Origin of the sequence: Pseudomonas sp. MF7453 (assembly GCF_016405455.1) — a bacterium.
GTDB classification, from domain to species: Bacteria; Pseudomonadota; Gammaproteobacteria; order Pseudomonadales; family Pseudomonadaceae; genus Aquipseudomonas; species Aquipseudomonas paralactis.
Genome location: NZ_JAEKCN010000013.1, coordinates 57,013 through 248,954 on the forward strand (window position 1 = coordinate 57,013; position 191,942 = coordinate 248,954).

Annotated in this window: 178 protein-coding genes, 4 tRNA genes and 2 pseudogenes (1 of these 184 running past the window's edge); 113 read left to right on the top strand and 71 right to left on the bottom strand. The window is 59.0% G+C overall.

Annotated features, from left to right (window positions below; genetic code table 11):
• The 12 genes from JFT63_RS29975 to JFT63_RS20325 form a co-directional block, all read left to right on the top strand.
• Nucleotides 1-1,003 carry the 3' portion of a glycosyltransferase family 4 protein gene (locus JFT63_RS29975; RefSeq protein WP_198844615.1) on the top strand. The gene continues 92 nt to the left of window position 1, outside the view, so the window shows 1,003 of its 1,095 coding nt (coding positions 93-1,095); its start codon lies beyond the left edge, outside the window; its stop codon occupies nt 1,001-1,003.
• A complete protein-coding gene (locus JFT63_RS20275; RefSeq protein ID WP_198844616.1) occupies nt 993-2,099 on the top strand; it encodes a DUF1972 domain-containing protein in 1,107 nt (368 codons plus the stop codon). Before JFT63_RS29975 ends, JFT63_RS20275 begins: the two co-directional genes overlap by 11 nt.
• 2 nt (nt 2,100-2,101) lie before the next feature.
• Nucleotides 2,102-3,112 (top strand): UDP-glucose 4-epimerase family protein, encoded by a 1,011-nt coding sequence (locus JFT63_RS20280; protein ID WP_233102363.1) that lies wholly within the window; start codon nt 2,102-2,104, stop codon nt 3,110-3,112.
• Nucleotides 3,105-4,211 carry an acyltransferase family protein gene (locus JFT63_RS20285; RefSeq protein WP_198844617.1) on the top strand — a complete coding sequence of 369 codons (1,107 nt, stop codon included), beginning with the start codon at nt 3,105-3,107 and terminating at the stop codon, nt 4,209-4,211. The genes JFT63_RS20280 and JFT63_RS20285 overlap by 8 nt, the downstream gene beginning before the upstream one ends.
• 27 nt (nt 4,212-4,238) lie before the next feature.
• Nucleotides 4,239-4,799, top strand: coding sequence for a sugar transferase (locus JFT63_RS20290; RefSeq protein ID WP_198708489.1), 561 nt, complete (start codon nt 4,239-4,241; stop codon nt 4,797-4,799).
• Between the two features lie 119 nt (nt 4,800-4,918).
• The gene (locus tag JFT63_RS20295; protein ID WP_166644894.1) at nt 4,919-6,916 is read left to right on the top strand and encodes a polysaccharide biosynthesis protein; all 1,998 of its coding nucleotides are present in this window, start codon (nt 4,919-4,921) and stop codon (nt 6,914-6,916) included.
• A gap of 195 nt (nt 6,917-7,111) precedes the next feature.
• Nucleotides 7,112-8,179 (top strand): carboxylate--amine ligase, encoded by a 1,068-nt coding sequence (locus JFT63_RS20300; RefSeq protein WP_133633423.1) that lies wholly within the window; start codon nt 7,112-7,114, stop codon nt 8,177-8,179.
• Entirely contained in the window at nt 8,176-9,072 is an 897-nt protein-coding gene (locus JFT63_RS20305) for an NAD-dependent epimerase/dehydratase family protein (RefSeq protein WP_133633424.1), read from the top strand. The genes JFT63_RS20300 and JFT63_RS20305 overlap by 4 nt, the downstream gene beginning before the upstream one ends.
• Nucleotides 9,069-9,677, top strand: coding sequence for an HAD hydrolase-like protein (locus JFT63_RS20310; protein ID WP_186562344.1), 609 nt, complete (start codon nt 9,069-9,071; stop codon nt 9,675-9,677). The genes JFT63_RS20305 and JFT63_RS20310 overlap by 4 nt, the downstream gene beginning before the upstream one ends.
• A gap of 162 nt (nt 9,678-9,839) precedes the next feature.
• Nucleotides 9,840-10,172, top strand: a complete 333-nt coding sequence (locus JFT63_RS20315) for a ComEA family DNA-binding protein (RefSeq protein WP_057703809.1) — start codon at nt 9,840-9,842, stop codon at nt 10,170-10,172.
• A 140-nt stretch (nt 10,173-10,312) separates the two neighbouring features.
• Nucleotides 10,313-10,957: a GntR family transcriptional regulator gene (locus JFT63_RS20320; protein ID WP_198844618.1), complete on the top strand. Its 645-nt coding sequence runs from the start codon at nt 10,313-10,315 to the stop codon at nt 10,955-10,957.
• 14 nt (nt 10,958-10,971) lie between these two features.
• On the top strand, nt 10,972-11,820 hold the full coding sequence (locus JFT63_RS20325; RefSeq protein WP_198844619.1) for an urea carboxylase-associated family protein: 849 nt from the start codon (nt 10,972-10,974) through the stop codon (nt 11,818-11,820).
• A 56-nt stretch (nt 11,821-11,876) separates the two neighbouring features.
• Here JFT63_RS20325 and JFT63_RS20330 read toward each other — a convergent pair whose 3' ends face one another.
• Nucleotides 11,877-12,044, bottom strand: a complete 168-nt coding sequence (locus JFT63_RS20330) for a DUF2897 family protein (RefSeq protein ID WP_003172675.1) — start codon at nt 12,042-12,044, stop codon at nt 11,877-11,879.
• A gap of 110 nt (nt 12,045-12,154) precedes the next feature.
• Entirely contained in the window at nt 12,155-13,519 is a 1,365-nt protein-coding gene (gene eat, locus JFT63_RS20335; protein WP_186563386.1) for an ethanolamine permease, read from the bottom strand.
• A gap of 413 nt (nt 13,520-13,932) precedes the next feature.
• Here eat and kdpF point away from each other — a divergent pair, with 413 nt between their 5' ends.
• The 6 genes from kdpF to JFT63_RS20365 all read left to right on the top strand — a co-directional run bounded on the left by kdpF (nt 13,933) and on the right by JFT63_RS20365 (nt 21,970).
• Entirely contained in the window at nt 13,933-14,022 is a 90-nt protein-coding gene (kdpF, locus tag JFT63_RS20340) for a K(+)-transporting ATPase subunit F (RefSeq protein ID WP_003218754.1), read from the top strand.
• A gap of 8 nt (nt 14,023-14,030) precedes the next feature.
• Entirely contained in the window at nt 14,031-15,725 is a 1,695-nt protein-coding gene (kdpA, locus tag JFT63_RS20345; RefSeq protein WP_198844620.1) for a potassium-transporting ATPase subunit KdpA, read from the top strand.
• Between the two features lie 15 nt (nt 15,726-15,740).
• Complete coding sequence (kdpB, locus tag JFT63_RS20350) at nt 15,741-17,798, top strand: potassium-transporting ATPase subunit KdpB (RefSeq protein ID WP_198844621.1); 2,058 nt, start codon at nt 15,741-15,743, stop codon at nt 17,796-17,798.
• Between the two features lie 27 nt (nt 17,799-17,825).
• Nucleotides 17,826-18,371, top strand: a complete 546-nt coding sequence (gene kdpC / locus JFT63_RS20355; RefSeq protein ID WP_057703802.1) for a potassium-transporting ATPase subunit KdpC — start codon at nt 17,826-17,828, stop codon at nt 18,369-18,371.
• Between the two features lie 127 nt (nt 18,372-18,498).
• Nucleotides 18,499-21,141, top strand: a complete 2,643-nt coding sequence (locus JFT63_RS20360; protein WP_057703801.1) for a sensor histidine kinase — start codon at nt 18,499-18,501, stop codon at nt 21,139-21,141.
• 139 nt (nt 21,142-21,280) lie between these two features.
• On the top strand, nt 21,281-21,970 hold the full coding sequence (locus tag JFT63_RS20365; protein ID WP_057703800.1) for a response regulator: 690 nt from the start codon (nt 21,281-21,283) through the stop codon (nt 21,968-21,970).
• 588 nt (nt 21,971-22,558) lie between these two features.
• On the opposite strand, the gene JFT63_RS20370 is transcribed toward JFT63_RS20365, so the two are convergent.
• Nucleotides 22,559-23,596 (bottom strand): patatin-like phospholipase family protein, encoded by a 1,038-nt coding sequence (locus JFT63_RS20370; protein WP_057703799.1) that lies wholly within the window; start codon nt 23,594-23,596, stop codon nt 22,559-22,561.
• 216 nt (nt 23,597-23,812) lie between these two features.
• Here JFT63_RS20370 and JFT63_RS20375 point away from each other — a divergent pair, with 216 nt between their 5' ends.
• The 3 genes from JFT63_RS20375 to JFT63_RS20385 all read left to right on the top strand — a co-directional run bounded on the left by JFT63_RS20375 (nt 23,813) and on the right by JFT63_RS20385 (nt 25,784).
• A complete protein-coding gene (locus JFT63_RS20375) occupies nt 23,813-24,091 on the top strand; it encodes a hypothetical protein (RefSeq protein ID WP_005786355.1) in 279 nt (92 codons plus the stop codon).
• Nucleotides 24,092-24,135: 44 nt separating this feature from the next.
• Nucleotides 24,136-24,897: a CHAD domain-containing protein gene (locus tag JFT63_RS20380; RefSeq protein ID WP_198708707.1), complete on the top strand. Its 762-nt coding sequence runs from the start codon at nt 24,136-24,138 to the stop codon at nt 24,895-24,897.
• Nucleotides 24,898-24,986: 89 nt separating this feature from the next.
• Nucleotides 24,987-25,784: an acyl-CoA thioesterase gene (locus tag JFT63_RS20385; protein WP_186562145.1), complete on the top strand. Its 798-nt coding sequence runs from the start codon at nt 24,987-24,989 to the stop codon at nt 25,782-25,784.
• 6 nt (nt 25,785-25,790) lie between these two features.
• Here the strand turns inward: JFT63_RS20385 and JFT63_RS20390 are convergent, their stop codons facing one another.
• From JFT63_RS20390 to JFT63_RS20405, 4 genes are all read right to left on the bottom strand, one after another.
• Nucleotides 25,791-26,153: an Mpo1-like protein gene (locus JFT63_RS20390; RefSeq protein ID WP_057703796.1), complete on the bottom strand. Its 363-nt coding sequence runs from the start codon at nt 26,151-26,153 to the stop codon at nt 25,791-25,793.
• Between the two features lie 116 nt (nt 26,154-26,269).
• Nucleotides 26,270-26,572: a hypothetical protein gene (locus JFT63_RS20395; RefSeq protein WP_198844622.1), complete on the bottom strand. Its 303-nt coding sequence runs from the start codon at nt 26,570-26,572 to the stop codon at nt 26,270-26,272.
• A gap of 224 nt (nt 26,573-26,796) precedes the next feature.
• Nucleotides 26,797-28,278, bottom strand: a complete 1,482-nt coding sequence (locus tag JFT63_RS20400; protein ID WP_198708706.1) for a methyl-accepting chemotaxis protein — start codon at nt 28,276-28,278, stop codon at nt 26,797-26,799.
• Between the two features lie 96 nt (nt 28,279-28,374).
• Nucleotides 28,375-29,181, bottom strand: a complete 807-nt coding sequence (locus JFT63_RS20405) for a TatD family hydrolase (protein ID WP_057703794.1) — start codon at nt 29,179-29,181, stop codon at nt 28,375-28,377.
• 236 nt (nt 29,182-29,417) lie between these two features.
• Between JFT63_RS20405 and JFT63_RS20410 the strand changes: the two genes are divergently transcribed.
• The 3 genes from JFT63_RS20410 to JFT63_RS20420 all read left to right on the top strand — a co-directional run bounded on the left by JFT63_RS20410 (nt 29,418) and on the right by JFT63_RS20420 (nt 31,946).
• Nucleotides 29,418-30,839: a transglycosylase SLT domain-containing protein gene (locus tag JFT63_RS20410; RefSeq protein WP_057703793.1), complete on the top strand. Its 1,422-nt coding sequence runs from the start codon at nt 29,418-29,420 to the stop codon at nt 30,837-30,839.
• A gap of 104 nt (nt 30,840-30,943) precedes the next feature.
• Nucleotides 30,944-31,378 (top strand): DoxX family protein, encoded by a 435-nt coding sequence (locus JFT63_RS20415; protein WP_032877146.1) that lies wholly within the window; start codon nt 30,944-30,946, stop codon nt 31,376-31,378.
• 259 nt (nt 31,379-31,637) lie between these two features.
• Nucleotides 31,638-31,946 carry a class I SAM-dependent methyltransferase gene (locus JFT63_RS20420; protein WP_186562153.1) on the top strand — a complete coding sequence of 103 codons (309 nt, stop codon included), beginning with the start codon at nt 31,638-31,640 and terminating at the stop codon, nt 31,944-31,946.
• A 4-nt stretch (nt 31,947-31,950) separates the two neighbouring features.
• Here the strand turns inward: JFT63_RS20420 and JFT63_RS20425 are convergent, their stop codons facing one another.
• From JFT63_RS20425 to JFT63_RS20435, 3 genes are read right to left on the bottom strand one after another with little or no spacing between them, the layout of a single operon-like run.
• Entirely contained in the window at nt 31,951-33,693 is a 1,743-nt protein-coding gene (locus JFT63_RS20425) for a Gldg family protein (protein WP_198844623.1), read from the bottom strand.
• A 15-nt stretch (nt 33,694-33,708) separates the two neighbouring features.
• A complete protein-coding gene (locus JFT63_RS20430; RefSeq protein WP_198844624.1) occupies nt 33,709-34,434 on the bottom strand; it encodes an ABC-2 transporter permease in 726 nt (241 codons plus the stop codon).
• Nucleotides 34,431-35,357 carry an ABC transporter ATP-binding protein gene (locus JFT63_RS20435; protein WP_057703788.1) on the bottom strand — a complete coding sequence of 309 codons (927 nt, stop codon included), beginning with the start codon at nt 35,355-35,357 and terminating at the stop codon, nt 34,431-34,433. Before JFT63_RS20435 ends, JFT63_RS20430 begins: the two co-directional genes overlap by 4 nt.
• Before the next feature lie 239 nt (nt 35,358-35,596).
• Between JFT63_RS20435 and JFT63_RS20440 the strand changes: the two genes are divergently transcribed.
• Nucleotides 35,597-36,595, top strand: a complete 999-nt coding sequence (locus JFT63_RS20440) for a hypothetical protein (protein WP_198844625.1) — start codon at nt 35,597-35,599, stop codon at nt 36,593-36,595.
• Nucleotides 36,596-36,707: 112 nt separating this feature from the next.
• Entirely contained in the window at nt 36,708-37,187 is a 480-nt protein-coding gene (gene greB, locus JFT63_RS20445; RefSeq protein WP_057703851.1) for a transcription elongation factor GreB, read from the top strand.
• A gap of 38 nt (nt 37,188-37,225) precedes the next feature.
• Here the strand turns inward: greB and JFT63_RS20450 are convergent, their stop codons facing one another.
• Together JFT63_RS20450 and JFT63_RS20455 are read right to left on the bottom strand one after the other, a co-directional pair.
• Nucleotides 37,226-39,736: an ABC transporter permease gene (locus JFT63_RS20450; RefSeq protein WP_198844626.1), complete on the bottom strand. Its 2,511-nt coding sequence runs from the start codon at nt 39,734-39,736 to the stop codon at nt 37,226-37,228.
• The gene (locus JFT63_RS20455; RefSeq protein ID WP_057703785.1) at nt 39,736-40,419 is read right to left on the bottom strand and encodes an ABC transporter ATP-binding protein; all 684 of its coding nucleotides are present in this window, start codon (nt 40,417-40,419) and stop codon (nt 39,736-39,738) included. The genes JFT63_RS20450 and JFT63_RS20455 overlap by 1 nt, the downstream gene beginning before the upstream one ends.
• Before the next feature lie 10 nt (nt 40,420-40,429).
• Here JFT63_RS20455 and JFT63_RS20460 point away from each other — a divergent pair, with 10 nt between their 5' ends.
• The 3 genes from JFT63_RS20460 (at nt 40,430) to JFT63_RS20470 (ending at nt 42,430) form a co-directional block, all read left to right on the top strand.
• Nucleotides 40,430-41,035, top strand: a complete 606-nt coding sequence (locus tag JFT63_RS20460) for an arylesterase (RefSeq protein WP_186562161.1) — start codon at nt 40,430-40,432, stop codon at nt 41,033-41,035.
• Nucleotides 41,036-41,093: 58 nt separating this feature from the next.
• On the top strand, nt 41,094-41,387 hold the full coding sequence (locus tag JFT63_RS20465; RefSeq protein WP_057703783.1) for a hypothetical protein: 294 nt from the start codon (nt 41,094-41,096) through the stop codon (nt 41,385-41,387).
• A 77-nt stretch (nt 41,388-41,464) separates the two neighbouring features.
• The gene (locus JFT63_RS20470; protein ID WP_057703782.1) at nt 41,465-42,430 is read left to right on the top strand and encodes a L,D-transpeptidase family protein; all 966 of its coding nucleotides are present in this window, start codon (nt 41,465-41,467) and stop codon (nt 42,428-42,430) included.
• Nucleotides 42,431-42,602: 172 nt separating this feature from the next.
• On the opposite strand, the gene oprI is transcribed toward JFT63_RS20470, so the two are convergent.
• Nucleotides 42,603-42,854 carry an outer membrane lipoprotei OprI gene (oprI, locus tag JFT63_RS20475; protein ID WP_003172710.1) on the bottom strand — a complete coding sequence of 84 codons (252 nt, stop codon included), beginning with the start codon at nt 42,852-42,854 and terminating at the stop codon, nt 42,603-42,605.
• Between the two features lie 610 nt (nt 42,855-43,464).
• Here oprI and JFT63_RS20480 point away from each other — a divergent pair.
• Nucleotides 43,465-43,746 (top strand): GNAT family N-acetyltransferase, encoded by a 282-nt coding sequence (locus JFT63_RS20480; protein WP_003189869.1) that lies wholly within the window; start codon nt 43,465-43,467, stop codon nt 43,744-43,746.
• A 68-nt stretch (nt 43,747-43,814) separates the two neighbouring features.
• Here the strand turns inward: JFT63_RS20480 and JFT63_RS20485 are convergent, their stop codons facing one another.
• Together JFT63_RS20485 and JFT63_RS20490 are read right to left on the bottom strand one after the other, a co-directional pair.
• Complete coding sequence (locus JFT63_RS20485) at nt 43,815-44,891, bottom strand: 3-deoxy-7-phosphoheptulonate synthase (RefSeq protein ID WP_057703781.1); 1,077 nt, start codon at nt 44,889-44,891, stop codon at nt 43,815-43,817.
• Nucleotides 44,892-45,021: 130 nt separating this feature from the next.
• The gene (locus JFT63_RS20490; RefSeq protein WP_057703780.1) at nt 45,022-45,456 is read right to left on the bottom strand and encodes a PilZ domain-containing protein; all 435 of its coding nucleotides are present in this window, start codon (nt 45,454-45,456) and stop codon (nt 45,022-45,024) included.
• Here JFT63_RS20490 and JFT63_RS20495 point away from each other — a divergent pair.
• The 5 genes from JFT63_RS20495 (at nt 45,455) to cysB (ending at nt 49,360) form a co-directional block, all read left to right on the top strand.
• On the top strand, nt 45,455-45,841 hold the full coding sequence (locus JFT63_RS20495) for a thioredoxin family protein (RefSeq protein WP_057703779.1): 387 nt from the start codon (nt 45,455-45,457) through the stop codon (nt 45,839-45,841). The genes JFT63_RS20490 and JFT63_RS20495 overlap by 2 nt on opposite strands.
• Nucleotides 45,838-46,800: a putative 2-dehydropantoate 2-reductase gene (locus JFT63_RS20500; protein WP_057703778.1), complete on the top strand. Its 963-nt coding sequence runs from the start codon at nt 45,838-45,840 to the stop codon at nt 46,798-46,800. The genes JFT63_RS20495 and JFT63_RS20500 overlap by 4 nt, the downstream gene beginning before the upstream one ends.
• A 15-nt stretch (nt 46,801-46,815) precedes the next feature.
• Nucleotides 46,816-47,733, top strand: coding sequence for a 5'-nucleotidase (locus JFT63_RS20505; protein WP_057703777.1), 918 nt, complete (start codon nt 46,816-46,818; stop codon nt 47,731-47,733).
• Nucleotides 47,734-47,781: 48 nt separating this feature from the next.
• Nucleotides 47,782-48,282 carry a universal stress protein gene (locus JFT63_RS20510; protein WP_057703776.1) on the top strand — a complete coding sequence of 167 codons (501 nt, stop codon included), beginning with the start codon at nt 47,782-47,784 and terminating at the stop codon, nt 48,280-48,282.
• 103 nt (nt 48,283-48,385) lie between these two features.
• Nucleotides 48,386-49,360: an HTH-type transcriptional regulator CysB gene (cysB, locus tag JFT63_RS20515; RefSeq protein WP_005786423.1), complete on the top strand. Its 975-nt coding sequence runs from the start codon at nt 48,386-48,388 to the stop codon at nt 49,358-49,360.
• 126 nt (nt 49,361-49,486) lie between these two features.
• Here cysB and JFT63_RS20520 read toward each other — a convergent pair whose 3' ends face one another.
• Together JFT63_RS20520 and JFT63_RS20525 are read right to left on the bottom strand one after the other, a co-directional pair.
• Complete coding sequence (locus JFT63_RS20520) at nt 49,487-49,969, bottom strand: GreA/GreB family elongation factor (protein WP_198844627.1); 483 nt, start codon at nt 49,967-49,969, stop codon at nt 49,487-49,489.
• A 5-nt stretch (nt 49,970-49,974) separates the two neighbouring features.
• A complete protein-coding gene (locus JFT63_RS20525; RefSeq protein WP_057703774.1) occupies nt 49,975-50,343 on the bottom strand; it encodes a hypothetical protein in 369 nt (122 codons plus the stop codon).
• A gap of 132 nt (nt 50,344-50,475) precedes the next feature.
• Here JFT63_RS20525 and earP point away from each other — a divergent pair, with 132 nt between their 5' ends.
• Nucleotides 50,476-51,609 (top strand): elongation factor P maturation arginine rhamnosyltransferase EarP, encoded by a 1,134-nt coding sequence (gene earP / locus JFT63_RS20530; RefSeq protein ID WP_057703773.1) that lies wholly within the window; start codon nt 50,476-50,478, stop codon nt 51,607-51,609.
• Nucleotides 51,610-51,658: 49 nt separating this feature from the next.
• Nucleotides 51,659-52,231 (top strand): elongation factor P, encoded by a 573-nt coding sequence (locus JFT63_RS20535; RefSeq protein WP_003172723.1) that lies wholly within the window; start codon nt 51,659-51,661, stop codon nt 52,229-52,231.
• Between the two features lie 65 nt (nt 52,232-52,296).
• On the opposite strand, the gene JFT63_RS20540 is transcribed toward JFT63_RS20535, so the two are convergent.
• The 3 genes from JFT63_RS20540 to JFT63_RS20550 form a co-directional block, all read right to left on the bottom strand.
• On the bottom strand, nt 52,297-52,716 hold the full coding sequence (locus JFT63_RS20540; RefSeq protein ID WP_005786430.1) for an organic hydroperoxide resistance protein: 420 nt from the start codon (nt 52,714-52,716) through the stop codon (nt 52,297-52,299).
• Between the two features lie 285 nt (nt 52,717-53,001).
• Nucleotides 53,002-53,454, bottom strand: coding sequence for a MarR family winged helix-turn-helix transcriptional regulator (locus tag JFT63_RS20545; RefSeq protein ID WP_057703772.1), 453 nt, complete (start codon nt 53,452-53,454; stop codon nt 53,002-53,004).
• A 78-nt stretch (nt 53,455-53,532) separates the two neighbouring features.
• Complete coding sequence (locus JFT63_RS20550; protein WP_198844628.1) at nt 53,533-54,483, bottom strand: LysR family transcriptional regulator; 951 nt, start codon at nt 54,481-54,483, stop codon at nt 53,533-53,535.
• A gap of 106 nt (nt 54,484-54,589) precedes the next feature.
• Here JFT63_RS20550 and JFT63_RS20555 point away from each other — a divergent pair, with 106 nt between their 5' ends.
• Complete coding sequence (locus JFT63_RS20555; RefSeq protein ID WP_198844629.1) at nt 54,590-55,339, top strand: sulfite exporter TauE/SafE family protein; 750 nt, start codon at nt 54,590-54,592, stop codon at nt 55,337-55,339.
• Here the strand turns inward: JFT63_RS20555 and JFT63_RS20560 are convergent.
• A complete protein-coding gene (locus tag JFT63_RS20560; protein ID WP_057703769.1) occupies nt 55,329-56,210 on the bottom strand; it encodes a LysR family transcriptional regulator in 882 nt (293 codons plus the stop codon). The two genes, JFT63_RS20555 and JFT63_RS20560, sit on opposite strands and share 11 nt — an antisense overlap.
• Before the next feature lie 70 nt (nt 56,211-56,280).
• Here JFT63_RS20560 and JFT63_RS20565 point away from each other — a divergent pair, with 70 nt between their 5' ends.
• Both JFT63_RS20565 and JFT63_RS20570 read left to right on the top strand, forming a co-directional pair.
• Entirely contained in the window at nt 56,281-56,487 is a 207-nt protein-coding gene (locus JFT63_RS20565; protein ID WP_057703768.1) for a DUF1127 domain-containing protein, read from the top strand.
• Between the two features lie 45 nt (nt 56,488-56,532).
• Nucleotides 56,533-57,744 carry a winged helix-turn-helix domain-containing protein gene (locus JFT63_RS20570; RefSeq protein WP_198844630.1) on the top strand — a complete coding sequence of 404 codons (1,212 nt, stop codon included), beginning with the start codon at nt 56,533-56,535 and terminating at the stop codon, nt 57,742-57,744.
• A 90-nt stretch (nt 57,745-57,834) separates the two neighbouring features.
• On the opposite strand, the gene JFT63_RS20575 is transcribed toward JFT63_RS20570, so the two are convergent.
• On the bottom strand, nt 57,835-59,181 hold the full coding sequence (locus JFT63_RS20575) for a class II 3-deoxy-7-phosphoheptulonate synthase (protein ID WP_057703766.1): 1,347 nt from the start codon (nt 59,179-59,181) through the stop codon (nt 57,835-57,837).
• Nucleotides 59,182-59,304: 123 nt separating this feature from the next.
• Between JFT63_RS20575 and JFT63_RS20580 the strand changes: the two genes are divergently transcribed.
• On the top strand, nt 59,305-60,060 hold the full coding sequence (locus JFT63_RS20580; protein ID WP_198844631.1) for a spermidine synthase: 756 nt from the start codon (nt 59,305-59,307) through the stop codon (nt 60,058-60,060).
• 133 nt (nt 60,061-60,193) lie between these two features.
• On the opposite strand, the gene JFT63_RS20585 is transcribed toward JFT63_RS20580, so the two are convergent.
• Entirely contained in the window at nt 60,194-60,985 is a 792-nt protein-coding gene (locus JFT63_RS20585) for a crotonase/enoyl-CoA hydratase family protein (protein WP_057703764.1), read from the bottom strand.
• A gap of 422 nt (nt 60,986-61,407) precedes the next feature.
• Here JFT63_RS20585 and JFT63_RS20590 point away from each other — a divergent pair, with 422 nt between their 5' ends.
• Nucleotides 61,408-63,081: a DEAD/DEAH box helicase gene (locus tag JFT63_RS20590; RefSeq protein WP_057703763.1), complete on the top strand. Its 1,674-nt coding sequence runs from the start codon at nt 61,408-61,410 to the stop codon at nt 63,079-63,081.
• Nucleotides 63,082-63,170: 89 nt separating this feature from the next.
• Here the strand turns inward: JFT63_RS20590 and JFT63_RS20595 are convergent, their stop codons facing one another.
• Complete coding sequence (locus tag JFT63_RS20595) at nt 63,171-63,938, bottom strand: DODA-type extradiol aromatic ring-opening family dioxygenase (protein WP_198844632.1); 768 nt, start codon at nt 63,936-63,938, stop codon at nt 63,171-63,173.
• A gap of 103 nt (nt 63,939-64,041) precedes the next feature.
• On the opposite strand from JFT63_RS20595, the gene JFT63_RS20600 reads away from it, so the two are divergent.
• Nucleotides 64,042-64,698, top strand: a complete 657-nt coding sequence (locus tag JFT63_RS20600; protein ID WP_198844633.1) for a thiopurine S-methyltransferase — start codon at nt 64,042-64,044, stop codon at nt 64,696-64,698.
• A gap of 56 nt (nt 64,699-64,754) precedes the next feature.
• Here JFT63_RS20600 and htpX read toward each other — a convergent pair whose 3' ends face one another.
• Together htpX and JFT63_RS20610 are read right to left on the bottom strand one after the other, a co-directional pair.
• Entirely contained in the window at nt 64,755-65,642 is an 888-nt protein-coding gene (gene htpX / locus JFT63_RS20605) for a protease HtpX (protein ID WP_198844634.1), read from the bottom strand.
• Nucleotides 65,643-65,945: 303 nt separating this feature from the next.
• Complete coding sequence (locus JFT63_RS20610; protein ID WP_003189906.1) at nt 65,946-67,157, bottom strand: pyridoxal phosphate-dependent aminotransferase; 1,212 nt, start codon at nt 67,155-67,157, stop codon at nt 65,946-65,948.
• 202 nt (nt 67,158-67,359) lie between these two features.
• Here JFT63_RS20610 and msrB point away from each other — a divergent pair, with 202 nt between their 5' ends.
• Together msrB and JFT63_RS20620 are read left to right on the top strand one after the other, a co-directional pair.
• The gene (msrB, locus tag JFT63_RS20615; RefSeq protein ID WP_198844635.1) at nt 67,360-67,752 is read left to right on the top strand and encodes a peptide-methionine (R)-S-oxide reductase MsrB; all 393 of its coding nucleotides are present in this window, start codon (nt 67,360-67,362) and stop codon (nt 67,750-67,752) included.
• 150 nt (nt 67,753-67,902) lie between these two features.
• Nucleotides 67,903-68,388 (top strand): glutathione peroxidase, encoded by a 486-nt coding sequence (locus JFT63_RS20620; protein WP_198844636.1) that lies wholly within the window; start codon nt 67,903-67,905, stop codon nt 68,386-68,388.
• Between the two features lie 10 nt (nt 68,389-68,398).
• Here JFT63_RS20620 and JFT63_RS20625 read toward each other — a convergent pair whose 3' ends face one another.
• Nucleotides 68,399-70,708 carry an ATP-binding protein gene (locus tag JFT63_RS20625; RefSeq protein ID WP_198844670.1) on the bottom strand — a complete coding sequence of 770 codons (2,310 nt, stop codon included), beginning with the start codon at nt 70,706-70,708 and terminating at the stop codon, nt 68,399-68,401.
• Nucleotides 70,709-70,872: 164 nt separating this feature from the next.
• On the opposite strand from JFT63_RS20625, the gene JFT63_RS20630 reads away from it, so the two are divergent.
• Both JFT63_RS20630 and JFT63_RS20635 read left to right on the top strand, forming a co-directional pair.
• The gene (locus tag JFT63_RS20630) at nt 70,873-71,763 is read left to right on the top strand and encodes an ATP-binding protein (RefSeq protein WP_057703756.1); all 891 of its coding nucleotides are present in this window, start codon (nt 70,873-70,875) and stop codon (nt 71,761-71,763) included.
• A complete protein-coding gene (locus tag JFT63_RS20635; protein WP_032877122.1) occupies nt 71,760-72,242 on the top strand; it encodes a GAF domain-containing protein in 483 nt (160 codons plus the stop codon). Before JFT63_RS20630 ends, JFT63_RS20635 begins: the two co-directional genes overlap by 4 nt.
• Nucleotides 72,243-72,307: 65 nt before the next feature.
• Here the strand turns inward: JFT63_RS20635 and JFT63_RS20640 are convergent, their stop codons facing one another.
• From JFT63_RS20640 to JFT63_RS20670, 7 genes are all read right to left on the bottom strand, one after another.
• A complete protein-coding gene (locus JFT63_RS20640) occupies nt 72,308-75,943 on the bottom strand; it encodes a transporter substrate-binding domain-containing protein (RefSeq protein ID WP_198844637.1) in 3,636 nt (1,211 codons plus the stop codon).
• 8 nt (nt 75,944-75,951) lie between these two features.
• Nucleotides 75,952-76,578, bottom strand: a complete 627-nt coding sequence (locus tag JFT63_RS20645) for a response regulator transcription factor (protein ID WP_057703753.1) — start codon at nt 76,576-76,578, stop codon at nt 75,952-75,954.
• A 268-nt stretch (nt 76,579-76,846) separates the two neighbouring features.
• Nucleotides 76,847-77,227 carry a response regulator gene (locus JFT63_RS20650; RefSeq protein ID WP_186562187.1) on the bottom strand — a complete coding sequence of 127 codons (381 nt, stop codon included), beginning with the start codon at nt 77,225-77,227 and terminating at the stop codon, nt 76,847-76,849.
• A 169-nt stretch (nt 77,228-77,396) separates the two neighbouring features.
• A complete protein-coding gene (locus JFT63_RS20655; protein ID WP_057703751.1) occupies nt 77,397-78,728 on the bottom strand; it encodes a deoxyguanosinetriphosphate triphosphohydrolase in 1,332 nt (443 codons plus the stop codon).
• A gap of 162 nt (nt 78,729-78,890) precedes the next feature.
• Nucleotides 78,891-79,229 (bottom strand): hypothetical protein, encoded by a 339-nt coding sequence (locus JFT63_RS20660; protein WP_005786471.1) that lies wholly within the window; start codon nt 79,227-79,229, stop codon nt 78,891-78,893.
• Nucleotides 79,226-79,630: a phage holin family protein gene (locus JFT63_RS20665; protein WP_057703750.1), complete on the bottom strand. Its 405-nt coding sequence runs from the start codon at nt 79,628-79,630 to the stop codon at nt 79,226-79,228. Before JFT63_RS20665 ends, JFT63_RS20660 begins: the two co-directional genes overlap by 4 nt.
• Nucleotides 79,631-79,632: 2 nt before the next feature.
• Nucleotides 79,633-79,947 carry a DUF883 family protein gene (locus JFT63_RS20670; protein WP_005786475.1) on the bottom strand — a complete coding sequence of 105 codons (315 nt, stop codon included), beginning with the start codon at nt 79,945-79,947 and terminating at the stop codon, nt 79,633-79,635.
• Between the two features lie 345 nt (nt 79,948-80,292).
• Between JFT63_RS20670 and JFT63_RS20675 the strand changes: the two genes are divergently transcribed.
• Nucleotides 80,293-81,501, top strand: coding sequence for an ammonium transporter (locus JFT63_RS20675; RefSeq protein ID WP_186562192.1), 1,209 nt, complete (start codon nt 80,293-80,295; stop codon nt 81,499-81,501).
• Here JFT63_RS20675 and JFT63_RS20680 read toward each other — a convergent pair.
• Entirely contained in the window at nt 81,488-83,224 is a 1,737-nt protein-coding gene (locus tag JFT63_RS20680) for a cation:proton antiporter (RefSeq protein ID WP_186562194.1), read from the bottom strand. The genes JFT63_RS20675 and JFT63_RS20680 overlap by 14 nt on opposite strands.
• 239 nt (nt 83,225-83,463) lie before the next feature.
• On the opposite strand from JFT63_RS20680, the gene JFT63_RS20685 reads away from it, so the two are divergent.
• The 3 genes from JFT63_RS20685 to JFT63_RS20695 all read left to right on the top strand — a co-directional run bounded on the left by JFT63_RS20685 (nt 83,464) and on the right by JFT63_RS20695 (nt 85,070).
• Entirely contained in the window at nt 83,464-83,700 is a 237-nt protein-coding gene (locus JFT63_RS20685) for a glutaredoxin family protein (protein WP_089042697.1), read from the top strand.
• Between the two features lie 74 nt (nt 83,701-83,774).
• The gene (locus tag JFT63_RS20690; RefSeq protein ID WP_003189932.1) at nt 83,775-84,110 is read left to right on the top strand and encodes a hypothetical protein; all 336 of its coding nucleotides are present in this window, start codon (nt 83,775-83,777) and stop codon (nt 84,108-84,110) included.
• A gap of 69 nt (nt 84,111-84,179) precedes the next feature.
• The gene (locus tag JFT63_RS20695) at nt 84,180-85,070 is read left to right on the top strand and encodes a pseudouridine synthase (protein ID WP_198844638.1); all 891 of its coding nucleotides are present in this window, start codon (nt 84,180-84,182) and stop codon (nt 85,068-85,070) included.
• A 55-nt stretch (nt 85,071-85,125) separates the two neighbouring features.
• On the opposite strand, the gene JFT63_RS20700 is transcribed toward JFT63_RS20695, so the two are convergent.
• Together JFT63_RS20700 and mobA are read right to left on the bottom strand one after the other, a co-directional pair.
• Complete coding sequence (locus JFT63_RS20700; protein WP_005786486.1) at nt 85,126-85,347, bottom strand: YgdI/YgdR family lipoprotein; 222 nt, start codon at nt 85,345-85,347, stop codon at nt 85,126-85,128.
• Nucleotides 85,348-85,426: 79 nt separating this feature from the next.
• Nucleotides 85,427-86,029, bottom strand: a complete 603-nt coding sequence (mobA, locus tag JFT63_RS20705; RefSeq protein WP_057703850.1) for a molybdenum cofactor guanylyltransferase MobA — start codon at nt 86,027-86,029, stop codon at nt 85,427-85,429.
• A gap of 76 nt (nt 86,030-86,105) precedes the next feature.
• Here mobA and moaB point away from each other — a divergent pair, with 76 nt between their 5' ends.
• Together moaB and JFT63_RS20715 are read left to right on the top strand one after the other, a co-directional pair.
• The gene (gene moaB, locus JFT63_RS20710) at nt 86,106-86,645 is read left to right on the top strand and encodes a molybdenum cofactor biosynthesis protein B (RefSeq protein WP_056857153.1); all 540 of its coding nucleotides are present in this window, start codon (nt 86,106-86,108) and stop codon (nt 86,643-86,645) included.
• Entirely contained in the window at nt 86,629-87,855 is a 1,227-nt protein-coding gene (locus JFT63_RS20715; RefSeq protein ID WP_198844639.1) for a molybdopterin molybdotransferase MoeA, read from the top strand. Before moaB ends, JFT63_RS20715 begins: the two co-directional genes overlap by 17 nt.
• Nucleotides 87,856-88,018: 163 nt before the next feature.
• Here the strand turns inward: JFT63_RS20715 and JFT63_RS20720 are convergent, their stop codons facing one another.
• Nucleotides 88,019-88,348, bottom strand: coding sequence for an EscU/YscU/HrcU family type III secretion system export apparatus switch protein (locus JFT63_RS20720; protein WP_198844640.1), 330 nt, complete (start codon nt 88,346-88,348; stop codon nt 88,019-88,021).
• The gene (fliK, locus tag JFT63_RS20725; protein WP_057703849.1) at nt 88,345-89,922 is read right to left on the bottom strand and encodes a flagellar hook-length control protein FliK; all 1,578 of its coding nucleotides are present in this window, start codon (nt 89,920-89,922) and stop codon (nt 88,345-88,347) included. The genes JFT63_RS20720 and fliK overlap by 4 nt, the downstream gene beginning before the upstream one ends.
• Before the next feature lie 200 nt (nt 89,923-90,122).
• Here fliK and ccmA point away from each other — a divergent pair, with 200 nt between their 5' ends.
• The 10 genes from ccmA (at nt 90,123) to JFT63_RS20775 (ending at nt 97,485) form a co-directional block, all read left to right on the top strand.
• On the top strand, nt 90,123-90,758 hold the full coding sequence (gene ccmA / locus JFT63_RS20730) for a cytochrome c biogenesis heme-transporting ATPase CcmA (protein WP_186562208.1): 636 nt from the start codon (nt 90,123-90,125) through the stop codon (nt 90,756-90,758).
• Nucleotides 90,755-91,423 (top strand): heme exporter protein CcmB, encoded by a 669-nt coding sequence (gene ccmB / locus JFT63_RS20735; RefSeq protein ID WP_057703848.1) that lies wholly within the window; start codon nt 90,755-90,757, stop codon nt 91,421-91,423. Before ccmA ends, ccmB begins: the two co-directional genes overlap by 4 nt.
• A gap of 88 nt (nt 91,424-91,511) precedes the next feature.
• Nucleotides 91,512-92,267 carry a heme ABC transporter permease gene (locus JFT63_RS20740; RefSeq protein ID WP_057703742.1) on the top strand — a complete coding sequence of 252 codons (756 nt, stop codon included), beginning with the start codon at nt 91,512-91,514 and terminating at the stop codon, nt 92,265-92,267.
• On the top strand, nt 92,264-92,440 hold the full coding sequence (gene ccmD / locus JFT63_RS20745) for a heme exporter protein CcmD (protein WP_003172771.1): 177 nt from the start codon (nt 92,264-92,266) through the stop codon (nt 92,438-92,440). Before JFT63_RS20740 ends, ccmD begins: the two co-directional genes overlap by 4 nt.
• On the top strand, nt 92,437-92,895 hold the full coding sequence (ccmE, locus tag JFT63_RS20750; protein WP_005786506.1) for a cytochrome c maturation protein CcmE: 459 nt from the start codon (nt 92,437-92,439) through the stop codon (nt 92,893-92,895). The genes ccmD and ccmE overlap by 4 nt, the downstream gene beginning before the upstream one ends.
• Before the next feature lie 3 nt (nt 92,896-92,898).
• Nucleotides 92,899-94,887 carry a heme lyase CcmF/NrfE family subunit gene (locus JFT63_RS20755; protein WP_198844641.1) on the top strand — a complete coding sequence of 663 codons (1,989 nt, stop codon included), beginning with the start codon at nt 92,899-92,901 and terminating at the stop codon, nt 94,885-94,887.
• Nucleotides 94,884-95,420 carry a DsbE family thiol:disulfide interchange protein gene (locus tag JFT63_RS20760; protein WP_005786510.1) on the top strand — a complete coding sequence of 179 codons (537 nt, stop codon included), beginning with the start codon at nt 94,884-94,886 and terminating at the stop codon, nt 95,418-95,420. Before JFT63_RS20755 ends, JFT63_RS20760 begins: the two co-directional genes overlap by 4 nt.
• The gene (locus tag JFT63_RS20765) at nt 95,417-95,890 is read left to right on the top strand and encodes a cytochrome c-type biogenesis protein (RefSeq protein ID WP_005786512.1); all 474 of its coding nucleotides are present in this window, start codon (nt 95,417-95,419) and stop codon (nt 95,888-95,890) included. The genes JFT63_RS20760 and JFT63_RS20765 overlap by 4 nt, the downstream gene beginning before the upstream one ends.
• Entirely contained in the window at nt 95,883-97,079 is a 1,197-nt protein-coding gene (gene ccmI / locus JFT63_RS20770) for a c-type cytochrome biogenesis protein CcmI (RefSeq protein WP_198844642.1), read from the top strand. The genes JFT63_RS20765 and ccmI overlap by 8 nt, the downstream gene beginning before the upstream one ends.
• Before the next feature lie 10 nt (nt 97,080-97,089).
• Entirely contained in the window at nt 97,090-97,485 is a 396-nt protein-coding gene (locus JFT63_RS20775; RefSeq protein ID WP_057703739.1) for a hypothetical protein, read from the top strand.
• A gap of 173 nt (nt 97,486-97,658) precedes the next feature.
• On the opposite strand, the gene JFT63_RS20780 is transcribed toward JFT63_RS20775, so the two are convergent.
• On the bottom strand, nt 97,659-97,934 hold the full coding sequence (locus tag JFT63_RS20780) for a DUF6124 family protein (RefSeq protein ID WP_198844643.1): 276 nt from the start codon (nt 97,932-97,934) through the stop codon (nt 97,659-97,661).
• Between the two features lie 487 nt (nt 97,935-98,421).
• Between JFT63_RS20780 and phnN the strand changes: the two genes are divergently transcribed.
• The 5 genes from phnN (at nt 98,422) to JFT63_RS20805 (ending at nt 106,472) form a co-directional block, all read left to right on the top strand.
• Nucleotides 98,422-98,985 carry a phosphonate metabolism protein/1,5-bisphosphokinase (PRPP-forming) PhnN gene (phnN, locus tag JFT63_RS20785; protein ID WP_057703737.1) on the top strand — a complete coding sequence of 188 codons (564 nt, stop codon included), beginning with the start codon at nt 98,422-98,424 and terminating at the stop codon, nt 98,983-98,985.
• A gap of 418 nt (nt 98,986-99,403) precedes the next feature.
• Nucleotides 99,404-100,957 (top strand): M10 family metallopeptidase C-terminal domain-containing protein, encoded by a 1,554-nt coding sequence (locus JFT63_RS20790; RefSeq protein WP_198844644.1) that lies wholly within the window; start codon nt 99,404-99,406, stop codon nt 100,955-100,957.
• Between the two features lie 301 nt (nt 100,958-101,258).
• Nucleotides 101,259-102,383, top strand: a complete 1,125-nt coding sequence (locus tag JFT63_RS20795; protein ID WP_198844645.1) for a M10 family metallopeptidase C-terminal domain-containing protein — start codon at nt 101,259-101,261, stop codon at nt 102,381-102,383.
• A 750-nt stretch (nt 102,384-103,133) separates the two neighbouring features.
• Complete coding sequence (locus JFT63_RS20800) at nt 103,134-104,708, top strand: M10 family metallopeptidase C-terminal domain-containing protein (RefSeq protein WP_198844646.1); 1,575 nt, start codon at nt 103,134-103,136, stop codon at nt 104,706-104,708.
• A 237-nt stretch (nt 104,709-104,945) separates the two neighbouring features.
• A complete protein-coding gene (locus tag JFT63_RS20805) occupies nt 104,946-106,472 on the top strand; it encodes a M10 family metallopeptidase C-terminal domain-containing protein (protein ID WP_057703733.1) in 1,527 nt (508 codons plus the stop codon).
• A 117-nt stretch (nt 106,473-106,589) separates the two neighbouring features.
• Here the strand turns inward: JFT63_RS20805 and JFT63_RS20810 are convergent, their stop codons facing one another.
• The 9 genes from JFT63_RS20810 to gcl all read right to left on the bottom strand — a co-directional run bounded on the left by JFT63_RS20810 (nt 106,590) and on the right by gcl (nt 117,358).
• Nucleotides 106,590-107,786 (bottom strand): MFS transporter, encoded by a 1,197-nt coding sequence (locus tag JFT63_RS20810; RefSeq protein ID WP_057703732.1) that lies wholly within the window; start codon nt 107,784-107,786, stop codon nt 106,590-106,592.
• A 241-nt stretch (nt 107,787-108,027) separates the two neighbouring features.
• On the bottom strand, nt 108,028-109,029 hold the full coding sequence (locus JFT63_RS20815) for a sulfate ABC transporter substrate-binding protein (protein WP_057703731.1): 1,002 nt from the start codon (nt 109,027-109,029) through the stop codon (nt 108,028-108,030).
• A gap of 94 nt (nt 109,030-109,123) precedes the next feature.
• The gene (locus JFT63_RS20820; RefSeq protein ID WP_186562697.1) at nt 109,124-109,948 is read right to left on the bottom strand and encodes an ion transporter; all 825 of its coding nucleotides are present in this window, start codon (nt 109,946-109,948) and stop codon (nt 109,124-109,126) included.
• Nucleotides 109,949-109,979: 31 nt separating this feature from the next.
• A complete protein-coding gene (locus JFT63_RS20825) occupies nt 109,980-110,855 on the bottom strand; it encodes an urea transporter (protein ID WP_057703729.1) in 876 nt (291 codons plus the stop codon).
• 131 nt (nt 110,856-110,986) lie between these two features.
• Nucleotides 110,987-112,402, bottom strand: coding sequence for a pyruvate kinase (pyk, locus tag JFT63_RS20830; protein WP_198844647.1), 1,416 nt, complete (start codon nt 112,400-112,402; stop codon nt 110,987-110,989).
• Entirely contained in the window at nt 112,392-113,672 is a 1,281-nt protein-coding gene (locus JFT63_RS20835; protein WP_057703727.1) for a glycerate kinase type-2 family protein, read from the bottom strand. Before JFT63_RS20835 ends, pyk begins: the two co-directional genes overlap by 11 nt.
• A 98-nt stretch (nt 113,673-113,770) precedes the next feature.
• Nucleotides 113,771-114,661 (bottom strand): 2-hydroxy-3-oxopropionate reductase, encoded by an 891-nt coding sequence (locus JFT63_RS20840; RefSeq protein WP_057703726.1) that lies wholly within the window; start codon nt 114,659-114,661, stop codon nt 113,771-113,773.
• 128 nt (nt 114,662-114,789) lie between these two features.
• Nucleotides 114,790-115,572, bottom strand: coding sequence for a hydroxypyruvate isomerase (gene hyi, locus JFT63_RS20845; RefSeq protein ID WP_198844648.1), 783 nt, complete (start codon nt 115,570-115,572; stop codon nt 114,790-114,792).
• Between the two features lie 10 nt (nt 115,573-115,582).
• Nucleotides 115,583-117,358 carry a glyoxylate carboligase gene (gene gcl, locus JFT63_RS20850; protein ID WP_198844649.1) on the bottom strand — a complete coding sequence of 592 codons (1,776 nt, stop codon included), beginning with the start codon at nt 117,356-117,358 and terminating at the stop codon, nt 115,583-115,585.
• Between the two features lie 256 nt (nt 117,359-117,614).
• On the opposite strand from gcl, the gene JFT63_RS20855 reads away from it, so the two are divergent.
• Nucleotides 117,615-118,055 carry a GlcG/HbpS family heme-binding protein gene (locus tag JFT63_RS20855; RefSeq protein WP_020302584.1) on the top strand — a complete coding sequence of 147 codons (441 nt, stop codon included), beginning with the start codon at nt 117,615-117,617 and terminating at the stop codon, nt 118,053-118,055.
• Between the two features lie 131 nt (nt 118,056-118,186).
• Here JFT63_RS20855 and JFT63_RS20860 read toward each other — a convergent pair whose 3' ends face one another.
• Nucleotides 118,187-118,645 (bottom strand): REP-associated tyrosine transposase, encoded by a 459-nt coding sequence (locus JFT63_RS20860; RefSeq protein ID WP_186562685.1) that lies wholly within the window; start codon nt 118,643-118,645, stop codon nt 118,187-118,189.
• Between the two features lie 203 nt (nt 118,646-118,848).
• A complete protein-coding gene (locus JFT63_RS20865; protein WP_054920114.1) occupies nt 118,849-119,454 on the bottom strand; it encodes a TetR/AcrR family transcriptional regulator in 606 nt (201 codons plus the stop codon).
• Nucleotides 119,455-119,588: 134 nt separating this feature from the next.
• Here JFT63_RS20865 and JFT63_RS20870 point away from each other — a divergent pair, with 134 nt between their 5' ends.
• Nucleotides 119,589-120,503 (top strand): DUF808 domain-containing protein, encoded by a 915-nt coding sequence (locus JFT63_RS20870; protein WP_198844650.1) that lies wholly within the window; start codon nt 119,589-119,591, stop codon nt 120,501-120,503.
• Between the two features lie 56 nt (nt 120,504-120,559).
• On the opposite strand, the gene JFT63_RS20875 is transcribed toward JFT63_RS20870, so the two are convergent.
• Together JFT63_RS20875 and JFT63_RS20880 are read right to left on the bottom strand one after the other, a co-directional pair.
• The gene (locus JFT63_RS20875) at nt 120,560-121,348 is read right to left on the bottom strand and encodes an MlaA family lipoprotein (protein WP_198844651.1); all 789 of its coding nucleotides are present in this window, start codon (nt 121,346-121,348) and stop codon (nt 120,560-120,562) included.
• Complete coding sequence (locus JFT63_RS20880) at nt 121,341-122,639, bottom strand: serine/threonine protein kinase (RefSeq protein WP_032892643.1); 1,299 nt, start codon at nt 122,637-122,639, stop codon at nt 121,341-121,343. The genes JFT63_RS20875 and JFT63_RS20880 overlap by 8 nt, the downstream gene beginning before the upstream one ends.
• 233 nt (nt 122,640-122,872) lie before the next feature.
• On the opposite strand from JFT63_RS20880, the gene JFT63_RS20885 reads away from it, so the two are divergent.
• Nucleotides 122,873-123,241: a hypothetical protein gene (locus JFT63_RS20885; protein ID WP_198706393.1), complete on the top strand. Its 369-nt coding sequence runs from the start codon at nt 122,873-122,875 to the stop codon at nt 123,239-123,241.
• 106 nt (nt 123,242-123,347) lie between these two features.
• On the opposite strand, the gene JFT63_RS20890 is transcribed toward JFT63_RS20885, so the two are convergent.
• Nucleotides 123,348-124,901, bottom strand: a complete 1,554-nt coding sequence (locus tag JFT63_RS20890) for a glycoside hydrolase family 17 protein (protein ID WP_198844652.1) — start codon at nt 124,899-124,901, stop codon at nt 123,348-123,350.
• Between the two features lie 333 nt (nt 124,902-125,234).
• Here JFT63_RS20890 and JFT63_RS20895 point away from each other — a divergent pair, with 333 nt between their 5' ends.
• The 3 genes from JFT63_RS20895 to JFT63_RS20905 all read left to right on the top strand — a co-directional run bounded on the left by JFT63_RS20895 (nt 125,235) and on the right by JFT63_RS20905 (nt 128,377).
• Entirely contained in the window at nt 125,235-126,086 is an 852-nt protein-coding gene (locus tag JFT63_RS20895) for a glycine betaine ABC transporter substrate-binding protein (protein ID WP_032877092.1), read from the top strand.
• Nucleotides 126,087-126,410: 324 nt separating this feature from the next.
• Entirely contained in the window at nt 126,411-126,722 is a 312-nt protein-coding gene (locus JFT63_RS20900; RefSeq protein ID WP_005786564.1) for a DUF485 domain-containing protein, read from the top strand.
• On the top strand, nt 126,719-128,377 hold the full coding sequence (locus JFT63_RS20905; protein ID WP_198706395.1) for a cation acetate symporter: 1,659 nt from the start codon (nt 126,719-126,721) through the stop codon (nt 128,375-128,377). The genes JFT63_RS20900 and JFT63_RS20905 overlap by 4 nt, the downstream gene beginning before the upstream one ends.
• 245 nt (nt 128,378-128,622) lie before the next feature.
• Here the strand turns inward: JFT63_RS20905 and gltA are convergent, their stop codons facing one another.
• Nucleotides 128,623-129,912: a citrate synthase gene (gene gltA, locus JFT63_RS20910; protein ID WP_005786568.1), complete on the bottom strand. Its 1,290-nt coding sequence runs from the start codon at nt 129,910-129,912 to the stop codon at nt 128,623-128,625.
• Between the two features lie 365 nt (nt 129,913-130,277).
• Between gltA and sdhC the strand changes: the two genes are divergently transcribed.
• The 11 genes from sdhC (at nt 130,278) to JFT63_RS20965 (ending at nt 144,394) form a co-directional block, all read left to right on the top strand.
• Nucleotides 130,278-130,652: a succinate dehydrogenase, cytochrome b556 subunit gene (gene sdhC / locus JFT63_RS20915; RefSeq protein WP_003190005.1), complete on the top strand. Its 375-nt coding sequence runs from the start codon at nt 130,278-130,280 to the stop codon at nt 130,650-130,652.
• Complete coding sequence (gene sdhD / locus JFT63_RS20920) at nt 130,646-131,014, top strand: succinate dehydrogenase, hydrophobic membrane anchor protein (RefSeq protein WP_003172805.1); 369 nt, start codon at nt 130,646-130,648, stop codon at nt 131,012-131,014. The genes sdhC and sdhD overlap by 7 nt, the downstream gene beginning before the upstream one ends.
• A gap of 3 nt (nt 131,015-131,017) precedes the next feature.
• Nucleotides 131,018-132,790, top strand: a complete 1,773-nt coding sequence (gene sdhA / locus JFT63_RS20925) for a succinate dehydrogenase flavoprotein subunit (RefSeq protein ID WP_057703719.1) — start codon at nt 131,018-131,020, stop codon at nt 132,788-132,790.
• A gap of 11 nt (nt 132,791-132,801) precedes the next feature.
• Nucleotides 132,802-133,506: a succinate dehydrogenase iron-sulfur subunit gene (locus JFT63_RS20930; RefSeq protein ID WP_005786573.1), complete on the top strand. Its 705-nt coding sequence runs from the start codon at nt 132,802-132,804 to the stop codon at nt 133,504-133,506.
• Between the two features lie 261 nt (nt 133,507-133,767).
• Nucleotides 133,768-136,599 (top strand): 2-oxoglutarate dehydrogenase E1 component, encoded by a 2,832-nt coding sequence (locus JFT63_RS20935; RefSeq protein ID WP_057703718.1) that lies wholly within the window; start codon nt 133,768-133,770, stop codon nt 136,597-136,599.
• Between the two features lie 44 nt (nt 136,600-136,643).
• A complete protein-coding gene (gene odhB / locus JFT63_RS20940; RefSeq protein WP_198844653.1) occupies nt 136,644-137,867 on the top strand; it encodes a 2-oxoglutarate dehydrogenase complex dihydrolipoyllysine-residue succinyltransferase in 1,224 nt (407 codons plus the stop codon).
• Nucleotides 137,868-137,966: 99 nt separating this feature from the next.
• Nucleotides 137,967-139,403: a dihydrolipoyl dehydrogenase gene (lpdA, locus tag JFT63_RS20945; protein WP_003190010.1), complete on the top strand. Its 1,437-nt coding sequence runs from the start codon at nt 137,967-137,969 to the stop codon at nt 139,401-139,403.
• Nucleotides 139,404-139,607: 204 nt separating this feature from the next.
• Nucleotides 139,608-140,774, top strand: a complete 1,167-nt coding sequence (sucC, locus tag JFT63_RS20950; protein ID WP_057703717.1) for an ADP-forming succinate--CoA ligase subunit beta — start codon at nt 139,608-139,610, stop codon at nt 140,772-140,774.
• Nucleotides 140,774-141,655, top strand: coding sequence for a succinate--CoA ligase subunit alpha (sucD, locus tag JFT63_RS20955; protein WP_003172813.1), 882 nt, complete (start codon nt 140,774-140,776; stop codon nt 141,653-141,655). The genes sucC and sucD overlap by 1 nt, the downstream gene beginning before the upstream one ends.
• Before the next feature lie 428 nt (nt 141,656-142,083).
• Nucleotides 142,084-143,397 (top strand): branched-chain amino acid transport system II carrier protein, encoded by a 1,314-nt coding sequence (gene brnQ / locus JFT63_RS20960; RefSeq protein ID WP_057703716.1) that lies wholly within the window; start codon nt 142,084-142,086, stop codon nt 143,395-143,397.
• 256 nt (nt 143,398-143,653) lie between these two features.
• Nucleotides 143,654-144,394 carry a DUF599 domain-containing protein gene (locus tag JFT63_RS20965; protein WP_057703715.1) on the top strand — a complete coding sequence of 247 codons (741 nt, stop codon included), beginning with the start codon at nt 143,654-143,656 and terminating at the stop codon, nt 144,392-144,394.
• 80 nt (nt 144,395-144,474) lie between these two features.
• On the opposite strand, the gene JFT63_RS20970 is transcribed toward JFT63_RS20965, so the two are convergent.
• Nucleotides 144,475-148,236, bottom strand: a complete 3,762-nt coding sequence (locus JFT63_RS20970; RefSeq protein WP_057703714.1) for a dermonecrotic toxin domain-containing protein — start codon at nt 148,234-148,236, stop codon at nt 144,475-144,477.
• A 221-nt stretch (nt 148,237-148,457) separates the two neighbouring features.
• On the opposite strand from JFT63_RS20970, the pseudogene JFT63_RS20975 reads away from it, so the two are divergent.
• A pseudogene (locus tag JFT63_RS20975) lies at nt 148,458-148,632 on the top strand (DUF599 domain-containing protein); the annotation flags it as partial.
• 83 nt (nt 148,633-148,715) lie between these two features.
• On the opposite strand, the gene JFT63_RS20980 reads toward JFT63_RS20975, so the two are convergent.
• Nucleotides 148,716-148,973 carry a hypothetical protein gene (locus JFT63_RS20980; protein WP_005786587.1) on the bottom strand — a complete coding sequence of 86 codons (258 nt, stop codon included), beginning with the start codon at nt 148,971-148,973 and terminating at the stop codon, nt 148,716-148,718.
• A gap of 156 nt (nt 148,974-149,129) precedes the next feature.
• On the opposite strand from JFT63_RS20980, the gene JFT63_RS20985 reads away from it, so the two are divergent.
• From JFT63_RS20985 to JFT63_RS21000, 4 genes are all read left to right on the top strand, one after another.
• Entirely contained in the window at nt 149,130-149,606 is a 477-nt protein-coding gene (locus JFT63_RS20985; protein WP_186562668.1) for a PaaI family thioesterase, read from the top strand.
• The gene (locus tag JFT63_RS20990; protein ID WP_057703712.1) at nt 149,603-150,055 is read left to right on the top strand and encodes a PaaI family thioesterase; all 453 of its coding nucleotides are present in this window, start codon (nt 149,603-149,605) and stop codon (nt 150,053-150,055) included. Before JFT63_RS20985 ends, JFT63_RS20990 begins: the two co-directional genes overlap by 4 nt.
• Before the next feature lie 89 nt (nt 150,056-150,144).
• The gene (gene htpG / locus JFT63_RS20995; protein WP_057703846.1) at nt 150,145-152,049 is read left to right on the top strand and encodes a molecular chaperone HtpG; all 1,905 of its coding nucleotides are present in this window, start codon (nt 150,145-150,147) and stop codon (nt 152,047-152,049) included.
• Between the two features lie 200 nt (nt 152,050-152,249).
• Nucleotides 152,250-152,978, top strand: coding sequence for a dienelactone hydrolase family protein (locus JFT63_RS21000; RefSeq protein WP_198844654.1), 729 nt, complete (start codon nt 152,250-152,252; stop codon nt 152,976-152,978).
• A gap of 66 nt (nt 152,979-153,044) precedes the next feature.
• Here the strand turns inward: JFT63_RS21000 and JFT63_RS21005 are convergent, their stop codons facing one another.
• Both JFT63_RS21005 and JFT63_RS21010 read right to left on the bottom strand, forming a co-directional pair.
• Nucleotides 153,045-153,911, bottom strand: coding sequence for a pirin family protein (locus JFT63_RS21005; protein WP_198844655.1), 867 nt, complete (start codon nt 153,909-153,911; stop codon nt 153,045-153,047).
• Between the two features lie 62 nt (nt 153,912-153,973).
• Nucleotides 153,974-154,390, bottom strand: coding sequence for an OsmC family protein (locus tag JFT63_RS21010; protein ID WP_057703709.1), 417 nt, complete (start codon nt 154,388-154,390; stop codon nt 153,974-153,976).
• Between the two features lie 139 nt (nt 154,391-154,529).
• Here JFT63_RS21010 and JFT63_RS21015 point away from each other — a divergent pair, with 139 nt between their 5' ends.
• Both JFT63_RS21015 and JFT63_RS21020 read left to right on the top strand, forming a co-directional pair.
• Complete coding sequence (locus JFT63_RS21015) at nt 154,530-155,552, top strand: amidohydrolase family protein (RefSeq protein ID WP_186562661.1); 1,023 nt, start codon at nt 154,530-154,532, stop codon at nt 155,550-155,552.
• Nucleotides 155,553-155,648: 96 nt separating this feature from the next.
• Nucleotides 155,649-157,274 (top strand): methyl-accepting chemotaxis protein, encoded by a 1,626-nt coding sequence (locus JFT63_RS21020; RefSeq protein WP_198844656.1) that lies wholly within the window; start codon nt 155,649-155,651, stop codon nt 157,272-157,274.
• Between the two features lie 712 nt (nt 157,275-157,986).
• Here the strand turns inward: JFT63_RS21020 and fabB are convergent.
• The 5 genes from fabB to JFT63_RS21045 form a co-directional block, all read right to left on the bottom strand.
• The gene (fabB, locus tag JFT63_RS21025) at nt 157,987-159,207 is read right to left on the bottom strand and encodes a beta-ketoacyl-ACP synthase I (RefSeq protein ID WP_012723103.1); all 1,221 of its coding nucleotides are present in this window, start codon (nt 159,205-159,207) and stop codon (nt 157,987-157,989) included.
• Nucleotides 159,208-159,218: 11 nt separating this feature from the next.
• Nucleotides 159,219-159,734 (bottom strand): 3-hydroxyacyl-[acyl-carrier-protein] dehydratase FabA, encoded by a 516-nt coding sequence (fabA, locus tag JFT63_RS21030; protein WP_003210552.1) that lies wholly within the window; start codon nt 159,732-159,734, stop codon nt 159,219-159,221.
• 249 nt (nt 159,735-159,983) lie between these two features.
• Nucleotides 159,984-161,885 (bottom strand): ATP-binding protein, encoded by a 1,902-nt coding sequence (locus tag JFT63_RS21035; RefSeq protein WP_186563464.1) that lies wholly within the window; start codon nt 161,883-161,885, stop codon nt 159,984-159,986.
• Nucleotides 161,882-162,811, bottom strand: coding sequence for an ABC transporter substrate-binding protein (locus tag JFT63_RS21040; protein WP_198844657.1), 930 nt, complete (start codon nt 162,809-162,811; stop codon nt 161,882-161,884). The genes JFT63_RS21035 and JFT63_RS21040 overlap by 4 nt, the downstream gene beginning before the upstream one ends.
• A gap of 1 nt (nt 162,812) precedes the next feature.
• Nucleotides 162,813-164,936 (bottom strand): TonB-dependent receptor plug domain-containing protein, encoded by a 2,124-nt coding sequence (locus JFT63_RS21045; protein ID WP_332875263.1) that lies wholly within the window; start codon nt 164,934-164,936, stop codon nt 162,813-162,815.
• Nucleotides 164,937-165,131: 195 nt separating this feature from the next.
• Here JFT63_RS21045 and JFT63_RS21050 point away from each other — a divergent pair, with 195 nt between their 5' ends.
• The 9 genes from JFT63_RS21050 to JFT63_RS21090 all read left to right on the top strand — a co-directional run bounded on the left by JFT63_RS21050 (nt 165,132) and on the right by JFT63_RS21090 (nt 173,772).
• Nucleotides 165,132-166,157, top strand: coding sequence for an NAD(P)H-dependent glycerol-3-phosphate dehydrogenase (locus JFT63_RS21050; RefSeq protein WP_198844658.1), 1,026 nt, complete (start codon nt 165,132-165,134; stop codon nt 166,155-166,157).
• A gap of 10 nt (nt 166,158-166,167) precedes the next feature.
• The gene (locus JFT63_RS21055) at nt 166,168-166,515 is read left to right on the top strand and encodes a DUF4389 domain-containing protein (protein WP_057703702.1); all 348 of its coding nucleotides are present in this window, start codon (nt 166,168-166,170) and stop codon (nt 166,513-166,515) included.
• Nucleotides 166,512-166,967, top strand: a complete 456-nt coding sequence (sixA, locus tag JFT63_RS21060; RefSeq protein WP_057703701.1) for a phosphohistidine phosphatase SixA — start codon at nt 166,512-166,514, stop codon at nt 166,965-166,967. The genes JFT63_RS21055 and sixA overlap by 4 nt, the downstream gene beginning before the upstream one ends.
• A gap of 871 nt (nt 166,968-167,838) precedes the next feature.
• Nucleotides 167,839-169,488: an AMP-binding protein gene (locus JFT63_RS21065; protein ID WP_057703700.1), complete on the top strand. Its 1,650-nt coding sequence runs from the start codon at nt 167,839-167,841 to the stop codon at nt 169,486-169,488.
• Nucleotides 169,489-169,518: 30 nt separating this feature from the next.
• Nucleotides 169,519-169,962, top strand: coding sequence for a hotdog fold thioesterase (locus JFT63_RS21070; RefSeq protein WP_057703699.1), 444 nt, complete (start codon nt 169,519-169,521; stop codon nt 169,960-169,962).
• A gap of 97 nt (nt 169,963-170,059) precedes the next feature.
• Complete coding sequence (locus JFT63_RS21075; RefSeq protein ID WP_198708768.1) at nt 170,060-170,863, top strand: alpha/beta fold hydrolase; 804 nt, start codon at nt 170,060-170,062, stop codon at nt 170,861-170,863.
• A complete protein-coding gene (locus JFT63_RS21080; protein ID WP_198844659.1) occupies nt 170,860-171,714 on the top strand; it encodes an alpha/beta hydrolase in 855 nt (284 codons plus the stop codon). The genes JFT63_RS21075 and JFT63_RS21080 overlap by 4 nt, the downstream gene beginning before the upstream one ends.
• Before the next feature lie 102 nt (nt 171,715-171,816).
• Complete coding sequence (locus tag JFT63_RS21085; RefSeq protein WP_057703696.1) at nt 171,817-172,635, top strand: DUF4892 domain-containing protein; 819 nt, start codon at nt 171,817-171,819, stop codon at nt 172,633-172,635.
• Between the two features lie 72 nt (nt 172,636-172,707).
• Nucleotides 172,708-173,772 carry an AI-2E family transporter gene (locus JFT63_RS21090; protein WP_005786630.1) on the top strand — a complete coding sequence of 355 codons (1,065 nt, stop codon included), beginning with the start codon at nt 172,708-172,710 and terminating at the stop codon, nt 173,770-173,772.
• Between the two features lie 436 nt (nt 173,773-174,208).
• Here JFT63_RS21090 and JFT63_RS21095 read toward each other — a convergent pair whose 3' ends face one another.
• On the bottom strand, nt 174,209-175,243 hold the full coding sequence (locus JFT63_RS21095) for a sensor histidine kinase (RefSeq protein WP_198708771.1): 1,035 nt from the start codon (nt 175,241-175,243) through the stop codon (nt 174,209-174,211).
• On the bottom strand, nt 175,243-176,007 hold the full coding sequence (locus JFT63_RS21100) for a response regulator (RefSeq protein WP_032877075.1): 765 nt from the start codon (nt 176,005-176,007) through the stop codon (nt 175,243-175,245). The genes JFT63_RS21095 and JFT63_RS21100 overlap by 1 nt, the downstream gene beginning before the upstream one ends.
• A gap of 259 nt (nt 176,008-176,266) precedes the next feature.
• Here JFT63_RS21100 and pyrF point away from each other — a divergent pair, with 259 nt between their 5' ends.
• The gene (gene pyrF / locus JFT63_RS21105) at nt 176,267-176,965 is read left to right on the top strand and encodes an orotidine-5'-phosphate decarboxylase (protein WP_186563432.1); all 699 of its coding nucleotides are present in this window, start codon (nt 176,267-176,269) and stop codon (nt 176,963-176,965) included.
• A 134-nt stretch (nt 176,966-177,099) separates the two neighbouring features.
• Here the strand turns inward: pyrF and JFT63_RS21110 are convergent, their stop codons facing one another.
• Entirely contained in the window at nt 177,100-178,107 is a 1,008-nt protein-coding gene (locus tag JFT63_RS21110; RefSeq protein ID WP_198708772.1) for an NADP-dependent oxidoreductase, read from the bottom strand.
• 228 nt (nt 178,108-178,335) lie between these two features.
• Here JFT63_RS21110 and JFT63_RS21115 point away from each other — a divergent pair, with 228 nt between their 5' ends.
• The 4 genes and pseudogenes from JFT63_RS21115 to JFT63_RS30145 all read left to right on the top strand — a co-directional run bounded on the left by JFT63_RS21115 (nt 178,336) and on the right by JFT63_RS30145 (nt 182,790).
• A complete protein-coding gene (locus JFT63_RS21115; protein WP_198844660.1) occupies nt 178,336-179,097 on the top strand; it encodes an SDR family oxidoreductase in 762 nt (253 codons plus the stop codon).
• A 199-nt stretch (nt 179,098-179,296) separates the two neighbouring features.
• Nucleotides 179,297-180,709 carry an aminotransferase-like domain-containing protein gene (locus JFT63_RS21120; RefSeq protein WP_198844661.1) on the top strand — a complete coding sequence of 471 codons (1,413 nt, stop codon included), beginning with the start codon at nt 179,297-179,299 and terminating at the stop codon, nt 180,707-180,709.
• Between the two features lie 995 nt (nt 180,710-181,704).
• A pseudogene (locus JFT63_RS30140) lies at nt 181,705-181,884 on the top strand (HAMP domain-containing protein); the annotation flags it as partial.
• Between the two features lie 201 nt (nt 181,885-182,085).
• Nucleotides 182,086-182,790: a methyl-accepting chemotaxis protein gene (locus JFT63_RS30145; RefSeq protein ID WP_442963719.1), complete on the top strand. Its 705-nt coding sequence runs from the start codon at nt 182,086-182,088 to the stop codon at nt 182,788-182,790.
• A 36-nt stretch (nt 182,791-182,826) separates the two neighbouring features.
• Here JFT63_RS30145 and JFT63_RS21130 read toward each other — a convergent pair whose 3' ends face one another.
• Both JFT63_RS21130 and JFT63_RS21135 read right to left on the bottom strand, forming a co-directional pair.
• On the bottom strand, nt 182,827-183,639 hold the full coding sequence (locus tag JFT63_RS21130) for an alpha/beta fold hydrolase (RefSeq protein ID WP_198844663.1): 813 nt from the start codon (nt 183,637-183,639) through the stop codon (nt 182,827-182,829).
• 135 nt (nt 183,640-183,774) lie between these two features.
• Nucleotides 183,775-184,545, bottom strand: a complete 771-nt coding sequence (locus JFT63_RS21135; protein WP_032803393.1) for a hypothetical protein — start codon at nt 184,543-184,545, stop codon at nt 183,775-183,777.
• Nucleotides 184,546-184,905: 360 nt separating this feature from the next.
• Here JFT63_RS21135 and JFT63_RS21140 point away from each other — a divergent pair.
• From JFT63_RS21140 to JFT63_RS21155, 4 genes are all read left to right on the top strand, one after another.
• Nucleotides 184,906-184,981: transfer RNA gene (locus JFT63_RS21140), tRNA-Glu, on the top strand.
• Between the two features lie 3 nt (nt 184,982-184,984).
• Nucleotides 184,985-185,060: transfer RNA gene (locus tag JFT63_RS21145), tRNA-Gly, on the top strand.
• A 105-nt stretch (nt 185,061-185,165) separates the two neighbouring features.
• Nucleotides 185,166-185,241, top strand: a tRNA-Glu gene (locus tag JFT63_RS21150).
• A 3-nt stretch (nt 185,242-185,244) separates the two neighbouring features.
• Nucleotides 185,245-185,320 (top strand) — tRNA-Gly (locus tag JFT63_RS21155).
• A gap of 77 nt (nt 185,321-185,397) precedes the next feature.
• On the opposite strand, the gene JFT63_RS21160 is transcribed toward JFT63_RS21155, so the two are convergent.
• On the bottom strand, nt 185,398-186,189 hold the full coding sequence (locus tag JFT63_RS21160) for a helix-turn-helix transcriptional regulator (RefSeq protein ID WP_057703688.1): 792 nt from the start codon (nt 186,187-186,189) through the stop codon (nt 185,398-185,400).
• A gap of 137 nt (nt 186,190-186,326) precedes the next feature.
• On the opposite strand from JFT63_RS21160, the gene JFT63_RS21165 reads away from it, so the two are divergent.
• Nucleotides 186,327-187,430, top strand: a complete 1,104-nt coding sequence (locus tag JFT63_RS21165; RefSeq protein WP_198844664.1) for a polyamine ABC transporter substrate-binding protein — start codon at nt 186,327-186,329, stop codon at nt 187,428-187,430.
• A 48-nt stretch (nt 187,431-187,478) separates the two neighbouring features.
• A complete protein-coding gene (locus JFT63_RS21170; RefSeq protein ID WP_057703686.1) occupies nt 187,479-187,766 on the top strand; it encodes a hypothetical protein in 288 nt (95 codons plus the stop codon).
• A 175-nt stretch (nt 187,767-187,941) separates the two neighbouring features.
• Here the strand turns inward: JFT63_RS21170 and pdxR are convergent, their stop codons facing one another.
• Nucleotides 187,942-189,432: a MocR-like pyridoxine biosynthesis transcription factor PdxR gene (gene pdxR, locus JFT63_RS21175; RefSeq protein WP_198844665.1), complete on the bottom strand. Its 1,491-nt coding sequence runs from the start codon at nt 189,430-189,432 to the stop codon at nt 187,942-187,944.
• Nucleotides 189,433-189,509: 77 nt separating this feature from the next.
• Here pdxR and JFT63_RS21180 point away from each other — a divergent pair, with 77 nt between their 5' ends.
• The gene (locus tag JFT63_RS21180; RefSeq protein WP_198844666.1) at nt 189,510-191,171 is read left to right on the top strand and encodes a M24 family metallopeptidase; all 1,662 of its coding nucleotides are present in this window, start codon (nt 189,510-189,512) and stop codon (nt 191,169-191,171) included.
• Nucleotides 191,172-191,942: the final 771 nt, after the last annotated feature.

Here is a 191,942-nt window from a genome sequence, read left to right on the forward strand (position 1 = left end):
TATCCAGGCCGAGTTGTTTTTGGGCGGGAAAGGGAGCGCGGGCTTTCTTTCTTCGGCACCTTGCGTCCAGCGTCGCTACTTTTACAAGCGATTTGATAATAAGTTTTTAACACTGATTAGTTATAGCTTATCGCAACTGGTGTTGTTTTTTAAATTGTTGAAGTACAGGCGGTCCGAGGCAGTTTTCTACGTTAATACATTACTGCCTTTTGGTGCGGCATTAGCAGGAAGGCTGCTGGGAGTCAAGGTTGTTTATCATATTCACGAAACATCGATACGGCCATTGCCTTTAAAAGTGTTTTTGCGTTTGATAGTTGAGAAGTGCTCAAGCGTGAATATATTTGTATCGCACTTTCTTGCGAACACTGAAGGCTTTTCCAGGATTGCAAGCAGTGTTGTTTATAATGCGATCCCCTCGGAAATGAGCCGCATCGCCGAGCGTCATGTTTATCAATCCACGCCAGATGGAAGGTTTGGCGTGCTGATGATTTGCTCTTTGAAAGCTTACAAGGGTGTTAATGAATTTGTAAAGATTGCTCGTTTGTTAAGCGCCCATCCGGTCCTTAAATTTACTCTGATTCTCGGGGCCACTGAAAATGAGGTGTCCGAGTTTTTTTCGAGTACAGTCATTCCCGACAATCTAACTATTGTCCCCGGTTGCGCAGACGTCGTGCCTTATTACCAAAAGGCAAGTGTTTTACTCAGCCTTTCGAAGCCGACTGAATGGGTTGAAACCTTCGGCCTGACGATTCTTGAGGGGCTTTCATTTGGCATTCCATGCATCGTTCCCCCGGTAGGAGGGCCCGTTGAACTGGTGTCCGAAGACTCTGAGGGGTACTTGATGGCTTCTGATCGAGTCGAAGATATTGCTGCCAAACTGGTATTTCTCCAAGAAAACCCGGATGTTTGTTACCGCCTATCTGAAGCGGCGAGGGTGAAGTCACTTAGTTTCTCAAGTGAACAATTTGAAAGTGGTGTGCTCGGGGTGTTTGATGGGATTTAAATTTGCAGTCATTGGTACGGTTGGCCTTCCCGCACAATACGGTGGGTGGGAAACGCTGTCAGAGCAACTGGTGACCTACCTGGATCGTGAGTACGAGATTTCGGTGTATTGCAGCTCGAAATCCTATGTGTCTCAACCCAAGAAATACGGCAATGCTGATTTGATTTATGTACCGTTGAAGGCCAATGGTGTACAAAGTATTCCCTATGACATAGTCAGCATGTTGCATGCTTATCGAAAAAATGATGTGCTGGTAATACTGGGGGTTTCCGGTTGTATTGCACTACCATTCATCAAAATGCTGACGAAGAAAAAGATCGTCGTCAATATCGATGGCTATGAATGGAAACGGGCAAAGTGGTCGCCCCTGGCCAAGAAATTCTTGAAATTTTCGGAGGCTGTGGCAGTCAAGTATTCTGACGCCGTGGTCACTGATAACCAGGTTCTTCAGGACTATGTGCGTAGCGAATATGGTCGAGAAAGTACCCTTATTGCTTATGGTGGTGATCAGGCCAAAACACGTGCGTTGACTGACGAAGATCGGGCGCGCTATCCGTTTCTACAAAATCCCTATGCGTTTTCTGTCTGCAGGATTGAACCTGAAAATAATATCCATATTGTTGTCGAAGCCTTCCACACGAGCGGACTTCCACTGGTCATCGTCGGCAATTGGAAGCAGAGTGAATATGGCAAGGCGCTCCAGGATAAATACGCAGGCGCAGAGAACCTCCACCTGCTGGACCCCATCTACAACGGTGATGAACTAAGTCCGTTGCGCAGCAATGCCACTATCTATATTCACGGTCACAGCGCAGGTGGAACCAACCCGTCCCTGGTTGAGGCTATGTGGTTGAGCCTGCCGATCATCGCATTCGATGTGTCGTTCAATCGTGCCTCTACCGAGGACGGTGCCAAGTTTTTCGCTTCCAGCGAGTCGCTTATAGATCACGCGTCCATGCTATTCGCTGACGAAGCGGCGCGGGCAGAGCTGAGTAAAAAAATGCATGAAGTTGCAGTTCGTCGTTATCGTTGGGAAGGGGTATCTTCTCAATACGATAAATTATTCAAACAACTGCTGTCATCCGATAGGGCTTGATCATGTCATATGGTTTGAGTGGCAGCCCTATTTCTCTAATGCCGAAGATTCTTCTAACCGGCGGTACAGGTTTTGTAGGGCGCCCCCTGCTTGAAGCCTTGGTCAATGCCAACTACCCCGTTGTCAACGTGACGCGAAAACATGCCGCCACTGTACCCCCCGGTGTTCAGCATTGCATTATCCCATCGCTGTCAGAGGACAACGACTGGAGTGTCGCATTGCAGGGAGTGGAGGTTGTGGTCCACTCCGCGGGCCGTGCTCACATCATGAACGAAACGCATAGCAATCCGTTGCAGGCCTTTCGACAGGTGAACGTTGATGCCACGCTCAATCTTGCCCGGCAGGCTGCGCAGGCTGGCGTTAAGCGGTTTATCTATATCAGCTCTGTCAAGGTCAACGGTGAGGAGACCGACGGCCGCCGTGCTTTCAAGCCATCGGATGCCCCCGCACCGCTTGACGACTATGGAGTGTCCAAGCTTGAGGCCGAGCAGGCATTGATGGGGCTGGCGAGGAAAACCTCAATGGACGTAGTAATCATCAGGCCTGTGTTGGTGTACGGCCCGGGTGTAAAAGCTAATTTCGAAAAGATGTTAGCTACCGTTAACAAAGGCCTTCCTTTGCCACTACGTACAATTAATAATCGTCGGAGTCTGGTGTTCATCGATAATCTGATCGATTTGATTTGCTTGTGCATTCATCACCCAAAGGCAGTTAATCGCGTATTTTTGGTCAGTGATGGCGAAGACTTATCCATAGGCCAGATTCTGGAAAAGCTTGCTGTGGCGATGAACAAAAAATCCCGTATATTTGCGTTCCCGCAGTCCCTCTTGGGGCTGGCCGCATCGGTGGTGGGCAAGAAAGAATTTTTTCAACGCCTGTGTGGGTCGCTTCAAGTAGATATTACGGATACGCAAGAACTTCTGGGCTGGGTGCCACCTGTCAGCGTTGATGACGCTTTTGCTATTACGGCTCGTTATTATCAAGATGAGCAAAATGGAATTTCCCATGGCTAATCTAGAAGAGAGTCTCAACGACCGGCAGAATAACTTCAATTTTATCCGCATGGTTGCGGCTTTTTTTGTTTTGGTTTCTCACGCCTATCCGCTTTCACGTGGCGCGGGTGAGGTCGAACCGCTGGTAGCTCAACTTGGTATCTCGCTCGGAGGATTAGGCGTATTTACCTTTTTTTGCATTTCTGGATTTTTTATATCGCTGAGTTATCAGCGATCAAAGAACGCGGTTGATTTTGTCGTTGCTAGATTTTTACGGCTGTATCCAGCGCTTCTGGTGGTGCTGGTTTTAACTGCCTGTGTCATAGGCCCGTTTTTTTCAAATCTGAACGCGCATGATTATTTCTCCTCACCTGAGGTTTATAGCTATGTGACGGCCAACCTGAAATTGAAGAGTATTCAGTTTCAGTTGCCAGGCTTGTTCCAGGACAATCCATACCCGGGGATAAATGGGTCGTTGTGGACGCTGTATTATGAAGTCTTGCTGTACGCCTTGGTTTTGGTGCTGGGGATCCTGGGCGTTTTGAAAAGGCTACGCCGAATTACAGTGTTTTTTGTGGTGTACTTTTCATTTTATTTTGCATTTAAATTCTTGCTGCAGGGGGAACTTATCAGTCCCGGTTTTCAGACCCGTACATGGGTGCAGTGGAGTTTCGCATTCGTAGTAGGTATGCTGCTTTATGCATACAGGTTCAATATTCGCCTAGATTATCGTATAGTCGGCACCTGTTGGTTAGTGACGATTTTTTTATACCCGTCGCCTGTTTTCGTTGAGGCTTTTGTGGCGGCCTGGAGTTACACAGTATTCTGGTTCGCCTTCAATACGCAATGGTTTGCTCGTCAGTTTAATCGGTTGGGAGACTATTCTTATGGCCTGTATATCTACGCCTTTCCAACACAAGAGATTTTAGCGCACGTCTGGAAGGGTATATCGCCAGTGGCGATGATCCTGGTGGCTTTGCCACTAGCGCTTATTCCCGCAGTACTTTCCTGGCACTTTATTGAGCATCCTTGTATTTTGCGTAAAAGGGCAATCGCCGAGCGATTGTCTCAATCCCTCGCCAAAGTGGCGAGAATGGTTACTCAATACTCAACTCGATAGCTCTGAATTTAGAGGTTGGTGTTCAACATGAAGCGTTTTTTTGATCTTTTACTGAGCCTTTTTGCATTACTCATACTCCTCATCCCGATTGTACTTGTCACCGTCGCGGTAAAATTGACGTCAAAAGGACCTGCTCTCTATTGGTCCGATCGGGTGGGGATGAATAATGCCGTCTTCAAGATGCCAAAGTTTCGCTCAATGCGCACGGGAACCCCAGCGGTCGCCACGCATTTGCTGCAGGACCCGGCCCAGTATCTTACGCCGATTGGAAATTTTCTGAGAAAGTCCAGCCTGGATGAGTTGCCTCAGTTGTGGAGCATCATCGCCGGTGACATGAGTTTTGTCGGGCCTAGGCCAGCACTTTTCAACCAGGCAGATCTTATTGCCTTGCGCACCGAGCAAGGCGTACATCTCATCCGGCCGGGTCTCACAGGCTGGGCGCAGGTGAACGGACGGGACGAGTTGCCGATACCGGTTAAGGTTGGCTATGATGCCTATTACGCGAAAAATATGGGTTTGTTTTTCGATCTGAAAATCCTTTTTTTGACAGCTTTGAAGGTGCTCAAGCGCGATGGCGTTTCCCATTGAAGCTGTAGAACCTATATGACGGGCTTGTTCAGGCAGGCACCGTACAGTGTGTTTTTTGTTCTGCGTTTATTGCGCGGTCGACAAGAATTTTGATCAAACGCAAGGACCGTAGGTGAATCATGATTAACCGGTTGCGCACTTGGCTATTGAAACTGCCTCGTCACAAGAAACGACTGATACAGGTAGTTGCGGACGTTGTCCTGGTTTTTCTGGCGCTGTGGATGGCGTTTGTTGTTCGCCTCGGCATTGATGAGATGATCAACCCGGTCAAAATGCATCTTTGGCTGTTCTTGGCTGCACCGGTGGTGGCTATTCCGCTTTTTATTCGCTTTGGTATGTATCGTGCTGTCATGCGCTATTTTGGCAATGATGCACTGGTAGCGATTATCAAGGCTGTCAGTCTTTCATCACTGATTTTAGGTGTTGTGGTCTACTGGTACAGTAACCATCAAAATGTCGTGCCCCGCTCAATCATCTTCAATTATTGGTGGTTAAGTTTGATCATGGTCGGCGGTCTGCGCTTGATCATGCGCCAGTACTTTTTGGGCGATTGGTTTGCGGCGGCACAGCATGTGCCATTTACCAGCCGTGAAGACGGCCTTCCGCGTGTCGCGATCTATGGTGCCGGTGCGGCGGGCAATCAACTGGTCGCAGCACTGCGCATGGGGCGCGTTATGCGTCCAGTGGCATTCATCGATGACGATACCACCATTTCCGATCGTGTCATTTCCGGGCTTCAAGTCTATAAGGCCAAGCATATCCAGCGCATGATCGATGTCACGGGAGCGCAGGAAGTTCTGTTGGCCATTCCATCGTCAAGCCGTGGGCGGCGCCGCGAGATTCTTGGTTTTCTGGAGGGCTTCCCACTCCACGTTCGCAGCGTTCCCGGTTTTATGGACCTCGCCAGCGGCCGAGTCAAAGTTGACGATATTCAAGAAGTCGATATCGCTGACTTGCTCGGCCGTGATTCGGTGCCTGCCCAAGATGAACTGCTCGAGCACTGTATCAAAGGGCAGAATGTGCTTGTAACCGGTGCGGGCGGGTCAATTGGTTCTGAGCTGTGCCGGCAAATTCTCGAACTCAAGCCTATGACCCTGCTGTTGTTCGAGCACAGTGAGTTCAATCTCTACAGCATTCTTTCTGAGCTTGAACAGCGTATTACCCGGAATTCATTGCCGGTCAAATTACTCCCGATATTGGGGTCCGTGCGTGATCAGGCAAAGTTGCTTGACGTGATGAAGACCTGGCGTGTCGACACGGTTTACCACGCGGCGGCGTATAAGCATGTACCCATTGTCGAGCACAACATTGCAGAAGGTGTGTTGAATAATGTTATTGGCACACTGAACACCGCTCAAGCGGCACTTCAGGCTGGCGCATCGAATTTTGTCCTGATTTCGACGGATAAGGCTGTTCGACCAACCAATGTCATGGGTAGCACCAAGCGTCTGGCTGAACTCACCCTTCAAGCTTTGAGTCGTGAGCTTGCCCCCGTGCTGTTCGGTGACAAGTCCAATGTCTCCCGGGTGAATAAAACCCGCTTCACGATGGTGAGATTCGGCAACGTCCTGGGTTCTTCCGGCTCTGTAATCCCGTTGTTCCATAAGCAGATCAAATCTGGCGGTCCGTTAACGGTTACCCACCCGAAAATAACCCGCTACTTCATGACCATTCCCGAAGCGGCGCAACTGGTTATACAGGCTGGGTCCATGGGCCTTGGGGGTGATGTGTTCGTCCTCGATATGGGCGAACCCGTGAAGATTGTCGAGCTGGCCGAAAAGATGATTCATCTGTCCGGGTTGAGTGTACGTTCTGACAAGAACCCTCACGGTGACATCGCTATCGAGTTCTCGGGTTTGCGTCCTGGTGAAAAGCTGTACGAAGAGTTGTTGATCGGTGACAACGTGGTGGCAACGCAGCACCCAATGATTATGAGTGCCAACGAGGATCATCTGCCTTGGGAGACGCTAAAGATCAAATTGACGGAATTGCTTGCAGCGGTCGATCAGGATGACTATAGCCGAGTCCGCCAACTGTTACGTGATACCGTCAGTGGTTACACTCCGGATGGTGAAATCGTTGATTGGATTTACCAGCAACGGCGATTGGAACCATAGTGTTTTAGCGCGCAATGCTTAAGCCAGGCGTGTGTCTATACTGGTGTTCCAGTAACATACGCCGGTCATGCGGGCATCTTGAATTACCCGGTTGTCTGGATCACATGTACATCACTGGCTCCAATTTTTATTGGTCATTAAAAGAATTTATTTTTGCGCAGTTCAAGTGCTGTGCTTCACAGATGGGAGTCTCAAATGTCTAAAATACTTATCGCAGGGGCCGGTGGCGCACCTTCTGAAGGCGTTATTAACTCCCTTATGATGGGCCGCAAAGGCGAGACTGTCATCGGTATGGGATCCGAACCTTCTGATCTTGCATTATCCAAAGCGAGCAAAAAGTTTTATATTCCATACGCCAACTCTCCAGAGTACAAGCAGAAGTTGCTGCAATTGCTTGAGGCCGAAAAGCCTGACTTGGTGCATTTCCAGAATGATTTGGAGATCTTTCACGCCTCTTTGATACGCGATGATATATTGGCAACGGGCACCAAGCTTTTCATGCCTGACCACGACGTCATTGATACCTGCGTGCATAAGCACAAGTCGTATGAAGCATTCAAACAGGCAGGCGTGCCTGTACCTCGCAATATTATGATCAATGACGAACAGGATCTTAAAGAGGCATTTAAAGCACTGGGTAACGCCGATGGAAAAATTTGGTTGCGTGCATCTTCTATCGGTGGTGGCGGTAAGGGTGCCATACCTACCAATGATTTTACACTGGCGAAGGCCTGGATTGATCATTACAAAGGGTGGGGCGACTTCGTCGCCGCTGAGTTGCTTACGCCAGATACTATTACATGGCTTTCTATATGGCACGAAGGTAACTTGGTCGTTGCGCAGTCTCGTGAGCGTCGCAGCTGGACACACGGCAACCGAAGCATTTCCGGTGTTACTGGCGTCACCAAAGTCGGTGTGACGTGTACCAACGACCAAGCCACTGACATTGCTATTAACTGTGTCAAATCGGTTTCGAAAAAACCACATGGGATATTCGGCGTTGACATGGCTTACGGGTTTGATGGTGTTCCAAACCCTACAGAAATCAATATTTCACGATTTTTTACAACGGTTCAGTTCTTTACAGAAGCGGGTTTGAACATGCCCGAGATCTTTAAGGATATCGCTCTGTATAACGAGTTTCCGCAGCTCGAAACGAAGATTAACCCTTTACCCAATGACTTGATGTGGCTTCGAGGTATGGATACTCGCCCGGTATTGACAACTGAGCAGGGCATTCGTGATGAGATCATATTCTTATGAAAGTCCTGATTACTGGAGCGTCAGGCTTTATCGGGGGACGTCTGCTGGATGCTGCGATAGCGAAATGGGGCAGTACGCACGTTGTTGCATTCAGTTCGCAGACCACCAGTAAATGTCAGAGCGTCGTCTATGACAAGCAGTTGCCTGACTTTGGTCTGAGTCAACAGGACTTCGACAAACTTCAAGAGGTCGAAATTGTCATTCATGCTGGCGCCTACACCCCCAAGAATGGGGCAGAGGCAAATGTCATCGCAGCCTGCAATGAAAATATCTCATTCACAGAAAAACTGCTGAGCCTGCCCTTTAATGCACTGCGAAAAATAGTATTTACGAGCACGCTCGATGTTTACGCTGCAGACACGGTTATCTCGGAGGCCACAGCGACTGTACCTGCTACTTTATATGGCTGGTCGAAGCTGTACTGTGAGCAAATGATCTCTGTATTTGCACGAGAGCAACATATTGATCGGCACATTTTGCGTGTTGGTCATGTGTACGGCCCGGGCGAAGAGAAATATGAAAAATTTCTCCCCAAAACCATCAAGCGTATCTTGGATGCTCAACCTGTCGAGCTGTATGGTGACGGTGCTGAGTTAAGAAGCTTTATTTATATTGATGATGTTGTGCGGTCAATTCTTGCCGCTGTTGAGTTAAATGAGGATGTTGGTGTGGTGAACCTCGTCGGTGGCCACGCGGTGTCAATCAGGTCCGTATTGGATCAGTTGATCCTGCTCAGCGGCGCGCAGGTCGAGGTTGTGCAGCGTGAGTTTAACGGTACCAAAAGAGACTTCGTTTTCGATACAACGCGGTTGAAGAAATATTTGTTGCCCGAAGAGATTGATTTTACATTGGGCTTGAGTACTGAAATTGCCTACTTTAAGAGTCTCATGTGAATATAATCTTCGATCTCGATGGAACGCTAATCGATTCCAAGCCGCGTCTGCATCAGCTTTTTCAACACTTGGTTCCTGAGTCCAAGCTCAGTTTTTCCGAATACTGGGAACTGAAGTTTGCGGGTCACTCCAACGAAACGATAGTGTCAGATCGGTTCGGTTTCAATGCGCGTGCCGTCACTGAATTCAGACGTGACTGGATGGCGCTAATCGAAAGTCCTTCTTTTCTAGAAAGGGATGTTAATTTTACAGGCATACATGAGGCGCTGGACGAGTTAAAAGAGTCAGCGCGGCTGTACGTATGTACGGCTCGTCAGTTCGTCAACCCTGTTCACGTGCAGTTGGAAGCGTTGAATTTACTCGGGTATTTTGACGAGGTGATGGTGACCGAGCAGCGAAATACCAAGGAATTTCTGATTGCTCAGAAGGTGTCCAATTTAACTTCGCATGATTGGGTGGTGGGCGATACAGGAAAAGACGTCCAGGTGGGTATGGCCCTTGGAGTCAATACCTGTGCAGTCCTTACAGGGTTTATGACAGCTGACGCGTTGTCGCGTTACTCTCCTAAAATAATTCTCGAGTCCGTTATCGAATTCAAGCTTTAGCGCTCCTAAATATGTTTAGCACGTAGATCGCACACAGTAGGGCGAGGCCGAGTTACACGTTGTTACCCACTCGCTTTTGACTCTCTCCCAGCATCATCTAAGTTTAAAAAGCAGCTTCGGAAAAGCTGCTTTTTCTCACATTGATGTCATGGAGCGTCACCAATGCAAAACCTCTACATTTCCTCCCTAATCTTCGCCTTCCTCACCAGCCTCTCCGTCGCCACCACCGCTGCGCCGTCCATCAAGCCAGAGCCCCCAACCCCGATCTCCACCCAGATGACCAAGCCCGAGCAATCCTCCAAGGTCAACCTCAACGCCGCCGACGCCGAAACCCTGCGCCGTGATCTGTTTGGTATAGGCGCTTCCAAGGCGAAGGCAATCGTTGCGTATCGCGAAAGCAACGGTCCGTTCACCGCGGTGGATGAGTTACTGGAAGTGAAAGGCATCGGCAAAGCACTGCTGGAGAAGAATCGCGACAGGTTGGTTATCAACTGAGGATGTGAATATCGCCCAGAAGGCCGGTCATTGACCGGCCTTTCCTTTATCGGGCTTGCGTCTATTTCTTTTCAATCATGCATTGGCATGAAACGTGATTACATCCATCTCAACGATTGTTCAACAATCTTGAGGTAACCATGACACTCAGCTTGTCGTTAGCCGACCAAATAGCCCTGGAACTACGCGCCGACATCATCGGCGGGCGGTTGCTGCCGGGTGTTTCGCTCGTCGAGGCGGAGTTAGTCAAGGCGTACAACGCCTCACGCAATACCATCCGTGAGGCGCTGCATCGCCTGGGCCAAGAAGGCCTTACCCGCTATGTCCGCAACAAGGGCGTAATGGTTCGGCGCCTGGAGCGAGCAGAGGTGCGTGATCTCTTCGTAGTCCGCCGCACCCTGGAGTTGCGGGCAATAGCCCAATGTGGCCCGCTGACGGACGCTCAATCAGGCCGTATGCAAAACGCCATCGACGCCACCACCCTGGCCCGGGAGCGCGAGGATTGGCGAGCGGTGGCCACCCACAGTCTTGTGTTCCACCAACAGATCGTCGCGTTGATGGGCAGCCCGTTGTTCGACGAGTTCTTCGCCCAGGTGATTGCCCAGTTGCGTCTGGTGTTTTGCGCTGCGCCGGATGAGCAGCGTTTCCAGTCGCCCTGGCTGGAGCGCGACCTAGAGATATACACACTGTTAACCAGCAACCAAACCCAGGCTGCCAGTGAGGCGATGAGTCTGTACCTGGACGATTCAGAACACCTTTCCCTTGCTTTGTTTGATCACCCTTGATGGAGGATTGCCGCATGTACAAAGACTATCCCGCCGCGTACCAGGTCAGCAAAGGTTCGGCGTTGCAGGTGGATACGGCGTTCTATGAGCGTATTCGTGATCAGAAAGGCCAGCGTACGTTGATCGAACAGTTTGAGGTGCCGATTCGAACGGGGAGGGCGTGGAAGGTGCCCGCCGGGCATGTGTTTCGTGTGACCACGCCGGTTGGCCCGCAGGTGGGGGACTTCAACGTCTGGAATGCCAATGACCCACGCGAACGCTTGTGGGCCGCGCGCACTCGGCAGCTTCAGGGCGCTCATGTCAGTACCCATGACCGGTTGTGGTCGAACCTGCCGTTTCTAAGGCCGCTGGTGACTATTACTGACGACAGCCTCGCCAGCTACGGCATCGATGAGCACGGCGGGCGCCTGCACGACCTGCTTGGCACGCGGTGCGATCCCTATGTGAACCGTATGCTGACCGGGGAGGACTTTCATCACCATTGCCACTCGAATCTGACTCGTGCGGTATTGCCCCACGGCCTGACGGAATTCGACGTGCATGACGTGTTGAATATTTTCCAGTGCACGGGGCTCAATCACGATGACATGTACTTTATGAAAGCCTGTCCGGCGCAGAAGGGCGATTACCTGGAGTTTTTTGCCGAGATTGATTTGCTGTGTGCGTTGTCGACGTGCCCGGGTGGGGATTTGTCGTTGCCGATGTGGGGGCCGGAGGCGCAGGACCCGCTGACGGTGTGTCGTCCGTTGGGGGTTGAGATCTATAGGCTGGAGGATGAGTTGCTCAGTGGTTGGAGCCAGCCGGAGCGTGCGGCCTATAAGGGGCAACATGGGTTGCATATTGCCAAGGCGGAATGGGAGTAGGGGGCTGCTTCGCAGCCCAGCGGGAGCAAGCTCCCTCGCCACGAGGGAATAAGTGTTTATCGGTCTTGCGCATCCTTGGCATCCGCCTGCGCATTGCGCTCGGCTACGCGTTTGCGTTGTTCGTCGGTGAGTTCCACCTTGTTGGCGCTGTCACGCAGCATCATCAGGCCACCGACGATCGACCCGATCGCTACTACCATAATCAACCACGCATACCACGGCATAAGGCTCTCCTTGAGGCAGATGTCCGTGGGAAAGTTTCCCACGGTAATGACTGCTTTGAGTCACGGGCTTTCTGAGTAGTTCAGTGTAGGCCCGTTCTGCCTCGCGGGCGCTATAGTCCCGTCAACATTGCATCCGCCGGTGCGTCGGCGCGGTCTTGTGCGGTCAGTTGGAAGTAGATGAAGCCTGCCAGCATAAAGCCCAGGAAGATCAGCCCGATCAAGGCATTGAACCAGGCCATCGCCACCAGGCACACCACCGCCAGTACCAGCGCAATACCCGGCACGATGGGGTAGCCCGGCGCGCGGAAGGTGCGTTCCAGCAGGGGCTCGGTCTTGCGCAGTTTGAACAGGCTGAGCATGCTCATGATGTACATGACGATGGCGCCGAACACCGCCATGGTGATCATCGCGGCGGTCAGGGTCATGCCGCCCAGGTTGATCAGGCCGTCGCTGTAAATGGCGGCGATGCCGACTACGCCGCCGGCGATGATGGCGCGGTGGGGCGTCTGGAAGCGCGACAGTTTGGCCAGGAAGGGCGGCAAGTAACCGGCGCGGGCCAGGGCGAAGAACTGGCGCGAGTAGCCGAGGATGATGCCGTGGAAGCTCGCCACCAGACCGAACAGGCCAATCCATACCAGCATGTGCAACCACCCGGAGCTGTCGCCCACTACGGTTTTCATCGCCTGGGGCAGTGGGTCGTTGATGTTCGACAGGGTACGCCAGTCACCCACGCCACCGGCGAAGAACATCACGCCCATGGCCAGGATCACCAGGGTGAGGATGCCGCTGATGTAGGCCTTCGGAATGGTGCGCTTGGGGTCCTTGGCTTCTTCGGCGGCCATGGCCGCGCCTTCGATGGCGAGGAAGAACCAGATGGCGAAGGGGATCGCCGCGAACATCCCGGCAATCGCCGGGGCGCCGAAGGTGTCGGAACCGGCCCAGCCGTTGAGGGCGAAGTGGCTGAAGCTGAAGGCCGGGGCAACCACACCCATGAATACCAGCAGTTCGGCGACGGCGAGTACGCACACCACCAGCTCAAAGGTCGCGGCAAGTTTGACTCCGAGGATGTTCAGGCCCATGAATACGATATAAGCGCCGACGGCGGCGTGCTTGGGGTCGAGTGCCGGGAACTGCACGTTCAGGTAGGCGCCGATGGCCAGGGCGATTGCGGGCGGAGCGAAGACGAATTCGATCAGGGTAGCCAGCCCCGCAATCAAGCCGCCTTTTTCACCAAAGGCGCGACGGCTGTAGGCAAAGGGGCCTCCGGCATGGGGAATCGCGGTGGTCAGTTCGGTGAAACTGAAGATAAAGCAGGTGTACATCGCGGCGACCATTAATGAGGTCACCAGAAACCCTAAGGTCCCGGCGACGCCCCAGCCATAGCTCCAGCCGAAATACTCGCCGGAGATCACCAGCCCCACGGCGATGCCCCAGAGATGCAGGGTGCCCAAGGTGGGTTTGAGTTGTGTGTTCATTGTGCTGCGCTCCCTGAACCGTTTGGAATGATTCAAGGTGTTGCAGTGGCTATGCCAAGCCTCAGAACTATGTCGTAAAACAGTGCCTATGTCGCCGGGGGGACGGTTTGGCGTTTGAATGTGGCATGAGTTGCACCACATAAGTGCGGTGGTGACTTGGCGGGCGCTTTCGCGGGCAAGCCCGCTCCCACACTTGACCGAGTGTTAACTGAAAGAACGCAGTCGAATGTGGGAGCCGGGCTTGCCCGCGAAGAGGCCCTCCCGGCCACTGCAAACCCCGCTGTAAGCCCCGCATAAACCCACTCTTTACGCCATCTTTACGCCCCACCCAGCCCCTCGCTCTCGTTCCTTTACGCCCCTCCTGCGGACAATGCCCCCACACGCGGCAATCGCCGCACGAAGGAGAAACTCCCATGAGCGTTCTGGACGGGGTGTCACTGCTATTGGCCGTGGCGCTGTTCATTTATCTGCTGGTTGCGCTGTTACGCGCGGATCGGAACTAGGAGCGGCTATGCACAGTTATGACTATTGGCTGATCATCGCCTTCTTTGCCGTGGTACTGGTGCCGGCTCCGTTCCTGGGGCGGTTCTACTACAAGGTGATGGAGGGCCAGCGCACCTGGCTCAGCCCGGTGCTGGGGCCGGTGGAAAACGCCTGTTATCGCCTGTCGGGTGTGGACGCACAGCAGGAACAAAGCTGGCAGAAGTACATGCTGGCGTTGCTCGCATTCAACCTCGCCGGCTTCCTGCTGCTGTTCTCTATTCTGTTATTTCAAGGCTCCCTCCCGCTGAACCCGCAAAACCTGCCGGGCCAGGAATGGACCTTGGCGTTTAATACCGCCGTCAGTTTCATGACCAATACCAACTGGCAGAACTACAGCGGTGAGGCGTCCCTAAGTTATCTAAGTCAGATGGCCGGCCTCACGGTGCAGAACTTCGTCAGCGCCGCGACCGGCCTGGCCGTGCTGGTCGCACTTTGCCGTGGGATCGGGCGCAAATCTGCCCAGACCCTGGGCAACTTCTGGGTCGACATGACCCGCGCTACCCTCTACGGCCTGTTGCCGTTGTGCCTGGTGCTCGCGCTGTTTCTGGTGTGGCAGGGCGTACCGCAAACCTTCGCCCACTATGTTGATGCGGTCACGCTGCAAGGCGTGGATCAGGTGATTCCCCTGGGGCCGGCCGCCAGCCAGATTGCAATCAAGCAATTGGGCACCAACGGCGGTGGCTTCTTCGGCGTGAACTCGGCGCATCCGTTCGAAGACCCGACGGCCTGGGCCAATCTGTTTGAAGTGGCCTCGATCATTCTGATCCCGGTGGCACTGGTGTTTACCTTCGGCCACTACGTCAAGGATCTGCGTCAGAGCAGGGCGATCCTCGCGTGCATGCTGGCGCTGTTCTTGATCGGCGGCGCGACGTCGCTGTGGTCCGAATACCAGCCCAACCCAACCCTGAACAACCCGGCCGTAGAGCAAACCGCACCGCTGGAGGGCAAAGAAACACGCTTCGGCACCACCGGTACCGTGCTGTGGTCGGTGACCACTACCGCGGCGTCCAACGGCTCGGTCAATGGTATGCAAGACAGCCTCAGCCCTCTGAGTGGGATGGTGGCGCTGGTCAACATGATGGTCGGCGAAGTGATCTTCGGCGGTGTCGGTGCCGGTATGTACGGCATGTTGCTTAATGTGTTGATCGCGGTGTTCCTTGCCGGCTTGATGATCGGCCGCACCCCGGAATACCTGGGCAAGAAACTCCAGGCCAGGGAAGTGCAATTGTTGGTGGTGACCCTGTTGGTGATGCCGGTTGGTGTGCTGGTGCTGAGTTCTATCGCTGCCAGCCTCCCGGGCCCGGCGGGCGCTATCAGTAACCCTGGCCCACACGGCTTCAGTCAGTTGCTCTACGCCTACACCTCGGCCAGTGCCAACAATGGTTCGGCGTTTGCCGGCCTCGGCGCCAACACACCATTCCATAACCTGATGCTGGGCCTGGGCATGTTGATCGGCCGCTTCGGCTACATCCTCCCGGTACTGGCCCTGGCCGGCAGCCTGGCGATGAAGAAAGCCGCACCGATTGGCCAGAACAGCTTCCCCACCCATGGTGCGCTGTTCGTGACCTTGTTGACCGTGACCATTTTGTTGGTGGGCGGCCTGACTTTCCTGCCGACGCTGGCGTTGGGCCCCATCGCTGAACACTTGAGCATGGGCTTCTAGTTAAGGGATATGAGAATGAATATGCCTGCAAAAAACGCGGCCCCGGTCAAACCCCAGGAGCCTGCCAAAACCGCCATCTCGGCGCTGTGGCGCCCGGCGCTGGTCCAGGCGTTCGTCAAGCTGGACCCACGCCAACTGCAACGCTCGCCAGTGATGCTGGTGGTCGAGCTGACCGCCATCCTCACCACCGTGTTGTGCTTCGTGCCCGACACCACCGTGCCCACTTTTGTAGCGGTGCAAATCGCCGTGTGGCTGTGGTTCACCGTGCTGTTCGCCAACTTCGCCGAAGCCCTGGCCGAAGGCCGCGGCAAGGCCCGCGCCGACAGCCTCAAGGCTGGCAGCGAAGGCTTGAGCGCCCGACGCCAGGAAGCCGATGGCAGCTTCAAGGTGGTGCCTGCCACCAGCCTGCGCAAGGGCGATGTGGTGCGTGTTGCCGCCGGGGAAATGATCCCCGGTGACGGCGAGGTCGTCGAAGGGATTGCGGCGGTCAACGAAGCGGCGATTACCGGCGAATCCGCCCCGGTGATCCGCGAGTCTGGCGGCGACCGTTCGGCCGTCACCGGCAACACGCGGCTGGTGTCGGACTGGCTGCTGATCCGCATCACTGCCAACCCGGGCGAGTCCACGCTGGACCGCATGATCGCGCTGGTGGAAGGCGCCAAGCGCCAGAAAACCCCCAACGAAGTCGCGCTGGATATTCTGCTGATCGGCCTGACCCTGATCTTTCTGCTGGTGGTCGTGACCCTGCAGCCGTTCGCCCACTTTGCCAATGGCAGCTTGCCCCTGGTGTTCCTGGTCGCACTGCTGGTGACGCTGATCCCCACCACCATTGGTGGCCTGTTGTCGGCCATCGGGATTGCCGGCATGGACCGCCTGGTACGCCTCAACGTGATTGCCAAGTCCGGCCGCGCGGTGGAAGCGGCGGGGGACGTGCATGTGTTGCTGCTGGACAAGACTGGCACCATCACCTTTGGTAACCGTCGCTGTTCGGCCGTGGTCGCGGCGCCTGGCGTCAGTGGTCTGGAATTGGCTGAAGGCGCGCTGCTGGCATCCCTGGCCGATGACACGGCGGAAGGCAAGTCCATCGTTGAATACCTGCGTGCCTTGCACCCGCAGGCCGAGCCGAGCCTGGATGAGTTGACCGCCGTACCCTTCAGCGCCGAGACCCGCTTGTCGGGTGTCGACTACCAGGGCCGCGTGTTCCGCAAAGGTGCGGTGGATTCGCTGCTGGCGTTTATCGGCCAGCAACGCAGCGAGCTGTTACCTGCGCTGTCCCGGGAAATCGACAAGATCGCCCAAAGCGGCGGTACTCCCTTGCTGGTGTGCGCTGACGGAAAATTGTTGGGTGCGATCCACCTCAAGGACGTGGTCAAGCCCGGCATCCGCGAGCGTTTTGCCGAGCTGCGCAAGCTTGGGATTCGTACCGTGATGGTCACCGGCGACAACCCGCTGACCGCCGCCGCGATTGCCGCTGAGGCGGGTGTGGATGATGTGCTGGCCGAAGCCACGCCTGAGAAGAAACTTGCACGTATTCGCCATGAGCAGAACGATGGTCGCCTGGTTGCCATGTGTGGCGACGGCGCCAACGACGCCCCGGCGCTGGCCCAGGCTGACGTCGGCATGGCCATGAACGACGGCACTCAGGCCGCACGCGAGGCGGCCAACATGGTCGACCTCGACAGCGACCCGACCAAGCTGCTTGACGTGGTACAGATCGGCAAAGAATTGCTGGTCACCCGTGGCGCGCTGACGACCTTTTCCATCGCCAACGACGTGGCCAAATACTTCGCGATCCTGCCGGCGTTGTTCGCCTCGATCTACCCGCAACTGGGCGTGCTCAACATCATGCACTTGCAGAGCCCGCAGAGCGCGATCCTTTCGGCCATTGTGTTCAACGCCTTGATTATCGTCGTGCTGATTCCCCTGGCGCTGCGCGGCGTGCGGGTGCAGGCGGCGAGTGCGGCGGCGCTGTTGCGGCGCAATCTGCTGATCTATGGGCTGGGCGGGCTGTTGGTGCCGTTCGTGGGGATCAAGGCCATCGACATGCTGCTGACCGCGCTGCACCTGGTTTGACCTGTCTGATTTATTGAGGATTTGACTATGACAAACATCATTCGCCCGGCCCTGAGCCTGCTGGTACTCATGACCCTGATCACCGGCGTGGCCTACCCGCTGGTGGTCACTGGCGTGGCACAGGTCGCGTTCCCCGACCAGGCCAATGGCAGCCTGGTGCGCGACGCCAGCGGCAAGGTGCGCGGCTCCAGCCTGATCGCCCAGGACTTTACCGGCGACAGTTGGTTTCACCCACGTCCATCAGCAGGGGCCTTTGCGACGGTGTCCAGCAGTGCCAGTAACCTGGGCCCCAGCAATCCTGCCCTGGCGACCCGCATAATCGAGGATGCCGGCAAACAGTCAGTGCCTGGCCAGGGCCCGGTGCCATTGGCCTCCCTGACGACCTCGGGCAGCGGCCTTGATCCACACTTGCCACCGCAGGCGATTGCCTATCAACTGGCGCGAGTAGCGGCGGCGCGAAATGTGCCAGTGTCGACCTTGCAGCGGTTGCTGGATGAGCACATCCAAAGCCCTCTGGTAGGCCCGCCTGTAGTAAACGTATTGGCCTTGAACATGGCTTTGGAAGCGTTGTAAGCAAGACGATTGCCATCGCGGGCAAGCCCGGCTCCCACATTTGGAATGTATTCCACTGTGGGAGCCGGGCTTGCCCGCGATGGCGGCCTTGAAGACTCTCTATAAATACCTGAAGGAACCCCCGAGCATGAGCGACGCCGGCCGCGCCGATGCCCTGTTAGCCGATCTGCCCCGGGCGGGCCGTGGTCGGCTCAAAGTCTTCCTCGGCGCTGCGCCTGGCGTGGGCAAAACCTACGCCATGCTCCAGGCGGCCCACACCCAACTGCGTCAGGGCGTGCGGCTTATCGCCGGGGTGGTCGAAACCCATGGCCGCGCCGAGACCGAAGCCTTGCTCAGCGGCCTGCCGCAACAACCGTTGTTGCGCAGCGAATACCGTGGCGTGATGCTCGAAGAAATGGACCTCGACGGCCTGCTCGCCGCCAAGCCAAAACTGGTGCTGGTCGATGAACTGGCCCACAGCAACGCCCCTGGCAGCCGTCATGAAAAACGCTGGCAAGACATCCAGGAACTGCTCGCGGCCGGCATCAACGTATTCACCACGGTCAACGTCCAGCACCTGGAAAGCCTCAATGACCAAGTGCGTGGCATCACCGGCGTGCAAGTGCGCGAAACCCTGCCGGACTGGGTGCTGCAAGAGGCCGACGAACTGCTGCTGATCGACTTGCCATCCCGCGAGCTGCTTGAGCGTCTGCGTGACGGCAAGGTGTATGTGCCGGAGCAGGCCCGTGCGGCCATTGATGCGTTTTTCACCCAGACCAACCTCATGGCCCTGCGCGAGCTGGCGATGCAAACCGCCGCCGCCCACGTCGACGACGACCTGGCCCAGGGCTATCGCCAACTCGGCCAGGCCGCGCCGGCGGTTCGCGGGCGTTTGCTGGTGGGCGTGGATGGCGATGCGCAAGCCGAACGCCTGGTGCGTCATGCCAGCCGTGTGGCCCAGCGTCGGCATTTGCCCTGGAGCCTGGTGCATGTCGATAACGGCCGGGCGCGGGATGAGCAGTCGCGCTTGCGTCTGCAAAATGCCCAGCAACTGGCGGAGCGGTTGGGCGGCGAAGTGGTGTTGCTGCGCGCCGGGGAAGTCGCCAAGACCCTGATCCAGCACGCCGCCGAGCGCCGTGCCAGCTTGCTGCTGGTAGGCCAGTCACGGATGCGCTGGCGGCGGCGCCTGTTCGGTGGCGGCTTGGCGGCACGCCTGTTGCGCAATGCCCGCGGCTTGGAAATCAACGTCCTCGACAGCGATGACATGCCTGCACCGCCACGCCTGCCGGATGTACGCGGGTTGGTGTGGTTCGATTACGCCTTGGCGGTGGTGGCGACCCTCGCCGCTGCCGCAGTGGCCTGGGCCGTGTCCAGTGCGTTGGCGCTGCCGAACATCTCTTTGGTATTTCTCGCCGCCGTGCTGCTGGTGGCGGTGCGCAGCAGTCTGGGGCCGTCCCTGGTGTGTGCGGCACTGTCGTTTTTGACTTACGATTTTCTGTTTATCCCGCCCAATTTCTCCTTCGCTATCCAGCGTGAAGAAGACGTGCTGACCCTGTTGTTCTTTCTGTTAATGGCGGCGTTGACCGGCAACCTCGCCGCACGTCAGCGCCGCCAGTTGCAGGCGTTGCGCGATACCCAGGAAGAGACCAGCGAGCTGCTCGACCTGTCGCGCAAGCTCACGGCGGCCACCGATCGCCAAGCCGTGATCAGCGCCGCCGCCCACCATCTGCAAGGCTGGAGCGACCTTGACCTGTGCCTCGTCAATCGCGACGGTCAGGGCGGCTGGACGGTCGAAACCGGTGGCCCATTGACCCTCACCGAAGCCGAACGCGCAGCCGCCGATTGGGCCTGGCAGCATGATCAGCCTGCCGGTATGGGCACCGGCACCTTGCCGTTTGGACGTTGGTGGTGGTGGCCGTTGTCGGGTGAAGAGGGACCGCTGGGCTTGCTCGGTGTCAGCGCCAAACCGGGCCTGGAGTTGAGCGGGCAACGCCGGCGTTTGCTCACCGCCTTGAGCCAGCCACTGGCCCAGGCGCTGGCGCGGGCGCAGTTGGGGCAAGAGTTGGAGTCGGCGCGCCTGCACGGCGAAACCGAACAACTGCGCAGCGCCTTGCTGGCGTCGGTGTCCCACGATTTGCGCACGCCGCTGACCTCCATGCGCGGCAGCATCGATAGCCTGCTGGCCCTCGGTGAAGCCATTCCTCTGGAGGATCGTCGCGAATTACTTGAAGGCACCCGCGATGAAGCCGAACGCCTGGACCGCTATATCCAGAACCTGCTGGACATGACGCGCCTGGGCCACGGCGCGCTGAAACTGGCACGCGATTGGGTGTCGCCCGCCGATATTGTTGGCAGCGCTCTCGGGCGTTTGCGTGCGGTGCTGGCGCCGTTGCAAGTGAGCACCGAGGTACCGTCGGAACTGCCGTTGTTGTATGTGCATGCGGCGCTGATCGAACAGGCATTGGTCAATGTGCTGGAAAACGCCGCCCGTTTTTCGCCGCCCCAGGGTCGCTTGCAGTTGAGCGCGGGCGTGCGGGATGAGCAGTTGTTTTTTGCCGTGGCGGATGAAGGGCCGGGAATTCCCGAGGAAGAGCGTGCGAAGATCTTCGACATGTTCTACACCGCTGCCCGCGGTGATCGAGGCGGGCAGGGCACCGGCCTCGGCCTGGCGATCTGCCAGGGTATGGTGGGCGCGCACGGCGGGCATATCAGCGTGGCTGAAGGCATTGAGGGGCGGGGCACCTGCATCACTTTGTTTTTACCACTGCCCACACAACCTGTTCTGGAATAATCCTGTAGGAGCGAGCTTGCTCGCGAAGGTCGTTAACGATAAAGATGGCGTCCTGAGTCTACGCGGTGCCTATGTTTTTTTCGCGAGCAAGCTCGCTCCTACAGGGGGGTGATTTTTTAATGGATTTTGATGAGACACCATGAGCCAGACCGCGACGATTCTCGTCATTGATGACGAACCGCAGATCCGCAAATTCCTGCGCATCAGCCTGGCCTCCCAGGGCTATAAAGTGATCGAGGCCGGCACCGGCAACGAAGGCCTGGCGCAAGCGGCTCTGAACAAGCCGGACCTGCTGGTGCTCGACCTGGGCCTGCCCGACATGGACGGCCAGCAGGTGCTGCGCGAGTTTCGCGAGTGGTCGACGGTGCCGGTGCTGGTGCTGTCCGTGCGGGCCAGCGAAGGCCAAAAGGTCGAGGCCCTCGACGGTGGCGCCAATGACTACGTGACCAAACCTTTTGGCATTCAGGAGTTTCTCGCCCGCGTGCGCGCCTTGTTGCGCCAGGCACCGGCGGGCGAGACCCAGGAAGCCGCCTTGAATTTTGGCCCGCTGACGGTGGACCTGGCGTATCGCCGCGTGCTGCTGGACGGCGCCGAGGTGGCGCTGACCCGCAAGGAGTACGCGGTGCTGGCGCAACTGGCACGGCATCCGGGGCGGGTGATTACCCAGCAGCAATTGCTCAAAGACATCTGGGGCCCGACCCATACCGAAGACAGCCATTACCTGCGAATCGTGGTGGGGCACCTGCGCCAGAAACTGGCGGATGACCCGACCCAGCCTCGGTTTATCGTGACTGAGGCGGGGGTGGGGTATCGGTTGTTGAGTGCTTGAGTTCACTGTTATTAGAACTGGCCTCATCGGGAGCAAGCCCCCTCCCACATTTGAATGTACTCACGGATCAATATGTGGGTGGGGCCCCGATGAGCATGGGTATCTACACAACTTTTGTAGCCACTGCCAACCGTAACCACGATGCGAAGCGAGTCGCTCTTGCTCTTGATCTGCTTTTGATCTTGATCTTAGGCGCCCCGTCAAACCACGCTGGCCGGAATTCGACAGGGATTTGGGGGGTAAACCGGCAGGGATGCCGGTTTAGCCGCCCCGCGCCATGGATGGCGCGTGGCGGCGGCCCCCCAAATCCATGGCGGATTACGGGCACACCGAGCCTAAGCGAGGTGCCGAGTGGTGGGGCAAGAGCGTTTTGCTTACTTTTGCGCTTTTCAAAAGTGAGCCGCCGTAAGGGCGGAACCAATAGCAGCCGTCACCTAAATAACGGATATGCACTCGATCAAAGTCCAGCATCCTGGTCGGCTCTTAGGCCGCCATCGGGGGCAAGCCCCCTCCCACAAGTCCGGCCTCGCACCAGAGAGTTGTGTAGATACCTATGCCCCTATGAGGCCATCAGCAACACCCACACACTCAAGCCTGCTCACTCTCATACCGATCCAGCGTATCACTGGCAATCTCCCGCCCCAGGGCGATCAACTCCGGCGCCTTGTAAAACTCGAAAAACCGGCACACCCGCTTCGGCACGTTGATCAGTACATCCGGCGGGTACCCGGCGATTTTGTACTGCGCCAATGAGGTTTGCATCACCTCGAAACTCTGGTTGATCAGGTCCAGCAGCGACGCAGGCCCGACGTTGTCGATGATGAACGAGCCGGTCGCCGACTTCGGTGCGCCGGCTTTCTCCGGCGCCGCGGCAGGTTGCTGGGCCTCGGGTTCGGCAGACTCCAGCCACGGGTTGATCTCGGCGGCCTGGGCCTGCAAGGCTTCTTGTTCCAGCTTCATCAACTGCTCGGCCTGCTTGCGGCGAAACGGCAGGTGCGAGCCCAGGGACTTGGCCAGGCTGTTGAAGCGGCTCTTGAACGCCGGCGGACGCTGGATCACCGGCAGCCGATAGTGTTTCTGGTTGGTGGCATTGAGGTTGACCGCGATGATCAAATCACAGTGGCTCGACACCACCGGCACAATGGGCAGCGGGTTGAGCAGCCCGCCGTCCACCAGCATCCGGTTGCCCTGCATCACCGGCGTGAACAGGCTCGGGATCGCCGCCGATGCGCGCATGGCCTGGTGCAGGCAGCCTTCCTGAAACCAGATTTCCTGTTGGTTGGTAAGGTCGGTAGCCACGGCGGTGTAGGGGATGCGCAGCTCTTCGATATTGATGTCGCCGACGATCTTGCGGATCTGCCCGAAGACTTTTTCGCCGCGAATCGCACCCAGGCGAAAGCTCACATCCACCAGGCGCAACACGTCGAGGTAGTCCAGACTTTCTATCCAGTTTCGATACTCGTCCAGCTTGCCGGCGGCATAGATGCCGCCCACCACCGCGCCCATCGAACAGCCGGCGATACAGGCGATGTCATAACCGCGTCGTTCGATTTCTTCGATCACCCCGATATGGGCGTAGCCCCTGGCTCCCCCGGAGCCCAGCACTAAGGCAACACGTTTTTTCATGACCCAGTCCTTCGCAAAACAGGTGCCCACAATGCACCCATCAGGGGGGAGGCTTCAATCATCTGCTGGGCCCGCGATATTTTTCGAGGATAACCTTTGCGCTCGGGTATGCTCTGGCAATAGGTACGACCGATATCAGGCTAAGGACAAGGCACTTTTCCCTGTGGGCAACGTCTACAGGCTACGAATGATTTTGCTTATTTTGAGGTGTCATCAATGAAAGCCTGGATGTGTGTGCCTGTGATCGTGCTGGCCTTGGCCGGCTGTGCCGGCAAGACGGCCTACCGCGACAGCTGCGGTTCCCAATTGGATGCCGCCTGGAAAGAACTCGACCTGGCCAAGGCAGAAGGTTTTGCTGGCACCGTGAGTTACTCCAAGGCTCTGTCGCTATTGACTGGCGCCAAGACCCAGCAGCAGTTTGAAGCGTTTGAAGGGTGCTCCAACAAAGCCCAGAAGGCGCGGTTCTATATTCGTGAGTCTCGCGCCGGGCGTTGACCTGTAGCGGCGAGTAGGATTATTCATCAGAAAGTGAGGGCAGGATGTCAGCGTTGGTCAATCAGTTAGTCGCTCAGGTCATTGGCCTGGAAGTAGGGTTACTGAGCTGCCAGGCTCGCCTCGCCGCCGTCACTGACAATGAAGCCCTGCATGATTTGCGCACCACCGTACGGCGCTTGCGCAGCCTGTTGCGCCCTCTGCGCGGGCTGCCCGGTGTGGAGCAACTTGAATTGGCCGCCAGCACGGTGGGCCAACTGACCACGCCGCTGCGTGACCGCGAGGTTCTGGCGGCTTATTTGCACCAGCACGGTTATCACGACGCGGCTGATCGGCGCCTGCGCCTGCAACCCGAGGCCTATCGCCATGTGGCGCAAAGCCCGGAACTGGCGCACCTGTTGCTGATTCTGGATGCATTCCCTCGTTTTATTCGCGCCTCCCAGCACCAGAAACTGCTCAAGGGGCTGCGCCCGCGCATCGAGAAACGCTTGGCCAAACAATGGCAAACACTCGACCACGCTCTGAAGGATCCCGAGCATGATCGCCACCGTTTGCGCTTGCTGATCAAGCGTGTGCGCTACGCCGCCGAGGCTTACCCCGAACTGGATAAGCTACCCGCCAACGCCATGCCGCGATTGAAGAAAGCCCAAAGCGCCCTGGGCGACTGGCATGACTGCTGGCAGTGGTTGGCCCAGGCCGGGCAGCAGGCCGATCTGCAACCTTGCGTCGCCACTTGGCAGCGCACCATGCTCAAGGCCCAAGGGCAGGCTGACCGTGTACTGGACAAACTCAGCGCCGATTGTTTTTGACACGGTCCGGCTTTTGGCCGGAATGGGCGCTGTGCCGGTCCGTCTCGGTGGTTAAAATTGCCCATCGATTGTCTTGATGTGAGGTCGCCATGCGCTTTAGTGATTTGCTCGACGCTGCTCGAAGCAACCCGTTGGATGTCACCATTCCCGCCGAATGGGCCCAGGGCCGTGCCAGCTTTGGTGGCCTGGTCGCCGCTTTGCAATACGAGGCGTTGCGTGCCCAGGTGTCGGCGGATCGCCCTCTACGCTCCCTGGCCATCACTTTTGTGGGCCCGGTGGCGCCGGACGTGCCTGCCAGCTATCAAGTCGAAGTGCTGCGTGAGGGCAAGGCCGTCAGCCAGCTGCTTGGGCGCGTGGTCCAGAACGGTGAAGTAGCGACCCTGGTGCAGGCCAGTTTTGGCGCGTCTCGAACCTCGGAAATCGACGTGGCGAGTGAACCGGCGCCGGTGTTCAAGCATTGGGATGAGTGTCAGGAGTTGCCCTACATCAAGGGCGTTACCCCTGAGTTCATGCGCCATTTGGCGATGCGTTGGGCCGTGGGTGGCCTGCCGTTTACCGGCAATAAATCCCGCGACATGGGCGGTTGGGTGCGGTTGCGCGGGGATGTGAAAGAAGAACCACTGACCGAAGCGCATATCCTCGCCCTGGTCGACGCCTGGCCGCCGGCTTTGCTGCCGCACCTGAAAAAGCCTGCGCCAGGCAGCACCCTGACCTGGACCATCGAGTTCATCCAGCCGCTGCAAAACCTGACCACCCTCGACTGGTGCCAGTACCACGTCAACATCGAGCACGCCCGCGACGGCTACGGCCACGCTGCCGCTGCGCTGTGGAGCCCGACCGGCGAGTTGATCGCCCTCAGCCGCCAGACCGTGGTGGTATTCGCCTAGGCCCCCTCAGTGGTGGTGACGCTGCCGCCAGGCACGCCACCAGCCACCGCTCAGCACAAAGCGCGGGAAGGTCACAAACTGCTCGACCACCAGGCGTTGCACCGCATCTTTACGATCGCTGAATGGCTCACTGGCCTGGGCTTCCAGGCTGTGGCCGTGACGCTGCAACGCCAGGCCCGCCACGATGCCGACCACACCGATAGCCAAGCTGGCCAGGCTCAGGCTGAACACCCCTGAAACGATCAGCAGGAAGCCGACGATAAACAGCGGCACGGCAATCATATGCAACGCCAGGTTGGTCGGATGCTGATGGTTTTGTGGGTAGTGACGCCATTGCCAGGCGGGGAGATTGGGGTGACGTTTGCCCATGATCGTGAGTCCTCTGTCCGTTGGAACAACTTGGACAGAGTTTAGGTGCGCACGGGCGGGGTAGCGAATCAAGGCTGGCTATTAGGGCTATAGAGAACAGTTTGGCGGAGTGATCCTCATGCCCAAATGACGCAGTCATGATCATCCATATGCACCAAAAACGTTATTTCGCTATCGGTTATCCAAAATGGATAGCCGGTGGTTTCGCCTAGAACAGATGCTAGAACTCGAGAGTTATCAATTTTCCAGGCGGTATATGTTGAGTCAAATACCACCAGAATTAGATCCCTCTCGCTGATGCGATACGGTATTTCCTTCCAAAAGTCAGGGTTGTGCTCCGTGCTTTTTTCGTTCAGTTCTCCAGCGCCAATGTTCAAGGTATTAAAGGCTGCGTCTATTTCGTCTTCCAAAAAACTCATCAGGGGACACCTATTCTTGACCGGCTGACAGGAACCAGTTGAAGCAGGATATGGCCTCTTTTTGCTCCTGCAATCCCTCGCACTGTTTGATCAGGCGAGGGACTTTGCAGAGGTTCTTGGGTAAAAGAAGTCGGTGTTATTCACGGGGATGGCGAGGAAGTTTCGCCTTAACTTCAGGTAAACCGAAACTTGGCGGTAGGAATCGGATTACAGGTGGAGCAGTCTTACAGCTTCAACTGCCCAATCGCCTTGCTCAACTCCCCGGCCAACGTCGCCAGTTCGTTACTGGTGGTTGCCGACGACACGGTCTGCTGCACGGTGTTTTCGGTGACATCGCGAATACTCACCACGGCGCGGTTCATTTCTTCGGCCACATGGCTTTGCTGTTCGGCGGCGACGGCGATCTGGGTGTTGCTCTCGCGCATTTGTGCCACCGCGCCGGTGATTTGCGCCAGTGCAGCGCCGGCTTCCTGGGCTTGTTGCACGCAGTCGTCGGCCTTGAATGAGCTTTCTTGCATGAAGTCCACCGCATCGCGAGTACCGGCTTGCAGCGCCGAGACCATGCGGGTGATTTCGTCGGTGGAGCTTTGCACGCGCTTGGCCAGGTTACGCACTTCGTCGGCAACCACCGCGAAACCTCGGCCCATTTCACCGGCGCGGGCGGCTTCGATCGCGGCGTTGAGCGCCAGCAGGTTGGTCTGTTCGGCGATGCTGTGGATCACCCCGACCACGCCGTTGATCTGTTGGCTGTCCTGGGCCAGTTTCTGGATCATTTCGGCGGTTTGTTGCACGCCGTTGGACAGCCCGGCAATTGAATGCTGTACCCGGGTGACCACCGCCTGGCCGCTGCCGGCGAGGGTGTCGGCGGTCTGGGAGAGGTCGCGGGTGGCACCGGCGTGCTGGGCGATATGGTGGACGGTGGCGGTCATCTCATTGATGGCGGTGGCGGCCTGGTCGGTTTCGCTCTGCTGGCCGAGCATACCGTGCTGCACCTCGTTCATGCTGCTGGCCAGGCGTGCGGCGCCGTCATCCAGTTGCCGGGCGGTGTGTGCCACGGTGTTGACCACGCGCTGGTAGCCAGCCTGCATGGCATTGAACGCACTGGCCATTTGGCCGACTTCGTCCTTGCAGGCCAAGGGTACGCGCGCCGACAGGTCGCCGGTTTTCTCGACGTGCAGCATCACGTCCTTGAGGGTGTTGAGTTGGCTGAGCAGGAAGCGAATCAACAGCTGTGAGGCGCCGAGCATAGCCAGCATGAGGATCGCCACAGCGACGGCGTAGTTGGCGGAGCGTTCGCTGAATACTTGACCAAGGCTGGGAGCGTAGGCGAGCACGGCGACGTGTTGACCGTCAGCGCGCTTGATCACCTCGGCGCCTATGAGTGGGTTGTTGCCGAACAGTGGCATGTGATTGAGTTCGACCCAACCGCTGGCAACGCTCAAGGCTGCAAGAGCCTGGTCGTCCAGTTGTGGGATTTGCCCCTGGGCAAAGGTCAGCCATTGCTCGCTGGTGGGCAGAGCTTTGTCGGCAGGCCAGGCGCTGAGCAAGCGCCCCTGCGCCTGGGCCGAAGCCTGGGATGCCTGGCTGCGTGCCTGTTGCTCAAGCTGTACCGCGTACAGCACCAGCAGCAGGGTGGTAATGAAGGCGACCGCATTGACGGCCCAGAATTTGTACTTGAGCGAGATATTGCTAAGCCAGGCACCCATGGAAGGTTTTCTCTGATAGCGGAAACAGCATTGGCAAGGTGCCATTATTGTGCCGCTACGCAGAAACGCGTTTTTGACCTGGGTCAATGGGTGGCATCAATCCACATCAGGCAAGCCGAAAAAGCGGCGGGCACAGGCGGTGCTGTGGGTCGCCAGGTCTTCGAGCGTTTCGTGACGGTGCAAGGCCACTTCGCGCAGTACTTCGGGCAAGTACGCCGGTTCATTGCGACCGTTCTTCGGCTTGGGGCGCAGGGTGCGCGGCAGCAGGTACGGCGCATCACTTTCCAGCATCAGGCGGCCACGGGGAATTTCCCTGACCAGCGGATGCAGGTGCGTCCCACGGCGTTCATCGCAGATCCAGCCGGTGATACCGATGTGCAAGTCCAGGTCCAGGTAGCTGAACAGCGCGGCTTGTTCACCGGTGAAGCAGTGCACCACCGCGGCGGGCAGGTGGTCGCGGTAGTCTTTGAGAATCTCCAGCAGGCGCTGGTTGGCGTCGCGCTCGTGGAGAAACACCGGCAGTTTCAGCTCGACGGCCAGGGCCAGGTGGTGTTCGAGGACTTTTTCCTGCTGCGGGCGAGGGGAGAAGTCGCGGTTGAAGTCCAGTCCGCATTCACCCACGGCACGTACCCGACTGTCTCCCAACAGGCTACGCAGGCGCTGCGCGCTGTCGCCATTCCAGTCGCTGGCAGAGTGAGGGTGGATACCCGCGGTACTGAACAAACGCTGGCCGCTTTCATCCAGTTTTACACACAGCTCCAGGGCCTGTTCGCTGCCCTCGATGCTGGTGCCGGTGAGCACCAATTGCTGCACGCCGGCGGCGTAGGCACGTTCGAGGACGGCCTGGTGCCTCTCGTCGAAACTGGGGTTGGTCAGGTTGACGCCGATATCAATGAGTTGCATGGTGCTATCTCCGCCTGCGGCCGGAAAGCATATCAGAGCTGTAGATTTATAAGAAAAACCAAGAACTACAACGCGTTATCGCTGTCTTTGAACGTCGCAAGCGACATTGTGGTTGGCCGGTTGCCTGTCACGGTGTTGCCGTTGCGCGCCTTGCCAGCGCATAGAGCGCTCTGTTTCTGACCTCCAGCACTTTGTTATTGGCAAAGGCGCTGGCCAGTATTCTTTCCGGAGAGCGGATGATCCGACCCTCGGCGTTGCTTGTGTTGTGCCTGACGTTGCTGCTGCCCATGGCCGCGGTCGCACGTTTGGATGGGCCGCTGGAAGTCACCAAGCCCGGCAAGGTGCGTGACCTGGCGCAGATTCGTTCCAGTCGCACCTTGCGCGTACTGGTCAACCAGAGCCGCAACAGTTCCGGTGAAGTTCAGGGCCAGGCCATCGGCGTCGAATACCATCGGTTGCGCGCCTTCGAGCAGTACCTCAACGGTCATGCCCGCGATGGCCAGGCAATCAACCTCAAGATTATCCCCAAGGCCAAGGACCAGTTACTCGGCGCGTTGGCCCGTGGCGAAGGCGACCTGGTAGCGCCCGGCGAGTTGCTGGATGTGAAGGCCGTACACAAAATCAGCGCCAGCGAGCCGATTGTCAGCGATGTGCCGTTATGGCTGGTCGGCGTCAAGGGAGAGCGAAGGTTTACCAAGTTGGAGCAACTGTCTGGTCGCACACTGACACTGACTACCGGCAGTGCGGCGGCGGATGCCATCAGTCAGGTCAATCAGAAACTGGCGCTGCACAAGCGAGCGCCGGTGAAGGTGGAGTGGGTTGACCCGAGCCTGGCGGTAGAGGATGTACTGGAGATGGTGCAGGCCGGGATTTTTCATCTGACGATCGTTGAAAAACCGATTGCCGAGCGCTGGTCGAAAATCCTGCCCAAGCTGCGCTTTGACAAGCAGGTGGTGATCAGCGAGCCGGGTGACGAATTCTGGTTTGTGCGCCAGGACGCTTCGATGCTGCGCGCCAGCATTGACCGATTTCTCAAGACCTATCGAACCCCCGCCGATCAGGACGTGGCATTCCAGCGCATCTACCGACGTCTCTACCAGGTGCGCAACCCGCTGGCGCGCGCCGACCGCCAGCGTTTGGAAAAACTGCGCCCGGTCCTGCAAAAACATGCACGCGAGCAAGGGATGGACTGGCTGAACCTGGCGGCCTTGGCGTTCAAGGAGTCCTCCCTGGACCCTGGCGCACGCAATAGCGGTGGCCCGACCGGCCTGATGCAAATCACGCCTTCGGCGGCGCAACGGGTGGGGGTCAACAATATCGAGAGTCTCGACAGCAATGTGCAAGCCGGCGCACGTTACCTGGCGATGATCCGGCGTAAATTTTTCTCCAGCCCCAAGCTCAACGAGCGCGAGCGCATGGCCTTTGTGCTGGCGGCCTACAACATGGGCCCGGAGCGGGTGCAGGGGATGCGCACCGAGGCCAGGCGTCGCGGGCTGAACCCCAATCAATGGTTCTTCCAGGTTGAACGCATCGCCATGGAGCAGGTGGGGATGGGCGGCGTCAGCTATGTTAATAGCGTCAACAAGTATTACTTGGCGTTCGACCGGGAGCGAGAGTCCCTGGAGCCGCCGGCAGCTAAAATTGCCTCACGCAAATAATCAATTTTATCGATATTAATTAGGCAATATTTGCGCTTTTATCATTGCTTAAACTGATTAATATAGCGGCCAACCAACCCCTACCTGGAAAAGGATTTACTTAAATGAGCCCAATGATTACACGCGTCCTGTCCACCCGTGCCGGTTACGGCCTGACCATCCTGCGCATCTTCGTCGGCATCATCTTTGCCGCCCACGGTTCGCAAAAACTGTTCGGCTGGTTTGGCGGCGGTGGCCTGGCGGGTACTGCTCAATTCATGGAAAGCCTCGGCCTGACGCCGGGCACCCTGATGGCAGTGTTGTCGGGCGGTACCGAGTTTTTCGCCGGCCTGGCCCTGATCATTGGTTTGCTCGCTCGCCCGGCGGCATTGGGCCTGACCTTCCTCACGCTGGTGGCGATCTTCTCGGTGCATATCCACAACGGTCTGTTCATGGCCAACAACGGTTATGAATTTGCATTGGCCTTGCTCGGCGGGGCGCTGGCGGTGTTGCTCGAAGGCGCCGGCAAACTGTCGGTTGACCGCGCGATCACTGACTGATCAGTCTGTATGTCCCGGAAAAGGCCCGCATCTGCGGGCCTTTTCGTTGCTCGGGATTCTTGACACTGCCCCACCGGCTTCTCTAGGATGCTGCTCATGCGCCGATTTAAACAGCTAATTGCGGGGCGCCACTGGGACTCAATGCAGCCCGACAGAAGTACGTATCCTTGCCCAGGGCACTCTTCGAAATACCGCTAAAGCGCTGGTTCGGTGTTGCCTCTCACCTGCCCGCAGACTTTTGAGGCAGAGACACGACACGATGAATGCACCACGCCCTCTCATACGCCTGGCCCCGATTACTGCGGACCTGACTCAACGCAACCCAAAAATCCTCTTGGGCGGTAAACACCAGCCGACGCTCCTGCGTTATCTGGACGGCTGGCCACGCCGTAGCGGTCGGCCCTCGGCGTTCCTGATCCAGTTTGTCGAGGACGGCGAATCCCTGGCTCGTTTTGCCAGCAATAGTTTCGACCTTGCAGTGATCCAGGCGCCCAGTGCTGGCGACGCCCATGAAGTGATCCACCAACTGACGCGCATCGCCCGCCAGGGGTTGATTGCTCGGCGTTGAGTGGTCAGTCATAGGCCGCTGGCGCGGCTGATCGGCGTCGACGCTGATGAAGGACAAGGCTCCAGGCAATCAGGCATAACAGTAACGGCATCGTGGCGATCATCAGCCCTTTCAGGTATCGCTCGAAGCGCTGCAACGGCGCGTATGCCTGGGCCTTGAGTGCGTGCAACTCGATGGGCAATTGCAGGCGCTCCTTGTTGAGTGCCTGCAACTGGGTGTTGGTATCCACGGCCTGTGTGACCAGGCTTGCGTGCTCTGGATTCAGCCTTTGCCAGGCTTGCTCTGTGTGCTCGTGTCGTCGCTCCAGTTCAACCGCACTTTTGCGATAAGCCTGCGCGGCTTCTTCGCGCATGTGTTCGAGCCTGTGCAGTGGCTGGGTAATAACGCGCGGTTGGATGCGCCTGAGTATCTCCGGGGCTGCCAGGTTATCCAGCGTATTGAGTACAAATTGCGTGTTGCCGTTGGGCTGAGCAGTGTTGACAGCGTTGGCGAGCACGTCGGTGTCGGCCACGACCACCACTTGGATCTGCTCGGCTCGTTGCATCCCCGGTGGCAGGTCCTTGAAACCGTCGGGAAACACCGAATAAGCGGGACCCTCAACGCGGGCGGCGATCACGTGGCGCTCTCCTGTGGTGGCGGTTTCATCGATGAGTGAGTCGAAGGTGGTCGCAGACGCAAAGCGCTCTGCATCCACCAGCGCGGACTGTCGGGAGCTCTGCAACAACGGGGTCAGCAGCGTACGATTGTTGTTGGACAGAGAGAGTGCGCCGCTGCTGGACACGGTTACGGCATCCACTTTCCAGGTGCTCGGATCCGTCGGGTTCACTGCCTGTCGTGGAAGTTCCAGCCGGGCCGGGTGCAATACCTTTGGCATTCCGGGGCCGGGCGTAGCCGACGAAGCGTAAAGATTGTCGACCAACAGCGTGTCCGCAGGCATTTGTATACCCCATGCGGTGAGCAGCGCATCCAGTCTGGCATTGGTCGATATGGCTTGCGCCGCTATCTCACTCACCGGGTCGATAAAGACCATCAGCTTCGCACCTCTCATTAGCGCTTGCTCAATGGCATACAGGGCCCGCTCGGGCAGGGCGCGCGGCTGTACGACCATCAAAGCAGTTATCGATGACGGCACTTGAGCGATGGTCGGTGCCAGTTCCACCACGTTGAATTGTTCGCGCATCTGTTCCAGTAGTTCGCCGGCAGGTTCATCCAGCGCCAGCCCTGACAGCAGGCCGATAGTAGGGCGTTCAGGGTGCGTGAGTTTGTGGAGCAGGTGGCTGATTTCATATTCAAGCAAAGGCTCATGTTCGGGACTGAACAGGTCAATGCGTTGCGCGCTATGGCCGGCACGGGTGCCAATAAGGCCCTGGAATCCTTGCGTGTCATCCAGGCCAAACAAACCGGCTTTGTAAGCATCTTCTGAAAAAGGCGTTGGATTGATGACATGTAGATTGATCATGCCGTTGGCCGCTTTTTCGACTTCCTTGAGCATGTCTTCAACGCGACGGCCGTAACGACTCATCGCCTGGCTCCGTTGAGGGGCATTGATGGCATTGAAGTAATACAGGTCCAGTGGGTGTTCAAGTGTTGTCAGCAGTTGGCGCGTCGATGGCGATAAGGTATGCATTTGTGTGTATGAAACGTCCCAACGGACATTGGGTAGTTTCGGTACCCAGACCAGATTGAAGGCCAGAAACAGTAGCGATATGACAAGTAATGTCATACCCGCACGAAGAGCGGATCCCATCAGTGGCTTTCCTTCTCAGCTGTTCTTGTAGTTGAGTGTGATGGTCGTCGCAAAGAGAAAAGCCAGGATCATGCTTATAAAGTACAAGCCGTCATGCAGTGTCAGTTTGCCGTTATCCATCGTGCTAAAGCGAGCAATAGGATCAAGGGACATCAGGCTGTCGATAATCCAAATGGGTGCCTGGTTATCAAGTGCATCCAGCATTGAGGAAAGCGCGCTGGCGATCAGCAATAAGCCCAGTGTGAGCAGGAAAATTACGATGCGTTGTTTGGCAAGTACACAGATGAAGCAGCCTGCCGAGAGATAACTTCCGGCCAGTAGCCAACTGGCCAGGAATTGTGACGCGATAACGGAATTATCCGGCGTGCCCAGATAGTTGACCACGATCACCAGAGGGAAATTAAACATTAATGCAAGTGCGCAGACGGTCCAGGCGGCCATAAATTTTCCGATCACCAGTTCCGTGGCGGTGACAGGCAAGGATTTCAGCGTGTCGCAAAAGCTGTTGTTGTATTCATCCGACCACAACTGCGTCGATAAAATGGGTATTAACAATAGATAGAGCCAGGGGTGCAGTTCGAAGAAAACCTGCAAATCGCTGCTGTTTCGCTCCATCCAGTGCTGGGCGTCCAATCCCAATGTCGCACACAGTACGAGGAAAACCGCCACACTCAGGTAAGTGCTTGGTGAGGAAGCATAACTGGCGAGTTGACGCTTGAAAATAACAGGTAGCAGTCTCAAGCAGATACCTCCTGGCTCAGATGGTGAACCACATCGCTCAGGCGACCCGGCTCCAGGCTCAATGACGTTATGTTCCAGCCGCGGTGTGCGATAAGCGCGTTAATGGCGGGGAAGATGGAGTGCCCGGGCATGGCCAGGACAGTCACTTTGCCCTGGGCATGGCGGTCTTCCTCAATGCCCGCGACACCGGGTAATACGGCCAGTGCGAGTAAATCCAACGGGCTGTCTGACGCCAGGGTCACAGCCTGAAAATGCCGGGAACTGCGCTGCAGATCCGCCAGCGAAGCATCGGCGGCCAGGCGCCCACCGGCGATGACCAGGGCACGGCTGCACATGTCCGTCAGTTCGTGGTACTGGCGGGAGGCGATAATGATCGTCATGTCCTCGCTCAGGGACTTGATGAGTGCGCTGAACTTGAGCCGTTGATCAGGGCATAGCCCTTGTGTGGGTTCATCGAGCAGGAGCAGGCTTGGGGAGTGGAGCAAAGCCTGGGCCAGTGCAACCCTGCGCTTGAATCCAGGGGGCAGTATGTCGACGGGGCAGTCGAGCACGGGCATCAAATCCAGCCGTGCGGCCGCCTGCTCTACCTGGCTGCGCTTTTCGAGCCCCCTCAAACCGTGGATGGCCGCAATAAAATTAAGTATGTTTTTGACGGACATTCTGTGGTGGGTGAGTCCACCCTGAAGCTGATAGCCAATGGCTTTTTTTGTTTGAAGTGAATGGGTTGAGGTATTGAATCCCAGAATGTTGATTTGCCCTGAAGTCGGTTTGATTGTACCGGCGATCAAGTTCAATAAGGTTGTTTTGCCCGCACCACTTTCCCCCAGCAGACCCACGCATTCCTGATGCTGCGCACTGAAGGAAATGTTAGTGATTGCGCGTGTTCTGCCCAACTGTTTTGTTAAGTTGCTTATCTCGATCATGTCGTTACCGAATAAGTGCGCGGGGCGGGTGAGAGGCGGCGGCTGTATAGGAAGGCGCCCTAAAAAGGGTACGTTCATTAGTTGTAGTTGGGAACGCGTAGCGCGACTTATAAGAAGAATCCTACGTTCGACTCGATAATTCGCTGAAACAATTGTTTTGTTTGGAGGGCTTATTAATGTTCGGATGTTTATCTGATGTTTATATAAGGTTTTCTCTTTTGTAACGAGGCCTGATTGCCATGATGCTTCTACGTACTCTTGTTCTTGAGCGCAGCGACGCGCAGGCGCCTGTAAATGGCGCTTTGCTCTGTGGGTTTGCTGTCGCTCAAACGGCTTCCAACTTTCTTGTGTATAGCCTCGATGAAGAAGCCGAACCCGGTCATTCCAGGGTCTACATCGCCGTTCTGCGTAAAAAGCTTGAACGCTATTTCCTGGGCGGCGTTGATTCGAAGGAGGATTTGCAGGTGGCGATGCAGGTCTTCAAGCAGGTTCTGACGCTGGCGGCGGCACCAGGGTCCAAGGCGATTCCGGCTGCCGAGCCCCAGGTTCCGTTCCATTTCATTGACCTTAAGGGCTGCAGGTTGCCGCCTGCCCGACCCGAGGATCATCACTCGGTGATCATCAAAAAAGCATTGGTGATGAAGGTGATTACCCTGGGCATGTCAGCCCCTGCGTTGCCTGCCATCGAAAGTAGTGCGGTGATCGTGCCGTCGATTCGTTTCTCATCACAAATGGTCGCGCCTCCACGCAACCCAAGCCCTCCTCAGATTGCGCCACAGCCTGTGGTTGAAGATATCGTGGAAGAACCACTGCCGTCGTTTGTTGAAATGCCGGAGCCGCCCGCTGAGGCAGTTAAGGTGCCTTTTCAGGTTGAACAGCGTGAAATCCCAACGTTTGAAGAGCCTGCGCCGCTGGAGCAAGAGTCTTTGCTTGAGATGGACAGCACCCTGAGCAATCTCGCCAAGGTCGCTCAGGAGCTGACGCAAAAAAAACGCGCTGTCCTCGAAAAGGAAGAGCAACTTGAGCAGTGGCAGGTGCGGCTGCAAGAGCAGCAAAGCCGATTGGACGAAAAACACCGAGAGTTGGAGCAGCGTCATACTCAACTGCTGGAGCAGCAATCAGAGGTTAACCAAAAGGCGGAAAAGCTGGCGATGATGATGTCGCAGCTGTCAGGCGTGCGCCAGCATCTGCACGGTACGCTCTTTGGCCTGGATCAGGTCCTGGAGGGCCAGGGATAAGCCGATGGGCTCGCCGCTCAGGTTCATTTATCATCACCCCCAGCCAGCCAACGCCTGGGCATGATGCCAGGCGTATTTGGCACCATTGGACACTGCCTGGGGATGCAAGCGTTTGAGTACCAAGCTGATTACCAAAGAAGGCCATGAAGCGCTTAAAAAAGAGTTGGATTACCTGTGGCGGGAAAAGCGTCCAGACACTACGCGCAAAGTGACGTGGGCAGCCTCCCTGGGGGATCGCAGTGAGAACGCGGACTACCAGTACAACAAGAAACTGCTGCGCGAGATCGACCGGCGGGTGCGCTACCTGCGTAAACGCCTGGAAGACATGCGCGTGGTGGAATACATGCCCGAGCAGGAGGGCAAGGTGTTTTTCGGTGCATGGGTCGAAATCGAAAACGAACAGGGTGACACCAAGCGTTTTCGTATCGTGGGTTATGACGAGATTTATGACCGTATGGATTACATCTCCATCGACTCACCCATGGCACGGGCTCTGCTGCGCAAGGAGGTGGACGACGAGGCAATCGTGCACACCCCCGGCGGCGAGGTGTGTTGGTGGATCACCAGGATTGAATATGTGAAGCCGGCATAATGGCCCGCGCTCTGAACCGAGCACGGGCCAGCCAGGTTTCAGCCTTCGCGCAATACAGTCAGCGGGCTGGCATTCAGTGCGCGACGCGTGCCGAATACCCCGGCAGCGCCGATCAGCATGGCGCCGATCACGGGTAGCAGTAACAGCCACGGGTGGGGATGCCACGCCAGATCGAAGGCGTAGCGGTACAGCACCCACGTCACCAGTTCGGTACCTAATGCCGCCAGCAGGCCACTGACGGCACCCAGCAGGCCGAACTCGATGCGCCGCGCTTTGATCAGCAACTTGCGCTCGGCACCCAGGGCTCGCAACAAGGCACCTTGGCGGATGCGTTCGTCCAGAGTGGCCTGCAAACCTGAGAACAACACTGCCATGCCTGCCGCCAATACAAACAACAGCACGTACTCCACCGCCAGGGTCACTTGGGCAAGGATGCTGCGTAACTGCTCCAGCAACGCCTCGACCTGCAGGATAGTGACCGCCGGGAAGGCCCGTGACAGGTCGACGATCTGTTGGTCGTGACCGGGTGCCAGGTAGAAGCTGGTCAGGTAGGTCGCGGGTAAGTCTTTCAGGGTGCCGGGCTGGAAGATCATGAAGAAGTTGGGCTGGAAATTATCCCAGTTGATAGTCCGCAGGCTGGTGACCCGTGCCTCGCGGTTTTCCCCGCCGATGGTGAACAGCAAATGGTCGTTGAGCTTGAGTTTCAGGCTCTCGGCCACTTTGGCTTCCACCGACACACCAGGAATCTCATCGCTGGGTTGCGCCGACCACCAGGCGCCCGCAGTCAGGACGTTACCCGCAGGCAAATCGGCAGCCCACGTCAGGCTCAGGTCGCGTTGAACGGCACGGTCGCCACTGGAGTCCTTGCTGACAATCTCTTGCACGGGTTCGCCGTTGATGCTGATCAACCGCCCCGGCACTACCGGATACAACGGCGCCGCTTGCGCCTGTACTTCCAGCAGGCGGGCGCCAAAGGCGTCCTTGTCGGCCGGCAGGATATTCAAGGCGAAATAATTGGGCGCGTCTTTGGGCAGTTGATTTTGCCAGGTGTCGAGCAGCTCGCCGCGCAACAGCGCGATCAGCCCCATGGACAGCAGAATCAGGCCAAACGCCAGGGATTGGCCTGCCGCCGCCAGCGGGTGGCGCAGCAATTGGCCCAGGCCCAGGCGCCAGGGCAAGGAGGCGCGAGCCAGTAGGCGTCGCAGACTCTGCAACATCACCAACAACAGGCCGCCAAGGACCAATGCCGCGACCACGCCGCCGCCCAGCAGAGCGAAGGTCAATACCAGGTCAAGGCTCAGGCGCCACATGATCAGGCCCAGGGCAAACAGCGCCGCGCCGTAGACCATCCAGGTGCTTGAGGGAATGGGCAGCAAGTCGCGGCGCAGAACCCGCAGCGGCGGTACGCGACCCAGCGCCGCCAGTGGCGGTAGGGCGAAGCCTGCGAGGGCGACCAGCCCGGTGCCGATCCCGGCGACGGCCGGCAGCAACCCGCCCGGCGGCACATCGGCAGGTAGCAGGTCGTGGAGGAAATAGAACAAACCAAATTGTGCGAGCCAGCCGAGCAGTGCGCCGACCAGGCTTGCCAGCAAGCCCAGTACGCTCAGTTGCAGGCTGAACAGCAACATGGCTTCACGTCGTGACAATCCCAGGCAACGCAGTAACGCACTGGCATCAAAACGTCGACTGGCGAAGCGGTTGGCCGACAGCGCCACGGCCACGCCGGCCAGCAGCACGGCCACCAGGCTGGCCATGTTCAGGTAGCGCTCGGCCTTGCCCAGGGCGCCGCCGATCTGCTGGTTGCCATCGCGCGAATCCTGCAGCCGCTGGTTGGCAGCGAGGCCCGGCTTGATCAGGTCGCGATAGGTTTGCAGCGCCAAGCTGCCTTGTGGGGCGCGCCACAGTTCGCGGTAGCTCACACGGCTGCCCGGCTGGACTACACCGGTGGCGTCCAGGTCGGTCAGGTTGATCATCACCCTGGGCGTGAGGCTGTAGAAATTGCCGGCGCGGTCGGGCTCATACGTCAGGATGCGCGCCAGGCGCAGGGTCTTCAGGCCGACATCGATGCTGTCGCCGACTTTCAGGTCCAGCGCGGTCAGCAGCCTGGCTTCCACCCAGGCTTCACCGGGTTTTGGGCCGCCGCCCGGCGTCTGCGCACCGAAGGGCTCGGCGCTGCTTTTCAACTCGCCGCGCAAGGGGTACTGCTCGTTGACGGCCTTGATGCTGGAAAGCTGAATGCCGTTGTCTGCGGCGATAACGCTGGAAAACTCCACGATGCGGGCGTGATCCAGGCCCAGCTCGGTCCCGGACCTGATTTGCTCGGGGCGCGCTGGTGAGCTGCCTTCGAGCACCAGATCGGCGCCGAGGAACTCGGTGGCGCGCAACAACATGGCGCCGTTGAGGCGTGCACCGAAGTAGCCGATGGCGGTGCTGGCAGCCACGGCCACCAGCAGGGCGAAGAACAGCACGCGCAATTCACCTGCGCGGGCGTCGCGCAGTAACTGGCGCATGGCAAGGCTGAACAGGCGCAATAGCGGCAAACGTGCCATCAAGGCTCCAGGGGCGCGACCATCAGGCCGGCTTCAAGGCGGATCAGGCGTCGGCAACGGTGGGCCAGGCGCTCGTCGTGGGTGACCAGCACCAGGGTCGTGCCGCTCTCTATATTGAGTTCGAACAGCAGGTCGCTGATGCGCTCGCCGGTATGGCTGTCGAGGTTGCCGGTGGGTTCGTCGGCAAACAGCACATCTGGTTCGGCGGCGAACGCACGAGCAATGGCGACCCGCTGCTGTTCGCCGCCGGACAGTTGGCGCGGTGAGTGAGTCAGGCGCTGGCCCAGACCCACGCGCTCCAACAGATGTCGGGCGCGCTCGCGGGCGTCCTTGCGGCCGTCCAGTTCCAGCGGCAGCATCACGTTTTCCAGCGCATTGAGGCTGTCGAGCAGTTGGAAGGATTGAAAGACGAAACCCACATGTTCGGCGCGGATGCGTGCACGCTGGTCTTCGTCGAGCGTGCTCAGTGCTTGCCCGGCCAGGGTGACTTCGCCGCTGCTGGGCAGGTCGAGGCCGGCCAGCAGGCCCAGCAGGGTGGATTTGCCGGAACCGGAGCTGCCGACGATAGCCAGGCTATCGCCCTTGTTCAGTTCCAGGCTCAGTTCGTGCAGGATAGTCAGTTCACCTTCCGCGCTGGGAACCACTTTGCTAAGGTTTCGCGCGGTGAGAATGCTTGCGCCCATGGAGAATCCGATGCGAATGTGGTTTTTGAGTGCTGGCCTGGCCTTGATGTGCATGGCCCAGAACGCAGCGGCGGGTACAGTCCTGATCGTTGGCGATAGTATCAGTGCCGGTTTCGGCCTGGATAGCCGCAAAGGGTGGGTCGCGCTGCTGGAGCAACGGCTCAAGCAGGAGGGTTTTGACGATAAAGTGGTCAATGCTTCCATCAGTGGTGACACCAGTGCCGGAGGCCTCGCGCGGCTGCCGGCGGCGCTTGCAGCGCATAAACCGGATGTGGTGGTGATCGAGTTGGGCGGCAACGATGGGTTGCGCGGCCAGCCACCGGCGCAATTGCAACAAAATCTTGCCTCGATGATCGACCAGTCCCGGGCCGGTGGTGCCAAAGTGCTGCTGTTGGGCATGCAATTGCCACCCAATTACGGGGCGCGATACACCACCGCGTTTGCCCAAGTCTACGGTGCATTGGCCAAGGAAAAAGACATCCCTCTGGTGCCGTTTTTCCTCGAAGGAGTAGGGGGGCACCCGGAGCTGATGCAGGCCGATCAACTGCATCCGGCAGTCGCGGCGCAAGGCAAGTTACTGGAAAATGTCTGGCCGGCGCTAAAACCGCTGTTATGACGCTTTTCTACCGGCAGGCTTTCGGCTAAGGTGGCGCCCCCCCGATTTGGAGCCCCTGATGTCGCGTCCTGCCTGGTCCCTGTTTAACTACCAACTGATCGAGCCGGACGAGCAGCTGGATCTGTTCGCCTGTCAGGAAGTGCGGGTGCATTTGGTGGCGCGTCAATTGGAGTTGGGCGGCTCGATCGACCGTACGCTCTGCGGCACTTTATTGCCGGCACAACCACGCTGGTCGTCGGTGAGTCGCTCGATCTTTCAGGACCAGCGCCTGTGCCCGTTGTGCCGAGCGATTCTGGAATCGCAAAAGCGCGGCACACCGCCGATCTGGCCGGAGCTGCGTTTCGAGTTATAAAACAGCTTGAAGCCTGGCGCCGCGAAGCCGTATACAATCAATTTTTCCTACCCGTCGTCTTGCGAAGGATTTTCCGGATGTTGTCGCGCCTTTCCGTCGTCACCTGCTGCCTGTCTCTCGCTGCGCTCTGTGCGGCCGGTTCGGCGGCAGCCTTGCAGTTGCCCCTGCCGCCGCCAGGCGAGGACATTGTCGGTCAGGTCCAGGTCATCAAGGCCAAGTACGAAGATACCTTTGCCGACCTGGGCACCACTTATGACCTGGGGTACTCGGAAATGGTCGCGGCCAACCCCGGCGTCGATGCCTGGTTGCCGGGTGCGGGCACCGATATTGTGCTGCCTACGCGCTTTATCCTGCCGCCGGGGCCACGGGAAGGCATCGTGATCAATTTGGCCGAGTACCGGCTCTACTACTATCCAAAGGGCCAGGACGTCGTCTATACCTTCCCGCTGGGCATTGGCCGTGAAGGCTGGGGCTCGCCGATCGCCCACACCAGTATCATCGCCAAGACGCCGAACCCGACCTGGACGCCACCGGCCTCGATCAAGGCCGAGCACGCCGCCAATGGTGACCCGCTGCCCAATGTGGTGCCGGCCGGTCCGGATAACCCGCTGGGGCCGTTCAAATTCACCCTGGGCACGCCGGGTTACCTGATCCACGGCTCCAATATGAAGTTTGGTATCGGCACGCGTACCAGCCACGGCTGCTTCCGCATGTTCAATAACAACGTCCTGGAAATGGCCGGCATGGTGCCGGTGGGCACCTCGGTGCGCATCATCAACGACGCCTACAAGTTCGGCAGCAGTGGGGGCAAGGTCTACCTTGAAGCCCATACCCCGTTGAACGATGACGGCACGCCTTCGGTGGTCGACAAGCACACGGCGGTCATCAATGCGTTGCTCAAGCGTGAAGACCTGTCCAACAACCTGCGCGTGAACTGGGACCAGGTGCGTGACGTGGTCGCGGCCGAGGATGGTTTACCGACCGAGATTGGTGTGCCGGGCGCGGCGCCGGTGGCCTCCAGCACGGAGGATAACCTGCTGTAGGAGCGAGCTTGCTCGCGAAAAACTTAAGGGCGGCGCTGTAATTCAGCACGCCCGCGTCATCGTTGACCACCTTCGCGAGCCAGCTCGCTCCTACAGGTAGCACACGCCAAATCAAAGGCAAAAAAAAGCCGACCCATAAATGGATCGGCTTGATAACAACCCCGAAGGATTATTACTTGCGGCTTGCTTTTTCAAGCATGCGCAGAGCGCGCTCGTTAGCTTCGTCAGCAGTCTGTTGTGCTTTTTGAGCAGCAGCCAGAGCTTCATCAGCTTTACGGTAGGCTTCGTCTGCACGAGCCTGGGAGCGAGCTGCTGCGTCTTCAGTTGCAGTCAGACGAGCTTCGGTTTCTTTGGAGACGCTGCTGCAACCGGTAGCCAGAACTGCGGCCAGAGCCAGAGCAGAGAATTTCAGAACGTTGTTCATCGTGTTCCCCTTCAAGGACTTTCAATTAGATGGCTACTTGCTCAGAGTGAGCTAATAGCCGGCGTACATACTACCCATTACTTGTAGTAAGTAAACTGACGTTGCGCAAGAAGCAAAAAAAATTCCTGTGCCGAATCTATTTTGGCTAACCTTTTGAAGGTTTGTATGAAAACTGTCCAGTTTTTTCATCTCGACAGGCATTGGATCCAGGCTGAAAGGGCCGGCCCGCATGTGTTAAGCCTTGTAAATAGATGAAAATTTATATATCGAAGCGGGCACTTTCGTTGCGCTTGGCTTTACTCGGGCTGGCATCTTTTGCGCATCTAGAGGTGACTTTAAGAGCGCCAGTTCGTCTCAAGCTTCAACTGCCGGCAATGTTCAGGCTATCGGTCAACGGTTGATCGAGGCCCTTTCTATATCCAGCCGGGGCAGGGAATGATGAGTGCGCCTTGAGCAATTGCAGGATTGGTGCCTACTATTCCCTACGTGCTGGCTGTGAGCGCTCACGGTTTTCTCGTTGTCGAAACCGGCACGGGGTGGCGTAGATGTTCCTTCGCCGGAAAAACATCGGTAAGGTAGGGTCAATATTCAAGACCCGCGAGGAGTAGTGATGAGCGAGGCGTTGTCCATCCACCATGACCAGGCTGGTCATCAGTTCGAGACCAATGTGGACGGTCATCGTGCCTATCTGACCTATATGGACCTCGGGAAGCAGACCCTGGATATCTATCGCACGTTCGTGCCCAATGCGCTGCGCGGACGAGGCATTGCCGCCGCGTTGACCGAAGAAGCCCTGAAGTTTGCCGAAGAGGCCGGCTACACGGTGATCCCGTCGTGCTCTTACGTCGAACGCTACATGGAGCGCCACCAGCGCCATGCTGCAAAGCTGTAACTGACCAGTTGCCAATAAAAACGCCGGGCTTAGCCCGGCGTTTTTGTGTGCGCGAAACAGGTGCTGGCTCAGGTGCGTTTGCGCTGGGGCAACACGTCCTTGAGCTTGGCGTGCATGCTGCGCAGAGTGGTTTCGGTCGCCGCCCAGTCGATGCAGGCATCGGTGATCGACACGCCGTACTGCAAGTCGGCCAGATCCTTTGGAATCGCCTGGCAACCCCAGTTCAGATGGCTTTCGACCATCAAGCCGATGATTGACTGGTTACCTTCCAGGATCTGGTTGGCGACGTTTTCCATCACCAGCGGCTGCAAGGCCGGATCCTTGTTGGAGTTGGCGTGGCTGCAGTCAACCATGATGTTTGGCTTGATCTTGGCTTTGTTCAGCGCCTGTTCGCACAGGGCGACACTGACCGAATCGTAGTTGGGCTTGCCGTTGCCGCCGCGCAGCACCACGTGACCGTAGGCGTTGCCCTTGGTGGTGACGATGGAGACGCCGCCTTCCTGGTTGATACCCAGGAAACGGTGAGGGCTGGAGACCGATTGCAAGGCGTTGATCGCAACAGTCAGGCCGCCGTCGGTGCCGTTTTTGAAGCCTACGGCCGAAGACAGGCCGGACGCCATTTCGCGGTGGGTCTGCGATTCGGTGGTGCGTGCGCCGATGGCCGACCAACTGATCAGGTCCTGCAGATACTGCGGGGAGATCGGGTCCAGTGCTTCGGTAGCGGTGGGCAGGCCCATTTCAGCCAGGTCCAGCAACAATTTGCGCCCGATGTGCAAGCCGTCCTGGATCTTGAACGAGTCGTCCAGGTACGGGTCGTTGATCAAGCCTTTCCAGCCGACGGTGGTACGCGGTTTTTCGAAATAGACGCGCATCACCAGGTACAGGGTGTCGGACACTTCCGCAGCCAGCACCTTGAGACGCTCGGCGTATTCGTGGGCAGCCTTGAGGTCGTGGATCGAGCAAGGCCCGATCACCACGAAGAGGCGGTGGTCGGTGCCGTCGAGAATGTCACGGATGACTTCGCGACCCTTGGTGACGGTCTGCAGGGCAGCGTCGCTCAGGGGGATTTCGCGCTTGAGCTGATCGGGTGTGATCAGGGTCTCGTTGGATTCGACGTTAAGGTCATTGATCGGTAAATCAGCCATCGTGTTACTCGCCAGGGTCACGGGTGCCGGCCGCCAGCTATCCCCGTGCGGCGGGCACAGCATGATTTGAATACAGGGGGGAGGAACCTTAGCGCGTAACACGGGCCCGCGACAATGGGCAAAGCCCGGTTTAATCCAGCGCAGGCTGCACAACCGCCTCATGGGAGAACTCGGCGGCGTGGCGCGACACCCAATCACGGGCCATGGCTTCCAGTTGCGCAGGTGTTGGCTCGGCGTTTTCGTGCAGGCGGCAGTAACGTTCAATCTGGCACACTTGCTCGCCCATACGCGCACCGAACAAGGCGTGCTCATCGGTAAAGCATATGCCGACGCGATAAGCGTCTTCGCTTCTGCGGCACCAGGCTACATAGCCGGGATATCGGGCGCTTGGCCCCAGGGAGGGGATATGCAGGTCGACCGCCGTGCCTGGGCGCCAGGCTCGCGGCCAATTGCAGGCGACGCCGCCGCGGCCGATAGTATGCAGGCGCTGGCGGGGCAGGGCAGGAGAGGGACGTTGGATCAACTCGACAGCGACATCATCAGGGTGAGGTAAAAAACGACCCATGTACACGGACTCCGAGCGCCGTCCGGTTGACGGCAGTGGCAGCAGTATAGTGAAGGAACTGGAATTGACCGACCTGGATATTGACCAGCAATTGCTGGGATTGCCAGGTATTTCGCTGGTAGTGTTCACCAGTGTCGGCTGCTCCAGTTGCCGTTGGGCGCGCCAGCAACTGCCGAGCTGGCAGTTGCCGGTGGACCGCGTGTGCTGGGTCGATGCCGGGCACAATGGCGGTGCGGTCGAACGCTACCAGATCTTTCATTTGCCGGCGTTGTTCCTGGTGTGCGAGGGTCAGTTCCTTGGGCAATTACAGACACGGCTTACGGCAGCCGACCTCGCCGAATCTGTAAATCAGGCGCTCACCCGCACACCAGAGGATTTGCCATGACAGCCCTTTCATCCCGGTCGCCACGCATTGGCATTATTGGTACCGGTGCCATTGGCGGTTACTACGGCTTGATGTTGGCGCGCGCCGGCTTCGATGTGCATTTCCTGCTGCGCAGCGAGTATGCAGCGGTCAGTCAGCATGGCCTGCACGTCAACAGCACAGTGCATGGCCAGTTGCACCTGCATCCGGTTCAGGCCTATGCCTGCGCCGCCGACATGCCGCCGTGCGATTGGCTGTTGGTGGGCACCAAGTCCACCGGCAACGTGGACCTGGCGCCCACCATCGCCCAGGTCGCGGCGCCGAACGCCAAGGTGGTGCTGCTGCAAAACGGCCTCGATGTGGAGGACAGTCTGCGTGAACATCTGCCCGCGTCGCTGCACCTGCTGGGCGGGCTGTGCTACATCGGCGTGCACCGATCCGCACCGGGTGTGGTCGAACATCAGGCCCTGGGCCGGGTCAACCTGGGGTATCACAGCGGTACGGCCGCCAACGACGAGGCGCAGCAGAAGGCAATTGTTGAAGAGGGCGCCGGGTTGTTTCACCGCGCCGGCATCGAGTCCCAGGCCATGGCCAACGTCCATCAGGCGCGCTGGCATAAGCTGGTGTGGAACGTGCCGTATAACGGCCTGTCTGTGTTGCTGGGCACGGGTACCAAGGCCATGATGGCCGATGAGTCCAGCCGCGAATTGATCCAGGCCTTGATGGCCGAAGTGGTGCAAGGCGCTCATGCGTGTGGCCATGACATTCCTGCCAGCTACGCCGGACAGATGTTCACCATGACCGAAACCATGGACGACTACCTGCCCAGCATGTATCACGATCACGTGCACAAGCGCCCGTTGGAATTGGCGGCGATCTACGCCCGGCCTCTGGCCGCCGCCAGGGCGGCCGGTTGTGAGCTGCCGCGAATGCAGGCGCTGTACCAGGCCTTGAGTTTTATTGATCGGCACAATGGCTGACTGAAGGGAGACACCATGGCAAAGGCGTTGGGTGACAAGCTGGTGCTGGCGATTTCGTCACGGGCGCTGTTCGACCTCAGTGACAGTCACAAGGTTTACCTGGCTGAAGGTGTTGAGGCTTACCGCAAATACCAGATCGAACACGAGGAAGAAACCCTTGAGCCCGGCGACGCCTTCCCGTTGGTCAAGAAACTGCTGAGCCTTAATGCCAGCTTGGGCCGTGCGCGGGTCGAGGTGGTGCTGGTGTCGCGCAACAGTGCCGATACCGGGCTGCGGGTGTTCAACTCGATCCAGCATTACGGCCTGGATATTTCCCGCGCCGCTTTTGTCGGCGGGCGTAGTCCCTATCCCTATTTGGCCGCCTTCGGTTGTCATCTGTTTCTCTCGACCCATGCTGAAGATGTGCGCAGCGCCCTGGACGCCGGTTTTGCCGCGGCGACGATCTTGTCGGGCGGTGCGCGCCGGGCTTCGAGCGAAGAACTGCGCATCGCATTCGACGGCGACGCCGTGTTGTTTTCCGACGAGTCCGAGCGTGTCTACCAGGCCGGCGGGTTGGCAGCCTTCCAGGCCAGCGAGCGCGAGTCGGCGCGCCAGCCGTTGCATGGCGGCCCGTTCAAAGGTTTTCTGGCGGCGCTCAACCTGTTGCAGCGCGAGTTTGCCGATGACGCCTGCCCGATCCGCACGGCGCTGGTCACCGCACGTTCGGCCCCGTCCCATGAGCGTGTGATTCGTACGCTGCGTGAGTGGGATATCCGCCTGGACGAGTCGCTGTTTCTCGGTGGTCTGGAAAAATCCGCCTTCCTGGAGGCCTTTGCCGCCGATGTGTTTTTCGATGATCAGGCCGGTCATTGTGAGAAAGCCAGGGAGGTGGTAGCCACCGGGCATGTGCCCCATGGCATCAGTAACGAGTTGAGAATCCAGACCGAGAGCTAGCTGCTAAGCTCATTCAATCCCCGCCATCCTGGCAGCCCAGGAGGTTCTATGATTCGTTCGATGCTGTATGCCACGGACCTGGGTCTGTATGCGCCGTATGTGATGCAACATGCGCTGGCGCTGGCGCGAACGTTCAAGGCTGACCTGTATGTGATCCATGTGGTCGAGCCCATTGGGTTGTTCGCCGAATCGGTGTTACAGAGCTACCTTGATGAGAAGGCCCTGAGCGAATGGCAGAGCCAGGGGTTGAGCACGGTCATGGCAACCATCGAACAGCGCGTATTGGACGGCTTTCGCGAGGAGTTGGGGGAAGGGGAGCAGGACCTGCAATTGATTCGTTCGGTCAGAGTGATCCAGGGGGATCCGTGCGAGGTGATTCTCGACCAGCTGCGAAAACTTTCCGTCGACTTGCTGATCGTAGGAAGTCATAGCCAGGCAACCGGCGTGGCCGTGCCCCTGGGGCGCACCGCTGCACGCGTATTGCAGCTGTCTCCGGTGCCGGTTTACCTGGTGCCATCGTTGCAGCGTCGACGCAGTGAGGATTGCTGATCGGTAAAAACGATAAAAAGTTCTAGATTTATCCGTCTAACCTTTAATATAGTTATATACCGTCGCTGATACCCGTGGCGTCTATCTGCTTTGAGGGATTGATATGAAGCTTCAACAACTGCGCTACATCTGGGAAGTGGCGCACCACGACCTCAACGTTTCCGCTACCGCTCAAAGCCTTTACACCTCGCAACCCGGTATCAGCAAGCAGATCCGCCTGCTCGAAGACGAGTTGGGCGTCGAAGTGTTCGCTCGCAGTGGCAAGCACCTGACCCGCGTCACCCCGGCTGGCGAGCGCATCATCACCACCGCTGGCGAGATCCTGCGTAAAGTCGAGAGCATCAAACAGATTGCTCAGGAATTCTCCAACGAGAAGAAGGGCACCCTGTCGATCGCTACCACTCACACTCAGGCGCGATATGCATTGCCGCCGGTGATTCGCGATTTCATCAAACAATACCCGGACGTGGCCCTGCATATGCACCAGGGCTCGCCGATGCAGATCGCCGAGATGGCCGCTGATGGCACCGTCGATTTCGCCATCGCCACCGAGGCCCTGGAGTTGTTCGGCGACCTGGTGATGATGCCGTGCTATCGCTGGAACCGCTGCGTGGTCGTGCCTCAGGGCCACCCTTTGGCCAAGCTGCCGAAGCTGACCCTGGAAGCCCTGGCCGAATACCCGATCGTGACGTATGTATTCGGGTTTACCGGCCGCTCGAAGCTCGACGAAGCGTTCAGCCATCGTGGCCTGACGCCAAAAGTGGTGTTTACCGCGGCGGATGCCGACGTGATCAAAACCTATGTTCGCCTGGGCCTGGGCGTCGGCATCGTTGCCAAGATGGCGGTCGACACCAACCTCGACAAAGACTTGGTTGTGCTGGATGCCAGCGAATTGTTCGAGTCGAGCGTGACCAAGATCGGTTTCCGTCGCGGCACCTTCCTGCGGGGGTTCATGTGCGATTTCATCGAGAAGTTCGCACCGCACCTGACCCGCGAAGTCATGGCCAAGGCGATCCAGTGCCACAACAAGCAAGAGCTGGAAGATTTGTTCGACGGCGTTGAATTACCCGTCCACTGATCGCGATTGTCCTGCAGGAGCGAGCTTGCTCGCGAAGATCGCCAACGTTAACGCGGGGTGCCAGGTTGTATGCGGCGCCCTTGCGTTCCTTCGCGAGCAAGCTCGCTCCTACAGGGAAGCTGCAGGTTATTTTGCCTCGGTAACCGTGAAGTATTGCCGAGCGCCTGCCACCAGAATCTCTACCTCATCGCCTTCAAACTTGCCCAGCAGGCTTTTGCCCAGCGGCGAGCGCGGGGTGATGACGGTCACCGGTTGCCCGACCACATCGACTTTCAACCCTGCCGCATCCGGCGCCAAAAATAGCCACTGCTGACGACCGTTCTCGTCTTCCAGGCCCAGCAGCGCACCGACTTCTATCCCGCGTTGTTCATCGTACCCGCGCAAATGAAGGTTCTGGCACAGCGTCAGCGATTGCTTGATCTCCTCGACCCGCTTGGCCTGTCCGGCCGCCAGGTATGAAGCTTCCAGCCCAAGGGTGTCGTATTTGTTTTCGGCGATGTTTTCTTTGTGGGTCGCGGTTTCGTAGGCGGTCTGCGCGGCGCGTTGGGCAATATCGAGGTCGGCGGTGAGTTTTTCCAGAATCAACTGGAGGACGGCGTGTTTATTCATGGTCTTTAATCGCAAAATTGCAGGACATTGGCCCGAGTCTTTTCACTGGGGGCGTTCTGGTCCTGTTGCAGCCAGAACTGGCATTTGGGGTTGGACAGGTTGCGCGCGTTACTGCGGGCCTGGTCCAGAGCCTGTTGTTGTTCCTGCTTTTGCAGGTTTTGTTGATACTGCTCGAACATGCGGTTCGGTGGCTGCGGCACCACAGTGGCCGGCTCGCCCAGCTGCTGAACCGCCTGGGCCACGGGTTCCAGGCTTTGGGGAAACAGATAACGCGACGCCAGCCAGGCGGTCAGCGCAATGGCGATAAACCCCAGCCACACGCCTGCGGCAATCGCGATGCACAGCTTGAACAGTGACAGCTGACGGACAGACATGATGGCCTCCTGGCAGGCATTGATGGCGGGGTGGCGATTGTCGCACAGCCACCTTGCAGAATAATCGCGATCAAGCCTTCTGCATCAGCGCATTTATGCGGACAATCGAGCCTTTGGACGATGGAGCCCGGAATGAAAGCCCGCTGGGATATTTTTTGCAGCGTCGTCGACAACTACGGCGACATCGGCGTGACCTGGCGCCTGGCCCGGCAGTTGGTGGCGGAGCATGGCTGTGAGGTGCGCTTGTGGGTCGATGACCTGCGGGCGTTCGAGCGCATGTGCCCGCAAATTGATGTGCAGGTGGACCAACAATGGCAGGAAGGCGTTGAGGTGCGGTACTGGCCGGCCGAGTGGCCGGGCGCGCAGTCGGCCGATGTGGTGATTGCCGCATTCGCCTGCCAGCTGCCGCCGCCCTATATGGAGTGCATGGCCGAGCGTGAGCGCCCGCCGTTGTGGATGAACCTGGATTACCTCAGCGCGGAAGACTGGGTGGTGGGCTGTCATCGCCTGCCTTCGGTGAAGTTCAAGGGTGTGCAGAAGTACTTTTTCTTTCCTGGCTTTCGTCCCGGCACCGGCGGCTTGCTGCGTGAAGCCGGGTTGGTGGAACGTCGCCAGGCTTTTCAGCAGGATGACGTTGCACAACGACACTTCCTGCAGAGCCTGGGCGTGTCTCCTGCAAGCGGGGCACGCTTGATCTCGTTGTTTGCCTATGAGAATCCCGGGCTGGCCGGTTGGCTGGACGTGCTCGCCATGGAGGGGCGCGCGACTCACTTGCTGGTGCCCGAAGGGCGCATTTTGGGAGATGTGCAACGCTGGTTGGGCGTGACTCGCTTGTCGGCGGGCGACATCCAGGTGCGCGGGGCGCTGACGGTGCAGGTCATTGCGTTCATGCGTCAGGAGCAATATGACCATTTGCTGTGGTGTTGCGAGTTCAACGCCGTGCGCGGTGAGGACTCCTTCGTCCGCGCCCAGTGGGCGGGGAGGCCGCTGCTGTGGCATATCTATCGCCAGGATGAAGACATCCACCTGGATAAGCTCGATGCCTTCCTTGAGCTGTACACCGCTGCACTTTCGCCAGCCGCCAAAGCGGCTGTGGTTGCGCTTTGGCAAGCCTGGAACGCTGATGGCGATATGGCACAGTCGTGGAAAATGCTGCTGGAACACTGGCCCGAGGTGAGCGAGCACGCGCAGAACTGGTGTCTGGAACAGGGCTTGCAGGCCGATCTTGCGACGGCGCTGGTACAGTTTTATGAAAGTTGGATATGATACGCCACCTTGATTTTTGTAAATCCCATCCAAATTTCGGATATATGCAATGAAAACTGGTAAAGAACTGAAACCCGGTACAGTGATCCGTCTCGAAAACGACCCTTGGCTGGTTCAGAAAGCTGAGTTCACCAAGTCTGGTCGTAACAGCGCAATCATGAAGACCAAGCTGAAGAACCTGCTGACCGGTTACAAGACCGAGATCGTCTACAGCGCCGACGACAAACTGGACGACGTGATCCTCGACCGCAAGGAAGCGACCCTGTCCTTCATCAGCGGCGACACCTACACGTTCATGGACACCACTGACTACACCATGTACGAGCTGAACGCTGAAGATATCGAAGCCGTTCTGCCGTTCATCGAAGAAGGCATGGAAGACGTTTGCGAAGCGATCTTCTTCGAAGAGCGCCTGGTTTCCGTAGAGCTGCCGACCACCATCGTGCGTAAAGTTGCCTACACCGAAGGTTCCGCTCGCGGCGACACTTCGGGCAAGGTGATGAAGCCTGCCAAGCTGAGCAACGGTACCGAACTGCAAGTGGCCGATTTCATCGAAATCGACGACCTGATCGAGATCGACACTCGCGAAGGTGGTTCGTACAAAGGTCGCGCCAAGAAGTAATTCTGGCCCCGCCGGTACGCAAAAAGCCCGACCTTACGTCGGGCTTTTTTGTGGGCGTCTGTTTATCAGACCGTTACATGCAAGCGCACATCCACATTGCCGCGGGTGGCGTTGGAATACGGGCACACCTGGTGGGCGGCGTCGACCAGACTTTGCGCATCCTCCTGGGCCAGGCCTGGCAGGCTGACGTGCAGGTCGATATCCAGGCCGAAACCGCCGGGGATCTGACCGATACCCACATGGGCGGTGATGGAGGCGTCATCCGGGATTTTGCGTTTGGTCTGGCTGGCGACGAATTTCAGTGCGCCGATAAAGCAAGCGGAGTAGCCCGCGGCGAACAACTGCTCCGGGTTGGTGGCCTGGCCACCGGCACCGCCCAATTCCTTGGGGGTGGAGAGTTTGACGTCGAGGATGTTATCGCTGGAAACAGCGCGACCATCACGGCCGCCAGTGGCGGTGGCTACTGCGGTATAGAGCGTTTGCATGGGCGTTCCTCTTTGTTTGTTAGCGCTAAATGTTTGTGCGCTAAGTAGTTGGTGAGGCCAATGTATAGCGCTAATGTTTTGCGCGCAAGCTAAATATCTTGCTTGCTGAATTTTAATGTGAGAGGGAAAGCCCTAATGCCAGCCAATCAATGCTCTGTAGGAGCGAGCTTGCTCGCGAAAAACTCACAGGCGCCGCGCTTATTGAGCAAGCACGCGTTATCGTTGACGTTTTTTCGCGAGCAAGCTCGCTCCGGCAGAGGGTAATGTCGGCTTGATTTGCAGCTTTTAGATTGTGTTCTGCAGGTTGCCGCGCAGCGCGATCAAGTCCGCCTGCAGCTTGCGTATTTGTTCCAGCGCCATCCCGCTCGCGCCCAGAATGCATTGGGGAACATCCTTGGCCTTGCTCTGCAAGGCGCGCCCGGCGTCGGTCAACTCCACCACCACCACGCGCTCATCTTCGCGGCTACGGGTGCGGCTAAGCAGGCCCTCGGCTTCCAGGCGTTTGAGCAGAGGCGTGAGGGATCCGGGGTCGGTCAACAGGCGGTTGCTGATTTCGCTGACGGTCAAACCATCCTCTTCCCACAGCACCATCATGGCCAGGTACTGTGGGTAGGTGAGGCCGAGCGCCTGAAGCAAGGGTTTGTACACCTTTGTCATCAGCAACGAGGTGGAATGCAAGGCGAAACACAGCTGATTGTCCAGCAGCAGCGATTCGCAGGGATCAGGATTTTTACTCATGGGGTGCCTCGTAAAAGCGTGTCTGGGCTGGAATCTAGCGGGCAAACCTTTAATGCGCCAGGTAATTCTGCCAAAGGGTCAGATCAGGCCGCTTTGCAAGGCCAGATCCCAGGGCGGCACCGGGCTGAAGCGCGACTTGAGGTATTCAAGGAGCAAGCGGCTCCGTGCGTTGGGCTGTTGTTCCAGGCGCAGCGCATAAATGCCGGCAGTCTCCGGGCTGGGTAGGCCGTTTTCACAAAACAGCGGCAGCAGTTCACCCCGTACCAGGTATTCACTGGCAAGCCAGGTCGGCAAATGCGCAATGCCCAGCCCCGCCAGCGCACCGCTGAGCAGGGCTTCGGCATTGTTGGCGCTCATGCGGATGCGCCGCGGACGGTAAGTGGTACGGCGTTCATCGTGCTCAAAGCGCCAGGCAAACATCGGTGCCAGGCCATCCCAGTCAAGCCCGTCATGCTCGCTCAGCTCCCGAGGATGGGTCGGTGTGCCGCGGCTCTTCAAATAGGCCGGGCTGGCGCAGGCGATCCTCACGATGCTTGCCAGCGGGGTAGCGATTAACCGCGTGTCTACGATGTGCCCGGCGCGCAGCACCAAATCAACCTTGCCCAAATGTGCACCCTGCATATCCACAAAGCTGTCGATCAGATGCAGATGTACGTCGAGGCCCGGGTATACATTCAAAAAGTCTGCAATCACTGGCGCCAGGTGCCGTCGACCAAATGCTGCAGGCGCATCCACTCGGATCAAGCCTTCCGGCGCGTGGCTCAGGGACACTGCTTCGGCCCGCGCCAGCTGCAACTCATTGACGATCCGCCTGGCCCGTTCGGCAAAGGCCAAACCCGCCGGTGTGGGCACCACCGCATGGGTGCTGCGCTGGAACAGCTGGCTGCCCACTGAGCTTTCCAGGCTGTCGATGCGCCTGGCCACCGCCGAGGGTGTCAGCGGATGGCGCCTTGCGGTGGCGGAAAAGCTGCCGGTTTCCAATACATCCAGAAACAGGCCCAGTTGTTCGGTGAGGGTATTGGGATTCATCGGCAAGCGCTTGTGCGAGATTGGCACAGCCATTGTGCGTTGCTGTGCGTTTCCGCGCTAGAGCCGACTGCGTAGCATGCATGGCTTGGGATGAAGGAGTAGTGCGGTGTTGGATTTAGTGATGTACCTGATATTAGGCGCGGCCCTGGGCACGGTAGGTGGACTGTTTGGCATCGGCGGCGGGCTGATTGCTATCCCGGTGCTGGGCGTACTGTTCGGCCTGGATCAGCAAATCGCCCAGGGCACCGCTTTGGTCATGGTGGTGCCCAATGTGATGCTTGCTCTGTGGCGCTATCACCAGCGTAACCGCATCGAGTTGCGTCACGCCTTGCCGTTGGGCGTGATGGGATTCTGCTTTGCCTGGCTGGGGTCCATCTGGGCGGTGGGGCTGGATGCGGGTGCGATGCGTATCGGCTTTATTGCGTTTCTGGTGGCGCTGTCGGCCTACAACCTGCTGCGCATGTTCACCCGCAACGCGCCGCCCACGGCGCAGATGCGCTACTCGTGGCCGTGGCTTGGGGTATTGGGTGCGGCGTCCGGTTCCATGGGCGGATTGTTCGGGGTCGGAGGCGCGGTGGTCGCCACGCCGGTACTCACCAGTGTGTTCGGCACCACCCAAGTGGTTGCCCAGGGTTTGTCGCTGGCCTTGGCCCTGCCCAGCACCGGCGTGACCCTGGTTACTTATGCCTGGCACCACGAGGTGGACTGGATGATCGGCTTGCCGCTGGCGATAGGTGGCCTGCTCAGTATCAGTTGGGGAGTGAAAGTCGCACATGCCATGCCGGAGCGCCTGTTGCGTGGTCTGTTTTGTGGTTTTTTGGTGGTGTGCGCGGTGATGCTGACCTTTAAAGTTTGAAGCCCTCAACGATGTACTCCGCCAGGCATTCGGTGATCGGCGACGTCATCTGCGGGTTGCGCAGCAAGCGCAGATTCATCGACGGCAGCGGTGGAAAGCCTTCATCGCTGCCCAGCACCCGCAGGTCGTCGGTGATCAGGCTTTCCATGCTAACCATCGCCGCCAGGCCGGCACTGACCACCGCCTGGATCGCCGCACCGTTGGAGCTGTGATAGGCCAGGCGATAATCCCTTCCGGCCGCATCCAGAGCGGCGCGTGCCCAATGGGTGTACAGGCAGTCGTCGCCGGAAATCGCCAGTGGCAGGGCATCGTGCTCATCCACGCAGAAACACGGTGACGCAGCCCACACCATGCGTTCAGTGCGTAACAACTCACCGATATCATTGCCGGGCTCGCGGCTGATAACGGTCAGCGCCAGGTCACGACGTTGCATTAATACGGACGACGCCTCGCAGTGCATCTCAAGCTGAATCAGTGGGTACGCCTTGGAAAACTGCTTCAGGATCCCCGGCAAAAAACGCATGACGTAGTCATCCGGCGTGCCGATGCGTACCAGCCCCACCATATGCGGCTCGCGCAGGGTGTTGAACACTTCGCTGTGCAGTTTCAGGATGCGCCGCGCATACCCCAGCAGCACCTGACCCTCGGGTGTGAGCCGCACCTGTCGGCCATCACGCTCGAACAGCTTGCGCTGCAACACATCCTCCTCCAGGCGTTTCATCTGCATGCTCACCGCCGATTGCGTGCGGTTGACCAACTCACCGGCGCGGGTAAAACCGCCCTGGTCGGCAATGGCGACGAAGGTGCGCAGCACGTCAGTGTCGATACTCGGGTAGCCGGACAATTGATCAATCTCAGAGATGTATCGCATAAGAAACATTCGTTGGATTGATCATAGCGCCAGGCCCACACTTTCGTCATCCCCACTGGAGGGCGAGAAGATGAAAGGCCAGAAAGGTTCTGTATTGCTGAATAAAGGGGCGTTTGCCGGGCTGTTCCATAGGCTTGCGCGTTGGCAGTTATTGCATCAGGAGCGCAACTTGCTGGCGACCTTGAGCGATGACGCACTCAAGGACATTGGGCTCAACCGCGCCGACATCGAGCAGGAAAGCCATCGGCATTTCTGGGAAGACCCGCTGCGCAAATAAGCCAGGATGCAGTAGGGTAGGGGGCGAGCCTTTATGGAGAGTGCCATGCCCGCCGACCTGTCTTTTTCTCTCAAGCAAGCTCGACGCATGGCGCTGACGGCCCAGGGGTTCTCGGGGCGCCAGGCGCCTGCCCAGATAAAGGCTGCGCACCTCAACCGGTTGATCGAACGCCTGGGCGTCATACAGATCGACTCGGTCAACGCATTGGTGCGCTCCCACTACCTGCCGTTGTTCTCACGACTGGGCCAGTACAGCCCGTTACTTCTTGAGCAAGCAGCCTGGAGTCAGGGGCGGCGGCGTTCGTTGTTCGAGTATTGGGGGCATGAGGCATCGCTGTTGCCGATGGCGATGTACCCGCTGATGCGTTGGCGCATGGAGCGGGCCAGGCAAGGGCAGGGCATCTATGCACAGATGGCGCGTTTTGGCCGTGAGCAGCAGGCAACTATCCAGCGTGTGTTGGGCATCGTCGAACAACAAGGCGCCTTGGGTGCGGGCAGCTTGTCGACCCGCGAGGAGCGTGCCGGGCCCTGGTGGGATTGGAGCGATGAGAAACACGCGTTGGAATGGCTGTTCGCCGCCGGGTTGGTCACGGTTGCGGGGCGCCGCGGATTTGAACGGCTCTATGATTTGCCGGAGCGCGTGATCCCTGGCGACATGCTTCAAGTGTCCATGGGCGAGGCGCAAGCCCAGCGTGGTTTGCTGTTACATAGCGCGACCGCGCTGGGCATTGGCACCGAAAAGGATCTGCGTGATTACTTCCGCCTCGACCCCGCAGACAGCCGCCCGCGTTTGGCTGAACTGGTCGAGGACGGGCAGTTGCTGATGTGCCAGGTGCAGGGGTGGAAGCAACCGGCGTACTGTCTGCCGGAGCCAAAAGTGCCACGCAAAGTGCCGGCGAGCGCCTTGCTGTCACCGTTCGATTCATTGATATGGGAGCGCAGTCGCACCGAGCGCTTGTTCGATTTCCGCTATCGGCTGGAGATCTACACCCCGCAAGACAAGCGGGTGTATGGCTATTACGTGCTGCCGTTTTTGCACCATGAACGGATCGCTGCGCGCATCGACCTGCGGGCCGAGCGTGCCCATGGACGGCTGGCGGTCCATGCGGTGCACGAGGAGGAGCCGGGGCTGGATGAGGAAGGCATGGCGGCGCTGGCCTTGAACCTGCGCGAAATGGCCGACTGGCTGGGGCTGGAACAAATCCAGCTCAATTGCCAGCGGCCCAGTGCCGCCCGATTAAGGGCGGCGCTGGCGTAGGAGGGAGCGTGCTCGCGAAAAACTCAAGGGCGCCTGGTTAATCCTGATGTTTCGCGTCATCGTTAACGACCTGCACGAGCAAGCTCGTTCCTACCTCTTGACCTGTTTCAAGGTCTCGGCAATCAAAAACGCCAGTTCCAGCGACTGATCGGCATTCATCCGTGGGTCGCAATGGGTGTGATAGCGGTCCGACAGCCCGTCTTCGGTAATCGGCCGTGCGCCGCCGATGCATTCGGTGACGTTCTGCCCGGTCATCTCGATATGAATGCCGCCGGCGTAGCTGCCTTCAGCCTGGTGCACCTGGAAGAACTCCTTCACTTCACCGAGGATTTGCGCAAAGTCGCGGGTCTTGTAGCCGCTGCTGGCCTTGATGGTGTTGCCGTGCATCGGGTCGGAGCTCCACAGCACCTGCTTGCCCTCGCGCTGTACGGCGCGGATCAGGTTGGGCAAGTGGTCGCCGACCTTGCCTGCGCCCATGCGGGCAATCAGGTTGAGGCGACCAGGGTCGTTGTCCGGGTTCAGAATATCGATCAGGCGGATCAGATCGTCCGGGTTCATGCTCGGCCCGACTTTCACGCCGATCGGGTTGTTCACTCCACGCAGGAATTCGACGTGGGCGCCGTCCAGCTGGCGTGTACGGTCGCCGATCCACAGCATATGGGCCGAGCAGTCGTAGTAGTCGTTAGTCAGGCTGTCGCGGCGCACGAAGGCTTGTTCATAGTTGAGCAGCAATGCTTCGTGGGCGGTGAAGAAGCTGGTTTCGCGCAGTTGCGGCGAGCTGTCCATGCCACAGGCGCGCATGAACGCCAGGGTCTCGTCGATGCGGTCGGCCAGTTGGCTGTACTTTTCGGCCAGTGCGGAGTTGGCGATAAAGTCCAGGTTCCACTTGTGCACCTGGTGCAGGTCGGCGAACCCCCCTTGGGCGAACGCGCGCAGCAGGTTGAGGGTAGCAGTGGACTGGTGGTAGGACTGCAACAGCCGGTCCGGGTCCGGCACACGGCTTTTTTCATCGAAGCCGATGCCGTTAACGATGTCGCCACGGTAGGCGGGCAGGGTGACGCCGTCGATGGTCTCATCGTTGGACGAGCGCGGCTTGGCGAACTGACCGGCCATGCGCCCGACTTTCACCACTGGGCAGCCGGCGGCGAAGGTCATGACGATCGCCATCTGCAGCAGCACCTTGAAGGTGTCGCGGATCTTTGCCGCGGAGAACTCGGCAAAGCTCTCGGCGCAATCGCCACCTTGCAGGAGGAAGGCGCGGCCCTGGGTCACTTCGGCAAACTGGCGACGCAACTCACGGGCTTCCCCGGCAAACACCAGTGGCGGATAGCTGGCCAGGTTCTGCTCCACCTGTAACAGGTGTGCAGCGTCCGGGTACTGGGGTTGTTGCTGGATCGGCAGGGCGCGCCAGCTGTCGGGGCTCCAGGGTTGGCTCATCATGAACTCGATTGGGTGATTGACGGGGGGCGCTAATGTTATCAGCAATTAGTGCGTGACCTGTTGCTGCTGCTTGGCCGACAATCGCGCCTTTGCCAAGCGGTAAACCCCTTAGGAGTAATGATGACCGAGGAGCGTGTCGAGCGCCTGCTGGCCGAAGTCCATGATGATTTCGGCATGATCCGTGTGCTCGAAGTAGCCGATTACCGCTTTCTCGAATTCGGCGACGCCATCGAGCAAAGCTGCGTGTTCACCGCCGACCCGAGCTGGCTGGAGTATGACTACACCCGTGCCATGTTGATCGGTGCGTTGTGCCATCAGCAGCCGGAGAGCGCGTTGTTCCTGGGTTTGGGCGCTGGCACGTTGACCCAGGCGTGCCTCAGGTTTCTGCCGCTGGAAGACGTCGAGGCCATTGAGCTGCGCCCTGATGTACCGCGCTTGGCCATCGAGTACCTGGGGCTGGACGACGACCCGCGCTTGTATATTCGCGTGGGTGACGCGCTGCAATTGCTCGATACCGCCGAATCGGCTGACCTGATTTTCGTCGACCTCTACACCGATGTCGGCCCCGGTGTGGGGCATCTGGCCTGGACCTTCCTGGAAAACTGCCAGAAGAAGCTCAACCCCGGCGGCTGGCTGGTGATCAACCAGTGGGCCACCGATGACGGTAAACCGCTGGGCGCGGCATTGCTGCGTGGGTTGTATCACCGGCACTACTGGGAACTGCCGGTGAAGGAGGGCAATGTGATTTTGTTGGTGCCTTCGGAGCTGGATCAGGAGATGGATCTGAACTCACTTTCGGCTCGCGCCGAAGCCCTGGCGCCGCGATTGGGGTACTCGTTGCAGCCGTTGATCAAGGCGATTCGGCCAGCAACTTAGTTGCCGGTTCGGATGCTTTCGCGGGCAAGCCCGCTCCCACAGTTGAATTGCATGCTCTGTTCAAATGCAATCGCCTGTGGGAGCGGGCTTGCCCGCGAAGAGGCCCTCACCGCCGACGGCTAATTCAGTTCGTTCAAATTCCCTTGAACACCCCAGGCCGCTTCTCGACCATCGCCCGAACCCCCTCCTTGGCATCCTCGCTGTTAAGTAATTTATCCACCATGGGCGGCAGCGCGGCAGCTGCGACAGCCTCACCCTCCATACGCGCCAGGCGTGCCGACATCAACGTCGCCTGTACGCCAAGCGGCGCCTGACGGGCAATGCGATTGGCCAGTTCGATGGCCCGGGGCAACAGGTCTTCACTGGCCATCACTTCCTGTACCAGGCCCAGACGCAGGGCTTCATGGGCGTCGAACTCGTCTCCGGTCAGCAACCAGCGCATCGCATTGCCCCAGCCGGCAATCTGATGAAAGCGCAATGTCGCGCCGCCAAACGGAAAGATCCCACGTTGCACTTCCATCTGTGCAAAGCGTGTATTGCTGGCGCACAGGTTGATATCCGCCGCCAGCATCAACTCGATACCAATGGTCAAGCAGTAGCCCTGGGCTGCGACGATCACCGGTTTGCTGACCCTGGGGCCTGCGAATACGCCCCACGGATCGCATCCGCCCAGCGGCGGTTGCCACCCACCCGCCATTACGCCGCTGACATTGGCCAGGTCCAGCCCCGCCGTAAAGTGATCGCCATGGGCAAATACCACGGCCACCCGGGCGTCATCGTTTCGATCAAATTCGCCATAGGCCAGGCTCAGCTCATTGAGTAAATCCAGGTCGAAGGCGTTGCGCTTGGCCACGCGGTCCAGGCCCAACAACAGAACATGGCCCTCAAGTGCACGGCTGACGCGGCTGCTGCTGGCTTGTTTCATCGGGTGTGCCCTCGGGCGCGGGTAGGGTTTCAGACCAAAGGGCCTGAATGAGTGGGTGAACCGTTTAAGCATAATGACCAGCAGGGCCGGGCCTTTGAAAAATAGACCTTGGCGCACAGATCTGCAAAGCCAGCGACGCAGCGCGGTTTATCAGTGCGCCGCGATAAAAAAAGCTCCCTTTTTCAGCTATTTCCGGTATAGTGCGCGCCGGCCTTTAACCGGGCCGCGTTTAGGTAGCGCAATTCCCCGAAGTCAGCTTCGGCTGCACGTCCGCACAGCGGACTCTCCCTTGACGAATCTTTTTCATTCATTCGTTTTCGCAAATCCCCGCCGACAAAGCAGCCAGGGCGACTCTTGAGTCTCAACACGGCATGCGCAGCTTTGGAGCATGGGTCTTTGCGGATGCACTTAGAGGCAGACCCATGACCCAGGAAACCGGCGGCTTCGCCGCTTTTAATCTTAACCCGAACATTCTCGCCGCCGTCATCGCGACTGGCTACGAAGAACCTTCGGCTATTCAGCAGCAATCGATCCCGATCATCATGGCCGGCCAGGACATGATTGGCCAGGCGCAAACCGGTACCGGTAAAACCGCCGCGTTCGCTCTGCCTATTCTGCATTGCATCGATCCTGCCAAGCGCGAGCCGCAAGCCCTGATCCTGGCGCCAACCCGAGAGTTGGCGCTGCAAGTAGCAACCGCTTTTGAAACTTACGCCAAGCAAATGCCAGGCGTAACCGTTGTGGCCGTTTACGGCGGTGCGCCGATGGGCCCACAACTCAAGGCTATCCGTAACGGCGCGCAGATTGTTGTCGCCACCCCGGGCCGTCTGTGCGACCACCTGCGTCGTGACGAGAAAGTCCTGTCGACCGTGAACCACCTGGTTCTGGACGAAGCCGACGAAATGTTGAAGCTGGGCTTCATGGATGACCTGGAAGTCATCTTCAAGGCTCTGCCACCCACCCGTCAGACCGTATTGTTCTCGGCTACCCTGCCGCAGTCGATCCGTGCCATTGCCGAACGCCACTTGCGCGATCCGCAACACGTGAAGATCCAGACCAAGACTCAGACCGTTACCGCGATCGAACAGGCTCACCTGTTGGTTCACGCTGACCAGAAGACCTCGGCTGTATTGAGCCTGCTGGAAGTCGAAGACTTCGACGCCCTGATCATGTTCGTGCGCACCAAGCAAGCGACCCTGGACCTGGCCAGTGCCCTGGAAGCCAAAGGCTATAAAGCCGCTGCGCTGAACGGTGACATCGCCCAGAACCAACGTGAGCGCGTGATCGACTCCCTCAAGGATGGCCGACTGGACATCGTTGTGGCGACCGACGTTGCCGCCCGTGGCCTCGACGTTCCACGTATCACCCACGTGTTCAACGTTGACATGCCGTACGATCCGGAGTCCTACGTTCACCGTATCGGCCGTACCGGCCGTGCGGGTCGCGAAGGTCGTGCTCTGCTGCTGGTGACTCCGCGTGAGCGCCGTATGCTGCAAGTGATCGAGCGCGTAACCGGTCAGAAAGTTGCCGAAGTGCGTCTGCCGGATGCCCAGGCCGTTCTCGATGCTCGCATCAAGAAATTGACCAACAGCCTGGCGCCTTTGGTGGCTGACGCTGAATCGACCCACGGCGACCTGCTGGACCGCCTGACCGCCGATATCGGTTGCACCCCGCGTGCCCTGGCTGCCGCGCTGCTGCGCAAAGCGACCAACGGTCAAGCCCTGACCCTGGCTGCCATCGAGAAAGAGCGCCCACTGGTGCCGAACAACGCACCGCGCGGTGATCGTCCAGAGCGTTCCGGCGACCGTCCAGACCGTGGCGATCGTGAGCGTCGTGCTCCGGTTCCATTGGCTGAAGGTCGTGCTCGTTGCCGTACCGCGCTGGGTGCGCGTGACGGTATCGCTGCCAAGAACCTGCTGGGCGCTATCCTCAATGAGGGTGGCCTGGCGCGTGAAGCCATCGGTCGCATCCAGGTACGTGACAGCTTCTCCCTGGTGGAGCTGCCGGAAGACGGCCTGGAAAAACTGCTGGCCAAGCTCAAAGACACTCGCGTTGCCGGTAAGCAGCTCAAACTGCGTCGCTACCGCGAAGATTGATCCGCCTCTGGGCTGATTGATCGCACATAAAAAATCCCCGACTGGTTCGGGGATTTTTTTTGCCTGCAATTTCAGGCTGTGCACCTGCGTCAGCCAAAGCGGTAAATGTCCATGCCCAAGGCTCCCAGGGTGAAGCCCTGATGCGCCACGCTGAAATCACCGCCGGCACCTCTCGCGAAGTACAGCGGCAACAAATGCTCGTCGCTGGGGTGGCTGCGCACTGCATGGGGAGCCTGGAGGCGATAGTCATGCAAGGCTGTTTCGTCGTCGGCAGCAAGTTTGTCGACCACCCAATCGCGAAAGGCTTGCGCCCACGGCGTGATAGTTTCCGGCCCGGCGCGCCAGTCCAGTTCGCCGAGATTATGGGTGATGCTGCCGGAGCCGATCAGTAGCACACCTTGCTCGCGCAGGCTGGAGAGGGCATGTCCAACCCGGGTTTGAAACGCCGGGCCCATGCGGCTTGGCAGGGAGACTTGCACCACCGGAATATCCGCCGCCGGGTACATCAACGACAGCGGCACCCAGGCGCCATGGTCGAAGGGCCGTTGGTTATCGGCGCGTGCATTCAGACCGTCAGCCTGCAATAACTCGACGATTTCATTCGCCAGCTTCGGGTCACCCGGCGCAGGGTATTGCACAGCAAACAGCTCGCGAGGGAAGCCGCCGAAGTCGTGCCAGGTTTCGGGCGCGGCGCTGCCGCTGACCAGCAACTCGTGGCTTTCCCAATGCGCCGATACCACCACGATGGCCTTGGGCCGTGGCAACGCGGCTGCCAGGGCCTGTAACGCCGGGCCGCTGGCGCCGGGTTGCAGGGCCAGCATCGGGGAGCCATGGGAGATAAACAGGCTGGGGAGCATAAGAGGGTCCTGAAGATTAATATGCAGCTATCTTCATTCAGATCATTCATCGAGATCTAATATAAGATTTAGTGTCTTTTGATCGATTTTTTCAGGGTGATGCATGGAAGCAAAAATTTGGCAGGACCGCTGGGCAACCAATCAGATCGGTTTTCATCAGTTTCAAGTTAATCCCTACTTGCAACGGCACTGGTCAACGTTGGCCCTCGACGAGGGCGCCAAGGTCTTTGTGCCTTTGTGTGGCAAGAGTCTGGACATGAAGTGGCTGGCCGATTGCGGGCACCGCGTGATGGGCGTGGAGGTCTCGGATAAAGCCGTTGAGGCGTTCTTCAGCGAGCAGGGGCTCACACCCAGGATCGATCAAAAAGGCCTGTTCAAGGTGTATCAAGCGGGCCTGATCGAAGTGTGGTGCGGTGACTTCTTCGCTCTTGACGCCCGTGCCGTGGCCGATTGCACGGGGCTGTATGACCGCGCGGCACTGATCGCCTTGCCGGAGCAGATGCGCCCGGGATACACCGAGCATCTCGATACCCTGCTGGCTCCGGGCTGTGAGGGGCTGCTGATCGCGGTCGACTACGACCAGGCGCAAAGGGCTGGCCCGCCTTTCGCTGTCCCGGATAAGGAAGTGCAGTCGCTGCTGGGCCCGCGTTGGAATGTGGTCACGCTACAAGAGCGGGACATTCTGAGTGAAAGCAGCAAGTTCAAGGCAGACGGCGTTACCCGCCTTGATGAGCGTGTTTACCGGCTGACCAAGCGGTAAATCGCGGCCACGAAAAAGGGGCGATTCAATCGCCCCTTTTTTGTATGGCCGGTGTATCAGCCCCGACGACGCAGCGCGTCGATCCGCTCTTCCAGCGGCGGGTGGCTCATGAACAGGCGTGCCATGCCCTGTTTGATGCCACCGTTGATGCCAAAGGCGGTCAGGCTGTCCGGCATATGCACCGGCAGGCCCTGTTCGGAGCGCAAGCGTTGCAGCGCGCCGATCATTGCGCTGGTGCCCGCCAGGCGTGCGCCGGCTTCATCTGCGCGGAACTCGCGTCTGCGCGAGAACCACATGGTGATCGCGCTGGCCAGGAAGCCCAGCACCAACTCGGCGAAGATGGTCGCCACGAAGTAGGCGATGCCGCGACCTTCTTCGTTCTTGAAAATAACCTTGTCGACGAAGTTGCCGATGATCCTCGCAAAGAACATCACGAAGGTGTTCACTACGCCCTGTACCAGTGCGAGGGTAACCATGTCGCCGTTGGCCACGTGACCGATCTCGTGGGCCAGCACCGCCTTGACTTCAGCGGGCGAAAAACGCTCCAGCAGGCCCTGGCTTACGGCCACCAGCGCGTCGTTCTTGTTCCAGCCGGTAGCGAAGGCGTTGGCCTCATAAGCAGGGAAAATCCCCACTTCGGGCATTTTGATGCCTGCTTCTTGAGATAGCTGCTCCACGGTTTGCATCAGCCATTGTTCATGGCGAGTGCGGGGTTGAGTGATGACCTGGGTGCTGGTGCTCATTTTCGCCATCCACTTGGAGATGAACAGCGAGAACAGCGAGCCGGCAAAACCAAAGACCGCACAGAAAACCAACAGCTGATTGAGGTTCAGGTCAACCCCGTTGGCCGCCATGAACCCGTTGAAGCCGAAGAGGCTCAGGGTGATGCTGGCAATCAGCACGACCGCCAGGTTAGTGGCCAAGAACAGCAGGATGCGCATCATGGTTGTAAGGTTCTCCTCATGCTTAATATGTCGCGTACTGCGGGGTATATAAGGTGCCGCATGGGGTGATTCAACCGAGCGACTATTTCAAACTGTGTCCTACAGCTTGAACGTAAGGCCCTGAAGGGATTTTCCGACCTGTATTGTCGGCCATGACCGGCGTGATTTTACCTTGGCGCCCCGTGATTATAGGGGGCAGGCCTCTGGCAGGGGTTAAGTGAATGACCACCGCACGTAAGCGAGAAAGAAGTGTTGCCAGATAATCGCTGTACGACCCAATGTGAGTCGTACAGCGTCAATTCCTTACTGGCGATAGGATTTCAGGAAGTTGCCGATGCGACCGATGGCCATTTCCAGGTCATCCACACGTGGCAACGTCACCACGCGGAAGTGATCCGGCCATGGCCAGTTGAACGCAGTACCCTGAACCACCAGTAGCTTTTCCGACAGCAGCAGGTCGAGCACGAACTTTTCATCGTTGAGAATCGGGCAGACTTTCGGGTCGATCCGCGGGAACGCATACAACGCGCCCATGGGCTTCACACAGCTCACGCCCGGGATCGCGTTGAGCAACTCCCAGGTGCGGTTGCGCTGCTCCAGCAGGCGACCCTGGGGCAGGATCAGATCATTGATGCTCTGGTAGCCGCCGAGGGCGGTCTGGATGGCGTGCTGGCTCGGCACGTTGGCGCACAGGCGCATGTTGGCCAGCATGTCGATGCCTTCGATGTAGCTCTGGGCATTATGCTTGGGCCCGGAGATGGCGATCCAGCCGGAGCGAAAGCCCGCCACGCGGTAGGACTTGGACAGGCCGTTGAAGGTCAGGCACAGCAGGTCCGGGGCCAGGGAGGCGGTGCATATGTGAACGGCGTCATCGTAGAGGATCTTGTCGTAGATCTCGTCGGAGAACACCACCAGGTTGTGCTGGCGTGCCAGTTCAAGCATGCCCAGTAGCACTTCTTTGGAGTACACGGCGCCAGTGGGGTTGTTCGGGTTGATGATCACCAGGGCCTTGGTGTTGGGGGTGATTTTGGCCTTGATGTCAGCCAGGTCCGGAAACCAGTCGGCGCCTTCATCGCACAGGTAATGCACCGGATGGCCGCCAGCCAGGGTCACGGCAGCGGTCCAGAGCGGATAGTCAGGTGCCGGCACCAGCACTTCGTCGCCATTATTGAGCAGCGCCTGCATCGACATCACGATCAGCTCGGAAACGCCGTTGCCCAGGTAGATGTCTTCGATACCGACACCTTCGACCTGCTTCTGCTGGTAGTACTGCATCACCGCCTTGCGCGCACTGAACAGGCCCTTGGAGTCGCTGTAGCCTTGGGCGGTCGGCAGATTGCGGATTACATCCTGGAGGATTTCGTCCGGCGCTTCGAAACCAAACGGCGCCGGGTTGCCAATGTTCAACTTGAGGATGCGATGGCCTTCCTCTTCCAGGCGCTTGGCGTGCTTGAGCACTGGGCCGCGAATGTCGTAGCAGACGTTGGCGAGCTTGTTCGATTTGCTGACCTGCATGGCGATGTGATCCTGAAAATGAACGATTCAGACGGCGTAGGCACTACCGTAGGGTGAACTCTGCGCGGTTCGCCCCCATAAATACGTTTGAATGCCGATGGCGCGGGTGCCAGACTGGCGTTTTGAAGAGGCGCAATCATACGTGCCGCCTGATCCACGGAAAAGACACAGATCAGGGTTTTTCAGTTGCCGAGGTGTACCGATGGAAAAGTTGCAGAAAACCGTTGATGAGTGGAAGGCCATGCTCGACCCTGAGCAGTACAACGTGTGCCGTCTCAAGGGCACCGAACGGCCTTTCAGCGGCAAGTACAACGGCACCAAGACCGACGGCGTGTACCACTGCATTTGCTGCAACGAGCCGCTGTTCGATTCCACTGCCAAGTTTGACTCCGGCTGCGGCTGGCCAAGCTTCTATGAGCCGATTGCCGACAGCGCGATGATCGAGATCCGTGACGTCAGCCACGGCATGATTCGTATCGAAGTCACCTGCGCCAAGTGCGACGCACACCTGGGGCATGTGTTCCCCGACGGCCCGCCGCCGACGGGCCTGCGCTACTGCATCAACTCGGTGTGCCTGGACCTGGTGCCGCGCTAGGCTTGCATGGTCCCTGCAGGAGCGAGCTTGCTCGCGAAAAACGTCAACGATAACGCGGGTTTCCTGAATGAACGCGGCGCCTGATAGTTTTTCGCGAGCAAGCTCGCTCCTACGAATAAGACTCTTCTTTCCCTGACTTGAGGCATTGCCATGAGCGACTCCCTGCTGAGCATCCCTTGCACCACCATCAAGGGTGAGCAAAAGACCCTGGCCGATTTCGCCGGCAAAGCCATTTTAGTGGTCAACACCGCCAGCAAATGTGGCTTCACCCCCCAGTACAAGGGCCTGGAGCAGCTTTGGCAGCGCTACAAGGACCAGGGCCTGGTGGTGCTGGGGTTTCCCTGCAATCAGTTCGGCAAGCAGGAGCCGGGTAATGAAGGCGCGATAGTCGAGTTCTGCGAGCTGAACTTCGGCGTCAGTTTTCCGCTGTTCAAGAAGGTTGACGTCAATGGCAGCGATGCCCACCCGCTGTTCGTACAGTTGAAAAAGCAGGCTCCGGGGCTGTTGGGCTCCAGGAACATCAAATGGAACTTCACCAAGTTCCTCATCGGCCCCGACGGCAAGCAGGTCAAGCGTTTTGCGCCAACGACCAAGCCCCTGGACCTGAGCCAGGAGATCGAAGCCCTGCTCAAGTGAACGCGTAGCCTCAGAGGCTGGTCGTTGTCGGCACCCACAACTCCAGCAGCGCATGGAGTTCTTCGCGGCGAAACGGCTTGGCCAGGTAATCGTTCATGCCTGCCGCCCGGCAACGCTCGCGCTCTTCGGACAGGGCGTTGGCGGTCAAGGCGACAATGGGCAGGTCCGGCCAGCGCCCGCTGCGGCGAATTTGCCGGCTGGCCTCGTAGCCGTCCATCACCGGCATGTTGCAGTCCATCAACACCATATCGAAGCGCTGGTCCTCAAGCAGCTTGAGCGCCTCCCCACCATGGGCGGCCACAATCACCTCACACCCCAGCTTGCTGAGCATCCCTTTGGCCACCAGCTGATTGACCGCGTTGTCCTCCACCAGCAGGATGCGTGCACGGTGAGCCAGCGGCGCGGCTTCCATCTGGATCGGGTCGAGGATCGGTTGCGTGCTGCTGCGCAGGTTGCGTTGCAGGATCTGGTACAGCGCGTTACGGCTCAACGGGCGTGCCTGTTGCTGCAGTGGCGCCAGGGCCGCGACTTCTTCGCTGGGCATGAAGTTGCCATAGGCGGTGACCAGCAGAATTGGCGCGCTGATTGCCGGGCGCAAGCGGAACAGGCATTCAGGGCAGTCGGTAATCAACAGGTCTGGGGCCAGAGCGCTCAAGTCATCGTCCTGGGAATAACACCTTGGCGTCAGCCCCCAAGAGGGCAGCAGGGTGGTGAGCAGTTCCGTCAACCCGCCACCGGCATAGGTGATGGCGATAACATCACCTGCGAGGGGGGCATAGCGCGTGGCAGGCAAATGGGTGGGTAGCGGGAGGTCGGCGCTGAACTGGCTGCCAAAGCCCACCTCCGAGCTGATACTCAAGCGGCCTTGCATGGCTTCACACAGGTTGCGGGTCAAGGCCAGTCCCAAACCCGTACCGCCAAATTGACGGGTGATGCCCGCGCCGGCCTGGGTGAAGGGCTGGAAGATCCTCGCCTGGGCTTCCTGGGCGATACCGATGCCGGTATCACAGACTTCAATATTGACCCGGCCTTCCAGGGCACGCAGGCGCACATCGACTCGGCCGAAGCGGGTGAACTTCAACGCATTGGAAAGCAGATTACTGACGATTTGACGCACGCGGGTCGGGTCGCCTATAACCTGGGCGGGAAACTGTGGATCAATCAGGCACGTCAGTTCGACACTTGGCGCCGCGTTCTGCGACAGCAGGTTGGCGGTGTCTTCCACCAGTGAGCCCAGGTCGAAGGGGATATGTTCCAGTTCCAACTGGCCGGCATCGAACTTGGACAGGTCAAGAATATCGTTGAGTAATTCAACCAGCACTTTGCCCGAGTCATGGGCGATCGACAGTTGCTGGCGCTGCTCGGCATTCAGTGGGCTGTCGAGCGACAGTGCAATCATCCCCAGCAAACCATTGAGCGGCGTACGGATTTCATGGCTCATATTGGCCAGGAACGCGGCCCGCGCCTGCGCCATACCCAGCGCGGTCATCCTGGCTGCTTCCAGTTCATCGTTGGATTGGCTCAGGCGTTGGTTGCTGGCCTTGAGTTCAAGGGTGCGCGCCGAAACGATATTTTCCAGCTGGCCCAGGTATTCGGTGAGGCGGTCCTCGGCGTGACGCCGCTGATGGATCTCGGTTTGCATGTTTTCAAATTGCTGGTTGGCCACGTCGACCAATACACCGATTTCGTCGTGCTCATGCCCAGGTGGGCAATCCAGGCGTGCCTGTTTGCGGCTACTCAATTCTCGGATAATACGTACCAGCGGTTGAGTGAGCATTACGTAGAATAAGCCCAGCAAGATCCCGGTCAGCAGCAGGCTGCGGGCAAAACCATTGAGCAGGGTGATCTCGGCGCGATGCAGGAAACGGCTGCCAAAGGCATAGGTATCGACATCCAGGCGCAATACACCGAGGGATTCGTTGGGCATATGGCCGAGAAACAGTCGGTCCTCGAACTGACGATTGGCGCCAAACAGAAAATCGCTGAGCGGGCGATAGTTACTGTCCTTGCGCGGACGGTTGACGTCGGCCAGCACCGCGCCATTGTTGTCGATCAGCTGCGCACGGGTGATGGCAGGGGAGTGCAGCAGGCCCAGGGTCAATTCCTGGGCGAGTTCGGCATCGATGTTATAGGCGATACGCGACGCGGGGTTATGGCTGATTTCAATCAGTGAGCGTATTTCACGGTTGATGGATGCGTCTTCACTGGCATAATCAATGCCGATTTGGATCAGACTGAGCAAGGTTCCCAACACGAAACCGACCAGCACAGTCAATCTGGCTTGTTTATAAGACAAGCGGTGGGCGAACTTGATATCCATCGAGTGTTGAACCACTTCACGTTTCCTTTCGCTCGGCAAGCATAGCTGAACATCCCCAAGCTTCAGCTTACCGGGCACGAATCGTTTTTTGACGCAGCCTCACGCGGTCTGCCGCAGGGTTGCCAATACGCCATCTTTTACAAGAACTTGCCAGAGGAATAATCATGGATTCTCGATTGAGTGCCTTCCTTGAGCGGGCCGACGCCGTACTTGCTCGCCTGGAACCCTTATTGCCGGCCCCGCGCCAAGCCATCGACTGGAGCCAATGCCTGGCTGCTCGTTGGCAGCGCGAAGGCCGCAGTGGCTTTCTGTTACCGTTGGAAGTCAGTCTGGATATGCGCTTGTCGGACTTGATTGGCGTCGACAAGCAACGGGAACAATTGGCGCGTAACACCCAGCAGTTCCTCGATGGCCTGCCTGCCAACCATGCGCTGCTGTGGGGTTCTCGCGGTACTGGCAAGTCTTCTATGGTACGCGCCTTGCTGGCTCAGCACGCCACGGCGGGCCTGCGCTTGATCGAAATCGAACGTGACCACCTGGCTGACCTGCCCCGTGTGGTCGAGCAGTTGATAAAACTGCCGCAGCGTTTCATTTTGTTTTGCGATGACCTCTCGTTCGAAGCCGGCGAAGGCGATTATCGCGTGCTCAAAAGCGTGCTGGACGGCTCCCTGGAGCAGGCGCCGGAAAACGTGCTGCTGTATGCCACGTCCAACCGCCGCCATCTGGTGCCGGAGAACCAGAGCGACAACGACAACTGGAAACGGGTGGATGGCGAGTTGCATCCGAGCGAAGCGGTAGAGGACAAGATTGCCTTGTCGGACCGCTTCGGCTTGTGGCTGTCGTTCTATCCATTTTCCCAGGAGCATTTCCTGGATGTGGTAGAACACTGGATCGGCGAGTTGGCCGGCAAGGCCGGCTTGCAGTGGCAGCGCGATGAGCAGCTTGATGTACTCGCGGTGCGCTGGGCCACAGGGCGCGGCAACCGCAATGGCCGTTGTGCCTATCAATTTGCCCGTTATTGGGTAGGTCTTAAATTGCTGGAACGTCAACCATGATCGATTTACAACAGGCCGGCAGCGGTCTCGATGGCTACGCCATGCTGTGTGCGCAACTGGAGTCATTGCTGGCGGATGAACGTGACTTTATTGCCAACAGTGCACAGTTTTCTGCGTTTCTGTTTAACCAGCTTGATGACCTGAACTGGGCAGGCTTTTACCTTAATCGCAATGAAGAGCTGGTGCTTGGGCCGTTCCAGGGTCAGATAGCCTGCGTGCGCATCCCGTTCGGTCGTGGCGTATGTGGCGCCGCTGCGGCTTCACGACAAACCCAGCGGGTGGAGGATGTGCATGCGTTCCCAGGCCATATCGCCTGTGACAGCGCCTCGAACAGTGAGTTGGTGGTGCCATTGGTCAAAGATGGTCAGTTGATTGGCGTGCTTGACCTCGACAGCCCCTCGCTGGCCCGTTTTACACCTCAGGACCAGGCAGGGATTGAACGGTTGGCGGCGATTTTCCTGCGGCTGACCGACTGCTGAACAGAGGCCAGGGTATGGATGTGCAGGAGCGAGTGACTCGCTCCTGCGGCTTCGGGTGTGGGTGATTATTGGTCTTGCAGCTCGGCAAGCTGAACCTGCAGCATCCGCTCCAGTTCCAGCATGAGGTGCTCCAGCGCCTTGATGCCGGTTTCAATGGTTGCCCACTCTTCATTGCGCGCGCAGGTTTGTTCCAGCGCTTCGCATTGCCCAGCCAATGAATGGGCCTGAACTATACGGGCCGCGCCCTTGATCTTGTGGGCTTGCTCGATGATTTCCTGAGGTGGGGCCTGTCGGTTCAACAGCTTGATAAGCGCCTGACGGTCGTCACGGCTGCTGCTCAGCAGCTCCTCCAGCAGGCGTTGGCTCAATTGCGGGTCGCCGCCGGTCAGCGCTTGCAGGCACTCGAGGTCCAGGCGCTGGCTCGAAGGTCTGGGGGCGATTTGCGCCAGTTGCCGTTCCAGTACGGTCAGGCTGATGGGCTTGAACAGGCAGTCATCCATGCCGGCCTGCACGCAACGTTGTCTTTCCTCTGGCTGGGCGTTGGCGGTAAAGCCCAGCACCACGCAGGGTACCAACTGCTCGCGTTGTTCATACTCACGGATTGAACGGCTCAGCTCATAGCCATTCATGATGGGCATGTTGCAATCGGCGATCACCAGGTCGAAATGCTCCTTGCGCCAGGCCTGGAACCCTGCCGCACCATGCTCGGCGGCAGTGAATTGATGACCCAGGTAACCCAGTTGCTGGCACATCAACAGGCGGTTTGCCGGGTGGTCGTCTACCACCAATACATTCAGCACCCGAGTGGCGGCCGGCGTTTCGGGCTGTTGCTCACCCACCGCCGTGATCGTTTGCAGGCGGGGTACGCTCAGGTTGACGTGCACCTGGGTGCCTACCATGGGCACGCTGCTCAGGCTCAACTGGCCGCCCATCATGGCGCACAGGCTGCGGCAGATCACCAGCCCCAGCCCCGCGCCGCTCCTGGCCAGTTGACCGGAGTTGTCCGCTTGGGCAAAGGGTTCGAACAAACGCAGTTGATCCTCTCTGCTGATGCCGATGCCGGTGTCCTCCACCACCAGCTTGAGCTCGATCTGCTCCGGTGCCTGGGTCGGCTGTACTTCCACTTTGATCTTCACCTGCCCTTGCTCGGTGAACTTGATCGCGTTGCTCACCAGGTTCGACAGCACTTGCTTGAAGCGAAGAGGGTCTATCAGCACTTCGATATCGTTCAGGTCGGGCTTGAACTCCAGCAGCAGGCTGAGGGTTTTCTGGCGGGCCAGACCGTCGAAGACACGCACCACCGATTCAATCACCTCACGCAGGTTGACGCGCTCAGGCGCCAGGCTGAGACGGCCGGACTCGATACGCGCGATGTCCAGAATGTCGCCGATCAACTCCAGCAGATCCCGGGCCGAGTTGTACGCCACTTCAATGGCCGGGCGGTCGAGATGCCCTTGATCGGCGCGCTTGAGCGTCAGTTCGAGCATCCCGATCACGGCGTTCATGGGCGTGCGGATCTCGTGGCTCATGGTGGCAAGGAACGTGCTCTTGGCGCGATTGGCCTCATCGGCGCGCTCTTTGGCGGCGCGTAGCTCATCAAACAACTGGCGTCGGTCGCTGATGTCGATCCAGCCGCCGATGATGCCCTGGACTTCGCCTGTGGAGTCACGGTACGGCAGGATCCAGTGATAGATCGTCAGTTTGCGCTCGTGGATGTGCAATGTGCGATCCAGGATCAGCGGCATACCCTCAGCCACAACGCGCAGATAGTCGGCATGGTACTGCGCCGCCTCCGACTCCAGGGCCATGCTGATCTGGGTGACGCTTTTGCCGATCACGTCTTCGCGTTTGACGTCGAATACCTGCAGGTAGCTGTCGTTGCAGGTTTGCAGCAGGCCGTTGCGGTCACGCACGTAGATTGGATGGGGCGTTTCATTGACCAGCGCGCGCATGAATTCGAATTGGTCGTTCAGGGCCCGTTCGGCCATTTTGCGGTGTTGTATCTGGCGCCGCATGTAGGCGTTCCAGGTCAGTGAAATCAGGAGCAACAGCCCGGTGCCGATGATGATTCGAGAGATCAATTGATGGTAGTTGCGCCAGTAGCTGTCGGACGCAGCGGTGTAGCCCCGCCAGCGACTGTTGATCACGCCCATTTCATCCGGGGCGATGCTGAGCAGCGCCTTGTCGAGGATTGAGCTCAGTTCCGTGGCGTGGCGCGATGTCGCCAGGGTGTAAGTTGCCGGCGTAGTGCCGATGCTGGCGCTGATCTGCAACTTGTCCTGAAACGCCTTGGAAGACAAAAGGTAGTTGGCGATCACCAGTGTGCTCACCGCGCCGTCCACTTGGCCCTGTGCGAGTAGCTCCGATGCCCTGAAAGTATCACTGGTTTCGACCAGGTGGACCTGGGGAAAGTCGTTGGTCAAGGTCTCGACCAAGGGGTTGCCCTGGGTGATCGCCAGGCGCTTTCCTGCCATTTGCGCGATGTTCGCGGACGCCCCTGGCTCCTTGCGGGTCAACAATACGTAGGAATTTTCCAGGTAGGGGCGGCTGAAATTGAGCTGCGAGTCCCTTGCGTTGCTCGGCACAATGGCCCCGATCATATCGACGTTCTGGCTGGTGACCTGATCAATCATCGCCTTGACGTCACGCCCGCGTTCAACTGAAAAGCGTAGGCCGGTGCGCAGGCGAATCAACTCCAGAAGGTCGGCGGTAATGCCGCGAAAGTTACCGTCGGCGTCGAAGAACGTGAGTGGTGCGAAGGTTTCATTGACGATCACCTTGACCACCGGATGCTCTTTAAGCCAACGCTCTTCGCGTTGGGTCAGTTGCAGTTTCTTGTCGGTGAGCAGGATATCGCTGCCGGCGCTCCAGCGTTTGGCGATGCTGTCTCGCTCGCTGATGGGGACCGCTGCCAGCACCGCGTCGACAATGCTCAACAGCACGCGGTTATCTTCACGCATGGCGAAGCTGAAACCATAGGCCTCATGCTTGCCGAAATTGGCCATGCGGATATTTTTGAGATAGCCCTTGTTGATCATGTAGTGGGTGGAAATGGTGTCACCCAGAAACACATCCGCCTGGTCGAAGGCCACTGCATTCAAGGCGTTCTGATAAGAGGGATAGGCGCGAATGACGGCCTTGGGGTATAGCTTTTCTACCTCATTGAGCGGCAGGTAATGATACACAAGGCTCAAGCGCAGCCCGTCCAGGCCCTCATTGAGGCTGCGGGTTTCTCCCTCGCGGGTGACCAGTACCGGCTGGTCCACGGCGTAGGGTTCAGAGAGGATAAGGTTCGGTGTCGCCGCCTCAAAACCGTTGGATGAGCCCAACAAGTCGATTTCGCCGGCTTCCAGGGCTCGAATGGCTGCATCTCGGGACGGGTAGCGCATTACGTTGACCGGCAGGGAGAGTGCCTTGGCCAACAAACCTGCGTAATCGGCGGTCAGCCCTTCATAATCGTAGCCACTGGATGTCAGGTCGAATGGCGGGTAATCGGGCGCGGAGGTGCCCAGCACCAGTTCGCGTTTGTTCTGCAGCCACTGGCGCTGAGCCTTGTCAAAATGAGTGCCGAGTTGAACGGCTCCCGCACGACTCAATAAGGTGAAGCGTTCCGGGTTTGTTTGGTGCTCTGCGAGCACGGCAGTGCTGAAGTACAGACCGGCACTCAATATAATCAGATAGTCCTTTATACGCCTGGGCATCCGCTTTCTCACACTAGCGCGTTTCGTTTTGCCATCTCGATGAGTTCTACCAAGGATTTGGCTTTGAGTTTTTGCATTAACCTCTTTTTATAAGTGCTGACAGTCTTGTTGCTCAAAAACATGCCTTTGGCTATTTCCTTGTTAGTGCGCCCTTGTGCAAAAAGTTGCAAGACCATCAGTTCCCGATCGTTGACTGTCTTGAACAGCTCCAGCTCTTGTACATCCATGCCTTCCGTTCCGGGACCGTTCAAGGCCTGGCTGGGGAAGTAGTTGTAGCCGGACAGGACTGCGCGGATGGCGCTCAGCAACTCGCTCAAGTCACCTTCCTTGCATACATAGCCCTCGGCACCCGAGCGCATGCATCGCGTGGCAAACAGCGTGGGGCATTGGGCCGTGAGCACCAGGGTTTTCATCGAGGTGTTCATGGCGTTGAATCGGCACAGCACCTCAAGGCCGTCGAGTTTCGGAATGCTGATGTCGAGAATCACCAGGTCGGGAAGGCATTCGCGGACCATCTGTATCGCATCGCACCCATTGTCTGTTTCGCCGACGACCTTGTAGCCCTCATGCTCCAGCAACATTCGAATGGCAAGCCGGATTACAGGGTGGTCATCGATAATAAAAACTGAGTTCATAATCACATTCCATGCTGGTGCAAATAAAGCGGGCACATTAGCTCAGAAGATGCGGGCGCAGCATGAAGCTCACACGGAGTAAATGCAAAACAGGAAAGATCCTACATTTAATAAGGCAAAAGCCTACAAGTTATTAGGGGGGCGTTACAGGGCATATCAATAATTTAAAGGTGGCGGCACCCACAAACAGGGCCTTGGATTTTGCGACGGTCCTTATAGCGCTTTTCGTTGAAGATAATGTTTAAGTTCCTACATGAGGGGGTTAAGGTTAACCGAGTAACCTCTCCAGCTCATCTTTGTTCAGGGGCTTGGATAAGTAGCCCAGGAGTGGAAGATGTCGTTGCACGGCTTGTCTGCTCAGGTTGATCAATTCCTGCATGGGTAAGCTGCTTAACAGAATGGCGCCGGTGATAAAGCGCTGGCGGTGGGCGATTTCGATCAGTTCAAGCCCCGGCAGGTCAGGCAGGCATTGGTCACATAGCATCAGGTCGAAGGGGTGTTCGGACCGGCTCATCGTGTGTATGGCCTGCTCGGCATTTTCCACGGGTGTCAGTTGCTCGAAACCGAAGCTTTTGAGCAGGCACTGGGTGGCCAGCAATTGAAAAGGGTGATCCTCCACCAAAAGAATACGAAGAGAGTGTCTGGGCATAAAGGTGCACACAGTGATGCAAGCGTCGATGGGGGCGGTAGGAATTGCGCGGTTGGTCCGTTAGGAGCGTGCGTGATTATTCTTCGGGCGCCTGTACGAATTCGATCAGGCCGCTCTGTTCCCATCGTAGGGCGATTCGCTTCAGGGAACAGGCCGCGTGATCGAGTCGTTATTGAGGGCTGGATCGCCCGGTCATCTCCCGTGCCATTTCAGTGGCGTAGCTGTCGGTCATACCGGCGATGAAGTCGATCATCCGCAGGAACGAGGCGTGCAGCGGCCAGGCCGGATCCGGCGCGCTATTGCCGAGCAAATCCAGTATGCGCCGATTCTTGAATGACGGCGTACGCCCGCCATGTTGTTCCAGCGCCGCGCCGCAGAACGCATTCAGCAGGATTTCCAGGGTGGTGTAGGCGCCGATTTCATGCAGCGTCTTGCGCTTGTCCTGGAAGATCTTCTTGCGCGCCATGTCCTTGGCATCCAGCACGCAGCGCTTTGCCGGGCCGTGCATATGCTCGACCAGATCGCCCGGCAGTGTGCCGGCGAGCAGGGCGTCCTGTTGTTCGACAAAGGCCTGCGCCGCCGCATTGGTCAGGTGCTCGATCGCTTTGCCGCGCAGGATCGCCAACTTGCGGCGACGGGAGTCCTGCGGGCCCAATTGGCGGTACGTCTGCGGCAGGTCATCGCCCACCAGGTCAAGCAACAACGACTCGACTTCGGCGTACTCCAGCAGCTCCATTTCCAGGCCGTCTTCCAGGTCGATCAACGCATAGCAGATGTCGTCGGCCGCCTCCATCAGATACACGAGCGGGTGACGGGCCCAGCGTTGCTCTTCAAGCTGGGGCAGGCCGAGCTTATGGGCGATCTGCTCCAGAATCGGCAGCTCGCTCTGGTAACAGCCGAACTTGTGCTTCTTGTAGCCCAGCGAGTCGGCGTGGCGGGCGGTCCAGGGGTATTTGAGGTACGTTCCCAAGGTGGCGTAGGTCAGCCGCGTGCCGCCGTCGAACTGATGGTATTCAAGTTGGGTCAGCACCCGAAAGCCCTGGGCATTGCCTTCGAAGTTGAGAAAGTCATTGCGTTCGGCACCGCTCATGTCATCCAGCCAGCCGCGCCCGGCGGCCTGTTGGAACCAGTGGCGAATCGCGTCTTCTCCGGAGTGTCCAAATGGCGGGTTGCCGATGTCGTGGGCCAGGCAAGCGGACTGCACCACCATGCCCAGGTCGCTCGGGTCGCACCAGTCGGGCAGGGCATCGCGCAGGGTTTCGCCCACGCGCATCCCCAGGGAGCGGCCGACGCAGCTGACTTCCAGCGAGTGGGTCAGGCGCGTGTGGATATGGTCGTTGCTCGATACCGGATGCACTTGGGTCTTGCGGCCCAGGCGCCGGAACGCGCCGGAGAAAATAATGCGGTCGTGGTCTTTGTGAAAGGGGCTGCGACCCAGTTCTTCAGGGCTGTGCAGGGGTTTTCCCAGACGTTCGCGATTCAGCAGGGTGGGCCAATCCAAGGCAACTACTCTCCGGTCGGTGAATGACATCCGCCAGCTTCCCGTTTCCGGCGTGGCGGAGCAAGCAAAAATCTACAGGTCGGTGGCGCGGGCGAAAAAAGGCCCGGCACTCGTTGACGAGGGCCGGGCCACTGGTATCGGCAAGCTAAGAGCCGGCAAGGTTTAACCTTTGCGCGAGCCTTGCATGGCCAGTTTGATCAACGGGATCAACCCGGCACCCAGCCGCACCAGGCGCGTCACGCTGCTGATGCTGCCGCCCTTGGCGCCTTTGCCGGTGAAAAAGCCCATCAGCGTTACCGCGGCCACGCCCCACAGTGGCGCGTGCTTGATGCCCAGGCTGTCCTGCCAGTTGTGGCGCATGTTGCGCATTTTCTGCAGGGGGGCCATGAGTTGCTGGGACTCATGGCGGATTTCCTGGCGATGCATTTCCATGCGAAGACGGATCAGCGTTTTGCGCATTTCCCGGCGGGAGGTGTTTTTCGGGATCTCGGTCATGCTCATGGCAACAGGCGCTCCCGGTCGTTGGCCAGCTCTTCGAGCGTGGCGTGGAAGGGCGTGGATTCATCGAACACTGCCGCTTTCAAGCGCACACCGCAGAAAGCTGCGGCCAGGCTATAGAACACGCAAAGGCAGATGATCCCCGTCAAGCGGTAGCCGGTATCCCACACCAGGATCATTACCAGCGTCGACAGCCCCACCAGCAACAGTAGGGCAAACACCAACGCCAGCCCGGCGAACAACAACAGGCTGACAGTGCGGGCTTTTTGCTCCTGCAACTCGATGCCAAACAACTCGACATGGCTGTGCAGCAAGCCCAGCACAGCGGCGCCCAGGCGTCGGGAGGTGGAACTGCTTCCTGAAGAGTGCGCGCTCGTGGATGAGCTGGATTCGCCGATAGACATGATTAGCGCCTTGTAGCCAGCAGGCCGATCAAAAAGCCTACGCCGGCAGCGATGCCGACGGACTGCCATGGGTTGGCTTGCACGTAGTCTTCGGTGGCGGTAATCGCCGCCTGACCGCGCTCGCGCAGGGAGTCTTCGGTCAGTTGCAAGGTCTCGCGGGCCTTGAGCAGGCTCTCGTGGATCTTGGTGCGCAACTCGTCGGCCTGATCGCCGGCCAGCACTGCGGTGTCGTCCAGCAACCTTTCGGTATCACTGACCAGGGTTTGAAAATCCGCCATCAGTATCTCTTGAGCAGTCTTTGCTGTTTTACCGGCCATGGTTGTCTCCGTGTGTGGCTGATCTGTACGTGTGGTTTCGAGTCGCGGCGTTCGCTGAAGGTTCACTGCAATTGTGTGGTACAGCTTTTGCTTTGCCTTGGTGCGCAGGCTGTATGGCCCGCGCTGAATATGGGCGGTCGTGGCGCAAGCCTTGAAAAACCTTACCCTAAATAACTTAAACCCGCGGAAAAACCCTGTCGGCAACGGCCGGTTGTGTTGATCGCTGCGCTAAAGCGGTTCACGCCCTCACAAGAGGGGCGAAGCCGGTGGTACCCATTTAGTGCGCCAACCTTCGGCTTGAACCGTTTTGGTGCTTTTTGCCTTGATGCAGGCCTGCCAACCTCCATGGAAAATCTGCAAAGTGCGGTGGATACACTGATCCACAGCTCCAACACCCTGTTTATCCTGATTGGTGCGGTCATGGTCCTGGCCATGCACGCAGGCTTTGCCTTCCTTGAAGTCGGCACGGTGCGCCAGAAGAATCAGGTCAACGCCTTGTCGAAAATCCTCAGCGATTTCGCCATCTCCACCCTGGCCTATTTCTTTATAGGCTATTGGATCTCATACGGTGTGAGCTTCATGCAACCGGCGGCCGTCATCAGCGCCGATCATGGCTACGGCCTGGTGAAGTTTTTCTTCCTGCTGACCTTCGCCGCGGCGATCCCGGCGATCATTTCCGGTGGCATCGCCGAACGTGCGAAGTTTGCGCCGCAGTTGTGCGCCACCGCGCTGATCGTGGCGTTTATCTATCCGTTCTTCGAAGGCATGGTGTGGAACGGCAATTTCGGTCTGCAAGCCTGGCTGCTTGCACGCTTTGGCGCCAGCTTTCACGATTTTGCCGGCTCTGTGGTGGTGCACGCCATGGGCGGCTGGCTGGCGCTGGCAGCGGTGTTGCTGTTGGGCCCGCGCAACGGACGTTATCGCGAAGGGCGCCTGGTAGCGTTTGCACCGTCGAGCATCCCGTTCCTGGCGCTGGGGTCGTGGATCCTGATCGTAGGCTGGTTCGGCTTTAACGTGATGAGCGCGCAAACCCTCAACGGGGTCAGCGGTTTGGTGGCCGTCAACTCGTTGATGGCCATGGTGGGCGGCACCGTTGCCGCGTTGGTGATTGGCCGTAATGACCCTGGGTTTCTGCACAACGGTCCCCTGGCCGGGCTGGTGGCGATCTGCGCAGGCTCCGACCTGATGCATCCGGTGGGCGCGCTGGTCACCGGTGTGGTCGCAGGCGGCTTATTTGTGTGGTGCTTTATCGCCGCCCAGGCGCGCTGGAGAATCGACGATGTGCTGGGTGTATGGCCGTTGCATGGCTTGTGTGGCGTGTGGGGCGGTATCGCCTGTGGGATCTTCGGGCAGGCCGCCCTGGGCGGGCTGGGCGGCGTCAGCTTGATCAGCCAGTTGATCGGCACCGGTCTGGGAGTGGCGGTGGCGTTTGGCGGCGGCTTGCTGGTGTACGGCGTGATCAAGCGCGTGCAAGGGCTGCGCTTGAGTCAGGAAGAGGAGTATTACGGCGCGGATTTGTCGATCCACAAGATCGGTGCAGTCAGTCAGGATTGATCGGCGCTTGTTCATCAGGATGTGGCGGCGGATAAAACCCGTGCAACAGGCGATAGCGGTTCTGCCGCACTTCATCCACCCGCGCCTGTACCTGTTGGTCCGGCAGGCCCAGCAGGATCAGGGCGTGGGAAGCGAGCATCAGGCTTGACTCAAGCAACTCGGGCACCACTTCACTGGCACCCGCGGCCTTGAGTTCAGCCAACTGGCTGTCATCGCGGGTGCGCACCAGGATCGGCACCTGGGGGTTGATCCGTCGCGCTTCCTTGAGCACCACCAGGGCGACATCGCTGTTGTCGACGGCAATCACTACCAATCGTGCTCGCTCCAGGCCAACGGCACTGAGCAAGGCACCCCGGCGGCAGTCGCCGTAATGCACGCTGCTCTCCTCGGTGGCGGCTTCCTGCACCCGCTCGGGGTCGTCATCCAGGGCAATAAATGCCTGGTGTTCACGACGTAAAAACCGCCCGATCGACTGTCCCACCCGACCATAACCGCAAATCACCGCGTGCCCGTGCAACTGAGCGTTGAGCGCGGTGATGTGCTCCAGTTGCACTTGCTGGTTGGGTTTTCGATGCAGGCGCAGGGCAATGGTCGGCGCTGCGCGCAACAGCAGCGGCGTCAACAGCATCGAGCAGAACGTGGCGGCCAATAGCAGGCCGTTGAACTCCTCCGGAATCAACCGGCTCTGCTGCATCTGCGCCATCAGCGCGAAACAGAACTCGCCACCCTGGGCCAGGGCCAGGCCGCTGCGCCAGGCGGTTTCAGTGTCGCTGCCACGCAGCTTGACCAGTACAGCCACCACGCAACCTTTGACCAGCATCAGCGCAAGGGTCAGGCCGAGGATCAACAGGCTGTGGCTGATGAACAACTGCAGATCGATCAACATGCCGATGCTGACGAAAAAAAGCCCCAGCAGAATGTCGCGAAACGGTCGAATATCCGCCTCGATCTGATGCCGATAATGACTTTCGCCCAGCAACATACCGGCCAGAAACGCGCCGAGGGCAGGGGACAGGCCGAGCAGGTGGGTGAGCCAGGCGGTGAGCAACACAATCACCAGCGCCAGCAGTACAAACAACTCCGCCGAATGGGACGCGGCGACCTCATGGAACAACCGCGGCAGCAACCAGCGGCTGGCGAACAACAGGCCGACGAACAACACCACGGTTTTGCCCAGGGTCAGCGGCAATGCCCAGTACCAGGCTTGGTCACCGGTGCCGGCAAACACCGGCACCAGAGTCAGCAGCAAGACCGCTACCACGTCCTGGAACAGCAGCACGCCTATCGCATTCTGGCCGTGGCTGCTGAAGATCTCCCCCAGGCTGGTCAACTCCTTGCTGACGATGGCCGTGGAAGACAACGCCAACCCTGCGCCCAGCAACAGCGCGATGCCCGGCGACAGGCCAAAGCCCATCAATAAGCCACCCAGCAGCACACCACAGCCCAACACTTGCAGGCTGCCCAGGCCGAAGACCACGCGGCGCAGGGCGAGCATTTTCGTCAGGGAAAACTCCAGGCCCAGGGAAAACAGCAGGAATACCACCCCCATCTCGGCCAGGTCCGGCAGGTCCTCGTTGTCGTTTACCCAGTCCAGCGCGGTCGGCCCCACCGCCAGACCCACGCACAGATAACCCAATACCGGCGGCAGTTGCAGCCGGCGAAACAGCGCAATCACCACCAGGGATGAGGCCAGAATAATCAGCAAGTTGGCAAACACAGGCATCTCCGTTGCAGGGTGGCGGGCAAAAAGCCGCGAGAATCGCTGAATCAGTTATAGGCCATGGTGACCTGGGTCAGATTTTTTGCACTGTAGGAGCGAGCTTGCTCGCGAAAAGCGTCAACGATAACGCGGGGTTCCTGAATGAACGCGGCGCGCGGGAGTTTTTCGCGAGCAAGCTCGCTCCTACAAGGGGCTTGTTGGGCTTAGAATGGAGGCCTGTTTTTTGATCGAGTCCTTTCATCATGCTTCCTGAATGCCAGCTGTTCGGCACCCTGGGTTGCCATCTATGTGAGATTGCCGAAGCCGAAATCATGCCGCTCGTCGAACACGGGTTGCTGGTGGAGTTGGTGGATATCACCGACCCCGATGACCTGACAGACGACTACGGCCTGCGGATTCCGGTGCTTCGCCGTATGGACACCGGGGCGGAACTGGACTGGCCGTTTGACACCGATCAGGTTGTCGCCTTCCTGCGCTGACGTTTATGCGATGGCGGGTTTCCCAATATTACGTTACTGTATATTCGTACAGCGATTGAATAGAGGGAACGCCCGTGGTGAATGTTGAACAATTGAAAAGCAGCGTCAATCGCATGTCCGCCGACGTGGTGCGCGACGCGGTCAACGAGCTGCGCCTCGATGGGCTGGTCACGGAAGGCAAGACGCCCTTCAACAAAGTGCATTTCAACACCTGCTTTGCGGAAATCGAAGCGCTGTTCCAGCGTGCCGGTTATCACAAGCAGCTGGATGTGGTGGGTTATCAGGGCTTGCTCTACGCGCTTTATGATCCGGGCCGTTGGGAAGCGGTGGATGTACTGCGCTGGCTCAAGGAGTTCACCGAGGCGGCCAGTGCTTCTCCGGTCCTGCGGGCACAATTGGCCAAGGCCTGAGATAGGCTCTAGGCAATCGTGCTCCATACGGGATAATGCCCGCCTGTTTTCCAGGCTTCGAGCATCTGTATGTCCACTTCCGGTTTTTCCGCCGCCCAGCACCAAGCCAGCACGTTGTATCTGCCCCCGGGCCCGTGGGCAACGGTGATCGACTGCCTGTGCGATCAATTCCCGGCCATTGGCCGTGAGCAGTGGCTGGACCGCATTGCCCGGGGGCGAGTGCTGGATATCAACGGCAGCCCGATCAGCCTGGGCCTGGCCTACAAGGAAGGCTTGTGCATCTATTACTTTCGCGAAGTACCCAACGAAAAAGTGATTCCGGTACAGGAAACCATCCTGTACGCCGATGAACACCTGGTGGTGGCGGACAAGCCGCATTTCCTGCCGGTGACTCCCGCCGGCGAGTACGTTGAGCAAACACTGCTGCGTCGCCTGATCCGGCGCCTGGACAACCCCGCCCTGGTGCCGCTGCATCGCATCGACCGGCACACGGCGGGGCTGGTGCTGTTCTCGGCCAACCCGCAAAGCCGCTCGGCGTACCAGCAACTGTTTCCCACGCGGCGTATCGACAAATTCTACGAGGCCATCGCCCCGGCCTTGCCGAACTTGAGCTTTCCCCTGGTACATAAAAGCCGCCTGGTCGATGGCGAACCGTTCTTTCGCATGCAGGAAGGGCCGGGCGCCAGCAACACCGAGACGGCCGTTGAAGTCCGCGAGAAAAACGGCGATTTATGGCGCTACGGCCTGTTCCCCGTGACCGGCAAGAAACACCAGTTGCGTGTACACATGACAGCCCTCGGGGCGAGCATCTGCAATGACCCGTTCTATCCCGAGGTGATCAAGGATGCAAAGGACGACTACGCCCACCCCCTCAAATTGCTGGCCCAGGGCGTGCGGTTTATTGACCCGGTAACTGCCCAAGAGCGCAGTTTTCGCAGCGCCATCACCCTCGACTGGTAAACGCCGCAAACAACAAGGCCCGCGCGAGGCGGGCCTTGTTGGCAAGCGTTAAGACTTACAGGTCTTTAACGGTGCGAACCTGATCTTTGTTGATACGGGTGCGCTTGCCGTCAAGCTGTTGGAATTCGTAGAAACCCGAATCTTCGTCAAACTTGGGGGTGTCGACGGCCTGGATTTCGCGACCGTCATTCAGGGTGATCACTGTTGGCGAAGCGCAACCGGCGAGGGTGGCGAGGCCCAGTGCAAGCATGAGAGCGGCGATGGTCCGTTGAGTCATGAGTTTGTCTCCGAGAAAATACTTTTAAATTGCTGACCTTGTGACGTATGGGACGTCGGCAAAGTTCCTTGTGAAAGGCTCATTCTGACACGCCAGCCCGTGGGTGCAACAGTTCGGGCGTATTAAGATTGGCCAGGCGCGGGTCATCGGCCGGGCATTCCAGGCCGACGCCACCCAGTTGCAGCAGGACCTTGCGCGGGCTGCGTTCACCCGCTTGCCAGGCCCGTTCCACCTGATCTTTCAGGCCCGTTGGGATAATGCACAGCAACGGTTCCCAGAACTCGCCATGACGCACCATGACCGGAACCCGCAGGTTGCGTTGGGCAATCTGACGCAAGTCGGCCAGCAGTCGCGCATCGATCTGCGGCACATCGCACGGCAAGATCAGCAGATGCTCGTGCCGTGCGGCGAGCAGTCCCGCGCGGATGCCGGCAAGCGGGCCGGGAAAGTCCGGGCTGTCATCGCTCACCAGTTGGTCGGCATAGGGAGCGTAGCGTTCCAGGTTGCGATTGCACGAGATGATCAGGTCATCCGTGAGCGGGCGGACCAGCCGTTGCAGGTGGGCGATCAAGGGCTGGCCTTGCCACTCCAGCAAGCCTTTGTCCTGGCCGCCCATGCGTTGGCCGCGACCACCGGCCAACAACAGGATCGAACACGGCAGGGATGAAAATTCAGGCGTCATGATGGTTGCGCTGCGGCAGGTAAACAGGGGCCTGTGATATAACATCGGGCTGTTCCTTCGACAACCGGACCGTGCCATGAAAGCCAAGGCCGATGCGCCCTTTGTACCCCTGAATATTGCTGTTTTGACCGTCAGCGACACCCGCACCCTGGACACCGACACCTCCGGCCAGGTGTTCGTCGATCGCCTGACTGCCGCCGGCCACAACCTGGCCGAGCGCGTGCTGCTCAAGGACGACCTCTACAAGATTCGCGCCCAGGTGGCCCACTGGATCGCCGAAGACGTGGTGCAAGTGGTGCTGATCACTGGCGGCACCGGTTTTACCGGCCGTGACAGCACCCCTGAAGCGGTGAGTTGCCTGCTCGACAAGCAGGTCGATGGCTTCGGCGAACTGTTCCGTCAGATCTCCGTGGCTGATATCGGCACCTCCACCGTGCAATCGCGCGCCCTGGCCGGCCTGGCCAATGGCACTCTGGTGTGCTGCCTGCCTGGCTCCACCAATGCCGTGCGCACCGGTTGGGACGGCATCCTCGCCGAGCAACTGGATAATCGCCACCGCCCGTGCAACTTCGTCCCGCATTTGAAGCAGGCCGAGCCGTGTGAATCCCGTGGATAAGCCGGGCAAAACCGGCGCACTGATGCCGGTGGAAGAGGCCTTGCAGCGGCTGCTCGTCATGGCGCAATCGGCGCCGATCCAGGGGCAGCAAACGCTGCCCCTGGCGCAGTGCGATGGCCGGGTACTGGCCCAGGACCTGATCTCGACGCTCGATCTGCCGCCGTGGCCCAACAGTGCCATGGACGGCTACGCCGTGCGTGTGGCGGACTGGACCGGCGAACCGCTGGTGGTGAGCCAGCGCATTTTCGCCGGCACGGCGCCTGAGCCGTTGGCGGACGGCACCTGCGCACGGATCTTTACCGGCGCGCCGGTGCCCGAAGGCGCAGACTGCGTGCAAATGCAGGAAAACGCCGTGGTGCACGCCGACCAGCGCGTGAGTTTCACCGAGCCGCTCCGGGAGGGCGACAACATCCGACCACAGGGCCAGGAAACCACGGTGGGTGAGTGCGTACTCAGCGCCGGAACTCGCCTGGGGCCTATCGAGTTGGGCCTGGCGGCGTCCCTGGGGCGGGATCGGCTCGACGTGGTACGCCCCCCGCGCGTGGCCGTGCTGTCTACCGGCGATGAACTGATCGAGCCAGGGTTGCCGCTGGGCCCGGGGCAGATCTACAACAGCAACCGTCGCGTGCTGTGCAGCTGGCTGGCGCGCATGGGCTGTGAAGTGATCGATGCCGGGATTCTGCCGGATGATCTGGAACAGACTCGCACGTGTCTGGCGGGTCTGGGCAGCGTTGACCTGATTCTGTCTACCGGCGGTGTGTCGGTGGGCGAAGCGGACTTCCTTGGCATTGCCCTGCGTGAAGAGGGCGAACTGGCGCTGTGGAAGCTGGCGATCAAGCCGGGCAAACCGCTGACCTTCGGGCATTTTCGTGGCGTGCCGGTGATCGGCCTGCCGGGTAACCCGGCCTCGACGCTGGTGACCTTTGCACTGTTGGCGCGCCCGTACCTGCTGCGCCGCCAAGGCGTTGCGCAGGTGGAACCGCTGCGTTTCGAGGTGTCGGCAGGCTTCGACTGGCCCAAGCCTGGCAATCGCCGCGAATACCTGCGCGGGCGTATCGAGCAGGGCAAGGCGATTATCTATCGCAACCAGAGCTCCGGGGTGCTGCGCAGTGCGGCGTGGGCCGAAGGGTTTGTGGAGGTGATGGAAGGGACCACATTGGCCGTTGGCGACCGGGTCAATTTCATTCCCCTGAGCGAAGTCTTGAACTGAACACAGATCAAAAATGTGGCTGGCTCCAAAGGGGCAGGGGCCAGCACTAACCCCTGTAGGAGCGAGCTTGCTCGCGAAAAAAACCTGGGCGCCGCGGTTATTCAGAAAACACGCGTCATCGTTGAGGTTTTTCGCGAGCAAGCTCGCTCCTACAGAGGGCTATTCAGTAATCGTCGCCACGCTCAGTGACATCCCGCTCCACCGGCCCCGCATCCGGGTCGTAGCCCACCGGGAACTTGCCTTTCAACGTCCATGCAAACGCGATGATCTCGGCGATCGTGCGGTACAACTCTTCAGGAATACTGTCCCCCAGTTCCATGCGCGCCAGCAGCTTCACCAGCTCGGCGTTTTCATAGATCGGCACTTCGTTTTCCCGTGCCAGTTTGAGGATGGCTTCGGCCAGGGCGTCATCGCCCTTGGCGGTCAGGGTGGGGGCCTGTTGGCCGTCGTACTTGAGGGCGATGGCCTGGCGAGGTGGGGCGGCGTTCTTCATGCAGTTTCATCCACCCAGCGTTGTTCCAATCCGGTTTTTGGCCCGCGTGGCGGGGTGCCCAGGTGGCAATCCAGGTCGCCGACGTTAAGCCCGGATGACACCAGGCGCTCGCGCAGGCTGCCCAAGTGGCTTTCGATCAGGCTGGCGGTGAAAGGGCGACTGGCCCACAACTGGCTGGACAGTTTGCCCTGGGACAGTTGCGCCTGAACTTGCAACGGCCCCAGCGGCTCCATGTCGAAGGCCAGTTCGACGCGCCAAAGCATCTGTTTCGGGTCCTTTTTATCCTTGCGCTCGGGCTGGTCCTTATCGGGCGCCGGTTCCTCGCGCTGAAACTTGACCTGCAACGGCACGATGTCCTGCAGAGTGCGCATGGGGATTTCCAACTGCCAGGTGGTTTGCAGGCGGCCATCGGCGGTGGTGCCGGTCTGTTCCAGGCTCGACAGTTGATGGCTCTGCAAGCGCGAGATCGCCCCGGCGGCCAGGCGCAGCAGGTTTTCCAGATCGCCTTCGCCTTCCAGTTTCGCCATCAGCCGCTCCGGCAGCGGGAAACCGGCGGGTATCTGCCGAGCGCCGACCTGGCCGAGGGTGTTCAACGGGCTGCGCACAAAGTGCGGCAGCACCTGAGCCAGAGTATTGGCGGCGAGGATCGCGTTCAGGTTGGTGTTGGCGGGCAGGGCGGGCAGCAGGTCCGCGACCAGGCGCAACAGTGCGCCTTTCATGTCCAGCGGTGGTATTTGCGGGTTCTGCCCGGCGAGTAATTTGGCTTCCAGGAAGGCGCCACTGTTTTGCACCACTTGCGCCAGTACCTTGGGATTGCTGACTTGCGCCAGATCGGGCAAGGCCGCCAATAAACGCTCGGCAGCGCCCCGCAGTTCGGCCGAGGTACTGTCGCCACGGGGCAGGTTCTGCAGAGCGGAGAACACCGCATCCAGCGAGCCTTGGCGGCTTTGCTGGGTGGCCAGTTGCTGCGTCACGGCCAGTTGGTCTTTCAACCCGCTCAGCGGCACAAAGTTCAGGGTTTGCGCGTTCTGCACCACGGCACTGAGCAAGCTGCCGACCCGCAGGGGTTGAGGGCTTTCCAACGTCAGCGTGGTACCGGCCAGGGCGTTATTGAGCACACTCACCAGTGAGCGATAGATCGCTGGTTGCGCGGTGCCTTGAGGCAGCATCTGAGTGGTCAGCACCTTGGCTTGCAGCAGCGTGCCCACCGGCATTTGGGTGGTGTCCAGGCGGGTGAGGGCGGCCACGTTGGCACTCATCGCTTGCTGCAAGCTGATGGCCAGGTTGCCCGCAGGCGTTTGGCTCACTGCCACATTGCTGCCCAGCGGCAGGGGCTGGGCACTGCTGGCCTGTACCAGGGTCTGGCGGCCGCCTGCGAGGGTCAGCTTGAGCAATAACTGAAAGGCTTCGCCGCCTTGTTTAAGTGCGATGACCTCGGCGTTTACAGTTTTCCCGGGGTCGATCAACCCGGCCTGCGGCTCCAGCAGTTTGAGCAACGCGCCGGCCCCGGACAGTGGAGCAGGCCCGGGCGCGGAGGTGGGTGGCAGTGGGGGAAGATTGATCTCACCGGTCATCGTGCGCATCGTCTCTGGGGAAATTGCCCTCTTTAGAGTAGGGCATCGCATGTATAATGCCGCCCGTCTGCAAAGAGAGCGGTAAAAACCTCACAACTATTTGATCCAGCTCTCTAAAATCGGTCGCCAAAGTCGTTATTGTGCATCTCTCTATAACGGCCGCTGCACCGCCGACTTGAACCGTAAAGGCCCGCGATCTCTTGACCAGCCCTCTTCTTGAAGCCGTAGCGCTTGCCTGTGAACGCGACCTGCGCCTGTTGTTCGAGCAACTCGACTTGCGGCTGGCGGGTGGCGACATGGTGCAAATCAGCGGCCCCAATGGCAGCGGCAAGACCAGTCTGCTGCGCCTGCTGGCCGGTTTGATGCAGCCCACGGCGGGTGTTGTTCGGCTCAACGGCAAACCCTTGCACGAACAGCGTACCGAGCTGGCGCGCAACCTGATCTGGATCGGCCACGCCGCCGGTATCAAGGATGTTCTCACCGCTGAAGAAAACCTCAGCTGGCTCAGCGCCCTGCATCACCCTGCTACCCGCGAGGCCATCTGGCAGGCCCTGGCCGCCGTTGGCCTCAAGGGTTTTGAAGATGTGCCCTGCCACACGTTGTCCGCCGGCCAGCAGCGCCGCGTGGCCCTGGCGCGTTTGTACCTGCCCGGCCCGCCGCTGTGGATTCTCGACGAACCCTTCACCGCGCTCGACAAACAAGGCGTAGCCCAACTCGAAGAACACCTGGCCCGGCACTGCGAGCAGGGCGGCCTGGTGGTGCTCACTACCCATCACACCCTGGCGCGCAAGCCTGGTGGTTACCGGGAGCTGGATCTGGGGCGGTGGTCGGCATGAGTGTGTTTGCCTTGTTGGTGGCCCGTGAAGCGCGGCTGTTGTGCCGTCGCCCGGCTGAACTGGCCAACCCGCTGGTGTTCTTTGCGATCGTGATCGCGCTGTTCCCGTTGGCGGTCGGCCCGGAGACTAAACTGTTGCAAACCTTGTCCCCAGGGCTGGTGTGGGTAGCGGCGCTTTTATCGGTGCTGCTCTCGCTGGACGGGCTGTTTCGCAGTGATTTCGAAGACGGTTCCCTGGAACAGTGGGTCCTTTCGTCGCACCCCCTGCCACTTCTGGTACTGGCCAAGGTACTGGCACACTGGGCTTTTTCCGGCTTGGCGCTAGTCTTGCTCTCGCCGCTGCTGGCGATGATGCTGGGTTTGCCTGTTCAATGCCTGCCCGTGTTGCTGGTGTCCTTGTTACTCGGTACGCCGGTGCTCAGCCTGTTGGGGGCGGTGGGCGCAGCGTTGACCGTCGGCTTGAAACGGGGTGGCCTGTTGCTGGCCCTGTTGATTCTGCCTTTGTATATCCCGGTGTTGATCCTGGGCAGCGGCGCTTTGCAAGCCGCGCTTATGGGGATGCCGGCGACCGGTTACCTCTTGTGGCTTGGTAGCCTGACCGCCCTGGCGGTAACCCTGACACCCTTTGCTATAGCCGCCGGCCTGAAAATCAGCGTCGGTGAATAATGAGGTCTGACTCGGCGTTAATGACGTTGAGTCAGTAAAGACCCTAAGCTTTTCGCCACGACGAAAAGCACCCGTGATGGAAACTGCAATGAACTGGACCTGGTTTCACAAGCTCGGCTCGCCCAAATGGTTTTATGGCATCAGTGGCAAGCTGCTGCCATGGTTGAGCATCGCCGCCGTGTTGCTGATCGGCATCGGCCTGGTCTGGGGCCTGGCCTTCGCGCCGCCGGACTACCAGCAAGGCAACAGCTTTCGCATCATTTATATCCACGTCCCTGCTGCGATGCTGGCCCAGTCCTGCTACGTGATGCTGGCGGTGTGCGGCATCGTCGGCCTGGTGTGGAAGATGAAACTGGCCGACGTGGCCCTGCAATGCGCGGCGCCCATCGGTGCGTGGATGACCGCCGTGGCGCTGGTCACCGGGGCGATCTGGGGCAAGCCGACCTGGGGCTCATGGTGGGTGTGGGATGCACGCCTGACCTCGATGCTGATCCTGCTGTTCCTGTATTTCGGCCTGATTGCCCTGGGCAACGCCATCAGCAACCGTGACAGCGCCGCCAAGGCCTGCGCGGTGCTGGCGATTGTCGGCGTGATCAACATCCCGATCATCAAGTACTCGGTGGAGTGGTGGAACACCCTGCACCAGGGCGCCACCTTCACCCTCACCGAGAAACCGGCGATGCCCGTTGAAATGTGGGCGCCGTTGCTACTGATGGTGCTGGGCTTCTACTGTTTCTTCGGCGCCGTACTGCTGCTGCGTATGCGTCTTGAGGTGCTCAAGCGTGAAGCCCGTACCAGTTGGGTGAAAGCCGAAGTGCAAGACTGCCTGGGAGCACGTGGATGAGTTTTGCTTCTTTCAGTGATTTTCTCGCCATGGGCCACCACGGCCTGTATGTCTGGACGGCCTATGGCATCTGCCTGGCGGTGCTGGCCCTCAACGTCGCCGCGCCGATCCTGGCCCGCAAGCGTTACCTGCAACAAGAGGCGCGACGTCTGCGCCGGGAGACCGAAAAGTGAATCCGCTGCGTAGAAAGCGTCTGTTGATCATCCTTGCCATCCTGGTCGGCGTCGGCATTGCCGTGGGCCTGGCCTTGAGCGCTCTGCAGCAGAACATCAATCTGTTCTACACCCCAACCCAGATCGCCAACGGCGAAGCCCCGCTGGATACGCGCATCCGCGCCGGCGGCATGGTAGAGCAGGGCTCGTTGAAACGTTCCGGCGATTCTCTGGACGTGACCTTCGTGGTCACCGACTTCAACAAGGCCGTGACCATTACCTACCGCGGCATCCTCCCGGACCTGTTCCGCGAAGGCCAGGGCATCGTCGCCCTGGGCAAACTCAACGCTGACGGTGTGGTAGTGGCGGACGAAGTGCTGGCCAAGCACGATGAAAAATACATGCCGCCCGAGGTCACCAAGGCCTTGAAAGACAGCGGCCAATCCGCGCCGGCAACTCCAGCCAAGGAGGGCTAAGTGATGACGTCCGCATTGTTTATTCCTGAGTTGGGCCAACTGGCGATGATCCTCGCCCTGTGCTTTGCCGTGGTCCAGGCCATTGTTCCGTTGCTCGGCGCCTGGCGCGGCGACCGTTTGTGGATGAGCCTGGCGCAGCCGGCCGCCTGGGGCCAGTTTGCCTTCCTGCTGTTTGCCTTCGGTTGCCTGACCTACGCCTTCATGACCGACGACTTTTCCGTCGCCTACGTCGCGAACAACTCCAACAGCGCGTTGCCCTGGTACTACAAGTTCAGTGCGGTGTGGGGCGCCCACGAAGGTTCGTTGCTGTTGTGGGCGCTGATCCTCGGCGGCTGGACCTTTGCCGTGTCGGTGTTCTCGCGCCAATTGCCGCAAGTGATGCTCGCGCGCGTACTGGCGGTGATGGGCATGATCAGCATCGGCTTCCTGCTGTTTCTGATCATGACCTCCAACCCGTTCAGCCGCATCCTGCCGCAGATCCCGGCAGACGGGCATGACCTCAACCCGCTGTTGCAGGATATCGGCCTGATCGTGCACCCGCCGATGCTCTACATGGGGTACGTGGGCTTTTCGGTGGCCTTTGCGTTTGCCATCGCTGCCTTGCTCGGCGGCCGCCTGGATGCGGCGTGGGCACGCTGGTCGCGGCCTTGGACCATCGTTGCCTGGGCCTTCCTTGGTATCGGTATCACCCTGGGCTCGTGGTGGGCCTACTACGAACTCGGCTGGGGTGGCTGGTGGTTCTGGGACCCGGTGGAAAACGCGTCCTTCATGCCCTGGTTGGTGGGCACGGCGCTGATTCACTCCCTGGCAGTGACTGAAAAGCGTGGCGTCTTTAAAAGCTGGACGGTACTGCTCGCCATCGCCGCGTTTTCCCTCAGCCTGCTTGGCACGTTCCTGGTGCGTTCGGGCGTGCTGACATCGGTGCATGCCTTTGCGTCGGATCCTGAACGCGGTGTGTTCATATTGATCTTCCTGCTGTTTGTGGTCGGCGGTTCCCTGACCCTGTTCGCCCTGCGTGCTCCGGTGGTCAAGAGCCAGGTCGGTTTCAATCTGTGGTCGCGAGAGACCCTGTTGCTGGGCAATAACCTGGTACTGGTGGTGGCTGCATCAATGATCCTGCTCGGCACCCTCTACCCGCTGGTGCTGGATGCCTTGAGCGGCGCCAAGCTGTCCGTGGGCCCGCCATACTTCAACGCGTTGTTCATCCCGTTGATGGGCCTGTTGATGGTGGTGATGGCGATCGGCGTGCTGGTGCGCTGGAAAGACACCCCGGTGAAATGGCTGGCCGGCATGTTGATGCCGGTGCTGCTGGGCAGCGTGGCCCTGGCAGTGATCGCCGGGTTCGCCTACGGCGACTTCAATTGGGCGGTACTCGCCACGTTCCTGCTGGCGGCCTGGGTGTTGCTGGCCGGCGTGCGGGACATCGTCGACAAGACGCGCCACAAAGGCCTGATCAAAGGCTTGCCCACCCTGACCCGCAGTTACTGGGGCATGCAGATCGCTCACATTGGCATCGCCGTGTGCGCTTTGGGCGTAGTGCTCTCCAGCCAGAACAGCGCCGAGCGCGACCTGCGCCTGGCGCCGGGTGAGTCCATGGACCTGGCCGGTTACCACTTCATCTTCGAAGGTGCCAAGCACTTTGAAGGGCCGAACTTCACCTCCGACAAAGGCACCGTGCGCGTAGTGCGCAATGGCAAGGAAATCGCCGTATTGCACCCTGAAAAGCGCCTGTACACCGTGCAAAGTTCAATGATGACCGAAGCCGGTATCGACGCCGGTTTCACCCGTGACCTGTATGTGGCGCTGGGTGAACCGTTGGGCGACGGCGCCTGGGCGGTGCGGGTGCATGTCAAACCCTTCGTGCGCTGGATCTGGTTCGGCGGGTTGCTCACAGGCTTTGGCGGTTTGCTCGCCGCGCTGGACCGTCGTTATCGGGTCAAGGTCAAGAGCCGGGTGCGTGAAGCACTGGGCCTTTCGGGAGCTGCGGTATGAAGCGTTGGTTGATGGTGGTGCCGCTGGCGTTGTTCCTGCTGATGGCGGTGTTCCTGTATCGCGGGCTGTACCTGGACCCGGCCGAGTTACCCTCGGCGATGATCGGCAAGCCGTTTCCCGCGTTCAATCTGCCGACGGTACAGGGTGACAAGACCCTGACCCAGGCCGACCTGCAGGGTAAACCGGCGCTGGTCAACGTATGGGCCACCTGGTGCATCTCTTGCCGCGTCGAACACCCGGTGCTGAACAAACTGGCCGAGAAGGGCGTGGTGATCTACGGCATCAACTACAAGGACGACAACGCGGCGGCCTTGAAATGGCTGGCCGAGTTTCATAACCCTTACCAGTTGGATATCCGTGATGAGGACGGCAACCTGGGGTTGAACCTGGGTGTCTACGGCGCGCCGGAAACCTTCTTCATCGATGCCAAGGGTGTGATCCGCGACAAGTTCGTCGGTGTGATCGACGAGGTGGTATGGCGTGAGCAACTGGCCGCCAAGTACCAGGCTCTGGTCGATGAGGCCAAGCCATGAAGCGTTGGTTGACCGCTGCGGTTTTAGCCCTGGGTCTGGCCGGTGTGGCCCATGCCGCCATCGACACCTATGAATTTGCCAACGACGCCGAGCGTGAGCGCTTTCGCGACCTGACCAAGGAGCTGCGCTGCCCCAAGTGCCAGAACCAGGACATCGCCGACTCCAACGCACCCATCGCCGCCGACCTGCGCAAAGAGATTTTCCGCATGTTGGGGGAGGGCAAGGACAACCAGCAGATCATCGACTTTATGGTCGATCGCTACGGTGATTTCGTGCGCTACAAACCGGCCCTTACCGGCAAGACCGCGCTGCTCTGGTTCGGCCCCGCAGGGCTGCTGCTAGCCGGCGTTGTGGTCATGGCCGTGATCGTGCGCCGTCGCCGCGCCGCGCCGACTGATGGCTCCGACGCGCTGTCCCCTGAAGAGCGTAAACGCCTCGACCAATTGCTGGACACCAAGACTGATGATTGATTTCTGGCTCGCAGCCGGCTTGCTGCTTCTGATTGCCCTGAGTTTCCTGTTGATCCCTGTACTGCGTGGTCGTCGCGCCCAGCGTGAAGAGGATCGCACTGCGCTGAACGTGGCGCTGTATCAAGAACGCGTCGCCGAGCTGCAAGTGCAGCAGGACGAAGGTGTATTGAACGCCGTGCAACTGGATACGGGCCGCGCTGAAGCGGCCCGTGAGTTGCTGGCCGATACCGAGGGCGTGGAAAAGCCCCGTGAATCGCGCCTGGGCAAACCGCTGCCGTTTCTGGCGGCGTTTCTGGTGCCCGTGCTTGGCGTTGCGCTGTACCTGCACTATGGCGCGAGCGACAAGGTCGAACTGACCCGTGAATTCTCCCAGCCGCCCGTGTCCATGGCCGACATGACCCAGCGCCTGGAGCGCGCCGCGGCGGCCCAGCCGGATTCGGCCGAAGGCCTGTACTTCCTCGGTCGCGCCTACATGGCTCAGGACCGCCCAGCCGATGCCGCCAAAGTCTTCGAGCGTACCGTGGCCCTGGCCGGGCGCCAGCCGGAACTGCTCGGCCAGTGGGCTCAGGCGCAGTATTTTGCCGACAACAAACAATGGTCACCCAAGGTCCAGGCTCTGACCGACGAAGCCTTGAAGCTCGATCCCAAGGAAGTCACCAGCCTTGGTCTGCTCGGTATCGCCGCCTTTGAAGGCCAGCGTTATCAGCAAGCCATCGACTACTGGAACCGTCTGTTGGCGCAACTGCCGCCCCAGGACAATTCCCGTATCGCGCTGCAAGGCGGGATTGATCGCGCAGCGGAGAAGCTCAAGGAGAGCGGTGGCAGCGTCGTGCAGGCGCCCAAGGCACTGCTCAAAGTGCGGGTGGATGTCTCCGCCCAGGTCAAGGCCAAAGCCCTGCCCACCGACAGCGTGTTCATCTTTGCCCGTGCCGTAAACGGCCCGCCGGCGCCACTGGCGGCCAAGCGCGTGACGGTCGGTGCGTTACCGGTCACTGTAGAACTGGGTGATGCCGACGCGATGATGCCGCAGTTGAAACTGTCCAACTTCCCCGAAGTCCAACTGGTTGCGCGCATATCCCGGGCCGGTCAGCCGACCACTGGCGAATGGATCGGCCGCAGCCAACCGCTGGCCAGCAGCACCACTGCGCTGCAGCAATTGACCATCGACACTCCGGACAAGTCATTCTGAGGAAACGCCCATGACCGCATTTGCACGCATCACCCTGCTCAGCCTGGTACTCGGCCTGAGTGCTTGTGCGGTCCATCGGCCACCTCCGGCGCCCACCGGCCCAACCATCCCGCCATCGGGCCCGTCGACCCAGCCAAGCACCAAGCCTTCCGGCCCGGTGACCCCGCCGCCCAAGCCACTGCCAAGCAAGTCCCCTACCTTCGCTCCACCACCGGGTGCTGCCAGCCACTGGGACGGCAAGATGCAGGTGTATGTACTGGACGACCAGCCCGACACCTTCTACCGCCAGCGCACCTACTACCGCTGGAGCAACGGCTGGAGCCGCTCCATCAGCCCCAACGGGCCCTGGGAAGAAACCAATGTGCAAGGCGTGCCGCCGGGGTTGAGCAAGCAATACGCGCAATGACAAAAGGCGACCTGAGGTCGCCTTTTTCATACCTGTGAAATGCATTCTTCCAAACCCGAGAGGGCAATGTGGGAGGGTGCTTGCTCCCGATAGCATTGGGTCAGATCAATGATCTGCTGAATGTTATTGCGCCATCGGGAGCAAGCCGCCTCACACAGTAGATCTGTGCGTCATCAAGTCACTGGACACTCTCGATTCAGCGCCTCATCCACCAACAACTGCGCAATCTCAATCATTTGGACCACGGCCAGCACCTGCTTGCGGCCTGAACCTTCCAGATGCTCGGCACAGTCGTACGCGCACACAGTCGCCGACTCAAGCATTTCGCTGGCATTGCTCAAAGCCGCTTCGGTGTTGAGACCGGGTCGGACGGTGAAGATAAGGTTGGGTGGAGTTTGTGGTGCAGCATTCGAGGTGGATGGCGGGGGATTTGGAGTAGCTTTTTTCATGCAGTAAATCTCCATTCAGTTGGAGCTCACCGCGTCTGCGACCAAGCAGAAGGGTGGCGAGCTGTACGCAGGTTGGTCGACCAGGGAATGGAAACCCGGCAGGGCCCTAAGCCCTCCCGCGCACGGCTCGCCATAACGCGAACACAATAATGCCGCTTGCGCGGCACTGTGCGCCATTCTAACCCAGGCGACCAAGCCTGACCGCTGATGAGCAGCGATTGCGAGAGGCTAACGGTGTGTTATAGCGACTGCAAGCCATAGAGATCGTAGGAAAGTTCCTGTGCGGATCACAGGTATTCTTCCAAACCCGAGAGGGCAATGCGGGAGGGTGCGCGGCAGGGTCCACATCCGGTAATGTGGCGGCCGCCGGCCTGGCTGGCAAAAAATTGCTGGATATACTTTCCTGTGACCCTTATCTGGCGCAGGCCAGTCGCTGCGAAGAGTTACCGGGGCGCAACAAGTCTGGAACAAGCCAAGAGGATTTTTGATGACGGGCAGGTTGATCTATCTCATCGGGCCATCGGGTTCAGGCAAGGACAGCCTGCTGGAGGCTGCACGCTTGCGCTTGCAGGCGCGTGGTTGTCGCATGGTGCGCCGGGTGATCACACGCTCGGCGGAGTCGGTGGGCGAAGCGGCGCAAGGGGTGAGCCCGCAGGCGTTTGCGCGGATGGACGCCGAGGGCGCGTTTGCCTTGAGCTGGCAGGCCAACGGCTTGTCGTATGGCATCCCCAGGGAAATCGACGACTGGCTGGCTGCGGGGGACGATGTGCTGGTCAACGGCTCTCGCGCTCACCTGGCGCAGGCCCGTGAGCGTTACCCCACGTCGCTGGTATTGCTACTGACGGTCGATCAAGCCGTGTTGCGTCAACGTCTGCTCGCACGCGGACGTGAGTCGTTGGCGGACATCGAAGAGCGCTTGGCGCGCAACGCGCGATTTACCGCCGAGTTGATTGCCGGAAACGGCGCGGGCTTGTTCGTGCTGGATAACTCAGGCCCTCTGGAACACACCGTCGAGCGCCTGCTGTGTTGCCTGGATCACGAATGCTCGTGAGCCTCGCGGGTAGTGCGCGGCATGTCGCGGTAGGGCAGGGCATCCCATTTATGTAAGGCGTGGCCATGCTCAACTATCGGATCAGAACACAGGCGTTCAGCTTTTTTTCTTTGGGATGTTTGAGTGGGTTTCTTGATGTTTGAGGCTCAACTGTTGACCCATTTAATTTAATTAGTTTCAATATTTTTCTTTTTTGATTATCAGGGTTCCGTGCTTATTGATATGTACGAGTGTGTCGCGCTAATGAAAACTTGTACGATTTTTTTGCTGGCGTGTTTATCGCGTGTTATTGTAATTAAATAGCAGTAGTGAAGGTGTTTTAAATATGGGACTTTTATCGGGCTGGCAACGGATCAGTCAGTGTCGGTAATTCATACATGGACGGGTAACTCTTCACTGTTGAGAGTATCAATACACGATGCATATCCCTTCCAGGCATTCTGCCCCCGAGCAGTCCCCAGCGACGTCGCATTTCAATTTATCCAGCGCCGAGCGCAATATTCTGAGCTGGGCGAATAATAAAAGAAGCTTTACCACGGATCAGGCGGCCAAACATATTACGCGCAAGGGGCACAAGTTTCATGACCTTAATAGAGATGGAAAAGTTGTAGTGAGTTTCAACTTTGCAGGCGGCTTCAACGCTGCTCAGAAAGCGTGCGCCAGACAAGCCCTGAAATACTGGGAGGATGTAGCCAATATCAAATTTGTAGAAGGCGGATCGAACACCGACGGCACGATCAGCATCAGGGGTATAGGGGGAACGTCAGGCGTGGCGGGGCTACCTAACCAGCATTACAACAAAGTGGAGGCCAGGATCGGCACCAGTGGTGCACACAACCCGACAATGAACAGCCATTTCCTCGGGTTGTTGATCCATGAGTTGGGCCACACCCTGGGGTTGAGTCATCCGGGCGGATACAATGGCTCGGGCACCTACTCCCGCTCTGCCGAATATGCACAGGACACCAAGGCACGCAGTGTCATGAGTTATTGGTCGGAGACTTATCAGCCAGGGCATAACTTTGCCGGGCAAAGCCCGGTGGCGCCAATGATGGATGATATTGCCGCTGCCCAGCAGCTTTACGGCGCGAATACAAACACCCGCAATACCGATACCACCTACGGCTTCAACTCCAACACCGGCCGGGACTTTTATAGCCTCAAGCACGGAAGTGACAAGCCGATTTTCACCGTTTGGGACGGCGGTGGTACCGACACGCTCGACTTCTCCGGGTTCACCCAGAACCAAACCATCAACCTCAAGGCCGAGACATTTTCGGATGTAGGTGGCTTGCGGGGGAATGTGTCGATTGCCAAGGGGGTGAGCGTGGAAAATGCCATTGGTGGCTTGGGCGACGATACCTTGATGGGCAACGAAGGGAATAATCGCCTCACGGGCGGCCGGGGCGCGGATAGGCTGCACGGCGGGGCCGGGGCGGACACGTTTGTCTATCAGCGCGTCAGCGATTCGACGCCGCACAATCCCGATATCATCCAGGATTTCCAAAGCGGGATCGACAAGATTGACCTGACCGGAGTGCTTGGGGCGGTGGGGCTCAAGTCGTTGAGCTTTGCCGATCAATTCAGCGGTAGTGCAGGTGCGGCCGTGCTTGGCCGCGATCCCAAAACTGGCCGTTACACCCTGGCGGTGGATACGACAGGCAATGGTACGGCGGACCTGTTGGTGGTCAGCCAACACCCGATAAAACAGACGGATGTGATTTGGAACAATCAGTCGCCAGCGGTGATTGCGCCTTCTGATACCACCCTTACTCCTGTTTCCGACCCGCCCGTGGCTACCGTTCTGCCTCCCGACTCAGATACGGATCCAAACACGCCTACAGACACGCCTACAGACACGGATCCGGGGCCTGGGTCCGAGCCGTCAATCTGGCCTGGAATGGGGGTTATCAAGAAAGTGGCTTCGGTTTTCAAACGTATGCTGAACGGAGTGTTCTCGATCTTCAGGTAGAACAATACTGTTAATGAATAACCCGTGGCTCGGTAGGGTTGTGAGAGGTCACTGTTTGAAATACATAGGTCTGGATTATTTGGTTGTATGTTGATGTGTCGGTTGGATGATGTTTTCTTAGGTTCTATTCTCTGTGGTGCGTACGTTTTAGTTTGAAATAAATAGGCTGTTGTGAGGTTTTTTTGTTTGTGCGAATTTAGCCGCGCCTTAATCGTGTGAGCGTATGTTTTGTACGTGTATTCCAGTCATGCGATGGATGGTAATTATTTGAGCTGATATATAATTTGGAGAGTATTGAATTATGAATGTATATGGTTCTGGTGTGGGTTCGCAGATGTATAACACTTCAGCATTCCCCAGCTTCCCGCCGCAGGGTGCGGCTGGCGAAGCGACGATGTCCAGATATTCCGGCGAGCGCACCGTACACTATCGCGGTTATTCATCCTCTGCTGGGCGCTTCTCGGAATTCAAGGAGGTCGAGAGCCGAGCGCCAGGCAATAACGGAGTGCCGCCCCTGCCGTTCTTCAGAAACGAACAAACTCGGGAATTCACCCATCATTCCTGGATGAGCGAAGCCTCCAGGAACACCGTTAGCAAGTTCACAGATTATTACGGAAAACCTAGGCAGGTTTTCAAGGGTCGCGACGAATGCGTCGAACCTTACCCACTTGGGCAATTAGAGCCACGGCCAAATGCGAGACCATTGGTTCAGGCACGCCCGACACCAGAGGCAACGGCCTATGTAAAGCCCGTGCTGAATGAAGTGTCTACGCAGTATTTTCCGGGGGATACCGTGTATGGCTTCAATTCAAATACCCGAAATCCCGATATGTCGTTCACCTCGACCTATGACACACCGTGGTTCAGGGTTGAGGATATACAGGGTAACGATACATTGGACTTCTCCGGGTTCAGGCAGCATCAAGTCATAAACCTGGGGGCTGGTACCTGTTCCAGCGTGGGTGGGCTGGTTAATAATGTTCAGGTCAGCATTGGATCGGTCATTGAAAATGCTATCGGCGGTTCAGGCGATGATCGGATCCTGGGCAATGCATCCAACAATGTACTGACCGGTGGTGAGGGCGCGGATATATTAAGCGGCGGTGGTGGGAGCAATACCTTCAAATATAATACGGCGTCGGATTCTACCTTCGCGAAGGCTGACCTGCTGACGGATTTCAAGGCCGGTTGGGACAAGATCGATTTAAGGGGTATGGCTGCGACGGCCGGCGTCGAGTTGAACCTCGTGACCAGGTTCACGGGCCGACCTGGCGATACCATTATTAAATTCAACCAGCAGAGCGGACGCTATTACCTTGCGGTTGACCTCTCGGGTGATCAAAGAAGTGACTTTCTGATAAAGAGCACTCGGCCTTTCGGCCCGCGAGACGTAATGGGATGGCATAACATGCCTATTCAGGCGTGAACGATGTGAACCCATACCCGCGTTGCTAGGGTTCTATGCGGTAGACAATCATTTTTCACTTTTATCTACAGGCTTGAAACGCGGGTGACGTCGCGTTCAAGTCTGTTTTTTTTGCCTTGCAGTATCAAGGCATATGCTCATGCGCTCGTCAGGCCATCAGAGCCTGATGCATTCTCTCCGCTCGCTTGGCAGCGTCTTCGCCATCTATAGGGTTCTCCTCACTGCCTGACGTTCTACAAGCGACCGGATATTGGGTTGTAAGATCGTTCACTCACGGATGTACATAACGTTATGGTTATTAGGCAGAAATAATACTTAAAGATCATAAGTGTGGGAATTTCGTTAACGCTGCGTGCTGAGGCGTTTTCGCTGTACACCGAACGATAGAGTAGAAGTGGCTGAGTAATCGACTTGAGGGTGGGGGGTGTTATCTAATTGTGAGTAATAGTCTGACAACATTTCAACGTCTGTTTTGTTTTTGGTTTTTTATTTTCAATAAGATCAGCAGGTTGCGATGAGGTCTAAAAGACATCATGTGCTTGTATGATTTCCATTTTTTTCAGTTGTACGTTCAAAGTGTGTTCAGGCTTTAGAGTGTGTCGGCGTGAATTAATTTGCGCGTGGTGTGAATGAGAGTGATGTGAGAACTTAGCGATGTACCGACGACTGACACCGTTTCTGTTCGCGGTATTTAGTCTTTCGGGTGTGGCGATTGTTACTTTGAATTTGGTTGTATGAGGGATTTGGCTTATGAGCTCGTTAATAGCGCCAGCTGCTCAAGTCGGTGTTTATGAAAAACTTGATCCCAGTCGTCATGTTAGTTTTGCCAGGGCCGTTGATGGGCCTGGCGAGGGGTATACTTTACACAGTAAGAAGAGGGAGTTAACGACGGAGCAGGCCGGTAAACAAATCGCTCGACATGGTCAACGTTTTAGTGATCGCAACAACGATAAAAAAATCGATTTGTCGTATCGTATTTCCAAGGGCTTCACTGCGCAGCAGGCGGATCATGCCAGGCAGGCCATGCAGTCTTGGGCGGATGTCGCCAATGTGACCCTCGCTGAAAATCCACAATACGCTGACGGCCACATAGATATCAATGATATGCCTGGAACGTCGAAGGGTGAGGCCTCTTTGCCCAACAAGTATGTAAGTCATGTGCTTGCAAATATTGGAACGGCGAATACAGAGGAGAATCCCAAAATCGGGAGTTTTTTCCGCACAATGCTTGTCCATGAAATAGGGCACACTCTCGGCCTGACTCATCCTGGTGATTATGATGGTTCTGCCGACTATGGGCGTGACGCAGTGTATGCGGGAGATACCAAGGCGCGCTCGGTGCTGAGTTATTTCTCGGAGAAAAATCAGCCCGGACACGATTTCAACTCAAAGCTACCTTCTGTACCGTTGATGGATGATATTGCCGCCATCCAGCAGGTATACGGGGCAAATACCAAAACCCGTAATACCGATACGACCTATGGGTTCAACTCCAATACCAACCGCGAAGCATTGAGTCTGAAGGGGGCGAACGACAGTCCTATCTTCTGCGTGTGGGATGGCGGTGGGAACGACACATTGGATTTCTCCGGGTTTGCACAGGACCAGAAGATCAATCTCAATGCGGAGTCATTTTCAGATGTTGGAGCGTTGAAGGGGAATGTCTCTATCGCCAAGGGCGTTGTACTTGAAAACGCAGTGGGGGGTTACGGCAATGACGCCCTGGAAGGTAATGAGGTCGCTAATCGCCTCAAAGGCGGCGGTGGAGCGGACAGATTACGCGGGGGCGGTGGAGGGGACACTTTCGTTTATGACCGGGCAAGTGAATCAACCCCGGACAATCCCGACGTCATTCTGGATTTTGAGAGCGGCGCAGACAAGATTGATCTCTCGGGTATCCTGAAAGCGTCAGGCATTAGTGCGCCAAAGGTTGTCGATCATTTAAGCGGCCATCCAGGCCAAGTCGTGCTCAAGTACGACGAGGGCAGTGGCGAGGGTAGCCTGGCCCTGGATGTGACGGGCAATGGTAAAGCCGATTTGCTGATAAAAAGCATTGGCCGGATTAAAACCGGCGATGTGATGGGGCACGACGGTAGTCCGCAGCCGCATTCCAAACCAACGGATTCCAAGCCGCGTACTGAACCCACGGCCCCCACGTTGGAGCCATGCCCTGAGCCTGAAGACCCCAAGCCGGTGTCATGCTATGCACCAAGTGGAAAGCTTCGCTCGATACTGCTGCCAGCCCTTGAGCAGTTTGTATTTACCGAGCAGGCGTGGCGGGTCGAACAGTTCAAACGTGCGAATACGATAAGAGCGTTAAAATAAAGTGCGGTAACTAGTGTGTTTGTCCTGGTGTTGTGTTTTGTCCGTATTTATATCGGCTGCATTATGTTGCGCGCTGTTTGACAAGTGTCGCTGCACGTAAGGTTTTCAGTGTGTAAAAGATTCGCTCTTTTGCTGTGTTTGTACGTTGGGCAAAACGAAGTAGCAAGGATTCGTAAATGATAGTGTTTGCGAAGTGTTGGTTGTTGTTTTTATATCACTCATCGAGAAGGTAACGTTATGATTAATTTGAATGCGCCCGTTTTAAATCTTCAGGTAGCTAACCATGTCGCTCAGCAGTCGTTACCTGCGGCACTGCCTGGCAACAATGAAGCCAGTAGCGCGCATAATCATGAGCACTCAACTATCGGGTTGACCCCCTCAAAACATTCCATACTGCTGAATGTATCTGAGCAGGTACCAGGCGAGCTCACCACCCAGCCTCGTTTCTTCGGATCGAGCGCCCATCTCGGTGCGTCCCCCAGGCTGCTGCAACTTGGCGAGGTCGCCACTTCCACTTTGTCTTTTTCGTTCGTCTCTGGGTTTGGCACTCATGTACTTAAGTGTGAAACCAAGCCTCAAGGGGATCATCCCAAGGCCAACGTCGATAAAACACCCAAGGACGAGCCCAAGGCCAACGTCGATAAAACGCCCAAGGACGAGCCCAACGCTGGCGTCGATAAAACGCCAAAGGACCAGCCCAACGCTGGCGTCGATAAAACGCCAAAGTCCGAGCCCAAGGTTGGCGTCGACAAAGCGCCAAAGGACGAACCCAACGCTGGCGTCGCTAAAACGCCCAAGGACGAACCCAACGCTGGCGTCGCTAAAACGCCCAAGGACGAGCCCAACGCTGGCGTCGATAAAGCACCAAAGGCCGAGCCCAAGGTTGTCGCCGATAAAGCGCCAAAGGCCGAGCCCAAGGTTGTCGCCGATAAAGCGCCAAAGGCCGAGCCCAAGGTTGTCGCCGATAAAGCGCCAAAGGCCGAGCCCAAGGTTGTCGTCGATAAAACGCCAAAGGCCGAGCCCAAGGTTGTCGTCGATAAAGCGCCAAAGGCCGAGCCCAAGGTTGTCGCCGATAAAGCGCCAAAAGACGAGACCAAACCAGGCCGCAACTCCAACTCGGATGACACTGTCTACGGTTTCAACTCCAACACCGGAAAGCCAGAGATGACCCTCACATCCGCTTCCGACAAACCAGACTTTACCGTTTGGGATGACCGAGGCAACGATACGTTCGACTTCTCCGGTTTCAAGCAGGATCAGTCGATTGACTTGCGAGGTGGTTCGCGCTCAAGCGTAGGTGGGATGAAAGAGAACGTCAGGATCGCCGAGAAGACGGTGATCGAAAACGCGATCGGTGGTCAGGGTAACGATCGGATCATTGGCAACAGTGCGGACAACGTACTGATCGGTGGGGGAGGGAGCGACACGCTGGTCGGCGGAGGTGGCTGGAATACGTTCAAGTTCAATGCCTTCACGGACTCCAGCCGCACCAATGCCGATCTACTGGTGGACTTCAACACGGGTCAGGACAAGATAGATTTGTCGCAAATGGCCATCGACGGCAAGGTCGCGTTTAACTTCGTTGATAGCTACAGCGGTAAAGCGGGCGACACTATTATCAAGTTCAATCCGCAATCGGGCCGCTATCTGCTGGCGATAGACCTGGATGGCGATGGCAAGACCGATTTCCTGATTAAAAGCACGCGAATGATCAGCCCGGAAGATGTCATCGGGCTGAACATCAAGGATGACGGTTATCTCTGATGGGTTAATGACGGTTTTCCAGAATCGTCATTGCATGAGGTAAAGCTGGGCAGGACTGATCAGTAGTTGATCCAGTCCTGCCCTTTTGTGCGTGATAAAAAGTCTTGATGAGAGCGCTCAGGCGGTAGTCACAGCGACTTTACGGGAAGTACCGAGGAACCTTAGCAACGCCACCAGTGGGAAAGCACTGCCCACCAGCATCACACTCAGCCAGCCGCCGTGTTCATACACGCTGCTGGCAATGGCCGAGCCGAACGCGCCGCCGATGAAAATGCTGGTCATGTACAGCGCGTTGAGGCGGCTGCGGCTGTGGGCATCGAGGGCGTAGACAGCGCGCTGGCCGAGCACCATGTTCATCTGCACGCAGAAGTCCAGGACCACGCCGGTCACTGCCAGGCCGATCACGCTGTACAACGGATGCACGAACGCCGGCAGGAAACTCAGCGCCCCAAACAGCATCGCCAGCAGCGAGGCGCGGTGCGTGTGGCCGGCATCGGCGAGGCGACCAGCGATGGGCGCGGCGATGGCGCCCAGCGCCCCCACCAGGGCGAACAGCGCAATTTCACTTTGGCTCAGGCCATGGTTGCGCGCCAGCTCCAGCGGAGCAGCGGTCCAGAACAGGCTGAAGGCGGCAAACATGCACGCCTGGTAAAACGCACGCTGGCGCAATACCGGCTGCTCACGCAGCAAGGTGCCCAGGGAGCGCAGCAATTGGGCGTAGCTGGCGCTGTGATCGGGTTGGCGCTTGGGAATGGTCAGCATCAGCACCACGCTGATAAACGCCATCAAGGCGGCGGCGGCCATAAACATCGCACGCCAGCCGAAGTGGTCAGCCACTACGCTGGACACTGGCCGCGCCAGCAGAATACCCAGCAGCAAGCCGCCCATGATGCTGCCGACCACACGACCACGGGATTCGGCAGGCGCCAGGTGTGCGGCGAGCGGGATCAGGATCTGCACCGATACCGAACTGAAACCGATCAGCAGCGACACCAGCAGGAACAGGTTGGGCTGTTCAGTGAGCGCTGCGCCCAACAGGCTCGCGATAGCCACCACGGTGGTGAAGATCATCAGTCTGCGGTTTTCCAGCAGATCACCCAGCGGCACCAGGAAGAACAAGCCCAGGGCATAACCGATTTGCGTCAGCGACACGATCAGGCTGGCCATCGCCGGCGTCAGGCCAATGTCCGGGGCAATCAGTTCGATGATGGGCTGCGCGTAGTAGATGTTGGCGACGATGGCGCCGCAGCAAAACGCAAACAGCATGACCATGCCCCGGGTCATGGTGCCTGTAGCGTGAGAAGTTGCGTTCATGGTGTGCTCGTAAGGCGAAGGACGATGGGGTGAGAGAGTAAAGGTAAGGGCCGTTAGTGAGTAGGCTGCTTGTGGTGATACCTGTCATGCCGCGAAATAATGACTCAATACAAAACCCAATGTGGGAGGGGGCTTGCTCCCGATAGCAGTGCATCAGCCAAGACATAGGCTAACTGGCACACCGCCATCGGGGGCAAGCCCCCTCCCACAGTTTTGACCGAGTTTATTCAGTCATGACCACTTACTGGCCAGAGTAGATCTGGTCAAACACCCCACCATCGTTGAAGTGAGTCTTCTGCACCGTGCGCCAGTCACCAAAGGTTTTTTCTACCGACAGGAAGTCCACCTTCGGAAAACGGTCGGTGTACTTGGCCAGCACCTTCGGGTCTCGTGGGCGCAGGTAGTTGTTGGCCGCAATTTCCTGACCCTCTGGCGACCACAGGTACTTGAGGTAGTCTTCGGCGGCAGCACGGGTGCCTTTCTTCTCGACCACTTTATCGACCACCGACACAGGCGGCTCGGCTTCGGCGGAAACGCTTGGATAGATGACTTCGAACTGATCGCGGCCAAACTCACGGGCGATCATTTCCGCTTCGTTCTCAAAGGTTACCAGCACATCGCCGATCTGGTTGGTCATGAACGTAGTGGTCGCGGCACGCCCGCCGGTGTCCAGTACCGGTGCCTGTTTGAACAGCTTGCCGACGAAGGTCTTGGCTTTTTCTTCGTCGCCGCCGTTCTTGAGCACATAACCCCAGGCCGACAGGTAGGTGTAGCGGCCATTGCCCGAGGTTTTCGGGTTGGGCACGATCACCTGCACGCCATCCTTGAGCAGGTCCGGCCAATCTTTAAGGGCTTTGGGGTTGCCTTTGCGCACGATGAATACGGTCGCGGAGGTGAACGGCGCGCTGTTGTTCGGCAGACGCGTGACCCAGTTGTCCGGCACCAGCTTGCCGTTGTCGGCCAGGGCATTGATGTCGGTGGCCATGTTCATGGTGATCACGTCAGCGGGCAGGCCGTCGATTACCGAGCGCGCCTGTTTGCTGGAGCCGCCAAAGGACATCTGCAGCGTCAGCTTGTCGTCGGGGTGCTCGGCTTCCCAGTGTTTCTGAAAGGCGGCGTTGTAGTCCTTGTAGAAGTCGCGCATCACGTCGTACGAGACGTTGAGCAGGGTGGTCGCTGCCTGGGCGGAGCCCGCCAAGGCCAGGCCGGCGGCCAGAAGAGAGGCGCTGAGGATTTTTTTCACTGCTCATTCCTTGTTGTTCGAGAAGAGGGGAGGCAATTTGCCAGCGACTATAGCCGGGCCTGCATAGAGCTTTAAAGATTAAAAAGAACTTTGCTTATTCCAGTTTATGGAAAAGATTGCTGCCACAGCGTGAGCAAAACGCGGCGTTGGGTTCGTGGCTGTCTTTCTTGCACGCCGGGCAATCGGTATGCAGCTGCTCACCGCGCATGGCACTGGCCAGTTCGGCGGTAAAAATACCCGTCGGCACGGCGATGATCGAGTAACCGGTGATCATCACCAGCGACGAAATCACCTGGCCCAGGGGCGTCTTGGGCACGATATCGCCGAAGCCCACGGTAGTCAGGGTCACGATGGCCCAATAGATGCCCTTGGGAATGCTGGTGAAGCCATGTTCCGGGCCTTCGATCACGTACATCAAGGTACCGAACACCGTCACCAGCGTGCACACACTGACCAGAAACACCACGATCTTCTGCTTGCTGCCGCGCAGCGCCGCCATCAAATAATTGGCTTGCTTGAGGTACGGGCTGAGCTTGAGCACGCGGAAGATCCGCAGCATCCGGATAATACGGATGATCAGCAGGTACTGCGCATCGCTGTAGTACAGGGCAAGGATGCCGGGGACGATGGCCAGCAAGTCCACCAGGCCATAAAAGCTGAAGGCATAGCGCAACGGCTTGGGTGAGCAATACAGGCGCAGGCCGTACTCGATGGCGAAGATCAGCGTGAAGCCCCACTCGATATAGGCCAGCACATCCGCGTAGTTCTGGTGGATCTGGTCGATGCTGTCGAGCATCACGATCACCAGGCTTGCCAGGATGATCAACAGAAGGATGCCGTCAAAGCGCCGCCCGGCGACGGTATCGCTTTGAAATACCATGATGTAGAGCCGCTGGCGCCAGTCGTTGTTGCTGTCCATAAGTCCTGCCTGAAGCGAATATCGAGCAAGCCTAGGGGGATTCGAACGGGCTGTCCATGCGGGGTTTGTGCAACAACCGGTGGCCGGCGCGCACCAGCCAGCAGGCGAGGATAAACGGTGCAGTCAGCGCGGGCAGGTGCAGGGCGGCGAAGCCTGGCGTAAGCAGGATGGCCAGGCCGATGCCCAGCAGCGGCATCCACGGCTGGCGCCGTAACGGGCTCAGGGCCAGAGCCGCCAATGCCGGGTTATAGCTGTGCAGGCCGAGCAGGGCGCCGCAAGTTTCGTTTAACCCAAGAGCGGCCAGTACGCCGAGACTGGCGCCGCACAAAGCCCATGCGGCCGCACGGCGGTCAGCCAACAGCAAGCCCAGGGCGATTAAAAGGCCTGCCAGGGGCTGCTCCATCAGCATGATCTGCCCAAGGCCGGTAAAAGGTGCTGCGAGTAGAGCGAACATGTCGGCCTGGATCGGCGCAAGCGTACTTTGGGGGGCATGGCCGAGCAGCAGCCAGCCGAGGCCAACAAAGGGCGCGGTATAGGCAGGCAAGTCGTGGGGGTGGCTCGCGTGTTTCAACCATTGGCGGGTGAGGATCGCGCTCAAGCCGCCGCCCGCCAGGATCAACGGCGGCACCAGCGCCGACCAGGCAAATTGTTGGCTGATCAACAAGCCCAGCAGTACGCCGTTGTAGCTGTACAGCCCGGCCTGACGCTCAGCCTTGGGATACCCCCGGCGCTGGGCGGTGAGCAAACCGGCGACACCGCCCAGCAAAGCGCCGCCCAGCAAGGCCGGGGCGCCGATCAGGATCGCCAGCAGGCACAGCAGGCCGCACAGCGGGTGGCGCTGCAGGAAGATCTGGCTGAAGCCGTTGAGCAGGGCTTCGGCCCAGTCGGGGCAGGTTGGGTTGTGCATTTGGGTTGAGTCAATAAGACCGAGTTGCCCTCATCGCAGGCAAGCCAGCTCCCACATTTGATTGATGTTCGACATGCAAACTCGATCAAATGTGGGAGCCGGGCTTGCCCGCGATGAGGCCCTGACAGGCGCTAAATCAGCGTCTCTATACGCAGCGAATTGGTGGACCCCGGCTGCCCGAACGGCACCCCTGCGGTTATCACCAGGGTATCGCCACGCTGCGCCATGCCCTGGGCCTGGGCAATTTCCAGCGCGGTGGAACACACCTCATCCACCTGGCGCAGCCGATCATTGACCACCGAATGCACGCCCCACGCCACGCTCAAGCGTCGCGCTGTGGACAGGTTCGGGGTGAGGTTGAGGATCGGCGCCACCGGGCGTTCCCGTGCCGCGCGCAAGCTGGAACTGCCTGACTCGCTGTAGTTCACCAGCACCGCCACCGGCAGGATGCTGCTGATGCGGCGGATCGCGCAGCTGATGGCGTCCGACACCGTGGCATCCGCCCAGGGTCGGCTGACGTCCAGTTGCGTCTGGTAATCCGGGCCGTTTTCCACCTGGCGGATGATCTTGCTCATCATCTGCACGGCTTCCAGCGGGTACTCGCCCGACGCGGTTTCCGCCGACAGCATCACAGCGTCGGCACCTTCAGCCACCGCGTTGGCGACATCGGTGACTTCGGCGCGGGTGGGTGCCGGAGAGAAACGCATGGATTCGAGCATCTGCGTGGCCACCACCACCGGCTTGCCCAGTTGGCGGCAGGTGCTGATGATGTCTTTCTGGATCTGCGGCACGCTCTCGGCCGGCACTTCCACGCCCAAATCACCCCGGGCCACCATGATCGCGTCACTCAGTTCGGCGATTTCACGCAACCGTTGCACCGCCGAAGGCTTTTCGATCTTGGCCATCAAAAACGCTTTATCGCCGATCAGCTCGCGGGCTTCGCGGATGTCTTCCGGGCGCTGCACAAACGACAGCGCCACCCAGTCCACACCCAGCTCCAGGCCGAAGCTCAGGTCGCGGCGGTCCTTGGCGGTGAGTGGGCTCAGTTCCAACAGCGCTTGTGGGACGTTCACACCTTTACGGTCAGACAGTTCGCCGCCATTGAGCACGGTGGTGTCGATGGCGTCGGCGTGTTTGGTGATTACCCGCAGGCGCAGCTTGCCGTCGTCCAGCAGCAGGTCCATGCCCGGCTCCAGGGCCGCGATGATTTCCGGGTGGGGCAGGTTGACCCGGCGTTGATCGCCTGGCGTGTCATCCAGATCCAGGCGCAGCGCCTGGCCACGCACCAGTTGCACCTTGCCCTCGGCGAAACGACCGACCCGCAGCTTCGGCCCTTGCAGGTCCATGAGGATACCGAGCGGGTAGTTGAGCTGGCGCTCGACCTGGCGAATCCACTGGTAGCGCTGGGCATGGTCGGCGTGGTCGCCGTGGCTGAAGTTGAGGCGGAAGATATTAACCCCGGCCTGCACCAGCTCGCGGATGTCATCGATACCGTCGGTGGCCGGGCCGAGGGTGGCGAGGATTTTGACCTTCTTGTCAGGCGTCATGGTTGGCAGTCTCAAGGATCAGGATGGCGCGGAAGTCGTTGACGTTGGTGCGGGTCGGCTCGGTGACGATCAAGTCGCCCAGGGCGGCGAAATAGCCGTAACCGTTGTTGTTATCCAACTCGTCGCTGGCGCTCAGGCCGAGGGCTTCGGCACGGCGGTAGCTGCACGGGGTCATGATCGCGCCGGCATTGTCTTCCGAGCCGTCGATGCCGTCGGTGTCGCCGGCCAGGGCGTACACGCCGGGCAGGCCCTTGAGGCTGTCGGTGAGGCTGAGCAGGAATTCGGCATTGCGCCCGCCACGGCCATTGCCGCGCACGGTGACGGTGGTTTCGCCGCCGGAGAGGATCACGCACGGCGCTGCCAATGGCTGGCCATGCTGCACAATCTGCCGGGCGATGCCAGCATGTACCTTGGCCACCTCCCGCGCCTCACCTTCCAGGTCACCGAGGATCAGCGGGCTGAACCCTGCTCGGCGGACCTTCACGGCCACGGCTTCCAGGGATTGCTGAGGGCGGGCGATCAATTGGAAGTGGCTGCGGGCAAGTATCGGGTCGCCAGGCTTGACGGTTTCCGAGGCGGGGTTTTGCAACCAATTGCGCACCGAGGCGGGCGCGTCGATGCCATAGCGCTTGAGGATTGCCAAGGCCTGTTGCGAGGTGCTCGGGTCACCGACGGTTGGGCCCGAGGCGATCACCGTGGCCTGGTCACCCGGCACATCGGAAATCGCGTAGGTGTACACGGTGGCCGGCCACGCGGCCTTGGCCAGTCGCCCGCCCTTGATCGCCGAAAGGTGCTTGCGCACGCAATTCATCTCGCCAATGGTGGCGCCGGATTTGAGCAGGGCTTTATTGATGCTTTGCTTGTCGGCCAGGCTGATGCCTTCGGCGGGCAGGGCCAGCAGTGCGGAACCGCCGCCTGACAGCAGGAAGATCACGCGGTCGTCTTCGCCCAGGTTGCTGATCAGCGCCAGTACGCGTTGAGCCACGGCCAGGCCGGCAGCATCCGGTACCGGATGGGCTGCTTCGACCACTTCGATTTTTTTGCAGGGCGCGCCATGGCCGTAGCGGGTGACCACCAGGCCCGAGACGTCGCCCTGCCAGCAGTCTTCGACGACCAGCGCCATGGCGGCCGCGGCCTTGCCGGCGCCGATCACGATCACTCGACCACTGCGGTCGGCAGGCAGATAGGGTTCAAGGACTTGCCGGGGGTGGGCGGCGTCGATGGCTGCGGCAAACAGCTCACGAAGCAGGTGTTGCGGATCGACCGACATAAGCGGGCTCCCGGGGGATTCTTGTTATTAGAGGTGCAGCACATTCACAGGTGGGAGCTGGCTTGCCTGCTCCCACACTGGATTGCATTCAAGCTGGGTTATTTATCGCGAATCGAGAAATTGGCCATATGCTCCAGGCCCTTGATCAGCGCCGAGTGATCCCAGTTACCGCCGCCAATCGCCGTGCAGGTACTGAACACTTGCTGGGTGCCTGCGGTGTTCGGCAGGTTGATCCCCAGTTCCTTGGCGCCAGCCAATGCCAGGTTCAGGTCTTTCTGGTGCAGGTTGATGCGGAAACCCGGATCGAAGGTGCCCTTGATCATGCGTTCGCCGTGCACTTCCAGAATCTTCGACGACGCAAAGCCACCCATCAGCGCTTCACGCACCTTGGCCGGGTCGGCGCCGTTTTTCGAGGCAAACAGCAACGCTTCGGCCACCGCCTGGATGTTCAGCGCGACGATGATCTGGTTGGCAACCTTGGCGGTCTGGCCATCGCCGTTACCGCCCACCAGGGTGATGTTCTTGCCCATGGCCTGGAACAGCGGCAATGCGCGTTCGAACGTTTGCGGTTCGCCACCAACCATGATGCTCAAGGTGCCGGCCTTGGCGCCGACTTCACCACCGGACACCGGTGCATCCAAATACTGTGCGCCGGTCTCGTTGATCTTCGCCGCGAACGCCTTGGTGGCGGTGGGGGAGATCGAGCTCATGTCGATCACGACTTTGTTCGGCGACAGACCGGCGGCCACACCATCGGCGCGCAACAGCACGTCTTCGACCTGCGGGGTGTCGGGCACCATGACAATGATGAATTCGGCTTCCTGGGCGACCTGCTGCGGGTTGGCCAAGGCGATGGCGCCGGCAGCAATCAGCTCGGCGGGCGCTTTGCCGTGGTGCTCGGAGAGAAACAGTTGGTGACCGGCTTTCTGCAAGTTGGCGGCCATGGGGTGGCCCATGATGCCGGTGCCGATAAATCCGATTTTAGCCATGATCAAAATCCTCTTTTAATGTGGGAGCTGGCTTGCCTGCGATGGCATCAACCGGACCTGACTGATACACCGAGGTGTTTGCATCGCAGGCAAGCCAGCTCCCACATTGTTTTATGTTGTGTCAGTTGTCAGATGGCGTTATGGGTCTTGAGCCAACCCAAACCCGCCTCGGTCGTGGTCAACGGCTTGTATTCACAGCCGACCCAACCCGTGTAACCAATGCGGTCCAGATGCTCGAACAGGAAGCGGTAGTTGATCTCACCGGTCCCTGGCTCGTTGCGCCCCGGGTTGTCCGCCAGCTGGATATGGTTGATCTCACCCAGGTGCGTTTGCATGGTCCGCGCCAGGTCGCCTTCCATGATTTGCATGTGATAGATGTCGTATTGCAGGAACAGGTTGGCGCTGCCCACTTGCTCGCGAATCAACAGAGCCTGCGCCGTGTTATTGAGGTAGAAGCCCGGAATGTCGCGGGTGTTGATCATCTCCATCACCAGCTTGATACCCGCCGCTTGCAGCTTCTCGGCGGCGTACTTGAGGTTGGCGACGAAGGTTTTTTCCACGGTCTCGTCATCGACGCCTTGTGGCCGGATACCCGCCAGGCAGTTGACCTGGGTGTTGCCCAATACCTGGGCATAGGCGATGGCCAGCTTGACCCCGGCGCGGAATTCCTCGACCCGGTCCGGGTGGCAGGCCAGGCCGCGCTCGCCCTTGGCCCAATCACCGGCCGGCAGGTTGAACAGCACCTGGGTCAGGCCGTAGGCATCGAGCTGGGCCTTGATATCGGCAGAACTGAATTCGTACGGGAACAGGTATTCCACACCTTCGAAGCCGGCATCGGACGCTGCCTTGAAGCGAGCAAGGAAGTCCTGTTCGGTAAACAGCATGGACAGGTTGGCGGCAAAGCGCGGCATAGGGTTCTCCTTAATCGAGCAGGGAAATGGCAGTCGGCGCATCGTTGCCAACCAGGGCCAGGTCTTCGAATTCGTTGACGGCGTTGATCTCGGTGCCCATGGAAATATTGGTCACTCGCTCCAGAATAATCTCAACGATCACCGGCACTTTGAATTCTTCGATCATTTCCTGAGCCTTGCGCAGGGCCGGTTGGATCTGGCCCGGCTCGAACACACGCAGCGCCTTGCAGCCCAAGCCCTCGGCAACCGCCACATGGTCGACGCCATAACCGTTGAGTTCCGGGGCGTTGAGGTTGTCGAAAGACAGCTGCACGCAGTAGTCCATTTCAAAGCCGCGCTGGGCCTGGCGGATCAGCCCCAGGTAAGAGTTGTTCACCACCACGTGGATGTACGGCAGCTTGAACTGCGCGCCCACCGCCAGTTCTTCGATCATGAACTGGAAGTCGTAGTCGCCTGACAGCGCCACCACGTTGCGGCTCGGGTCGGCCTTGACCACGCCCAGCGCCGCGGGAATGGTCCAGCCCAATGGGCCGGCCTGGCCGCAGTTGATCCAGTGACGTGGCTTGTACACATGCAGAAATTGCGCGCCGGCAATCTGTGACAGGCCGATGGTGCTGACGTAGCAGGTGTCTTTGCCGAACACCTGGTTCATCTCTTCGTACACGCGCTGCGGCTTGACCGGTACGTTGTCGAAGTGGGTCTTGCGGTGCAGGGTGGCTTTGCGTTGCTGGCAGTCATGCAACCAGGCGCTGCGGTCCTTGAGCTTGCCGGCGGCTTTCCACTCGCGGGCCACTTCGATGAACATTGTCAGCGCGGAGCCGGCGTCGGATACGATGCCCAGGTCCGGCGTGAACACGCGGCCAATCTGCGTCGGCTCAATGTCGACGTGAATGAATCTACGCCCTTCGGTGTACACCTCCACTGAGCCGGTGTGGCGGTTGGCCCAACGGTTGCCGATCCCCAGCACCACGTCCGACTTGAGCATGGTCGCGTTGCCATAACGGTGGGACGTCTGCAGGCCAACCATACCGACCATCAGCGGGTGATCGTCGGGGATGGTGCCCCAGCCCATCAGGGTTGGAATCACCGGAATGCCGGTCAACTCGGCGAACTCCACCAGCAACTCGCTGGCATCGGCGTTGATCACGCCACCACCGCTCACCAGCAAGGGGCGTTCGGCCTGGTCCAGCATTGCCAGGGCTTTTTCGACCTGGATGCGGGTGGCCAAGGGCTTGGCCAGCGGCAGAGGCTGGTAGGCATCGATGTCGAATTCGATCTCGGCCATTTGTACGTCGAACGGCAGGTCGATCAGGACCGGGCCCGGGCGACCGGAACGCATTTCATAGAAGGCCTTCTGGAACGCGTACGGCACTTGGCCGGGTTCCAGGACCGTGGTTGCCCACTTGGTCACGGGCTTGACGATGCTGGTGATATCAACGGCCTGGAAGTCTTCCTTGTGCATCCGTGCACGCGGCGCTTGCCCGGTGATGCACAGGATCGGAATCGAGTCGGCCGAGGCGCTGTACAGACCAGTGACCATGTCGGTGCCCGCCGGGCCCGACGTGCCGATGCACACGCCGATATTGCCGGCCTTGGTACGGGTGTAGCCCTCGGCCATGTGCGAGGCGCCTTCAACGTGGCGAGCAAGGACGTGATCGATGCCACCCACCTTCTGCAAGGCCGAATACAGCGGGTTGATCGCGGCGCCCGGGATACCGAAGGCGGTATCCACACCTTCACGGCGCATCACCAGGACGGCGGCTTCGATTGCTCTCATTTTGCTCATGGTTTTGGTGCCTCTTGCGTTTTGTAATTGTATACAAGTGGTGTCTGTACAAAGTGTATTCACGGCGAGCGGCGTTGGTCAATGCCTTTCGTAAACTGACCTTTGCGTTCGTCGGAAGCGCTTTTTTCGACGTGCGGAGCCTTTGTTAGAAAATATTGTATACAAAAACAAATATCATTGTGTTCTATTTGTATGATCGAGCATCTGATCAAACAGACCTCACCGCTTTACCCATAACAAGATAAGGACGGCACCTATGAGCGCTTTAACCTTGAAACTCGCCACCCAACTGGCCACCCAGGCCCTTACCGCAGGCCGCACCATTTCGGCTGCGCCACTGACCATCGCCGTGCTCGACAGCGGCGGCCACCTGGTCACCCTGCAACGCGAAGACGGCGCCAGCCTGCTACGCCCGCAAATTGCTATCGGCAAGGCCTGGGGCGCCATTGCTCTGGGCAAGGGTTCACGTTTGCTGGCACTGGACGCCCAACAGCGCCCGGCGTTTATCGCGGCGTTGAACAGCCTGGGGCAGGGCAGCGTCGTGCCGGCGCCGGGTGGGGTGTTGATTCGGGATCAGAGCGGCATGGTGCTGGGCGCGATCGGGATCAGCGGGGACACGTCCGATATTGACGAGCAGTGTGCGATCACGGCGATAGAGGGAGTGGGGTTGATGGCGGATGCGGGGGTGTCGGCTTGAATCGTTCTGACTGTGAGTAAGCTATCGCAGGCAAGCCAGCTCCCACATTGGCGGTGTTCACAAATTCAACTGTGTGAGTGCAATCAGTGTGGGAGCTGGCTTGCCTGCGATGCAGTCGACTCGGTCTACAGTCAAACCCAAATGGCATCCCACAGCGGATAGTCACCAAACTTCTTTACCAGCCCGGCCCTGAGTGGATTGGCTACGATGTAACGTGCAATCCCCTCAAGGCTTTCCTCTCGACGCACGGCATGGTCATGAAAGCCCGGTTGCCAGAGGCGACCTTGACGGCCAGCCACCGCATTCACCACTCGGGTGCTCTTGGATTTAACTTGTCGCATCAAGTCGGCAAGCGAACCTTTCTCCAGAGAAACAAGCCAATGGAAATGATCAGGCATTACCACCCAGGCCAATGATGTTGCGAGCCCTTTATATTGGGTGATCCTGAATTGTTGTACGACCAGGCGGCCGAGTCTGAAGTCGCTGAAGATGGGCTCGCGTTCAAGGGTGTTGGTGGTGAGCAGGTAAATGCGGTTGGACTCGTTATAGCGGCCGATGCGCAGGCGTTTTGAAGCAGGTAAATCAGGCATTCCGTGGCCTCTCTTCAGATGGTGTTCTGAGAGGCTAGACTGAGGGGCGAAGGCTGATCGGCGGGCTTTTAGCAGGATGTGTGTGGATGGGCGCTATCGCGGGCAAGCCCGCTCCCACAGGGGATTGTGACCATTTTACATTTTGTGTCCGGCGCAAATCCGTGTGGGAGCTGGCTTGCCTGCGATAGCCTCGCCGCGGTCTATCAATCCGGCTCACACCCCTTGAGCACCAACCGAATAATCGTCTGCGCCGCCGCTTCATAATCGGCCTCATCCAGCTTGGCCTTGCCGGTCACCGCCGAGATCTGCCAGTCGAAATCAGCATAGGTCTGGGTCGCCGCCCAGATACTGAACATCAGGTGATTGGGCTCGATCTTCGCAATCAGGCCGCGGTCAACCCAGCTCTGAATGCAGTCGATATTGTGCTTGGCCTGAGCATTGAGTTGTTCAACCTGCTCGGCGCTCAGGTGCGGTGCGCCGTGCATGATTTCGCTGGCGAACACCTTGGAGGCAAACGGCAGGTCGCGGGAGATGCGGATTTTGGAGCGGATGTAGTTGCTCAACACTTCCTTGGGGTCACCCTCGGCGTTGAAGGGCGTGGAAGCCGCCAGGATTGGCTCGATAATGCTTTCGAGCACCTCGCGGTAAAGGTTGTCCTTGGACTTGAAGTAGTAATAGACGTTGGGCTTGGGCAGCCCGGCCTTGGCGGCGATGTCGCTGGTTTTGGTCGCGGCGAAGCCCTTGTCGGCAAACTCCTCGCTCGCCGCCCGCAGGATCTTTTCTTTGTTGCGCTCGCGAATGCTGCTCATAAACCAGACGTTTCCTTGCCATGACAGGCGGTTGCGCATGGTAGCACCGGCCATCCGCGGGCCTCAACAATCTGCCCGCAACGCTTTGCGCCGCGCTATGCTCGCGTCATCTCTCTCTAACGGAAGTCCGGTTCATGGCAGGAAGCAGCTTGTTGGTGTTGATCGACGATATCGCGGCGGTACTCGATGACGTCGCGCTGATGACAAAAATGGCCGCCAAGAAGACATCGGGCGTGCTGGGCGATGACCTCGCGCTGAACGCCCAGCAGGTCTCCGGCGTGCGTGCCGAGCGGGAAATTCCCGTAGTGTGGGCGGTGGCCAAGGGCTCGTTTATCAACAAATTGATCCTGGTGCCGACGGCCCTGTTGATCAGCGCCTTCGCTCCGTGGGCGGTGATACCGCTGTTGATGCTCGGCGGCGCCTACCTGTGTTTCGAGGGCTTCGAAAAACTCGCCCACAAATTCCTGCACAGCAAGGCTGAAGACCAGGCCCAACACGCGCAGTTGGCGGAGGCCGTGGCCGACCCGGCAACCGATCTGGTGGCCTTTGAAAAGGACAAGATCAAGGGCGCGATCCGTACCGACTTCATCCTTTCAGCGGAAATCATCGCCATCACCCTTGGTATCGTTGCCGATGCGCAGCTGACTCAACAGGTGATCGTGCTGTCGGGTATCGCCATTGTCATGACCATTGGCGTTTACGGCTTGGTCGCCGGTATCGTCAAACTCGACGACCTGGGGCTGTGGCTGACGCAGAAACCGGGTCAGATAGCACGCAGTATTGGCGGCGCCATCCTGAGTGCGGCGCCCTACATGATGAAGAGCTTGTCGGTGATCGGCACGGCGGCGATGTTCATGGTTGGTGGCGGTATCCTCACCCATGGCGTGCCCGTGGTGCATCACTGGATCGAAACCGTGAGCCAGAGCACCGGCGCGTTGGCGTGGCTGATGCCAACGCTGCTCAATGCGGTGGCGGGGATCATTGCCGGCGCTGTCGTCCTGGCAGTGGTCAGCGTGGCAGGTAAAGGTTGGAAAGCACTGCGAGGGTGAAACCGCAGGCATAAAAAAGGCCATTCAATCGAATGGCCTTTTTTTATCGCTGCTGTTTACTCGGCGATCTGCAACTTGCGCGATTCGGTGTAGATATACCGCACCTTCTCATACTCGAACGGCGAGTTCATCTGGCCGTAGCGGAAGCTGGTCTGGTAGCGCTTGTCGACGGCGCGCAGGGCCCAGACTTCCGGATGGTTGGAGCTGACTTCAGACACGTTGAGGAAGTTGATCTGCGATTCGGCGCTGTAGTCCACCAGCAGGCCGCCGGTATCACGCAGGTTCGACGGCCCGAAAATCGGCAGCATCAGGTAGGCGCCACCCGGTACACCGTAGAAGCCCAGGGTCTGGCCGAAGTCTTCGCTCTGGCGCGGCAGGCCCATGGCGGTGGCCGGGTCCCACAGGCCCGCGATGCCAATGGTGGTGTTGACCAGCAGGCGCCCGGTGGTTTCCAGCGAGCGGTGGCCCTTGAGCTGCAACAAGCTGTTCATCAGGTTGGGCACATCGCCCAGGTTGTTGAAGAAGTTGCTCACGCCGGTGCGCAGAAAGCTCGGCGTGACATAGCGGTAACCGTTCACCACCGGCAGGAACACCCACTGGTCGAAGCGATAGTTGAAGTGGTACACGCGGCGGTTCCACGACTCCAGTGGGTCGTAGACGTTGAGCGCGGTGAGCGTGGAACGCTCGAATTCGCGCTGGTCCAAGCCTGGGTTGAACTTGAGCTTGGTCAGCGGCTCCTTGAAGCCGTCGGCATCGACCTTGACGGGTTCTTGGGCCTTGCTGTTGTCGGCATTGGCCACGCCTGCGCACATCAGTGCGGCGAGCAGCAGAAAATATTTAGCCACGGAAGAACTCCAGCATGGCGTCGGCGTTGACGCGGTAATTAAGGTTGCCGCAGTGGCCGCCCAGCGGGTAGACGGTCAAGCGATCGCCGAAAGTTTTACGCAGGAAGCCCAGGTCGCCAGGGCCGAGGATCACGTCGTCGGCGTTATGCATCACGGCGATTTTCGGGCTGTCGCGCAGGTAGTCCTTGAGGGCGTAGAGGCTGACCTGGTCGATCAGTTGCAGCAGGCTGCCGCCATCGGAACGCGCGCGCCACATCGGGATCACTTGTTCGGTGAGGTAGCAGTCGAAGTCACACTGCAGGGCACGCTTGAGGAACGGCGTGAGGCTGGTGCCTTCGGTAATCGGGTACTTGGGCGGAATAATCAGGCCACGTCGGTTGATCAAGTCCGAAGTGAAGGCAATATCGGCGGCCGAGAAGCGGAACGAGGTGCCGATCAGCATGGCCATCTGTTCGTTGGTCAGGTGCTGCTTGGACTGCTGGAAGTCATAAAGCAGGGCATCGTTGAGGTCGATGTAGCCTTTTTGCTGGAAGTAACGCGTCAGTTTGCTCAGCACCAACTCATAGAAGGTGGTGCTGTTGTTGATGCCCTTGACCTCGGTCTGTACCAGCTTGTCGAGGTTGGTGATCGAGGTGTAGAGGTTGACCGGTGGGTTGAGCAGCAGCACTTTCTTGAAGTTGAAGCTGCGGCGGGTCTCATCCAGCTTGCTGACAAACGCCGCATCCAGGGCGCCCAGGCTGTAGCCGGTGAGGTAGAAATCGGTCACGGGCAACGAGGCGTTCTGCGCGCGTACGGCTTGCATCACGCGGTACATGTCTTCGGCGTCTTCCTGGGTGATGCCCGGGGTGGCGAAGCGCGAAGCGGCGCTGATGAAGTCGAAGCTGGTCGGCGAAGACAGCTGCACCACATGGTAGCCGGCCTGGTAATACAGCTTTTTCAGGTATTCGTTGATGCTGCTGTCAAAGCGTGCACCGGTGCCGGCGATCAGGAAGATCAACGGCGCAGCACGGTCCTGTTTGGCAATGCGGTAGGTGAGTTTCTTCACCGCCCAGAAATTGTCCGGCAGGCTGAACTCGCGCTCGGGGCGCATCGTCAGGGTGTAGTCGGACTGGGTGATCTCGTCATCGGTCGGCAGGGTTGGCCGCAGATCGGGAGGTGTGGTGGCAATGGTCGCTTCGAACGGGTTGGTCAAAGGGTAGCCATAGCTGGCCTGGTCGATATCGACGGCCAGTGCTGACGCACTCAAAAATAGGCTGCCCAGCAAGGCAGCACAGCGCAAGGAACGGAGCATGACTTAATCCCTAAGAGGAACGGGCTGAATGAAGTTCGCAGGCTATGACCACCGCCTTGTCACCGAAGTGCCAGCACTCGGCACGAAAAGTCGGAAAAAACGTCGGAATCGGGGTAATAGTAGCCAGACGATACACTTTGCCACGCATTGTTGAACAGATATCTGCGCGAACACCTTGCTAACGGCCGAAGTGGGATTAAGCTGAGCGCCGTTTTTGCCTATCGGAGTGCTCCATGTCCCCTCGTTTGCCGTTGATCCTGCTGCTTATTGCCCTGCCGTTGTGGTTGGCCGCCAGTTATGCCGCACGTTATGGCTTTATGGAGGATGGGCAGTGGGTCGGCATCTGCGCCGAGCAAGCCGGCCGCTGGGAATGCCAGGTGCGGGCGAACCTGGGGTTGATGATTCACTTTAAGGTACTGGGCTGGGCGGCGTTGATCACCTCGGCGCTGGCGTTTTTTGTACCCGGGCGTACGGGGTGGGCCTTGGCGGTACTGGGGATGGTGTTCGGGCTGCCGGCCCTGGCGTTGTATAACACCACGTTTGCGGTGTTTGCCGTGGTGATTGCGGGGTTGCGGTTGGTGAGGAAGCCTCGCGGCGCCTGATGTGGCCTCATCGCAGGCAAGCCAGCTCCCACAGTTGATTGAGTTCACACATTTCTATCTGTGAGCACGGTCAAATGTGGGAGCTGGCTTGCCTGCGATAGCGGTGTTACGTCTTGCGCACCCGCAAGCAGCGCCACAAAGCTGCAACCATCAGCACGCTGACCACTGCCCAGCCCCAGGCCTGCTGGTTCAACAGCCCTTCACGGTACAGCTGTGGCGCAATGCCGGCACCGATGATGAAGGCCAGCAGCGCGATCTCCCGACGCGGGCCGGTCACCGGGCGCACCAGGTACACCAGGGCCGGCAGTACCAGCGCCGCGCTCGGGAAGCTGCGATAGCGCGGGTCAAAGACCAGCGCCAGCATCATCACCGCCCCCGCAAACCCGGCGATTGCCACCCACCAGCCTGCGCGTTTCTCCAGCCAGTTGAATGCACGTTCACGCCACCCTTCACGGGCGCCGAGGGTCAGGGCGGCGTGGGCCAGCACCAGCAGATTCAACAGCACCAGCAAGCCTGCCCAGACCCATTCATCGTTGAAACGCGCAGTGACGCGGGTCAGTTCGGCCCAGGTGCCGATGGAGCAGGCAGTAACGGCACCGAGCAATGGCAGGAGCAGCGCGGAGCGTGTGCTGCGCACGCGGCCACCGAGCACCAGGGTGCCAAGCAGAATCACTGCGCCTACGCCCAGCCACAACGTCCAGTACGGCACATTGGTCACCGGCCCTGCGAGGATGCCCTTGTCCTGGCGGTCTGCATCGAACAGCCCCCAATAACCGCCCACTGCACCTTCACTTGCGCGTTTCCACGGCTGGTCAAACGCCTCGATCAGGTTGTAGCGCCAGCCATTGGCTTCGGCCATGGCGACAAAGCCGCGCATGAACCTGGCTTCATTCACCCGGCTCGGTACGGCAGTCTCGCGCTGACGGCCTTCGCTGGGCCAGCCGGTCTCGCCGATCACGATGTCCTTGGGTGCGAACTTGTGGCCGAAGGTCTGGCGCACATCGCCCACATGCTTGAGCGCCTGGTCGATGCCGGACGGCTCATCTTCCCAGTACGGCAGCAGGTGAATAGTCAGGAAATCCACCGCTGGCTCGATTTCCGGGTGTTGCAGCCAGAACTCCCACACATCGGCATAGGTGACCGGTTGCTTGATCTGGCTTTTGACCTGATGGATCAGCGCCACCAGTTGCTTGGCCGTGACTTCCTTGCGCAGCAGCGCCTCGTTGCCGACGATCACTGAGGTGACGATGTCGGGGCTGGCATTGGCGGCCGTGATCAGCTCGTTGATTTCTTTCTGGGTCGCCACCGGGTCACTGCTGACCCAGGCGCCGGCCATCACTTTCAAGCCATGCTTGCGCGCCATGTCCGGCAAGGCTTCCAGGCCGGTCATGGAGTAGGTGCGGATGCATTCAAAGCGGGTGGCCAGCAAGGCCAGGTCGGCATCCATGCGCTCGGGGCGCAGCTTGAACGGCTGGTCGTACGGCGATTGATCCTTGTCGAACGGCGTATAGGACGCACATTGCAACTTATGGCTGGCGCTGGCGACGTCCGGCAATACCACGGGCCGGCCGAGGCCATACCAGTAGCCGACGAGGGCAAGCGCACCAAGGATCAAGGCAAGAAAATAGGGCAGGGCAGGAAAGCGGGCAGTCGCGGGCATGGTCGGCTTATCTGGGGGAGCAAAGGCGCGCATCTTACCCGGATTTGGCGCGTGCCAGTGCGGCTGCATAATTTTGACATGCAAACATCGAGCGGGATTCTGACGATACCTCCTACAAAACGTCCTGCTGGCGATGTGATGTCGTTTCTTGCTCAACCAAGGTCGCCCACAGAGCAGGGCAAAGGCCTACGCAGGTTGATGATAAAACTGTCAGTACTCCACTGACGCCTCAGCAACCGGATCGATGCGCGTGAAGGGGGCGCGGTGCACCGTATAACAACAGGTTGATGTCGCTCGGCATCCGTCGGGCGCAGCACTTTCGGGGAAGTACATATGAAGATGCGACGACTCTTGGGCGCAGCTGCCACGCTGGTAGTTGCGATGGGCTCCACACTGGTCAGTGCCGACAGCAAAACCCTGAGCATCGGTTACGTGGACGGTTGGTCCGACAGTGTTGCCACGACCCATGTGGCGGCAGAAGTGATCAAGCAAAAGCTCGGTTATGACGTGAAACTGCAAGCGGTCGCCACGGGGATCATGTGGCAGGGCGTCGCCACCGGCAAGCTCGATGCCATGCTGTCGGCCTGGCTGCCGGTAACCCATGGTGAATACTGGACCAAGAACAAGGACAAGGTGGTCGACTACGGCCCCAACTTCAAGGATGCAAAAATTGGCTTGATCGTGCCGGAGTACGTCAAGGCCAAGTCCATTGAAGACCTCAAGACCGACACCACCTTCAAAAACAAGATCGTCGGCATCGACGCCGGTTCAGGCGTGATGCTCAAGACCGACGATGCCATCAAGCAATACGGCCTGGACTACAAGCTGCAAGCCAGCTCGGGCGCGGCGATGATCGCCGAACTGACCCGTGCCGAAGACAAGCAGGAATCCATTGCGGTAACCGGTTGGGTGCCGCACTGGATGTTCGCCAAGTGGAAACTGCGTTTCCTGGACGATCCAAAAGGGATTTATGGTGCTGCTGAAACCGTCAACAGCATCGGCAGCAAGGGCCTGGAGAAGAAAGCGCCGGAAGTCGCCGCTTTCCTGAAGAAATTCCAGTGGGCCTCCAAGGATGAAATCGGTGAGGTCATGCTGGCGATTCAAGAAGGCGCCAAGCCAGACGCAGCGGCCAAGGATTGGGTCGCCAAGCACCCTGAGCGCGTCGCTGAGTGGACCGCTAAATAAAAGCCACTGATGCACCCCTGTGGGAGGGGGCTTGTTCTAATACCAGTGTAGGAGCGAGCTTGCTCGCGAAAAAATCACAGGCGCCGCGTTTATTCAGCAAACGCGCGTTATCGTTGACGTTTTTCGCGAGCAAGCTCGCTCCTACACTGGCATTGGGGTTTGCCCCCTCCCACATTTGTTTCGTTCCCCGCCAAAATGTCGTAGCACACCCAAAATCCTCGCTAAGCTCGATCTACTACTAAGGTCGTCTGGAACCCATTGCGCAGCCGCATACAGTGGATACGTTCCAAAATAATAAAAAGCTGTGCTGCGAGGATAAAAACAATGAACGACAGCATTTACCTCTCGATTCAAAACAGCCCGCGTTTCAAGGAGCTGGTCAGAAAAAGGGAAAGGTTCGCCTGGATTCTCTCGGCGATCATGCTAGGGCTTTACTCCGCTTTCATCCTGTTAATTGCCTATGGGCCACAAATACTGGGGGCCAAGATCAGCCCCGGTTCCTCGATTACCTGGGGCATTCCCCTGGGCGTCGGGCTGATTGTGTCGGCCTTCATTCTTACCGGCATCTACGTGCGCCGGGCCAACGGCGAATTTGATGACCTGAACAATGCGATTCTCAAGGAGGCTGCGCAATGATCCGGCGTCTATTGGCTGTATTCGGCGCTTCGCTGTTTGCTCCGGCCGTTTGGGCGGCGGACGCATTGACCGGTGAAGTGCACAAACAACCGCTGAACGTCTCGGCCATCGTGATGTTCGTCGCGTTTGTCGGCGCGACCCTCTGCATCACGTACTGGGCGTCCAAGCGCAACAAGTCGGCGGCTGACTACTATGCCGCAGGCGGCAAGATCACCGGTTTCCAGAACGGCTTGGCGATTGCTGGCGACTACATGTCGGCCGCGTCCTTCCTGGGGATTTCCGCGCTGGTGTTCACCTCCGGCTACGATGGCCTGATCTACTCGATCGGCTTTCTGGTGGGCTGGCCGATCATTCTGTTTCTGATCGCCGAGCGCCTGCGCAACCTGGGCAAGTACACCTTTGCCGACGTGGCGTCCTATCGCCTGGGGCAAACCCAGATCCGCAGCCTGTCGGCCTGTGGCTCGCTGGTGGTGGTGGCGTTCTACCTGATCGCGCAGATGGTGGGCGCGGGCAAGCTGATCCAGCTGCTGTTTGGCCTTGATTACCATGTGGCGGTGATCCTGGTGGGTATCCTGATGTGCATGTATGTGCTGTTCGGCGGCATGTTGGCGACCACCTGGGTGCAGATCATCAAGGCAGTGCTGCTGCTCTCCGGTGCCTCGTTCATGGCGCTGATGGTGATGAAGCACGTCAATTTCGACTTCAACATGCTGTTTTCCGAGGCCATCAAGGTTCACCCCAAAGGTGAAGCGATCATGAGCCCTGGTGGCCTGGTGAAAGACCCGATCTCGGCATTCTCCCTGGGCCTGGCACTGATGTTTGGTACCGCTGGCCTGCCGCACATCCTGATGCGCTTCTTCACGGTAAGCGACGCCAAGGAAGCGCGTAAGAGCGTGCTGTACGCAACCGGCTTCATCGGCTACTTCTATATCCTGACCTTCATCATCGGCTTCGGCGCGATCCTTTTGGTCAGCACCAACCCGGCGTTCAAGGATGCGGCAGGCGCCTTGCTCGGTGGTAACAACATGGCGGCGGTGCACCTGGCCAACGCGGTGGGTGGCAGTATCTTCCTGGGCTTCATCTCGGCCGTAGCGTTTGCCACCATCCTGGCGGTGGTTGCCGGCTTGACCCTGGCGGGTGCTTCGGCGGTGTCCCATGACCTGTATGCCAGCGTGATCAAGAAAGGCAAGGCCAACGAGAAAGATGAGATTCGCGTGTCGAAGATCACCACCGTAGCCTTGGGTGTATTGGCCATCGGCCTGGGTATCCTGTTCGAAAGCCAGAACATTGCGTTCATGGTCGGCCTGGCGTTCTCTATCGCTGCAAGCTGTAACTTCCCGGTGCTGCTGCTTTCCATGTACTGGAAAAACCTCACCACCCGTGGTGCCATGATCGGCGGCTGGCTGGGCTTGATCAGCGCCGTGGGCCTGATGATCCTCGGCCCGACCATCTGGGTGTCGATCCTGCACCATGAAAAGGCGATCTTCCCGTACGAGTACCCGGCGCTGTTCTCGATGATCATTGCGTTCGTCGGCATCTGGTTCTTCTCCATCACCGACAAGTCGGCGGCGGCGGAGAAAGAGCGTGCGCTGTACTTCCCACAGTTTGTGCGTTCGCAGACTGGCCTGGGGGCGAGCGGGGCGGTTAATCACTAAGTCGTCAGCTGCATAAGAGATACCCCGGTCGCAAGGCCGGGGTATTTTTTTGCCTGGGTCTTTGTGTTGCCTGAGCTGGCCTCATCGCGGGCAAGCCCGGCTCCGACACTGGGCCGTGTTCTTTTGTTGGAATGCGGTCTGATGTGGGAGCTGGCTTGCCTGCGATGGCGGTAGATCAGGCCACCCAAACAAAAACGGCCTCCACTAAGGGAGGCCGTTCTCAGTACAAACAAGCAGCTAAGTGCTTACTTGCGATCTTCCAGCTTGGTGATGTCACGCGACTCGTAGCCGGTGTACAACTGGCGCGGGCGGCCAATCTTGTACGGGCTGGAGAGCATTTCTTTCCAGTGGGAGATCCAGCCCACGGTCCGCGCCAGGGCGAAGATCACGGTGAACATGCTGGTTGGAATGCCGATCGCCTTGAGGATGATCCCCGAGTAGAAGTCGACGTTCGGGTACAGCGAGCGTTCGATGAAGTACGGGTCGGTCAGGGCGATCTCTTCAAGGCGCATGGCCAGTTCGAGTTGCGGATCGTTCTTGATGCCCAGTTCCTTCAACACTTCGTCGCAGGTCTGCTTCATGACGGTAGCGCGAGGGTCGCGGTTCTTGTAGACCCGGTGACCGAAGCCCATCAGCTTGAACGGATCGTTCTTGTCCTTGGCCTTGGCGATGAAGGTGTCGATGTTGGATACATCGCCGATTTCATCGAGCATGGTCAACACGGCTTCGTTCGCACCGCCGTGGGCAGGGCCCCACAGTGCGGCGATACCGGCGGCGATACAGGCGAACGGGTTGGCACCCGAAGAACCGGCCAGGCGTACGGTAGAGGTGGAGGCGTTTTGCTCGTGGTCGGCGTGGAGGATGAAGATCCGGTCCATTGCCTTGGCCAGCACCGGGCTGATCGGTTTGATCTCGCACGGGGTGTTGAACATCATGTGCAGGAAGTTTTCCGCGTACGTCAGGTCGTTGCGCGGGTACATCATGGGCTGGCCCATGGAGTACTTGTAAACCATTGCGGCCAGGGTCGGCATCTTTGCAACCAGGCGGATCGCGGAAATTTCGCGATGCTCGGCGTTATTGATGTCCAGGGAGTCGTGATAGAAGGCCGACAGGGCCCCGACCACGCCGCACATGACGGCCATCGGGTGGGCGTCGCGACGGAAGCCGTTGAAGAAGGTCTTCAACTGCTCGTGAACCATGGTGTGGTTCTTCACGGTGCTGACGAACTGGGCCTTTTGCTCGGCTGTTGGCAATTCGCCATTTAGCAGCAGGTAGCAGGTTTCCAGGTAGTCCGACTTTTCAGCCAGTTGCTCGATCGGGTAGCCACGATGAAGCAGAATGCCATTGTCACCATCGATATAGGTGATCTTCGACTCGCAGGAAGCGGTCGACATGAAGCCTGGGTCGAAAGTAAAACGGCCCGTGGCCGTCAGGCCCCGTACGTCGATAACATCGGGACCAACGGTGCCGGTTAAAATGGGCAGCTCGACGGGGGCTGCGCCCTCGATGATCAACTGCGCTTTTTTGTCAGCCATGTGGCCTCCTATTTATGCTTCAAATCATCAGACAGACCCCCCACGCAGGGCCCGCACCACTATATTGATATAAATCCAGATGTCAATTTGCCTAAAGTCTTGCGCCAGAAGGCTTTAACCGTACTTTTTCGTCGAAATTGCCTGCCATTTACGCCTTTTATCCCGCCAGCGCAATCAGCTATTAGGGTGAGGTGTGCGCGTTGTCATTAGTAACCTAACTGTCTATACTCGGCCACCGACCGCCAAGGGCTTTTGGGCTTGCTTTCATTGGGGGTCGCACTCCCTGGGTGGTGCTTACCTGACCAGTCGCACTCCCCAACAACTTTGCCCTGATTGTTAGGGGCTCTTCAGTGTGAAAAAAAGCCGTGAATAGCCAACGACCTGTAAACCTAGACCTAAGGACCATCAAACTCCCCATCACCGGCGTTACGTCGTTCCTGCACCGTGTTTCCGGCATCATCCTGTTCCTGGGCTTGGGCATCATGCTTTATGCATTGAGCAAATCCCTGGGTTCCGAGGAAGGTTACGCCGAGGTGAAGGCATGCTTGACCAGCCCGCTGGCCAAGTTCGTAGCATGGGGCCTCCTGTCCTCTCTTCTGTATCACCTGGTAGCCGGTGTGCGCCACTTGATCATGGACATGGGCATCGGTGAGACGCTGGAAGGCGGCCGCCTGGGCTCGAAAATCATCATCGCCATTTCCGTGGTGCTGATCGTTCTGGCAGGAGTTTGGATATGGTAACCAGCGTAACGAATCTGTCGCGTTCGGGCCTCTATGACTGGATGGCACAGCGTGTGTCTGCGGTCGTTCTCGCGGCTTATTTCATTTTCCTGATCGGATACCTCGTCGCAAATCCGGGCATCGGCTATGAGCAATGGCACGGCCTGTTTTCCCACAATGCGATGCGAATCTTCAGTCTGCTGGCCCTTGTAGCCCTGGGCGCACACGCCTGGGTTGGCATGTGGACCATCGCGACCGACTACCTGACGCCGATGGCGCTGGGCAAGTCCGCGACTGCAGTACGTTTCCTCTTCCAGGCAGTATGCGGCGTTGCGATGTTCGCTTACTTCGTCTGGGGTGTGCAGATTCTTTGGGGTATCTGATTCATGGCTAACATTCCAACTATTTCATTCGACGCCATCATTATTGGTGGCGGCGGTGCGGGTATGCGCGCTGCGCTGCAGCTGGCTCAGGGCGGTCACAAGACTGCCGTGATCACCAAGGTGTTCCCGACGCGCTCGCACACCGTATCGGCCCAGGGTGGCATCACCTGCGCCATCGCCTCCGCCGACCCGAACGATGACTGGCGCTGGCACATGTACGATACCGTCAAGGGTTCCGACTACATCGGTGACCAGGACGCTATCGAATACATGTGTCAGGAAGGCCCGGCCGCGGTGTTCGAGCTGGACCACATGGGTCTGCCGTTCTCGCGTACCGAGCAAGGCCGTATCTACCAGCGTCCATTCGGCGGCCAGTCGAAGGACTACGGTAAAGGCGGGCAGGCTGCCCGTACCTGCGCTGCGTCCGACCGTACCGGTCACGCGCTGCTGCACACCCTTTATCAGGGCAACCTGAAAGCCGGTACCACGTTCCTGAACGAGTACTACGCGGTAGACTTGGTCAAGAACGCACAAGGCGAATTCGTCGGTGTGATCGCCATCTGCATCGAAACCGGTGAAACCACCTACATCCGCGCCAAGGCCACCGTGCTGGCGACCGGCGGTGCAGGTCGTATCTACGCCTCGACCACCAATGCCCTGATCAACACCGGTGACGGCGTCGGCATGGCACTGCGTGCTGGCGTACCGGTGCAAGACATCGAAATGTGGCAGTTCCACCCGACCGGCATCGCCGGCGCCGGTGTACTGGTGACCGAAGGTTGCCGTGGTGAAGGTGGTTACCTGATCAACAAGCACGGCGAGCGTTTCATGGAGCGTTATGCTCCGAACGCCAAAGACTTGGCTGGTCGTGACGTTGTGGCCCGTTCGATGGTTAAAGAGATCATCGCCGGTAACGGCTGTGGCCCCAATGGCGATCACGTACTGCTCAAGCTCGATCACCTGGGTGAAGAAGTGCTGCACAGCCGTCTGCCTGGTATTTGCGAGCTGTCCAAGACCTTTGCCCACGTTGACCCGGTAGTTGCTCCGGTTCCGGTGGTTCCGACCTGCCACTATATGATGGGCGGCGTGCCGACCAACATTCATGGCCAGGCAATCACCCAGAACGCCGACGGCGAAGACGAGATCATTCATGGTCTGTTCGCGGTAGGTGAAGTGGCTTGCGTATCGGTTCACGGTGCCAACCGCCTGGGCGGCAACTCGCTGCTCGACCTGGTGGTATTCGGCCGTGCGGCCGGCCTGCACCTTGAGAAGGCGCTGACTGACGGCATCGAATACGATGACGCCACCGACGCCAACATCGAAGCGGCCCTGGCGCGCCTGAACGCTCTGAACGAGCGCACGGATGGCGAAGACGTGGCAACCCTGCGTCGCGAGCTGCAAAATTGCATGCAGAACTACTTCGGTGTGTTCCGTACCGGCGAATACATGCAGAAGGGCATCGCCCAGCTGGCTGATCTGCGCAAGCGTATCGCCAACGTCAAGATCAACGATAAGAGCCAGGCGTTCAACACCGCTCGTATCGAAGCCCTTGAGCTGCAGAACCTGCTGGAAGTGGCTGAAGCGACGGCGATCGCCGCCGAGGTTCGTAAAGAATCCCGTGGTGCTCACGCTCGTGAAGACTTTGAAGATCGCGACGACGAAAACTGGTTGTGCCACACCCTGTACTTCCCGGGTGACAAGCGCGTAACCAAGCGTGCCGTGAACTTCTCGCCGAAGACGGTACCGACGTTTGAACCGAAGATTCGGACTTACTAAGGGTGGCTGCCATGTTGAAAGTCAGTGTTTATCGCTACAACCCTGATCAGGACGCCGCGCCGTTCATGCAGGAGTTCCAGGTCGATACCGGTGGTAAAGACCTGATGGTGCTGGATGTACTGGCACTGATCAAAGAGCAGGACGAAGGTTTCTCCTATCGTCGCTCTTGCCGTGAGGGCGTTTGCGGCTCCGACGGCATGAACATCAACGGCAAGAACGGCCTGGCGTGCATCACGCCGCTGTCTGCTGTTGTCAAAGGCAACAAGCTGATCGTTCGTCCTCTGCCAGGTTTGCCGGTTATCCGTGACCTGGTCGTCGATATGAGCATCTTCTACAAGCAATACGAGAAAGTTAAGCCGTTCTTGCAGAATGACACGCCGGCTCCGGCCATCGAGCGTCTGCAATCCCCGGAAGAGCGTGAAAAGCTCGACGGTCTGTACGAGTGCATTCTGTGCGCTTGCTGCTCGACGTCGTGCCCGTCCTTCTGGTGGAACCCGGACAAATTCCTGGGTCCAGCTGCACTGCTGCAAGCGTACCGCTTCCTGGCAGACAGCCGCGACACCAAGACGTCCGAGCGTCTGGCTTCGCTGGATGACCCGTTCAGCGTATTCCGCTGCCGCGGGATCATGAACTGCGTCAACGTATGTCCCAAAGGCCTGAACCCGACTAAGGCCATTGGTCACATCCGTAACATGCTGCTGCACAGCGGCGTGTAACTGACGTTGTAGTAAAGCAGGACCGTTGTGCCCGTAAATGCTGCGGCGCAGGCTTCAACCGGCGCCGTAGTTTTAACTTGAGCAGCGACTTACAAAGCCGCGGCTCTTATTTTGAAGAAATGAGACAAGCAGGGGCATTCGGGTTGGTACCCGAACTATCAGCGTGATCCTAAGTGGCTTGTTTTGGTCGCTGCACTTGGCCTTTTGCAAGCAAACTCGGTGTTTTCGCCGGTGGTGTCCCCAAATCGAGGGTGACCAAGCATGCAAGAAAGCGTGATGCAGCGCATGTGGAACAGCGGCTATCTTTCAGGTGGTAACGCTGCCTATGTGGAAGAGCTTTATGAGCTCTACCTGCACGACCCTAACGCTGTGCCAGAAGAATGGCGCACCAAATTTCAGACGTTGTCTTCAGACGGCAACGCTGCCACCGATGTATCGCACGCAACAATTCGCGATCAGTTTGTGCTGCTGGCAAAGAACCAGCGCCGCGCCCAACCGGTTTCCGCCGGCAGCGTGAGCAGTGAGCACGAGAAGAAGCAAGTTGAAGTACTGCGACTGATCCAAGCCTACCGTATGCGTGGCCACCAGGCAGCCCAGCTTGACCCGCTGGGGCTGTGGCAGCGTCCTGCACCTGCAGACCTGTCGATCAATCATTACGGCTTGACCAATGCCGATCTTGATACGACCTTCCGTGCCGGCGACCTGTTCATCGGCAAAGAGGAAGCGAGCCTACGCGAAATTCACGAAGCGTTGCAGCAGACATATTGCCGCACCATCGGCGCTGAATTCACGCACATCACCGATTCCGAGCAGCGCCAGTGGTTCCAGCACCGCCTGGAAGGCGTGCGTGGGCGTCCGGTCTTGTCCGCCGATGTCCGCAGCCACTTGCTGGAGCGCGTGACCGCGGCCGAGGGCCTCGAAAAATACCTGGGTACCAAATACCCGGGCACCAAGCGTTTCGGCCTGGAAGGCGGCGAAAGCCTGATTCCGATGCTCGACGAACTGATCCAGCGTTCCGGTTCCTACGGCACCAAGGAAATCGTGATCGGCATGGCTCACCGTGGTCGCCTGAACGTGTTGGTCAACACCTTCGGCAAGAACCCGCGCGAGCTGTTTGACGAGTTCGAAGGCAAGAAGAAGGTCGAGTTGGGTTCCGGTGACGTTAAATACCACCAGGGCTTCTCGTCCAACGTGATGACCACCGGCGGTGAAGTTCACCTGGCCATGGCGTTCAACCCATCCCACCTGGAAATCGTTTCGCCAGTGGTCGAGGGTTCGGTACGTGCACGCCAGGATCGTCGTAACGATTCTACCGGTGAGAAGGTTCTGCCGATTTCCATCCACGGTGACGCGGCATTCGCCGGTCAAGGCGTGGTCCTGGAAACGTTCCAGATGTCGCAGACTCGCGGCTTCAAGACCGGCGGTACCGTTCACATCGTCATCAACAACCAGGTCGGCTTCACCATCAGCAACCCGTTGGACGCGCGTTCCACCGAGTACGCCACCGACGTTGCCAAGATGATCCAGGCGCCGATCCTCCATGTGAATGGTGATGATCCGGAAGCCGTGCTGTTCGTGACCCAACTGGCTGTCGACTACCGCATGCAGTTCAAGCGTGACGTGGTGATCGACCTGGTTTGCTACCGTCGTCGCGGTCACAACGAAGCGGACGAGCCAAGCGGCACTCAGCCGTTGATGTACCAGCAGATCACCAAGCAGCGCACCACCCGTGAGCTGTACGCTGAAAGCCTGACCAAGGCCGGCGTGGTTGATGATGCGCGTGTTCAGGCGAAAGTCGATGAATACCGCAATGCGCTGGACAATGGCCTGCATGTAGTGAAAAGCCTGGTCAAGGAGCCGAACAAAGAGCTGTTCGTCGACTGGCGCCCGTACCTGGGCCACACCTGGACTGCACGTCACGATACATCCTTCGATTTGAAGACGTTGCAGGAACTGTCCGCCAAGCTGCTGGAAATTCCAGAAGGCTTCGTCGTACAGCGCCAGGTTGCGAAGATCTACGAAGACCGTCAGAAGATGCAAGCCGGCGGCCTGCCGATCAACTGGGGTTACGCCGAAACCATGGCGTACGCGACCCTGGCGTTCGAAGGTCACCCGATCCGCATGACCGGCCAGGACATCGGCCGCGGTACGTTCTCGCACCGCCATGCGGTATTGCACAACCAGAAAGACGCGGGCACCTACATCCCGTTGCAGAACCTGTACGAAGGCCAGCCACGTTTCGACCTGTACGATTCGTTCCTGTCCGAAGAAGCCGTACTGGCGTTCGAATACGGTTACTCCACCACCACGCCGAACGCGCTGGTGATCTGGGAAGCCCAGTTCGGCGACTTCGCCAACGGTGCCCAGGTGGTTATCGACCAGTTCATCACCAGCGGCGAGCACAAGTGGGGCCGCCTGTGCGGTCTGACCATGCTGCTGCCGCACGGTTATGAAGGCCAGGGCCCTGAGCACTCCTCGGCCCGTCTGGAGCGTTACCTGCAATTGTGCGCCGAGCACAACATTCAGGTATGCGTGCCAACGACCCCGGCACAGATTTACCACTTGCTGCGTCGTCAGGTGATCCGCCCGCTGCGCAAGCCGCTGGTGGTGCTGACGCCGAAGTCGCTGTTGCGTCACAAACTGGCCGTTTCGACCCTGGAAGATCTGGCCCAAGGTTCGTTCCAGACCGTGATTCCAGAGATCGATACACTGGACGCCGCCAAGGTCACTCGCCTGATCCTGTGCAGTGGCAAGGTCTACTACGATCTGTTGGAAAAACGCCGTGCCGAAGGCCGCGAAGACATCGCCATCGTGCGTATCGAGCAGCTTTACCCGTTCCCGGAAGATGACCTCATGGAGATCATCGCGCCTTACACCAACCTCACGAACGTAGTGTGGTGTCAGGAAGAACCGATGAACCAGGGCGCCTGGTACAGCAGCCAGCATCATCTGCGTCGCAGCATCGGCAACCACAACAAGGCCTTGGTCCTTGAGTACGCCGGTCGTGATGCTTCTGCTGCACCTGCGTGTGGCTATGCGTCGATGCATGCCGAGCAGCAGGAAAAACTGCTGCAAGATGCTTTCACTGTTTAACGCCTTCGCGCTGACTGAAACCGAATTTTAAGGACCTACAGATAATGGCTATCGAAATCAAAGCCCCGTCATTCCCGGAATCGGTTGCCGATGGCACCGTTGCCACCTGGCACAAGAAACCAGGCGAGGCCGTCAAGCGTGACGACCTGATCGTCGACATCGAGACTGACAAAGTCGTACTGGAAGTGTTGGCCGAAGCTGACGGCGTGCTGGGCGCGATCGTAGCTGAAGAGGGCGCTACTGTTCTGTCGAACCAGGTACTGGGTTCGATCGAAGAGGGCAGCGCTGCTGCCGCACCTGCTCCTGCCGCAGCTGCACCGGCTGCTTCGGCGCCTGCCGCTGCACCGGCAGCCGGTGGCGAAGATCCAATCGCTGCCCCGGCTGCGCGTCAACTGGCTGAAGAAAACGGCATCAACCTGGCCTCCATCAAGGGCACCGGCAAAGACGGCCGCGTGACCAAGGAGGACGTGGTTGCCGCAGTTGAAGCCAAGAAGAACGCTCCGGCTGCCGCACCTGCCAACGCTGCTGCTCCTGCTGCCGCTGCGCCTGTGTTTGCCGCTGGCGACCGCACCGAGAAGCGCGTACCGATGACTCGCGTACGTGCCACCGTGGCCAAGCGCCTGGTTGAAGCGCAGTCGAACATGGCCATGCTGACCACGTTCAACGAAGTCGACATGACCGAAGTCATGGCCCTGCGTTCCAAGTACAAGGATCTGTTCGAGAAGTCCCACAATGGCGTGCGCCTGGGCTTCATGTCGTTCTTCGTGAAAGCGGCCACCGAAGCGCTGAAACGCTTCCCGGCAGTCAACGCTTCCATCGACGGCGGCGACATCGTTTACCACGGCTACGCAGATATCGGCGTTGCCGTCTCCAGCGACCGTGGCCTGGTAGTTCCAGTGCTGCGTAACGCAGAGCTGATGAGCCTGGCTGAAATCGAAGGCGGCATCGCCGGCTTCGGCAAGAAAGCCCGTGACGGCAAGCTGACCATCGACGAGATGACCGGCGGTACCTTCACCATCACTAACGGTGGTACCTTCGGTTCGATGATGTCGACGCCGATCGTCAACCCACCGCAAGCCGCGATCCTGGGCATGCACAACATCATCCAGCGTCCGATGGCCATCAACGGCCAGGTCGTGATCCGCCCAATGATGTACCTGGCATTGTCTTACGATCACCGCCTGATCGATGGTAAAGAAGCCGTGACGTTCCTGGTGACCATCAAGAACCTGCTGGAAGACCCGGCTCGCCTGCTCCTGGACATCTGATAGAAGCAGCTGCAGGTTGCGAGCTACAAGCTGTAGGAAAAAGCAGCTTGGCTTGCAGCCTGTGGCTAGAAGCTTGTCGCAAATAGAGGATCTATTTTCATGACACAGAAATTTGACGTTGTAGTGATTGGTGCAGGCCCTGGCGGCTATGTTGCCGCCATCAAGGCTGCGCAACTGGGCCTCTCGACTGCTTGCATCGAAAAGTACACCGACAAGGAAGGCAAGCTGGCGCTGGGCGGTACCTGCCTGAACGTTGGTTGCATTCCTTCCAAGGCGCTGCTGGACAGCTCCTGGAAATTCCACGAAGCCCAAGACGGCTTCGCGATCCACGGCATCAACCATGCTGGCGTGACCATGGACGTACCAGCAATGGTCGGCCGTAAAGCCAACATCGTCAAAGGCCTGACTTCCGGCGTTGCCACCTTGTTCAAGGCCAACGGCGTTACTTCGATTCAAGGCCACGGCAAGCTGCTGGCCGGCAAGAAAGTTGAAGTCACCAAGCCGGACGGTTCGGTTGAAGTCATCGAAGCCGAAAACGTGATCCTGGCACCCGGCTCGCGTCCAATCGACATTCCGCCTGCTCCAGTTGATAACAACGTGATCGTTGATTCGACCGGCGCCCTGGAATTCCAGGCTGTGCCTAAGCGCCTGGGCGTGATCGGCGCTGGCGTCATCGGTCTGGAACTGGGCTCGGTATGGTCCCGTCTGGGCGCTGAAGTCACTGTGCTGGAAGCCCTGGATACGTTCCTGCTGGCGGCCGACACTGCCGTCTCCAAGGAAGCGCTGAAAACCCTGACCAAACAAGGTCTGGACATCAAGCTTGGCGCCCGTGTTACCGGTTCCAAGGTCAACGGCGAAGAAGTCGTGGTGACCTACACCGATAAAGACGGCGAGCAGACCATCACCTTCGACAAGCTGATCGTTGCCGTTGGTCGCCGTCCAGTGACCAATGACCTGTTGGCTTCCGACAGCGGCGTGAACATCGACGAGCGTGGCTTCATCCACGTTGATGATCACTGCGCGACCACCGTACCGGGCGTTTATGCGATTGGCGACGTGGTTCGTGGCATGATGCTGGCCCACAAGGCTTCCGAAGAAGGCATCATGGTTGTTGAGCGCATCAAGGGTCACAAGACCCAGATGAACTACGACCTGATCCCATCGGTTATTTACACCCACCCGGAAATTGCATGGGTCGGCAAGAACGAACAGCAGTTGAAAGCTGAAGGCGTTGAAGTTAACGTCGGCACCTTCCCGTTTGCCGCTTCCGGCCGTGCCATGGCAGCCAACGACACCGGTGGTTTTGTCAAAGTCATCGCTGATGCCAAGACTGACCGCGTATTGGGCGTCCACGTGATTGGCCCAAGCGCTGCAGAACTGGTTCAGCAAGGCGCGATCGGTATGGAATTCGGCACCAGTGCCGAGGACCTGGGTATGATGGTCTTCTCCCATCCGACCCTGTCCGAAGCGTTGCACGAAGCAGCGTTGGCAGTGAATGGCGGCGCCATCCACATCGCCAACCGCAAGAAGCGCTAAGCGAGATAATAAGAAACCACGGCGGAGTTGCCCGTCGTGAGCCTTGCGCGCAAGACTCACCGCGGAATATCCGCTGGACGCAGCCTTGCGCAGCTTTACGGGCCATAAGCCCCGCAAGTTGCGCGAGCAGCAGTCACAGGTGGCGCGGCACTCATAATGAGCGCAGCGCCGAATGCGCAGTACCTAACGAAGACGGTAAAAAGCATGAATCTTCACGAGTATCAGGGTAAGCAGCTGTTCGCTGAATACGGCCTGCCAGTTTCCAAGGGCTACGCAGTAGACACCCCGGAAGCAGCAGCAGAAGCTTGCGACAAAATCGGCGGCAGCGAGTGGGTTGTCAAAGCCCAGGTCCACGCCGGTGGTCGCGGTAAAGCGGGCGGCGTTAAGCTGGTTCGCAGCAAAGAAGACGCCAAGGCCTTCGCACAGCAGTGGCTGGGCAAGCGTCTGGTGACTTACCAGACTGACGCCAATGGCCAGCCAGTCACCAAGATCCTGGTTGAATCGTGCACTGATATCGCTAAAGAGCTGTACCTGGGCGCTGTCGTTGACCGTTCGAGCCGTCGCATCGTGTTCATGGCTTCCACCGAAGGTGGCGTGGACATCGAGAAAATCGCTCACGAAACCCCAGAAAAAATTCTGAAGGCCACTATCGATCCACTGGTTGGCGCACAGCCATTCCAGGGTCGCGAGCTGGCTTTCCAGCTGGGTCTGGAAGGCAAGCAAGTTGCCCAGTTCGCCAAGATCTTCGTTGGTCTGGCCAAACTGTTCCAGGATCACGATCTGGCCCTGCTGGAAGTGAACCCGCTGGTGATCAAGGAAGACGGCGACCTGCATTGCCTCGATGCCAAGATCAACATCGATGCCAACGCCATGTACCGTCAGCCTAAGCTGAAGACTTTCCACGATCCGTCGCAAGACGATCCGCGCGAAGCGCACGCTGCCAAGTTCGAACTGAACTACGTAGCTCTGGAAGGCAACATCGGCTGCATGGTCAACGGTGCCGGTCTGGCCATGGGTACCATGGACATCGTCAACCTGCATGGCGGCAAGCCAGCCAACTTCCTCGACGTAGGTGGTGGCGCTACCAAGGAACGCGTTACCGAAGCGTTCAAGATCATCCTGTCCGACTCCAACGTCGCCGCAGTACTGGTCAACATCTTCGGCGGCATCGTTCGTTGCGACATGATTGCCGAAGGCATCATCGGTGCAGTGAAAGAAGTCGGCGTTAAAATCCCGGTTGTTGTTCGCCTTGAAGGTAACAACGCTGAACTGGGCGCTAAAGTACTGGCAGAAAGCGGTTTGAACATTATCGCGGCTACCAGCCTGACCGACGCTGCTCAACAAGTTGTCAAAGCTGCGGAGGGCAAGTAATGAGCGTCCTGATCAATAAAGACACCAAAGTTATCTGCCAGGGTATTACCGGTTCGCAAGGTAGTTTCCACACCCAGCAAGCCATCGAATACGGCACCAAGATGGTTGGCGGCGTAACCCCGGGCAAAGGCGGCACCGAGCACCTGGGCCTGCCCGTGTTCAACACCGTGAAAGACGCTGTAGCTGCCACTGGCGCCACCGCCAGCGTGATCTACGTTCCAGCTCCTTTCTGCAAGGACTCGATCCTGGAAGCGGCATTCGGCGGCATCAAGCTGATCGTTTGCATCACCGAAGGCATTCCTACCCTGGACATGCTGGACGCTAAAGTTAAGTGCGACGAGCTGGGCGTAGTCCTGATCGGCCCTAACTGCCCAGGCGTGATCACCCCAGGCGAATGCAAGATCGGCATCATGCCAGGTCACATTCACTTGCCAGGTAAAGTCGGTATCGTTTCCCGTTCCGGCACCCTGACCTACGAAGCTGTGAAGCAGACCACTGACGCCGGTTTCGGTCAGTCGACTTGCGTCGGCATCGGCGGTGACCCGATCCCAGGCTCCAACTTCATCGACATCCTGAAGCTGTTCCAGGAAGACCCGAAGACCGAAGCGATCGTGATGATCGGTGAGATCGGCGGTTCGGCTGAAGAAGAAGCGGCTGCCTACATCAAGGCACACGTGACCAAGCCGGTTGTTTCCTACATCGCTGGTGTGACTGCCCCTGCGGGCAAGCGCATGGGCCATGCTGGCGCAATCATCTCTGGCGGCAAAGGCACTGCAGACGAGAAATTCGCTGCACTGCAAGACGCAGGCGTTAAAACCGTGCGTTCGCTGGCAGACATCGGCAAGGCCCTGGCCGAGCTGACCGGTTGGGCTGTCAAGTAAGCCTCGCGCTTAGCTGACGCTTTACCACACAAAGGCCACCTTCGGGTGGCCTTTGTGCATTCTGGATATAGCCAGATTGACGAATGTGCTCGGTTCAAGATGGGAGCTGGCTTGCCTGCGATACAGACACCTCGGTGCATCAGCCAAACCGAGTCGATGCCATCGCAGGCAAGCCAGCTCCCACAGGGTTCTGTATTGCCCAATTAAGTATGAAAACGCGACATTCAAATGTCGCTTATCGGACAGTTCGCCCCGCAACAGTGCGTTTGTCAGCCTGATTCTGTACTCTAGCCGCCTCTTTATGCGTCCGCATCCCAAAAGGAAGCTGCGCGCTAGACCGGTCGGTCCCCATAAGGGCCGGCAGCATTTCCCTCATCCATAGGGAAGCCCTCTCTAAATTCCGATTCAGTAGTGTGGTATTTCCTCAAATGAAAGTGTTGAAAAGCCAGGATATCCTGGCGCTGGGCTTTATGACCTTTGCCTTGTTCGTGGGCGCCGGCAATATCATCTTCCCGCCTATCGTGGGTTTGCAGTCCGGGCCGCATGTGTGGATGGCGGCGCTGGGCTTTCTGATCACCGCGGTCGGTTTGCCGGTGGTCACCGTGATCGCCCTGGCCAAGGTCGGTGGTGGCATGGACGCGCTGAGCAGCCCGATTGGCAAAATTGCCGGTGGCCTGCTGGCAGCAGCGGCCTACCTGGCAGTGGGCCCGCTGTTTGCGACCCCGCGCACCGCAACAGTGTCGTTTGAAGTGGGCCTGGCGCCCTTGACCGGTGAAAGCCCGTTGGCGCTGTTCCTCTACAGCTCGGTGTATTTCCTGGTGGTGTTCTTTGTCTCCCTGTACCCGGGTCGACTGCTGGACACCGTGGGCCGTTTCCTGGCACCGCTGAAAATCATTGCCCTGGCCATCCTCGGCATCGCCGCGTTTGCCTTGCCCGCCGGTGAGGTGGGCGTCGCCACGCCGGAATACGTTGCAGCACCGTTCTCACAAGGCTTTATCAATGGTTACCTGACCATGGATACCCTGGGCGCGCTGGTGTTCGGCATCGTGATCGTCAACGCGATCCGTTCCCGTGGCGTCGAGTCGCCCAAGCTGATCACCCGTTACGCGATCATTGCCGGGCTGATTGCCGGCGTGGGCCTGGCACTGGTGTACGTCAGCCTGTTCCGTCTGGGTTCCGGCAGCCATGCCGTGGCCGCCGGTGCCAGTAACGGCGCTGCCGTACTGCACGCTTACGTGCAACACACATTCGGCTCCCTGGGCAGCGGCTTCCTCGCTGTGCTGATCTCGTTGGCGTGCCTGGTGACCGCCGTCGGCCTGACCTGCGCCTGCGCCGAGTACTTCAGCAAGGTCCTGCCGCTGTCCTACAAGACCCTGGTCGTGATTCTGGCGTTATTCTCGCTGTTTGTGTCCAACCTGGGCCTGACCAAGCTGATCGCGTTCTCGATTCCGGTGCTGACCGCGATCTACCCACCGTGCATCGTGTTGGTGGCTTTGAGCTTCTGCAAAGGGTTCTGGCAGGAACAGGGCCGTATCGTCGGCCCGGTGATGCTGGTGTCGTTCATCTTTGGCTGCATCGACGCACTCAAGGGCGCAGGCCTGGCGGGTTGGATGCCTACACAGTTGGCCAACTTGCCGCTGAGCGAACAAGGTTTGGCGTGGCTGGTACCATCGCTGATGACGTTGGTGGTGGCTGTGGTGATTGACCGTATGCTGGGCAAGCGTAGCGAAGCCATCGCGTAACGCGCGGTTCGGGCTGTACTGAAATGCCCCGTATCAAACGATACGGGGCATTTTTTTTGAGTCGATGGCAGTGTCTTTTTTTTGGGGATGGCGTCAAAAATCTCAAGTTGAAAACACCGGTCGGTGTGGGAGCTGGCTTGCCTGCGATGGCGGTACATCGGTTGGCGCGGTGGTGACTGCAAAGACGCTATCGCAGGCAAGCCAGCTCCCACATTTGGACCGTGTCGGCCCTATCATCCTGTGTACAAGGACCCGCATGTCGTTCGTCGAAACCAATCAAGTCCATCTGCTTGCCGCGCTCTGGTTCATCTTGTGCTGGGGTGGCTACACCCGTTACGCAACGTGGAAGGCCCGGGACACGGCGTGCCTGGCCAGTGTGTTGCACCTGTACCGGGAAGACTGGATGCGCCGCATGTTGTTGCGCGATAACCGCATCGCCGATGCCAGCGTGATCGGCAACCTGGAGCGTAATGCCTCGTTCTTTGCCTCCAGTACTTTGATCATCCTCGCCGGTATTCTCACTGTGCTCGGTGCTTCCGAGCGGGCGGTATCGTTGCTGGCGGACATTCCCATGGTGCAGCAGGCGTCCCAGGGCATGTCGGAGGTCAAGTTGCTGTGCCTGGCCCTGGTATTTGTTTATGCGTTTTTTACTTTCAGCTGGTGCATGCGTCAGTACAACTTCGCGGCGGTGCTGGTGGGCTCGGCGCCGATGATTGGTGAACGACATGTGTCGGAGCAGGAGCGCAATGCATTTGCCTTGCGGGCGGCGCGGGTGATTTCGATGGCGGCCAACCAGTTCAACTTCGGCCTGCGTGCTTATTACTTCGGCATGACCATGCTGGCCTGGTTTGTCAGCCCCTGGTTGTTCATGTTGATGAGCAGCGGGGTGGTGTTGGTGCTTTATCGCCGCGAGTTTCACTCCGACGTCTTGCAGGTGATGGTGTATACCCCGACCAATATGCTGGCAGTCGACGCTGTAAAAGAGGGCGCATCGTAGCGCTGGCAGCAAATTCCAGACAAAGAAAAGCCCGCTTAATCAGCGGGCTTTCTTTTTGCTGCCAAGCCAGGTTGGCTGTTTCAGGGTATCGGGAACTTGCTCTTTGTCGAATCCACTCCCATGTTCTTCAAATATTCCTGGGCGGGCCTCAAATCGCTTTTTTTGGGTAGATAGTGTCCAGAGACATTGGAAAGGTGGAATTTCCCGAAGGCGTCTTTCCTTATGTAGCCTGCGCTGACTACCTTTTCTGATTGGCCACTGCCGGCGCCGATTTCCGCGATGGCAGGATGTGATAACCATTTTGGCGGTGCATTTTTGTCGATAGTACCGATGATCAGTTGGTTGTCTTGAGTGAAGACGAACTTGCTGACTGTATCGGGTTTCAACACAACCTTCAGGTCGTCCGGCTTTGTGATGCGAACCAGTTCCGCTCGGGCCGCTCGGGGGTTCAATGCCGCTCCGGCCAGATGCATCTCGGCGTTCAGGTCACGAGCCCTGGTATTGACCAGCACTGCAAGTGGTTTTCGAATGGGCGGCTCTATTCGCCAACTGCCGGAGGTGGAAGAGCTGCTTGCAGGCACTAGGTTTTCCGCGGAGGAGGCAGAATGAGGCTGCGGTAGAGGTTCTAGCGTTTGAGGTAGTTTGGCGCCTCCCGGCAAACCGGTTAGCACCCATTCGCCGTTCCCTTTGTTCAAAAGCGTAGCCACCCGACGCTTTGTCTCGGGGTTTATAACGTTTACAAATCCTGATTCGAATTTGAACGCTGGGCTTATTTGGTAGACCCTGCTCACGTCTGAGTTATCGGTGTAACGGATCAACCATTTGTCACCGACTTGTTGTGGCCCGGTGGCGCTGAGCGGTTTTCCTGCCAGTAGCTGATTATCCAGTGCGTGCGCGGCGAGGTCGCCACGGTTCTGTACAGGGTGGGCCGGGTTTGGCAATTGGGTCGGGGTGCTTGAGGGGCGGCCCGCCGATATCGACGTACCCGGAACCGGTACGACGTGACCGCTTGGCGTACCCGTTGTACCTGCCGTGATTGCCAGTCGCTGTTGGAGCGTGCGCCCAGGGGTTCTGAACACCGGGCGCAACGGGGGCCTTTTGAGTAAAGGGATACCCGACGCAGCCATGGCGAAGTCGCTGTACACCGCCCCCCATTGTCCCGGTCGGGTGAGGAGCTTGGGCAGGCTTCGTCCGGATGTACGCAACGTTCTTAGCGCAGCCTTGGAGAGCCTTTGGGTGGCTGACATACCCGCGTTGACCGGGATGAGGCTTAGAACGAATTGGGCTATATCTGCGGCGAACATTAATTTGTTGGCTGTGGATCGGGCCGATACGTCTGCGCTGGGTGTCATCCCAACCAATGCTCTCCCTCTGAGTAACCCCACCTCCTGCATATACAGGTTTTCAGTGATGCTATCTTTGAACGGCTTCAGCCGGATGCCCGCTTCATGGTCGGCCGCGAATTTCTTGAGCCACGTGCCGAGCCCAGGCAAAAACAGGGTGTCGTGAATATTATCTCGATCAACAGGTGATACCCGCTGATCCATGTAGGTCATCCACTCGGGCGTGTTCAGCAGCGTGTTAAGTTGATCCTCGTCCACAATTTCTCTGAAGGGACGTCCGTCGGGAGCATCCGGACTGTACAGCACCAGCGAGGGATGGTTGGTCGGTTTGATGACCATCATGCCCTGGACGGGTTTGCCGTTCAGGACCACGCTATGCGAGACGATGGAGGCACCATTCACGATTGGCCAGGTGGTGGAGTCGCTATGCTCAAGTGTCGCTTCGATCCACTGCTCGGCGATTTTTTGCCTGTTCAGATAGGCATCGGGGTCCAGGCTGGTGATGAACGCGTCCTTGGCCATCCTTGCCTTCAGATGGTTTTTCCACGCGTCGGGCAGCACCCTGGCTTCGTCGGAGGTGGCAGTGGGGCTGAGTTTGTCATCCAGTAGTTTGAGGTATTTGCCGCCCACATCGGTTTGGCTGATCAGGTCCTCGAGAAACGGCTTATCCAGGGTAAGCAGGTATTGTCCGTTGGCACTTACGACGCGAGCGGCCCAGGTGCTGGTCGGCGAGTTTTCATGCCATGGCGTTGTGTTCATGAGCGCCAGGTCGGTCAGCGACCGGGTGTGGATCTGCGGCTTTGGTGCGTTTGCGGTACCTAAAAGGCCGCGATTGCTCGACTGCTGTGTGGTCATCTGAACCATCACGTGGTCAAGGTCTATTTCCTCGTGCCGGTAGCGGTCCGGCAGCTTGGCTTTCAACGCCTGGGCCAGCAACTGTTTGGCGAAAATGTTCGGGTCCGGGATGTTTGCCAATAGCCCTTGTAAGTGCGTAAGGCTTGTATCCTGTGCTTCCTCCAGCTCCCTATAGCTCGTTTCTTGTTGGGGAGTCAGTTCTTTAAGCCATTGGGGTTGCAGTTTGTTGTGCAGTTGTTCATTGCGTGCGAGCAGGGCATTACTGCCATCGAAATGCAGTGAAAGATCCGCTGCATCATTGATGGTTTCGACAGTTTGGGCGCAGAGCAACGACGGTGTGCGAGAGGAGCCAGTTTCGGCTTGCGCCTGGGCGAACCCGGCCTGCATGGTTTCATTGACCTCGTCAGCCTGTCGCTGCAACAACTGGGGAAAGGTTTGTGCCACGACGTCGCCGCAGACGGGGGCGAATCCCAGCATTAAATCATCACCCCACGGAGGGTTTCGACTGTGCTCTACCGACACCGGCAGACTTTTGAGTAGCAGGTTGGCCTTCTCGTCATCATTATCGATCCTCTGCATCAATGCCTCGCGGGCTTCGCCAGGGCTCGCGAATTCCTCGAAACCGTCCCCGGGGGTATAAAGCACTACAGGCCCGGTGGTGTCATCCAGCCCGATATTACGGGTGTCACTTGCGCTGTAAGGTGCCTCGGGTGACGAGCCGTCGCTGCGAGTGATAAGAAAACAACCGGCTAAAATTGCGCCATTGGCGGAGCTGTCATCTACCCGGACCGGATACACCCCCGGACGATCCCCAGCGGGAAGTTCGCGCTCGCGTGCTTCAAGGGTGGGGTACTGAAAGGCGGTGTCGATCAGCTTTTTGCCAGCCTCGCTGAGGGTTCCGTCTTCAACCCGCAGGGCTGCCTCGGTGGAAAGCATCTGCCGGTGCAGGGCAAGCAGTTGGGCTGAACGTGATGGCTGCTTGGGGGAGCCTCCGGGTGATCTTTTCCAGTAGCTACTGAGCGCCTCTGGAAAGCGGGTTGCGATATCGTGTGCAAGCGTCAGCAGGGACCCCTGATGCTCCAACCTGGTTTGGGGAGCACCCGCAGGCCCGTCAATGTAAAAGCCCGTTTGCATATCGGCACTGTGCTCTTGCGTGTTGGGCGTGCCAGTGACGGCGTTTATGTGGACTTGCGCGACCTTTTCGAGCAATGCCTGCGATAAGGTTTGCGTGGAAATCAACACGGGCTCTGCCGGCGGCTGTTTTCGATAGGTGTTGACGTGGATAATGTTCGGGTCGATTGATGTGAGCTGGGGAAAGGCTTTTTTCAACTGAGCCTGGGTAAAGCGTTGGAATGTCATCTGCTGACTGAGCAAATCAATAATTTTCTGGTTGTACGCCTGGTGCTGTTCAATCAATTGGGATTGCGCGGCGACTGCGTTCGGCCCTGTATCAGTGGCAACAACTGGTTTTATGCCAGCTACTTGGATTTTGATCCGATCATCCGGGTCTAGTCCCAACGGCTTGGGCTGAGGGTGGTGCGATAAAGGTGGCTGTTGCGTGGTCGATTCAGAGGCTGTGCCCACGGACAGTTGGATCGCTTGCGGCGCAGGTGTTTGGCTGACAGAGAGAGAAGTTGAGCGCATTTAACATCCTAAGGATAGATATGCAGTTCCTTCCGCCTGAGAAATGATCAAGGCTTCGTGCCTTGGGGCCAACTAAGTGAGTGGAGGCGTCCTATTGGTTCCAGGGCCGAACTTATGTACATCTGGAAACAGGAATTCTCATAAAAGACAGGTAGTACGGCCGGGGTTTTGATATTTGTTGCGCAACTCACCGGGCTCACATTTAGAAGGACCCGTATGTCGCGGCGGTGCTGGTGGGCTCGGCGACGATGATTGGTGAACGGCATGTGTCGGAGCAGGAGCGCAATGCATTTGCCCTGCGGGCGCCGCGAGTTTCACTCCGACGTCTTGCAGGTGATGGTGTATACCCCGACCCATATGCAAGCCTCGGAGGCTGCAAAAGAGAGTGTTTCTTGATCGCCGGATAAAACAGCAGGCAAAGAAAAGCCCGCTTTATAAGCGGGCTATCTTTTGCAGCACTACAGCTTCACACCCGGCAATTACTGCTTGGCAGGTTCTGCAGGGGCGGCAGGTGCAGCTTCTTTTGCAGCTTCGGCGTTCGATTCAGCCTGAGCTTTGGCAGCTTCGGCGTTTTCTTTCGCAGCGTCGTTAACTTTATCCTGTGCTTTAGCCATGTCTTGCTGTGCTTGCTCAGAGTGTGCAGCGGCATCTTGGGCTTTGTCTTCGGATTTCTTGTCGCAGGCAGCCAGACCGAGTGCAGCGGCCAGCATCATGGAAATAGCTAATGTCTTGCGCATGGGTGTTTCTCCTTATTGAAGATATCTACTGGCCTTTCGAACCCAAGGGGCCAGCATTAGTTCCTTATGTCCCACAGATATATAGCATGTTTCGTACAGATTTTTTTCCCGGTAGTTCGCATCCATCCGATTCCCACTAATAAGAGTCTAAAAACAATGACCGAAAACCCCTTGTTAGAGCGTGCCGCACGCTTTGTTTCGGCGCTGCGCCATTGCCAGGTGCTGGGTGTGGCCGTCCACGCCGCAAGCGAGGAGGGTATGACCCTGGTGTTGCCGTATGGGCCGCATCTAGTCGGTGATCCTTTGACGGGTGTGATTCACGGTGGCGCCTTGACCTCGTTGATGGACACCGCGTGCGGCATGGCCACCTTATGCGTATTACCCGAATTTGAAGTGTGCCCGACCCTGGACCTGCGCATCGACTACATGCGTGCGGCCGAACCGCACCAGCCGGTGTATGGCTTCGCGCAATGTTACCGGGTGACCACCGACGTGATCTTTACCCGCGGGTTCGCCTATCAGGACGACCCGCAACAACCCATCGCCCATGTGGTGGGCACGTTCATGCGGATGGGCAAACGTCTGAAAGGCACGCAAGGGCTGGGCAGCACGATCAAGGGAGAGCAGGCATGACGCATCGATTCAAGACCCGGCTGGAGCAGGCCCTCGACCGTGGCAACTACGACGCACTGCTGGGCTTGGTGCCCTATGCCAAGTTGATCGGCATCGAATGCACCCGCCTGGGGGATGAGCTGCTGTTTCGGCTGCCGGCCAACAAGGACAATATTGGTAACCCCATATTGCCGGCGCTTCACGGCGGCGTGATCGCAGGCTTCATGGAGCTGTCGGCGGCCCTGCATCTACTGGTTTTTACCGGGGCTCCAGGCCTGCCAAAAATCATCGATTTTTCCCTGGATTACCTGCGCGCCGGCCAGTTTCGCGACACTTACGCCAAATGCCAGGTGTGGCGTCAGGGCCGGCGTGTCGCCAATGTGGCGATTACCGCCTGGCAAACCACCGAGGCCGAGCCGATCGCCACTGCCCGCGCACATTTCAAGATTGAGGAATTGGCCCGCCCTTGAAATCCCGGTCTTAGCCCCCAACTTTGATGACAACCCGCCGCCAACCCTTTCGGGCGCGGCCACTGCCATCCAATTGGAGTTTGATGACCATGAGTGTGGAAACTCAAAAGGAAACCCTGGGCTTCCAGACCGAGGTGAAGCAACTGCTGCACCTCATGATCCATTCGCTGTATTCCAACAAGGAAATTTTCCTTCGCGAATTGATCTCGAACGCCTCTGACGCTGTCGACAAATTACGTTTCGAAGCACTGTCCAAGCCTGAGTTGCTGGAAGGTGGCGCGGAACTGAAAATCCGTGTGAGCTACGACAAGGACGCCAAGACCGTCACGCTCGAAGACAACGGTATCGGCATGAGCCGTGAAGACGCGATTACCCACTTGGGTACCATCGCCAAATCCGGCACCGCAGATTTCATGAAGAACCTGTCGGGCGACCAGAAAAAAGATTCTCATCTGATCGGCCAATTCGGCGTGGGCTTCTATTCGGCCTTCATCGTTGCCGACAAGGTTGAAGTATTCAGCCGCCGTGCCGGCCTCGACGCCAGCGAAGGCGTGCACTGGGCGTCCAAAGGCGAGGGCGAGTTTGAAATCGCCACTATCGACAAGGCAGATCGCGGTACCCGCATCGTGCTGCACCTGAAATCCGGTGAAGACGAATTCGCTGATGGCTGGCGCCTGCGCAACATCATCAAGAAATACTCCGACCACATCGCTTTGCCGATCGAGCTGCCGAAAGAACAGACGGCTGCCGAAGGCGAAGAGAAGCCTGCCGAGGAATGGGAAACCGTCAACCGCGCCAGCGCCCTGTGGACCCGTCCGCGTACCGAGATCAAGGACGAGGAATACCAGGAGTTCTACAAGCACATCGGCCACGACTACGAAAACCCGCTGAGCTGGAGCCACAACAAGGTTGAAGGCAAGCTGGAATACAGCTCGCTGCTCTACGTACCGGCTCGCGCTCCGTTCGACCTGTACCAGCGCGAAGCGCCGAAGGGCTTGAAGCTCTACGTGCAACGCGTATTCGTGATGGACCAGGCGGAATCCTTCCTGCCGCTGTACCTGCGCTTTATCAAGGGCGTGGTCGACTCCAACGATCTGTCGCTGAACGTGTCGCGGGAAATCCTGCAGAAAGACCCGATCATCGACTCGATGAAGTCGGCGCTGACCAAGCGCGTGCTCGACATGCTGGAAAAACTGGCGAAGAACGAGCCTGAGCAATACAAGAGTTTCTGGAAAAACTTCGGTCAGGTGATGAAGGAAGGCCCGGCCGAAGACTTCGCCAACAAGGAAAAAATCGCCGGCTTGCTGCGTTTTGCTTCGACTCAGGGCGAAGACGGCGAGCAGGTTGTGTCCCTGGCTGACTACCTGGCACGCGCCAAGGAAGGTCAGGACAAGGTCTACTACCTGACCGGCGAAACCTACGCACAGGTTAAAAACAGCCCGCACCTGGAAGTCTTCCGCAAGAAAGGCATCGAAGTGCTGCTGCTGACCGACCGTATCGATGAGTGGCTGATGAGCTACCTCACCGAGTTCGACGGCAAGTCCTTCGTTGACGTTGCTCGTGGCGACCTGGACCTGGGTAACCTGGATTCCGAGGAAGACAAGAAAGCTGCTGAAGAAGTCGCCAAGTCCAAAGAGGGCCTGGTTGAGCGGATCAAGGCATCCCTGGGCGAAGCGGTCAGCGAAGTGCGGGTTTCCCACCGCCTGACCGACTCCCCGGCGATCCTGGCCATTGGCGAGCAGGACCTGGGCATGCAGATGCGTCAGATTCTTGAAGCCAGCGGTCAGAAGGTTCCGGACTCCAAGCCGATTTTCGAATTCAACCCGGCTCACCCGCTGATCGAGAAACTCGATGGCGAGCAGAGCGAAGAGCGGTTTGGCGACCTGTCGCACATCCTCTTCGACCAGGCGGCTCTGGCCGCCGGCGACAGCCTCAAAGACCCGGCCGCCTATGTGCGCCGACTGAACAAGCTGTTGGTTGAATTGTCGGTTTAACACCGATGTAGAAAAACCCGCTTCGGCGGGTTTTTTCGTTCTGGCTCTACTGTAGGAGCGAGCTTGCTCGCGAAAAACGTCAACGATAACGCGCAAATGCTGAATGAACGCGGTGATCTCACGTTTTTCGCGAGCAAGAACTAGGCGTCCCCCTCGCTCCTACAGGGAGCATCGTCAATCCATCAGAATTGGAGAAAATGATGAGCCAAGTCACTGTACGTTCCGTGGTCTATCAGGTTGATGGCCAGTCTTATGAAAGCCGTCTGGCATTTGATGCCAGCCACAAGGGCCCATTGCCGGGACTGCTGATGGCGCCGAACTGGATGGGCGTGAGTGCGGGTGCCGAAGAGATTGCCAAGAGTGTTGCCGGCAAAGGTTACGTGGTGCTGATTGCCGACTTGTATGGGCAAACCGTACGCCCGACCAATGGCGATGAGGCCGGCGCGGCGATGATGCCATTGAAGAATGATCGCCCGTTGCTGAACAAGCGTATGCAGGCGGCCTTCGAGCAACTGCAAGGCCAGACTGAAGCAGCAGTGGATACCTCGAAACTGGCCACCTTCGGCTTTTGCTTTGGCGGTTGCTGCTCCCTGGAACTGGCCCGTACTGGCGCGCCGGTAAAGGCTGCCGTGTCGTTCCACGGCACCCTGGATACACCGAACCCGGCGGATGCGAAGAACATCAAGGGGTCAGTGCTGGTGCTGCATGGCGCCTCGGACCCGTTGGTGCCCAAAGAGCAACTGCCGGCGTTCGAAGAGGAAATGAACGCGGCGGGTGTGGATTGGCAGTTGCTGAGCTACGGTGGTGCGGTGCATTCCTTCACCGATCCCCATGCCAATGTGCCAGGCAAGATGATGTACGACGCGAAGACTGCTGCGCGGGCTTTTCAGTCGATGCATAACTTGCTGGATGAAGTGTTCAAGGGCTGATGCCTCAGCTCCCACATTTGATAGGTATGCACCTTTAAAATGTGGGAGCCGGCTTGCCTGCGATAGCTATTTCACAGGCAACTCGATTCTTTCTGATTCCCCCGGCACAGTCGGCCAATCCCCAGCCGCCCAACGCTGTCTCGCCTGCTCGATCACCGCCGGATCACTCGCCACAAAATTCCAGTTGATCCGCCGTGGCTCATCCAGCGGCGCCCCGCCAAATACCATCAGGTGGCAATCACTCTCGGCATACAGGGTCATCTCCTGCCCAGTCGGCAATACTACCAAGCTGTTGACCTCCAGGCCTTCGCCGTCCAACTGCACCTCACCCTCCAGCACATACACCGCACGTTCCTCATGTTCATCAGGAATCAACAGGGTGGTGGCGGTTTGCATCTGTACCTCGGCATACAGCGTCGGCGACAGTACCGGCACCGGTGACCTGAGGCAAAAACCATCACCGGCGATCAAACGCACCTGCACGCCGAGGTTATCGCTTATCGGCAAGCTCGCCGCTGGGTGATGGCTGTAGTGTCCCGGCCCGGTCTCGTGGTCCTTGGGCGAGGCCAGCCATACCTGCAGGCCATGCAGGTTGAAGCCACTGGCCTTGACCGCTTCAGGTGTGCGCTCGACGTGTGCAATCGCGGTGCCGGCGGTCATCCAGCTGACATCGCCGGCTTGCACCACCTGGTCCGAGCCAAGGCTGTCCTTATGCTGCAAGACGCCTTCAAACAGGTAAGTAAGGGTGGACAGGCCGATGTGGGGATGCTGGCGGATATTCATGCCGTTACCCGGTGCGTAGCGGGTCGGCAGCATATGGTCGAAAAACACAAAGGGCCCGACGCTGCGGCATTCACGCGAGGGCAGGGGCCGCAGGATAGGCTGGCCTTCTACATCTTCGGGGCGAGGGCGAATCACGGTGAGAGTGGTCATGGGCATCCCAGTCTGAGCGGGTTAGATGCTTTGAGCATAACCCGCTCGATGGGAAGGTGGGGCTATTGGCTGAAGGCACCTTCCGATAATTTCGTCTCGATAGTGACTTCGGCAGTGGTCATCAGCTTATGTACCGGGCATTTATCGGCGACGCGGTGCAGTTCATCGCGCTGGGCGTCGGTGAGTACGCCCTTGAGGGTGAGCTTGACGTTGAGCTTGTATTTACCCTTCTGCTCTTCGGCGCTGTCGTGAGTGACCTCCACGGTCACGCCGGTCAACGGGATATCTTTTTTCTGCGCGTAGAGTCTCACGGTCAAAGCTTTGCACGACGCCAGCGCAGCATCGAAATAATCGTGGGGGGAGGGCGCCGAATCGTCACCGCCCAGGCTCTTGGGCAGGTCGGTAAACAGCTCGTGATTATTGATATTCACGCTGTGACGAAAGTTTTCAGCGTTCAGCGTATTGACGGTAACAGGCATGGCAAACCTCGTAAGGGCGCAGGATGAAGGTCATGCAGTTATAGAGCATGCTGGCACTCCAGTGTTCCGGTTTTTTCCATGCTGAACCCTGAAGGCTGGCGCAAGGTCTACCCGTATCAACCCTTTTTGAGGTTTTACCGTGTCTGGAACCCGCCTGAGTCTTGCCTTGTTGCTCGCCATCAGCAGCCTTGCCGCGCAGGCCCGTGACTATGCCTACAGCGACGCGCACCTGCATTACGTGGACTTCTTTCAGGAGAGCGCCGGCATGGACAAGCTGCTCAAGGCCATGGCGGACAACCGCATTGAGCACGTCATGATTTCCGGGATTCCCGTGGCCAAGAAATGGCACGAAGACGAGCCCAAGCGCCCGCGCTATTACGCCGGTGACGACGCCGATGCTTATTGGTACAGCGCCACGGATGTGATCGTCGCGGCGGCAGTGAATAAACTTTCTCCTGCGCAACGCCAGCACTTTCACCCGTTCCTCGCCGGTTTCAATCCCAACGACAAGAACTCCGCCGCCCACATCCAGCGTATGCTCGACCTCAACCCAGGGCTGTGGCAGGGCATCGGTGAAGTGTTTACCCGCCATGATGACCTCACCGCGCTGACTTCCGGCGACACGCCGCGTGCCAATAACGAAGCCATGACGCGCATCTACCACCTGGCGGCCGAAAACGACCTGCCGGTGATGCTGCATTCCAACATCACCTCCAAACGTGAGCGCAACCCACTGTATCTGGCGGAAGTCGAGCAGCCGTTACGCAATCACCCGCACACGCGTTTTATCTGGGCCCATGCCGGTACCAGCAAGGAAATTCACCGTCATCAGGTGCAGATGGACTTTTTGTTGCCTACCCTGACGCGCCTGCTTGAGGCGTACCCCAACCTGTATATCGACCTGTCCTGGAGCATGCTCACGCCCTATCTGCTGGATGACGCCGGCAAGCCACGGCCGCAATGGGTTGCGCTGGTAGCGCGCTTCCCGGATCGCTTCATGCTCGGCTCCGATGTTGTGGGGCGCTTCAATAAGTTGGGCAAAGAGATGCGCCGCTTCGATCCTTTCCTTGATGCGTTGCCCGAAGACGTTGCCCACAAGGTCGCGCGCGACAATTTCCTGGCCATTCTGCCCAAGCCGCCTCGCGATGGCGACGCGCGTTGATATCGCGTTTTGATCTTATGCCAATGACCTGAGGTGCCGATAACGTCCAAGAGACCCGCTGCAGGTGGATGCAGTACTTTTGGAAGGAACCCTGGCATGAATATCCGCAGTTTGAATATCGCCCCTCGCGCCGGCCTGGGCTTTGGTGTGCTGGCGTTGATGGTGTTCGTCTTGGGCGGCTTTGCCCTGTTGCAGATGGCTAATATGCGTCAGCAGTCGGACCAGGTGGAGACCAACTGGCTGCCCAGCGTAATGGCGGTGGGGGAGATGAATCAGGATGTGTTGCGCATTCGGGCGCTGACGTTGCGCTTGCTGGTCAACCGCGACCCCCAGGCGGTGGCGCAGAACGAGCAGAAAATCGCCGAGATCAAAACCGGTTTGCATCACGCTGAAGGCGTGTACGAGGCATTGATCGTCTTGCCTGAGGAGCGCGTGCTGTTTGATCGCTTCAAGCTCGAGCAGCAGCAGTACCTGCAACGCCAGGAGCAGGTGGTGGGCTTATCCAAGGCTAATCGGCTGGAGGACGCCATTGCGGTGGTCAATGGCGAAATGAATCAGATGGCCGACCAGATGGCCGTGACGCTGCGTGAGTTGGTCAATCTGAACAAGTCCAGCGCCAACGAGGCCGCCCGGCTGGCACAACACGTGTTCAGCCAGTCGCGGGTCTGGGTGATGGTCATGATTGGCGTCACGGCGTTGATCACGATCGGCCTGGCCGTGTGGCTGACGCGTAGCATCGTGCTACCGCTGGCGCAATCGTTGAAAGTAGCTCAGGGCGTTGCCAGCGGCGATTTAACTGGCGAGATCAAGCTCAGTGGCAGCGACGAGCCGGCGCGCTTGCAGCAGGCGCTCAAGCACATGCAGGAGAGCTTGCGCGACACTATCCGGCGCATATCAGAATCGTCGAACCAATTGGCGTCGGCTTCCGAAGAGCTCAGTTGCGTCACCGAGGATGCGACCCGTGGTTTGCACCAGCAGAACCAGGAAATCGAACAGGCGGCCACGGCAGTCAATCAGATGACGGCGGCGGTGGAGGAGGTGGCGAGCAATGCCGTGGCCACGTCCCAGGCGTCTCGCGAATCCGACCGCATTGCCCAGCAAGGGCGTGAACAGGTGCAGCAGACGGTGGTGTCGATTGAAGCACTCGCGACCGATGTGACTTCCAATGTGACCCAGGTCGAAGCGCTGGCGCAAAAGGTCTATGGCATCAGCACAGTGCTGGATGTGATTCGCTCGATTGCCGAGCAAACCAACTTGCTGGCATTGAAGGCGGCGATTGAAGCAGCGCGAGCGGGTGACGCCGGGCGCGGGTTTGCGGTGGTCGCCGATGAAGTGCGTGCCCTGGCCCATCGCACGCAACAGTCGACCCAGGAAATCGAGCAGATGATCAGCGGGATTCAGCAGGGCACCGACCAGGCTGTCAGCTCGATGCAACAGAGCAATACACGGGCGCGCTCCACACTGGACATCGCCAAATCGGCGGGCATGGCCCTGGAAGAGATTGCCTCGGCGTTTACCTTGATCAACGAACGCAATCTGGTGATCGCCAGTGCCTCGGAGCAGCAGGCGGCGGTGGCGCGGGAGGTGGATCGTAACTTGATGAATATCCGCGACCTGGCGCATCAGACTTCCACCGGCGCCAATCAGACCAGTGCAGCGAGCCAGGAGTTGTCGCGGTTGGCGGTGGATCTGAATTCGATGGTGGCGCGGTTTTCGGTGTAGGGCTGGGGGCCGGGTTGGCCCATTCGCATCATAGGTATCTACACAACTTGGTGGGCTGTAGCAGCAGACGGTAACCACGATGCGAAGCGAGTCGCTCTTGATCTGCTTTTGATCTTGATCTTAGGCGCCCCGTCAAACCACGCTGGCCGGAATTCGACAGGGATTTGGGGGGTAAACCGGCAGGGATGCCGGTTTAGCCGCCCCGCGCCATGGATGGCGCGTGGCGGCGGCCCCCCAAATCACTGGCGGATTACGGGCACACCGAGCCCAGGCGAGGTGCCGAGTGGTGGGGCAAGAGCGCTTTGCTTACTTTCGCGCTTTTCGAAAGTGAGCCGCCGTCAGGGCGGAACCCTAAGTGGCCGTTACCTAAATAACGGATATGTACGCGGTCAAATTCAACATCCCGGTTGGCTGTCAGGCCGTCTTCGCAGGCAAGCCAGCTCCCACATTTGGATTGCGGGGCGTCAGGTAGATAGGCGTCGGCTGTCAGGCCGTCACGGGAGCAAGCTCCCTCGCCACAGGTCCAGCGTCGCACCAAAGTTGTGTAGATACCTATGCCATTCGCAGGCAAGCCGGCTCCCACATTTGACTGTATTCACAATTCAAAGGTGGGAGCTGGCTTGCCTGCGATGAAGGCGACGCGGTTTCAAATCAAAGCACAAAAAAAGCCCCGAACCAGTCGGGGCTTTTTCATGTGATCAACCTGCGGGGCTTACTTGCCCTGCCAGCGTTTCAGTACCAGGGTGGCATTGGTGCCACCGAAGCCGAAGCTGTTGCTCATCACGGTGTCGATCTTGGCGTTTTCAACGGTCTTGGTCAGGATCGGCATATCGGCCACAACCGGATCAATTTCGTCGATGTTGGCCGAGCCGGCCATGAAGTTGCCTTCCATCATCAGCAGGCAGTAGATCGCTTCGTGAACGCCGGCGGCACCCAGGGAGTGACCCGACAGGCTCTTGGTCGAGCTGATGGCCGGCGCCTTGTCGCCGAATACCGCACGCACGCCTTCCATTTCCTTGGCGTCGCCGACCGGAGTCGAGGTGCCGTGGGTGTTCAGGTAGTCGATTGGGGTATCAACGGTGGACATGGCCATCTGCATGCAGCGGATCGCGCCTTCGCCGCTTGGGGCCACCATGTCGTAGCCGTCGGACGTCGCGCCGTAGCCGACGATTTCCGCGTAGATCTTGGCGCCACGGGCCAGAGCGTGTTCCAGCTCTTCAACCACGACCATGCCGCCACCGCCGGCGATGACGAAACCGTCACGCTTGGCGTCGTAGGCACGGGAGGCTTTTTCCGGGGTTTCGTTGTACTGAGTAGACAGTGCGCCCATGGCGTCGAACAGGAACGACTGGCTCCAATGCTCTTCTTCACCGCCGCCGGCGAAGACGATGTCCTGCTTGCCCAGCTGGATCTGCTCAACGGCAGTCCCGATGCAGTGGGCGCTGGTGGCGCACGCGGAAGAGATCGAGTAGTTCACGCCCTTGATGGCGAACGGAGTCGCCAGGCAGGCGGAAACGGTGCTGCCCATGGTCCGTGTTACACGGTACGGGCCAACGCGCTTCACGCCTTTTTCGCGCAGGATATCCAGCGCTTCCATCTGGTTGAGGGTCGATGCGCCGCCGGAGCCGGCAATCAGGCCGGTGCGTACGTTCGAAACCTGGTCTTCGCTCAGGCCCGAATCGGCGATCGCGTCTTTCATGGCCAGGTAGGCGTAGGCGGCAGCGTGGCCGACGAAGCGATAGATCTTGCGATCGATCAGTTCTTCGAGGGGCAGGTCGATGGAGCCGGAAACCTGGCTACGCAGACCCATTTCGGCATATTCCGGGTTGAAGCGGATGCCAGGGCGACTTGCACGCAGGTTAGCGGTGACGGTCTCTTTGTCATTGCCCAGGCAAGAAACGATGCCCAGACCAGTGATAACGACGCGGCGCATGCGGATAACCCTTAAAAGTTGTCAGTGGAAGTGAATACGCCGACCCGAAGGCCTTCGGCAGTATAGATCTCGCGACCGTCGACAGTTACCGAACCGTCGGCAATGGCCAGGTTCAGCTTGCCCTTGAGGACGCGCTTGATTTGAATGTTGTAGGTGACTTTCTTGGCGGTCGGCAGGACCTGGCCAAAGAACTTCACTTCGCCCGAACCCAGGGCGCGACCGCGGCCCGGCAGGCCTTGCCAGCCCAGGTAGAAGCCGACCAGTTGCCACATGGCGTCGAGGCCCAGGCAGCCTGGCATCACAGGATCGCCTTCGAAGTGGCAGGCGAAGAACCACAGGTCCGGGGTGATATCCAGCTCGGCGACCAATTCACCTTTGCCGTACTTGCCACCTTCTTCGCTGATATGGGTGATGCGGTCCACCATCAGCATGTTCGGGGCGGGCAGTTGCGCGTTACCTGGGCCGAACAGCTCACCGCGACTGCAGCGCAGCAGGTCTTCCCGAGTAAAGGCGTTTTGTTTGGTCATGCGAGCTCCTCAATAATCCCATGCGGCTGGGTTGGGCAAATCTTCCCGAACCGAATGAAGCGTTCATGCCTCATAGCGGCAGCCTACACATAGACTATTGCGTTGTAGTGAAAGTCACAGCGGCAAGGCACTGAATGTACACTTGTTCACTGAAAATTTAAACCGGACCTGTTTATCGGCCCGTTCGGGTGCCTAAGACTGCCGCACTTTCGTCTTTCACGCCAGTCGCAGTTGGCTGATGGCGCGGCGCTATTGCACCCAGCGTTGCAGGATTTGCTGCAAATCCGTGCGTTTGAACGGCTTGGCCAGGTAATCGTTCATTCCGGCTGCCAGGCAGGCTTCGCGGTCGCCCTGCAAGGCATTGGCCGTCAGGGCGATGATCGGCAGATCGGCGCAGCCAGGCAGTTGGCGAATCTGGCGAGTGGCTTCGTAGCCGTCGATCAATGGCAGCCGGCAATCCATCAGGATAGCGGTAAAAATCAGGCTCTCGGCGCTGCGGATCGCCTCGGCGCCGTCGGTGGCCAGGCTGACTTCAAAGCCCAGGCTGCGCAGCATTGCTTCGACCACGGTGCGGTTGACCGGGTTGTCTTCGACCAGCAACACGTGGCGTCCATCGCCGGCACTGGCCTTGCCGAGGGCGTCGGGCGCAATGGCTTGTACTTGCTGCTGATCGATGGCCAGCGGAATTTCCAGGGTAAACACCGAGCCCCGGCCTTCTTCGCTTTGGGCCCGCAAGGTACCCCCCATGCGTTCGGCCAGCGTGCGGGCGATGGGCAGGCCCAGGCCAGTACCGCCGTAGCGCCTGGAAATGGAGCTGTCGGCCTGCTGAAACGCATCGAACATCATCTCCAGGCGCTCGGCGCAAATACCGATACCGCTGTCGCGCACGGTGCAGGTGAACCACACCAGTTCATGGTCCAGGGTTTGCCAATGGGGCTCGACGGTCACGCTGCCGCGTTCGGTAAATTTCAACGCATTGCCGATCAGGTTGACCAGGATCTGCCGGATCCGCGTCGGATCGCCTCGCACCCGCAGGGCCTCCATACCTGCCGGAATCGGCAGTTCCAGGCTCAGCCCGCGTTGCTGGGCACTGTGCTGGAAGGCTTGGGCGCAACTGTTGATCAGGTCCGCAAGATTGAACGCAATATGTTCAAGTTCCAGGGCGGCGCGCTCAATGCGTGAGAAGTCGAGAATATCGTTGATCACCTTGAGCAGGTGCTCGGTGGACTCGGAAGCCAGCGCCGCGTACTCGGTCTGTTCGGCAGTCATGTCGGTGGTTTCCAGCAGTTGCAGCATACCCAGCACACCATTCATGGGCGTGCGCAGTTCATGGCTCATCATCGCCAGGAAATCCGACTTGGCGTTGTTTGCGCGCTCGGCTTCTTCGCGGGTCTGGATCAACTGGGCCATGGCCTGTTGCTGCTCGCGACTGGCCTGGTTCAGGCCCTCGGCCAGGTTGTTGATATGCCGCGAGAGGTCTCCCAACTCCGAGTCATCGACAATCGGCAGCGGGGTTTTGTAATCGCCTTGCTGGATAGCCTTGACCGCATGGCCCATGGCACTGATCGGCTGCGACAGGCTTGCCGCCAGGCGGCGTGCCAGCAGGAAGGTAAACAGCAAGGCGAACAGTGCCAGGATCCCGGCCTTGAACAGGATTTCTTGCTGGCGCTGGCTGAACGCGTCGTTGGACATGCCGACAATCACCCGCCCCAGGTAGTCGGCTCGGGGAGCCTTGGGTTCGTTGAGGTTGTCCTGGAAAAAGTCATTGTTGAGCTGGATGTGTTGCAAGCGAATTGGCGCCTGAAACACCTTCACAGACAGCGAACGGTCGTGTCTTTCCGACGGCTGCTCGACATACACCAGGATGTTCTCGGCGCTGTTCTGAATCTCCAGGAAACGCACGTGGGGCGTGGCCAAGGTCGCACGCAGCAGCGCTTCAAGCACATCGTTGTTGCCGGAAATCACGCCGTATTCAGTGGCGGGCGCCAATTGGTTGGCGATCAATTGGCCGGTGTGGTCCAGTTCCTGGCGCAAGTCCTGGATCCGCACGAAAGTAAAGAAGCTGATCAACAGCAGGGTCAACAATAACGCAGGGCCCAGGGTAATGAGCTGGGTGCGAGTGTTGATATCCCAACGGCGACGCAAGGTCATGGGCGTTTCTCTCCTTGGGCCAAGCGGGCGGCGACGGCGCTTTCATCAACCTGTTCGATGCCCAGTGAGCGCGCAACTTGCGGGTTGCCCACGACTTTGAAGTGTTGCGGGTACAACGTATGCGGCCAATTGGCAGGCGGGTGATCCAGCAGGCGGTCGAGCACGGCGAGCCAATCGGGCTGATCGCTGTAGGTGCTGGCCAGGCTGCCGGCCCGGACAAACCCGGCATTGGGCCCGATCAGTGGCAGCTGTTGGGCGTAGCTGCTCAGCAACAGGTTTTTTACCGTTTTGGGGTTGTACAGTTGCGGGTCGTCAAGACCGAGCAGCACGTCGCTGTTCTTGAACAGGGTTTGCAGCGGGCGGCTGTCACTGGTGTTGTCCCAGAGCTGAGGCACGATTTCCAGGCCCAGGGGGGTGGCGAGCTCAATCAGCTCGTGCAGCAGGAATTCACTGTCGGCACCGTAAAGCACACCAATACGTCGTGCCTGCGGGAGGATGTCGGCGACCAGGCGCAGTTGACGCTCCAGCGGCGGATCGCTCCACAACAGGCTGATTTTGGCCGGGTGCGTATTGCCCAGGCGTTGCTGCGCCTGCAGGCGGCTGATGCGCAGCACCAGGGTCGGCGGGCCCTGGGTGTCCAGCAGGCGCCAATCGAGGCTGGGCAGATCCAGAAGAATCAAGCGAGTGCCGGCGGGCAATTGGCTCGGTGCCGGCAAGTCCTTGAGTGGGGTGAAGCTGACCTGGTCGTCGGGGCGCTGCTGGGCAAGGGCCTGGGTGAAGGCTTGCACCCCGGCGCCGTCTTCGGCAGCTGTCAGCAGAATATCGGCACTCCACGCCGGCACCGCCAGCAGCAGGCACGCGAGCAGCACGCCACGGCGCCACAATCGTGAAGGCAGCAAGAGGGTCATCCGTGACTGATCGGCCATGTCAGAAGTCCAGCCCCGCGCTGAAGTAAAGAACGTGACGATGGTCGTAATTGTTTTCGGCCCAGGTGGTGGGCTGGTCATCAAGGCGTTGCTGCAACATGCCGGCCAGTTCCACATTGGTTTTGCCCACGGCAATGCGCTTGGCTACGCGCAGGTCGACCCGTTGGAAGCGATACTGATTAAGGGCGTCGTCGCCATAGTAGAACACTGCGCTGGACCACCCCTGGCCCCACTCCCGCAGCCAACCGGCCGAGCCGCTGTTACGCGCAGTTTGCACCTTGTCCCGGGGGTTGCTGGAGGCCGCGTCGACGTAAGCGTAGGTCAGGCGCAGGCGATCGGCGTTGCTCATGCGCCAGTCGAATTGTGATTCGGCACCGGTAAAACGCGAGCTGTTGGCGTTGCTGGCGATGTATTGGTTGTTGCGCAGCGGTGAGCTGATCATGTCGGTGATTTCGTCATAGAACAGCTTCACGTCGACATTCAGCCCCAGGTCGGCAAAGAACCCGTTGTAGCCCAGTTCCCGGGAGCGCATCAACTCTTTATCGAGGTCGCCAGGGCCGCGCGTCACGACAAAATATTGCCCGGAGTTTTGCCCATAGGCCGGGGAGCTGAGGTTGTTGACGCGGTAGCTCCAATTGACGTTGTTCTCGAACATGTCCGGCGAGCGGATCGCCTCGGAGTAAACCGCCCGCAACCCGTGACGCGGGTTGATCAGGTAATTGACCGCCACACGCGGCGTCAGAGAGTCGCCGCTCAGGTGACTGTCTTCGTACATGGCGCCGCCCTGCAGCAGCCAGTGTTCGCTGGCCCGCCATTCCAGGTGCCCGAACAGGCGCCAGGTGGTGTCGTCCAGGGTTCCATTGAAGTAGGTGTCCGAGTCGGCGCGGTCATAGCGATAATTCGCGCCGCTGACCAGGCGCAGGCTGTCGGAGAGGCTGAAGGTGTCCTGGATCTCCAGGTCGTAGCGGCTTTCGCGGGTGCTTTGGTCGATATCACCGCAGACGGTGTCCTTGCCGCCGTGGTTTTTCCATTGATCCAGCACCTGGTTGGCCAACGCCTGCTCGGCGGCGCTTCCGGGAGGCGGGGAACCCTGGCTGTAGCTATCCATGTGCCGCGCCAACAGTTCGGCATAGTTGGGGTTGAGTTGCCACAACTGGGTCAACTGCGGGCTGAACGAGACCTTGGCATCACAGGCTTTCCAGACCTGTCGGCGGTCCCATTGCTGGGCTGAACCCTGGATATACAGACTGTGATCGGGGTTGAAATCGAAATTCCAGCGTAAAGAGCCTGCGTAATCCTTGGCCACGACATCGGAATTGCTGCCGCCTTCGCTAATCCCGTCAAACACTGGAGTGTAGGTATAAGGGCGCTGATTGGTGCCTTCCTTGGCATTGAGTTGCCAGTCGATACTTTGTTGCGCGTTCAGCGTCTGGCTCACCGCCAGGCTGAAACGGTTGAGACGCCGACCGTCACGGCGGTCGGCGCCGACCGCGTCGCTGTCAAAACCATCGTCCTGCTGCCCGGACAGGGACAGGCGCAAATCGCCGGTTTCCCAACCCACGCCCTGGCTGGCATAGAAGTCGTTGATCCCACGTTCGCCGCGGGTGACCTTCACCCGTGAGCCCTGGCTGTTGGCGGGGGAACGGGTGAGGATGTTGACCACCGCCATCAGTGCGTTGGCGCCATAGCTGACGGTGTTGGGGCCGCGAAATACCTCGATGCGTTCGATATCTTCCATGGCTACCGGGATATCGCTCCAGTCCACCGTCGCCAGGCCGGCGCGGTACACCGAGCGGCCGTCGATCAGCACCTGCATCCGCCGCGCATCACTGGCGCTGGTGCCGTGGTAGTTCACCGACGCCTGGTTGCCGGTGGTGTAGCCGACCATCATCCCGGGCACCAGCCGCAGCAATTCCGCGATGTCTCTGGCGCCGCTGGCCTTGATCAGCTCACTGTCGATCACCGTCATGCTGCCGGGCACAGCGGCGGCCGATTGCTTGAGGCGCGTGGCGGTCAACACCTGCGGCAGCGGCTGGCTGTCGAGAAACAGATCGTCAGCCAGTGCAGGTACGCTGCACAACAGCATCAACCATAGAGATGAGCGAGGAGGAGGGCCCAGGTACACGGCACGGCCTTGTTAATGACGGATAGCCGCCCATGTTAACTGAGGTGGGGCTATTTGCCAGTCGTCGGACTTGCAATTACTTCGTACAAACGTGGCATTTTCCGACAAGTGCGCGAATTGATACGGGGGCTGGCCGCAAGCCGGGCGCCCCGTATAATGCCGCCATCGCCATTGGTATGGATTAACGGATTGCATATGACTCAACAGCGCCCTATTGCGGTCCTGGGAGGCGGAAGTTTTGGCACCGCCGTGGCTAACCTGCTGGCCGAGAACGGCCATGCCGTACGTCAGTGGATGCGTGACCCCGAGCAGGCTGAAGCCATCCGCGTGCACCGGGAAAACCCCCGTTACCTTAAAGGCATCAAGATTCATCCGGTCGTCGAACCGGTCACCGACCTGCTGGAAACCCTCACCGCCTGCGACCTGTGCTTTGTCGCGCTGCCCTCCAGCGCCTTGCGCTCAGTGTTGGCGCCGCACGCCGAGCGCCTGGCCGGCAAGTTGCTGGTCAGCTTGACCAAAGGCATTGAGGCTCAGACGTTCAAGTTGATGAGTGAAATCCTCACCGAGATCGCCCCACGGGCGCGCATTGGCGTGCTGTCCGGGCCGAACCTGGCGCGGGAGGTGGCCGAACACGCCTTGACCGCCACGGTGGTCGCCAGTGAAGACGAAGCCTTGTGTGAGCGGGTACAGGCCGTGCTGCATGGCCGTACCTTCCGGGTTTACGCCAGCGCCGATCGCTTTGGCGTCGAGTTGGGCGGGGCGCTGAAAAACGTCTACGCCATCATTGCAGGCATGGCCGTTGCCCTGGGCATGGGGGAAAACACCAAAAGTATGCTGATCACCCGCGCGCTGGCCGAGATGACCCGCTTTGCGGTGAACCAGGGCGCCAACCCGATGACGTTCCTGGGCCTTGCGGGCGTGGGCGACTTGATCGTCACCTGCTCATCGCCCAAAAGCCGCAACTATCAGGTAGGTTTTGCCCTGGGCCAAGGGCTGAGCCTAGAAGACGCCGTGACCCGCCTTGGCGAAGTGGCCGAAGGGGTCAACACCCTCAAGGTACTGAAAGCCAAGGCCCAGGAAGTGGGTGTGTATATGCCGCTGGTCGCCGGTTTGCACGCGATCCTGTTCGAAGGGCGCACCTTGGAACAGGTCATCGAGTTGTTGATGCGGGCCGAACCCAAGACCGATGTCGACTTTATTTCCACCAGTGGTTTCAACTGAGGAACGCGCCATGAACGATCCGAAAGCAGCCCCCAAATATGAGTCGATTGCCTTGCGTATCCTGTGGATGCTGGTGTTTGCGCTGGTGTGGCAGGTGGCGCAATTCCTGCTCGGCGCGTTGGTGGTGGTGCAACTGATTTACCGGCTTGTCTACGGTGCGCCGAACCTGGGCCTGATGAATTTTGGCGACAGCCTCAGTCAGTTCCTGGCGCAGATCGGTCGCTTTGGCAGCTTCCACACCGACCAAAAGCCTTGGCCGTTTGCCGATTGGCCAACTCCGCGCGCACCCGAAGGCGAGGTCGCCCACAGCGTACCGCCGGCACCGCATCCGGTGCGTGATGAAGAGCCGAAGCTATGAAGTTGTGGGTTTTGCGCCACGGCGAGGCCCAAGGGCACGCTCGTACGGATGCCGAACGCAACCTCACCGAGCATGGCCGTGCCGAAGTTTTGCGCAGTGCAGCGCACCTGATCGGGCAGCCGCTCAGTGCCATCATCGCCAGCCCTTACGTACGGGCGCAGCAGACGGCTCAATTGGTGCGCGAAGCGTTGGGGTTCGAGCCGGCCATTCGCACGGTGCCGTGGTTGACGCCCGATGGTGATGTTCAGCAGGTGCTGAGGGAACTTGATACTGATGACAACGTGTTGCTGGTCAGCCATCAGCCTTTGGTGGGCAGCTTGATCAGTTTTTTGCAGCATGGGCATCAGCGTCAGCCGCAGCCGATGTATACGGCGAGCCTGGCGGAGCTTGAGGGGGACTTTCCGCTCGCGGGTTTGATGAGCCTGGTGGGGGTGAAGAATCCCACGGCATAAGGGGCGAGGCTGAGCCTGTGGCGAGGGAGCTTGCTCCCGTGACGGCGTGTAAGTCGCCGAATCTATATCTGATGTGCTGGGGTCCAAATGTGGGAGGGGGGCCCCCGATGGCCATGGGTATCTACACAACTTTTGTAGCCGCTGCCGACGCTAACCACGATGCGAAGCGAGCCGCTCTTGCTCTTGCTCTGCTTTTGATCTTGATCTTAGGCGCCCCGTCAAACCACGCTGGCCGGAATTCGACAGGGATTTGGGGGGTAAACCGGCAGGGATGCCGGTTTAGCCGCCCCGCGCCATGGATGGCGCGTGGCGGCGGCCCCCCAAATCACTGTCGGATTACGGGCACACCGAGCCTAAGCGAGGTGCCGAGTGGTGGGGCAAGAGCGTTTTGCTTACTTTTGCGCTTTTCAAAAGTGAGCCGCCGTAAGGGCGGAACCCATAGCAGCCGTTACCCAAATAACGGATATGTACTCGATCTGATCCAACATCCTGACCGGCTGCCAGGCCGCCATCGGGGGCAAGCCCCCTCCCACAAGTCGGGCGTCGCACCAAAGAGTTGTGTAGATACCTATGCCCCGATGGCGGCCTTAGGACCGGCCAGGATTGGATCAAATCGAGACATATCCGTTATTTAGGTAAAGGCCACTTGGGTTCCGCCCTGTCGAATTCCGGCCAGCGTGGTTTGACGGGGCGCCTAAGATCAAAAGCAGATCAAAAGCAGATCAAGAGCAAGAGCGGCTCGCTTCGCATCGTGGTTACGGTTGGTCGCTGCTTTACTTCGCTTAGCAGGCCTTTGGCTTTGTGTGTGCTATACAGTCAACCAAGCAAGTGCTTGGTTGGCTGTATCTCGGATCACAAAGGAGCGCGTCCCATGCCTGTCGCTTTTCGTTTGCCGTTGCAGGTCTTCTTCGAGCGTGAAGCGCGGCATCCGCGTAAGGTTTTTCTGGTGCAGCCCATGGACGGTGGCGAGGTGCAGACGCTTACCTGGGGGGACGTCGGCCATCAGGCCCGTTGTGCCGCTCACTGGTTGCGCGCTCGGGAGTTGCCGCCGGGTTCGCACATTGCTCTGATTTCGAAAAACTGCGCGCACTGGATAATTGCCGATCTGGCGATCTGGATGGCCGGGCATGTGTCGGTGCCGCTTTATCCCAACCTTACCGCCGATTCTGTTGCTCATGTGCTGACCCATTCCGAGGCGGCGCTGGCGTTGATCGGCAAGCTGGATGACTGGCCGGCCATGGCGCCGGGCATTCCGGCGGGTGTGGCGACCATCAGCCTGCCGCTGTGCCCGGCAGGGCGTTTCGATTTTAGTTGGGCTGATCTGCAAGGCTGCTCACCGATCCAGGACAACCCCGAGTGCGTTGCCTCGACACTGGCCACCATCGTCTATACCTCCGGAACGACCGGCTTGCCGAAGGGTGTGATGCAAACGTTCGGGGCACTGGGCTTCGCCGCCACTCGCGGGACCGAGTTGTTTGGCTTGGGGGAGGGTGATCGGCTGCTGTCTTACCTGCCGCTGTGCCATGTGGCCGAACGCATGTTTGTGGAAATGGCGTCGATCTATACCGGACAAACCGTATTTTTCGCTGAAAGCCTGGAAACCTTCCTGACAGATTTGCGCAGGGCACGGCCGACGGCCTTGTTTGGCGTGCCGCGTATCTGGACCCGGTTTCAGTTGGGTGTCTACGCCAAGCTGCCGGAAAAACGCCTCGACACCCTGTTACGCCTGCCTTTTATCGGCAAGCGTGTCGGTCATAAGGTGCTGGCGGGCCTGGGGCTGGATGCGCTGCGTATTGCCCTGTCCGGCGCGGCACCGGTGCCCGAGGCCTTGCTGCGTTGGTATCAGCGCCTGGGCCTGGACGTGCTGGAAGTGTATGGCATGAGTGAAAACTGCGGCTATTCCCATGTGTGCCGCCCCGGCGCCCAGAAGCTGGGTTGGATCGGCCTGCCATGCCCAGGCGTGGAAGTGCGCATCGACCCATCAGGCGAAGTGCAGGTGCGCAGCGGCGCGACCATGCTGGGCTACTTCAAGGACCCGCAAAAAACCGCCGAGACGCTCACCGAAGATGGCTTCCTGCGTACCGGCGACAAGGGTGAGCAGGACGCAGAGGGCCGTCTGCGCTTGACCGGGCGCCTCAAGGAAATTTTCAAGACCAGCAAAGGCAAATACGTGGCTCCGGCGCCGATTGAAAATCGCCTGGCCGAACACGCAAGCATCGAACAGGTCTGTGTGGTCGGCGAAGGGCTTGGCGCACCGATCGGGCTATGCGTGTTATCCGCTCAGGGCCAGGACCGGCAAACGCTTGAAACCCACCTTGAACACTGGCTGGCACAGGTCAACGCCGGGTTGGATAAGCATGAGCGCTTGCGCCAATTAGTGGTGGTGAAAGACAGTTGGGCGGTGGAAAACGGCTTTCTCACGCCGACTTTGAAGATCAAGCGCAACGTGATCGAGTCGACGTACGGGGCACAATTGCACAGTTGGAGCGAGCGCGCCGAAGCCGTTCTGTGGCAGGATTAGGGCCGTAATAAAACCAACAAGGACAACCCTATGAGCCTGTGGCGCACCCAACCGAATATCGATCAACTCAACGCGATCCAGAAAAACACCATTGGTGAGTTGCTGGATATTCGTTTCGAAAGCTTCGACGAGCACTCCCTCACTGCCAGCATGGTGGTTGATCACCGCACTCATCAGCCCTACGGCCTGCTGCACGGTGGCGCCTCGGTGGTGCTGGCCGAGAGCGTCGGCTCCATGGCTGCTTACCTGTGCATCGATGCCAGCAAATTCTATTGCGTGGGCCTTGAGGTCAATGCCAATCATCTGCGTGGCGTGCGCAGCGGGCGGGTGACGGCGGTGGCCAAGGCTATCCATATCGGGCGCACAACCCAGGTATGGGACATCCGCCTGAGCAGCGATGATGGCAAGGCCAGTTGCGTCTCGCGCCTGACCATGGCCGTGGTGCCGCTGGGCGAAAATCCGCCGGCGCGATAGGCGTGGCGTGAGTGTCATCATTCCTGGCAGTTACAGTCATTGCTGTAGAGGACTGGCATGGTGACAATCAACCTCTGTTTTTATCGATGGAACCTGTATGTCGCAGCACGTGTTTTTTACCCACGCCAATGGCTTCCCTTCGGCCACTTACGGCAAGCTGTTCGCCGCGCTGGCCCCGGAATATGCGGTGGCGCATTTGCCGCAGCACGGTCACGACCCCAGGTTCCCGGTGGATGATAACTGGCAGAACCTGGTGGACGAGTTGATCCACCACCTTGAGCAACAGCCGGAGCCCGTGTGGGGCGTCGGCCATTCCCTCGGTGGCGTGCTGCACCTGCACGCGGCCATGCGTTGCCCGCAGTTGTACCGTGGCGTGGTGATGCTCGATTCGCCAGTGCTCACCCGTGCCGACCGCTGGGTGATCCGCGCCGCCAAGCGCTTTGGTTTTATCGATCGACTGACACCGGCCGGGCGCACCCTTGGCCGACGTGAAGAATTCACCGACCTGGACACCGCGCGCAGTTACTTCGCCGGCAAGACCCTGTTTCGTGGCTTCGACCCCGAATGTTTTGACGCGTATTTGCAGCATGGCCTGCAGCAAGTCGGCGACCGTCTGCGCCTGCGCTTCGACCCCGCTACTGAAATCAGCATCTACCGCGGCGTGCCGCACACCAGCCCGGGCCAGGTACGCCAGCTTAAAGTGCCGCTGGCCGTGGTACGTGGTCGTCAGAGCCGAGTGGTCATGCGTCACCATGCCAGCGGCGTCGACCGCTTGCCCATGGGCGAAATGCTCACCATGCCGGGTGGTCATATGTTCCCTCTGGAACGCCCCCAGGACACGGCGGCCTTGATCAAGAACCTGTTCGCCCGCTGGCAAGCCCGCGAGCGCAATTGCGCATGAGTACGCCGGTCGAAGAAGTCCGCCTGAGTCTTGCGCATATCGAATTGGCCGCGCACCTGTTCGGGCCCGAGGACGGCCTGCCGGTGATTGCCCTGCATGGCTGGCTGGACAACGCCAACAGTTTTGCGCGCCTGGCGCCGAAGCTGCACGGGTTGCGCGTCATCGCTCTGGATATGGCGGGGCACGGGCATTCGGCTCATCGTCCGGCAGGAGCCGGTTATGCCTTGTGGGATTACGTCTACGACGTACTGCAGGTGGCCGAACAACTGGAATTGAAACGTTTTGCATTACTTGGCCACTCCCTGGGCGCTATCGTCTCGCTGGTGTTGGCCGGGGCGCTGCCGGAGCGAGTAACGCACCTGGGTTTGATCGACGGTGTGATCCCTCCGACCGCCAGTGGCGAGAATGCAGCCGAGCGTCTGGGCATGGCCTTGCAGGCGCAACTGAACCTGCAGGACAAGCGCAAGCCGGTTTACAACACCCTCGAAAAAGCGGTTGAAGCACGCATGAAAGGCGTGGTGGCGGTCAGTCGTGAGGCGGCGCAACTGCTGGCCCAGCGCGGTTTGATGCCGGTGCCGGGCGGTTACACCTGGCGCAGCGACAGTCGCCTGACCCTGGCATCGCCGGTGCGTCTGACCGATGAACAGGCCATGGCTTTCGTGCGGCGCGTAAGTTGCCCGGCGCAGTTGGTGGTGGCGGCTGATGGTATGTTGGCGAAACATCCCGAATTGCTTTCTCAGCTACCCTTCAGCGTTACCACGCTGCCAGGTGGCCATCATTTGCACCTGAATGATGAGCCCGGCGCCGCTCTTGTTGCAGACTGTTTCAATCGGTTCTTCTCCACGCCTTGACTTGGCGGGGTCAACTGCCGAGGCTGGGCGGATTGAAAGGGAGTCAACCATGAACACACTCAATACTGCTGTGACCACCATTGGCCAGGGCTCATCAATCCGATGAGCCTGGGTAAAGGATGTATCCGTGCCCTTGGCCTTTGTTGTTTCAGCCCCCTGGTGTTTGCCGCCGATGTGCCGGGCAGCCAGGATTTACCTGCCGTGTCCCGCCAGGTAGACGCGCAAATCGTCGATTATCGCCCCGCTGAAGAAAAGGAACGCATCTACCCCATGGGCGCAATCCGCAAGATCAGCGGCCAGTTGCGTTATGAAGGCCAGGCCATCGCGCGTGGCCAAGCCACTGCCATCACCTATGAATTGCCCGCGGAGCACAGCTCCAGCGCCGCCTTTACCGCAACGCGCGAAGCCTTGCAGGCCAAGGGCGCGCAGCTGTTGTTCTGGTGCCAGGCCCGCGATTGCGGCGAGAGCAGCCTGTGGGCCAATGAAGTGTTCGGCAACGCCAAGTTAGTGGGGGCCGACGGCCAGCAGGAATACCTGCTGCTGCGCCTGGCCGCCCCGCAGGACAACTCGCTGGTCGCGCTGTACGGCATCACCCGCGGCAACCGACGCGCCTACCTGCATGTGGAACAACTCGACGCCAACGCGCCCTTGGGTCATTTGCTGCCCACCTCGGCCACCCTGTTGCGAGAGCTTAAAAGCACGGGCGAGCTGGACTTGCCTGCGTTGGCCGCCGAGCCTGATGATACGTGGCTGACCTTGATTTCCCGGGGATTGAACCTGGATACCACCCTGCGTGTAAGCCTGACCGGCCCGAAAGCCGAGGCCTGGCGCCAGGCCCTGGTCGACAGGGGCGTGCGCGCCGCACGCCTGGAAACCGGCAGCGGTGACGCTAAGGGTTTGCACCTGCATCTGATACGCTGACCGTTACAAGGCGAACGGACCCGTGCCGTTCGCCTAAGCTCTCTTCCTACAGCCTTATTCTCGAGATACTCGATGCTCAATAACGATCGCCTGCTGGTGCAAATCCTGCTGCTGGTGCTGTTCGGCGCCAGCTTCTGGGTCATGGCGCCGTTCTGGTCGGCGCTGTTCTGGGGCGCGGTGCTGGCATTTGCCAGTTGGCCGCTGATGCGTTTGCTCACTCGCTGGCTGGGCGGGCGGGAATCCCTGGCCGCCGGCATCCTGACGTTGGGCTGGATGTTATTGGTGGCGGTGCCGCTGGTGTGGCTGGGGTTCAACCTGGCCGACCATGTGCGTGATGCGGTGGCGCTGATCAAGGATATCCAGGTCGACGGCTTGCCCGAGGCGCCGACATGGTTGGGCTCTATCCCGTTTGTCGGCGAGCGCCTGGTGGCGATGTGGGACAGCATTGATCAACAGGGCGCGGCGTTGATGGTCAGTATCAAGCCGTACCTCGGCCAGGTCGGCAACTGGTTGCTGGCACGCAGTGCGCAAATTGGCGGCGGTATTCTTGAGCTGACCCTGAGCCTGGTCTTCGTGTTCTTTTTCTACCGCGATGGTCCGCGCCTGGCGATGTTTGTGCACCGTTTGCTGGAACGGCTGATCGGCGAACGTGCCGGCTATTACATTGAGCTGGTGGCCGGTACGGTGCAACGGGTGGTCAACGGTGTGATCGGTACTGCGGCGGCCCAGGCCTTGCTGGCGTTGATCGGCTTCCTGATCGCCGGTGTGCCGGGCGCGCTGGTGCTGGGTATTGTTACCTTCCTGCTCAGCCTGATTCCCATGGGGCCGCCGTTGGTGTGGATTCCGGCCACGGCGTGGCTGGCGTGGAAGGGGGACTACACGTATGCGGTGTTCCTGGGGGTGTGGGGGACGTTTGTGATCAGCGGGGTAGACAACGTGCTTAAGCCATACCTGATCAGTCGTGGCGGTAATTTGCCGTTGGTGATTGTGTTGTTGGGGGTGTTTGGGGGGTTGATTGCCTTTGGCTTTATCGGGTTGTTTATTGGGCCGACCTTGTTGGCGGTGGCCTATAGCCTGCTGACGGACTGGAGTGCTACTCAGGCGCAAGTGCGTCGTGATGACAAGCCGTGTAATTGAGGGGTTGGGCATCATGTGGGAGGGGGCTTGCCCCCGATGGCGGCCTTGGGGCTGGCCAGGATGCTGGGCTTTGATCGAGTACATATCCGTTATTTGGGTAACGGCTGCTATGGGTTCCGCTCTTACAGCGGGTCACTTTTGAAAAGCCCAAAAGTAACCAAAAGGCTCTTGCCCCACCACTCGGCACCTCGCTTAGGCTCGGTGTGCCCGTAATCCGCCAGTGATTTGGGGGGCCGCCGCCACGCGCCATCCATGGCGCGGGGCGGCTAAACCGGCATCCCTGCCGGTTTACCCCCCAAATCCCTGTCGAATTCCGGCCAGCGTGGTTTGACGGGGCGCTTAAGATCAAAGGCAGAGCAAGATCAAGAGCGACTCGCTTCGCATCGTGGTTACCGTTAGGAGCGGCATGCTACAGAGTCGTATAGAAGAGAGAAGCTCAGCCCCTCGGCAACCACATCACCGCAGTCAATCCACCCCCCGGCGTGTCCTCCAGGCTCAGGTGCCCGCCAAGCCGTTCGACTGCCTCTTTGGCTATGGTCATCCCCAAACCGACCCCTCCGGAATTGCGGTTGCGCGATCCCTCCAGGCGGAAGAAGGGTTCGAATACCGCTTCGCGTTTATCGGCGGCGATCCCCGGGCCGTTATCGATCACCCGGATTACCAATGCGCCACGGCTGTCGGCTAGTTCTACCCGGGCCATGCCGGCGTAGCGTAACGCGTTGTCGATCAGGTTGTTGAGGCATGAGCGCAGGGCCATGGGTTGCACTTGCAAGGGCGTGCAGGTGCCTGAAAATTGCACGTCGCGGCCCTGGTCCTGGGCGTTCTCGCTGAGGGATTCCACCAGCGCCTGCACGTCGAGCCAATGCCGCGTTTCGCTGGTGCGTTGTTCGTGCAGGTAGCTCAGGGTGGCGTCGAGCATACCGATCATGTCGTCCAGGTCCTGGCGCATCTGGCCTTGCAGCCTGGTGTCTTCGATCTGTTCCAGGCGTAGTTTGAGGCGTGATAGCGGGGTGCGCAGGTCGTGAGAGACTGCGCCGAGCATACGCGCTCGCTGGCTGACTTGTTCGCGGATGCGCTTTTGCATCAGGTTGAAGGTTGAGGCCGCTTGCCTGGCCTCGCGCGGGCCCGACTCCACCAGCGGCGGGCTGTCGAGGTCGACGCTCAAGCGCTCGGCTGCGGCACTCAGGCGCTGGATCGGCCGGCTCAGCAGTTTGGCGCCGTACCAGGCAGCGATGATCAGCGAGATAAATTGAAACGTCAGCGGTACCAACGGGCCACTAAACCAGGGGCGAGGTTCCTTGTGCAGTGGTTTGAGGGTGCCGTCCGGTTGTTCGACGAACGCCTCGGGAGGCGGGGGCGGCGGCCTGCCGTAGTGGTGGAACCAGAAGATCGCCAGTACATGGGCGAGCACAATGGCGACCAGCAATAGGCCGAACAGTCGCCCGAACAGCGTATTGAAGGTGGCGCGCATCAACCGATATCCCGGGCGTCGAACAGGTAGCCTTCGCCGCGTACGGTCTTGATCAACTGCGGGGCCTTGGGGTCATCCCCCAGTTTCTGGCGCAGGCGTGATACCAGCAAGTCGATGCTGCGATCAAAGGCTTCGATGGAGCGACCACGGGCCGCATCCAGCAGTTGCTCGCGGCTCAATACGCGGCGCGGGCGTTCGATGAACACCCACAGCAAGCGAAACTCGGCGTTGGACAGCGGCACCACCAGGCCGTCATCGGCCACCAACTGACGCAGTACGCTGTTGAGGCGCCAGGTGTCGAAGCGGATGTTGGCCCGTTGCTCGGTGCGGTCATCGCGCACCCGGCGCAGGATGGTCTGGATACGGGCCACCAGCTCCCGCGGTTCGAAGGGTTTGGACATGTAGTCATCGGCGCCCAGTTCCAGGCCGATGATGCGGTCGGTGGGTTCGCAGCGGGCGGTGAGCATCAGGATCGGAATGTCCGACTCGGCACGCAACCAGCGGCACAGCGACAGCCCGTCCTCGCCCGGCAGCATCAGGTCCAGTACCACCACGTCGAAGGTTTCGGCCTGCATGGCTTGGCGCATGGCGGTGCCGTCGGTGACGCCCGAGGCCAGGATATTGAAGCGCGCCAGGTAGTCGATCAGCAGTTCGCGGATCGGCACGTCGTCGTCGACGATCAGCGCACGGGTGGTCCAGCGTTTGTCTTCGGCGATCGTCGTGCCTTTAGGCTCTTCGTTTACGGGGACGGAAGGGGTCTGCATAGTGCGATCATCTGCCTGAGTAGTGCTGTCAGCATAGGCGCCCAGCGCCATGGCTGGAAATGCTGGGCGGGCGATTGTGTGCGCGAGGCTAGCCGGGCGGCGTGTTGAGGGCGTGTCGTGAATGTATCGGCATTGAAACAAATGCTCCAAACAACGTGGATCGGGCACTTGATCAGTATTTACCGATCATCGGATCCCGCAACGGCGCTGCTTGCGCTACAATCCGCGCCGATTTCGACTTGCCTGAGAGCCTATTCCAATGTCCGTCTGCCAGACTCCTATCATCGTCGCCCTGGATTACCCCACTCGTGACGCCGCACTGAAGCTGGCTGACCAGTTGGACCCCAAGCTTTGCCGGGTCAAGGTCGGCAAGGAACTGTTCACCAGCTGCGCGGCGGAAATCGTCGGCACCCTGCGGGACAAAGGTTTTGAAGTGTTCCTGGACCTGAAATTCCATGACATCCCCAACACCACGGCAATGGCGGTGAAGGCTGCCGCCGAAATGGGCGTGTGGATGGTCAATGTGCATTGCTCCGGTGGCCTGCGCATGATGAGCGCGTGCCGCGAAGTGCTGGAACAGCGCAGCGGCCCCAAACCACTGCTGATCGGCGTGACTGTGCTGACCAGCATGGAGCGTGAAGATCTGGCCGGCATCGGCCTGGATATCGAGCCTCAGACGCAGGTGCTGCGCCTGGCGGCGCTGGCGCAGAAAGCTGGCCTCGACGGCCTGGTGTGCTCGGCCCTGGAAGCCCAGGCCCTGAAAAACGCCCACCCGACATTGCAATTGGTGACGCCGGGCATTCGCCCGGCCGGCAGCGCGCAGGATGACCAACGCCGTATCCTGACTCCGCGCCAGGCTCTGGATGCCGGTTCAGATTACCTGGTGATCGGCCGTCCGATCAGCCAGGCGGCGGATCCGGCCAAAGCACTGGCTGCAGTCGTTTCAGAAATCGCCTGATACCTGTAGGAGCGAGCTTGCTCGCGAAAAACGTCAACGATAACGCGTATTCCCTGAATGAGCGCGGCGTCTGTGAGCTTTTCGCGAGCAAGCTCGCTCCTACGCTTGCCCCCCACATTTGGGTCTATGGCGTGTCAGCTGACTTTTAGCACCAGCTTTCCGAAGTTCTCACCGCTGAACAGCTTCATCAGTGTCTCCGGGAATGTCTCCAGCCCCTCGACAATATCCTCCTTGCTCTTGAGCTTGCCCTGGGCCATCCAAGCGGCCATTTCCTGCCCGGCCGCCGCGAAGTTTGCCGCGTGGTCCATCACCACAAACCCCTCCATGCGCGCGCGGTTGACCAGCAACGACAAGTAGTTGGTTGGGCCTTTGACGGCTTCCTTGTTGTTGTATTGGCTGATCGCACCGCAAATCACCACGCGGGCTTTGAGTGCCAGGCGGCTTAGCACAGCGTCGAGAATATCGCCGCCGACGTTATCGAAATAGACATCCACGCCCTTGGGGCACTCGCGCTTGAGGGCGGCGGGTACGTCTTCGCTTTTGTAGTCGATGGCGGCGTCAAAGCCCAGCTCATCCAGCAAGAACTTGCATTTGTCGGCACCGCCGGCAATCCCCACCACGCGGCAGCCTTTGATCTTGGCGATCTGCCCGGCGATGCTGCCCACGGCACCCGCGGCGCCGGAAATGACCACGGTGTCACCGGCTTTCGGCGCACCGGTCTCCAGCAGGGCAAAGTAAGCCGTCATGCCGGTCATGCCCAAGGCTGAAAGGTAACGCGGCAGGGGCGCAAGCTTGGGATCGACCTTGTAAAAACCACGGGGCTCGCCGAGGAAATAATCCTGTACGCCCAGGGCGCCATTTACGTAGTCCCCCACTGCAAAGCTTGGATGGTTCGAGGCAATCACTTTGCCTACGCCCAGCGCCCGCATCACTTCGCCGATGCCGACCGGCGGGATGTAGGATTTGCCCTCATTCATCCAGCCACGCATGGCCGGGTCGAGGGACAGGTATTCGTTGCGCACCAGCACCTGGCCATCGGCAGGCGTACCCACCGGCACTTCCTGGTAGGTGAAGGTCTCTCGCGTGGCCGCACCGACCGGGCGTTTGGCGAGCAGGAATTGGCGGTTGGTCTGGGCGGTCATGGCAAGGACTCGTTGGAAATGAATCATGAGTGATAGCCCTTCAGTGACCGAAGGGCAAGGTTATCCGTGGGAGGCGAATGCCCGTCGATAGGCGTCGCTGATAATCTGCCGGGCAGGCTTATCACTGCGATTCATGCAGCGCCAACCGGCCTTCTGATAGTGCTGACGCGTTACTCCCCGCGTTGACTAGACTCGCGCCATCGCTACTACTCCCACAGGACAGTTCCCATGAGCATGACATTTTCTGGCCAGGTCGCCCTGGTAACCGGCGCCGCTGGGGGTATTGGTCGCGCCACTGCGCTGGCGTTCGCGGCCGAAGGCTTGAAGGTGGTCGTTGCCGACCTCGACGTGGCGGGGGGCGAGGGCACTGTCGCACTGATCCGGCAGGCCGGTGGCGAAGGGGTGTATGTGCGGTGCAACGTCACGCTCGAAACGGACGTGCAGCAATTGATGGCGCAGACGGTCGCCACCTATGGACGGCTGGACTATGCCTTCAACAACGCCGGGATTGAGATCGAGAAAGGCAAGCTGGCCGACGGCAGCCTGGATGAGTTCGATGCGATCATGGGGGTTAACGTCAAAGGCGTATGGTTGTGCATGAAGTATCAGTTGCCGTTGTTGTTGGCCCAGGGCGGCGGAGCGATCGTCAACACGGCATCGGTGGCCGGGCTGGGGGCGGCACCGAAGATGAGCATCTATGCGGCGTCCAAACACGCCGTGATCGGCCTGACCAAATCGGCAGCCATCGAATATGCGAAAAAGAAGATCCGCGTGAACGCGGTTTGCCCGGCAGTGATCGATACCGACATGTTTCGCCGCGCCTACGAGGCCGACCCGCGCAAGGCTGAATTTGCGGCGGCCATGCATCCGGTCGGGCGCATCGGCAAGGTTGAGGAGGTCGCCAGCGCCGTGTTGTACCTGTGCAGTGATGGTGCCGCCTTTACCACTGGCCAGTCCTTGGCGGTGGATGGCGGCGCGACGGCGATCTAGGAAGGCGAGTGCCACAGTGTTCGAAACAGGGCGAGGTGCTGTGGGGCGTTTCCATAGCGGGCAGTGGGCCTTGCCCGAATATGTATCAGTAGGTAAATAATCTAATAAAATCAATACTTTAATAAATCTTGGTGGCCGGTTTTGGCGAGCTTCTGTGCTTAACTGTTTTGGGTTAACAGACAGTTCAAGTGAGTGGCTCATGGATTTAGGGATCGATCGACAGGCCCTGGTACCGGTTGTTCAGCAAATCGTCAGCGCGGTGGCGCATTGGATTCGCAAGGAAGGGGTGAGCCCCGGAACGCGCTTGCCGTCCATTCGGCAATTGGCCCTCGACAACCTGCTGAGCCAGTCCAGCGTGATTGAGGCGTTCGAGCGGTTGGTGGCCCAGGGGCTGCTGGCCTCCAGGCACGGCTCGGGGTTCGTGGTGGCGCAACCTGCGGTTACCCACGAACGCCACTGGTATGAAGGCGCGGAGCAGGGATGGGGTTCTTTTACCGACAGTCCCATCGGCGAGTTGAAACTGGGGTGTGGATGGCTGCCGGACGACTGGCGCGAAAGCGATGACATCAGCTATGCAATCCGCGAAATCAGTCGTACCGACACCGGGGCCTTGTTCAACTACAGTACGCCCCTGGGGCTGCCGGTCCTGCGCGAGCAACTGCTCAAGCGTCTGACCCAGATTCACGTAACCACCAGCCTGGACTGTATTCTCACCACCCACGGTGCCAGCCATGCCCAGGACTTGCTGATACGCACCTTGCTCAAGGCCGGTGATGAGGTGGTGGTCGAGACACCCGGGTATGGCAACCTCTACCGCCAGCTGGCCTTTCAAGGTGTCACGCTGCTGGAGGTCCCGCGCGCCCGTGGCGGCCCGGATCTTCCTGCCTTGGAAGGGCTGCTGCAAACCCATCGGCCCAAGTGCCTGTTCATCAATAGCCTGTATCACAACCCTACCGGCACCAGCCTGTGCCGCACGGTGGCGCAGCGGTTATTGGAACTGGCGCGCGAGCGGGATTTCCTGATCATCGAAGAGGATGTGTACGGCGATCTGCAACATGCCAGTTGCACGCGCTTGTCGGCGCTGGACCACGATGACCGGGTGATCTATGTGTCGAGTTTTTCCAAGACCCTGAGCAGCGCCCTGCGCGTGGGCTACCTCTGCGCCAGTGCAACGCTCATTGAACAATTGGCTCATCTCAAGACCCTGACCGGTATCGGCACCTCGCGCTTTGCCGAAGCCATGGTGGCAACGTTGTTGAGCAACGGCACTTACCGTAAGTGGGTGCAGCGCCTGCGCAAGCACCTGAATGCGCAGATGGCTGCAACTTTGCAGGTGCTGGAGGATGAAGAGTGGCAGGTCTTTGCCGTTCCGGCAGGGGGTATGTTCCTGTGGGCGCGACCGGGCATCCCGGATCCGTTGCGACTGCAGGCCTGTGCGCGGCGGCTCGGCGTGCTGCTGTCGCCCGGGGCGCTGTTCAGCCCCACCGCAGAACGTAGCGACTGGCTGCGCATCAATGTGGCCTATGCGGCGGATCAGCGCGCATTGGCGTTGTTCCGTGCCATGGGGCCGACCAGATCGACCTCGACCATTCTGAAAACGACGGGCATGTAGCTTTTTGCCATTATTGCGACGCCAGCGGCTTGTGCTCAGGGCCCCGGGGTTGCCACTCTCGCTGCTGGTAAACCTGGCTTATGGCAGCTGCCATTGCAAGAGGATCAAGTGCAATGATTTGGGGCATGCAACGACGATTCGCCAACCTTGGTATGGCAATAAAACTGGGCTTGGGTTTTACCCTGGTGCTCCTGCTGACGGCCCTGGTGGCGGCGATCGGTGTGGGGTCCCTGCACGCCGTCGGCCAGCGTTTTGATGGCCTCAAGCAGATGTCTTCGCTCAATAGCGAGTTGCTCAAGGTGCGCGTGATCGAACAGAACTACGCGTTGCACGGCGACCCCAAGGCCGTTGACGCCCTGCATGGCAGTGTTGACGCGTTGCTGGCCCAGGCCATCAGCCTCAAGGCGCGGTCCGCCACCAACGAGCGGGTGATGAGCGATGTTGAGCAAGCGTTGATCGCCTATCGCAAAGCGTTCGATGAGTTCGTCGACTTGACCCAGGCTAAAGACCTTGCGCTGGAAATGGCCAGTTGGTCGGTGTCCAGCGTGGCGAATAACCTGGACGTGTTGCAGGCCGGCCTCGCCGACGACGGCGCTTATGGCCTCAAGGAAAGCCAGGGCAAGGAGGGCGCCGAGTTTATCGAGCAGGCGGGGCAGGTCAGCCATGTGTCGCGCTTGATGCTGCAAGCCATGAACGAGGCGCGGGTACGCCTGGATCAAAGCCGCAAGGCTGAGGCAGAGGATGTCGGCCAGGGCAAGATCGAGCAGGCCGACCAGGCCCTGGCCGAAGTCGAGAAGCTCAAAACCAGCGTCAAGGACGCGGGCTACCAGACCGTACTCAACGAAGTCGGCGGGCATATCGCCTCATTCAGTGAAAAACTCGGCGAATACACCGGGCTGTTGGCCCAGGAAAAGCTGGTTTACACGCAACTGCATGACCGCGCCGAGCAAGTGGTCAGCCGCGTCAATCAGGCGTACGCCGCCGAAGACCAGTCCATGCAGGCGCAGTTGCAGCACAGCACGTGGTTGATCATCGGTTCTTCGGCCTTGGCGTTGCTGGTGGGCTTGATTGCTGCGTGGCTGATTACCCGGTTGATCGTTGCGCCGTTGCGCAGCGTGATCGCCGTGGCCCAGCAGATTGCCTCGGGTGACCTGAGCGGGCGCATGGAGGTCAGCCGTCGCGATGAAATTGGCCAATTGATGCAAGCCATGCAGCAGATGAGCAGCGGTTTGAGCCAGATGGTCAGCGGGTTGCAGGCCGGCATCGAACAGTTGGCCAGTTCTGCGCATTCGCTGTCCAGTGTTACCGAGCAGACCAACCACGAGGTCAGCAGCCAAAAGGAAGAAACCGAACAGGTCGCCACGGCAATGAATCAGATGACCGCCACGGTGCACGATGTGGCGCGCAATGCCGAGCAAGCCGCGCAAGCTGCGCAGACGGCGGACGCCAAGGTCGACAGCGGCCAGCAGGTGGTGCGCATGAGTTTGCAGCGTATCGAGTTGCTGGCGACGTCGAGCAACAGTGCCAGCGCGAGTATCGAAAGCCTCAGCGCAGAGATTCAGCACATAGGCACTGTGCTGAGCGTGATCAATAGCGTGGCCGAGCAGACCAATCTGCTGGCCTTGAACGCTGCCATCGAAGCGGCCCGTGCCGGTGAGCAGGGGCGTGGCTTTGCCGTGGTGGCCGACGAGGTACGGGCCCTGGCCAAGCGCACCCAGCAATCGACCGAGGAAATTGAACGGCTGGTCGGCACCTTGCGCAGTGCGGCGCAGTCATCGGTACAGCAGATCCAGCAAAGTGGCGAATTGGTGAAGCTGGCGGTCGGTGATGCCCTGCAAACCGAAAGTGCCTTGGGCAGCATTGCGGCCGCCGTGTCACTGATCCAGCAAATGAACCAACAGATCGCCGCCGCCGCCGAGCAACAAAGCTCGGTGGCCGAAGAGATCAACCGCAGCGTCACCAGTATTCGGGCGAGTGCCGATCATTCGGCCCTGAGTATGCAAGGCAATGCCGCATCCAGCGTTCAGCTGGCGCAGTTGGGCGTGGAACTCAAGGGGATGGTGGGGCATTTCCGCCTGTGATCGCCGCTGGGGTGCGGCGAGCAAGGCGAAGGTCGCTCAGGCGTTGTTGGCGAGGAATGTCAGCAGCGCTTCGTTGACGAAGTCCGGGTTTTCGCGGCTTGAGATATGCCCAGCCTCAGGGATCAGAATCAGGTCGCAACCAATCAGGCCAGCCATTTCCTCGGATTCGGCAGGTGGGCGGGGTTTGTCTTGTTCGCCGCACATTATCAGGGTGGTGTCGGCGTCCAGGTGCGGCAATTGCTCCAGGATATCTTCGCGGCTGAAGATCAAGCGGCCCAGCGGGACGATGCTGTCGAGCAGGCGTTCGCGGGGGAAAACTTGCAGGGATCTGCGAAAATCCTGATACAGCGCCGATTCACGGTCGATGCCCGGGCGAAAGAAGATCGGTGCGATTACATCCAGCAATGGCTCAGGGATGGCGCCGGCGTCTTCAATCATCTTGAACAGCGAGAAGTAGTACTGACGCGTTGCTTCGGGTTCGGCACCGAGGTAGGTGTCCATCAGCACCATGCTGTTGATGCGCTCGGGCGCCAGCAGTGCCAGGCGCGCGCCCCACATGCCACCGACCGAAAGGCCCACCAGGTTGATCTGCGCGATGTCCAGGTGATTCAGCAGCGCCAGGGCCTGGCGCGCCAGATCATCCAGGGACCGGGTTTGCGTGGGTAACGTGCCCGATTCGCCATGGCCCCACAGCTCGGGGACGATTACGCGGTATTGCTGCGACAGCGCTTCAATCTGCGGCGTCCACATGTCGTGGGCCCACAGGTAACTTGAGCCGAGCAATACGACCGGGCCACTGCCCTGGTCAAGGTAGTGCAGCGGTTGTCCATCAATCATGGCAACAGGCATAGCAGGCCTCTAACTTCACGGAGTGAGGGGCACTTTTTTACGCTAGTCGGGGGCGGGGGGATAGATGCAAAGTGATGGCATATGGTGTGAGGGTGCCATCCAACTGACACCCCTCCGACGTTATTACCTGGCCTGTCAGTCGTAGATAGCTTTCTTTTTCCACTCGGCATCGGCGTCGACGACCTTCAAGCCTTCAGTGAGCTCGTTGACTTCGTCTTCTGCCGGCTGGCTGTTGGTCAACACCGTGGAGTTGGCGCGGGCCAGTTGTGACTCCAGCAGTTGCAACTGTGCGCTGTAGAGCACCGGCTCCGGTTGTTTGCGCAAGTACTGCACGCCGCGTTCGAACGCCAGGCGTGCCTGGCCGGGTTGGCCTTGCAGCAGGGCGTGTTGGCCGAGGTTGTTGAAGAACTCGATATGCAGCAGCACCAGGATATGACGGATTTCCTTGATCCAGTGCTTGGCTTCATTGGTTGGCAGGAAACCGTCCTGGGCTGCGCGGGTGACTTGGCCGTGCAGGGCTTCGAGCAAAAAGCGTACATCCTTGGCCTTGGCTTCGGTCTGGATCGGTGCTGGTGGGTTGGCCACCGGGATCGATTCGCCTTGAGCAATCAGCGCATTCAGCTCGCTGATGCGTGCCTTGATTGGCGCACTGGACTTGTTAAGGTTCAACAGACGCTGGTTGACGTTCAGCTCAAGGCGGGCCAGCAACAGTTTGAGCGCCGGGGTCATCAGTTGGCCGGGGAAGGTCTCGGTGATTTCACCGCAGCGACGCAGCCGATCGTTAAGCTCGATCTCGGTGCGCTTCTTTTCCAGCTTGTTGTTTTCCACCACGTGGTTCATGTAGCCAATGGCGATCAGTATTACGATCCCGGCTATTACCAGCAGGGTGATCATGAGTGGTGTCACCGGTGTGACCTCTTTTATAGGGATTGCTGTGGAGTGTAGTGACTGGGGCACCCGGCGGATAGGACCGATCGACCAGTTGCCCAGGTAGTTGCTTCTATATAGGCAAGCGCATCTGTGAATGGATGCACATTGCCATCATTTACCCAGGCAGACTATAACGCCTTGTCGAACGCCAGAATATAGGCGCCAAGGCTCCAGCGGCGACAATGCCTGCACGGGCCGGTAAACCATGGCGAAGTCATTGATTTAAATAAATTTATCCTTGGGGGTTGACGACCTTTCAATCCATCCATAGAATGCGCGCCACTTACAGCGTAAAGCACACAGCGAAACGCGGTAGGGAGTGAATGTTGTACGTGTGTCCCCTTCGTCTAGTGGCCTAGGACACCGCCCTTTCACGGCGGTAACAGGGGTTCGAGTCCCCTAGGGGACGCCATATGCGGGAATAGCTCAGTTGGTAGAGCACGACCTTGCCAAGGTCGGGGTCGCGAGTTCGAGTCTCGTTTCCCGCTCCAATTTACAAGCAGTGTGGCCCTCGGGCGGCATTGAGTGAAACCAGGACCAAGTCTTCGGACAAGGCCTCTGGGCACTGAAATACACACCATGTGTTTCAGTAGCGTGTCCCCTTCGTCTAGTGGCCTAGGACACCGCCCTTTCACGGCGGTAACAGGGGTTCGAGTCCCCTAGGGGACGCCATTTGCGGGAATAGCTCAGTTGGTAGAGCACGACCTTGCCAAGGTCGGGGTCGCGAGTTCGAGTCTCGTTTCCCGCTCCATATTTAACGAAAACGCCGATCAGCAATGATCGGCGTTTTTGTGTGTGCTGAATTTATTCGGCTGGCGCACTTTCCATTCAAGTGGTCGCATGGGCCTCCTGTCTTTGCATAAAAAACCGCGCAAACAATTCGGACTGCGATTTGATATTGAGCTTGCTGTAGAGGTTGCGGCGGTGGACTTTAATGGTTTCCGTCGACAGCAACAGTTTCCCGGCGATTTCCTTGTTGGAGAAACCGCTGAGCAGCAACTTCAGTACGTCTTTCTCGCGTGCCGTTATGTGTGCCTCCAGCTGAGTAAGCGCCTCAGTCCACGGGGCCGGCTCGGCGATATTCTTTTGCGGGTCAATTTCAAAGCTCATGCGTTGATGCATCATTGCCGTCACCCACGGCTTGATCATGTCCAGTAGCGTGACTTGCGCCTGTGTGAAGCGCAGGTTACTGCCAAACGACATGCACAGCGTTCTGTCGGCATCGAGTTGCACGTTGTATTGCGCCTCATCAACCGAGATGTATTGCGCGAAATATTGCTGGTAGTACTCGGTTTCAAGAAAGTGCTCCGGCGCAATATCGAGCAGATGGAAGAACCCGCTCTGCGGGTTTTCCCGATTGGCGATATAAAACGGGTCCAGCAGATAAAGGCCCTTCACATACCGATGAATAAAAGCATCGACTTCTTCGCTGTCTGCCACCTCCGGCAGGCTGATCACCCGCACGGCGTGATCGCCGAAAACCAGTACAACCCAATTGTCGATCTGCACATATTCATTCAATACGCGAATCAATGAGCTCCAGAACTCTGGTCGATCAAGCTGCATGATCAGTTTGCCAACCGATCGGTGCCAAGCCAGGCTTTGAAGGTCAAGCGACATGTTCTACCCCTTTAGGGTTAGGGATTGACAGGCAGGGGCTAAGTACTTGTAGGTATTTACTATTCGACAACGCCCGGTATATTCACCCCGAGCTTACGATGGCCATGAAGGCGCTTCGGGTAGACAGGGATAGTCATATGAGTCGTTCACACTTGCGAGCTATTTTTTTAGCCTCGCTGCTTGGCGCCGCCATCAGCACGCCAGCCACCGCCGCGCAATCTTCGGTGTATCTGTATAACTGGTTCGGGTTTCTTGAACCGCAGACCCCGAAAGTGTTCCAGCAGGAAAGCGGCATCAAGCTGCATATGGATGCCTTTGACAGTGCTGAAACCATGCAGAGCAAAGTCATGGCCGGGCGCACCGGGTATGACTTGGTGGTGGCCACGTCCAATGTGCTGCCCGGCCTGATCAAGGCGGGTGTGCTGCAAGAGTTGGACCGCTCGCAACTGAGTAATCTGTCGCATATCGATCCCGATATCCTCTCACTGCTGGCGGTCAATGACCCGGGCAATCGCTACGCCGTACCCTACGTCTGGGGTACTACCGGGATTGGCTACGATGTGGACAAGGTCAAGGCTGCTCTGGGTGATGATGCCCCGGTAGACAGCTGGGACCTGATCTTCAAAGAAGAAAATATCAGCAAGCTCAAGGCCTGCGGCGTCGCCATGCTCGACTCGCCCAGCGAAATCATTTCGATCGCCTTGCACTATCTGGGACTGCCCAGCAACAGCACCAACCCTGAGGATTACCAGAAGGCCCAGGCTTTGCTGTTGAAAATTCGCCCTTACGTGCTCTATTTCGACTCTTCGCGAATCGACACCGACCTGGCCGACGGCAATATTTGCGCAGTTGTAGGCTGGGCCAATGGTGCACTGGCCGCGCAGGCGATCAATGAAAAATCCAACAGTGGACGCAAGATTGCCTACAGCCTGCCCCGGGAAGGCGCGTTGGTCTGGTCTGAAAACTGGGTATTGCTCAAAGACGCTCGTCATCCCAAGGCCGCGCTGGAATTCATTAATTACATGCTGCGGCCCGAGGTGATTGCCGAGACGTCCAACTACATGCTCTATCCCAACGCCAATAAAGACGCCACACAGTTCGTTGAGCAGAAATTGCGCGATAACCCGTGGATTTATCCTGATAAAAAGACCATGGCTACGCTGGTTCCGCTTGAGCCGTTGCCGTTGAAGGCGGAGCGTATCCGCACCCGGGTCTGGACCAAGGTCAAGAGCGGTACGTGAGGGTAAGCCTGTTGGGAGGTTGACCCAGGGCCCGGGGAGGGGAACAGCATGCGCCAGGGCAGTGATCAGTGCTACTTGGAGTCGGACGACTACAAGGCGTACAAGGAAATTGAAGAGCAGATCGGCCTCTGCACGCCGGAACAAGCCTGGGCCATGTATTACGTCTCGACAGGGATGGTACGGGAAAACATCACCCTGGCGGTGATGGAGCACATCGGCAGGGGCAATCGCGCATTGTTGCTTGAGTTCCCCGACCTGGTGCGGGTCGAAGGGCGGGACTACAAGCCCGGAGCGCTCGCCTCCAGCTGGCCTTTGCTGCGAAGGCATCGCGGATAACGCTCTGATCCAGGATCTTGGTGGGCTATAAGGCCGCCATCGGGGCATAGGTCTCCACACAAGGTTGGTGCGACGTGGACCTGTGGCGAGGGAGCTTGCTCCCGTGACGATGCGTCATAGACTTTTGTAGGCGCGAGCAAGCTCGCTCCTACAGAGGGTGAGCCCTGTCGTGTATTCAACGCGTACCCATGGCGTTCATCGCCTGGGCCAAGCGCTGTGTGGCCTGGTAGAGCTCATCCCGGTTCAGTGACGCAAAGCCCAGGCGCAGCGCATTTTGCGGTTGGTCGTCGGGTGAAAACTGACGACCGCTGCGCACCACCAGTCCATGGTCCAGAGCGGTGTGCACCAAGCGATCCACGTCCATGCCATCCTCGAAACGCACCCAGAGCGCCAAGCCACCTTCGGGTTCGCGCACCTGTATGCGCTCACCGAATGCCTGGTCCAGACAGTCGCGCAGCACGGTACGGCGCGCGCGGTACTCTTTCGAGACGCGGCGCAGGTGTTTTTTCAACTCACCGTCATTGATCAGGTCCGCCAGCATGGTCTGTGCCACCGCATCCGCATCGCCCAGCATCAGTGCGGCATTGCGCTGCAGGGCTTCAATCACCTGGGTTGGGGCCACGATGTAACTGCAACGAAACGTCGAGCCCAGCACCTTGGATAACGAACCGACGTAAATCACATGGCGCTGGGCGCGGTCACTGGCCAACGGCAGGTAAGGGCGGCCGCTGAAGTGATATTCGTGGTCGTAGTCTTCTTCGATCACGCAAAAGTCATGTTGCGCCGCCAACGCCAGCAAGTGTTGTCGGCGTGCCACATGCAGGCTCACCGTGGTGGGGAATTGGTGGTGGGGCGTGAGGTAGATCAGGCGCACAGTGTGCTCGCGGCACAAGCGGTCGATCTGGTCGGTGCGGCAGCCTTCGTCATCGATGTCCACGGTGACCACTTGCGCGCCGAGTCTGCGGAAAATTTCCCACGCCGGCGGATAGCTCAAACGCTCCACCAGTACCACGTCGCCAGGCTTGATCAGCAGGCTGGCGCTCAGGTAAAGGGACATCTGCGTGCCCTGGGTCAGGCAGATATTGTCGGCAGTCACTGTCAGCCCGCGGTTATTGCGCAGCATCTCGGCCAGAGCGCAGCGCAGCTGATAGCCGGTGCCCTCACTGCCGTAGCGCACCGTGTTGGAGGCAAAACTGTTGCGTAGCGCATGGCGATAGTAGCGATGCAAAACGGCCTGTGGCAGCAAGCGGTGGTCGCTGGTGCCATTGTCGAAAAACAGCGCTCCGTGCCGATGCTGGAGCGCGACCACCTGGGCGTTATGGGTGAAATACGGTACCACCGGCTGGTCCAGCAATAGCGGGGCGAACGACGGCTGCGCTGCGCAGGGCAGGGGCTTGGGCGCCAGTTGCACATTGACGAATGTGCCACGGCGCGGCTCGCTGACCAGCCAGCCTTTGGTCATCGCCTCTTCATAGGCCAGGATCACCGTCTTGCGGTTGACGTCGAGCAGTTGTGCCATCTCCCGCGTGCCCGGCAGCAACGTCCCGGGCGGCAATCGGCCTTCGAGGATCGCACTGACGAGACCCTCGGCAATCTTGCGATAGGACGCCTGGCGGGTGTCGTCGTCAAGCTTGAGCAGGGGGCGCCATTTACGCAGCTGGACCATCTGAAGTATCCAAATCTGGAGGTTTTAATGGACCTAGTCTAGCGCAACAATCAAGCCTCACTCACCCCGAGGTCTTTATGAACACACGCCATGTCATCGAACTGTCTCCCTCGGGAAAAACCTTTGAGGCCGGCGACGAACTGTTGCTCGACGCCATGCTTGCCAGTGGCCTGGCCGTGCCGTTCTCATGCCGCCGTGGCGCGTGCGGTTCGTGCAAGGTGGTGGTGGCCGCAGGTGAGCACCGGGCCAAGCATCTGGCGCCGGATGCGCCAGCGCCGTGTTACCCCCTGGCCGGCGATGAAATGCTGCTTTGCCAGAGCCATGCCTGCACCGATATGCGCCTGGAAATCCCCGGCTGGTCCCTGGATACACCGGCGTTGGTCGTGGGGGCTCAGGTCATCGGCAAGCGCGCACTCGGGCCCGATGTCATTGAGTTGATACTCACGCCCGATACACCCTTGACGGTGCGAGCTGGCCAATACCTCAAGTTCCACCTGGCCGACGGCGACACGCGTTGCTTCTCGATTGCCAACCTGCCAGCCGAGGACGAGGGACGTTTGGTCTTCCAGATTCGTCGGGTGCGCGGCGGGTACTTTTCCGAGGGCGTTCTGGACGGCTTGGCCGTGGGGGCGCGCATGCAATTGGAAGGGCCGTTTGGCGCCTGCACCTGGCAGGACGATGACGCCGCCCCGGTCGTACTGTTTGCCACGGGTACCGGTTACGCAGGCATCAAGCCGATCCTGTTGACCGCGCTCAAGCGCAATATCGAGGTGACGTTGTATTGGGGCGGCGCGCAATCCATGGACTTTTATGATCACGCTTTTCTAGACCAGGCGACACTCAAACATCCACGTTTTCGCTGGCATCCGGTGCGGTCATCCGAGGGCAGGGTGCAGGAGGTGGCATTGAGTCACGGGCATCACTGGGAAGTGGCTCAGGTGTACGCCTGCGGTAACGGCACTATGCTCAGCCAGGTACGCAGTCATTGCCTTGAGGCGGGGTTGCCGAGCCATCGGTTTGTTGCGGAAGCGTTTGTTGCCAGTGGTCAGTCAAGCGCGCAAGCGGTCTCGCTGTCGTTCGACCCGATCTGGGAGAAAGTCGGCCCGCGTTATTCTCTGGACGGCATGTTGGCGGCGCGAGAAAAATCCATACGTGCCCTGGCGGCCATCGCCAGCCAGTTGACGGTCGGCATGACCACCGGCGAAGCCCTGGAGATGGCCGCCCAGCAACTTACGGCCATGGGCGCCTCGCACACCTGGCACCCGACTTACATTCGCTTTGGCCCCGACACCATCCGGCCCTCCCGCGAAGGTGTTGATCGTCAGCGCGAACTGCGCGCCAGCGATATCGTGGTGGTCGACCTTGGGCCGGTGTGGGACGGCTATGAAGGAGACTACGGCGACACGTTTATCTTCGGTGAGTTACCGCTGCATCTGGCGTGCAGGACTGCGCTGCATGAGGTGTTTGATGAAACCCGCCAAGCGTGGCTGGGTGGGCTGACCGGGCGCGAACTCTACGACTTCGCCGAACAGAGCGCCGAGGCAAAAGGCTGGAGGCTGGCACGCAACCTGGCGGGGCACCGCCTTGCGGATTTCCCCCATGCCTTGTTCGAAAGCAAAGAGTTGGCTGACCTGGAGATCCCACCGAGTGAAATGGCCTGGGTACTGGAGATCCAGCTGTGCCATCCCACGGAGCCGGTCGGTGGGTTCTTTGAAGACATGCTGATGTTGCAAGCCTGAAGAGCCTGCCATTGCTGCCGAGAATTGTGCTTGGCGCGATGGCCCTGCCAACCGAGATCAACCCAGCACTGCCGATCCCCTGTGGGAGCTGTCGAGCTTCAGCGAGGCTGCGAAAGCAGTGGTTCAGGCGATGAAAATGTTGCCTGTGCCGCCGCCATCGCAGCCTCGCTGGGGCTCGACAGCTCCCACATTTGGGCGATGTTGTTGTCGGGAGTTGTGTTTGGCGCGATGGCCCTGCCAACCGAGATCAACCCAGCACTGCCGATCCCCGGTGGGAGCTGTCGAGCTTCAGCGAGGCTGCGAAAGCAGTGGTTCAGGCGATGAAAATGTTGCCTGTGCCGCCGCCATCGCAGCCTCGCCGGGGCTTGACAGCTCCCACATTTGGGCGGTGTTGTTGTCGGGAGTTGTGCTTGGCGCGATGGCCCTGCCAACCGAGATCAACCCAGCACTGCCGATCCCCTGTGGGAGCTGTCGAGCTTCAGCGAGGCTGCGATAGCGGTGGTTCAGGCGCTGAAGATTTTGCCTGTGCCGCCGCCATCGCAGCCTCGCCGGGGCTCGACAGCTCCCACATTTGGGCGGTGTTGTTGTCGGGAGTTGTGCTTGGCGCGATGGCCCTGCCAACCGAGATCACCCCAACACCACCAATCCCCTGTGGGAGTTGTCGAGCTTCAGCGAGGCTGCGAAAGCGGTGGTTCAGGCGATGAAAATGTTGCCTGTGCCGCCGCCATCGCAGCCTCGCCGGGGCTCGACAGCTCCCACATTTGGGCGGTG

Bases quoted from the DNA above. Each gene is read 5' to 3' on its own strand.
- JFT63_RS20470 (WP_057703782.1), top strand. From the start codon at position 41,465: ATGTTGTCGCGCCTTTCCGTCGTCACCTGCTGCCTGTCTCTCGCTGCG.
- JFT63_RS20565 (WP_057703768.1), top strand. From the start codon at position 56,281: ATGAAAGGCCAGAAAGGTTCTGTATTGCTGAATAAAGGGGCGTTTGCC.
- JFT63_RS21160 (WP_057703688.1), bottom strand. From the start codon at position 186,189: ATGTCGCTTGACCTTCAAAGCCTGGCTTGGCACCGATCGGTTGGCAAA.
- eat (WP_186563386.1), bottom strand. From the start codon at position 13,519: ATGAACACACAACTCAAACCCACCTTGGGCACCCTGCATCTCTGGGGC.
- hyi (WP_198844648.1), bottom strand. From the start codon at position 115,572: ATGCCGCGCTTTGCCGCCAACCTGTCCATGCTGTTTACCGAACAGGAC.
- odhB (WP_198844653.1), top strand. From the start codon at position 136,644: ATGGCTATCGAAATCAAAGCCCCGTCATTCCCGGAATCGGTTGCCGAT.
- JFT63_RS20280 (WP_233102363.1), top strand. From the start codon at position 2,102: ATGTCATATGGTTTGAGTGGCAGCCCTATTTCTCTAATGCCGAAGATT.
- brnQ (WP_057703716.1), top strand. From the start codon at position 142,084: ATGAAAGTGTTGAAAAGCCAGGATATCCTGGCGCTGGGCTTTATGACC.
- JFT63_RS20825 (WP_057703729.1), bottom strand. From the start codon at position 110,855: ATGCACAACCCAACCTGCCCCGACTGGGCCGAAGCCCTGCTCAACGGC.
- JFT63_RS20560 (WP_057703769.1), bottom strand. From the start codon at position 56,210: ATGCGATACATCTCTGAGATTGATCAATTGTCCGGCTACCCGAGTATC.
- kdpB (WP_198844621.1), top strand. From the start codon at position 15,741: ATGAATATGCCTGCAAAAAACGCGGCCCCGGTCAAACCCCAGGAGCCT.
- JFT63_RS21005 (WP_198844655.1), bottom strand. From the start codon at position 153,911: ATGACCACTCTCACCGTGATTCGCCCTCGCCCCGAAGATGTAGAAGGC.
- JFT63_RS20410 (WP_057703793.1), top strand. From the start codon at position 29,418: ATGATCCGACCCTCGGCGTTGCTTGTGTTGTGCCTGACGTTGCTGCTG.
- pdxR (WP_198844665.1), bottom strand. From the start codon at position 189,432: ATGGTCCAGCTGCGTAAATGGCGCCCCCTGCTCAAGCTTGACGACGAC.
- JFT63_RS20275 (WP_198844616.1), top strand. From the start codon at position 993: ATGGGATTTAAATTTGCAGTCATTGGTACGGTTGGCCTTCCCGCACAA.
- JFT63_RS20855 (WP_020302584.1), top strand. From the start codon at position 117,615: ATGAGCGCTTTAACCTTGAAACTCGCCACCCAACTGGCCACCCAGGCC.
- JFT63_RS20890 (WP_198844652.1), bottom strand. From the start codon at position 124,901: ATGCCCGCGACTGCCCGCTTTCCTGCCCTGCCCTATTTTCTTGCCTTG.
- JFT63_RS20695 (WP_198844638.1), top strand. From the start codon at position 84,180: ATGTCCACTTCCGGTTTTTCCGCCGCCCAGCACCAAGCCAGCACGTTG.
- ccmI (WP_198844642.1), top strand. From the start codon at position 95,883: ATGATTGATTTCTGGCTCGCAGCCGGCTTGCTGCTTCTGATTGCCCTG.
- JFT63_RS21100 (WP_032877075.1), bottom strand. From the start codon at position 176,007: ATGCAGACCCCTTCCGTCCCCGTAAACGAAGAGCCTAAAGGCACGACG.
- JFT63_RS20630 (WP_057703756.1), top strand. From the start codon at position 70,873: ATGGATTCTCGATTGAGTGCCTTCCTTGAGCGGGCCGACGCCGTACTT.
- JFT63_RS20415 (WP_032877146.1), top strand. From the start codon at position 30,944: ATGAGCCCAATGATTACACGCGTCCTGTCCACCCGTGCCGGTTACGGC.
- JFT63_RS20365 (WP_057703800.1), top strand. From the start codon at position 21,281: ATGAGCCAGACCGCGACGATTCTCGTCATTGATGACGAACCGCAGATC.
- JFT63_RS20900 (WP_005786564.1), top strand. From the start codon at position 126,411: ATGAACGACAGCATTTACCTCTCGATTCAAAACAGCCCGCGTTTCAAG.
- gltA (WP_005786568.1), bottom strand. From the start codon at position 129,912: ATGGCTGACAAAAAAGCGCAGTTGATCATCGAGGGCGCAGCCCCCGTC.
- JFT63_RS20520 (WP_198844627.1), bottom strand. From the start codon at position 49,969: ATGAATAAACACGCCGTCCTCCAGTTGATTCTGGAAAAACTCACCGCC.
- JFT63_RS20620 (WP_198844636.1), top strand. From the start codon at position 67,903: ATGAGCGACTCCCTGCTGAGCATCCCTTGCACCACCATCAAGGGTGAG.
- JFT63_RS20665 (WP_057703750.1), bottom strand. From the start codon at position 79,630: ATGTCTATCGGCGAATCCAGCTCATCCACGAGCGCGCACTCTTCAGGA.
- JFT63_RS20685 (WP_089042697.1), top strand. From the start codon at position 83,464: ATGCTTCCTGAATGCCAGCTGTTCGGCACCCTGGGTTGCCATCTATGT.
- JFT63_RS20390 (WP_057703796.1), bottom strand. From the start codon at position 26,153: ATGGGCAAACGTCACCCCAATCTCCCCGCCTGGCAATGGCGTCACTAC.
- JFT63_RS20330 (WP_003172675.1), bottom strand. From the start codon at position 12,044: ATGCCGTGGTATGCGTGGTTGATTATGGTAGTAGCGATCGGGTCGATC.
- JFT63_RS20595 (WP_198844632.1), bottom strand. From the start codon at position 63,938: ATGCTCCCCAGCCTGTTTATCTCCCATGGCTCCCCGATGCTGGCCCTG.
- lpdA (WP_003190010.1), top strand. From the start codon at position 137,967: ATGACACAGAAATTTGACGTTGTAGTGATTGGTGCAGGCCCTGGCGGC.
- JFT63_RS20790 (WP_198844644.1), top strand. From the start codon at position 99,404: ATGCATATCCCTTCCAGGCATTCTGCCCCCGAGCAGTCCCCAGCGACG.
- JFT63_RS20680 (WP_186562194.1), bottom strand. From the start codon at position 83,224: ATGCCTGTGTTTGCCAACTTGCTGATTATTCTGGCCTCATCCCTGGTG.
- JFT63_RS20300 (WP_133633423.1), top strand. From the start codon at position 7,112: ATGTCTAAAATACTTATCGCAGGGGCCGGTGGCGCACCTTCTGAAGGC.
- JFT63_RS20760 (WP_005786510.1), top strand. From the start codon at position 94,884: ATGAAGCGTTGGTTGATGGTGGTGCCGCTGGCGTTGTTCCTGCTGATG.
- JFT63_RS20895 (WP_032877092.1), top strand. From the start codon at position 125,235: ATGAAGATGCGACGACTCTTGGGCGCAGCTGCCACGCTGGTAGTTGCG.
- JFT63_RS20435 (WP_057703788.1), bottom strand. From the start codon at position 35,357: ATGATCGAGATAAGCAACTTAACAAAACAGTTGGGCAGAACACGCGCA.
- JFT63_RS20295 (WP_166644894.1), top strand. From the start codon at position 4,919: ATGATTAACCGGTTGCGCACTTGGCTATTGAAACTGCCTCGTCACAAG.
- gcl (WP_198844649.1), bottom strand. From the start codon at position 117,358: ATGAGCAAAATGAGAGCAATCGAAGCCGCCGTCCTGGTGATGCGCCGT.
- pyk (WP_198844647.1), bottom strand. From the start codon at position 112,402: ATGACGCCTGACAAGAAGGTCAAAATCCTCGCCACCCTCGGCCCGGCC.
- JFT63_RS20500 (WP_057703778.1), top strand. From the start codon at position 45,838: ATGACAGCCCTTTCATCCCGGTCGCCACGCATTGGCATTATTGGTACC.
- mobA (WP_057703850.1), bottom strand. From the start codon at position 86,029: ATGACGCCTGAATTTTCATCCCTGCCGTGTTCGATCCTGTTGTTGGCC.
- sdhA (WP_057703719.1), top strand. From the start codon at position 131,018: ATGGCTAACATTCCAACTATTTCATTCGACGCCATCATTATTGGTGGC.
- JFT63_RS21075 (WP_198708768.1), top strand. From the start codon at position 170,060: ATGTCGCAGCACGTGTTTTTTACCCACGCCAATGGCTTCCCTTCGGCC.
- sucC (WP_057703717.1), top strand. From the start codon at position 139,608: ATGAATCTTCACGAGTATCAGGGTAAGCAGCTGTTCGCTGAATACGGC.
- JFT63_RS20465 (WP_057703783.1), top strand. From the start codon at position 41,094: ATGTCGCGTCCTGCCTGGTCCCTGTTTAACTACCAACTGATCGAGCCG.
- JFT63_RS20600 (WP_198844633.1), top strand. From the start codon at position 64,042: ATGGAAGCAAAAATTTGGCAGGACCGCTGGGCAACCAATCAGATCGGT.
- ccmD (WP_003172771.1), top strand. From the start codon at position 92,264: ATGAGTTTTGCTTCTTTCAGTGATTTTCTCGCCATGGGCCACCACGGC.
- JFT63_RS20660 (WP_005786471.1), bottom strand. From the start codon at position 79,229: ATGAGCATGACCGAGATCCCGAAAAACACCTCCCGCCGGGAAATGCGC.
- JFT63_RS20700 (WP_005786486.1), bottom strand. From the start codon at position 85,347: ATGACTCAACGGACCATCGCCGCTCTCATGCTTGCACTGGGCCTCGCC.
- JFT63_RS20550 (WP_198844628.1), bottom strand. From the start codon at position 54,483: ATGAATCCCAATACCCTCACCGAACAACTGGGCCTGTTTCTGGATGTA.
- JFT63_RS20905 (WP_198706395.1), top strand. From the start codon at position 126,719: ATGATCCGGCGTCTATTGGCTGTATTCGGCGCTTCGCTGTTTGCTCCG.
- kdpA (WP_198844620.1), top strand. From the start codon at position 14,031: ATGCACAGTTATGACTATTGGCTGATCATCGCCTTCTTTGCCGTGGTA.
- JFT63_RS20450 (WP_198844626.1), bottom strand. From the start codon at position 39,736: ATGGCACGTTTGCCGCTATTGCGCCTGTTCAGCCTTGCCATGCGCCAG.
- JFT63_RS20755 (WP_198844641.1), top strand. From the start codon at position 92,899: ATGACGTCCGCATTGTTTATTCCTGAGTTGGGCCAACTGGCGATGATC.
- JFT63_RS20625 (WP_198844670.1), bottom strand. From the start codon at position 70,708: ATGGATATCAAGTTCGCCCACCGCTTGTCTTATAAACAAGCCAGATTG.
- JFT63_RS20540 (WP_005786430.1), bottom strand. From the start codon at position 52,716: ATGCAAACGCTCTATACCGCAGTAGCCACCGCCACTGGCGGCCGTGAT.
- JFT63_RS20405 (WP_057703794.1), bottom strand. From the start codon at position 29,181: ATGCAACTCATTGATATCGGCGTCAACCTGACCAACCCCAGTTTCGAC.
- JFT63_RS20650 (WP_186562187.1), bottom strand. From the start codon at position 77,227: ATGCCCAGACACTCTCTTCGTATTCTTTTGGTGGAGGATCACCCTTTT.
- JFT63_RS20395 (WP_198844622.1), bottom strand. From the start codon at position 26,572: ATGAGTTTTTTGGAAGACGAAATAGACGCAGCCTTTAATACCTTGAAC.
- htpX (WP_198844634.1), bottom strand. From the start codon at position 65,642: ATGATGCGCATCCTGCTGTTCTTGGCCACTAACCTGGCGGTCGTGCTG.
- JFT63_RS20640 (WP_198844637.1), bottom strand. From the start codon at position 75,943: ATGCCCAGGCGTATAAAGGACTATCTGATTATATTGAGTGCCGGTCTG.
- JFT63_RS21035 (WP_186563464.1), bottom strand. From the start codon at position 161,885: ATGACCTTGCGTCGCCGTTGGGATATCAACACTCGCACCCAGCTCATT.
- JFT63_RS21115 (WP_198844660.1), top strand. From the start codon at position 178,336: ATGAGCATGACATTTTCTGGCCAGGTCGCCCTGGTAACCGGCGCCGCT.
- JFT63_RS21130 (WP_198844663.1), bottom strand. From the start codon at position 183,639: ATGCCTGTTGCCATGATTGATGGACAACCGCTGCACTACCTTGACCAG.
- JFT63_RS20585 (WP_057703764.1), bottom strand. From the start codon at position 60,985: ATGAAACAAGCCAGCAGCAGCCGCGTCAGCCGTGCACTTGAGGGCCAT.
- JFT63_RS20990 (WP_057703712.1), top strand. From the start codon at position 149,603: ATGACGCATCGATTCAAGACCCGGCTGGAGCAGGCCCTCGACCGTGGC.
- JFT63_RS20370 (WP_057703799.1), bottom strand. From the start codon at position 23,596: ATGAAAAAACGTGTTGCCTTAGTGCTGGGCTCCGGGGGAGCCAGGGGC.
- JFT63_RS20670 (WP_005786475.1), bottom strand. From the start codon at position 79,947: ATGGCCGGTAAAACAGCAAAGACTGCTCAAGAGATACTGATGGCGGAT.
- JFT63_RS20580 (WP_198844631.1), top strand. From the start codon at position 59,305: ATGACCGAGGAGCGTGTCGAGCGCCTGCTGGCCGAAGTCCATGATGAT.
- JFT63_RS21090 (WP_005786630.1), top strand. From the start codon at position 172,708: ATGCTCAATAACGATCGCCTGCTGGTGCAAATCCTGCTGCTGGTGCTG.
- kdpF (WP_003218754.1), top strand. From the start codon at position 13,933: ATGAGCGTTCTGGACGGGGTGTCACTGCTATTGGCCGTGGCGCTGTTC.
- cysB (WP_005786423.1), top strand. From the start codon at position 48,386: ATGAAGCTTCAACAACTGCGCTACATCTGGGAAGTGGCGCACCACGAC.
- JFT63_RS20535 (WP_003172723.1), top strand. From the start codon at position 51,659: ATGAAAACTGGTAAAGAACTGAAACCCGGTACAGTGATCCGTCTCGAA.
- sdhD (WP_003172805.1), top strand. From the start codon at position 130,646: ATGGTAACCAGCGTAACGAATCTGTCGCGTTCGGGCCTCTATGACTGG.
- JFT63_RS21040 (WP_198844657.1), bottom strand. From the start codon at position 162,811: ATGGCCGATCAGTCACGGATGACCCTCTTGCTGCCTTCACGATTGTGG.
- JFT63_RS21165 (WP_198844664.1), top strand. From the start codon at position 186,327: ATGAGTCGTTCACACTTGCGAGCTATTTTTTTAGCCTCGCTGCTTGGC.
- kdpC (WP_057703802.1), top strand. From the start codon at position 17,826: ATGACAAACATCATTCGCCCGGCCCTGAGCCTGCTGGTACTCATGACC.
- JFT63_RS20835 (WP_057703727.1), bottom strand. From the start codon at position 113,672: ATGTCGGTCGATCCGCAACACCTGCTTCGTGAGCTGTTTGCCGCAGCC.
- JFT63_RS20775 (WP_057703739.1), top strand. From the start codon at position 97,090: ATGACCGCATTTGCACGCATCACCCTGCTCAGCCTGGTACTCGGCCTG.
- fabB (WP_012723103.1), bottom strand. From the start codon at position 159,207: ATGCGCCGCGTCGTTATCACTGGTCTGGGCATCGTTTCTTGCCTGGGC.
- JFT63_RS20720 (WP_198844640.1), bottom strand. From the start codon at position 88,348: ATGAAGAACGCCGCCCCACCTCGCCAGGCCATCGCCCTCAAGTACGAC.
- JFT63_RS20840 (WP_057703726.1), bottom strand. From the start codon at position 114,661: ATGGCTAAAATCGGATTTATCGGCACCGGCATCATGGGCCACCCCATG.
- msrB (WP_198844635.1), top strand. From the start codon at position 67,360: ATGGAAAAGTTGCAGAAAACCGTTGATGAGTGGAAGGCCATGCTCGAC.
- JFT63_RS20290 (WP_198708489.1), top strand. From the start codon at position 4,239: ATGAAGCGTTTTTTTGATCTTTTACTGAGCCTTTTTGCATTACTCATA.
- JFT63_RS20305 (WP_133633424.1), top strand. From the start codon at position 8,176: ATGAAAGTCCTGATTACTGGAGCGTCAGGCTTTATCGGGGGACGTCTG.
- JFT63_RS21010 (WP_057703709.1), bottom strand. From the start codon at position 154,390: ATGCCTGTTACCGTCAATACGCTGAACGCTGAAAACTTTCGTCACAGC.
- JFT63_RS20885 (WP_198706393.1), top strand. From the start codon at position 122,873: ATGTCCCCTCGTTTGCCGTTGATCCTGCTGCTTATTGCCCTGCCGTTG.
- JFT63_RS30145 (WP_442963719.1), top strand. From the start codon at position 182,086: ATGACCGCCACGGTGCACGATGTGGCGCGCAATGCCGAGCAAGCCGCG.
- JFT63_RS20325 (WP_198844619.1), top strand. From the start codon at position 10,972: ATGTACAAAGACTATCCCGCCGCGTACCAGGTCAGCAAAGGTTCGGCG.
- JFT63_RS20795 (WP_198844645.1), top strand. From the start codon at position 101,259: ATGAATGTATATGGTTCTGGTGTGGGTTCGCAGATGTATAACACTTCA.
- JFT63_RS20285 (WP_198844617.1), top strand. From the start codon at position 3,105: ATGGCTAATCTAGAAGAGAGTCTCAACGACCGGCAGAATAACTTCAAT.
- JFT63_RS21050 (WP_198844658.1), top strand. From the start codon at position 165,132: ATGACTCAACAGCGCCCTATTGCGGTCCTGGGAGGCGGAAGTTTTGGC.
- moaB (WP_056857153.1), top strand. From the start codon at position 86,106: ATGAAAGCCAAGGCCGATGCGCCCTTTGTACCCCTGAATATTGCTGTT.
- JFT63_RS20545 (WP_057703772.1), bottom strand. From the start codon at position 53,454: ATGAGTAAAAATCCTGATCCCTGCGAATCGCTGCTGCTGGACAATCAG.
- JFT63_RS20765 (WP_005786512.1), top strand. From the start codon at position 95,417: ATGAAGCGTTGGTTGACCGCTGCGGTTTTAGCCCTGGGTCTGGCCGGT.
- JFT63_RS20420 (WP_186562153.1), top strand. From the start codon at position 31,638: ATGAATGCACCACGCCCTCTCATACGCCTGGCCCCGATTACTGCGGAC.
- JFT63_RS21080 (WP_198844659.1), top strand. From the start codon at position 170,860: ATGAGTACGCCGGTCGAAGAAGTCCGCCTGAGTCTTGCGCATATCGAA.
- JFT63_RS20570 (WP_198844630.1), top strand. From the start codon at position 56,533: ATGCCCGCCGACCTGTCTTTTTCTCTCAAGCAAGCTCGACGCATGGCG.
- JFT63_RS21170 (WP_057703686.1), top strand. From the start codon at position 187,479: ATGCGCCAGGGCAGTGATCAGTGCTACTTGGAGTCGGACGACTACAAG.
- pyrF (WP_186563432.1), top strand. From the start codon at position 176,267: ATGTCCGTCTGCCAGACTCCTATCATCGTCGCCCTGGATTACCCCACT.
- JFT63_RS20455 (WP_057703785.1), bottom strand. From the start codon at position 40,419: ATGGGCGCAAGCATTCTCACCGCGCGAAACCTTAGCAAAGTGGTTCCC.
- JFT63_RS20380 (WP_198708707.1), top strand. From the start codon at position 24,136: ATGTCAGCGTTGGTCAATCAGTTAGTCGCTCAGGTCATTGGCCTGGAA.
- JFT63_RS21180 (WP_198844666.1), top strand. From the start codon at position 189,510: ATGAACACACGCCATGTCATCGAACTGTCTCCCTCGGGAAAAACCTTT.
- fabA (WP_003210552.1), bottom strand. From the start codon at position 159,734: ATGACCAAACAAAACGCCTTTACTCGGGAAGACCTGCTGCGCTGCAGT.
- JFT63_RS20805 (WP_057703733.1), top strand. From the start codon at position 104,946: ATGATTAATTTGAATGCGCCCGTTTTAAATCTTCAGGTAGCTAACCAT.
- JFT63_RS20985 (WP_186562668.1), top strand. From the start codon at position 149,130: ATGACCGAAAACCCCTTGTTAGAGCGTGCCGCACGCTTTGTTTCGGCG.
- JFT63_RS20400 (WP_198708706.1), bottom strand. From the start codon at position 28,278: ATGGGTGCCTGGCTTAGCAATATCTCGCTCAAGTACAAATTCTGGGCC.
- ccmB (WP_057703848.1), top strand. From the start codon at position 90,755: ATGAGTGTGTTTGCCTTGTTGGTGGCCCGTGAAGCGCGGCTGTTGTGC.
- JFT63_RS21095 (WP_198708771.1), bottom strand. From the start codon at position 175,243: ATGCGCGCCACCTTCAATACGCTGTTCGGGCGACTGTTCGGCCTATTG.
- JFT63_RS20505 (WP_057703777.1), top strand. From the start codon at position 46,816: ATGGCAAAGGCGTTGGGTGACAAGCTGGTGCTGGCGATTTCGTCACGG.
- JFT63_RS20880 (WP_032892643.1), bottom strand. From the start codon at position 122,639: ATGCTCCGTTCCTTGCGCTGTGCTGCCTTGCTGGGCAGCCTATTTTTG.
- JFT63_RS21110 (WP_198708772.1), bottom strand. From the start codon at position 178,107: ATGACCGCCCAGACCAACCGCCAATTCCTGCTCGCCAAACGCCCGGTC.
- JFT63_RS20970 (WP_057703714.1), bottom strand. From the start codon at position 148,236: ATGCGCTCAACTTCTCTCTCTGTCAGCCAAACACCTGCGCCGCAAGCG.
- fliK (WP_057703849.1), bottom strand. From the start codon at position 89,922: ATGACCGGTGAGATCAATCTTCCCCCACTGCCACCCACCTCCGCGCCC.
- JFT63_RS20485 (WP_057703781.1), bottom strand. From the start codon at position 44,891: ATGGCTGATTTACCGATCAATGACCTTAACGTCGAATCCAACGAGACC.
- JFT63_RS21120 (WP_198844661.1), top strand. From the start codon at position 179,297: ATGGATTTAGGGATCGATCGACAGGCCCTGGTACCGGTTGTTCAGCAA.
- JFT63_RS20610 (WP_003189906.1), bottom strand. From the start codon at position 67,157: ATGCAGGTCAGCAAATCGAACAAGCTCGCCAACGTCTGCTACGACATT.
- JFT63_RS20800 (WP_198844646.1), top strand. From the start codon at position 103,134: ATGAGCTCGTTAATAGCGCCAGCTGCTCAAGTCGGTGTTTATGAAAAA.
- JFT63_RS20495 (WP_057703779.1), top strand. From the start codon at position 45,455: ATGTACACGGACTCCGAGCGCCGTCCGGTTGACGGCAGTGGCAGCAGT.
- JFT63_RS20360 (WP_057703801.1), top strand. From the start codon at position 18,499: ATGAGCGACGCCGGCCGCGCCGATGCCCTGTTAGCCGATCTGCCCCGG.
- JFT63_RS20965 (WP_057703715.1), top strand. From the start codon at position 143,654: ATGTCGTTCGTCGAAACCAATCAAGTCCATCTGCTTGCCGCGCTCTGG.
- JFT63_RS21020 (WP_198844656.1), top strand. From the start codon at position 155,649: ATGAATATCCGCAGTTTGAATATCGCCCCTCGCGCCGGCCTGGGCTTT.
- JFT63_RS20525 (WP_057703774.1), bottom strand. From the start codon at position 50,343: ATGTCTGTCCGTCAGCTGTCACTGTTCAAGCTGTGCATCGCGATTGCC.
- JFT63_RS20740 (WP_057703742.1), top strand. From the start codon at position 91,512: ATGAACTGGACCTGGTTTCACAAGCTCGGCTCGCCCAAATGGTTTTAT.
- JFT63_RS20870 (WP_198844650.1), top strand. From the start codon at position 119,589: ATGGCAGGAAGCAGCTTGTTGGTGTTGATCGACGATATCGCGGCGGTA.
- JFT63_RS20385 (WP_186562145.1), top strand. From the start codon at position 24,987: ATGCGCTTTAGTGATTTGCTCGACGCTGCTCGAAGCAACCCGTTGGAT.
- JFT63_RS20575 (WP_057703766.1), bottom strand. From the start codon at position 59,181: ATGAGCCAACCCTGGAGCCCCGACAGCTGGCGCGCCCTGCCGATCCAG.
- sucD (WP_003172813.1), top strand. From the start codon at position 140,774: ATGAGCGTCCTGATCAATAAAGACACCAAAGTTATCTGCCAGGGTATT.
- oprI (WP_003172710.1), bottom strand. From the start codon at position 42,854: ATGAACAACGTTCTGAAATTCTCTGCTCTGGCTCTGGCCGCAGTTCTG.
- JFT63_RS20490 (WP_057703780.1), bottom strand. From the start codon at position 45,456: ATGGGTCGTTTTTTACCTCACCCTGATGATGTCGCTGTCGAGTTGATC.
- JFT63_RS20780 (WP_198844643.1), bottom strand. From the start codon at position 97,934: ATGAAAAAAGCTACTCCAAATCCCCCGCCATCCACCTCGAATGCTGCA.
- htpG (WP_057703846.1), top strand. From the start codon at position 150,145: ATGAGTGTGGAAACTCAAAAGGAAACCCTGGGCTTCCAGACCGAGGTG.
- JFT63_RS20860 (WP_186562685.1), bottom strand. From the start codon at position 118,645: ATGCCTGATTTACCTGCTTCAAAACGCCTGCGCATCGGCCGCTATAAC.
- phnN (WP_057703737.1), top strand. From the start codon at position 98,422: ATGACGGGCAGGTTGATCTATCTCATCGGGCCATCGGGTTCAGGCAAG.
- JFT63_RS20865 (WP_054920114.1), bottom strand. From the start codon at position 119,454: ATGAGCAGCATTCGCGAGCGCAACAAAGAAAAGATCCTGCGGGCGGCG.
- JFT63_RS20315 (WP_057703809.1), top strand. From the start codon at position 9,840: ATGCAAAACCTCTACATTTCCTCCCTAATCTTCGCCTTCCTCACCAGC.
- JFT63_RS21085 (WP_057703696.1), top strand. From the start codon at position 171,817: ATGAGCCTGGGTAAAGGATGTATCCGTGCCCTTGGCCTTTGTTGTTTC.
- JFT63_RS20460 (WP_186562161.1), top strand. From the start codon at position 40,430: ATGCGAATGTGGTTTTTGAGTGCTGGCCTGGCCTTGATGTGCATGGCC.
- JFT63_RS20635 (WP_032877122.1), top strand. From the start codon at position 71,760: ATGATCGATTTACAACAGGCCGGCAGCGGTCTCGATGGCTACGCCATG.
- JFT63_RS20425 (WP_198844623.1), bottom strand. From the start codon at position 33,693: ATGGGATCCGCTCTTCGTGCGGGTATGACATTACTTGTCATATCGCTA.
- earP (WP_057703773.1), top strand. From the start codon at position 50,476: ATGAAAGCCCGCTGGGATATTTTTTGCAGCGTCGTCGACAACTACGGC.
- JFT63_RS20375 (WP_005786355.1), top strand. From the start codon at position 23,813: ATGAAAGCCTGGATGTGTGTGCCTGTGATCGTGCTGGCCTTGGCCGGC.
- JFT63_RS20510 (WP_057703776.1), top strand. From the start codon at position 47,782: ATGATTCGTTCGATGCTGTATGCCACGGACCTGGGTCTGTATGCGCCG.
- sixA (WP_057703701.1), top strand. From the start codon at position 166,512: ATGAAGTTGTGGGTTTTGCGCCACGGCGAGGCCCAAGGGCACGCTCGT.
- JFT63_RS21055 (WP_057703702.1), top strand. From the start codon at position 166,168: ATGAACGATCCGAAAGCAGCCCCCAAATATGAGTCGATTGCCTTGCGT.
- JFT63_RS21000 (WP_198844654.1), top strand. From the start codon at position 152,250: ATGAGCCAAGTCACTGTACGTTCCGTGGTCTATCAGGTTGATGGCCAG.
- JFT63_RS20930 (WP_005786573.1), top strand. From the start codon at position 132,802: ATGTTGAAAGTCAGTGTTTATCGCTACAACCCTGATCAGGACGCCGCG.
- JFT63_RS21065 (WP_057703700.1), top strand. From the start codon at position 167,839: ATGCCTGTCGCTTTTCGTTTGCCGTTGCAGGTCTTCTTCGAGCGTGAA.
- JFT63_RS20980 (WP_005786587.1), bottom strand. From the start codon at position 148,973: ATGCGCAAGACATTAGCTATTTCCATGATGCTGGCCGCTGCACTCGGT.
- JFT63_RS20480 (WP_003189869.1), top strand. From the start codon at position 43,465: ATGAGCGAGGCGTTGTCCATCCACCATGACCAGGCTGGTCATCAGTTC.
- JFT63_RS20440 (WP_198844625.1), top strand. From the start codon at position 35,597: ATGATGCTTCTACGTACTCTTGTTCTTGAGCGCAGCGACGCGCAGGCG.
- JFT63_RS21070 (WP_057703699.1), top strand. From the start codon at position 169,519: ATGAGCCTGTGGCGCACCCAACCGAATATCGATCAACTCAACGCGATC.
- JFT63_RS20820 (WP_186562697.1), bottom strand. From the start codon at position 109,948: ATGGACAGCAACAACGACTGGCGCCAGCGGCTCTACATCATGGTATTT.
- JFT63_RS20810 (WP_057703732.1), bottom strand. From the start codon at position 107,786: ATGAACGCAACTTCTCACGCTACAGGCACCATGACCCGGGGCATGGTC.
- JFT63_RS20645 (WP_057703753.1), bottom strand. From the start codon at position 76,578: ATGAACTCAGTTTTTATTATCGATGACCACCCTGTAATCCGGCTTGCC.
- JFT63_RS20935 (WP_057703718.1), top strand. From the start codon at position 133,768: ATGCAAGAAAGCGTGATGCAGCGCATGTGGAACAGCGGCTATCTTTCA.
- JFT63_RS20590 (WP_057703763.1), top strand. From the start codon at position 61,408: ATGACCCAGGAAACCGGCGGCTTCGCCGCTTTTAATCTTAACCCGAAC.
- JFT63_RS20675 (WP_186562192.1), top strand. From the start codon at position 80,293: ATGGAAAATCTGCAAAGTGCGGTGGATACACTGATCCACAGCTCCAAC.
- JFT63_RS20320 (WP_198844618.1), top strand. From the start codon at position 10,313: ATGACACTCAGCTTGTCGTTAGCCGACCAAATAGCCCTGGAACTACGC.